The sequence below is a fragment of the Pseudonocardia autotrophica genome (assembly GCF_003945385.1).
In the GTDB taxonomy this organism is placed as follows: Bacteria; Actinomycetota; Actinomycetes; order Mycobacteriales; family Pseudonocardiaceae; genus Pseudonocardia; species Pseudonocardia autotrophica.
The window spans coordinates 3,245,668-3,474,694 of record NZ_AP018920.1 but is presented as its reverse complement, the minus strand read 5'-3'; the positions used below and the strand labels follow the sequence as shown (position 1 = coordinate 3,474,694).

Here is a 229,027-nt window from a genome sequence, read left to right as displayed (position 1 = left end):
CCGTGTGGAAGCGCTGCCACGCCGAGCGCAGCGTCGCGTCCCGCCACACCGCCGGGCTGCCCGCCTGGAAGACCAGCACCCCGCCCGCGGTGAGCCGGTCCGCGCAGGCCTGCACGAACGACTCCTCGTACAGCCGGTTGATCTGCGCCTCGGGCTCGTCGGGCCGCTCGTCGGGCAGGTCGACCAGGATCAGGTCCCACTGCTCGGTGGAGTCCAGCACGAACCGGCGGCCGTCGCCGTAGGTGAGATGCACCGGGCCGGCACCGCGCTCGGCGGCGGCCAGCGATTCCGGGGTGTAGCCGTAGGGCAGGTGCTCGGCGCAGATCCGGACGGCCTCGGTGTCGATGTCGACGTGATCGACCCGGGTCGCGCCGGCGGCGACCGCGAGCTCCGAGGCGACGCCCTCGGACGAGCCGACGATCAGCACCCGCTCCAGCTTCCGGGCGAGCAGCGCACCCGGCCAGAACAGCGCCTCGTGGTAGGTGAGCTGGGTGTGCTCGGTGGACTGCCGCTCGTCGTCGCAGAACAGGGTGACACCGTGCGCGGTGTCGGCGACGACCACCTTCTGGAACCCGGTGTGCGCGACGTGGTGCACCCGGCCGAGCTCCCAGCGCCGGGTGAGCCCTGCGGCGATCGGCTCGGTGATCGTGCGCGGCGCCCCGCCCCGGTCGACGACCTGCAGTGCCGTGTCCGTCGCACCGACCCGCTCGGCCAGCCGCCGCACGGCGGCCACCGGATCGGCGCTCTCCCCGCAGGTGAACACGTCGACGTGCATCCCGCCGTGCTCCGGCCAGGTGTGGATCGAGGCGTGCGACTCGGCCAGCACCGCGACCACGGTTGCGCCCTGTGGCTCGAACCGCTCGGTGACGATCTGGCGGACCTGCGCACCGGACTCGGTCAGCGCGGCCGCCAGGTCGCTGCGGAGCCGGTCGACGTCGTCCAGCACGGCCGGAGCGATCCCGCCCAGCTCGGCCAGCACGTGTCTGCCCACCGGGGACGACGTGCTCGGGAGCGCGGGATCGCCGGAGCCGTCGAGAACGGCGCTCGGATGGAGCTCCCCGGCCGCAGTGGACGGCACGGGCGGGGTCAGCGAGGTGGAGAGTGACACGTCCGGACACGCTAACCGGGATGTGGGATCGACGCCCCCTCCGCGCGCCGGGTGGTGGCGCGGCTCATGGCCGATCGGCGACGACCACCCGGAGCGGACCGAAGCCGTTGAACCCGACGGAGGCGTAGCTGGAGGTGTACGCCCCGGTGCCGAGCAGATCGAGCACGTCGCCTGCGGCCAGGTCCAGCGGCAGCGCGACCGGGGTCCGCCGGTAGATCACGTCGTCGCCGTCGCAGGTGGGTCCGGCCAGCACGGCGGGCCCCGGCGGGCCGGACCGGTCCGGCACCCGGATCGGGTATCCGACGGCCTCCCCCTCGGTCTCGGCGAGCCCCTGATAGCGCCCGACGTCGAGGTAGACCCACCGGCGGTGGTCCACCCCCGGCCGCCGGGACACCCGCAGCACCGTCGCCCGCAACACCCCGGCCGGCGCTGCGAGCGCACGCCCGGGCTCCAGGAACAGGGTGACGTCGTCGACCCGGCCCGCGGTGACCGCGGCATCCACCGCCTCGCGCACGGCGGCGGCGAACACCTCCGGCCCGGGCACCGCGGACCGGTAGGCGACCGGCCAGCCCCCGCCCAGGTCCAGCTCCGGCCGGCGCAGCCCGGCCCGCCCGGCGACCGCCAGCGCCGTCCCGACCGCGTCCGCGTAGGTCTGCGGCCGGACCTGCTGGGAGCCGGCGTGGAAGGTGACGCCCGCGGCGACCAGGCCCCGCTCCCGGATCCGGTGCAGCAGCCCGACGGCCTCGCCGGGCAGCGCACCGAACTTGCCGTGGAACGGGGTCGCCGAGCCGCTGTCGTCGACGATCAGCCGGACCTGCACGCGGGCACCGGGCACCTCGGCGGCGAGCGCATCGACGTCCTCGGCGCTGTCGGTGACGAACCGCCGGATCCCGTCCGCGGCGGCGCGGGCCGCCGCGCCGGGGCCGCGCACCGGGTTGCCGTGCTGCAGGGTGGCCGGATCGGCGCCGGCGGCCAGGCAGAGCGCGATCTCCTGCTGGGAGGCGACGTCGAAGCCCGCGCCATCGGCGACCAGCGCCCGCAGCACGGCGGGCTCCGGGCAGGCCTTCACCGCGTACAGGATCGTGGCCCCGCCGAAAGCCGTGCGCAGCAGGCGATGGCGTTCCCGCACGACATCGGGGTCCAGTGCGAGGTACGGCGTCGGGTGGCGCTGCGCGAGCACCTTCTGCAGTCCGGGTGAGAGCACGCGGAGATGGTCCCCCACCGTAGGTTGGGACCCGTGACCGCACCGAAGCAGCAACGCCGTGCCCGGAAGATCGCGATGACCCCGGAGGAGGTCACCACGTTCCTGGACGAGCAGCGGACCTGCCGGGTCGCGACGAACGGCACGGACGGGCCGCACGCGACCCCGCTCTGGTACCTCTGGGACGGTGAGGCGCTCTGGCTGACCTCGCTGTCCCGCTCCCAGCGCTGGACCGACCTGGCCGCCGATCCGCGGATCGCGGCCGTCGTCGACGCCGGGCACGACTACGGCGAGCTGCGCGGGGTCGAGCTGCGCGGAACGGTCGAGGTGGTCGGCGAGGTGCCGCGCACCGGCGAGCCGCATCCCGGGCTGGAGCGGGTGGAGCAGGCGTTCGCCGACCGCTACACCGGCGGCCACGTCGTGATCGACGGCCGGCACGCCTGGCTCCGGCTCCGCCCGGAGAAGATCACCAGCTGGGACTTCCGCAAGCTCGGCTCGGGCTGAACCCGCTCACGGCCGCCCGGTCACCAGTGGCCAGAGCCCGTCGGCGCCGGCCCGCAGGGCCAGCTCGCCGACCCGGTCGTTCCAGTACGCCTCGTTGCCGTCCTCGTCCCGCCAGGCCCACAGCCGGGTGCTGACCAGTCGCAGGTCGTGCTCACGGGTGAAGCCGATCGCGCCGTGCACCTGGTGCGCGATCCGCGCGACGGCGGTGGCTGCCTCCCCGCACCGGGACTTCGCGGCGGCGACCGCGAACACCGTCGCCGGATCGGCGAAGCCCGCGGTCCGCGCGGTACGGGCGGCCGCGGCGGACGACGCGGCGGCCGCGGCGACCTCCGAGCCGGCCTCGGCGAGCATCTGCTGGACGGCCTGGAAGCGCGCGATCGGACGGCCGAACTGCTGCCGCTCCCCCGCGTAGCCGATCGACCGGGCGAGTGCCCCGCGGGCGGCCCCGGCCAGCAGCAGCGACCGGGCGAGCGCGGCGCGCAGCGCCAGCTCCTCGGCGGCACCCGCCGGGGCGGCCCCGCTCGCGACCGGCGTGACGCCGGTGAAGGTCAGGGTGTCCCGGGGCTCCTCGGCGATGTTGGCGCCCTCGGTCACCGCGGCGTCCGCGGTGTCCAGCACCAGCACCCGGTCACCGTCGAGCAGCACGACGGCGACCAGTGCCCGGCCCCACGGCACCCGCGCCAGCTCCACCGACACGGTGTCGCCGGCACCCGCGGCGGCCGATCCGGTCACCGCGACCGACGGCCCGTCCGGCGCCGCCAGATCGGCCGCCCGGGCCAGCCAGCCGCCGAGCAGGTCGGTCTCGGCGAGCGGGACCCGGGCCGCCCAGGCGCCCGCCGCCTCCAGCAGCACGGCCGAGTCCTCCAGGGTGCCGCCCACCTCGGGATCGGTGAGCGTGGTCAGCCCGGACTCCGCGCAGGCCTTCCAGGCGGCGGTGTCGAGACCCGTCGCGCCCTTGTCGTAGGACGCCGCGAAGATCGACTCGGCGAGTTCTGCGAGCTCGGCGTTGCGGGCCATCAGCGCAGTCCCATCCCCCGCGCGACGATGCCGCGCAGGACCTCGTTGGTGCCGCCGCGCAGCGTGAAGCCGGGGGCGTGCAGCACGGCGTCGGCGAGCAGCCGGGCGAACCCGCTCTCCGCACCCGGATCCGGTGGGGTGTCCACCAGCAGCCGGGCCGCGTCGACGATCTCGTTCTCGTAGCGGGTGCCGAGGTCCTTGACCAGCGCGGCGGCCAGCTCCGGGGCCGCACCGGACTCCAGCGCCCCGGCGACCGCGAGCGACATGGCGCGCAGCGTCCACACCCGGGAGACCAGCGAGCCGATCCGGCGCCGGGTGCCCGGGTCCACCGCACCGGCCGCGGTCAGCTCCCCGACCAGCGCCGCGAGCAGCGGATAGGTGGACAGGAACCGCTCCGGGCCGGACCGCTCGAACGCGAGCTCGCCGGTCACCTGTGCCCAGCCGTTGCCCAGCTCACCGAAGACCCGAGAATCCGGGATGAAGACCTTGTCGAACACCACCTCGTTGAAGTGGTGCGCGCCGGTGAGCAGCGGGATCGGCCGGATCTCGACGCCGGGCCGGTCCAGCTCGACCAGGAACTGGGACAGCCCGGCGTGCCGGTGCGCGTCGTCGCGCGGTTCGGTCCGGACCAGCGCGAAGAAGGCGTGCGCATGGTGCGCGCCCGAGGTCCACACCTTCGTGCCGGACAGCTCCCAGCCGCCGTCGACCCGGGTCGCCCTGGTCCGGACCGACGCCAGGTCGGAACCGGAGTCCGGTTCCGACATCCCGATCCCGAAGTAGATCTCGCCGCGGGCGATCCCGGGCAGGAACGCCTGCCGCTGCTCCTCGGTGCCGTGCCGCAGCAGCGACGGGCCGATCTGCCGGTCGGCGATCCAGTGCGCGGCCACCGGCGCGCCGGCCGCCAGCAGCTCCTCGGTCACGACGTAGCGCTCCAGCGCGCCACGCCCGTGCCCGCCGTACTCCGGGGGGATGGTCATGCCCAGCCAGCCGCGCTCGCCCAGCCGCTTCGAGAAACCCTCGTCCCAGCCGGAGAGCCACACGTCGGCCCGGGGGGTCCACGCCCCGGCGGCCCGCTCGGCTGCCAGGAACGCCCGGACCTCCGCCCGGAGCCCGGCCAGGCTCTCCGGTAGATCGACCGGTTCGGGGACGAGTTCGGGCAACCGGGTCAGCGTCGTCGATGCTCCTGCCACGGGGGCCATGATGGCCTTCCGGTGATCCCCGCCGCGCCTGTCTATGGGACGACTCACCGGGGTACCTTGCGGCCATGACGACCACTGCGGACGAGCGCAAGGTTCTGGAGGCCGTCCCGACCGGACTGTTCATCGGCGGGACGTGGCGATCGGCGGAGAACGGAGCGACCGCCACCGTCGAGGATCCGTCCACCGGTGAGGTGCTGACCGAGGTCGCCGACGCCTCCCCGGCAGACGGGATGGACGCACTCGCGGCGGCGCACGCCGCCCAGCCCGGGATCGCTGCGCTCCCGCCCCGGCAGCGCAGCGAGATCCTCTACCGCGCCTACCAGCTGCTGCACGAGCGGGCCGACGACCTGGCCATGCTGATGACGCTGGAGATGGGCAAGCCGCTCGCCGAGGCGAAGGGCGAGGTCGTCTACGCCTCGGAGTTCCTGCGCTGGTTCGCCGAGGAGGCCGTCCGGATCGACGGCGGCTACCAGGTCGCGCCGAACGGCCTGACCCGCTTCCTGACGATCCGCCAGCCGGTCGGCGTGTGCGTGTTCGTGACGCCGTGGAACTTCCCGCTCGCGATGGGCACCCGCAAGATCGCGCCGGCGATCGCCGCCGGCTGCGCGTCGATCATCAAGCCCGCGCCGCAGACACCGCTGACCATGCTGGCGTTCGCCCAGGTGCTCGCCGACGCCGGGCTGCCCGACGGGGCGCTGAACGTCATCAACGCGACCGACGCGGGTGCGGTGATGGAGCCGATCATCCGCGACGGGCGGGCCCGGAAGATCTCCTTCACCGGGTCGACGCCGGTCGGCAAGAAGCTCCTGGAGCAGGCCGCGGACAAGGTGCTGCGCAGCTCGCTGGAGCTCGGCGGCAACGCGTCGTTCATCGTGCTCGACGACGCCGACGTGGACGCCGCGATCGAGGGCGCGATGGTCGCGAAGATGCGGAACATGGGCGAGGCGTGCACCGCCGCGAACCGCTTCTACGTCCAGCGCGGCGTGGTCGAGGAGTTCACCGCGAAGCTCGCCGAGCGGATGGGTGCGCTGAAGGTCGGCCGGGGCACCGAGGAGGGCGTGAACGTCGGCCCGCTGATCGACGCGAAGGGCCGGGACAAGGTCACCGACCTGGTTGCCGATGCGGTCGCGAACGGCGCGAGTGTCGCCATCGGCGGCACCGCGCACGACGGCCCCGGCTACTTCTACCCGCCGACCGTGCTCACCGACGTCCCGGCGGACTCCCGGCTCAACCACGAGGAGATCTTCGGCCCGGTCGCGCCGATCACCGTGGTGGACAGCGAGTCCGAGGCGCTCGACGCGGCCAACGCGACCGAGTTCGGGCTGGTCAACTACGTGTACACCCGGGACCTGAACCGGGCGCTGCGGATCGCCGAGAACCTGGAGAGCGGCATGATCGGCCTGAACACCGGGCTGGTGTCGAACCCGGCGGCCCCGTTCGGTGGGGTGAAGGAGTCCGGTCTCGGCCGTGAGGGCGGCAACGTCGGGATCGACGAGTTCCTGGAGACCAAGTACGTCGCGATCGGCTTCAGCGGCTGAGGATCGCCGGCCACGAGCACGACAACGACGACGGGGCCCGGTGCCGATCGGCACCGGGCCCCGTCGTCGTCTCAGGTCCTCCGGCAGGTCAGGGCGCCGGTGGCGGATCGGCCGCCGGCGGTGCCGCGGGATCGGCCGCCGGCGGTGCCGCCGGATCGACCGGAGCCTCACCCGGGCCCGCTCCACCGGTCGCCGCGTCCGCCGGCGTCGTCAGCTCCGCCTCACCGTTTATCAGCAGATCGACCAGCGTCACGCCACCGTTGAAGGTCAGCATCACGACCAGCACGACCACCGATCCGGCCACCGCAGCGGTCAGACCGCGCTGGGCGGAGCCGGCCGTGGTCAGCCGCCCACGGTTGCTCTCGACCACCCAGGCGCGGGCCGCGAACAGCGCCAGCATCACGCCGAACACGATCCAGGTCAGGACGAATCCGTTCACGGTGCGGGCACCCCCTCCGCGCCCGGCGCGGGCTCCGGCGCCGGAGCGCCGGGGACCGGGGCCGGCGCGTTGCGGACCAGGATCGCGTTGAAGCCGTTCTCGTAGGTCGCGCGGTACTGGCCGGACGCGATCAACTGCTCGCGGATCGCGAGCGTCCAGCCCTCCGGCTGGTCGTTCAGCACGGTGCCCTGCTTCTCGATCGACTGGTAGAAGAGCAGCGTGTCCGGCTGGACCAGGTCGATGCACCGGAACGGGTCGGCCGCCAGGATCGCGCAACCGTCACCGCCGGAGGCCATGTTGTTGTGCTCCCCGACGCCTTCGACGGCGTACGGGCCGACCGTCGCGAGCGGTTGCACCGTGGAGCCCGGTGGCGCCTCGGCGTAGGCCTGGCGGGTCATCTCGACGTCCTGCGTGGTGACGTCGAGATAGGCGTCGTTGCCGCCGCGGATCAGGATCAGCAGCGGGAACAGCAGCAGCATCGCGCCCGCGAACAGGTACTCCCGCTTGCGGTTCACCCGGGCGAACGCGCGCAGCGCGTCCACCGACAGGATCGTCAGGATCGGCAGCCCGTAGAGGATGACGCGGAACAGCAGCTCGCCGCCGTAGCTCTGCACGACGGCCATCGCCATCGGGATGCCGGCCAGCGCGATCGGCACCAGGTCGCGGCGCCGCTTCCAGTACACCCAGGCACCGGCGATCGCGAGCAGCCAGGTCAGGCCCGGCATGATCGCGCGCAGCAGCTTGACCGCCAGCTGCCCCTGGTCACCCTGCAGCCGCTCGAAGAAGCCCGCCTCGATCGCGCCGGCGTCGCCGGACGCCCCGGTGATCATGGTGATCTGGGTGAGCCAGAAGTCCCGGGCCGAGATGAGCACGAACACGATGACCGCGAACGTCGCGACGGTCACCAGGCCACGGCCGCGGAACCGGCCGACGATCGCGAGCACCACCAGCTGGCCGATGATCGCGAACGGGGTGAGCTGGTGCGTCGGGGCCAGCGCGATGAGGCACAGCGACGCGCAGAAGTAGATCAGCAGCAGCTGCCTCGCCGGCAGCGTCGGCGCGTTCGGCGGAGTCATCGCGCTGACCAGCCAGCGTCGCCACCGGGGCAGCGGAGGTGCCCCCCGATGTGGCCGTGGCCAGACCGAGCCTCCCGCGTTGTCGACCCGGCGGGTCGCCAGCGGACCGAGCGCGAAGGTCAGCACGGTCAGCATCAGCACGATCGCGGTGGCCTGCGGGGAGAAGTAGTCCTGCTCGATCCAGTTCAGGCCGACGAACAGCCAGGCCGCCACCCACGGTGCGCGGGTGCCGCCCAGCATCGAGCGGGCGAGCGCATAGACGCCGATCGCCCACACCGCGACGACCGCGGGCGGGTACCAGCGCAGGATCACGTCGAGCTGGTCGGCGCCGGCGGCGTCCCGGAACCAGGCCCACTGGGCGAAGAACGCCGGCCAGTAGAACCGGGCGTCCACGCCGGTCGGCGGCACGCCGTTGCCCGCGACCGCATCGACGAAGCCGGAGATCAGCCAGGCGGTGGTGAACCGGGCCTGCGGCTGGACGACCGAGGGCATACCGGTCGAGCACAGGATCAGGACACCGGTCGCCGCGCCGAGCATCGGGATCCGCGGGCGGGGCGACCAGAGCTCGACCACGCAGCAGGCCACCGCGAGGGCGACCGCCAGCCAGCCGAACGGGCTGAGCACCGCGGCCAGGCCCCAGCCGTCCATGTCGGAGAGGTCGGTGGTGGCTGCGGCCAGCGGAAGCAGCAGCACCGCGAGGATCGCGAGCACGGGAGCGCCCCAGACCCACAGCGGGGACAGCGGTTCCGTGGGTCCCGGCGCCGGGGGCGGCGGGGGCGGGGGGCCGTCACCGGCGGGGCGTGGCACCGGGCCGCGGACCGCCGTCGTCGGCGAGTCGGGTCCGGGTGCGCGCAGGTGCTGGGTCCGCTCGCTCGGGCTCGCCTCGGCGGGCCGGGCCGACGCGGCCACGGCCGCGTCGGCTCCCGTGTCCCGGGACCGGGCGGACGGGTCGGGTTCGCCCGTCCGGCGGGTCTCCGACGTCACGACTTCACCTCCGAGGTGCTCCGGCGGTTCCACGCCGGTACGAATCTGAGCGCGAGGGCGCACAGTAGCTGCGCACCGACGTATCCCAGGACCACCGGCAGCATCATCATGCTGACGGACGTGGTCGCCGGGTCGGGCAGCGGGACCAGTCCGGCGAACACGACGACCATGCCGGTGTTCAACAGCTGGATCTTCGCGTAGCCCATGCCGTCGCCGTCGGCCTGCCTGCGGGCCAGCTCGAACACGACGATCAGCCGGAAGAGCAGGCCGACCATCAGCACGGCCAGCGCCGGGGCTCCCTCGGCGTAGCCCTGGCCGAGCAGCGAGAGCACCGGGTAGCCGAGCGCGGCACCCAGTGCGAGGACCGGGACGAACAGGATGATCATCCGGCGGCGGGCGAGCCGGGCGAATTCCTCGGCCCGGTGCGGCTCGCGGGCGGTCTGCACGGCCAGCGAGTTCGTGAAGAACGTCGCGGCCAGGTCGATCACGGTGACGGCCTGCCAGCAGATGAAGAAGACCGCGCCGACCTCGTTGCCCATCCGGATGTTCGCGAACAGCGGCACCTGGTTGTAGAGCAGCGCGTTGCCGCACTGGGCCAGGGCGGTCGGCGCGAGGAACGCGATCGCCTCGGCCCGGCTCGGGACGATCCCCGGGCCGCCGGACGCGGCGAAGCGCCGGGTCATGTACCAGAGCATCGCGGTGCCCGCGGCCACCCACAGCACCACCGGGATCGCCCAGGACAGCACCATCGCCTGCGAGTGCAGGGAGGCGCCGAACGCGAGCAGCAGCACGATCCGGATGACCGCGAACGTGCCGTTGCGCCAGACCGCGACCCACGGTTTCCCGATTGCGACCATCACGAAGTCGTGTACGACGAACACGCCCCATCCGGCACAGGTGAGCACCAGCACCAGCAGGCCGAGCCCGATGCTCCCGCCGCCCGCGGTCTCCGCGATCCGCGGCACGATGACGCCGTAGACCAGGCCGATCAGCCCGGACAGCGGCATGATGAGCAGCAGCGCCCCGAAGGTCAGCCGGACCGACTTGCGCCCGGCGCCGGGCAGCCAGCGCATCAGGCCCAGGCCGAGGTTGAGCTGCGCCATCCCGCCGATCAGCTGGAACGCGGAGACGAACTCCGATGCCCGGCCGACCTCGGCCTGCGGCATGATCCGCGCGGCGATCAGTACGCCGAGCAGACCGGCGACCGAGCCGAACGCCGAGCACAGGGTCAGCGCGATCCCGTCGCCGATCCCGCCGTTGCGGGAGTGCCTGCTGCCCCCACCGTCGTCGTCGTCGCCACCGCCGGGACCGTCGCCGGGGCCGTCGGAGGGCGGCGGGGGCGGGTTCTCCCCCGGGCCGCGCAGGCCGACGATCGGCAGGTACTCGGTGCGCTGCTCGGCCAGGTGGCGCGAGCGCGCGCGGGCGTGTGCGATCTCCAGCCGCTGGGTGGGCGCATCCGGGCCGGTACCCGGTTCCAGCGGTGCGCCGGGCCCCGGATCGCGGCCGGTGAGCGGAGCGGTGGGAGCCGAGGAGGGCAGCGCGGCCGTCTCCGGATCGGCGTAGGGGTCGCGGGTGTCGACGCCGGACCGGGTGCGGCGGGCGGGCAGCGCCCGGGTCCCGTCGCCGTCCGGCGCCTGCGGGCCGGGGGGCTGGCCGGGACCGGGGGCGCCCGCATCACGGCGGGTGCGCGCCGGCCCGACCGGCTTCACTGTGCGACCACCGCGTGCCGGAGCAGGAACGGGACGCTGATCAGGGTGACGAGGAACAGGGCCACACTCGGGTACCAGAGCCCGAGGCTCACCATGAGCTGGCCACCGATCAGGGTGACCGCGGTGCCGACGCCGAGGGTCAGCAGCCACACGTGTGCCGCGGGTGCCCGGCGCAGGAAGCCTGCCGCGGCCCAGCCCGGGCCGAGCAGCAGGAAGCCCATCGTGATGAGCAGCCGGAACTCGCCGAGCGCGCCGCCGCTGACGTCCAGCAGGTTCAGCACGCAGGCGATGACGCCGGCGAGCACCAACAGGATCGCCACGTAACGACGCGCGGTCCTCGCCCGGGTCAGCTCTGCTGCGGACGGCACGCTCACCGCGGTACTCCCCTTCTTCCGATCACCGGCGCCCGTCCGATCGGACGGGCGCCGGTGGCTGTCTCGGCGACCCCGAGGGTCGCGGTAGGTCCGTCAGGACGCCTCTTCACCCCATGCGTACCGCACGCCGACCTGCTCGGGACGGCCGGTCCCGTCCTGCGCGGAGGCGGTGGCGGCGCGCGCGGACCCGGCGCCGGCGGCGGCGCCACCGACCTCCTGACCACGGCGGTCGCGACCGGCCGGCTGCGGGGCCTGCTGCGGCCGGTACGGCGGAACGGCCGGCGCCTCGCCGGCCGGACGGCGCGGAGCCGGGCGCGAACGCTCCACCGGAGCGGTGGACGGGCTGCTCCCGGAGACGGACGGTGCCGGGTTGATCCCGCCCGTCCGGTTCACCGGGTGCCCGGCGGGGGCGACGACGGCGGCCGGGGCCGGGGTGCTCGCCTGGTCCTCGCGGGAGGCCCTGCGGCGCTCGGCCGCGAGGGTGCGCAGCACCCGGGTGCCGTCGGCGAAGGTGCGCAGGTTCGTCTCGCCGAACATCCGCTCCCGCTCCACCGACGGCACCTCGGAGATGCCGAACCCGGCAGCGGCGACCCGGCAGTTCAGGAGAGTCTCGATCTCGAACCCGTCGCCCCAGTACATCCCGCCGTCGGGATGCGGCGGCATGTCCACCGCGGGCAGGTCCAGCACCGGCAGGATGTCGGCCCAGAACGCGTTGTAGCCGTAGCAGAGGTCGGTGTACCGGGTGCCGAACAGCGTGTTGGCGACCAGGTTCAGCCCGGCGTTGCCGCTCTTGCGCAGCAGCGTGATGTCGTCGCTGCCGCCCCCCTTGGTGAAACGGCTGCCCTTGGCGAAGTCGGCCCCCTCGACCAGCGCCTGGACGAACCGCGGGATCTCCTGTGGGTCGGCCGAGCCGTCGGCGTCGAACATGACCAGCACGTCCCCCGTCGCGGCGGCGAAACCACAGGCCATCGCGTTGCCCTTGCCCTTGCGGGTCTGGCGCACGATCCGCACGCCGGGCAGCACGCGCTGCGCAGTCTCGATGGTGCCGTCCTTCGAGTTGCCGTCGACGACGATCACCTCGTGCACGGCCGGGCGCACCGCGGCGACTGCCGGCAGCACGACTTCCAGGTTCCGTGCCTCGTTTCGTGTCGGTACGATCACCGACACTCTGGGTTCGCTCGGACGACGTGGTCCGTGGTCAGGGCGCTGGTTCACCGGTCTCTCCCCCGAATTGATCGGTACTGGGCGCACGCGGATGGCGAGCTCGCTCTCTGTGCCCGGCGGCGACGACGGCGCCGGATCTTGTCGCCCCCACAACGGGGGGCATACGGCTTATCTCCGGCGCCGACGCTCGCGTTACGTGACCTCGGCCGCATCGGGTATCACCCGACCGGAGCAACCCCTTGCTGGTATAGCCGGTTTCGCAGCTGCCCAGCCACGCGAGCACTGCCCGAATACTACGGACGGTGCACCGTCCGGTGGGCCGCGGGACCGCCCGAACAGGCCCGGACCCGACGGCGCGCACCGAATTTCCGACGAGCGGCGAGTCGATCACGACGAACGGAGGAATCCGCGATCGACCTTCGTCGATCGATCCCGCCCCTCAGGGGGTGTCGGGCCGCCGCCGAGGGGCACCGGTGGCCGGAGGGGTAGCGTTACGTGCCGCCCGCACGACACTTCCGACCCCACGAGGTACCCGATGAGGCCCGGCGGCTTCCTGCCCAGCGTGTCCGTCTGCATCCCGGTCTACAACGGCGAAGCCTTCCTGGCCGAGACGATCCGCAGCATCCTGGAGCAGACTCTGGGGGACTTCGAGCTCGTCGTCCTGGACAACAACAGCTCCGACGCGACGTGGCAGATCGCCACCTCGTTCCGCGACCGGCGGATCCGGGTCGAGCACAACCGGGAGACGCTCCCGCAGGGCGACAACTGGAACCGTGCGGTGCACCTGTGCCGGGCGCCCCTGGTGAAGCTGGTGTGCGCCGACGACCTGCTGCACCCGCGCTGCCTGGAGCTGCAGGTGCCACCGATGCGCGACGACCCGTCGCTGGCCGTCGTCGCCGCACGCCGGCACATGATCGACGAGCAGAGCCGGGTGCTGGTGCCCCGGCGCGGCCTCGGCGGCGGCCTGGTCGGCCTGCACTCGGGCAGCGAGGTCGCCCGCCGGGTGATCCGGAACGGGGCGAACCCGATCGGCGAGCCGGGCAACGTGCTGTTCCGCAGGGAGCAGTTCGTGACCGCGGGCGGCTGGCGCGGCGACCGCCGGTTCATCATGGATCTCGACCTCTGGATGCGCCTGCTGCAGTACGGCGACTTCCTCGGTCTCCCGGAGACCCTCGCCGCGTTCCGCATCTCCCGCGGCTCGGTCTCCGCCGAGTTCGAGCAGCAGATCTCGGACGAGCAGCAGCTGCTGCTCGACGAGCTGGGCGGCTCCGGCGCGTTCGACGTGCGGCCGCTGGACGTGCGGATCGGCCGGTTGGCGCTGCCGTTCGGCCGGGCCCGCCGCAAGGCGCTGTTCAAGGTCTCCCGGATCGCCGCCCGCAAGGACGACCGGGTGCTGGCCGAGCAGCAGGAGGCGGCAGCGGGCGACGGCCGCTGACCCAGCAACGACCGAGGGGCCGTGGTCCGGTGCGTGCACCGGGCCACGGCCCCTCGTGTTCGGAACGAACGGTCAGCCGTGCTGCTCCTGCGAGCCGTTCGGCAGCGCGCCGGTGTCCAGTCCGGGCACCTCACGCGAGCCCTCCAGCTGCGCGGGAACCGCGCCGCCTCCGTTGCCACCGGCCGAGGAGCGATCCCCCACCGGCGGAACCTCCTTCTGCGCGGCTGCGGTGGCCTCTGCGACCTGGCGGGCGATCTCCGGGTCGGTGGAGGTGTCGAACCAGTCCTTCAGCGCCTCGTCGTCGTCGGCCGGCCGGGAGACCGTGCCGTCGTCGGGGCTCGGGGTGAACCGGTAGACGCCGTCCTCGCCGGGTGCGCCGAGCATCCGGGTGAAGCCCTCCAGGGCCTTCCCGAAGTCCGACGGCACGACCCAGAGCTTGCTGGCGTCTCCCTTGGCCATCTCGGGCAGCGTCTGCAGGTACTCGTAGGCGAGCAGCTCGGGCGTCGGGCGCCCGGCCTTGATCGCGGCGAACTTCTTCTCGATCGCCTTCGACTCACCCTGCGCCTCGAGGTACAGCGCCGCCCGGCGACCCTGCGCCCGCAGGATCTCGGACTGCCGCTCGGCCTCTGCGGAGAGGATGGCCGCCTGCTTGGCGCCCTCCGCGGTGAGGATCTGCGACTGCTTGTTGCCCTCCGCGCTGCGGATCGCCGACTCCCGCTGGCCCTCGGCGGTGAGGATCATGGCCCGCTTCTCGCGGTCCGCCTTCATCTGCTGTTCCATCGAGTTCTGGATCGACGGCGGCGGGTCGATCGCCTTGATCTCGACCCGGGCGACCCGGATGCCCCAGCGCTCGGTGGCCTCGTCCAGCTCGCCGCGCAGCGCGGTGTTGATCCGGTCCCGCGAGGTCAGCGTCTGCTCCAGGGTCATGCCGCCGACCACGTTGCGCAGTGTGGTGGTGGTGATCTGCTCGACGCCGGCGATGTAGTTGGCGATCTCGTAGACCGCCGCCTTGGCGTCGTTGACCTTGAAGTAGACGACCGTGTCGATGTTGACCGTCAGGTTGTCCTGCGTGATGACCGGCTGCGGCGGGAAGGAGACGACCTGCTCGCGCAGGTCGACCCGCTCCCGGGTCCGGTCGACGAACGGCACCAGAATCGCCGGACCACCCTCACGGGTGCTGTGGTAACGCCCGAGTCGCTCGATGATGTAGGCCCACTCCTGCGGGACGATGACGATCGACTTCACGACGACGGTCACGACCAGCACCAGCAGAATTGCTGCGATGATCAAACCGGCATCCATCCGGTCTCCCCTCGATGCGCGCCGGAGGACCGGCGCTCATGTCCACCCCGGAGTACCCGGGGCTGATCGCCGGTGCCCTTCCGCCGAGGGCGGTTCAGGACTCCGGCAGTTGCTCCCGGCCGGTGACGAGCACGGCCGCGCCGGTGACCTGCAGGATGGTGACGCTGGCACCCTCTTCGAGGACCTCCTGGCCGTCGAAGGAGCGGGCCGACCAGAGTTCCTTGCCGATCCGCACCTGACCGCGCTGACCGTCCACCCGTTCGACGACCTCGGCCGCCGATCCGATGAACCGGTCCTGGTGGCTCTCCAGGGTGCCCATCCGTTCCTGCAGTTTCCGCTTCGCGACCGGCCGCACGGCCAGCAGCAACAACACGGACACGATCGCGAACACGCCTGCGCTCCCGACCGCGCCCAATCCGAGCGCAGCACCTCCGGCCGCGGCGAGTGCGCCTCCACCGAGCATCACCAGGAAAAGCTCGCCGGACACGAACTCGGCCCCGACCAGTACCGCCCCGATGAGCAGCCAGATCAGTGCCGTCATGCCCCCAGGGTGCCAGAACCGGACATTCCGCGACGCCGAATCCACGCCGAACACCCCGGGCGGTGGCCTGATCGTTATTGCATGGCGGAGTTTGCGCCCCCTGCGTCCGGTTCTCCGGAGGTGGCCGCGGTCACGAAATCGATGAGCCGCTCCACGGCACCGATCATCGGCGCCTCGAGATCGCGATAGCTGCGGACGGCACCGAGCACCCGGCGCGCTCCGTCGGCGGGTTCGCCCCAGCCGAGGCGCGCGCAGATCCCGGTCTTCCAGTCGGTGCCGCGGGGGATCGTCGGCCACTCCCGGATGCCGACCACCGACGGCTTCACGGCCTGCCACACGTCGACGTACGGATGGCCGGTGACCAGCACGTTGTGCTGCGCCTGCGGGGTGGCCCGGTAGGCGTCACGGGCCTGCCGGGTCTCCTTGGACCCGTCGACGAGGTGGTCGACCAGGATGCCGAGGCGCCGGTGCGGCGCCGGATCGAACTCCCGGACGGCCGCGGCGAGATCGTCGACCCCGTGCAGCGGCTCGACGACGACGCCCTCCACCCGCAGGTCGTGCCCCCACACCCGCTCCAGGAGCTCGGCGTCGTGCAGTCCCTCGACCCAGATCCGGGCGGCCCGGGCGGTGCGCGCCTTCAGGTTCGCCACGTGCACCGAGCCCGACGCCGACAGCGTGCGACCGGCCTGCCGGGGAGCCGGCCGGACCAGGGTCGCCGGTGCGCCCTCGTGCAGGAACGCCGCCGGGCGCAGCGGGAACACCCGCCGGCCGCCGAACCTGTCCTCCAGCGTCACCTCGGAGCCGGTGATCGAGACCACCGCGCCGCAGAACCCGGTGGCCGGATCCTCCACGACGAGTCCCGGCTCGGCGGGCACCTCGGGCACCTGCTTGCGTCGGACGGTCCGGGTGCCTGCGGCGTCGAACATCCCGCGGTAGTCGTGGGTCCGGCTCATCGTCCGAGTATCGGACGGCCGCCCGCGGTGACCGGGGCACGACACGCCCAGCCGTTCGTGGTGACACCCCGCAGGCGGCATGCCACACAGCGTCACCCACGTGCCGGGGTGTGCGGACCGTGATCGACGGTTAGCCTGACCGCCGTGTCCTGTGCCTCCGCGACCCTGGCCGTGTGGGCCTCGGCCTGGCTGGCCGGAGCCGCGGCCCCCGACGACGTCCTCGACGCGCTCGCCCCGTGGTCCGAGGCGCACGACGTGCTGGCCGCCGACGACGACACGGCCCTGCTCACCGACCTCCCCGGTCCGGGTGGGCGCCCCACGTCGCTCGCGTTGCTGCTGGCCGCCGTGCGCCGCGCGGCGCCGCGCGGTCAGGCCCGGCTGGTGCTCGCCGCCCCCGGCGACGTCCGCGGGCTGCCGGGGCCGGGGCGGTTCTCCCGCGAGGCGACGACGACCGGTGAGGGCGTGCTGTTCCCCGGGGCCGGCTTCGGGGTGGTCCCGTCCCCGATCGCCGACGGTGTCGTCCGCTGGACGGTCTACGCCGTCCCCGACAGCGGTCCGGCCCCCGAGTACGTTCCGCTGAACGAGGCGGAGCGGGAGCTGCGCGGGCAGGTCCGCAACGCGGCCGCGGTGATCGCCGATCTCGGGGTGGCGCGGCACCGGCCGGGGGTGCGCGAGGAGATCGCGGCGTCGCTGCGCAGGCGCCCGCGGGCGCTCTGGCCCGGCGGCATGCCGCCGCAGGCGCTGCGGGTACTGCAGCAGGCCGACGAGGTCGACGCGATCCTGGTCGCGGCCGCCGGCGACGAGCCGGGTGGCGCGCTGTCGGCGTCCGCCGCGGTGGCCCGCTCGGACGCACTGCGGCCGATCGCCACCGCGGTGCGGGTGGCCCGGCGAGCCGCGGTCGGCGAGGCCGTCCGGGTGCTGGTGTCGGTCCCGAGGACCTGAACGGCCGACTCGCTCACCCGGCGTCCGGGGTTCCCGGCGGACAGCCGCCACGGCGCCGGACGGGTGCCGGCACTCACCCGGTATCCAGGCTCTCCAGCAGGGCACGGGCCGCGGGGCCGGCCGGTCCCCCGGCGCGCCAGGCCAGGTGGAGCCGCGTACGCACCTCGGGTTCCAGCGGCACCGCCACCGGCGGGCGGTCCAGCGCGAGCACCGCGGGTGCGCGCAGCGCCGGTTCGGGGACGATCGCGACCCCCGCACCCGCCCCCGCCAACCGCAGCAGCAGGTTCATCGACCCGGCCTCGAACGCCACCCGGGTGGCGGTCCCGTGTGCGGCCAGCGCCGTGTCCAGTGCCGCCCGCAGACCGTGTCCCGGTGGCAGGCAGATCAGCCGGCGCCCGGCCAGCCCGGCGAGCGGGAACACATCGAGTCCGGCCGCGGTGTCGTCCGCGGCGACCGCCGCGACCAGCCGCTCCTCCGTCAACACCCGGCTCTCGATCCCGGGCGGCGGAGCACCCGGGAGCCCCAGCACGGCGACGTCGAGGCGGCCGGAGCGCAGCGCGCCCAGCAGGTCGTCGGCGGTTCCCTCGCGCAACGTCACGTCGACCCCGGGGTGCGCGGTCGCGAAGGCGCCGACCGGATCGGCGAGCACGGTCTCCGGCAGCGACGACGCCATCCCGACCGCCACCCGGCCGCGCACCAGCCCGCGCAGCGCCGCTATCGCGTCCCGGGCGCCGTCGGCGGCGGCCAGCGCGGCCCGGGCGTGCGGGAGCACCGCGAGCCCGGCCTCGGTCGGCACCACCGCGCGCGGGCCGCGTTCGAGCAGCGTCTCCCCCAGCTCGCGTTCCAGCTGCCGCAGCTGCGCGCTGATCCCGGGCTGGGCGACGTGCAGCACCTCGGCCGCCGCCGTGACGGTCCCCTCGTCGACGACCGTGACGAGGTACCGGAGATGGCGCAGTTCCATAACCAGCAATGCTAGCGAGTAGCTGATCCAGCTCTTGGACTTATACTTTCGGCTGCTCGACGGTGGTCACATGAGAACGACACAGACCCTCGTCGACGAGTTCGCCGCGGCGATCGCCGGGCCGGTCCGGCCTGCCGGCGATCCGATCGCCTCGTTCCAGACCGGCCTCGTCCACCGGCCCGCCGTCGTGGTCGAGCCGCTCGGCAGCAGCGACGTCGCGGCCGTGCTCGCCGTCGCGCACCGCCGGAGCCTCCCGCTGACCGTGCACGCCACCGGCCACGGCCTGCGCGCGCCCGCCGACGGCGGGGTGCTGGTCGCGACCTCGCGGATGGCGGCGGTACGGATCGACCCCGTGCAGCGGCTGGCCCGGATCGGCGCCGGGGCCCGCTGGCCGAGGTCCTCGCTGCGGCGGCCCCGCACGGCCTGCGACCGGCCGCCGGCAGCGCCCCGTCGGTGGGCGTCGCCGGGTACCTGTTCGGCGGGGGCCTCGGGCTGACCGCGCGCACCGACGGCTGGACCGCCGATCATGTCCGTTCGATCGAGCTGGTCGACGCCGCCGGTGCGGTGCGCACCGTCGACGCCACCGATCCGGAGCGGTTCGCCCGGCTGCGGGGCGCCGGCCCGGCCGACGGCGAGATCGTCACCGAGGTGACGATCGGACTGCTCCCGGCCGGTCCGCTGACCGGGGGCGGACTGGTGCGGGTGCTGGGCCCGGCCGACGAGCCGGCCTCCGACCCGGGGGCGCTGCACGCCTGGCTGGACTGGACGCGCGACCTGCCTGCCGACGTCACCTCCGGATTGGCCGTCGTCCCGTACCCGGACCTGCCGTTCCTGCCGGCGGATCTGCGCGGGCGGCGGGTGCTGCGCATCGCCGTCGTCGTGTGCGGGGACGGCGCCCGGGCCGATGCGCTGCTCGCCCCGCTGCGGGCCGCCGTCGCCGCCGACGAGGACACGATCGGCCCGCTGCAGCCGTCCGAGTTGGGCCGGGTCCATGCCGAGCCGGAGGTCCCGCACGCCTACCTGGGCGACAACCTGCTGCTCTCCGACGTCGAGGGCGCCGGGCTCGACGCGGTGGCCGCCCGGACCGGCCCGATGGTGGTCACCGGCATCCGGCATCTCGGCGGGGCCGCCGGCCGGGCGGCCGTGGTGCCCGATTCGGTGCCGGGCCGGGACGCGTCGTACCTGGTGGGTGCGCTCGCGCCGTTCGAGTCCGGCAGCGGGCCGGAGGTGGTCGGTGCCGAGCTCGCCCGGAGTGAGGTGGACGGGGTACTGGCGGGGTTCGCCCGGCACACGGTGGGCAGGCACCCGTCGTTCCGGTTCGGGCCGACGGCTTCCGGGGCCGATGGTAGCGTTTCTGGATAGTCTCACTATCCATCGGAGGATTCATGTCCGTCGCAGCTCCCGGCCGGATCGCGCTCGCGATCGTCTGGTTCGTGCTGTCCGCGGCCGGCCTCGTCGGCACCTGGGCGTTCAACATCGCGTTCTTCGCCGATCCGGGCGGCCTCAGCTATCTCGGCGGCTGGTTCGCGAACCCGGCGAGCTCGTCGGCGGCGGTGGACGTGATCGTCGTCGCGCTCGCGGCCTGTGTGTTCATGGTGGCCGAGGGCGCCCGGCTCGGCTGGATCCGCTGGGTCTGGGTGCTGGTGCCGCTCAGCTTCGCGATCGCGATCGCCTTCACGTTTCCGCTGTTCCTCGGCCTGCGGGAGCTCGCGCTGCGCCGCCGGGCCGAGGCATTGCCGGGATCATCCGCCGCGTAGCGCGGTGACCAGCGCGGCCAGGTCGTCGGCGTGCAGCCGGCGCTCCGCCGCGCCGGACTCCAGTTCACGGATCCGCTCCCGCGCCACCTGCTCGGCTGTCGCGAGCGCGTCGCGCTCCCGGTTCGCCGCGTCGGCTGCGGCGGCGAACCGGTCCCGCTCCGCCGCCGCAGCGGCATACCGGTCCCGCTCGGCTACCGCCGCCTCGGCCGCGGTGGCGTGCCGGTCCCGTTCCGCGGTGACCGCCGCCGCGGCGTCCGCGTACCGGTCCCGCTCGGCCGCCGACCGCTCCCCCGCAGCCCGTAGCCGGTCGGCCTCCGCGCGCAGCTCGTCGCGTTCGGCGCCGGCCGCGGCCACGGCGTCGCGCAGGGTCTCGCGGTCCTCGCGCAGGGCCCCGGCCTCCGCCCGGGCCGCGGCGAGCGCGTCGCGGAGCCCGGCCGCATCGGTTCGCGCCTCGTCCCGCTCCCGCTCCCGCCCGGCGGCCAGGTCGGCGGCAGCGTCCCGCTCCTGCACGGCCCGGGCCGCGGCCAGGACGGCCTGCTCCCGGTCCTGCCGTGCGGCACCGGCCTCCCTCCGGGCCTCGGCGGCGTCGGCGACTGCGCGGTCCCGCGCGGCGACGGCGCCGGCCGCCTCCTGACGGGCCGCCCCCAGCGCCTCGGTCGCCTCCAGGGCGGTGACGGCGGCCTCCTCGGAGCGGGTCACCGCCTCGGCGCGCTCGCGGCGGGCGGTGGCGGTGACCTTCTCCGCCTCCCGTGCCCGGCCCAGCGCCGTGTCCCGCGCGGCCTCCGCCTCCTGCCGGGCGCGATCGGCCTCGGCCGCCCTGCTGCGGGCCTGTTCGGTCGCGGCGAGCGCGTCGCGCTGCACCTCGTCGAGGCGTTCCTGCACGGCGGTCAGCGCCGCGGCCAGCTCGGCGACCGGGCCGGCGACCGCGGTGACGTGCTCGCGGAGCCGGTCGGCGTCCAGCGCGAACGCCCCGGCCCCGGTGTCGAGGCCGAGTGCGCCCAGCGCCTCCCGCTCGGCCCGGGCCATCTGGGCGCAGGTGCGCCCGCCCTCCCAGCGGGTGTCGCGGCAGAACGACCGGGGGCGGCCTCCCTGGGGGCCGGGAGGCGGCAGCTCGGCGCGGCAACGGCTGTATTCGCAGCGTACGGCGGTGTCGACCACGCCGAACACGGTACCAGTTCGTATGTTTATAACTGTGTAACTGGTATCTAGTTCGAAAAACTGAACTACGAACCAACAGAACCATCGTTTCGTTGGTGGTTCGGGCAGGGAGTGCCGCCACCCCCTGCCGGCGACGTACCCCCTCCCGGCCTCGTGACGGCACAGACCTCGCTCGGTGCCGACGACGTGCGCTCGATGACCAGGGGTGCGCTCGGTCACGCAGGAGGACGGTCGTGTCGTGGCCGTCACGACGCGCCCCGAAGACGTGCTGCGCACCTGGCTCGGGCGCGATCCGGAACTGCGGGACCTGCGGGTCGAGGGCGCCGGGCTCGAACGCGCCCTGCTCACACTCACCGAGGTCGACGAGGGGCCGACCCCCTCGGCCGATCGACTCGGCGGCGTCGCGATGAGCGCACCGGTTCGGCGTGCGCACGGTGCCCGATACGCCGCCGGCGTCCCGCGGGTCGAGATCGCCGAGGGCCTCCGGGGTGTTCTGCGCGCAGCTGGCCGGCACCGGGGCGGGCGACCACATCGCCGTACTGCTGGCGACGACCGTCGCGGCCGCCCTGCCGGCGTCCTGGACCTATCGCAACGCACGCCTCTGAGGGCGCGCCGGACACGCTCGGTGCGACACGCCGGTGCGGCCCCCCTCCGGCAGGACACCGGGAAACACCGTCCGGCCGACGACCGGCGGAGAGCACGCTCCGGTTCAGGCCGGCCGCTGCTCCAGCTCCGCGAGGAGGGTGCTCCGGGCGAGCTCGGCACGGATCCGCCCGCCGAACCACCGTGCGGCGGCGGTGTAGTACGGCGTGTGCAGCACACGGTTCGCCGCGGCGGCGATCCGGTCGGCGGTGGCGCTGCGCCGGAGCATCTCCCCCGCACCCCGGAAGGTCACCCGGGCCGCATTGTCCCGCTGGTCCCGGCCGTGCGGGAGCACGAGCATCGGGCGGCCCGCGACGAGCGACTTCAGCACGGTGCCGTGACCGCCGTGGGTGATGACCAGCTCGACGTGGTCGAGCACCTCGGCGTGCGGTGCGGACCGCACGACGACGATCCCGTCACCGCCGCGCACCAGCCCGGGATCGAGCGCGGGACCCACGGTCACCAGACCGCGAGCTCCCGACCTGGTCAGGGCGTCCACGACGTTCCGCACGGTCGCGTACTGGGCCTGATAGGTCGACGACATCGCGACGAGTACGAGTGGTCCGTCGCCGGCCGGCGGTTCCCAGCGCTCGCCGTGTGCCCAGGACGGATCGTCGAGCACCGGTCCCACGTATCGGACGGACGGGGCGAGCCGGGCCGGGAAGTCGAAGGTGCGGGCGGTCAGCACGAGCTGGCGCCGGGCTCGGTGGACCTGGTCCCAGACCCCGGGCACCGGTGCGAGCCCGAGATCGGGTGCCCCGGTTCGCACCACCTCGAGCAGCCGGTGGGTGTGACCGGCTGCGGGCCCGGCGATCATGTGCTCGGCCATCCCGCCGGCGAGCGCCCAGGGGCTGCGCAGCTCCCAGTCACGGTAGGCGCTCGCCGGTGCGGGATCGTCGCGTCCGGGCGCCCAGGGCAGGAACTCGGCGTCGATCGCCGCGACGTCGGCGGCCATCGACGCGTCCGCGAGGACCCGTACCCGATGGCCCCGGGTGACCAGCCGGTGTGCCACCCCGAGCTCGGGTGGCACGGTGCCGCCGCCGTCGGTGAGCGCGAACAGGTAGTCGGTCATGCCGCCGGGCCTCCGCCGTCCATCGCGGCGAACACCCGGCCCCGCGCCCGCCACCTCCGCCCGGTGAGTGCGGACAGGCAACCGCTCACGGCCGTCACGCTCATCACCGGGCGTCCCCGCCGTGCCCGGGGCCGACGTGCCGGATCTTGTCCGGGTTCAGGTTCGCGTAGAGCGCGACCACCCGTCCGGCCGGGTCGCACTCGATCGCGACCACGGCGCGCGCCGTGTCGCCTTCGACGAGCGCCGCCGTCGGGACCCCACCCTGCGTCGTCCAGATCGCGGTCAGGCCCTCGTACCCGGACCAGACGTGCGTGATCAGCCGCGCGATCTTGTCCGCGCCGCGGATCGGGTGCAGCGCCGCCGGGACCCGGCCGCCACCGTCGGTGTGCAGCACCACGTCCGGTGCCATCACCTGCAGCAGCGCGGTCACGTCACCATCTGCCGCGGCGCTGAGGAACTGCCGGGCCGCCGCGTCGGCGGTGGCGTCCTCCACCGGGAACCGGGGGCGCCGGGCCTGCACGTGACCCCGTGCCCGGTGCACGGTCTGGCGCACCGCGGCGGTGGAACGTTGTAGCGTCTCCGCGATCTCGGCGTGCGAGAAGCCGAAGACGTCGTGCAGGACGAACGCTGTGCGTTCCAGGGGTGAGAGGGTCTCGAGTACGACGAGCATCCCCACCGCGATCCCGTCGCGTTCCAGAACCGTCTCCGACGGATCGGGGCCGGGCCAGAGCGGCTCCGGCAGCCAGGAGCCGACGTAGTCCTCGCGGGCACGGCGAACGGAGCGCAACCGTTCCAGCGCGCGCCGGGAGGCGATCCGGGCCAGGTACGCCCGCGGGTTCTCGATGGTCGCGTGGTCGACCTTCACCCACTTCAGCCAGGTGTCCTGCACCACGTCCTCGGCGTCGCCGACATCTCCGAGCAGCTCGTAGGCCACGGTGAACAGCAGCGACCGATGCTCGGCGAACTCCTCGGTCGCACGGTTCTCGGTCGCACGGTTCTCGCTCCCGGCTGCACCGTTCATACCCACACGATCCCCTCCTGTGCCCTCGTGCGTCCTCCGGATTCCGGCCATGAGACGCCGGCCGGCGGCCCGTTGTGACATCGCACCCGGCGGGAGATCGTGCCGGGATGTCACGTTCGCGGCGCCGGGGACGTCCCATGGTCGTGACCGGAACCGGGCGCGGCGCCGCCGCGACCCGATCCCGTCACCCGGCAGATACCGACACCGAGGAGGGCCCGATGAGGGTGCACAACGTCCACACCCGCGAGCTGGCGGCGCCGATCGAGGACTGCGCGGCCCTGATCGACGACCTGGCCAGCGCCCGGAACCGGCTGTGGCCGGATCGGAGCTGGCCGGCCATGCGGTTCCACCCGGGCCTGGTCGCCGGCGCCCACGGTGGGCACGGTCCGCTCCGCTACGTCGTGCAGGAACTCGATCCGGGCCGCCGGGTACGTTTCCGCTTCACCCGGCCACGGGGATTCCACGACGCCGTCCACGAGTTCCTGCTCGAGCCGGTCACGCCCGAGCGGACCCGGCTCGTGCACACGCTGTCGCTGACCCCGCGGGGGACCGCCCGGATCACCTGGCCGCTCCTCTTCCGTCCACTCCACGACGCGCTGCTCGAGGACGCGCTCGACAACGCCGAGAACGCGCTGTGTGCGACCCGACGGCCGCCGCGGAGTCGGTCGCTCCGGGTACGGATCCTGCGGGCCGTCGCCGCTCGGTCGGGTGGCGTGACGACAGGACCGCAGCACGAGCCGGTCACCGGCGGCGTCATCGCACCGGCGGCCATGCACCGGCCGGTGTCGTTCACCCCCAGCTACGTCGATCGCTTCGTGCTCTGCACCGACACCGACACCGACGCCGGCCCGCGGCAATGGGCCACGGCCGCGTTCGAGGAGGGCATCAGCAGGTTCGATCGCGATCTCGTCTTCACCACCCTGCTCGGGCTGCGACCGGCCGCCGACGGTATCCCGGGGAGCATCGCAGGTTGGGCGATCACCTCGGAGGACGATCACCACGTCCGCATCGAGACGAGCAGCAGCGGTGCCGTCGGAGCGCTCCTGATCGAACGCCGCGGGAACACCGTCAGCCTCACCACCGCGCTGGCCTTCAGCTCCACCGTCCGCGCCGCGATCTGGCGGGTCCTGTCGCACGTCCACCGGAGCCAGGCCGCACCCACCCTGCGCAACGGCAGCGAGATCCTCCGCCGACGGGCAGGAACGCCCGGCTGACATCCGCTCACCCGGCAGGCCACCGGGTGGGAGCTTGACTGTGCCGTAGCGGCCGGGTGTCGGATGGGATCGACGAACAACCGGCGACCGAGCGGAGCGACCGCATGACCGACACCCGGAGCCACCCGGCTCCCCTGATCGACCTCGAGGACTTCTTCGCCGATCCGGAGTTCGCCGTCCCGACGATCTCTCCGGACGGCACCCGGATCGCCTACCTGGCCCCTGCGTACGGGCGGCGCAACGTCTGGGTGCGCGGAATCGACGAGACCCACGACGACGCCGTCTGCGTCACGAATGACGCCCGGCGCGGGATCACGACCTACCACTGGACCGACGACCCGCGGTGGCTGCTGTACCTGCAGGACACCGACGGCAACGAGGACTGGCACCTGCACCGGGTCGATCTCGACGCACCCGACGAGCCCGCCGTCGACCTCACCCCGCTGGCCCCGGGCTCACGGGTGGCCGGCGTGGATCCGCTGCCGTCGGTGCCGGGCAGCGTGCTGGTCACGATGAACGAGCGGCCGCTGAACTTCGACACGTTCCGGATCGACGTCGCGACCGGCACCACGACCCTGCTGCACGAGCAGGACGACCCGACGGCGACCCTGCTCCTCGACAACGAGGGCGAGCCCGTCTTCCACACCGCGCTCGCCGCCGACGGCACGCTCGAGGTGTCCGCATGGGACGCCGGTACCGGCCGGAAGCGGCTGCTGCACCGGATGGGCGGCGCGGAGCACCCGATGAGCATCCAGCCCCAGCTGGTCACCGCGGACGGGAAGGGCCTGCTCGTCGGCTCCTATCAGGACTCCGACGACCTGCGCCTGGTCCGGATCGACCGGGAGACCGGCGCGGAGAGCGTCGTCGCGGCCGTGCCGGGGCAGAGCCTGGACTTCACCGGCATGATGCTGCCCGGCGTGCTGCCGCCGCCGGTGTACACGAGCCGGCGCACCGGCGAGGTCCTCGCGGCCCGGTTCGTCGGCGACCGGCCCCACATCGAGATCGTCGACCCGCGGTTCGCCGAGGTGTACGCGGCGCTGGAGAAACTGTCCGACGGCGTGCTCGGCACCCTGTCGTCCGACGAGTCGGGGCAGCGCTGGGTCGCGACCTTCGGTCACGACCGCGAACCGGGCGTGACCTGGTTCTACGATCACGCCACCGGCGAGAGCCGGGAGCTGTTCCGGCCGCACTCGCACCTGCCGCCGGCCGCGCTCGCCCCGATGACGCCCGTCTCCTTCCCGGCCCGTGACGGCCTGCCGTTGCACGCCTTCCTCACCCTGCCGGTCGGGATCGAGCCGCGGGGGCTGCCGCTGGTGCTGCACGTGCACGGCGGCCCGTGGGCGCACGACAGCTGGGGCTTCGACTCGACCGCGCAGTTCCTCGCCAACCGGGGTCACGCCGTGCTGCAGGTCAACTTCCGCGGCTCCAGCGGCTACGGACGCCGGCACATCACCGCCGCGATCGGCGAGTTCGCCGGCGCCATGCACGACGACCTGATCGACGCCGTCGACTGGGCCGTCGGGCAGGGCTACGCCGATCCGGACCGGATCGGCATCTACGGCGGCTCCTACGGCGGTTATGCCGCGCTGGTCGCCACCACCGTCACACCCGACCGCTTCGCCGCCGCCGTGGACTACGTCGGGATCTCCGACCTGGCGAACTTCATGCGCACGCTGCCGCCGTTCACCCGCGCGTTCACCGTCAACAACTGGCTGCGCTACGTCGGCGACCCGGACGACCCGGACGCCGAGGCCGACATGCTGGCCCGCTCCCCCATCACGATGGTCGACCGGATCCGCACCCCGCTGCTGGTCGCGCAGGGCGCCAACGACGCCCGCGTCGTGCAGGCGGAGTCGGACAACATCGTCGCGTCGCTGCGGGAGCGCGGCGTACCCGTCGAGTACCTCCTCGCTGAGGACGAGGGCCACGGCTTCGAGAACCCGGAGAACCGGCTGCGGCTCTACCGGGCGATCGAACGGCACTTCGCCGAACACCTCGGGGGTCGCAGCGCCGACCGGACCGCCTGACCGGCCGGGACCGAACGCGCGGACCGAGCCCGCAGTGCCCACCGACCGGACCGGCCGGTCAGGACCGGTGGCCTGCGGTCCCGGACGCCCCGTCGATCACACCGTCCAGCACGTCGCGGGAGACCTGCAGGTCCCGGATCGACCGGTCGATCCGGTCGCGCTCGGCGTGGAGTGTCTCGGTCAGCCGGGCGGTCGCGACGGCACTCGGCCCGCCGTCGTCGTCACGCATGCAGGGCAGCAGCCCGGCGATCCGCCTGCTGCCCAGCCCGGCCGCGTACAGCTCCTGGATCCGGATCACCCGGTCGACCGCGGCGTCGGGATAGTCGCGGTGCCCGCCCGGGGTCCGGGCCGGGACGAGCAGCCCCTGCTCCTCGTAGTAGCGCAGCGACCGTTCACTGACGCCCGTCCGCCGGGCCAGCTCACCGATCCGCATCGCATCCCCTCCGGGCTTGAACCTCACACCGGTGTCAGGCCGCACCATCCCGCCATGACCGACACCACCGTCCCCTTCCGCTATTCCCCGATCGTCGACCGGCCGCCGCTGAGCTGGCCCGGCGGTGCCCGGGTCGCCGTACACATCGGGCTCAACATCGAGCACTTCGTACCCGGGCTGCCCTCCACCAGCATCTGGCCGGGCACCGCCGATCTGGTGCCGGACGCGCTCAACCACGGCTGGCGCGACTACGGCGCGCGGGTCGGGATCTGGCGCACGATCGACGTGCTGGACCGGCACGGCGTCCGGCCGAGCGCGCTGCTGAACTCGCTGGTCGTCGAGCGGACGGTGCTCCGCGAGATCGTCGAGACGATCGAGGCCGGCACCGGGACCCGGCCGCGCGGCTGGATGGGGCCGGGCCTGACCGAGACCGCCCGCACCCCCGAGCTGCTCGCCGAGCTCGGATTCGATCACGTGCTGGACTGGACCAACGACGACCAGCCCTATCCGCTGACCGTCCCCGGGATGCTCAGCGTGCCCTACACCCTGGAACTCAACGACCTGCTGCTGTTCGCCCGCGGCGTGACCGGACCGGAGTTCGTGCGGATGGTGTGCGACCAGTACGAGCAGCTGCGGGCCGACGCGGCGGGCGGATCCGGCCGGGTGCTCGCACTGGCGCTGCACCCGTTCGTCATCGGGCAGGCGTTCCGGACCCGCTACCTCGACGAGGTGCTCGGCTGGCTCACCGCGCAGCCCGACGCGTGGATCACCACCACCGACGACATCGCCGACCACTACCGGGCGGTGACCGAACCCGGCCGCGTCGCCGGACCCGGCGAGCGATGATCGGATCCGGCTGAGCGGCGGGAGCGCGCGGTAGGACGACTGCGCGACAGGACGACAGAGCGGTAGGACGGCAGAGCAGTAGGACGACAGAGCGGTAGGACGGCAGGGATGCAGGACGGCGCGGAGGTGGCACGGAGGGAAGGCGGCACGGCGGTGGCCCGCTCGGCACTGGTGATCGGCCACGACCACGTCGCCGGGCTCGGGCTGCTCGGCCCGGCACTCGCCGCGCACGGGTACCGGCCGGAGTGGGTGACGGTCGTCCCGGCCGAGCGCTACACCACGCCGGACGTCGACGTCGTGTTCCCCGATCCGCGGTCCCGGGACCTGGTGGTGACCCTCGGCGCGCCGTGGCCGCGGGAGCTGATCCGCGGCTGGGCGGCGGCCGAGGCCCGCTTCCTGCGGCGTGCCCACGACGCCGGGGTGCCGGTGCTGGCGATCTGCTTCGGCGCCCAGCTGCTCGCCGAGACGCTCGGCGGTACGACCCGTCCGCTGGGCCGGGCCCGGATCGGCTGGCACCGCGTCCGGCCGCTCGCCGTGGGGCTCCCACCCGGACCGTGGTTCAGCTGGAACGCCGAACAGCTCGTGCCACCGCCCGGCGCGACGATCCTGGCCGACGGGGCTGTCGGCTGCGAGGGCTTCCGGATCGGCCGCAGCGTCGGCCTGCAGTTCCATCCGGAGATGGATCCCGGGCTGCTCGACCGGTGGCTCACCCTCGGCGTCCCGGACGGGCTCGACGCCGACCGGCTGCGGAGCGACACCGCGCACCGGCACGCGCGGGCCGCGGCACAGGTGGGTCAGCTGATCACCGCCACCGGCCTGCTGCCGCCCGGGCCCCGCCGATCCTGCTGATCCGCGCGGCCCGCCGGCTCTCAGGACCCGCTGACGTCGACCGCCACCGCCCCGGCCGGCCGCGGCTCCTCCCCGCGCCGCAGCGCCTCCGCGACCTCGTCGCGCACCCGGCCGCTCTCCTTCCAGCCGGTGACCTCCCAGGCCTGGATCAGCGGCGCGGCCCGGTTCTCCCGGGCCTCCACCACCCACGGCCGTCCGGTCATCGCCCGCCAGCCGATCAGCAGCCCGATGAGCAGGAACTGCAGGCCGAGCAGGATCCCGGGGATCACGACGAAGACCGCCAGGAACACCGCGGCCCCGATCGCCGCCACGATCAGTACCCACCACAGGACCTTGATCAGCATCGCGCCGGCGCCACCGGCCCCGGCCAGCACCGCCCCCGCACCGCCGGCTCCCCCGCCGCCACCACCGCCACGGTTGCCACCGCCGCTGCCGCCCCGGTTCCCGCCGCCGATCCCGCCGCGGTTGCCGCCCCCGGAGGAGCCGCGGCTCCCGCCACCGGACGATCCACCACCGCTCCAGCCGCCGCCGCTGCGGCCGGTCGGCAGGATGATCGGCACCGAACGACCGCGCGGCCGGTGCCAGTGGCTGTCGACGTCGCGGTACCGGACCGGAGGCTCACGGTCGACCGTGTGGTCCGGCGCCGGCCGGTCACGCACCACTCGCGGACGCTCCGATCGAGCCTCCTGGGCATCGGCCCCCTCGGCGGTGCTCCGGGTGGGCGGCTCGAAGTACCGGTCGCCGCCGCCCATCCCGAACCGGAACCCGCGATAGCGCGGGGGGCCGAGCAGGAACTTGCGCCCGACCACCCACTTCATGCCGTCAGGCGCCCTGACGTACCGTTCCCGCACCCGCTCCCCCTCCGCTCACGAACCCGTCATGAGGACCACATGATGCCTGGTCGGACACCGTTGCACGGCGTGCTGTACCTCCAGCCGCAGAACACCGACGCGATCCTCGATGATCTCGCCGACAACGGGGTGGCCGCCCCGGGCGACCAGAGCGAGCTCGCCGCTGTCGTCGAGTCGGCCGCCGCGGAACACGATCTCGCGCTGTCGGTGGTGGTCGTCCCGCAGGCCGACGGCCAGGCCGAGCTGATCGAGCTGGCGAACGCCGTCCGGTCCGAGCGCGGCGGCACCGTGCTGGTGCTCAGCCCGGAGTACACCGCGGCGGCCAGCGACACCTACGGCAACGTCGACCAGTTCGTCGACGGGCTCCCCGGCAGCGACGTGCAGGCCACCGAGCAGTTCGTCGGCGAGCTCACCGATCCCGGCCCGCCGTGGCTGGGCATCGGCATCGTCGCGGTGCTGCTGGTCGCACTCGTCGCGGGCGGCGGGCGATGGTGGGAGCTGCGGCGCAGGCGCCGCCGGGACGCCGCGGCGCTCGCCGCGGAGGGTGAGCGGCTGCGCGCCGAGGTCGCCGAGATGGCCGACGAGGTGTTGTCCATCGAGTCGCGGACCGCGCTGCTCGAGGACGCCGGGCTGGGCACCGAGTACAGCACGGTCGCCGTCGAGTACCGGGACGTGGTGCACGAGGTCGAGCAGGACCCGCGCGACCGCCGCGCGGCGAACACGCTCGCCACCAGGGTCCGCGCGCTGCACGACCGGGTCCAGGCGCTGGATCTCGCGACCCGCCCCTGAGTCCGGGCCGGGACCGATGAGTCCACCCCCACCGCACCGGTCTCCCCTCCCGACGGACACGACCGGAGGAGACACGTCATGGACGAGCTGTGGGCGCTGGTGCACGCCGAGCGGGCGGCCCTCGTCGCGGACCTCACCGGTCTCGACGAGGACCGCTGGGAGCTGCCGTCGTCGTGTCCGGGCTGGACGGTGCACGACGTCGTCGCGCACCTGGTCGACAGCGCCTGCACGACGCGTGCCGGCTTCGTCGCGGACCTGGTCCGCGCCCGCTTCGACTTCGACCGGCTCAACGCCCGTGGCGTCGCCCGGCAGCGGCGGGCCACCGGTGCCGCGACGCTGGCACGGCTCGCGCAGGTGGCGACCCGCACCAGCGGCCCGCCGGTGGACCGGGCCACCCGGCTGGTCGAGGAGATCGTGCACGGCGAGGACGTCCGGCGGCCGCTCGGCGTCCGGCGGAACCACCCGCTCGACGCGGTCGTCCCGGCGCTGGAGTACCAGGCCAGGACACCGGCATCGTTCGGCGGCGGCCGGGAGCTGACCGCCGTGGCCCGGTTCACCGCGACCGACACGGAGCTGTCGATCGGCTCCGGCGCCGAGGTCACCGGGACCGCGCTCGCGCTGCTTCTCACCCTGTCCGGGCGGGCGACGGCCCGGGACGAGCTCGCCGGCCCCGGGTTGGAGTTCCTGATCTCCGCGCCGCCGCGATAGCACAGCCGCCACTTCTGCGGGATCGACGAAAATCACGGCACGCCGCCGCCGCGTCCAAGGACCCCTTACACCCGTCCGGTGTACGTTCCCTCGGCAGTCGTCGCTCGCCGTTGGGCAGCCTCGACGGGTGCGGACACACCCGTCGAGGTTCCTGCGACTGCCGACCTCAGGAGTCGACATGCACCAGGGTACTGCTGTGCTGCCCGGACGCTCACGCGTCCGGTACGGAACGGACCCGATCGGGCCACCGGGTCGACGCCGGACGGTCACGACGCCATGGGCGGCGTCGTGACCTGGCGTCGTGCGCTGGCCGGGGGTGCCGCGGTCGTCATGATCGGTGTCGGCACGGTCGGGCTCGGTAGCTCGGAGGCCTCGGCGCAGGAGGATCTGCCGCCGATCACCACCCAGCAGCAGGCGATCGCCGCCGTCACCGCGGGGCAGAAGCAGGTCGCCGCCGGCCAGGCCGAGATCACCGCCGGCCGGGATCAGGTCGCCGCCGGCCAGGCACAGGTCGCCGCCGGGCAGGACAAGGTCACCGCGGGCCGGGCGCAGGTCAGCGCGGGCCAGGCGGAGATCACCGCCGGGCAGGCCCGGATCAACGCGGGGCTCGACTGGCTGGCCGCCAATCCGCCCACCACCGGTGGCCCGCCCACACCCGAGCCGGAACCGGAACCGCCGGTCGGCGAGGACGGAACCACCGCGGCCGTCCGGCACGGTTGGGGTACGCCGATCCCGCTGGGCAGCGACGAGTTCGACTACACCGGTCCGCCGTCCCCCGAGAAGTGGGTGACCGCGGCGGAGTGCTGGCCCGGCCACGACGGCAACGGCCGCCGCTGCGCGAGCCGCTCCACCGTCCGGGACGGGAAGCTGATCCAGACCGGCCTCGCCAACGGCGACACCGGATGGCTCGGATCCCGCCTCGACCAGCGCTACGGCCGCTGGGAGATGCGGGTGCGGTCGACCGACACCGGCACCGCGGCGCACCGCTACCACCCGGTGTTCATCGTCTGGCCGAGTTCGAACCGCTGGCCCCAGGACGGCGAGTACGACTTCCTGGAGAACAGCATCCCCGGTGCGCCCTGCGCCGAGGCCTTCATCCACTACCCGCACGCACCGGGCCAGGTGCAGCAGGAGTTCGCCCGCGAGAAGAACTGTGGTGCGCCGCTGTCGGAGTGGCACAACATCGCCTTCGAGTGGACACCGCAGCACGTCAAGGGCTTCATCGACGGCAAGGAATGGTTCCGCTTCTCCGGCGGGGCCCGGCCGGGCCGGCAGAACATCCAGGACATGCCGTCCGGGGCGCTGAAGATCCAGCTCGACGGGTTCCACGGCACCGGCCCGTACCGGCCGGCGCAGATCGAGGTCGACTGGGTCCGTAGTTACTCCCTGAACAGCTGATCCGGTGCCCGTCCGGGCGGCGGCCGGGGCCGGGGAGAGCCGTGTCGGTCCCGGCCCCGGTGCGGTTCTCCGGCACGATCAGCGGCGATGAGCGATCCCGCCGCACTCGTGCTCGCCGCGCTCGGCCGGCGTACCGGGCCACCGACACCCGAGCCGGCGATGCCGCAGCCGTCGATGCCGGAGTCGACGGTGCCGGAGTCGACGGTGCCGGAGCCGTCGAGGCCCGGGCCACCGGTGCCGGGTCCGCACGCCGAACCCGACACCGACTGGCCGGGGGTCGACGATCCCGGCGCGCTGCGCGCGCTCGTCGCCCGCTGGCTGGCCGGGTACGGCACCGCACAGACCCGGCGGACCTACGCCTACGCGCTCGGCCTGCCGCCCGGGTGGGCCGACGCCGTCACCGGTGCCGAGCCGCGGACCCCGGCCCGTCCGGGCACCGGCACTCCCCCGCCGGCCCGCCGCGGACGGCTGCACCACCTGGCGTTCTTCCGCTGGTGCGCGGGCCACACACTGGACCCGCGCACCGTGACGGCCGCGCACGTGACCACCTGGCTGCACGCCCTCGACGCCGCCGGTGCCGGGAAACGTACCCGGGCCAGGATGCTGTCGACGGTGTCGGCGTTCTACGCGTTCCTGGCCGAGCACGGCATCGTCGACGGCAACCCGGCAGCGTTGCACCGCGGGCGGCTCGGGTTGACCGGGACCTCCCGCGACCCGTCCCCGACGATCCGGCTCACCGCCGCCCAGGTCCGGGCACTGTGGACGTCCGCGGCGGCACTGCCCAACCGGACCCGGCACCGCGAGCTCTACGCCCGGCGGGCCGTCGCGTTCGTCGCGCTGCTGTGCCTGGGCCTGCGGATCTCCGAGGTGACCGGGATGGACCGGGACGACCTGGTCGTCACCGGCGGGGAGCGGGTGCTGCGGGTCCGCGGGAAGGGCGGCACCGTCCGCGAGGTGTTCCCCGGCGACGCCTGCGTGGACGCCCTCACCGGGTACCTGTTGCTGCGCGACCGCGAGTACGGCGATCTGCTGCCCGCCCGCGGCACCGGGGCCGGCCGCTCGCCGATGCTCGCGACCCGCGACGGCGGCCGCTGCTCCCGGCACGATCTCTACCTGTTGCTGCGCCGGATCGCCCGCAACGGCGGTCCGGAGCTCGCCGACGTCGAGGACCGGGTGCACCCGCACGCCCTGCGGCACGCGTACGTGACCCTCGCGCTGGAGGCCGGCGCGCCGATCCAGCACGTGCAGGCCGACGTCGGGCACGCCAGCATCGCCACCACCCGGCACTACGACCGGTCGCTGCGCTCCCGCTCGGGGAGCGCAGCCGACCTGGTCACCGGGCTGGTCACCGACCCGGGTCAGGATCGCTGACGAGCCCGGTGACCGGAGCACTCGGTCCCGCTCAGTCCCGTTCGGACGGCTCCAGCTCACGCACCTCGCCGCTGCGCAGCTTCGCCCGGAACGCCCGCACCTCGCGCTTGACCACCGGGGCCAGCAGGTACAGCCCGGCGATGTTGAACAGGGCGAGCAGGAACAGCACCGCGTCGACGAAGTCGACGACCGCCCCGAGTGTCAGCACCGAGCCGACGACCGCGAACGTGCAGTAGATCGTGAAGTAGATCCGCTCGCTCAGCAGGCTGCGGCCGAACAGGTGCGTCCACGCCTTCTGCCCGTAGTAGCCCCAGGTGATCATCGTGGAGACGGCGAACAGCACCACGGCCAGCGCCAGCACCCACGGGAACCAGGGCAGCACCGAGGCGAACGCGTCCGACGTCACGGTGACCCCGTCGGCCACCTCCGATCCGCCGGAGAGGAACGCCTCCTCCCGTGCGGTCGCGTAGAACTGGGTGCCCGCCACCGTGATCGCCAGCGCCGTCATGGTGCAGATGATCACGGTGTCGATGAACGGCTCGAGCAGCGCGACGTAGCCCTCGGTGACCGGGTCCTTCGTCTTCACCGCGGAGTGCGCGATCGGCGCCGACCCCAGTCCCGCCTCGTTCGAGAACGCCGCACGCTGGAAGCCGACGATCAGCGCGCCCAGCGCGCCGCCGGCGACGCCCTCCGGGGTGAAGGCACCGGAGACGATCAGGCCGACCGCGTTCGGGACCTCCGCGATGTTCACGGCGATCACGACCAGGCAGGCCAGGCAGTACATGAGCGCCATCGCGGGGACCAGCCGGGAGGTGACCCGGCCGATCGACTTGATCCCGCCGATCACGACCGCGCCGACCACCGCGGCGAGGACCAGACCGAAGATCAGGGCGGCACCGGCGCTGCCGAGCATGCCGTCGTCGCCGCCGGTCACGTCCCTGAGGTGGGCGTAGGTCTGGTTGGCCTGGAACATGTTCCCGCCGGCGACGCCGAAGAACAGGATCGTCACGGCGGCGCCGCCGGCCAGCACCGAGCCCACGACCTTCCCGAACCGGTTCGGGAAGCGCTCGGCGATCCCGCGCCGCAGGTAGTGCATCGGTCCGCCGGACACCGTCCCGTCGGCGTGCGTCTCCCGGTACTTGACGCCGAGGGTGCACTCGACGAACTTCGTGACCATCCCGAGCAGCCCGGCGATGATCATCCAGAACGTCGCGCCGGGCCCGCCGAGGGTCACGGCCAGCCCGACCCCCGCGATGTTGCCCAGCCCCACCGTGCCGGACATCGCCGAGGTCAGCGCTTGGAAGTGGCTGACCTCGCCGGGCTCGTCCTTACGCGTGTACTTCCCGAGCACGATCTTGATCGCCAGCGACCAGGACCGGAACTGGATGAAGCCGAAGTAGAGGGTGAAGATGATCCCGGCCAGCACCAGCCAGCCGACGATCCAGGGGAAGTCGGTCCCGAAGATCGAGACCTCGTAGAAGACGATGCTCGACAGGGTCGAGGCGACCGGATCGAACACGGAGTTGATGGCGTCCTCGACCGCCCCGAGCATCCCGGGTTGCGGGGGCGCGGCGAGGACATCGGCTGGCGGCGGGCTCGTGGCCCCGCCGTGGGGAGACGACATGGTCGCACAGCCCACCGAACATCCGGACAAATCTCAACTTCGGGGCGAAACGGGTAATCGGAGTCACACCTTGACCTCGACCCGGATTCAGGTACGAGCCTGGCTCCTGGAAGGGAGCACATCATGGACGTCACACCATCGGTCACCGTGTTCGACCAGGCCTACCGGGACGGCGACCCGCCCTGGGTGATCGGCGAGCCACAGCCGGCCGTCGTCGCGCTCGCCGACGCCGGGATGATCACCGGCCGCACGCTCGACCTGGGTTGCGGGGCGGGCGAGCACACGATCCTGCTCGCCCGGCGCGGACTCGACGTACTCGGCGCGGACGCGTCCGCGAGCGCCGTCGAGCGCGCCGGGGCACGGGCCGCCGCAGCCGGGGTGGACGCCCGGTTCACCGTCGCCGACGCGCTCGACCCGGCCGGGCTGGGCACCTTCGACACGGTCCTCGACAGCGCCCTGTTCCACGTGTTCGACGCCGGCGACCAGCGGCGCTACGCCCGCGGCCTGGCCCGGGTGGTCCGCTCCGGCGGCGTCGTGCACCTGCTCGCGCTGGCCCGGACCGGGGACGGCCCCGAGTTCGGCCCGGTGATCGACGAGTCGGAGATCCGGACCGCGTTCGATGCCCCGGACTGGACGGTCGAGGCCGTCGACCGGACGACCTACCGGGGCGTCGTCACCGCCGCCGTCTCGGCGTCCTACGGCCGGCCGGCCGGCTCCCGGGTGGACGAGCCGGCGCACCTGGCCCGCATCCGCCGCACCTGAGGGCCGGGCGGGTCCGAGACCGACGGGGCTCAGGCCGGGCGGGCCGGGCGGCGCTGGGGCAGGCAGCAGTCGACCGCACACGGCACGCCGTTGCTCGTGCATCCCGCGGCCGGAACGCTGCCCAGCCGGCGCGGTGCGGCCGCGTGCGCATGCTCGGCGACCAGCTCGATCACCATGTCGGCGAACCGCGGATCCGGCCCGGCGGTCGCCGCCCGGGCGAACCCCATGCCGTGCTCGGCGGCCCGCTCCGCGGCCTCGTTGTCGAGGTCCCAGATCACCTCGACGTGATCCGACACGAAACCCACCGGGGCGACGACGACCGCCGGGACGCCCTTGGCGTGCAGGTCGTCGATGTGGTCGACCACGTCCGGCTCCAGCCACGGCACCTGCGGCGGCCCGGAGCGCGACTGCCAGACGACGTCGAAGTCCTCGATCCCCAGCTCCGCGGCGACCAGCGCGGACGCCTCGGCGACCTGCCGGGAGTACCGGTGCCCGCCGTCGGCCGGGGTCCCGGCGGCGGCGTCGGCGGAGTTCGGGATCGAGTGCGCGGTGAACACCAGCCGGGCACCGGACCGCTGCTCGGCGGGGAGCCGCTCCAGCGCGCCCCGGACGGCGTCGGCGTTGGCGCGCACGAACTCGGGATGGTCGTGGAAGTGCCGCAGCTTCACCAGCTCCGGCGCCGAGGGGCCCACCGCGTCCTGGGCCCTGGCGATGTCCTCGTGGTACTGCCGGCAGGCCGAGTAGCCGCCGTAGGCGCTGGTGGCGAACACCAGCGCCCGCCGGACGCCGTCACGGGCCATGTCGCGCACCACGTCCTCGGCGAACGGGTGCCAGTTGCGGTTGCCGAAGTAGACCGGCAGCGCGGTCCGGGCGGCGATCGCCGCGACCAGCTCCCGGTTCCGGGCGTTGATCGGCGAGACGCCGCCGAAGTGCTGGTAGTGCTCCTCCACCGCGTCCAGCCGTTCCGGTGGCACACCGCGGCCCCGGGTCACGTTCTCCAGGAAGGGCCGGACCTCGTCGGGGGCCTCCGGGCCGCCGAAGGAGAGCACCAGGACGGCGTCGGGATCGGTGCAACCCTGTTCGTGGCGGGGCTGTTCGTGGCGGGGCTGTTCGGGCACCCCCCGATTAGACACCCACGGCGTGCACGCCGCCGTCCGCCATGACCATCGAGCCGGTGGTGGTGGGCAGCCAGTCGGACAGCACCGCGCAGACGGTCTTCGCGACCGGTACCGGGTCGTTCATGTCCCAGCCGAGCGGGGCGCGCTTGTCCCAGACGTCCTCGAACGCGCCGAAGCCCGGGATCGACTTGGCGGCCATCGTCTTCACCGGGCCGGCCGCGACCAGGTTCACCCGGATGCCGTCCGGCCCGAGGTCACGGGCCAGGTACCGGGTGACCGACTCGAGCGCCGACTTCGCGACGCCCATCCAGTCGTAGGCGGGCCAGGCCTGCCGGTTGTCGAAGTCCATCCCGACGATCGAGCTGCCCGGTCCGAGCAGCGGCTTGCACGCCACCGCCAGGGACTTCAGCGAGTACGCGCTCACCTGGATGGTGGTGGCGACGTCCTCCCACTCCGCCTTCAGGAAGGCGCCCTCGCCGAGCGCACCGGGCGGGGCGAAGCCGATCGAGTGCAGCACGCCGTCCAGGCGCGGCTCGTCGCCCAGGTGCGGCGTGATCCGCTCGACCAGGGTGGCCAGCTGATCGGCGTCCGACACGTCCAGCTCGACGACCGGGGCGGGCTTGGGCAGCCGCTGCGCGATCCGCTCGACCAGCCGCATCCGGCCGTACCCGGTGAGCACCACCTCGGCGCCCTGCTCCTGAGCGATCTTGGCGGCGTGGAAGGCCAGCGAGGCATCGGTGATCACACCGGTGATCAGCAGCCGCTTGCCGTCGAGCAGTCCCATGACGTCCTTTCGGGAGTGTGGAGCAGGTGGTGGTGACCCACGTGCTAGTGCCCCATGCCGAGGCCGCCGTCGACCGGGACCACGGCCCCGGTGACGTACCCGGCGCCGGGCGAGGCGAGGAAGGTGACCACGGACGCGACCTCGTCCGGGTCGGCGTAGCGGGCGAGCGGGATGGTCCCGAGGATCTCGGCACGGCGCTTCTCGCCGAGTGCGCGGGTCATGTCGGTGTCGACGAACCCGGGGGCCACGACGTTCGCGGTGATGCCGCGGCTGCCGAGCTCGCGGGCGACCGAGCGGGCCAGGCCGACCAGCCCGGACTTCGAGGCCGCGTAGTTGACCTGCCCGGCGGAGCCGGACAGCCCGACCACCGACGACACGAAGATCATCCGGCCCTTCTTCGCCTTGAGCATCCCGCGCGAGGCCCGCTTCGCGACCCGGTAGGCGGCGGTCAGGTTGGCGTCGACGACCTTGGTGAAGGAGTCCTCCGCCATCCGCATGAGCAGGCCGTCGTCGGTGATCCCGGCGTTCGACACCAGCACCTCTACCGGGCCGTGCGCGGCCTCGACCTCGGTGAAGGCGGCGTCCACCGAGTCGGCGTCGGTGACATCGCAGTGCACCGGCAGCAGATCGTCGGGCAGGCCGTCCTTCCCGGAGCGATAGGTCACCGCCACCTGGTCCCCCTGGGCCGCGAACGCCGTCGCGATCGCCAGGCCGATGCCGCGGTTTCCTCCGGTCACGAGCACACTGCGTCCCACGGGACGTGAACCTAACGCACTACCGACCGGTACCGCCGCGCGCGCACGGCGACGCTGCTCACGGCAACCGCCTGCCGAGCAGGATCCCGGCCGCGAGCCCGCCGATCAGCAGCGCGAACCCGCCGATCAGCCACGGCCGGCTGGCGTCGACCTCGCGCTCCTCGTAACCGAGCTCCTCGGACAGGTCGGAGTACACCGCGCGCAGCTCGGACTCGGTCGCCGCGGTGAAGAACCGGCCACCGGAGAGCTGCGCGATGCGTTCCATCGAGGCGTCGTCGACGGCCACCGGGGTGCGGCCGCCGTCCAGTTCGATCGTGCCGTAGCTGGTGCCGAACGAGATCGTCGAGACCGGGATGCCGCGCTCGGCGGCCTCCGCGGCTGCGGTGAAGGAGCCGCGCGGCTCGTTCTCCCCGTCCGGCCCGGGAACGGTCTGGGTCCCGTCCGAGAGCAGCACGATCCGGGCCGGCGGTGGGACGCCCTCGGCGTCCGGGCCGCCCTCCAGCGACCGGGAGAACGTGTCGATCGCCTGCATCGCGGTGAAGATCGCCTCCCCGGTGGCCGTCGACTCGGCGAGCTGCAGGTTGTCGACGCCGTTCTTCACGGCCGGCCGCTCGGTGGTCGGCGAGACCAGCACCGCGGCCGTCCCGGCGAACGAGATCAGCCCCAGGTTGACGCCGGGGGTGAGCTGGTCGGCGAACTGCTTGGCCGCCGACTGTGCGGCGGCCAGCCGGGTCGGGGCCACGTCGGTCGCCTTCATCGACAGCGACACGTCGATCACCAGCATCACCGTCGCCCGGTTGCGCGGGACCTTCGCCATCGCCTGTGGCCCGGCCAGCGCCACCGTCAGCACGGCCAGGGCGGTGATCATCGCGATCGCGGGGAGATGCCGCCAGCGGCCGGGCCGGCGCGGGGCGACCGTCTCCAGCAGCTCCAGGTTGGTGAACCGGACGACATCGCTGCGGCGCCGGCGCAGCAACCACACGTACCCGGCCACCAGCGCGGCGACGACCAGCAGCCCGAGCAGCCACCAGGGGGTCGCGAACCTCATGCCGACGACCTCCCGGCACCTGCCCAGGCGTGCCTGCGGGCGACCGCGAAGCGGACGATGTCGGCGACCCAGTCGCGGTCGGTGCGCAGCGTCAGGTGCGCGGCGCCGCAGCGGCGCAGTACGTCGGCGACCCGGTCCCGGTGCGCCGACGCGGCGGCGGCGAACTCCCGGCGCAGCAGCGGCGTCGTCGCGACCTCGCGCTGCCGGCCGGTCTCCGGATCGGCCAGCACCACGGTGCCGACGTCGGGCAGCTCCAGCTCGCGCGGATCGACCACCTCGATCGCGAGCAGATCGTGCCGGCCGGACAGTGCGCGCAGCGACCGCTCCCACACCGGCTCACCGAGGAAGTCCGACAGCACCGCGACCAGGCCGCGGCGGCGCGGCGGGCGGCGCAGCTGATCCAGCACGGCACCGAGATCGCCGCGCACGCCCTCCGGCGCGGTGGGGGTCGTCGCGACCCGCCGGACCAGGCCGCGGGCGTGCACCAGACCGCCGCGGGCGGGCAGCCGCACCACGTCGGATCCGTTGCTGACGACGGCCCCGAGCCGGTTCCCGCCGCCCGCGGTCAGCTGCGCGACCGCGGTCAGCGCGGCCAGCACCAGGTAGCGCTTGTCGGTGTCCGCGGTGCCGAAGTCCAGGCTGCGGGACAGATCGACGGCCGCCCAGGTCTCCAGCTCGCGATCGGCGACGGTGTCCCGCACGTGCGGTGCGGTGGTGCGGGCGGTGACCGACCAGTCCATCCGCCGGACGTCGTCACCCGGCTGATAGGGGCGCGCGTCTCCCGGCTCACCGCCGGGGCCCGGCAGCAGCCCGGAGTGGTTGCCCTGCAACAGCCCGTCCAGCCGGCGGCGGACGGTCAGCTCCAGCGTGCGCAGCGACGCCTCCAGCCGGGCCTGCCCACCGTCGGGGCCTGCCGTCACGCCGGCCCCTGGCCCGCCGCGCTGGGCCGGGCGCTGACCTGCGGCAACGGCACGGTCTGCAGGACCCGGGAGACGATGTGATCCACCGGCACCTGATCGGCGACGGCGTCGTAGGACAGCACCAGCCGGTGCCGCAGCACGTCCGGGGCGACCTCCAGCACGTCCTGCGGGAGCACGTAGTCACGGCCGCGGACCAGTGCCAGCGCACGGGCGCCGGAGACGATCCCCAGCGAGGCGCGGGGCGAGGCGCCGTAGGCGATCCAGGACGCGACGTCGGACAGGCCGTGCTCGTCCGGGAGCCGGGTCGCGACGACCAGCCGCACCACGTAGTCGACCAGCGCGTGGTGCACGAAGACGCCGGCGGCGGTGCGCTGCAGGCGGACCAGCTCGGCCGGGGTGAGCACCTGGGTGGCGGTGGGCGGCTCGGAGCCCATCCGGTAGATGATCTCGCGCTCCTCCTCGACGCCCGGGTACTCGATGAGGAGCTTGAACAGGAAGCGGTCGCGCTGCGCCTCGGGGAGCGGGTAGACGCCCTCGTTCTCGATCGGGTTCTGGGTGGCGAGCACCAGGAACGGATCGGGCATCGGGTGGTCCCGGCCGGCCAGCGAGAGCTTCCGCTCGGCCATCACCTCGAGCATCGCGGACTGCACCTTGGCGGGCGCCCGGTTGATCTCGTCGGCGAGCACGAAGTTGGCCACGATCGGGCCGAGCTCGACGTCGAACTCCTCCCGGCCCTGCCGGTAGATCCGGGTGCCGAGGATGTCGGCGGGGACCAGGTCGGGGGTGAACTGCAGGCGGGCGAAGCTGCCGCCGACGACCCGCGCGAACGTCTCCACGGCGAGCGTCTTCGCGACGCCGGGGACGCCCTCGAGCAGCAGATGCCCCTTGGCGAGCAGGCCCACGAGCATCCGCTCGACCAGCCGGTCCTGTCCGACGATCACCCGCTTGACCTCGAGTACCGCGCGCTCGAGCCGCTCGGCGTCATGTGCGGGTGTGCTCGGGGAGCCGGACGCGGGGGTGTCGTTCGACGGACTCGTGCTCACCGTGGCATTCGATCGCGGTGCCCGTGTGACGCCGGTGAAGGAGCACCCCGCCCGGGCTTCCCACATCCTATAGGATTCCCGGCGGCCACTGGACCCGATCCGCTCGACGATGGGACCGCGATGACGCGCCTGTTCAACGACCCCGACGACTTCGGCGCCGAGATGACGGCCGGCTTCGCCGCCGCGTCCGCCCGCTGGGTGCGCGCCCATCCCGGCGGGGTGGTCCGCAGCACCGCCGACGCCGAGCCGACCGTGTCGCTGGTGGTCGGCGGCGGATCCGGGCACTACCCGGCGTTCGCCGGGCTGGTCGGGCCGGGGCTGGCGCACGGCGCCGCGATGGGCAACATCTTCGCCTCGCCGTCCACCCAGCAGGTGCACTCGGTCGCCGCGGAGGCCGATCAGGGTCGCGGCGTGCTGCTGTCCTACGGCAACTACGCGGGTGACGTGCTCAACTTCGACGCCGCCCAGGAGCGGTTGCGCGCCGACGGCGTGGACTGCCGGACCGTCGTCGTCACCGACGACGTGTCGAGCGCGACCGCCGACCGGCGCGCCGACCGCCGTGGGATCGCCGGTGACCTCACCGTGTTCAAGGTCGCCGGTGCGGCCTGCGCGGCCGGCTACGACCTCGACGGTGTCGAGCGGGTCGCCCGGCTGACCAACGACCGGACCCGGTCGCTCGGCGTCGCGTTCGACGGGTGCACGCTGCCCGGCGCCGACGAGCCGCTGTTCCGGGTCCCGGAGAACCGGATGGCGGTCGGCCTCGGCATCCACGGCGAGCCCGGGATCGACGAGACCGACGTCCCGACCGCCGCCGCGCTCGCCGAGCTGCTGGTCTCCACGCTGCTCGCGGAGATCCCGGACGGCGCCGGGACCCGGGTGGTGCCGATCCTCAACGGGCTCGGCTCGGTGAAGTACGAGGAGCTGTTCGTCGTCTACGGCACGGTGCACCGGCTGCTCGCCGAGACCGGCCTGGAGATCGTCGATCCGGAGGTCGGCGAGTTCTGCACCAGCTTCGACATGGCCGGCGCCTCGCTCACCCTGCTGTGGCCGGACGACGAGCTGGAACGGCTCTGGACCGCACCCTGCGACACCCCGGCGTTCCGCCGCGGCAGGGTCGACGGGCAGCGCACCCGATCCGCCGCGACCGGCACGGCACCCGCGACGGCCGCCGCCGTGATCGGCGACGCCACCCCGCGGTCGCGGGCCTGCGGTGCGCGGATCGCCGCCGCACTCGCCGACGTCGCCGGCGAGCTCGACGCGCACGCCGAGGAGTTCGGCAGGCTGGACCGGGTCGCCGGGGACGGCGACCACGGCATCGGCATGCAGCGCGGCGGACGGGCCGCCCGGGACGCCGCCGCCGACGCGGCCGGCCGCGGTGCCGGCGCCGGGACCGTGCTGCGCCGGGCCGCCGACGCCTGGGGCGACCGGGCCGGCGGCACCTCCGGCGCGATCTGGGCGGCCGCACTCGACGCGCTCGGCGGCGCGCTGGGCGACGACACCGCACCGGACACCCGCGCCGTCGCCGACGCGGTGCGGGCGGCCGAGCAGGCGGTGACGAAGGCCGGTGGAGCCACCGTCGGGGACAAGACGATGGTCGACGCGATCGTGCCGTTCGTCCGCACCCTCGACGAGCGGACCGTCGCCGGGGACACCCTGGCCGACGCCTGGGACACCGCCGCCCGGGCCGCGACCGACGCCGCGGAGGGGACCCGCGAGCTGCGCGCCGGACTGGGCCGGGCACGATCGCACGGGGACCGCAGCATCGGCACCCCGGATCCCGGGGCGGTCTCGTTCGCGCTGGTCGTGCGGACCGTCGGGCAACGGTTGCGGGAGGAGCCCACGTGCTGATCGGCATCAGCTTCAAGACCTGGTTCTCGCACGCGCGCACCGTGGAGTGGCTGCGCGCCGCGGCGGCGACCGCCCGCGGACACGACGCCGTCGCCTCCGGCGCCGTCCGGCTGTTCGCGATGCCGCAGTTCCCGACGATCCCGGCCGCCGTCGGGATCGCCGGCCCGGCCGGGATCGCGATCGGCGCGCAGGACATCGCCGAGCACGACGACGGCCCGTGGACCGGCGAGGTCACCGGCCCGGTGCTCGCCGAGGTCGGCGCGACGATGGTCGAGGTCGGGCACGCCGAGCGGCGGGCGCACTTCGGCGAGAACGATGACGTCGTCGCCGCGAAGACGCTCGCCGCGCTGCGCACCGGGCTCACCCCGGTGTTGTGCGTCGGGGAGACCGAGCGGGACACCCCGCAGCGCGCCGCGGACGCGGTGCGGGCCCAGATCGACAGCGCGCTCGCGCCGGCCGGGGCCGCCGGGATCGGCGGCCGGCTGGTGGTGGCCTACGAGCCGGTGTGGGCGATCGGCGCCCCGCAACCGGCACCGCCGGAGCACGTACGGGAGATCGGATCCGCGCTGCGCGCGCACCTCGCCGCCGGGCCCGGCGGCGAGGTGATCTACGGCGGCAGCGCGGGCCCCGGGCTGCTGCCGCGGATCGCCGACGGCGTCGACGGGATGTTCCTCGGCCGGTTCGCGCACGATCCGGCCGCGCTCGGGGTCATCCTCGACGAGGTGCTCGCGCTGGGCGCCACCCCGGCGGACGCCCGATGAGCGCCACCCCGGGGCTGCGCGGCGGGATCGAGCGCCGCGGCCTGCGCGACCACGTCTACGAGCGGATCCTGGAGCTGCTGCTCAGCGGCGGCCTGGAACCGGGCACCCGGCTCGGGATCGACACCATCGCCCGCGACCTGGCCGTCTCCCCCACCCCGGTGCGGGAGGCGATGGTCCAGCTCGAACGCACCGGCCTGGTCACCCGGGAGGCGCTGAAGGGCTACCGGGTCGCGCCGCCGCTGGGTGCCCCGCAGCTGGCCGAGCTCTTCGACGCCCGGCTGATGCTGGAGGCCACCGCGACCCGGATGGCAGCCCCGGCCGGCCCGGAGCTGCTCGACGAGCTGCGGCGCGCACAGCGCGAGCACGCCCGGGTCGGTGAGCGGGTGGCCGAGGCGCTCGACGCGGGGCGGGTCGATCTCCCGCTGACCGCCGAGTACTTCGCCGCCGACACCGGCTTCCACGCCGTCGTGCTGCACCACTGCGGCAACCGCTACCTGCTCGACATGTCCGAGACGCTCGGGGCCCAGGTGCACCGGATGCGGCAGACCGCGCTGCGCGGCGTGCCGGACGTCGAGGAGGCGGTCGCCGAGCACGCCGCGGTGGTCGAGGCGTTCGCCTCCGGCGAGATCGACGCGCCGGTCGAGGCCATGACCCGGCACCTGCAGAACGTCCGGGAGCGCTCGCTGCGTCTCGAACGCGGGGACTGACCCGGCTCCTATCCGGACCATCAACCCGATTGACGTCGCCGGACAATCCTATAGGATCTCTGAAAGATTCTCGCACCGCTGCGAACGAGGAGCTGCTGTGACCGCTCGCCCCGATCTCACCGCCGACACCTGGCCGATCGCCGTGTGCATGCACGGTTTCGCCCCGATCGGCCGGGACGGGATCGCCCTGCACGACGCCCCCGCCGAGCGCTGGGACGCGCTGTTCGCCGAGGTCGCCTCGCTCGGGTTCACCGAGCTGGAGCTGGCCGACTCGCACATCCGCCCGGCCGATCTGGAACCGAGCCGCCGCGCCGAGCTGCTCTCGATCGCCGGGGGGCACGGCGTGTCGATCATCTCGGTGCACGTGCAGCGGCAGAGCGTGCTGCAGCCCGGCCGGGAGGACCGCAACCTCGACTACGCGCACCGCACCGTCGACGCCGCCGCCGAGATGGGCATGAGCGTGTTCTCCACCGGCCTGCACCACCCGTTCTCCGAGGCCCAGAAGCGGGCGCTCTGGTTCTGGACCGCGCCCGGCTGGAAGGACCCGGACGACGCCGACACCAGGGCGTTCGCCGTCGACCGGCTGCGCGAGCTCGGCAAGCACGCCCAGGACGCCGGGCTGCCGATGGCGCTGGAGATGTACGAGGACACCTACCTCGGCACCGCCGACTCCGCCGTGCAGCTGATCCAGGAGATCGGGCTCGACAACGTGGGCCTCAATCCCGACATCGGCAACCTCGTCCGGCTGCACCGGCCGATCGAGGACTGGCGGGAGATGCACGCCAAGACGCTGCCCTACGCCAACTACTGGCACGTCAAGAACTACGCCCGCGACGAAGCCGGTGACGGCTCCTGGTTCAGCTCCACGCCGACGTCGATGGAGCTCGGTCTCATCAACTACCGCCAGGTCGTGCGGGACGCCGTGGAGCTGGGATTCCGCGGCCCGTTCCTGATGGAGCAGTACGGCGGCGACTCGCTCGGCGTCTGCGCCACCAACCGCGACTACCTGCGCACCCTGCTCCCGCGCTCCTGAGGAGACCCGCATGACATCCCGACCGACTCTCACCGGTACCTACGCGGTGATCGGCAGCGGCTACATGGGCGGCGGGATCGCCCAGGTACTGGCCCTGGCCGGCGCGCACGTCCGGATCGCCGACGTCGACGCGGCGACCAGCACCGCCAACCGGGAACGACTGATCGGCGAGGCGAAGCAGTTCGCCACCGACCAGCTCTTCCCCCCGCACGCACCCGACACGATCGCCGAGCGGGTCACCGTCGCCGGGTCCTTCGAGGAGGCCGTCGAGGGTGCCTCCTTCGTCGAGGAGGCGGTGCCCGAGAAGATCGAGATCAAGCACGACGTGCTGCGCCGGGTCTCCGCGGCCGCCGCACCGGAGACCGTGATCGGCTCCAACACCTCGACCATCCTGATCGGCCGGATCGCCGAGGCCGTGACGCACCCGGAGCGCTTCCTCGGCGTGCACTTCTCCAATCCGGCGCCGTTCATCCCGGGCGTCGAGGTGATCGCTCACGCCGGGACCGACGAGTCGATCATCCCCGGCGTCGAGGAGATCGTCCGGGCGACCGGCAAGCATCCCGCCCGGATCTCCGACGCCGACGGCTTCGTCCTCAACCGGCTGCAGTACGCGCTGTTCGAGGAGGCCTCCAAGCTGGTCGACGAAGGCGTCGCGAACGCGGCCGACGTCGACACCATCGTCCGCACCACGTTCGGTTTCCGGCTGCCGTTCTTCGGCCCGTTCGCGATCGCCGACATGGCGGGCCTGGACGTCTACAAGTTCTGCTTCGAGTCGTTGCAGGGCCGCTGGCCGGAGCGCTTCGCCACCCCGCCCGCGCTGGCCGAGCACGTCGGGAACGGCCGGCTGGGCACCAAGTCCGGCGGCGGGTTCCTCGACGTCCCGGCCGAGCGGGTGCCCGAGCTGGTGGCCTACCGCAACCGCGCCTACGTGCGGATGCAGCAGCTGCTCGACGAGCTCGGCCCGGCCCCGGTCCAGGAGACCGGCCGATGAGCGCCCCGTTCCCGGCCGAGCGCACCGTCATCCTGACCGGCGCCGGATCGCCGCGCGGGATCGGCCGCGCCACCGCCTTCCATCTCGCCGAGGCCGGCTGGAACGTCGGGCTGATCGACGTCGACGCTGCCGCGGCCGAGGCGACCGCCGCCGAGGTGGCCGCGGCGCACGGCGTGCGTGCGGTGGGGATCGGCGCGGACGTGGCCGACCGGACCGCCGCGGTGGCCGCCGTCGACACCCTGGAGGCCGAGCTGCCCCGGCTGGTCGCGCTGGTCGCGTTCGCCGGGGTCTCCTCCCCCGTGCCCTATCTCGACGTCGACGCCGACGAATGGCGCCGGGTCGTCTCGATCAACCTGGAGGGCACCCACTGGGTCACCCAGCGGGTGGCCCGCTCGCTGGTCGGGCACGGAGTCGGCCGGATCGTCGGTGTGTCGTCGGTGTCGGCGCAGCGCGGTGGCGGTACCTACTCGAAGACGCCCTACTCCGCCGCCAAGGCCGGGATCGTCGGGCTGATCCGGTCGGTCGCCCGCGAGCTGGGCCCGCACGGGGTGACCGCGAACGTGATCTCCCCCGGCCCGATCGACACCGACATCATGGGCGGCACGCTGAGCGAGGAGCGCAAGGCCGCGATGGCGGCCGACGGTGTGCTCACCCGGATCGGCACGCCGCGCGACGTCGCGGCCGCCGCCGCCTACCTGATCAGCGCCGACGCCGGCTTCGTGACCGGCCAGACGCTCAACGTCGACGGCGGCCTGTACATGCACTGAGTCGCCGTGCGCGACCGCGCCGCCGACCGCACCCGTCCCACCGTGGAGGCACCGTGCCCGAGCAGTCCCCCCGTCCCGGCCCCTTCCCCGGCTGGAGCTGGTCGCGGGTCGCGTTCCTGACCGTCGGCGTCGTGCTGTCGGGGATCGGGCTCGTCCTGATCCTCGGCTGACCCCGCCGCACCTGCCGCACCTGTCACACCCGCCGCACCGTCCTCGAGCTCGAAGGAGAGATCGTGGCCACCTCGTCATCCGGGCCGTCCGGCTCGTCCGCTGACGCGCCGCGGGAGCTGCTGAACAGCCCGCACCTGGAATCCGGGATCCGCAAGTCGGTCCGCCGGCTGATGCCGATGCTGGTGATCCTGTACTTCGTCGCCTTCCTGGACCGCACCAACATCGCGTTCGCCGAGGAGGGCCTGCAGGTCGACCGGGGTGTCAGCGCGGGGGCGTTCGCGCTCGGCGCCGGCATCTTCTTCATCGGCTACGCGCTGTTCGAGATCCCCAGCAACCTGCTGCTGAAGAAGTACGGGGCCCGGTTCTGGCTGGCCCGGATCGCGATCACCTGGGGCCTGGTCGGCGCCGCGTTCGCCTTCACCACCAACGACACGATGTTCATCGTGCTGCGGTTCCTGCTCGGCGTGGCGGAGGCCGGGCTGTTCCCCGGCGTCATCATGTTCCTCGCCGAGTGGTTCCCGAACCGCAAACGCGTGCAGATGTTCGCGATCTTTTACCTCGCACAGCCGTTCAGCCAGATGGTCGGCGGCCCGTTGTCCGGGGTGATGATCAGCTTCGGTAACCGGTTCACGCCGTTCCTCGGCTGGCAGGTGATGTTCTTCATGCAGGGCATGATGGCCGTCGTCGCCGGCATCGTCGCGCTGTTCGTGCTCATCGACTCCCCCTCGAAGGCCCCGTTCCTCAGTACCGAGGAGAAGACGGCGATGCGCGAGGTGATGGAGCACGAGAACGCCGTCAAGGACTCCGACGGGCCCCGCGGCATCGTCCCGGCGATGCTCAGCGCGAAGGTCTGGTACTTCACGGTCATCTACTTCTGCCTGCAGATCGCCGTCTACGGCACCACCTTCTACCTGCCGCAACAGGTGTCGTCGCTGATCGGGCGGGACGTCGGCTGGGAGGTCGGGCTGGTCACCGCCATCCCGTGGGCGGTCGGCCTGTTCGCCTGCTACTACATCGGACGGCACGCGGACACGCTGCGGCGCAGGCGCAACTGGGGAACGATCGCGTTCGCCGTGACCGGCACCGCGATCCTGGTGTCGGGCTGGGCCGGTGCGAACGGCCAGGCGCTGCTCGGCATCGCCGCGATCACGGTGGCGGTCTCGGCGTTCCTCTGCGCCGGTCCGATCAGCTGGTCGTTCCCGACCGCTTTCCTCGCCGGGGCGGCAGCGGCGACCGGGATCGGGCTGATCAACTCGATCGGCAACCTCGGTGGTTTCGTCGCGCCGATCATGCGGACCGCGATCAACGACCTGGTTCCGACCGACACCGGCATGTGGGGCGTGCTCTCGCTGGGGGTGCTGGCCTTCCTCGCCGCCGCGATGACCTGGGGCACCCGGTTCTTCACCGCCCGCGCCGACGACCTGCTCGGTGACGCACCGGGCGCGGCCCGCCGGGAGACCGGGCGGTGATCCGAGACGACGCCGCCCCGCGCACCGCGCCAGGCGTGCCCCGCCGTCACGTTGGATCGGATACCGCCGCCGGGCCGGTCCCCGAGCAGCCCGTCCAGCCAGGACAGTCCCTTCCCCAGGGACAGCCGGTCGTCACGCGGGGTCTCGATCTCGACACAGCCGCGCAGGCCCTCGATCGTCGACGGCACCGCGGCCTCGGCCGCTCCGGTCAAGCTCATCGCTGTCCCCTGCCGTTCGCTGCGCACACCGTAGGCCCGGCGCACGGCATGGATGACCCGTGTTCCGGGGTCTGCCAGGATCGGGCGATGGCAACAGGATCGAAGGTGCGCTGGAACCAGCTGGGGACGACCGGCCGGGTCGCGGTGGTGCTCGCGGGGGTGCTCCAGTTCGGACTGCTCGGTGCGGCATGGGCGGACCTGGCCCGGCGCGCCCCGTCCGAGGTGAACGGTCCGCGGTGGGTGTGGGCGCTGGCCGCACTGGTGAACTTCGCCGGCCCGATCACCTACTTCGCGCGCGGCCGCAAGCGCTGACCGTCGGCTCTCACCGGGTGGGCGGCTCCTGCTCGACGAAGCGGAGCGTCATCGCCAGGTAGTCGCGCAGTGACACGGTTCCCGGCGCCTGCCGGAGCCGGCCCCAGATCGCGTTGGCTGCGCCCGGGCTCAGCGCGCGGGAGTGCGCGACGGTCGCGCGGGCCTCCGCGTCGGCGATCTCCCGGCCGGCCAGCGCCGCGAACGCGGCGACCAGCGCGACCGCCCGGTCCTCGTCCATGGGTGCAGCAGAGCACGGACCCCCGACAGCGATCGCGGGACGCTGCAGCGGCACCCGTGCGCCGGCGCGGGAGACCACCCGTCTGGTGGCGAGCCACGGGCGATGACCGGAGTCTCGTCCCGCTAACCTTGCGCGTCGCACGGCGCCCCCTCGATCGATCGGACGTGGCCGGCGGACATCCCGGTCTCCCGGTCGCGGGGCGCCGCGGGCATCGGAGCGGCACTGCCGCCGATGAGAAGGAGATCGACCGTGGTGACGACCTCGACACCCGACGGCGCGGGTACGCCGCAGGGCGCGGAGCCTCCGGCGGAGGTACCCGCACCGGGGCCGCGGCTGCGGGTGTGGCACTTCCTGGTCCTGGTCCTCGGATACCTGGCGCTGGTGCAGGGCGCAGCGATCTGGCTGGCCGCGGATCAGGGCGCCGGCGAGAGCGGTCTGACCTCCACCGACGCGATCCTCCGCCAGATCCTGATCCCGGTCGGCATCGGCTGCATCGTCGCCCTCGCGGCCGTGACGTACCTGCGCTCCTGGCAGACGATCTTCGTCGAGCCCCGCACGATGCGCCCCTGGCTCATCGCGATTCCGGTCGTCCTGCTGCTGACCGGCGTGGTCGTCACCGACTACGGCGGCCTCGCCGGCAAGGGCGTCGCCTTCGTCGGAGCCCTGCTGGTCGCCACCATGATGGTCGGGTTCGCCGAGGAGCTGCTGTTCCGCGGTGTCGGCGTGCAGGTCTTCCGCCGGGCCGGCTTCACCGAGTTCCGGGTCGGGCTCTGGACCAGCATCGTGTTCGGTGTCGCGCACGGTTCCAACGGGCTCGTCACCGGCGAGTTCGGCAACGCACTCCTGCAGGTCGTGCTGACCACCGGCACCGGATTCGTGTTCTATCTCGTGTTCCGCAGCACCGGCGCCCTGACGATGGCGATGCTGGCGCACGGTTGGTGGGACTTCAGCGTGCTGAGCACCCAGGTCGATCCCGCGAACCCCACCTCCATGGAGTACGTCGCCTTCGGCGCGTTGGCCGCGATCCTGCTGGCCGTGCTCGTGCTGCGCCGCAGGATGAGCTGACGCTCCGGGTTCGTCCCCGCGGCGCTGGTACTAGTCCAGCAGCAGGAACGCGATCGCCGCGATCCCGACCACGACGATCACCGCGCGCAGCACCGTGGGAGGCAGCCGCCTGCCCACCTTCGCCCCCAGCAGGCCGCCGAAGATCGAGCTCACCGCGATGATCCCGACCACCGTCCAGTCGACCGGCGCCACCACCGCGTAGATCACGCCGGCGACCAGGTTCACCACCGCGGCGAGGGTGTTCTTGAACGCGTTCAGCCGCTGCAGCGGATCGGCAACGAGCAGCCCCAGCAACCCGACCAGCATGATCCCCTGCGCGGCGGTGAAGTAGCCGCCGTAGATCCCGACCGCGAAGACGGCCAGGTACACCAGCGGCCCGGACGCCTGGGCCGGCTTTGCCCGCTCCTTGAGCCGCCGGGCGAGCAGCGGCTGCACCGCCACCAGCAGCACCGAGAGCCCCACCAGCACCGGCACGATGGTCTCGAACGCGTCCGGCGGCAGCGAGAGCAGCAACGCGGCGCCGCCGATCGCCCCCAGGAACGACGCCACCGCGTAGCCGGCGAGCCTGCGGCCGTGCCCGGTCAGCTCCTTGCGGTACCCGACGGCCCCGGTGATCGTGCCGGAGATCAGGCCGATCGCGTTCGACGTCGTCGCCGTCACCGGTGGGTATCCGAGGGCGACCAGCACCGGGAAGGTCACCAGCGTCCCCGAGCCGACGACGGTGTTGATCAGCCCCGCCCACAGCCCGGCCAGCGCGATGACCGCGACCTCCCACCCTTGCACGCCGAGCACTCTAGGCGCCGGTCCTCGGCGACCCGGCCGGCCCACGACGCGTATGCCTTACGCCACGTGCGTAGGCCACCACACGCAACGCGTGTAATGATCAACACGTGCCCCTGACGACCTCCGAGGATCCCCGCTGGGCCGCTCCGCCCCGGCCGGCCGGCCGCACCCTCGACCGGGCGGGGATCGTCGCGACCGCGTTGGAGGTCGCCGACGCCGAGGGACTCGAGGCCGTCTCCATGCCCCGGCTGGCCCGCGAGCTCGGGTCCGCCCCGATGTCGCTGTACCGGCACGTGCCCGGCAAGGACGCGCTGGTCGATCTGGTCCTGGAGTCCGCGCTCGGTGAGCCACCGGACCTGACCGGCTGCCCGGTGCGGCTGGGGCTGGAGATCTGGGCGACCGCGTTGCGCGACGTACTCGACGAGCACCCCTGGGTGGTCGCGCTGATGGCCGGGCCGCGGCAGGCCGGGCCGGCGGAGTGCGGCTGGGCGGAGGCGTTGCTCGCGCACGTCGTCGGCGCCGGGCACCCACTGGGCACCGCGGTGGAGGTGCTGCACCTGGTGCACGGTTACGTGCGCGGTGCGGCCGCGCTGGCCGGTGACCGGCTGCCGACGGTGGCGGATCTCGAACGGTCCGGCCGGGCGGACCGGCTGCCGGTGCTGACCCGGTTGCTGGGTGGCGCGGTGGCCCGCGGGGCCGGTGGCGGGGAGCCGCTGTTCGAGAGCGGCCTGCGCCGGGTGCTCGACGCCGCCCTGTGATCTCACGCAGCCCGCTGACTCCCGCCGAGCCCGTCAGCGCCCGCGGCGCTCTCTGCCCCGCCCTCGTCCTGCCCAGCCCGCCGCTACCGGCCGGGGCCGCTACCCCCTGCTGAGCCCGTCGATGCACGGGCCGCCTCCCGGCGCCCGGCGAGGAAGCGCCGCTCCACCGGGTTCGCGGTGAGCTCCAGCGCCGCGTCGTAGGCCACCGCCGCCTCCCCGGTACGGCCGAGACGGCTCAGTACGTCGGCCCGGGCCGCGGGCAGGTACGGGTAGCGGGCGAGCGCCGGATCGTCCGCGAGCGCCTCCAGGTCGGTGAGCACCGCTGCCAGATCGGCCCCCGGAACCCTGCTGCGGGCGGCCGCCCGGTTGAGCGCGACCACCGGTGACGGCGCCACCCGCATCAGCGCGTCGTAGATCGTGACGATCAGCGCCCGGTCGGTCCGCTCCGGCGACGGGGCGACGGCGTGCAGCCCGGCGACGGCAGCCTGCAGGGCGAACCGCCCGTGCCCGGCATCCGGTCCGGGGCGCAGTGCCGCCGTCGCCAGGGTGAGACCCTCGGCGATCATCCGGCGGTCCCAGCCGGAGCGGTCCTGGTCGTCGAGCAGCACCAGCTCGCCCCCGCCGTCGGTGCGCGCCCCGGCGCGCGCCTCGGTCAGCAGGAGCAGCCCGAGCAGCGCCCGCGGCTCCGGCTCGTCGGGCAGCAGCCGGACCAGCATCCGGGCCAGCCCGAACGCCCGTCCGGTCAGGTCGGTGCTGGTCAGGGCCGGGCCGGAGCCGACGTGTCCGGCCGTGTAGAGCAGGTGCACGACGGTCAGGACGGCGTCGAGCCGGGCCGGCAGCTCGTCGTCGTCCGGGATCCGGAACGGGATGCGGGCCGACGCGATCTTGCGCTTGGCCCGGGTGATCCGCGCCGCGACACCGGCCTCCCCGGCGAGCAGCACCGCGGCGATCGCGGTGGTGTCGACGCCGCACAGCAGGCGCAGGGTCAGCGCCACCTGCGACTCGCGGGCCAGCGCCGGATGGCAGCAGGCGAACACCAGCCGCAGCGGATCAGCGGGCTCCGGTTCGTCCTCCGCCCCGCCGCCGGGTTCGACCAGCAGCGGGAGCCTGCGGCGCAGTGCCGTCTCCCGCCGCAGCCGGTCGAGCGCGATCCGCCGGGCCGTGACGGTCAGCCAGCCGGTGGGGTTGCCGGGGACGCCGTCCGCCCAGGCACCCAGTGCGCGGACGAACGCGTCCTGGGTGCAGTCCTCGGCGAGATCCAGATCGCGGGTCACCCGGGCGGTCGCGGCCACCACCACGGGCCACGCCTCGCGATATGCCCGCCGCAGCGCCGCCTCCGGCTCGTCCCCGGCCGCCCCGGGCCCAGCCCCGGTAGGCCCGTCCTCGACCGACCCGGCCGCAGCCCTGACCGGCCCGCGCCGGCTCGCCCCGGGCCGATTCCCGGCCGCCCCGGCACCGGTCCCGCTCAGGGGGTCGCCGGGTCGTCGTCGCCGGTGTCGAGCACCGGCCGCACCTCGACGGTCCCGGCCGGGCAGAGCGCAGCGAGCCGCAGCGCGACGTCGAGATCGACGGCCTCGATCACGTAGAAACCACCGAGGGCCTCCTTGGTGTCGGCGAACGGGCCGTCGGTGACCATCGGGGTCGCACCGTCCCCGCGCCGCACCGTGGTCGCCGACGTCGACCGCTCCAGTGCCTCACCGCCGACCACGCTCGCCCCGGCCGCGCGGACCGCCGCCATGAACTCCTCGTGCAGCCGCATCTCTTCGGCGATCCCCTGCTCGTCGACGTCGTCGTACCAGTCCTCGGAGTCGAACATCAGGAACACGTACCGGGCCATCGTGGCTCCCCTCGGATGGGCGGATCGACCGGCCGGTCCGGCGCCGCCACCCTCCTGACGAACGGCCCAGCCCGGAATCGACACCACCTTCTCATCCGGTGTGTGATCCGGCTCTCAGTCGCCGCAGCATCCGGGCGTCGCCGAACCCGACGTCCCTGGCGGCCGCCTCGGCCGTCCAGCCCTGCCCGATCAGCGCTTCGGCCCGTTCGATCCGCAGCGCCTGCTGGTACTGCAGGGGTGTGCGGCCGGTGGCCGCCCGGAACCGGCGGGTCAGGGTGCGCTCGCTGACCCGGGCCGACCGGGCCAGCACAGCGAGCGGGACGGTCTCGGTGAAGCGCGCGTCGAGTACGTCCTGGGCCCGGTGCACGGCGTCGACGAGATGGTCTCGGTGCCGCAGCATCGTGCTCGCCTGCGGATCGGATCCGTTGCGCCGGGCCGGGACGACCATCGAGCGGGCGATCCGCGCCGCCGGTGCCGGTCCGTGCTCGACCGCCACCAGGTGCAGGGCCAGGTCGATCCCGCTGGCGATGCCGGCGGACGTCACGATCCGGTCGTCGGCGACGTAGAGCACGTCCGGCACCACCCGCACCGCCGGGAACCGGCGGGCGAGCGCATTTTGGATGTCGTGGTGGGTGGTCGCCCGGCGGCCGTCCAGGAGCCCGGCCTCGGCGAGCGAGAAGGCGCCGGCGCACACGCTCATCACCCGCCCGCCCGCGTCGTGATGTGCCCGGACCCACTCGAGCAGGTCCGCGGAGAGCCCGCCGCGGGGCTCCCGGTCCCCGATCCGGTGCCCCGGCACGACGACGACGTCGGACCGGTCCGGCAGCGGTGCCCCGGTCCGCACGGTCAGCGGGACACCCTGGTGGCTGGTGATCGTCTCCCGGTCGCCGACGTAGGACAGCGGGTAGCCCAGTCCCAGGTCGGCCGCCGTGGAGAACACCTGGGCGGGCCCGGCGAGATCGAGCAGGTGCACCCGCGGCGGGACGACGAACACGACGCCGGTCACGACGCCAGGTGACCGGCCAGCGTGGTCACCGTCGCGAACCGGTGCTGCAGCGCGCTCGCGGTGCGCTGCAGCACCTGTGCGGGGTCGAGCACGCCGTCGCCGTCCCAGCTCGGCAGCGGCATCGTCGCCGTCGCGTCCAGCACGAACTCGACGCCGTATCCGAGATCGGAGGCCAGCCGGGCGGTGGTCTCGCAGCACTGCTCGGTGCGGATCCCGCACACCACGACGTCGGTCACCCCGGCCGCGCGCAGCCGTTCGTCCAGATCGGTGGAGCTGAACGCGTTGTGCGTCGTCTTGTGCAGCACCGGCTCCGCGGCCGACGGTTCGAGCCCGGGGAGCAGCCGGACGTGCTCGCCGGCCGGGTCGAACACCGTCCCGGTGCCGGGCTCGGTGTGCAGGATCCAGAACACCTGACGGCCCCGGGCGCGGGTGTGCCGCACGAGCTCCCGCACCCGGTCCGCGATGTCCGGGGTGGACACGCCCGCCCAGTCGCCGGGCCGGGCCCGGAACGACTCCTGCACATCGATCACCAGCAGCGCTGTCGTCACACGCTCAGCCTGCCCGCGCCGCGGACCCGCCGACAGGGTCCGGCCGGTCCGGAACCGGAACGATCCGGTCAGCCGGTGCGCCGAGCTCCAGCCGCGGCCAGCCGGCCAGGTCGCGCAGCAGCTGCCGGTCGTGGGTCGCCACCACGACCGCAGCATCCGTGTCCCGCAGCGCCCCGGTCAGCTCGTCGACCAGCGTCGCCGACAGGTGGTTGGTCGGCTCGTCGAGCAGGATCAGCCCGGGCCGCCCGGCGAGGGCCAGCGCCAGGTCGAGGCGACGGCGCTGCCCCTGCGACATCCGGCCGACCGGGACCGTCATCGCGTCCCGGTCCAGTAGCCCGAGCGCGCCGAGCGGCACCGCCGCGGCGTCGGTGAGCACGCCGCGCGCGACCAGCCGCCCCACGTACCGGGCATGCACCTCCCGGGCGGTGAGCTGGGGGTCGGACGCCGCGGTCTCCTGGGTGACCCGGGCGATCCGGGCCCCGGCGGCGATCCGCAGGTACCCACGGTCCGGAGCGAGATCACCGGCCAGGACGGCGAGCAGGGTCGATTTCCCGGCACCGTTCGGCCCGGTCACGAGCAGCCGGTCACCCCCGTCGAGGGTGAGATGGACCGGGCCGGTGAGCCGCCCGTGCACGGCCACCCCGTGCGCCCGCAGCTGCGGCGCCCCACGACGGACGCCGAGATCCGGCCACCGCAGCGACGGCGGCGGGGTCGGCACGTCGAGGCGGTGCGCGTCCAGCGCGTCCTGCTGCCGGTTCAGTGCCTGCACGACGCCCGGTGCCCTGGACTGCCGCTGGTGCTTGCCGGTCCCCTTGTCCGGGCGCCAGCCGGTGCTGAGCCGGTCCCGTGCCCGGGTGACGGCGTCGGCCAGCCTGCGGTGTTCGGCCTGCTGCTCCTCGTGGTCCCGGATCCAGCGTTCCCGTTCCCGTCGCCGGCCGTCCTGCCAGGCGTCGTAGCCGCCGGCGTAGAGCCGGGGCAGCCCGTCGCGGGTCGGGTCGAGATCGAGGAACCGGTCGGTGACGGCACGCAGCAGGGCCCGGTCGTGGCTGACGACGGCGAGCCCGCCCGGGTGCTCGCGCAGTGTCGCGGTCAGGAAGTCGAGCCCGGCGGCGTCGAGGTGGTTGGTCGGTTCGTCGAGCAGCAGCACGTCGTGCCGGGCGCCGAGCAGGCACGCCAGCCGGACCCGGTAGCGCTGTCCCACCGAGAGCGTCGCCAGCTCGCGGTCGCGGTCGGTGCAGGCGCCGAGTGCCGCCAACGCGACATCGACGCGGCGTTCGGCGTCCCAGGCGTCGAGCCGGGTGGCCGCGTCGAGCGCGGCGGCGAACCGGTCGTCGGCGCCTGCGACTCCGTCGGTCAGGTCCAGTGTCGCGGCGTCCAGTGCACGCAGTGCCTGTTGCGGTGCCCGCAGCGCCTCGGAGGTCAGCGTGCCCACGGTGTCGCCGGGGTGGGCGGACAGTTCCTGGCGGGCGAGTCCGAGCGTGCCGGCGCGCTGCACGCGCCCCCCGTCGGGGACGACGATGCCGGCCAGGACGTGCAGCAGCGTCGTCTTGCCGCGCCCGTTCTCGCCGACCACGGCGATCCGGGACCGCGCGGACACGGTGACCGTGACGCCGTGCAGGACACGGCGTGCCCCGCGGGTCACGGAGACGCCGTCGGCGCGGACGTGGGCGTCGAACGGGGATTGTTCAGGGTGGTGGTTCACGATGTGCTCCGCAGCTCGCAGTCGAGCCGGGCAGCAGAAGACGGCCGCCCGGCGGGAAACCGGGACGGCGGACGCGATCAGAGTGGAAGGAGAGGCGCCGCCGTCAGCGGGCGCTGCGAACCTTCTGCGACCAGATACCTCGTGCCATGGGATCGACGCTAGCAGCGCCCGGCGCGACCGGCGAGCGGATATCCGCCGGGACGCGGTGCAGGTGGGAGGCGGGTCGTAGCGCTCACCGACCGGTAGAACCCGGACCAGCGGCCGCCGCGGCTCGGTCCGTCCATGCCCCCGGCGGGCTCCCGGTTCAGAACGGCGGCACGTCATCGTCGAGTCCATCGCCGTCGCCATCGCCGTCAACATCGCCGTCGCCGTCAACATCGCCGCTGTCGGCTCGGCCGACGTAAGGGTCCGTTGCCGGACGCATCGCGTCCGCCGCTCCCCCGTTGCTCCCGCTGGTCCCGTTCCTCTCGCTGATCCCGCCGGTCCCGTTGCTCGCGCTGATCCCGCCGGTCCGGCTGCTCCCGCTGCGCGGGCCGGCGTCGGGCGCTGTCGCGTCCCCGGTCCCGAGGTGCGGCCGGTAGTCGTGCGGCCGGGTCGTCTCCCGGCGCCCGCACGGGCTGATCCAGGTGAGCGACCCGTCCTCTCCGGCGACGACCTGCCAGCCGGGTGCGTCTTTGAGTTTGTGGTGGTGCAGGCACAGACCGTGCAGGTTCGCCGCGTCGGTCATACCACCGTCGGCCCAGGGGACGAGGTGGTCGAGATCGCGGATCGGTCTGCTGCACAACGGTCCGCGGCAGATGCCGTCGCGGGCTCGCACCAGATCGGCCAGGTCATCGGGTGGGGCGTAGGTGCTGCGTCCGCGGTCGCGGACCTCTCCCGAGAGCGGGTCCACGACCAGTCGGGCCCATACGCCGCCGGCGGCCAGTGCCCGGGCTGTGGTTGCCGGGATCGGTCCGTGTCCGACCAGTTCGGCCGGGCGGTCGTCGCCGAGCAGTGTGTCGAGCGAGACGACGACCTGGATCAGCGGCTTGCGCCCGATTGCCGCCACCGGATCCGCCCTGGCCGCCAACACCTGAGCGACCACCTCGGCCAGCGCCTCGGGCGACAGACCCGCCGACGCGGCAGTATCGGCGACGCCGGCTTCCCGGGTTCCCCCGGTGGCCCCACAGGATCCGTTAACCCCACGGGATCCGATGGCCCCGCGAGCCCAGCTGGTTGTGGCACCGTCAACCGGTCCGGCACCGGCCGGCCGGGCTGCGCCACCTCCAGCACCTGCACCGCCTCCAGCACCTACACCGGCTGCACCGTCTCCGCCGGCTGCACCGGCTGTCGTGCCCGCACCGACTGTGGCGTTTGCTCCGGCGGCGAGGACCTGGCAGACGGCCTCTCGGACCGCGGCCAGGTCGGTGATCGACACCGTGCCCTGCAAGAGTTGGTGGGCCAGGTCGACCCGCCGCTGCTCCAGCGTGCGCGGGTCGTCGGCGCCCAGGGATCTGGCCAGCCGGTCCACCGACCGCCACGACGCCTCGGTCTGCTCGGCGGCGGCGGAGAGCCACAACGAGGCCATCCCGTCATCGGACCGGCTGATCGACATCCGCCGATCAGCCTTGGCCCGCTCGTGCCGCCGCGCCGCACCCTGCGGGTCCACCCGCGCCACGGTGCGACGCAACCGATCCTGCAACAACCGGCGGGGCGCGGCAGCCGCGCCGGGCAACACTCGTGCCTCGACCTCCCGCGCCACCTCATCGGTCAGGACGCTCGTGGCGTGTGCGATCGCGTCGGCCTTGCGCTCGTCGATCCGGCCCGCCTCCCACTCCGCCAGGGTCGCCGGAAGCACATGCGCGAACCTGACCGCGCCCGCGAGCATGCAGCGGGCCTCCTCCAACGACACCCGCAACGTGAGTGCGACCTGGTCGGGTAACCACCGCCCCACCGGCGCCGCCGCACCCGAATCCGCGCCCGGTGGCGGCGCGCTGCTGCCCGGTGGGTGCCGGTCGGCGAACACGGCCAGCATCCGGGTACGCAGCGCCGAGGCCCAGCGTTCCATCCGCTCGGCACCCTCGACCACATCGAGCAGCTGGGCATCGTCGAGCAGTTCGGGGCTGTCCCCGGCGAGCTGACAGTCCAACGCCAACGCGAAACCCACCGGCCGATCCGGATCCACCGTGACGGCCGGATCGTCATCCCCGCACAGCAGCCCGCACAGCTCGCGGGTCATGCCGTGCGGGCACGGATCGGCCGCGACCGCCTCCGGGCTGAGCAACCCACCATCGATGTCGAACATGTGTTCGAGTCTACCGGGGATTGTGTGCCGCTCTCTAGAACGAATTCCAGGCAATTCCACACAGGACCGAGATCGGGTACGTCCGCGACCGACGGAGGTCGATGATGCGTCGGGCCGGTCGGTGGTCATCCGGCGGAGCTCCCCCACGGCTCCTCTCCTCCTTAGGCCTCATGCGGTGGTGGTCCCACCCACTCGCGCAGTGGGCCATCGGCAGCCCCGCTGTCGTCCATGCCGAGCAGGTCGAGCAGGTCGAGCAGGTCGAGCAGGTCGAGCAGGTCGAGCAGGTCGAGGAGATAGTGGACCTCCTCGGCGTCGATGCGGTGGGAACGCTCCGCCTTGCCGTTCAGCCGCACCGCCGAGCCGTGATGCAGGTGTGCGCGGCGCCCGTGCCGATGGCGCGCCGCCGGGAACCGGACCGGGACTCGGCGCCGTCGGCGGTGAGACCCACGGCGTTCGAGGACGTGATCGAGAGACGCGGCGGCGGTCGCCCAGTCAGCACTCGGCTGGATCGTGAGAGCCCACCGGGTTCAGCCGTTGATCGCGGTGAGCTGGAGCGAGCGGCGCCCGGCCGGTTCCATCGGACTTCCTTGCCTCGACCGCGGCGCCGCGCAGTGATGGGGCGGCATCGTTGCCGGCAGCGACGTACGCCCAGCGCAACCGGAGCCGGTTCTCCGCGGCCTGGGAAGCGACGGCCAGGCAAGCCGCGGCCAGGCACACGGCGACCCCGGGTGCAGTGACCCGGGAAGCGGCGGCCCCGGATGCGGTGGCCTGCGATGCGGCGACCCGGTATGCGGGGGCCTGGGAAGCGGCGGCCCGGCATGCGGTGGCCTGGGATGCGGTGGCGCCGGAAGCGGTGCCCCTCCTCCCCGGCGGGCAGGTACTCCCCCGGCAACCCCGTGCCCGAGCACCCGACAGGCGAGTCGCCCGGAAGAACATGCGGTCCTCAGGTGGGTCCCGGTCCACAGCGAGCCCCGGAGTCGGCAGAACACCGTGCCGTCAGACCGGCTCACACCCGGCTCACCTGCGGATCGGCCCGAGCACGGCGCCCGGGCGCCGACGCAGCCAGCACACCACCCACGACCACCAGCCCCGCGACCAGCTCCGGCACCGACGGCCGCTCCCCGAGCAGCACGATCGCCAGCCCCATCCCCACCACCGGCACCAGCAGCGAGTGCGGCGCCACCACCCCGGCCGGGTAGCGGCGCATCAGCGCCGTCCAGATCCCGGCCCCGAGGACCGTCGCGACCACCGAGAGGTACAGCAGCGCGGCGAGACCGGGCAGACCGTCCCAGGAGAACGCGGCGGCCGTCGCCACCCAGCCGGTCGTCGGCCCCTCGACGACCGCCGACACGGCGAGCAGCGGGACCGGCGGGATCACGCTCATCCACAGTGTCAGGTGCAGCGGATCGACGGCCTCGCCGTCGCGCTGGGCCAGCCGGTTGCACAGGTTCCCGGCGGCCCAGCCGAGCGCACCGAGCAGCGTGAGCGCCACCGGGAGCAGCGCGGCCGTCTGCGCCCGCAGCAGCGCGATCGTCGCCAGCCCGGCGACCGCGACGCCGATCCCGATCCACTGCCGCAGCCGAACCTGCTCACGCAGCAGCAACGCACCCAGCACCAGGGTGAACGGCCCGGACGCCTGCAGCACCAGCGACGCCAGCCCGGCCGGCATCCCGGCGTACATCCCGAGGAACAGGAACAGGAACTGTAGGGCCCCGAAGCCGAGCCCGTACCCGATCAGCCAGCGCAGCGGGACCTTCGGCCGAGGGATCAGCAGCACCGTCGGAACGGCGAGCACGAGCATCCGCAGGGCCGCGAGGAAGATCGGCGGGAAGTGTTCGAGGCCGACGTGGATGGCGATGAAGTTCGCCCCCCACAGCACGGCGACGACGACGGCGAGGCCCCGGTCGCGGACGGTCATGGGATCGACCCTCCGTCATCGACGATCGTGCAGTCCAACGCGTAAATCTGAAACGACCTTGTAGCGTTGCTTCATGGACGTCCGGCGCCTGCGAATCCTGCGCGAACTCGCCGACCGGGGCTCGGTCACCGCGGTCGCCGCCGCCCTGAACTACACCCCGTCCGCGGTGTCCCAGCAGCTCAAGGTGCTGTCCCGGGAGGCCGGTATCGCCCTGACCGTCCCGGACGGACGCGGGCTGCGGCTGACCGAGGCCGGCGCCGCCGTCGTGGCGGGTTCCGAGGACGTCCTCACCGCACTCGGCCGACTCGACGAGACCCTGGCCGGGCTCCGCGAACGCCCGCTCGGCACGGTCCGGGTCGCGCTGTTCCCGTCCGCCGCCCGGCTGCTGCTGCCCGGCCTGCTCCGCCGCGCGGCCGTGCACGACGGCCTGACGCTGTCCTGCCGCGACCGGGACCTGCGCCCGGAGGAGGTTCCGGCGTCCGCGGCCGAGGTCGACGTCGTCGTGACCCACCACGACGAACGCCTCGATCCCTTCACCGGCGGACGGCTGCGGGTCCGGCCGCTGCTGCGCGAGCCGCTGGACGTCGCACTGCCGATCCGTCATCCGCTGGCCGCCCGAGCCGAGGTCGGCCTGGACGACCTGGTCGACGAGGGCTGGATCGGGGTCGGCGTCGGCTGGCCGGTCGACGACGTGCTCCGCTCGCTCGCGCTGGTCACCGGCACCGCACCGCGGGTGGTGCAGCGGATCAACGACTTCTCCGTCACCGAGGAGCTGGTCGCCGACGGGCACGGGGTGGCACTGCTCCCCCGCTACTCCACCGACCACCGGGACGGCTCGCGACTCGCGCTGCGCCCGCTGGCCGGTGTGCGGGCGGCTCGGCTGGTGCACGCGGTCTCCCGTGCCGAGGCCGTCGAACGCCCGGCCGTCCGGCTGGTACTCGACGAGCTGGCCGCGGAGGCCGACGCGGTGCGCGCGAGGGCCGGCTGAGCGCGGAAAGAACGCCGAGCGCGGAAATGGCGCGGCGCTCAGAGCAGCCGGGTGACCTTGTTCAGCCCGTTGTAGCGAACCGGCGAGATCCGCACCGAGGCACCCGAGTAGGGAGCCTCGACCATCTTGCCGTCGCCCAGGTAGATCGCGATGTGGTGGGTCCGGCCGTTGCGTGCCCAGGAGAGCATGTCCCCGCGCCGCATCTCCGAGATCGGGACGAGCCGACCGGCGTTGGCCTGGTTCCCGCTGTAGCGCGGCAGGTTGATCCCGACCCCGGCGAACGCGTAGAGCATCAGCCCGGAACAGTCGAAGCCGACCTTGCGGAAGTCACCGTGCGAGTCGGCGACGCCGCCGTCGCGGATGCCCCGGGTCGGGCCACGTGAGTTGCCGCCACCCCAGGCGTAGATGGTGCCGATCCGGGAGGTCGCCCGGTCGATCACGGTCTCGATCGCCGCCGAGCCGGTTCGCGGCCCCGGCGCCGGGCCGGCGGACGGAGCCGGGCCGGGCGCCGCCCGGGAGCGGGACTCCTGCTGCGCGAGGCGCGCGCTGGCCTCCTCGCGGGCCCGCCGGTCGGCCTCGGCGCGCAGCCGCTCCTGCTCGGCCTGCCAGTCCAGGTAGCGCTGACGCTGGGCGCGCAGACCGGCGTCGGAGTTGGCCGCGTCGTCGAGCCTGGCCTGCACCTCGGCCCGCTCGGACCGAACCGCGTCGAGCCTGCCCTGCTGCTCGTCCGCGGCGGCCGCGGCCGAGCTCAGCGCCTGGTCGGCTGCGGTGGACGCCTCCTCGGCGACGACGCGGCGCCGGTCGGCCTCCTCCTGGGCTGCGCGGGCCAGCGAGTCGGCGTTGGCCTGCGCGATCCGGGCCTGCTGCAGCTGCTCCAGCACCGACGCCTGGTCCTCGCTCAACGAATCGGTGAGCCGCGCCCGGTCCATCAGGTCCTGCGGGTCGGTCGCCCGGGACAGCAGGCCGAGCGGGCCGAGATCGAGGCCGTGGGTGTAGACGTCGCCGACGAACTCGTCGAGCCGGGTACGCGCGTGGTCCACGGCGCGGCCGGCTTCCTCGGTCGCCGCCCTGGCCTCCAGTGCACGCGCGGCGGCCGCGTCGGCCTCCCGGCCGGCGGCGTCGGCGGTGTCGCGCGCCTCCAGTGCCTCCTGCCCGCGCGCGGCGACCTCGATCTGCAGCTCGTCGAGCTGCGCGTCGAGCTCGGCCAGCCGCGCGGTCAGCCGTCCGACCTCGGCGGACCGGTCCTGCACGCTCTGCCGGCTGCGCTCGAGCTCGTCGTCGTCCGGGTTCGGCGGCGGCGGGGGCGGCTGCGCCGGCGACAGACCGGCGGCGGGGAGCACGCCGGGCGCGGGCGCCACCGCCGCGGCACCCACGGCCGGGGTGGCCACGAGCAGTGCGGTCAGCAGCCCCAGCACACCGGCTGCGAGCGGCATCCGGCGACGGTGCCCGCGGGCGGGCCGGAGCACCGACGGCTCGCGCGTCACGGATCGTCCTCCCGGGGAGCGGGTGCCGCACCCGGCGGGGAGCGGCGGCGGTCGCCGGAAGCCTGCCACTCCTGTCACGTGAACACCGTGCGACACACCGGTACCCCACCATCCGGTGCACGGCCGGGCGATCCGGACGGGCCGGAGGGACGACCGCCACACCCGCCTCGCGCTCTTTATAGGACACGCGTACTATTTGGGACAGCAGGGTCCACGCTGCCGCGGACGAGGCGGTGCGCGAGACTCGGACACACGCCGGTGAGCCCCCCGACCTGCGAGCGGGCCGACGCTCACCGCACCGGACGCAGAACGCCCACCACCACGGGAGGACCATCAAGTGGCCAGCACCGACAGCTTCGGCGCCAGAGGACAGCTCGACGTCGGGGGCACCGGTTACGAGATCTTCCGGCTCTCCGCGGTGGAGGGCTCGAAGCGCCTGCCGTTCAGCCTCAAGGTCCTGCTCGAGAACCTGCTCCGCACCGAGGACGGTGCGAACGTCACGGCGGACCACATCAACGCCCTGGCGAACTGGGACCCGCAGGCCGAGCCGGACACCGAGATCCAGTTCACCCCGGCCCGGGTGATCATGCAGGACTTCACCGGCGTCCCCTGTGTCGTCGACCTGGCGACCATGCGCGAGGCCGTGACCGAGATGGGCGGCGACCCGGCCAAGGTCAACCCGCTCGCCCCCGCCGAGCTGGTCATCGACCACTCGGTGATGATCGACTTCTTCGGCACCCCGGACGCGTTCGAGAAGAACATCGAGTTCGAGTACGGCCGCAACAAGGAGCGCTACCAGTTCCTGCGCTGGGGCCAGGGCGCCTTCGACGAGTTCAAGGTCGTCCCGCCCGGCACCGGCATCGTGCACCAGGTCAACATCGAGAACCTGGCGCGGGTGGTCATGCCGCGCAACGGTCAGGCCTACCCGGACACCCTGGTCGGCACCGACTCGCACACCACGATGGTCAACGGCCTCGGCGTGCTGGGCTGGGGCGTCGGCGGCATCGAGGCCGAGGCCGCGATGCTCGGCCAGCCGGTCTCGATGCTGATCCCGAAGGTGCTGGGCTTCAAGCTCACCGGCGAGATCCCGACCGGCGTGACCGCCACCGACGTGGTGCTGACGATCACCGAGATGCTGCGGCGCAAGGGCGTCGTCGGCAAGTTCGTCGAGTTCTACGGCGCCGGCGTCGGCGCGGTGCCGCTGGCCAACCGCGCCACCATCGGCAACATGAGCCCGGAGTTCGGCTCCACCGCGGCGATCTTCCCGATCGACGACGAGACCGTGCGCTACCTCAAGCTGACCGGCCGCTCCGCGGAGCAGATCGCGCTGGTCGAGGGCTACGCCAAGGAGCAGGGTCTCTGGCACGACCCGGACCACGAGCCGGTCTTCTCCGAGACGATGGAGCTGGACCTGTCGACGGTGGTCCCGTCGATCGCCGGCCCGAAGCGCCCGCAGGACCGGATCGCGCTGACCGAGGCCAAGGAGGCGTTCCGCTCCTCGCTGGGCGACTACGCCCAGGGCACCGAGTCCGCGGTGGACGAGGCCGGTAAGGAGAGCTTCCCGGCCAGCGACCCGGCCGCCCCCGCCCACGACGGCAACGGTGGCGGAGCGCCGCGCTCGCCGATCTCGGCCGCGGCCGGCGCCGGCGGGCGGACGAGCAAGCCGACGAAGGTGACCTTGAACGGCGCCGAGTTCGAGATCGACCACGGCGCCGTCGTGATCGCCTCGATCACCTCGTGCACCAACACGTCGAACCCGTCGGTGATGCTCGGCGCCGCACTGCTCGCCAAGAACGCGGTCGACAAGGGCCTGGCCGTCAAGCCGTGGGTGAAGACCTCCATGGCGCCCGGCTCGCAGGTCGTCACCGACTACTACGAGAAGGCCGGTCTCTGGCCCTACCTCGACAAGCTCGGCTACAACCTGGTCGGCTACGGCTGCACCACCTGCATCGGCAACTCCGGCCCGCTGCCGGAGGAGATCTCGCAGGCGGTCAACGAGGCCGACCTCGCGGTGGCGTCGGTGCTGTCGGGCAATCGGAACTTCGAGGGCCGGATCAACCCGGATGTCAAGATGAACTACCTGGCGTCCCCGCCGCTGGTCATCGCCTACGCGCTGGCCGGGACGATGGACTTCGACTTCGAGAACCAGCCGCTGGGCCAGGACTCGGACGGCGCCGACGTCTTCCTGCGCGACATCTGGCCCTCGACCGACGACATCAACTCGGTCGTCGACTCGTCGATCACCTCGGAGATGTTCACCAAGAGCTACTCCGACGTGTTCCGCGGCGACGACCGCTGGCGGGCGCTGCCCACCCCGGAGGGCCGGACCTTCGAGTGGGACCAGAAGTCCACCTACGTCCGCAAGCCCCCGTACTTCGAGGGCATGTCGAGAGACCCGGAGCCGGTCACCGACATCTCCGGTGCCCGTGTGCTGGCGCTGCTCGGCGACTCGGTCACCACCGACCACATCTCGCCGGCCGGCGCGATCAAGCCGGGCACCCCGGCCGCGGTCTACCTGGACGAGAACGGCGTGGAGAAGAAGGACTACAACTCCTTCGGTTCCCGGCGCGGCAACCACGAGGTGATGATCCGCGGCACGTTCGCCAACATCCGGCTGCGCAACCAGCTCCTGGACGCGATCGTCGACGGCGGGGTCTCCGGCGGCTACACCCGCGACTTCACCGCCGAGGGCGGCCCGCAGGCGTTCATCTACGACGCCGCGCAGAGCTACGCCGCGCAGGGCACCCCGCTGGTCGTGCTGGGCGGCAAGGAGTACGGCTCCGGATCGTCGCGGGACTGGGCGGCCAAGGGCACCGCGCTGCTGGGCGTCAAGGCGGTCATCGTCGAGTCGTTCGAGCGGATCCACCGGTCGAACCTGATCGGCATGGGCGTCGTCCCGCTGCAGTTCCCCGACGGCGAGTCGGCGTCGAGCCTCGGTCTGGACGGCACCGAGACCTTCGACATCGCCGGCATCACCGCGCTGAACGACGGGAAGACCCCGAAGTCGGTGACGGTGACCGCGACCAAGGAGTCCGGCGAGACCGTGGAGTTCGACGCCAACGTGCGCATCGACACCCCCGGTGAGGCGGATTACTACCGCAACGGCGGAATCCTGCAGTACGTCCTTCGGGGCATGCTGAAGAGCTGACGCGCTCAACCACCACCGCGGAGCCCGTCGTCCCCTCGTGGGGCGGCGGGCTCCGTGCATCCGGTAGCGCTACGGATTCCGACGATCCGGAACCGTCCTACCTTTTCGGTCATGCCCACCCCACCCCCGGGTCCGTGGCCGTACCTCCTCGACGAGGCCCGCGCGTACCCGTCACCGCACAACTCGCAGCCGATCGTCGTCCGGGTGCTCGACGCGGGCCGCGCCGAGCTCCTCTACGACCTCGAGCGCGGACTGCCCGCGGAGAACTTCGGGATCCCGTTCGGGCAGGTCTGCGCGGGCGTCTACGTCGAGTCGCTGGCGACGGTCGCCGCCCCGCACGGCTGGTCGGTGACCGCCGAGCTGCGCGACGAGGGCCTCGACTTCGACGCGGACGCCCACCACCAGCCGCTCGGCACCGTCGAGCTCACCCGCACCGCGATCACCCCGCAGGCGCAGGCCGATCTCGCCGCCTTCCGCCGCCGGCGCACCTCGCGACGGCCGTACCGGAGCCTGCCGGTCGATCCGGCGGTGCTCGCCGAGGCCGGCGCGATCGCCGCGGCCGCCGGCCACGACTTCGGGCACACCGACCGGCGGGAGCTGGTCGACCGGATCGTCCGGATCAACCAGGAGACCCTGTTCGACGACCTGCGCAACGACGCCGTGCACGCCGAGATCCTGGCCTGGCTCCGTACCTCCGACCGGGCCGCCGAGGCGACCCGCGACGGGCTGTCCGCGCGCACCCTGCTGCTGCCCGGCCCGCTGCTCGGCTTCGCGATGCGGCACCGCGGCATGTGGGACCTGCCGCTGGCCGGCCCGCTGCTGCGCAGGATCTACCTGAACACCATGCGCGGGGTACGCGAGCTCGGCTGGCTCACCGGGCCGTTCGCCTCCCCTCTCGACCACGTCGAGGCAGGACGGGTGTTCCTGCGGATCTGGCTGGCGTTCACCAGGGCCGGGGTGTACCTGCACCCGTTCGGCACGGTGATCACCAACCCCCGTTCGCACGCCGCCTTCACCGACGCCGCCGGGATCGACGCCCAGGGGGCGGATACCGAGGCGGACGGGGAGGCGGACGGCGAGCGCATGGCCTGGATGCTCTTCCGCTACGGGCACAGCGCGGAACCACCCCGCGCGCTGCGCCGCGAACTGTCCGAGATGCTCCTCGACCGGGACGGAGTCACGCCATGGGACCGCTGACCTGGCTGCAGGAGACCGTCGTCGATCTGCTGGCCCGCCGGCCGGGCACGCACCGGCTGCTGCTCGCGCCGGGGTTCGAGCCGCTGCGCAGGCGACTGGGTGAGCGCCGGGCGTACCGCACCTTCGAGCGCAGCGCCCGGCTCGTCCCGGCCTACCGGAGCTTCCTCGCCGAGCACGGCGCACCGCGCCGATTGCCGCGCGACCCGCGGCGGGCGGTCGAGGCGTTCGCGGCGCTGCCGGTGATGGACAAGGACTCCTACATCCGGCCCTACTCCATCGCCGATCGCTGTGTGCGCGGCCGGATCCCGCGCCGCGGTGTGGTCGTCGACGAGTCGTCGGGATCGTCCGGGGTGCCGACGAGCTGGGTGCGCGGGCCGGTGGAGCGGCGCGCCTCCCGGGAGCTGCTGCGGGTCGGGTTCCTGCGCACCGCGGCCGGGCTGCGCAAGCAGCCGTTCGTGATCAACGCGTTCTCCCTCGGCGCCTGGGCGACCGGCATGAACGTCTCCGCAGCGCTGACCGGCGTCGCCGTCGTCAAGTCGGTCGGGCCGGACCCCGACAAGATCATCAACACCATGCGCGAGTTCGGGCCGGACTTCACCTACGTGATCACCGGCTACCCGCCGTTCCTCAAGGGGCTGTTCGACGACGACCGGCTCGACTGGTCCGCCTACGACATCGTCTGCGCGTTCGGCGGGGAGGGCATCAGCGAGGGCATGCGGGACCGGATCCTGCGTACCGCGCACTCGGTGATCGGCGCCTACGGGGCCAGCGACCTGGAGATCTCGATCGCCACCGAGACCGAGTTCACGATCGCGCTGCGCCGGGCGATCGCCGCCGATCCGGCGCTGTCGGCGGAGCTGACCCGCCAGGACGACTACGGCGTGCTCCCGAACATCTTCCAGTTCAACCCCTACGCCTACCTGATCGAGACCAGCGACGACGGCGAGCTGCTGATCACCCTCACCCGGCCGCAGAACCTCAGCCCGCGGATCCGCTACAACATCCACGACCGCGGGCACGTGCTGGCGATCCGGGACGTGCTGCCGGTACTGCGCCGTCACGGCCTGACCGACGTGCTCGACGCCCGGCTGCTCGATCTGCCGCTGCTGTTCCAGTACGGCCGCTCCGACTCCTCGGTGGACTTCAACGGCGCGGTGGTGCCGCCGGACGGCCTGCGCGACGCCGTCAGCGCCGATCCGGAACTGCTCGACGCGGTCGAGAACCACCGGCTGGTGTCCTACGAGGACGACGCGGGCGACCGCAGGCTGCACCTGGCCCTGCAGCTCGCGCCGGACCGCGACATCGCCGACCGGACCGACGCCGCGCGCCGGCTCCTGCGGGCGCTGCGCCGGTCCAACGCCGACCTGCACAACGCGATCCGCACCTGCGCCGCCGGGACCGAACCGACGGTCGGGTTCTACCCGCACCGGAGCGGCGTGTTCGCCGACGACGGCGCGACGCTCAAGAACAGCTACGTCCGGTTCCTCGACGCCGACGGGGCCCGCACCGCAGGCATCGACATCCAGTTCACCGCCGAGCGAGCCGGCTGAGCCTCACAGCCGGGAGCCCAGCTCGCGGGAGATCCGGCGTGCGGCGTCGGCCGCGGCCCGGCCGTGCCGGTCGAACACCTCCTCGGTCATCCGGACGGTCGGCCCGGACACCGACAGGGCGCCGGCCGGGCGGCCGTCCGGCCCGAGGATCGCGGCACCGACCGCCGCGATCCCCTCGCTGAGGCCCTCCGGATTGACCGACCAGCCCCGGGCCCGGACCTCGGCGAGCCGGGCCCGCAGGGTGTCGGCGTCGGTGACCGTCCACGGCGTGCTCGGCGCCAGGTCGCTGCCCGTGAGATAGGCCTCGACGACGGCGTCGGTGCAGGCCGCGAGATAAGCCTGGCCGGTGGCCGAGGCGTTCAACGGGAGCCGGTGCCCGAGCGCCAGGAACGCGCGCAACCGGTGCGCGGTGTCGAGACGCTCGACCAGGACCAGCTCGCGGCCGTCCGGAGCGGCCAGGTGCACCGTCTCGCCCGAGGTCAGCTGCAGCTCGTGCAGCACCGGCAGCGCGCGTTCGCGCAGCTCACCGGCATCGCGGGCCTGGTTCCCGACGGCGAACGCGCGGTAGGTCAGCGACCAGCGCGAGGCCTCGTCGGCCCGGCACCAGCCCACCTCGGCCAGCGTCAGCAGGGTGCGCTGCACGGTGCTCTTCGGCAGCCCCACTCCCCTGGCCAGCTCGGAGAGTCCGACCGGCTGCTGCTCCCCCACGGCCTCCAGCACCCGGATCGCCGAGACCACGCTGTTCGTCGTCATCCCTTGACCCCTCCGAAGGAGCGACATAACGTCCGATTGAACGGTCCACTGTACAGACCAATGTGCCACCTGATGGACCGACCGACAAGGCCGGAGAGATCGTTGCTGCTCACCTCACTCACCGACAGCCAGGACCTCGAGCGCGCCGTCACCGTCGGCGAGGAGACACTGTCCCGGTCCGAGCTGGTGGACCGGGCGGGCCGGTTCGCCGCCGGGATCCCGGACGACGGGCCGGTCGCGGTGCACGCGACGGCCTCCATGGACACCGTCGTCGCGATCACCGGCTGCCTGCTCGCCGGGGTGCCGGTGGTGCCGGTGCCGCCGGACTCCGGCCCCGCCGAGCTCGGGCACCTGCTGCGCGACTCGGGCGCGACGTCCTGGTCGGGCGAGCGGCCCGACGGGATCGATCTCCCGGCCGTCGTGCCGGGCACCGCCGCGGTGTCGCCGCGCGAGACCGATCCCGAGGCGACCGCGATGCTGCTCTACACCTCCGGCACGACAGGGGCGCCGAAGGGCGCGCAGCTCTCCGGCCGGGCGATCGCGGCCGGGCTGGACGGCCTGATCGAGGTCTGGGACTGGACCCCGGACGACACCGTCGCGCACGGGCTGCCGCTGTTCCACGTGCACGGCCTGATCCTCGGTGTGCTCGGCTCGCTGCGGCTGGGCTCGCGGGTGGTGCACACGGTGAAGCCGCAGCCCGCCCGGTACGCCGCCGCGGGCGCGTCGATGTACTTCGGCGTACCGACCGTGTGGAACCGGATCGTCGATGACCCGGCCTCGGCGAAGGCACTCGGCGGGGCCCGGCTGCTGGTGTCGGGCAGCGCACCGCTGCCGGCCTCGCTGTTCGAGCGGATCGCCGGTCTGACCGGGCAGGCACCGGTGGAGCGCTACGGCATGACCGAGACCATGATCACGCTCAGCGCGCACGCCGCCGGCGAGCGCCGGGCCGGCTGGGTGGGGCTGCCCGTCCCCGGTGCGCAGACCCGGCTGCGGCCCGCCGACGACGGAGCGGGCGAGACCGTCCCGGACGACGGCGAGACCGTCGGCCGGCTGGAGGTCCGCGGGCCGATGCTGTTCTCCGGCTACCTCAACCGCCCGGACGCGAACGCCGAGACCAGCACCGGCGACGGCTGGTTCCGCACCGGCGATCTCGCCGTCCGCGACCCGGGCGGGTTCCACCGGATCGTCGGCCGGGAGTCCACCGACCTGATCAAGTCCGGCGGGTACCGGATCGGCTCCGGCGAGATCGAGGCGGTGCTGATGGATCATCCGGCCGTCGCCGAGTGCGCCGTCGTCGGGGCGGCCGATCCCGATCTCGGGCAGAAGATCGTCGCCTACGTCGTCGGCGAGGGCACCGGCCAGGCGCTGATCGACCACGTGGCCTCGCAGCTGTCCTGGCACAAGCGCCCGCGCGAGGTGGTGTTCGTCGAGGCGCTGCCGCGCAACCCGATGGGCAAGGTGCAGAAGAAGCTGCTGGGCAGCTGACCGCCCGGCGCCCAGCAGCTCGGTGGCTCAGTAGCTGCGTGGGAGGCCGAGGACCTGGGTGCCGATGTGGGCGAGCACCAGCTCCTCGGCCACCGGGATGTTGCGGGCGATCCGGGCGTCGCGGAACAGCCGCTCCACCGGGTACTCCTTCGAGTAGGCCATCCCGCCGAAGGTCTGGAACGCCCGCTCGGCCGCTTCCCAGCCGACCTGCGCGCCGGTGAGCTTGGCGATGTTGGTCTCGGCGTGGCACGGCAGGTCGTTGTCGAACAGCCAGGCCGCCTTGTAGGTCATCAGCCTGCCCAGCTCGGCCTTCGCCTTGATCTGCGCCAGCGGGAACTGGATGGCCTGGTTGGCGCCGATCGGGCGGCCGAACACGACCCGCTCGTTCGCGTACCGGACCGCGACGTCGAGCGCGGCGTCGGCGGTGCCCACCCCGCCCGCGGCGGCCAGGATCCGCTCCGGGTTGAGCACGTCCCACAGCACGGCGAAGCCGTGGTCGACCTCGCCGATCACGTTCGCGGCGGGCACCCGGACCCCGTCGAGGAAGACCTGGCTGGAGGTCACGACGTTCGAACCCATCTTCGGGATCGGCGTCCAGCGCAGCGTGCCGGCCTCGGCTGCCTGCTTCACGTCGATGAGGAACAGCGTGAAACCCGACGTGCGGGGCTTGGCGTCCCCGGCGGGCACGGTCCGGGTCACCGCGATCATCCAGTCCGCGTTCTCCAGCCCGGAGATCCAGATCTTCTGCCCGTCGAGCACGAAGTCGTCGCCGTCCCGCACGGCCCGGGTCCGGATCGACAGCGCGTCGCTGCCTGCGTCGGGCTCGGTGAGGCCGAGGCAGAACTGCACGTCGCCCGCGGCCAGCCCGGGCAGCAGCGCCCGCTTCTGCTCCTCGGTGCCGTGCCGGGTCAGCGTGGTCGCACCGAAGCCGGGGGTCAGGATGTAGAGGAAGATCCCGCCGGTGCCGCCCGACGCGGCCAGCGTCTCGCAGGCGACGGCCAGCTCCAGCATCCCCTGCCCACCGCCGCCGTACTCCTCGGGGACGGTCAGGCCCAGCCAGCCGCCGTCGGCGAGATCGCGCCACGCCTCCCACGGGAACCGGTGCTCCTCCTCCAGCCGGGACCAGTAGGCGTGGTCGTAGCGCGCGCCGATGGCGCGGACCCCCTCCTGCACGGCCTGCGCGGTGTCGGGGAGCGTGAAGTCCATCGTGGCGGTTCCTCTCAGACCAGCGGGCGGCCGATCCGGCGACGCAGCCGGAGATCGGCCAGGAAGGCGTTGTAGGGCAACCGGCGCAGCGTCGGCGGGAGCCGGAACAACCGGTCGCCGGTGCGGCGCAGGCGACTCTCGAACTCGCGCCGGTCGGCGTCGGACCACGGCAGGTCCAGCATGCTCCGGAACGGCTCGTGCAGGAACCCGGTGGTGAGCCGGCGGCTGCGTTCGCGGCCGATCCGGCCGGCCCGGCCCAGGTACTCGCGGTCCAGCAGCCGCTCGAAGTAGCGGCGCATCTCGTCGTCGATCGACACCTGCGCCAGCCCGGCGGTCCAGTACTCCTCGAACGCCGCGCGATCGGCCGGCCACTGCTCGGGGCGCACCTGCAGCGTGCTGCCGAGCACCACGCACTCGCGGTAGACGTGATCGGGCAGCCAGGTTCCCGGCCGGCCGGTGAGCAGCCCCCAGGTGTCCTCGAACGCCCGGTAGAGGCAGGCGGCCACCCAGAGCTGCAGGTTGCGGTCCATCGCGTGGTACTCGACGGGGCTGTCCGGGGTGGAGCGCACCTGCGCGTGCGAGCGGTTGACGGCGTGCCGGTAGGCCCGCCGCTCGTCGTCGGTGCCGAGCAGGGCGACACCGAGGTAGGTGTTCGTGGTGCGGAACCGGTGCAGCGGATGCTCGAACAGGTTGCCGCTGTGCACCCGGCTCTCCCGGACCCCGTGCCCGACCGGCGGGAGCGACAGCTCCATGATCACGTTCGCCGTCGCGGACAGCAGGACGGGCGCGAGCACGAGCTCGCGGGCCGTGTCCGGGCGGCGGGCGGTGGTCACCGTCATCGAACCCCTTCGATCAATCTGAGAACAACCGTACTCAGGAGTACCCGCGCCACGGCCGGGTGCTGTTCGGACCGGATCTCGCGGCCCGGCACGAGGAGTGGGCGCGCCTGTTCGTGACGCTGTTCGCCCGTCGTCAGCAGGAGCCGGACGATCTGGTCGCCTCGTTCGCCGTCGGTGGTCTCGCCCGGGTGCTCGGCAACTGGCTCTCGGGCGATCTGGCGCTCCCGCGCGACGAGCTGGTCGACCGGTGCACCGGTCTGCTGCTCGCCGTGCAGCGTTCCAGGGTCTAGCTTCGCGCCATGCCCGGTGCACACTCGCCCTCGGAGGATCACGGCCACGAACGCGGTGTTCCGGTGAATCCGGTCTTCGCCGCCGAGCCGGTCGACATCCCGCGGTTCACGATCCCCGACGGGGGCCTCGATCCCGAGGTGGCCTACCAGGTCGTGCACGACGAGCTGATGCTCGACGGGAACGCGCGGCTCAACCTCGCCACCTTCGTCACCACCTGGGCGGAGCCGCAGGCCGAACGGCTGATGGCCGAGTCGCTCGACAAGAACATGATCGACAAGGACGAGTACCCGCGCACCGCCGACCTGGAGCAGCGGTGCGTGCGGATGCTCGCCGATCTCTGGAACGCCCCCGATCCCGGCCGCGCGATCGGCTGCTCGACCACCGGGTCGTCGGAGGCCTGCATGCTCGGCGGGCTCGCGCTCAAGCGGCGCTGGCAGCACCGCCGCCGGGCGGCCGGGCAGCCGGTGCAGCGGCCGAACATCGTGATGGGGATCAACGTCCAGATCTGCTGGGACAAGTTCGCCGACTACTTCGAGGTGGAGCCGCGACTGGTGCCGATGTCCGGCGACCGGTTGCACCTGGGCGTCGACGAGGCACTGGCGCTGTGCGACGAGAACACGATCGGTGTGGTCGCCGTCCTCGGCTCCACCTTCGACGGCAGCTACGAGCCGGTCGAGGCGCTCTGCGCGGCGCTCGACGACCTGCAGGAGCGGACCGGGCTCGATGTCCCGGTGCACGTCGACGGCGCGTCCGGCGCGATGGTCGCCCCGTTCTGCGATCCGGACCTGGTGTGGGACTTCCGGCTGGCGCGGGTTGCCTCGATCAACACCTCCGGGCACAAGTACGGGCTGGTGCACCCCGGCGTCGGCTGGGCGGTGTGGCGCGACACCGCGGCGCTGCCGGAGGACCTGGTGTTCCGGGTGAACTACCTGGGCGGGGACATGCCGACGTTCGCGCTGAACTTCTCCCGCCCCGGCGGCCAGGTGATCGCGCAGTACTACCAGTTCCTGCGACTCGGCCGGGACGGCTACACCCGGGTGCAGAGCACCTGCCGGGCGATCGCGACCGGGCTGGCACACCGGATCGAGGCGACCGGCGCGTTCCGGCTGCTCACCGACGGATCGCAGCTCCCGGTGTTCGCCTTCACCGTCGCCGAGGGCGAGCCGTTCTCGGTGTTCGACGTCTCGGCGGCGCTGCGGGAGAGCGGCTGGCTGGTACCGGCCTACACCTTCCCGGCCGACCGGCAGGATCTCGCGGCGCTGCGGATCGTGGTGCGCAACGGGTTCAGCCACGATCTGGCCGGGCTGCTGCTCGACGATCTCCGGCGGGTGCTGGAGCGGCTGCGCCGCCAGGCCGCCCCGGTGCGCGGGGCGGAGAGCGCCGGGTTCGCGCACGGAACGCGGTCGGCACCGGCGGCGGAGCGCTGCCGTTCTCAGCCTTGAACGTGTTGCGACGGGGCACTAACCTCCCCGGTGCGCCCCCGATGGGCCCAGCCGGAAGGAGCACGAACCCGCCGACGCCACGCGTCGGCCACCCGCACGGGCCCGCGGGCGCAGCGCTCCTTCACGTCTCCCCGTGGTGCCCGCACCCCACCTCGTGAGGAGATCCATGCCCGCCACCTTCAACCACACCATCGTCGCCGCCCGGGACCGCTCGGAGTCGGCTGCCTTCCTGCGCCGGGTCCTCGAGGCGTCGGACGCCCCGTCCTGGGGGCCGTTCACCAACCTCTCGCTGGACGGCGGCGTGCTGATCCAGTTCGCCGATCTGCCGGCCGACAGGTTTCCCGAGATCGCGCCCCAGCACTACGCCTTCCTGGTCGACGACGCGCTGTTCGACCGGGCGTACGCCCGGCTGGTCGACGACGGCGTCGAGCACTGGGCGGATCCGCAGATGCAGCAGCCCGGCGAGATCAACCACGGGCACGGCGGCCGCGGGGTCTACTTCCGCGACCCGGCCGGGCACTTCCTGGAGCTGATCACCAGACCGTACGTCTGAGTCCCGGCCATGATCCGCGTCCTGGGAGTCCTGCGTGCTCGCACGAGCCCCGGCACTCCCAGGACACGGATCATGGACAGGGCATGCTGTCGTCATGGCTGTTCCCGTGCTCGCCGGCGCCCTGGACCGCGGCACCCGACTGTTCTGGCGTGCGACCGGGCACCGGGTCGACCTGACCGGTGAGCACCGCTGGCTGGCCGCGCCGATGCACGCCGGGCCGACGGTCGGCGACGGCTGGCTCGCCGCCGCGGCCGCCGAGGCGGGCGGGGAGGTCCGCGCCGATGTCCCCGGCGCCGGGCTGCTCGCCGATCTCGGCGCGCTCGACGGGCCGGGCTTCTCGGCGGCCACGGTGCATCCCGAGGTGCGCGGGTTCTACGAGCACACCGCGGACTGGCGGATGGAGGTATGGGCCCAGTGGAGTCCGCTCGCGCAGCCGGCCGGGGACCTGCTCGCCCGCCTCTTCGGACGCCGGGTGCAGCAGCTCGCGCTGCCCGTGCGCCCGCTCGACGTCGCGCACGGCATGGACAGCCGGGTCGTGCTGATCACCGGGCAGGACGGGCGCCAGGTGTCGGCGGGCTGGCTGCGGACGCTGCGCCCGGACGGCGGTTACGTCTACAGCGGCTGCTACTCGACCCGGCTGCTCCCCGGCGCCACCCGGCCGAGCGTGCACGTCGCGTTCCCGCTCGACCAGGGCAACGTCCAGGTCTTCCTGGAGCCCCGCACCGGCCCGGACCGCACCCTGGAGCTGGTCTCGCCGCCCGGCCGGTTCGGGACCGACGGCGCGTACGTCGTGGTCCGCGACGGCGGCGCCACCTACGCCGCACGGGTCCCGATCCACGAGCACTTCCGGCTGTACGTCGACGGCGAGGGGGTGCTGCGTACCGACCACCGCCTCGACCTGTGGTCGATGACCGCGCTGCGGCTGCACTACAAGCTCACCCGCGGCGACTCCGGTACAGGGCGGCCGGGTGGAGGACACTGATCGGGTGAGCTCCTCCTGCGCGGCCGATCCCGCGATCGCACGAGCCCGCCACTGGCTGGACGCGACCCGCGTCCACCCGGACCGGGCCCCCGGCTGGATGCACCCGTTGCTGCGCGGTCTGGACACGGCCGGGCCCGCCGACATCAGCGCCAACGATCTGGCACCCGACGGGATCGCGGCCCGCCAGTCCGCGGTGCTGGTCCTGCTGTCCGGCGGACCGGACGGCCCCGAGGTCGTCCTGCAACGACGGGCCCGCCGGCTGCGCCACCACTCCGGCGAGATCAGCTTCCCGGGCGGGCGCCGCGACGAGGGCGATCACGACCCGGTCGCGACCGCACTGCGGGAGGCCCAGGAGGAGACCGGCCTCGATCCGTCCACCGTGGACGTCGTCGCGACGTTCCCGCGGCTGGTGCTGCTCACCGGGTTCCACGTCACGGCCGTGCTCGGGCACTGGACCGCCCGCAGCACGCTGAGCGCCGCCGATCCGGCGGAGACCGAGGCGGTGCTGCAGGTCCCGCTGGCCACCCTGGCCGAGCCCGCCCACCGGTTCCGGATGCGGGCCGGTGGCGGGGCATGGCGCGGGCCCGCGTTCCGGATCGGCGACGACGTGGTGTGGGGCTACACCGGCGAGGTGCTCGACACGGTGCTGCGGATGGGCGGCTGGCACCGGGACTGGCCCCCCGGCCCCGAGCAGGACTGGGAGGACCTGTAGCCCGATCGGCCCTGGCTCAGCGCCGGCCCTGCTTCGCCTGCTGCACCAGCTCGTACACCCGGCCGCGCAGCTCCGCGAACCGGGACGTCCCGCGGGTGCCGAGCTGATCGCGTTCGGCGGGCAGGTCGATCGGCACGTCGGCCAGCACCACGGTCGGCGCGTGCGAGAGCACCAGCACCCGCTGGCCGAGGTAGACCGCCTCCTCGATGTCGTGGGTCACGAACAGCACGGTGACGCCGAGCCGCTTCCAGAGATCGCGGACCAGGTCCTCCAGCTCGGCCCGGGTCTGCGCGTCGACCGCGGCGAACGGCTCGTCCATGATCAGCAGCCGCGGCTCGTAGGCGATCGCCCTGGCGATCGCGACCCGCTGCTGCATGCCCCCGGACAGCTCGTAGGGGTGCTTCTCCCCCGCCTCGCCCAGGCCGACGGCGTCGAGCGAGGTCTCGACGAGCCGGATCCGCTCGGCCTTGGGCAGCCCCTTCTCGCGGAGCGGGAGATCCACGTTCTGCCGGACGGTCAGCCAGGGGAACAGGCTGCGCCCGTACTCCTGGAACACCACGGCCATCCCGGGCGGCGGCTCGGTGACCGGGGTCCCCTCCAGCGCGACGTCGCCGGAGGTGGCACCGAGCAGCCCGGCGATGCACTTGAGCAGCGTCGTCTTGCCCGCACCCGAGGGGCCGACGATGCAGAGCAGCTCCCCCGGCGCGATGTCGAAGGTCAGGTCCCGGATCGCCTCGGTCTCCCGGCCGGCCCCGTAGTAGATCTTGCGCAGCCCGTTCACGGCCAGGATCGGCTCGGTCGGTGGCGCTGCGGAGGTCGTGGAGGTCATGCTCAGCCCTTCTCCCGGTCGGCCCGGCGCGCCCCGTCGTACCACGCGAGCGCACGGGACTCGACGAGACGGAAGATCATCGACAGCAGCACCCCGATCAGGCCGAGCAGGATGATCCCGCTCCACATCTCGGGGATCGCGAACTGCCGCTGGAACTGCACGATGGTGAAGCCGAGGCCGTTGCTCGCCGCGAACATCTCGGAGATGACCATCAGGATGATCGCGATGGACAGCGACTGCCGGGCGCCGGCCGCGATCTGCGGGCTCGCCGCGGGCAGGATCAGCCTGCGCAGCCGGGTGAGCGGGCGCAGCCGGTAGACCCGGGCCGTGTCGCGCTGCACCTCGTCCACCCCGCGTACGCCCTCGACGGTGTTGAGCAGCACCGGCCACAGTGCACCGGAGACGATGACGACGACCTTCATCCCGTCGCCGATGCCGGCGAACAGGATGATGATCGGCACCAGGATCGGCGGCGGCAGGGCGCGGAAGAACTCCAGCGCCGGTTCGAGCAGCAGCCGCAGCCGCCGGAACGAACCGATCGCGATCCCGGCCCCGATCCCGATCACCAGCGCGAGGGTGTAGCCCACCAGGAGCCTGCCCATGCTGGGCAGCACGTCCTGGCCGAACCGGCCCTCGAACCAGGTGCCGGGGAACGCGGTGAGGATCGACTGCAGCGAGGGCCAGTAGAAGTTGCTGCTGCCCGCGGTCGCGATCCACCAGATCGCGACCAGCACCAGCGGGAGCCCCAGCACCCGCAGGGTGGAGCGCAGTGCGCCGGTCATGCCGCCACCTCCCGCCGGACGGACGGGTGCCACCGCAGCGCGCGCCGCTCGACGAGTCGCGCGCCGAGATTGACCAGCACCCCGATCGCGCCGGTGACCAGCACCAGCGCGTACATGACCTCGACCGCGCCGGAGCTCTGGGCCACCGCGATCTCGCGGCCGAGGCCGGGCGAGCCGATGATCAGCTCACCGGTCACCTCCAGGATCAGCGCCACCGCGGCCGCCAGCCGGAAGCCGGTCATGACGTAGGGCAGGGCCGTCGGCCAGACGACCGTGCGGACCCGGGTCCACGGCCGGAACCGGTAGGAGCGCGCCGTCTCGCGCGCCACCGGGTCGACGTCGGCGACCCCGTACAGCACCTGGACCAGTACCTGCCAGAACGCGGCGTAGACGACGAGCAGCAGGGTGGATCGCATGTCGGTGCCGAACATCAGCACTGCCAGCGGGATCAGCGCGACCGACGGGATCGGGCGCAGGAACTCGATGGTCGAGCTCGTCACCGCGCGCAGCATCGCGGTCGTCCCGATGACGATGCCGACCGCGGTCCCGGCGACCAGTGCGATGGCCAGGCCGGTCCCCCAGCCGAGCAGCGTCGATCCCAGCGCCGACCAGAACGCGGGCTCGGCCGCCTGCCTGCCGAGCTCGGCCAGCATCGCGCTGATCGGCGGCAGGTAGCGGGAGTCGACCAGCCCGGTCCGCGGGAACAGCTCGGCGACCACGACGAGACCGGCGATGCCGATGACACCGAGCAGCGGGTCGATCCGGGAGCCCCGGCGCGGCGGGGGCACCGGTGCGGCCGTTCCGGTGCCGGGCGGCGACAGGCCGGTGACCGAGCTGGTCACGACTGCGGCAGGACCATCGAGGCGGCGTCGAACGGCGCGTCGATGATCTCGAAGCGGTGCATCAGATCCGCGATCCGCTGCACCTGGGCGGTCTCGAGCTCGATCTCGAAGCGGGGCATCTCGATCTGTTCGACGACCTCGGCGGGCACCTGGGTGTAGCTCGGCACCAGCTCGACCAGCCGCTCCCGGTCGTCCTGCAGCTCGCCGGCCGACGCGGTCAGCGCCCGGCTGAAGCTCGCGATCGCCTCCGGGTTCTCCTGGGCGTACTGCTCGGTGGTCAGCCAGCCGGCCACCGGCATGTCCGCGGAGGCACCGGAGAACAGCGGGAACAGCTCGCGGGCACCACCGGCCAGCGCGCTGGCCCGGAACGGCTCGACCTGCCAGATCGCGTCGACGTCACCACGGTCCAGGGCGGCCTGCATCTCCGGCAGCGGCAGCTCGACGAACCGGATGCTCGCCGGATCGACGCCGACACCTTCGAGGTGGGTCTGCACACCGACGGTGCCGATGTTCTCCAGGTTGTTCACCGCGACCGAGCCACCCGCCAGGTCGGTGGGCTCCCGCATCGGCGAGTCCTGGGCGACCATGATGCCGTGGTCGGTGTTCCCGATGTCGTTGCCCGCCACGAACCGCACCGGGAGTCCCTGCTGCGCCGCCAGGATCGCCGAGGTGTAGTTGCCGTAGGTGATGTCGTACTCACCCGCCATCAGCGACGGGATCGCCTGCGCGCCACCGGCGGTCTGCATCAACTCGACCTGCATGCCCTCGGCCTCGAACGCCCCGCCCTGATCGGCGTGCACCACCGAGGCGGTGTGTACGAGCGGGAAGTAGCCGATCCGGACCGGGTCGTCGGCACCGCCGGTCCCGGCACCTCCGCCGGACCCGCATGCGGAGACCGCGAGCGCGGTGGCCGCGGTGAGCGCGAGGGCGCCCAGCCCGCGGCGTGAGAGACGGTGAAACAAGATCGTGTCCCCTTTTCGACGTCGTCGTCGGGACGGCGCCGGCGATGCCGCCCGGCCGTCCGTGGTGGTGCCGGGGAGCATGGTCGACTCCCCTCCGGGGTCGACACAGAACTTTCAATCAATGAGATTGATACTGAAGACTCTCATCGAGTGGGTTCGGCGTGCGCTCGTCGCAGCACGAGTCCGATCTCCATCGCGGCAGCGCGCAGGGCGGGCAGGAAGCCGAAGACCCGGTCGTCGTTGGGCACGATCACCGAGAGCGCGGCGACCGGTGCTCCGTCGACGTCACGCACCGGGACGGCGAGGCCGCAGGCCGGGTTCTCCACCCAGCCCGGCGAGGTCACGAAGCCGTTGCGCCGTGCCTCGGCCAGCGCGGACCGCAGCCGGTCCGGATCGCCGATCGTCCGGCGGGTGTAGGTCGGCAACGGCCTGCCCAGCGCCTCCTCCTGACGCTCCGGATCGGCGTGTGCGAGCAGCAGCACCCCGGGGGCGGTCGCGGTCGCGGGCATCCGGCCGGCGACCCGGGACAGGTTCACCACCGCGTCCGGAGCCGACAGCCGCTCCAGGAACAGGATGTCCATCCCCTCCAGGACGCTGAGCTGCGCGTGATGCCCGACCAGGTTGGTCAGGTCCTTCAGGAACGGCAGCGCCACCTGGCGCAGGGAGAGCGTCGGCGACGCCCGCAGGCCCAGCTCCCACAGCCGCAGGCCGATCTGCACCGTCCGGCCCGGGCCGCGGGAGAGCAGGCCGTGCCCGGTCAGCTCGGCCACCAGCCGCGACGTCGTCGAGATGTGCAGCTCGGCCCGCCGGGCGATCTCCGAGACGCTCAGCGTGGTCTCACCGGGTGAGAAGGCCTCGAAGATCCGGACGGCACGGGCGAGCACCGACTCCCCCGTCGGAGTGCGTGACACGTCGGCGATTCTGGCACGCGCATTCCCGTCGAATGAAACTCCGCTGTTCCGCCGGGCCGGGCGCCGCGCACCATCGACCGGACGTACAACGGTCGACGAGGCGGGGAGTGACCAGGTGGGATCGGACGAGCAGGTGGCCGCGGCGATCGGCCGCAGGCTGGCGGAACTCGGCGTGGCGGACGTGTTCGGCGTGGTCGGGAGCGGCAACTTCCACGTGACGAACGCACTGATCGCGGGCGGAGCGCGGTTCGTGGCCGCGCGGCACGAGGCCGGCGCGACGGTGATGGCCGACGCGCACTCGCGGGTCACCGGCAGGCCGGCCGTGGTCTCGGTACATCAGGGGCCCGGCCTGACGAATGCGGTGACCGGGATCGTCGAGGCGGCGAAGAGCCGGACCCCGCTGCTGGTGCTCACCGGCGCGACCGCGCTGCCCGACGTGACCAGCAACTTCGTGCTGGACCAGACCGCGCTGATGCGCGCGGCGGGTGCGATCGTGGAGACGATCACGACACCGGCCACCGCGGTGGGCGAGGCGGTCCGCGCCTACCGGCGGGCCCGGGAGGGCCACACGGTGGTCCTGCAGCTCCCGCTGGACGTGCAGGACGCGCCGTGCCCACCGGACGGCGACGTCCCCGGGCCGCCCGAGGTGCTGATCGAGGCGGAACCGGCGGCGGACGCGGTCACCCGGCTCGCGGACCTGCTCGCCGGCGCCCGGCGGCCGGTGCTGCTGGGCGGGCGCGGCGCACGGTACGCGCGCGGCCCGATCGAGGAGCTCGCCGATGCCACCGGTGCGCTGCTCGCCACCTCGGCGGTGGCCCGCGGGCTGTTCGCGGGCAACCCGTGGAGCATGGACGTCTCCGGTGGCTTCGCCACGCCGACCGCGGCGGAGTTGCTGGGTGATGCCGATCTGCTGGTGTCCTTCGGCGCCTCGCTGAACCAGTGGACGACCCGGGGCGGCTCGCTCCCGGGCCCGGACACGACCGTCGTCCAGGTCGACCGGGATCCGGAGGCGGTCGGGGTGCACCGCCGGGTCGATCTCGGGGTGGTCGGCGACACCGGTCGCACGGCCCGCGCGCTGGTGGCCGAGCTGGCGCGGCGCGGCGGCGCACCGTCCGCGCAGCGCACCCCCGAGCTGAAGGCCCGGATCGCGGGCAGCCGCTGGCGCGACGTGCCCTACACCGACACCGGCACGGCCGCCGGCAACGGCAACGGGGCCCTCGTCGATCCGCGGACCGTGACGATCGCGGTGGACGATCTGCTGCCCGCCGACCGGACCCTCGCGGTGGACGGCGGCAACTTCGTCGGCTACCCGAGCATGTTCGTCGACGTCGTGCAGGACGGCTTCGTCATGCCGCTGGCCTTCCAGTCGATCGGCCTCGGGCTGGCCGCCGGGATCGGCGCCGCGATCGCCCGGCCGGACCGGGTGACCCTCGCCGCGGTCGGCGACGGCGGCTTCATGATGAGCCTGGTCGAGCTCGACACCGCCGTCCGCGCCCGGCTGCCGCTGGTGGTCCTGATCTACGACGACGCCGCCTACGGTGCGGAGGTCCAGCACTTCGGCCCGTCCGGGTATCCGACCGGACTGGTCGAGTTCCCGGACACCGATCTCGCGGCGATCGCCCGCGGCTTCGGTTGCGACGCCGCCGTGGTGCGCACGGTGCCGGACGTGACCGAGGCCGTCACCGGCTGGCTGGCCGGTCCGCGGGACCGGCCGCTGGTGCTCGACGCGAAGATCACCGCGTTCCCCAGCTGGGTGCTCGCGCACTCGTTCGAGGATCACTGACCGGACGGCGCACGCCCGGCAGCGAGCGTGCGCCCGATCCCCCGGGCGGCGGCCAGCAGAACCGGCACATGGGTCTGTGCGCGGCCGTCGTTCGGGACGATCACCGACAGCGCGGCGACCACCTCGCTCAGCGCGCCGCGGACCGGGACCGCGACCCCGGCCGCGTCCGGGTGCAGGTGACCGGGCAGCACCGCGTAACCGGTCCGCCGCACGGCGGCCAGCGCCGCGCGCAGCGCCTCCGGCGTGGCGGCGCTCTGCGGTGTGTAGCGCTCCAGCGGTCCGGCGAGCACCCGCTCCTGCAGCTCACGCGGCGCGTGTGCGAGCAGCACCTGCCCGGACGAGGAGAGGTGCAGCGGGATCCGGCCGGCGATCCGGCTGTAGTTGATGATCGAGTCGCGGGCGGAGAGGCGTTCGACGAACAGCACGTCGGTGCCGTCCAGCACGCCCAGCTGGGTGTGCTGGCCGACGACGGCGTGCACGTCCTCCAGGTAGGGCTGGGCCGCGTCGCGCAGCGACATGGTCGGCGAGGCGCGTGCCGCCAGCTCCCACAGCCGGACGCCGACCCGCACCTCACGCTGCGGGCCGCGCTCCAGCAGGCCGTGTGTGACGAGCTCGGCCACCAGCCGGGACGCCGTCGCCACGTGCAGTCCGCTGCGGCGGGCGATCTCGGAGACCCGCAGCTCCGGCTCGTCGGGGGTGAAGGCGGCGATCACCCGCACCGCGCGGGCCAGCGACGACTCGCCGGTGGCGGCTCGGGACACGGCACGATCCTGGCAGGTTTCTCGTCCATTGAGAAGGTGCTACGCCGGTGGCCGGTCGGCGGCGGAACCTGATGCCGACGACGAGGAGGTCGGGTGAGCGAGACCCAGCTGAGCGGGACCGAGAAGACTGCGACGAGCGGGGTGGCCGGAGCGGTCACCACGGCCGGGGTGGGCACGGGGACGGCCGCGGAGGCCAGCATGCTGCGGGTCGCGGCGAAGCGGGCGCGGGCCGATGGCGTGGTGGAGCTGGAGCTGGTCGGGCCCCCCGGGCGGCGGCTGCGGGACTGGGCGCCCGGAGCGCACATCGACCTGCAGCTCCCGAACGGCGCGACCCGCCAGTACTCGCTGTGCGGGGACCGCTGGGACCCGCTCCGCTACCGGGTGGCGGTGCTGCGCGAGCCGGACGGCCGCGGCGGCTCGGCCGCCGTGCACGACCAGCTCGCGGTGGGCGACGAGATCGGCGTCGGCGGGCCCCGCAACAACTTCCCACTGGTGCCCTCCGAGCAGTACCTGTTCGTCGCCGGCGGGATCGGGATCACCCCGCTGCTGCCGATGGTCGTGCAGGCCGACCTGCTCGGCGCCGACTGGCGGCTGCTCTACGGCGGCCGGAGCCGCACCTCGATGGCGTACCTGGACGAGCTGGCCGGTTACGGCGACCGGGTCGTCGTCGCCCCGCAGGACGAGTCCGGGCTGCTCGACCTGCCCGGGTTCCTCGGGACACCGCGGTCCGGCGTCCGGGTGTACGCGTGCGGACCGGCCCCGCTGCTCGACGCGATGGAGACGGCCTGTGCGGACTGGCCGGAGCACACCCTGCGCACCGAGCGGTTCGTCAGCGCGGAGCCGGCCGGCCCGGCGCGGCGCACCCCGTTCGACGTCGAACTGGCCCGCACCGGGGTGACGGTGCGGGTCGGTCCGGAGCGGACCGTGCTCGACGCCGTCGCCGAGGCCGGGGTGGACGTGCTGTCGTCGTGCCGCAGCGGGGTCTGCGGCACCTGCGAGACCGAGGTCCTGTCCGGAGATCCGGACCACCGCGACGCCCTGCTCACCGACCACGAGCGGGCGGCGGGCGACTGCATGTTCATCTGCGTGTCGCGCTCCCGCGGCGACCGGCTCGTGCTCGATCTCTGATCTCCCGACCAGCGGAGGAACCACCGTGACCAGTACATCCACCAGCACAGCCGGCAGCGCACCGAGCGGCACACCGGCCGGCCCCCCGGGAGCCGGCCTGCCGACCGACGACACCGACCCGTTCTCGCACGAGGTGCTGGAGAACCCGATCCCGTTCCACACCGCGCTGCGCGATGCCGGGCCGGTGGTGCACCTGACCCGGCACGACGTGTACGCGTTCGCCCGCTACGAGCAGGTGCACGCCGCACTGGTGGACTGGCAGGGCTTCCAGTCCGCGGCCGGGGTCGGCCTGTCCAACTTCCGCTACGAGAAGCCGTGGCGCCCGCCGAGCCTGCTGCTGGAGGCGGACCCGCCGCGGCACGACGCACCCCGCCGAGTGCTGAGCGCGGTGCTCGGCCCGCGCGCACTGCGCCGGCTGCGCGCGGGCTGGCTCGCCGACGCCGAGGCGCTCCTGGACGAGGTCCTGGCCGGTGGCGACGAGTTCGACGCGGTCCCCTCGCTCGCCGAGGCGTTCCCGCTGCGGGTGTTCCCGGACGCCGTCGGGATCGGGAAGCACGGCCGGGAGAACCTGCTGCCCTACGGCGATTTCCTGTTCAACGCGTTCGGCCCGCACAACGACCTGGTCGCCGCGGCGGCGCCGCGGGCCGGTGAGCTGGCGAGCTGGGTGAACGACCGGTGCGGCCGGGACGCGCTGAGCGACGACGGGTTCGGCGCCCGGATCTGGGCCGCCGCCGATCGCGGCGAGATCACCCACGAGCAGGCCCCGCTGGTCGTCCGCTCGCTGCTCTCGGCGGGCGTCGACACCACGGTGCACGCGCTGTCCGCGGTGCTCTACGCCATCGCCACCGCGCCGCAGGAGTGGGAGCGGCTACGCGCGCAGCCCTCGCTGGCCCGGGTCGCCTTCGACGAGGCGGTCCGCTGGGAGTCACCGGTGCAGACGTTCTTCCGGACCGCGACCACCGACGTCCGGGTGGCCGGCCACGTGATCCCGGAGGGAACGAAGATCCTGATGTTCCTCGGGTCCGCCAACCGGGACCCGCGCCGCTGGACCGACCCGGACGTCTTCGACCTGTCCCGCGATCCGTCCGGTCACGTCGGGTTCGGTATGGGCCTGCACCAGTGCGTCGGGCAGCACGTCGCCCGGCTGGAAGCGGAGGCGCTGCTCACCGCGCTCGCGTCGCGGGTGCGCACGATCGAGCTCGCCGGTCCGACCGTGCGTCACCACAACAACACTCTGCGAGCCTGGGAGTCGATGCCGCTGCGCGTCCGGCGGTGACCGGCGGGGCTCGCCGGACGGCCCGGTGCACCGCGTTCATCGGCATGGCCCGACGTTAGGCGCCCGCCCCGACGACCACCAGCGCACCTGCCATGCCGATGCCCAGCGCCAGCCCGAACGCGGTGTTCGCCCAGCGGACGGCGCCGCGGGTGCCGTCCCAGTCACGCCAGTGCGCCACCGCGACCCCGAGCCCCGCGCCGTAGGCCAGGCAGCCGAGCATCCAGCACAGCGCCAGCCACCAGGACACCCCGCCGCTCGCGTAGCCGATGGCGATGAAGAACAGCCCGCTGCCCGCGGTGCCGGCGAACTCGAGCCGGTTCACCCGGCTGCGGCCGGCCCAGCCACCGAGCGCCCCGGACAGCGTGGACAGGCCGCCGAGCAGCGGGAACAGCGTGCCGACCAGCACCGGGAGCCAGGTCCGGACGAGCTCGGCGCTGCCACCGCCGCCCGATCCGGTGAACGGCGACGGCACGTCCAGCAGCCGCACCGCGAGCGCGTCGACCGGACGCTCGGAGTTGCCGAACACGATCACCGCGTCGCCGGTCGCGGGTTCGGCCAACACCGTCGTCCAGGTCCCGGAGACCCCGCCGTTCTTCCACAGCAGGGTGCGTCCGCCGGCGTCGAGGACCTCCCAGCCGTAGCCGATCCGGCCGAGGTCGGAGTCGGCGCGGGGCTGCGCGGCGATCGCCACCGGCGAGGACGGGTCGGCCGTCGCCCCTGCGTAGCGGACCAGATCGTCGACGGTGGACCACACCCCGATGCCGGCGGGCGCGTCACCGTCGCCGAGCCAGACCGGCTGCGGCCGGCCGGCGAGATCGTGCGAGCGGGCCGCGCCGGGTGGTGGTGCGTCGAGCACCGCGGTCCCGGTCATCCCGAGCGGGCCGGCGACGATCTCGTCGACCAGTTGCGGGTACGGCGTCCCGGCCCGTTCGGCCAGCGCGTGCCCGAGCAACGCGCTGCCGAGGTTGGAGTAGTGGTGCTCGCCGCGCCCGGAGAGCTCGGCGCCCTCGGCCGCGGCGATGATGCCGGCGACGTCGTTGCCGTAGGGAGACGCGCCGACCGCACCACGGGCGAACTCGGAGATCCCGCCCGGCGTCCGGGGCAGCCCGGCGTGATGGGTCGCGAGCTCGGCGAGCGTGACGTCACCGGCGCCGCCGGCCCGCCACGGGTGGCCGGGCAGCAGATCGCGGACCCGCTCGTCGGCCCGAACGTCGCCGCGCCGCTCCAGCTCGGCGAGCACCGCACCGGTGAAGGTCTTGGTCACCGAGCCGATCTCGAACGGGGTGCCGGCACCGACCGGCGCGCCGTGTCCGTCGTCGCCGATCCCGGCCACCGTGACCCGCCCGTCCCGCACGACGGCGGCGACCAGCCCGTGCCGGCCCTCCCCCGCCTCGGCCCGCAGCTGCTCGGCCAGTGCCGGGTCGCCGGTGAACTGCGGTCCGGGCGTCGAGGGCACCGGGGCGAGCAGCCAGCCGAGCAGCCCGGCGACCAGCGCACCGGCCAGTGCGGCGGCGAGTGTCCGCCGGGTGCGGGCGGCGGGCGGGGACGAGGGACCGTCGACGACCATGCCCCTACGTTATTCCGGAATTACGGTCTCCGCTACTTCAGGCGGCGGTGAGCAGGCTCAGTGCGAACCTCTCGTCCGGGTCAATCCAGCGCCGGGTCGGCTCGAAACCGGCCGCCGTGACGAACTCGTCGACGACCTCGGTGCGGAACTTCGCGGAGATCTCGGTGGACATCTCCTCCCCCGCCAGGAAGGACACGTCCAGGTCCAGGTCCCGCACCCGGACCTGCATGTCCCGGGAGGCACGCAGCCGCATCTCGATCCACTCGTTCTCCGCGTCCCACAGCGCGACGTGTGAGAAGGCGTCCACCTCGAAGTTCGCGCCCAGCTCCCGGTTCAGCACGTAGAGCACGTTGCGGTTGAACTCCGCGGTGACGCCGGCCGCGTCGTCGTAGGCCGGCACCATCACCGCCGGATCGGTCGCCAGGCCGGTACCGAGCAGCAGCTGCTCGCCGGGCTCCAGCACCCCGCGCACGTGCGTCAGGAACTCGTGCCGCGGCCCGGGCAGCAGGTTCCCGATGGTCCCGCCCAGGAACGCGATCATGCGCTTGCCACCGGGGTCGGCGCCGGGCAGCCGGTCCAGATCCCGGGTGAAGTCGCCGACCACGCCGTGCAGCGCCAGCGCCGGGTACTCGCGGTGCAGCTCGTCGACGGCGCCGCGCAGCGCCGACTCGCTGACGTCCTGCGGTACGTACCGGCGCAGGGTCCCGGCCTCGGCGAACGCGTCGAGCAGCAGCCGGGTCTTCGTCGAGGATCCCGATCCGAGCTCGACGACGGTGTCCGCCCCGACGACCGCGCGATGTCGGCGACCGAGTCGATCAGCAGGGCCCGCTCGGTGCGGAACGGGTAGTACTCCGGCAGTTCGGTGATCTTCTCGAACAGCTCCGAGCCGCGGGTGTCGTAGAACCACTTCGGTGGCAGTTCCTTGGGCCGGGCCGTCAGGCCGCGGGCGACGTCGGAGCGCAGCGCGGCATCGGCGTCGGCATCGGTCAGGTGCACGTCGAGCTGGATCAGGCCGGGAGTGGACACACTGCTCCTCTTGTCGGTCACCCGCGGGCTCATGGCCCGGTCAGCGGGTACAGGTCGTGGTGCCCCGGTCGGGCCACCACCAGGTACCGGTCGGGCACCTGCGTCCAGTCGGGGAACTCGTGGGTCGGCTCGGACGCCACCGTGGCCTCGCCGCCGTCCCGGTCGTGCGTACGGACCGCGAGCGCGTGCCGCCAGGCGGTCGCCCAGATCGTGGCCCCGTCGGTGAGCAGCAGGTTGAGCCGTGAGTCCGGGGCGTCCCGCTCGACGGACGCGCAGGTGTCGGCGAGCACGTCGGCCGGATCCTCCCCGGTCCGCAGCCGGGCCCGCACCAGCGCCCACAGGATCGCCGAGTCGGTCGGCGCGTCCAGGGTCAGCAGGTCGGTCACCGGCAGCCGGGCCGCGGCGCCGGCCAGCGACCCCGGCCAGCCCCGGACGACGCCGTTGTGGCTGAACAGCCAGCGCCCGTCGGTGAAGGGCGCGGCCGCCGTCTCCACCACCGGCATGCCGACGGTGGCCGAGCGGACCGCCCCCAGCACGGCACCGGAGCGGGTCGCCGCGGCCAGCGCCGCGAACGAGGTGTCCGCCCACAGCGGCCGGGCCGAGCGGATCCGCGCCGGCTCGGCCGAGTCCGCCGGGTACCAGCCCGCGCCGAAACCGTCGGCGTTGATGGTGCCGCCGCCGCGCATGTCGGCCGGCGCGTAGGACTGCCGGAGCAGACCGTGCGGAGGTTCGAGCAGCACCTCCGCCAGCGTCCGCGGCGGCCCCAGGTGTGCCAGGTGCCGGCACATCGTCAGATGTCGGGGCCGGCGTCGCGGGCGAGCCGGAACCCGGAGAAGATCTGCCTGCGGATCGGATGGTCCCAGTTGCGGAACGTCGCCCGGACCGCCGACGGATCGGTGCCGAACGAGCCGCCGCGGAGCACCGCGTAGTCACCGCCGAAGAAGACCTCGGAGTACTCCGGGTACGGGAACATCCGGAACCCGGGATACGGGTGCCAGCCCGAGTCGCACCACTCCCAGACGTCGCCGAGCATCTGGTGCACGCCCAGCGCCGAGGCACCGCCCGGGTACGCCCCGACCGGCGCGGGCTGCAGGTGCCGCTGTCCCAGGTTCGCGTGTGCGGCGGTCGGCTCGTCGTCGCCCCACGGGAAACGCCGCGAGCGCCCGGTCACCGGATCGAACCGGGCGGCCTTCTCCCACTCCGCCTCGGTCGGCAACCGCTTCCCGGCCCAGCGGGCGAACGCCTGCGCCTCGTGGAACGTCACGTGCACGACCGGCTCGTCGGCCGGGACCGGCTCGACGGCACCGAACCGGCGCCGCCACCACGTCCCGTCGGTGTCGCGGGACCAGAACCGCGGCGCGCTCAGGTCCTCGGCGATCCGGTGCGCCCAGCCGGTGTCGGTCCACCAGCGGCGGTCGTCGTAGCCGCCGTCGTCGACGAACGCGGTGTACCGGCCGTTCGTGACCGGATAGGCGTCGATCACGAAGGCGGCCAGGTCGACGGTGTGCGCGGGCCGCTCGTTGTCCAGCGCCCACGGCTCGGCCGAGGTGCCCATCTCGAACGGGCCCGCCGGCACCGGCACCTCGGCCGCGGCGTCGACCGGCGCGGCCGGGCGCGGCGGCGCGGGGGCGTCGAGCACCCGGGCCCCGGAGCGGAGCTGGTGGGTGGCCAGCATGGTCTCGTCGTGCTGCTGCTCGTGCGCGACGATCATCCCGAAGGCGAAGCCGTCGCGCTCCAGCGGGCGCCCGCGCATCGGGCTGCGGTGCAGCACGTCGAGTGCCTTGTCCCGGACCTCGCCGACGTAGCGGCGCGCCTCCGCCGGGGTCAGCAGCGGCAGCTCCACCCGGGACGAGCGGGAGTGCTGGAACGCGTCGTAGAGGCCGTCGATCTCGGGCCGCAGTGGCTCCCGGCCGCCGACGTCGCGCACCAGCCACAGCTCCTCCTGGGAGCCGATGTGCGCGAGGTCCCAGACCAGCGGCGACATCAGCGGGGAGTGCTGTGCCTGCAGCTCGCCGTCGTCGAGATCGGTGAGCCGGGTGCTGCGCTCCCGGGAACGACCGAGCAGCGCGGCGACCCGCTCGCGCAGCTGCTCGGGGCTCTCCCCCGGCTCGGCGGGGCCGGTCCCGGGCCGGGACCGGGTCACGTCGGGCCGGGTCACGTCGGACTGGGTCAGGTCGGACTGGGTCATCTCACACCCTCCTCGATGCGTGAGCGGTTCCGGGCGGGATCCCCGGACGCGTCGGGTGCGACGTCGCCGAGGTACAGGCCCGGGGGGAACGGCACGGCCGTGGTCGCCGCCCCGTCGATCGTCCGGTCCTCCAGCGGGAACGTGTCGTCCGCCGGGCAGCGACCGCGCAGCACCCGGTGCTCGGTCACCTCGCGCAGCCGGGACAGCAGCGGCCCCGGCGCGTCGATCAGCGGGTGCCCGCCGTCGGACAGCACCGCGTGGGCGAGCGGGAACAGTTCCGCGGCGGCAGCGGCCAGTCCCGGATCCGCCAGTGCGTCGCGGGCCGCGGCCACCCAGTCGTCGCGGACCGGCTCGCAGATCTCGCGCACCCGGTCGACGACCGCGTCCGACGAGGTCAGCGCCAGCAGCACGGCCGTCGGCAGCGCCCAGTCGTCGCCGGGCTGGCCGTCGACGTAGCGCACCTCGAGGTGGCCGTGCGGCCGGACCGGCGGGAACAGCGTGGAGATGTGGTAGTCGAGATCCGCCTCCGTCGGCGGGCGCTCCAGGATGCCGTCGGGCACCCGCCCGGCGGCCCAGTCGGCGAATGTCACCCCGGGCGGGACCGACCAGGTCCCGGTGCCGCGCACGCACAGCAGCGGGGTGTCGACGACCCTGCGGGCCCAGGTCGCGGCCGGATCGGGGTCGGTCACCGGCGGTGGCGCGGTGCGGCCCGGGTCGAGGCTGAGCCAGCACGCCTGGCGCGACGACTTCCAGCCGGTGCGCCTGCCGTGCTGGACCGGGGAGTTCGCGAAGGCCGCGACCAGCACCGGGCCGAGCTCGTGCAGCACCGCCCAGCGCGCGGCGATCCGGTCGGCGGGCCCCGCGTCCAGGCACACCTGGACCGCGGCGGTCGAGCACATGCCGCTGCGCCCGTGCGGACCGACCCGGTCGAACACGGACTCCATCGCGGCGTACCGCGGGAGATCGAGCAGGCGCTGCGCCGGGCGGATCGGATCGGCGGCGCGGTCGTGCGGTGCCAGCCCGTACCGAGCGAGGAGGTGATGGAGATGGGCTGCGTCCGCGGTCACATCACCGACCAGCGGGAAGAGCCCGTCCGACGGCGGGCTGGAGATCTCGATCTGGCCACCGGGCTCGACGGTGACGATGCCCCCGGCCGGCAGCGGCCTGCCGTGCGAGGACGGGTTCAGGGCGGGTGGGGTGTGCGCGCCGAGCGCCGCGCGCAACAGGTCCAGGTCGACCGGCTCACCGGGCCGGTCCGGGTGGTGGAGCATCCACTCGATCTCGACGCCGACCAGGGCAGGAGGGCCGTGTTTGAAGCACACCGACGCGACGTAGGCCTCGGCCGCGGCTCTGCTCCGGAGCCGACCGTCCCCACGTGCGACGCTCTCGTCGTCCGCTGTCACCACGACGACGCTACCCCCGACGTGTGACGGTTGCAGGTCGTCACAGGGGTAAGCGACGCCACCTCACGTCACCCCCCGGCAAGCCGGACAAGCGTACGGAATACTGGAGTCATGCCCCGCGTCAGCACGGACCAGCTCGCCGCCCGGCGCAGGCAGATCCTGGACGGTGCCCGGACCTGCTTCGCCGATCACGGCTACGAGGGCGCCACCGTCCGCCGCCTGGAGCAGTACACCCGGCTGTCCAGGGGAGCGATCTTCCACTACTTCCGGGACAAGGAGGCGCTGTTCCTGGCGCTGGCCGAGCAGGACGCCACCCGGATGGCCGACGTCGTCGCCGAGCAGGGCCTGGTTCAGGTCATGCGCGACCTGCTCGACACCGACTCCGACCGCAGCTGGCTGGGCACCCGGCTCGAGGTCTCCCGGCGGCTGCGCACCGAACCGGAGTTCCGGGCCCGCTGGCAGGAGCACTCGGTGGCGCTCACCGCGGCGACCCGGGCCCGCCTCGAACGCCAGGCCGGCGCCGGTGCGCTGCGCGACGACGTGCCGGTCCCGGTGCTCGCGCAGTACCTCGAGCTGGTCCTGGAGGGGCTGGTGTCGCACCTGGCGATGGGCCTGCCCACCGACGATCTCGACGCCGTCCTGGACGTCGTGGAGAACGGGGTGCGCGCGGTCACCCGCGCTCCCTGACCCCCTCCGGCAGCCCGGCTCACCGGACCGTCGGTGCGGTCTCCGGGGCGAACTGGGTCCGGTGCAGGGTCGCGTACCGCCCGCCCGCGGCCAGCAGCTCGACGTGGGTTCCGGTCTCGACGACCCGGCCGGCCTCCAGGACGGCGATCCGGTCGGCGGCCCGGACGGTGGACAGCCGGTGCGCGATCACGATCGCGGTCCGTCCGACGAGCGCCTCCGCGAGCGCCTCCTGGACGGCGACCTCGGACTCCGAGTCCAGGTGCGCGGTGGCCTCGTCGAGGATCACCACCCGCGGCCGGGCCAGCAGCAGCCGGGCGATCGTCAGCCGCTGACGTTCGCCGCCGGAGAGCCGGTAGCCGCGCTCGCCGACGACGGTGTCCAGCCCGTCCGGCAGCGCGGCCATGAGGTCGCCGAGCCGGGCCCGGTGCAGCGCATCGGTCATCTCGGCCTCGGACGCGTCCGGGGCGGCGTAGCGCAGGTTCCCGCCGATCGTGTCGTGGAACAGGTGCCCGTCCTGGGTGACCATGCCGACGGTGCGGCGCAGCGTCGCGAAGTCCAGGTCCCGCACGTCGACGCCGGACAGCTCGACCGCACCGGAGCCGACGTCGTGGAGTCGCGGGACCAGGCTCGCCAGCGTCGACTTGCCCGCGCCGGAGGTGCCGACCAGCGCGAGCAGCCCGCCGCCGTGCACGTGCAGGTCGATGCCGTGCAGCACCTCTGCGTTGACCCGCTGGTCGAGCACCGCGACCTCCTCCAGCGAGGCCAGGGAGACGTCGGCGGCGTTCGGGTAGGTGAACCGGACGTTCCGCAGTGTGACGTCCACCGGACCGTCGGGCACCGCCCGCGGGCGCTGCGGCTCGGTGATCGACGGGACCAGGTCGAGCACCTCGAAGACCCGCTCGAACGCGACGAGCGCGGTCATGACGTCCACCCTGGCGTTGGCCAGCGCCGTCATCGGCGTGTAGAGCCGGGTGAGCAGCAGCCCGAGCGCGACGATGGTGCCGGCCGGGATCTGCCCGGTCACCGCGAGGTAGCCGCCGAGACCGTAGATCAGCGCCTGGGCGAGTGCGGACACCAGCTGCAACGCGGTCACGAACAGCCGGGACACCATCGCCGAGCGGACGCCGATCTCGCGGACCCGCGCGACCTGGCCCCGGAACACCCCGGCCTCCTGCGCCGGGTCGCCGAACAGCTTCACCAGCGTGGCGCCGGGCGCGGAGAACCGCTCGGTCATCTGGTTGCCCATGGTGGCGTTGAGCTCGGCCGCCTCCCGGCGCAGCTCGGCCAGCCAGACACCCATCCGGCGCGCGGGGAGCACGAACACCGGCAGCAGCAGCATCGCGAGCAGGGTGACCTGCCAGGCCAGGCCGAGCATGACGGCGATCGCCAGCACCAGCTGGATGGTGTTCGCCAGGACCGTGGACAGCGTGCTGGTGATCGCCGTCTGCGCACCGATCACGTCGTTGTTGAGCCTGCTGACCAGCGCCCCGGTGCGGGTCCGCGCGAAGAAGGCCAGCGGCATCGCCTGCACGTGCCGGAACACCGCGACCCGCAGGTCGGCGATCAGGCTCTCGCCGAGCCGGGAGGAGAACCAGCGCCCGGCGAGCCCGACCACCGCTTCCAGCACGGCCATCCCGGCGATCGCGCCGGCGATCACGATGATCACCCGGGCCGCGTCCGGCAGCTCGTTCGCGGCGACGATGGTGTTGACCACCCGGCCGGCCAGCAGCGGGGTGAGGACGCCGATCACGGCGGTGACCGTGGTCAGCGCCAGGTAGCCGATCAGCCAGCGGCGGTACGGCCGGACGAAACCCCAGATCCGGGGCCAGGTGCCCTTCGCGATGGAGCCGCGGCGGATGGACTGTGAGTCCGCTCCCCGGATGACCCCGCGCATCAGGGTGAGCGGGCGATCCAACGATGTTCCCCTTCGCCGGTGGTGGACGGCGAGGGTTCACGTTACGACGGCGACGATCAGGGGGCGCGGCGGCAGGCGAGTGGCAGGGCGGCGGGTGGCACGGCGGCCGGTGGCACGGCGGCGGCTGGCACGGTGGCGGCCGGCCACATTCTCGGGTCGCGACATGCGACGACGCCGTACCGGGCCGGTGACGGGCACGGTCGGCGTCGTCGGTGGTCTCTGCGGTACCGCTTGCGCCGGCTGCTCGACGGGACGGTCGGTTACTTCTTCTTGGTGCGGGTCGCCCCGCCGCGACCGCGCAGGGTCACTCCCGTCTCGGAGAGGACGCGGTGCACGAATCCGTACGACCGGCCGGTCTGCTCGGCGAGCGAGCGGATACTGGCACCCTTCTCATACTTCTTCTTCAGGTCGGCTGCGAGTTTCCCCCGCTGCGTCCCGGTGATCCGGGCGCCCTTCTTCAGCTCGGCCATGGGCCCTCCTCATCCCCACCGCGGATGCCCCCGCGGACCGCCGCATCCGGCGCGACGGTCAGGCCATGATGATCCAGATGAGGATTTCTGGCCAGAACGCGGAAAACGCGATCGGTGAGCGGTTACCCCGAATGGCGCACACGGTTCAGTGAGCAGTCGAGCGATCGTCCATCGATCAGCAGAATGGCGTCACCCGTTGGAATCGATCCCGCACCATTCCGGCCGTCGCCGATCACAGCGGCTCATCAAGATCGACGATCTTGGTGCTCCGGACGGGTGATCACACTCCCGTGCGACGACCGGTCGGTGGACGCGCCGGTCAGCGGCCGGTGGGTGGCCCGGATCAGGCCAGCTGGACGAGCTCGAGGTAGTCGGCCGACCAGTGGTCCTCGGTGCCGTCCGGCAGCACGATCACCCGGTCCGGCTCGAGCGCCTCCACCGCACCCGGGTCGTGCGTCACCAGCACCACGGCGCCCTCGAACCGGCGCAGCGCGTCGAGCACCTGCTCGCGGCTCGCCGGGTCCAGGTTGTTCGTGGGCTCGTCGAGCAGCAGCACGTTCGCCGCGGACGACACCAGCCCGGCCAGCGCGAGCCGCGTCCGCTCACCGCCGGACAGCGTGCCGGCCGGCTGGTCGAGCTGCTCACCGGTGAACATGAACGACCCCAGCAGGGTGCGGAGCTGCTGTTCCGGGGCGTCCGGCGAGGCGTGCCGGATGTTGTCCCAGACCGACGCGTCCATGTCGAGGGTGTCGTGCTCCTGGGCGAAGTAGCCGGTCCGCAGGCCGTGCCCGGGGATCACCTCGCCGGCGTCCGGGTCCTCGGCCCCGGCGAGCACCCGCAGCAGGGTGGTCTTGCCGGCCCCGTTGAAGCCCAGAACCACGACCTTCGCCCCACGGTCGACCGCCAGGTCGACGCCGGTGAACACCTCCAGCGACCCGTAGGCCTTGGACAGGCCCTCCGCGGTCATCGGGGTCCGCCCGCACGAGGCCGGAGTCGGGAACCGGATCTTGGCGACCCGGTCGGCCTGGCGCTCGTCGTCGAGACCGGCCAGGAGCTGGTCGGCACGCCGGGCCATGTTCTTCGCCGCGACGGCCTTGGTCGCCTTGGCGCCCATCTTCGCCGCCTGGGTGTGCAGCGCGGAGGCCTTCTTCTCGGCGTTGGCGCGCTCGCGGCGACGGCGCTTCTCGTCGGTCGCGCGGGCCTCCTGGTACCGCTTCCAGTCCATGTTGTACTGGTCGGCCTCACCGCGGGTGGCGTCGAGGAACCACACCTTGTTGACGACCGCGGCCAGCAGATCGGTGTCGTGGCTGATCACCACGAGGCCGCCCTCGTGGCTCTGCAGGAACGAGCGCAGCCAGGTGATCGAGTCGGCGTCGAGGTGGTTCGTCGGCTCGTCGAGCAGCAGCGTGGTCGCCGACTGCGAGCCGCCGTCGGAGGCCGCGAACAGGATGCGGGACAGCTCCACCCGGCGCCGCTGACCGCCGGACAGCGTCCGCATCGGCTGGGCCAGCACCCGGTCCGGCAGACCGAGATGGGTGCAGATCCGGGCGGCCTCCGATTCGGCGGCGTACCCGCCGAGCGCCGAGAACCGCTCCTCCAGCCGGCCGTACTCACGGACCGTCTTCTCGTTCTCCGGGCCGTCGACCAGCTCGGCCATCGCCGTCTGGGCCTTCTCCATCTTCGCCAGCAGCGTGTCGAGGCCGCGGGCGGAGAGCACCCGGTCCTTCGCCGTGACCGACAGGTCGCCCTCCCGCGGGTCCTGCGGCAGGTAGCCGACCGGCGAGTTGGAGCGGACGTCGCCGGAGTAGGGCTCGCCCTCCCCCGCCAGCACCCGCATCGAGGTCGTCTTCCCGGCACCGTTGCGGCCGACCAGGCCGATCCGGTCGCCGGGCTGGACCCGCAGATCCGCCCCGGAGAGCAGGATCCGCGATCCGGCGCGGAGTTCGAGGGCGGTCGCGGTGATCACGTGACAGGGCTCCAGACGGAGTCGACGGGGTGGGCGCTGAGAGTTCAAGAGCAACGGCGCGGGCACACGGGTGCCCGGCGACACCGGCTACTCGATCAGGACCACCACGCCAGGTTACCGGCCGGGGCGACCCGTTTCCCCACGTAGGGTCGGCTCCCATGACCGATCTCACCTTGTCCGGGCGGGCGGCGCTGGTCACCGGCGGCTCCCGCGGCATCGGGTACGGCATCGCGGCGGGGCTGCTCGCCCGCGGCGCGTCGGTGACGATCACCGGGCGGCGCGCGCCGGAGCTGGCCGAGGCCGCCGCCGCGCTCGCCGACGAGACCGGCACCGACCCGGCGCGGGTGCTCGCCGTGCCGGGCAACGCCGGCGACGCGGCGCACCGTGCCGAGGTCGCCGACCGGACCGTCGAGACCTTCGGTTCGCTCGACGTGCTGATCAACAACGCCGGCGTCAACCCGCAGTACGGCCCGCTGGTCGACGCCGACCTGGCAGCGGTCCGGAAGATCTTCGAGGTCAACGTGGTCGCCGCGCTGGGGTTCGTGCAGCAGGCGCACCGGGCCTGGATGGGTGAGCACGGCGGATCGGTGGTGAACGTGGCCTCGGTCGGCGGACTGCGGCCGACCGGGGTGATCGGCGCCTACGGCGCCTCGAAGGCCGCCCTGATCAAGCTGACCGAGGAGCTGGCCGGGCAGCTCGGGCCGGGGATCCGGGTGAACGCGGTCGCCCCCGCGGTGGTGAAGACCCGGTTCGCCGAGGCGCTGTACGCGCACGACGAGGCGGGGGTCGCCGCCGGCTACCCGATGAAGCGGCTCGGTGTGCCGTCAGACGTCGCCGACGCCGTCGCCTTCCTGGTCTCCGACGCCGCGTCCTGGATCACCGGCGAGACACTGCGGATCGACGGTGGCAGCCTGGCCACCGGCCGGAACGTCTGACGGGGAGGACCGGGGTGCGACGCACGGAAGCGGCGGTGGACGTGCTCGTGCTCGGCGGCGGCCCGGCCGGCCGGGCGCTCGCCGGAGCGTGTGCGGCGCACGGCCTGCGGACCGCGCTCGCCGATCCCGCCCCGGACCTGCCGTGGAGTGCCACCTACTGCGCCTGGCCGGAGGAGCTGCCCGCCGACCTGCCCCGCTCGGTGCTGGCCGCCCGGCCGCGGGCACGGGCGGTGCTGCCCGGTGGCGGCGGCGACCGGGACCTGGGTCCGTACGCGGTGCTGGACACCGCGGGCCTGCGCGCCCATCTGGACTCCCGGCTCGGCGGGGTGACCGTCCTCGCCGGGCGGGCGGACGCCGGGGACCTGTGCCCCGGCGGCGGCCGGTACCGGGTCTCCTTGCGGGCGCCGGGAGCCGGATCGGGCGCGCCGGGTGACCGGGACCGCGCGGGCGGCGTGGGGACCCAGGGTGCGCCGGCCGCAGCGGGCTCGTCGCCGGTACCGGCCGCAGCCGACGCCCTGGTCGTCGACACCGCGCTCGTCGTCGATGCCACCGGGGCCCCGTCGCGGCTGCGGCCGGTCGCCGGGCCGGCGGCCGAGCAGACCGCGTACGGCGTCGTCGTCCCGGCGGACGTGGCTCGTCCGGTCCTCGCGCCCGGCGAGGCGGTGTTCATGGACTGGCGCCCTCCCGGCCCCGGGAGCGCACCCGGCTGGACCGACTGGCCGACGTTCCTCTACGCCGTCCCCTACGGCGACGGGACGGTCCTGCTGGAGGAGACGTCGCTGGCGCGGCGGCCCGGACTCCCGCTCCCCGAGCTGCGGGAGCGCCTGACGGCGCGGCTGGCCGGGCTCGGTATCGCGGTGCCCGGCGACGCCCCGGTGGAGCGGGTCCGGTTCCCGGTCGACTCGCCTCGCGCGGCGGCGCATCCGGTGCCGTTCGGTGCGGCGACGCCGCTCGTGCACCCGGCGACCGGGTTCAGCGTCGCCCCCGCGTTGCGGCTCGCCCCGGAGGTGGCGGCCGTACTGGGCCGGCACCTTCCGGCCGACCCGGCCGCAGCGGTGTCGGCGGCGACCGGGCTGCTGTGGTCGCCGTCGGCGCGGATGGTGCACCAGCTGCGCCGGCACGGATTGCAGACCGTGCTCGACCTGCCGGCCCGGCTGGTGCCGGGCTTCTTCGACGCCTTCTTCGCGGGCCGCAGCGGACGGGCGTTCCTCACCGGCCGCGAGGACCTGCCCGGGACACTCGCCGGGATGGCGGGCGTGTTCCGGGCAGCGCCCGCACCGGTCAAGGGACACATGCTTCGTTCGGCCGTACGATTTCGCCCGGTCGGGTGATGACGGGCCGCCACACCGGTCGGTCGACAGGGGTACCGGTAGTAACATCGGGGTACTCAGCGTCGAGGGGCCGCCCGCACCGAGCGGCTGCGGTCCCGCTCCCCATCGGAGGCTGCCCATGCCCGCTTACCAGACCATCGTCGTCGGGACGGACGGCTCGTCGACCTCGTTCGCGGCCGTCGAGCGCGCGGCGGGTGTGGCCGCCGACAGCGGCGCCACCCTCGTCATCGTGTCCGCGTACACCCCGGCCAGCCGCGAGGACACCGCCGCCGCCGAGGACGCGCTCAAGGACGAGGCCTACCTGGTCACCGGCTGGACGCCCGCCGAGGAGGCGCTGCGCGAGGCAGCCGACCGGGCGGCCGCAGCCGGCGCCCGGAAGGTGACCACGCACGCCGAGGACGGCGCGCCGGTCGACGTGCTCCGCAAGGCGGTCAAGGACAACAAGGCGGATCTGCTGGTCATCGGCAACCGTGGCCTCAACACGTTCTCCGGGCGGCTGCTCGGCTCGGTCCCCGCGGACGCCACCCGCCGCGCCGGGGTGGACGTGCTCGTCGTGCACACCACCTGAGCCGTGTCCGACGAGCCCGCCCCCGGCCCCCGGCCGCTCCCCGATCCCGCGCAGATCGACTGGAGCGAGATCGAGGGCCCCGTCCTCGACGAGTTCATCCTCGGTGCTCCCCGCGAGTTCACCCGGGACGAGCTCGTCGAGGCCACCGGGCTCGACCCGGAGGAGTCCGGCCGGTTGTGGCGGGCACTCGGATTCCCCGATCCCGCCCCGGACGAGCGGGTCTTCACCCGGGTCGATCTCGAGGCCGCGCGCAAGGTCGTCGACCTCACCCGCGAGTGGCTGCCCGAGCACGGGCCCCGGGAGGCCGTCGCCCGGGCGATCGCGCAGTCGCTGTCCCGGCTCGCGGAGTGGCAGGTCGGGATGCTCGCGCAGGTCGCGGCGGCGCACGTCGGCGAGCTGACCCCGCTGGCCGCCGCCCGGCTCGCCGCCGAGGTCCTCCCCGAGCTGGAGAGTCTGCAGTCCTACGTGTGGCGGCGGCATCTCGCGGCGACCGCGGTCCGGTGGACGGCGGGCGCCCAGCGCTCCGACGGTGAGCTGATCTCCGCCGACACCTGGCCGCTGTCGGTCGGCTTCGCGGACATGGTCGGGTTCACCCGTACCACCCGCCGCCGCTCGATGGCCGAGCTCGGCGAGATGATCGAGCGGTTCAGCGACGTCACCAACGAGGTCATCGCGAACGGCCGCGGCCGGATCATCAAGACCGTCGGCGACGAGGTCCTGTTCGCGACCGAACATCCCGCCGATGCCGCGGCGATCGCGCTCGGGCTGCGGGACCGGGTGCGCATCGAGCCGTCCCTGCCGCCGCTGCGGATCGGGATCGCGCACGGGATGGTGCTGGCCCGCTACGGCGACGTCTACGGCGAGGTCGTCAACGTCGCCTCCCGGCTCACCTCGGAGGCCCGGCCGGACACCGTGCTCGTGGACCGGGAGATGCACGAGTCGTTACGCGACGACCCCCGCTTCGACCTGCGGCGGATCGCCACCCTGCACACCCGCGGCTACACCCACCTGCGCGCCTGGGCGCTGCGCGGCGCACGGGAGCGCTGATTCGAGTTGACCTCGACCCGGGTTCACCGTGCAGGGTCGTGGGCATGACGAGCAACCCGGCGGTGACGCCCATCGCGGCGGCCGTGCCGCCGACCCGATCCGAGACCGCACCGGCCGCCGGAGGCGGCGAATCGGACCCGGCCGCCGGAGATGGCGGGTCGCGTCCGGACGTGGCGGCCTACCTCGACCGGATCGGCGTCGCCCCCGGCCCGCCGGACACGGCGCTGCTGCGCCGGATCGTCCGCGCGCACGTCGCGACGATCCCGTTCGAGAACCTGGATCCGTTCACCGGCACCGAGCCGCCCGTCGACCGGGCAGACATCGTCGGCAAGCTGGTGCACGGGCGCCGCGGCGGCTGGTGCTTCGAGAACAACCGGCTGCTGCACGACATGCTCGGCGACCTCGGTTACCGGGTCACCCCGCTGGTCGGACGGGTCCGGCTCGGCGTGGCCGACGGTGATCCACCGACGATGCGCACGCACCGGCTCACCCTGGTCGAGGCCGGAGATCCCGCCGAGGGCACAGCGACCACAGCACCCACTGCGGGCTTCTTCGTCGTCGACGTCGGCTTCGGCGGCACGGTGCCCTCCGAGCCGCTGCGGCTGGTCAGCGGCACCGTCCAGCCGACGGCGCACGCCGAACATCGCTACCGGAGCGACGGCGCGGGCGGCTGGGCCCAGCAGCGGCGCGGCGGCGGGGATTGGCTGACCCAGTACACCTTCGACCTGACGCCGGTGCCCGACATCGACTACGCGATGGGCTCCTGGTACCTCACGCACCATCCGGCGTCGCACTTCCGGAACGGGCTGATCGCCGCGTACTCCGGCCCGGACCGGCGGGCCACCCTGGCCGGGAACCGCTACACCCTGCGCCACACCGACGGCCGCACCGAGGAACGGGAACTCAGTACGCCGGCCCGGGTGATCCGGGCGCTGGAGGACGAGTTCGGCATCGACACCTCGGGCGTCAGCGGCCTGGAGCAGCGCATCCGCACCGTCCACTTCGGCTGAGCCACCCCACACATGCCACGAGCGGGCCCCCGGTGGCGACGACCGCCACCCGAGGCCCGCTCGTGAACGGGTTCAGACCCGGAAGCCGAGGGCGCGCAGCTGCTCGCGGCCGTCCTCGGTGATCTTCTCCGGCCCCCACGGCGGCATCCAGACCCAGTTGATCCGGATGTCGGAGACCAGCCCACCGTCCGGACCGGAGGTGAGCGCGGAGCGGGTCTGCTCCTCGATCACGTCGGTCAGCGGGCAGGCCGCCGAGGTGAGGGTCATGTCGATGACGGCCGTGTCGCCGTCCCGGTCGATGCCGTAGACGAGGCCGAGATCGACGACGTTGATCCCCAGCTCGGGATCGACGACGTCCTTCATCGCCTCTTCGAGCTGGTCCTGCGAGGCACCCTCGGTCGGGGCCGCCGGCGGCTCGGGCATCCCGGCCGCGCCGCGGACGACGTCGGTGTCCTGCTCGGTGGCCTGCTGCTCGGTCGTGTCGCTCATGCCGGAGATCCCTCCGTCGTTGATGCCGCGTCGGTGGTGTCGATCGTCGCGTCGGTGCGGGAGACCGCATCCTTGAACGCCATCCAACCCAGGAGAGCACATTTCACCCGGGCCGGGTAGCGGGCGACACCGGCGAACGCGACGCCGTCACCGATGACGTCCTCGTCCGGCTCCACCTTGCCACGGCCCTGTGCCATCTCCTGGAACGAGGTCATGATCTTCCATGCCTCGCCGACCGGCCTGCCGACGACGAGATCGTGCAACACCGACACCGACGCCTGGCTGATCGAGCAGCCGAGCGTCTCGTAGGACACGTCCTGAACGGTGTCGCCATCGATCTTGACCCGCAGCGTGACCTCGTCCCCGCAGGTCGGGTTCACGTGGTGGGTCTCGGCGTCGTACGGGTCGCGCAGGCCGGACCCGTGCGGATCGCGGTAGTGGTCCAGGATGATCTCCTGGTACATCTGCTGCAGCTGCACGGCCGTCACACCGTCCCGAAGAACTTCTGGGCGGCCCGGACGCCGTCGGCCAGCGCCTCGACCTCGTCGAGCGTGTTGTACACCGCGAACGACATCCGGGCGCTGGCGACGATCCCGAAGCGCCGGTGCAGCGGCCACGCGCAGTGGTGCCCCACCCGGATCGCGACGCCGGTGTCGTCGAGCACCTGCGACAGGTCGTGGGCATGGATGCCGTCCACGACGAACGACACCGCTCCCCCGCGGCCCTCGGTCGAGGCCGGACCGATGATCCGGACCCCGTCGATCGCCGACAGCTGCTCCAGCGCCGCAGCGGTCAGCTCCGCCTCGTGCGCGGCAACCGCGTCCATCCCGATGGCCTCGAGATAGTCGACGGCGGCACCGAGCCCGACCGCCTGCGAGGTCATCGGCACGCCGGCCTCGAACTTCTGCGGCGGAGCCGCATAGGTCGAGCCCTCCATCCGCACCATCTCGATCATCGACCCACCGGTCAGGAACGGCGGCAGCGCCTCCAGCAGCTCGCGGCGGCCGTAGAGCACACCGACGCCGGACGGGCCGAGCATCTTGTGCCCCGAGAACACCGCGAAGTCGACGCCGAGCGAGTGCAGGTCGACCGGCATGTGCGGCACCGACTGGCAGGCGTCGAGCACCGTCAGCGCGCCGACCGCACCGGCCCGCGCCACCAGCTCCGACACCGGCGCGACGGCGCCGGTCACGTTGGACTGGTGGGTGAAGGCGACGACCTTGGTCCGGTCGGACAGCTCGAGCGAGTCGAGATCGATCCGGCCGTCGTCGGTCACCGGGTACCAGCGCAGGGTCGCCCCGGTCCGCCGGCACAGCTCCTGCCAGGGCACCAGGTTCGCGTGGTGCTCCAGCTCGGTGACGACGACCTCGTCGCCGGGGCCGAGCGCGAACCGCTCGGACGCGGCGTCGAGCCCGGTCCGGATCGAGGCGTTGCCCATGCCGTAGGCGACCAGGTTGATGCCCTCGGTCGCGTTCTTCACGAACACGACCTCGTCATCGCTCGCACCGACGAACGCCGCGATGCGTGCCCGGGCGGACTCGTAGGCGTCGGTGGCCTCCTCGGCGAGCTGGTGCGCACCCCGGTGCACGGCAGCGTTGTGCCGCTCCAGGAACGTGCGCTCGGCGTCGAGCACCTGGCGCGGCCGCTGCGAGGTCGCGCCGGAGTCGAGGTAGACCAGCGGCTTCTCCTCGCGCACGGTGCGCGCGAGGATCGGAAAGTCCGCCCGGATCCGGGCCACGGCGTCGGCACCGAGAGCAGCGCCGGCGGAACGGGAGTCGGCGCTGTGGCCGCCCGCGGTCCCGGTTCCGTGGATGAGGGGCATGATCAGACCGCCGCGGCCTTCGTGAACCGCTCGTAGCCGTTCTTCTCGAGCTCGTCGGCCAGCTCCGGGCCGCCGGACTCGACGACGCGGCCGCCGGAGAACACGTGCACCCGGTCCGGGGTGATGTGGTTCAGGATCCGGGTGTAGTGCGTGATCAGCAGGACCCCGGTCTCGCCGCCGGAGCGGTACCGGTTCACGCCCTCGGAGACGACGCGCAGGGCGTCGACGTCGAGACCGGAGTCGGTCTCGTCGAGGATCGCGAACTTCGGGCTCAGCAGCTCCAGCTGCAGCACCTCGTGCCGCTTCTTCTCACCGCCGGAGAAGCCCTCGTTGACCGAGCGGTCGGCGAACTCGGCGGAGATGTCGAGGCCGGCCATGGCCTCCTTGACCTCCTTGACCCAGGTGCGCAGCTTCGGCGCCTCGCCGCGGGTGGCGGTGGCCGCCGAGCGCAGGAAGTTCGCCATCGACACGCCCGGGACCTCGACCGGGTACTGCATGGCCAGGAACAGCCCGGCCCGCGCCCGCTCGTCGACGGCCATCTCCAGGACGTTCTCGCCGTCCAGGAGCACCTCGCCGCCGGTCACCGTGTACTTCGGGTGCCCGGCGATCGCGTAGGCCAGCGTCGACTTGCCGGAGCCGTTCGGCCCCATGATCGCGTGCGTCTCGCCCGCGCTGACGGTGAGATTCACGCCGCGCAGGATCTCCTTGGGACCGTCCTCGGTCTCGACCGAGGCGTGCAGGTCCTTGATCTCCAGGGTGGACATCTGTGGTGGTCGCTCCGTATCCGGGAAGAGAGTGTGGGGTGATCGGCGCCGAGCTTCGCTCCGCAAGCTCCGCTCAGGCACCGGTGAGCGCGAGCTCGGCCTCGACGGCCGCCTCGAGGCGCTCCTTGAGCTCCGGCAGCGTGATCTTGTTGAGGACCTCGCCGAAGAACCCGCGGACGACCAGGCGGCGGGCCTGGTCCTCAGGGATGCCGCGGCTGCGCAGATAGAACAGCTGCTCGTCGTCGAACCGGCCGGTGGCGCTGGCGTGGCCGGCGCTCACGATCTCGCCGGTCTCGATCTCCAGGTTCGGCACCGAGTCGGCCCGGGCGTGCTCGGTGAGCACCAGGTTCCGGTTGAACTCGAACGTCTCGGTGTTCTCCGCGGCCGCCCGGATCAGCACGTCGCCGATCCACACCACGTGCGCGGAGTCGCGCGAGTCGCTCTGCAGCGCGTTCTTGTAGAGCACGTTGGACTTGCAGTTCGGCACCGAGTGGTCGACCAGCAGCCGCTGCTCCAGGTGCTGACCGGCGTCGGCGAAACCGAGGCCGAGCAGCTCCGCGTCGCCGCCGGGGCCCGCGTAGCCGATCGTCGAGGACACCCGGACCAGGTCGCCGCCCAGCTGCACCGTGATCGCGCGCAGCGTGGCGTCGCGCCCGATGCTGTGGTGCTCGGAGCCGACGTGCACGGCGTCGTCGTTCCACTCCTCGGTCACCACGAGATCGAGCCGGGAGCCGTCCGCGACGACGACCTCGGTGTTGTCGGCCAGCACACCCGAACCCCGGTGCACGACGACGACCGTCGCCTGCGTGTGCGGGGTGGTGCGGATGTGCAGGTGACCGGCCGCCGTGACGCCCTCGCCCGGGCCCTCGACGGTGATCGTCACCGGGTCGAGCTTCTCCCCGTCCAGGGTGACCAGGGTGGCCTCGCCGAAGCCGGACCAGGCTGCGGCGGCGACCCGGTCGAACGGGACACCGCCCTCGCCGATCCGGGCGTCGTCGCGGCCGACCTTCTCGACCGTCACCCCGGCGGCCTCGGTGACCGAGACCGCGGCGGTGCCCTCGAACGCGGCAGTGCCGTCGTGCAGGCCCTTGAGCCTGCGCATCGGGGTGAACCGCCAGTTCTCCTCGCGGCCACCCGGAACCTCGAACGCGTCCACGTCGAAGGACTGGAAGCGCTCGCCGGCGGAGGCGATCGGGACCTCGCCCTGACCCTCCTTGGCGCCCTTCAGCTCGGGCGCGAGGCCGGCAACGTCACTCGTCGTCATCCGACGGAACCCTCCATCTGCAGTTCGATCAGCCGGTTCAGTTCCAGCGCGTACTCCATCGGCAGCTCGCGCGCGATGGGCTCGACGAACCCGCGCACGACCATCGCCATGGCCTCGTCCTCGGTCAGACCGCGGCTCATCAGGTAGAAGAGCTGGTCGTCCGAGACCTTCGAGACCGTGGCCTCGTGACCCATCGACACGTCGTCGTTGCGGATGTCGACGTAGGGGTAGGTGTCCGACCGCGAGATCGTGTCCACCAGCAGGGCGTCGCACTTCACCGTCGAACGGGAGTTCTTCGCACGCGGGTTGACCTGGACCAGGCCACGGTAGGACGTCCGGCCGCCGCCACGGGCCACCGACTTCGACACGATCGTGGACGACGTGTTCGGCGCCATGTGCACCATCTTGGCGCCGGCGTCCTGGTGCTGGCCCTCGCCCGCGAACGCGATCGAGAGGACCTCGCCCTTGGCGTGCTCGCCCATCAGCCACACGGCCGGGTACTTCATGGTCACCTTGGAGCCGAGGTTGCCGTCGACCCACTCCATGGTCGCGCCCTCCTCGGCCTTGGCGCGCTTGGTGACCAGGTTGTAGACGTTGTTCGACCAGTTCTGGATCGTGGTGTAGCGGCAGCGGCCGCCCTTCTTGACCACGATCTCGACGACGGCCGAGTGCAGCGAGTCGGTCTTGTAGATCGGCGCGGTGCAGCCTTCGACGTAGTGCACGTAGGCACCCTCGTCGACGATGATCAGCGTCCGCTCGAACTGGCCCATGTTCTCGGTGTTGATCCGGAAGTAGGCCTGCAGCGGGATGTCGACGTGCACGCCCGGCGGGACGTAGATGAACGAGCCACCCGACCAGACAGCGGAGTTCAGCGCGGAGAACTTGTTGTCCCCGGACGGGATGACCGAGCCGAAGTACTCCCGGAACAGCTCAGGGTGCTCCTTCAGCGCGGTGTCGGTGTCCAGGAAGATGACGCCCTGCTCCTCGAGGTCCTCACGGATCGAGTGGTAGACGACCTCGGACTCGTACTGCGCGGCGACACCGGAGACCAGGCGGGCCTTCTCGGCCTCGGGGATGCCCAGCTTGTCGTAGGTGTTCTTGATGTCCTCGGGCAGGTCCTCCCAGGTGGCGGCCTGCTTCTCCGAGGAGCGCACGAAGTACTTGATGTTGTCGAAGTCGATCCCGGACAGGTCGGAGCCCCAGCGCGGCATCGGCTTCTTGCCGAAGATGTCGAGCGCCTTCTGCCGGAACTCCAGCATCCACTCGGGCTCGCTCTTCAGGCGGGAGATGTCGGCGACGACCTCGGAGGAGAGTCCACGCTTCGCGATGGAGCCCGCCTCGTCGGAGTCGGCCCAGCCGAAGTCGTACCGGCCGAGTGCCGCGATCGTCTCCTCCTGCGTGAGCTCGGTGCGCACATCAGGAGTGGTCGTCATAAGGACTGCCTCCCTTTCGGGGACCGTGGTGGGAGATGGACTCGCCTCCGGCGAGACCGTCTTCTTCTTGCACCTGCCGCACCTGCGAGGTGGGTCGCCGACTCACGGTGCCGGAGCGGTGGTCTTCTTCTTGCACCTGCCGCACCTGCGAGGTGGGTCGCCGACTCACGGTGCCGGAGCGGTGGTCTTCTTCTTGCACCTGCCGCACCCGCGACGCGGGTTGCTCACCCACGGAGCCGGGGCGGTGGTCATCTTCTTGCACCTGCCGCACCCGCGACGCGGGTTGCTCACCCACGGTGCCGGAGCGGTGGTCTTCCTCGTGCACCTGCCGGGTTCGCTGGGGCGGGGGTTGTGGGCCCCCTGCCCCTGGCCGGCGTTTCTCGTGGTGCTTCGTCCGCACGAGAAGTTCGGGATCCTCGAGCGGGACGTGTGTGGTGCACGCGGCATCGCCCCGTGCGATCGTCGCCAGCCGCTGCACGTGGGTACCCAGGATATCGGCGAAGGCACGCGTCTCGGCCTCGCAGAGTTCCGGGAACTCGGTGGCGACGTGCGCCACCGGGCAGTGGTGCTGGCACAGCTGCACCCCGAGCCCGCCGCGGCGGGTCTGCGCAGCGTAGCCACGGGCGCTGAGCACCCGGGCGAGCGCCTCGGCGCGATCCTGCGGTGCGGCGAACGCGGTGACCGACTCCATGTCGGCCCCGAGCAGGTCCCGAACACGGCGGCGCGCGAACGCGTCCACCGCCTGCTCGCCGGCGGTCTCCGCGAGGAAACGCAGTGCCGATGTGGCCAGATCGTCGTAACCGTGCCCGAACCTGACCCGGCCGGTGTCGGTGAGCAGGTACTCCCGGGCCGGACGGCCGCGCCCACGTGGGCGGGCCGACCGCACCGGCGCCCGGACCTCGGCCTCGCCGTCGGCGATCAGCGCATCCAGGTGCCGCCGCACGGCGGCCTCGGTGAGACCCAGCTCGCCCGCCACGATGGCGGCCGTCACCGGACCCTGCTCCATGAGCACCCGTGCCACAGCGGCCCGGGTGCTGGTCCCGGACGCGGGCAGCACCGCGTCGGACCCGTGCCCGCAGGCGGGGTCCTGGCGCATCTGCGCGGTCCGGTTCGTTTTCACAACACCAGTGTTGCGGATATACCCGCCGTCGGCAAAACCACCCCCGCTGCGGGTGACCGGGCTCACCCCACCTTCCGGTCGCGGCCGGTGAGGACCGGTACCCGGTGCCCGCAGGTGCGCCCTCTAACCTTCGTGGTCATGGTGACGCCCGAGGTCGCCCCACCCGGGCGCGACGACTCCCCCAGGCGAGCGGAGCCGTCGGCAGATCCGGACGGCCCCCGCTCCGGTAAGCGGCCGACGATCCGGCGCGGTCTGCGGGACCAGGCCCGGATCGCCCGGCGGCTCGGGCTGACCGGCGCGATCCTGATGGGCATCAGCGCGCTGGGCTCCGGCGCGTTCCCGGTGCCGAACCCGCTGAACGGCCTCCGGGTGATCGGGCTGCCCGCCCGCAACGTCACCCTCGCGATCGCCGTCACCTACGCCGGACTGCTGATGGTGGTCACGGCGTGGCTCTGGATCGCCCGGATGCTCACCGCCCGCGGGGCGAAGCACCCGGCGCCGGAACGCCGCGAGCTGGGCCGCACGGCGTTGCTGTGGGGTCTGCCGCTGGCGCTCGCACCGCCGATGTTCTCCAAGGACATCTACAGCTACCTGGCACAGAGCGCGACCCTCGCCCGCGGGATCGATCCGTACTCGATCGGCCCGGCGCAGGCGCTGGGCATCGACGATCCGCTGACCCGCGGGATCCCGACGATCTGGCGGGACACCCCGGCGCCCTACGGACCGCTGTTCCTGGGGCTCGGTCGGGTCATCACCGCGTTGTCCGGGGAGAACGTGGTGCTCGGCATCATGGAGCACCGGATCCTCGCCCTGCTCGGGGTCGGCCTGCTGATCTGGGTACTCCCCCGGCTGGCCGCCCGGTTCGATCTCGACGCGGGCCTGGTGCTGTGGCTCGGCGCCGCGAACCCGCTGGTGCTGTTCCACCTGGTCAGCGGGATCCACAACGAGTCGATCATGATTCCGCTGATGCTGCTCGGGCTCTACGTGATGCTCGGCCCCGACGACACGATCCAACCCTGGTGGAAGATCACGCTCGGCGCCGCGTTGCTGGTCGCGGCGGCGTCGGTCAAGCTCCCCGCGCTGGTCGCGCTCGGCTTCGTCGGCGTCTACCTGATCCGGCGGCGCGGCGGCAAGCTCGTCGACTGGGTGGTGATGACCAGCTGGCTCACCGCGGTCGCCGCGGTGGTCTTCTCGTTCTTCAGCTTCGCGACCGGCCTGGGATTCAACTGGCTGCGCGGCCTGTCGGCGCCGAGCGAGATCCTCAGTCCGATGTCGGTCAGCACCGACATCGGACTGATCGCCGGCCAGGTCGGCCGGCTGGCCGGGCTGGGTGACCACACCGACGCCACGCTCACCCTGGCCCGCGGCCTGTTCGCGATCCCGATCGTGGTGATCGTCATCGTGCTGCTGCTGGCCTGCCTGCGCGGGAAGGTCGAGCCGATCACCGCCACCGGGGCGGCGCTCGGCGCCGTGGTGCTCCTCGGGCCGGTCGTGCACCCCTGGTACCTGTTCTGGGCGCTGCTCCCGCTGGTCGCCACCCGCGCGATGCCGCACTACCGGCGCGCGATGCTGCTGCTCTCGGCGTTCCTCGCACTGGTGGTGCCACCGACCGGCGCCGACTTCATCTTCCGCGGCTTCCAGCTGCCGCTCGCGCTCATCGCGGCGATCGTGATGTTCGCGCTGTCCCTGCTGGTGGTGCAGCGGCTGCTGCGGGCCCCGTCCGCGATGGAGCCCGCACCGGAATCGGAACCGGCCCGGTGAGCGCCGCGCTGGAGGTACGCGACCTGGTCGTCCGCTACGGCCCGGTCACCGCGGTCGACGGTGTCGATCTCGATCTCGCCCGCGGCGAGATCCTCGCGCTGCTCGGCCCGAACGGGGCCGGGAAGTCCAGCACCGTCGAGGTCTGTACCGGCTTCCGCCGGGCCGACGCCGGTGCCGTCACAGTGCTCGGCCGGAACGCCGGCGACGAGGCCGTCCGCCCCCGGGTCGGCGTCATGCCGCAGGGTGGGGGCGCCTACCCGGCCGTCCGGACCGGCGAGATGCTGCACCTGGTCGCGTCCTGCGCGGCGAACCCGATCGACCCGAACCACCTGATCGACGTGCTCGGTCTGCGGCCCCGGGCCGGCACCCCGTTCAAGCGGCTCTCCGGTGGTGAGCAGCAGCGGCTCGCGCTCGCCTGCGCCGTCGTCGGGCGCCCGGAGCTGATCTTCCTCGACGAGCCGACCGCCGGGCTGGATCCGCAGGCCCGGCACCTGGTCTGGGACCTGGTCAGGGCGCTGCGCCGGGACGGCGTGGGGGTCCTGCTGACCACCCACCTGATGGACGAGGCCGAGCAGCTCGCCGACGACGTCGTCATCCTGGACCGCGGCCGGATCGTCGCGCACGGCTCACCCGCCCAGCTCACCGCGGGCGACCAGACCGAGCTGCGGTTCCGGGCCCGTCCCGGGATGGACACAGCCGGGCTGGACTGCCGGCTCCCGCCGGGGTACGCGGCGAGCGAGACCGCCCCCGGCCGGTACCGGGTGCAGGGCCGGATCGATCCCGCCGCTCTGGCCGCCATCACCACATGGTGCGCCGACCAGGGAGTGATGGCCGACGACGTCCAGGTCGTACGCCGCAGCCTGGAGGACGTCTTCCTCGATCTGACCGGACGGGAGCTGCGCTCGTGACCGAACGATTCCCGGCCGGGACGTTCACCCCCGATCCCGGCCGCGGCGACGCACTGACGATGCTGCGTGCGCAGGGCGGCCTGGAGACCAGGCTGGCACTGCGCAACGCCGAGCAGGTGCTGCTCACGCTGCTGATCCCGGCGGCACTGCTGATCGGGCTCACCCTGATCCCCGCACTGCCGTCGCCCGAGCCGAGGGTGAGCTGGTTCCTGGCGTCGATGCTGGCACTCGCCGTGATGAGCTCGGCGTTCACCAGTCAGGCGATCGCGCTCGGCTTCGACCGCCGCTACGGCGCGCTCCGCAGGCTCGCCGCGACCGCGCTGCCGCGCTGGCTGCTGGTCTGCGGCCGTCTGCTCGCGGTCGGCGTCGTCGTGATCCTGCAGATGCTGATCCTGACGGTGCTGGCCGCCTTCCTCGGGTGGACGCCCGCCGGTGCCCGGATCGACGGGGTGCTGATCGCGGTGCTGCTGGGCGCCGCCGCGTTCGGTGCGCTGGGCATCCTGCTCGGCGGGACGCTGCGCGCGGACATCGTGCTCGCGGTGGCCAACGTCGTGTGGTTCGTGCTGCTGCTGGCCGGCGGGATCCTCGTCCCGGTGGCGGACCTGCCCGGTCCGCTCGCCGCGGTGGCCCCGTGGCTGCCGTCGGGTGCACTGGCCGACGCGCTGCGGGTCGCGCTCGGTGAGGGCCGGTTCCCGGCGATCGGCTCGCTGCTGGTGCTCGCCGGATGGGCGGTGGCAGCCGGCCTGGCCGCGGCCAGGCTGGTCCGCTGGCACTGACCCCCCGCCGCGACGGAAGTGGGGTCCCCGATCGACCTCGGTCGGCGAAGATCATCACTTCCGGGGGATCCGGTTGGTCCGGTTTGCCGTCATGATCGGATCCGACCGGATCGCTCAGCGTCCGGCGGCACGCCGACGAGGAGGCATCCGGCCATGACCTACGAGACCGAGCGGGCACCCCGGCCGGGTACCGGCCGCATGCTCGCGCCGGACCTGGCCCGGGGCGCGATGCTGCTGCTCATCGCGATGGCCTACGCCGGGGTCTACGCCGGGGTGCCGTTCGGCACGCCGACGGTGGACGCGGCGGCCCTCGACCGGGTCGCGGCCGTGGCGACCACGCTGCTGCTGGACAACCGGGCGTTCCCGATGTTCGCGATCCTGTTCGGCTACGGCCTCGCCTGGTCGGTGGTCCGGCAGCGCCGGCGCGGGGTCCCCGAGGCCGACAGCAGGCGGCTGGTCCGCCGGCGCGGCCTGTTCCTGGTGCTGTTCGGGCTGGTGCACGCGATCCTGGTGTTCCCGGGCGAGATCCTCGCCTCCTACGGTCTCGCGGCGCTGCTCACCGGGTGGCTGCTGTTCCGGCCGGACCGGACCGTGCGCCGGGCCGCCGTCTGGATCGCTGCCGGCTACGCGCTCACCGTGCCGCTCGGCATGATCGGCCTGTGGTCGATGACGGTCTCCGGCTCCGCCGCGGAGGTGATCCCCGGCTACACCACGGCCGCCGACTGGATCACCCGGATCGTCGGCGCTCCCATCACCCCGCTCTACATCGGGTTCGCCTACCCGCTGCTGCTGCTCGTCGTGCTCGGCTACCTGGCCGCCAGGGCCGGCCTGCTCGAGGACCCGGCGGCGCACCGCCGCACGCTGGCCCGGATCGCCGTCGCCGGCATCAGCGTGTCCGTGCTCGGCGCGCTGCCGGTCGCCCTGATCATCACCGGGGTGCTCGCCCCGGGAGCGCTCACCGGTGGACTGCTGTTCGCGCTGCAGGTGCTGACCGGGGTCGCCGGTGGTGCCGGGTACGCCGCGGCGTTCGCCCTGCTGGGCCTGCGCCTGCAGGACCGGGCGGGCCCGGTGACCGGGGCGGTCGCCGCGATGGGACGACGCTCGCTGAGCTTCTACCTGCTCAACTCGGTGCTGGTGGCGGCCGTGCTGCATCCCGATCTCGGCGGGCTCGGCCGGTCCGTCGGCAACGCCGGTGCACTGGCGGCCGCGGTCGCGGTCTGGCTGGTGTCGCTGCTGATCGCGGCGCGGTTGGAGGCGGCCGGACGCCCGGGCCCCGCCGACGCACTGATGCGTCGTCTGGTGTCCCGGTAACCAGGCGCCGGACACGTCCTTCTACCATTCGTAGTGTGTCCAGCGTGACCGGTCTTCTCCGCCGAGTGCCCTCCACCCCGCCGGTGCTGATGCGCCGGCTGGCGATCGCGAACCTGGTCGCGCAGATCGGGATCGGCGTGACCGGCTCGGTCGTGCGGGTCACCGGTTCCGGGCTCGGCTGCTCGACCTGGCCGCAGTGCGAGCCGGGCAGCATGGTGCCGGTCTCGCACGCCGAGATCGCCCCGCTGCACATGTGGATCGAGTTCGGCAACCGGCTGCTCGGCGTCCTCGTGGTGCTGACCGCCGGGGCCACGCTGCTCGCGGCGCTCGCCACCCGGCCGCGCCGGCGTCGGCTGACCGCGCTCGCGCTGGCGATGCCACTCGGTGTCGTCGCGCAAGCGGTGATCGGCGGGATCACCGTGCTCGCCGGGCTGGCCTGGTGGACGGTGATGCTGCACTTCCTGGCCTCCATGGTGCTGGTGTGGTTCGCGGTACTGCTGGTCACCGCCACCACCGAGGACGAAGGCCCGGTCACCCCGACCGTCCCCGCCGCCGGTCGCGGCCTGGTGCTGTTCTCGACCGCCGTCCTCGCGGTACTGCTGGTCGCCGGGACCCTGGTCACGGCCGCCGGTCCGCACGGCGGCGACCCGGAAACCCCGCGGCTGGCCGTCGACATCCCACTGCTCACCCAGATCCACGTCGACGCGCTGTTCCTCTACCTCGGAGCGCTGGTCGGCATCGGTTTCCTGTTCCGCGCCGTCGGGGCGCCGGCCTCGCTGCACCGCCGCTACGCGACGCTGATCGCCGTCGTCCTGGCCCAGGGGGTACTCGGGAGCGTGCAGTACGCGCTCGGGGTGCCGGAGCTGCTCGTCTCCCTGCACGTGCTCGGGGCGGGTCTGGTGACCGCGGCGGCCGCCTGGATGTGGGCGGGCACCGCGACCCGGCCGGCGCCGTCCGCCGCCGCTCCGCACGCCGTGGATCCCGCACCCGGCAGCCGTCCGCTCGCCGGAGCCACGGCCGACCGCCCCTGACCGCACACCTCGCAGTGCCCACGCTGCGCCCGCCGCACAGGATGTGCCCACACCGTGCCCACAGAGTGTCCACGCGGTGCGAGCTGTGCACGATCGTGCGGTCGTGCGGCACTCTGGTGACATGAGCTCCGATCCCCCGCCCCGCCGGTTGCGTCGCGGTGGGATCGCCGCGGCGCTCGCCGCAGCAGTGGCCGTCGCACTCACCGCCGGTCTGGTCACCTCCCGTGCCTCGGCCGCCCCGGAGCTGCCCCCGGTCACGGCCGAGGAACTGGTCGCCTCGGTGATCGAGGCGGAACCGGTCGCCGGCGCCGCGACCGTCTCGGTCGACAACGGGCTCGGGCTGCCCGGCGCCGGATCCGAGTTCCTCACCGACGGCAGCTCCACCGCCCGGGTCTGGTCCGACGGCGAAGGCCGCGGCCGGCTGGCCCTGCCCCGCCCGGACGGCGAACGCACCTACGTCCGGGACGGCGCCACGACCTGGGTCTACGACTCCGCCGACCGGAGCGCCGTCCGGCTCCCGGAGCGCCCCGCCCGCACCGAGCGCCCCGGGGCCGCCGGAACCGACCCGCAGGCCGCTGCCCGGGAGATCGTGACCGCGCTGGGCGAGCGCAGCACCGTCGCCGTCGACGGCACGACCGAGGTGGCCGGGCGGCCGGCATACACCCTCGTCCTCACCCCGCTCCCGGACGAGCGCACGGTGCTGCGCGAGGTGCGCGCCGCCGTCGACGCGCACACCCGCACCCCGTTGGAGCTCACCGTGCTGGGCATCGGCACCGATCCGGTCCTGCGGATCGGGGTGGACGAGGTCGAGTTCGGCCCGCAGGATCCGGCGCTGTTCAGCTTCACCCCGCCGCCCGGCGCGGCCGTGCAGGACGCGCCCGGCCACACTCCGGCACCGAAGCCACGGGACGGCGCGGCACCGACGGTCGTCGGCGACGGCTGGGACGCCGTCGTCGTGCAGGACGCCGCAGGCACCCTGCCCGACGACGTGCGCGCACAGCTCGACGGCATCGGCGCGCCGGTGTCGGGGCCATGGGGCACCGGCCGCGAGATCGCCACGAACGCGGGCTCCGCGATCGTCACCGACGACGGCCGGTTCGCCGCCGGTGCGGTCGGCGCCGACGTACTCGGCGCCGCACTGGCCCGGTGAGCGGCGGGCGATGAACGAGGCACCCGCGTCCACCACCGCGGTCCGTCCACCGCCCGGCCCGGAGGAGCCGGCCGCCCGCGTCCGGGACCTGCGCAAGGTGTTCGGGCGGCTCACCGCGGTCGACGGGATCGATCTCGATGTCCCCGCGGGCTCGGTGTTCGGCATGCTCGGCCCGAACGGCTCGGGCAAGACCACTCTCATCCGGATGCTGCTCGGCCTCACCCGGCCCACCTCGGGCACCGTGGAGCTGCTCGGCCGCCGGGTGCCGGACGGGCTGCCCGCGGCCCTGCCGGACGTCGGCGCGCTGGTCGAGGGCCCCGGGTTCCATCCGTTCCTGTCCGGCCGGGAGAACCTGCGCCGGGTCGCGACCCTCGAACCGCGGCTGAGCGCGCGCGAGATCCGGCCCGCCGTCGACGCGGCGCTGGACCGGGTCGGTCTCGCCGGAGCGGCCGGGCGCCGCTACCGCGGCTACTCGCTGGGCATGAAGCAGCGGCTCGGTCTCGCCGCCGCGCTCGTGGTGCCGCGCCGGCTGGTCGTCCTCGACGAGCCGACCAACGGGCTCGACCCGGCCGGTACCCGGGAGATCCGCGCGGTCGTCGCGGACCTGCGCCGGTCCGGCGTCACCGTGCTGCTGTCGTCGCACCTGCTCTCCGAGGTGGAGTCGGTGTGCACCCACGTCGCCGTGCTGAAGCGGGGCACGCTGGTGGCCTCCGGTGAGCTGCAACGGCTGCTCGACGCGGTCGCCGGTGGCTGGGAGATCGGCACCACCGACGTCGACGGGGCGCTGCGGGTGCTGCACGGGACCGGGGCGCGGGCACGGGCCGACGACGACGGTGTGGTCGTCGGCGGTGTGGTCGTCGAGGACGGGCCGCCGGCACCCGAGCTGTTCGCGGCGCTGGTGCGGGCCGGCATCCCGGTGCACGGGCTGCGCAGGCAACGCCCCGACCTGGAGACGCTGTTCACCCGGATCACCGAGGGCGACTCGTGAGCGCCACGGCACCGGCCCGGCCGGTTCCCTGGTCCCGGCTGCTCGGCGCGGAGCTGCGCTGGGTGTTGCGCCGGCCGCGGACGCTGGTCGGGCTGGGCCTGTTCGCCCTGGTCCCGGTGCTGATGGCGGTCGGGATCGCACTGTCCGACGGCCCGTCGCGCAGCCTGCTGTCGCAGGTCGCAGGCAACGGCCTCACCCTGCCGGTGGCCGCGCTGTCGGCGCTGCTGATGCTGCTGCTCCCGCTCGCCGTCGCGGTGGCGGCCGCCGACGCCATCGCGGGCGAGTCGCAGCACGGCACCCTGCGCGGGGTGCTGCTGGCCCCGGTCGGACGCCTGCGGCTGGTGGTGATGAAGGCCTTCGGGGTGCTGGTGGTGGCGGGCCTGGCGGTCGCCGTCGTCGTGGTGTCGGGGACGGTCGCCGGATGGGCGCTGATCGGCCCGCCGGTGGTCCCGTTCGGCGCGGGGGGCGACGGCGCGCTGCTCAGCCTGTCCGGGTCGGTGCTGCCCGTCTCCGACGCGGCGTACCGGATCGGGCTCGCCGCACTGTGGACACTCGGGCAGCTGACCGCGATCGGCGCCGTCGCGCTCGCGGTGTCGGCGTGCACCGAACATCCGCTGGTCGTGGTCTCGTCGGTGCTCGGCGGGCTGATCCTGCTCGGGGTGCTCGCGGCGATCCCGGCGCTGGAGCCGCTGCGGCCCTATCTGATCACCACCGGATGGGGCGCCGCGGCCGACGTGCTGCGCGATCCGATCCCCTACCGCGGGCTGGCCCACGGCACGCTGGTCGCGCTCGGGTACCTCGCCGTCGGGGCGGTCGTCCTGACGGTCCGGATGCGTCGGCGCGACGCCTGAGGGCATGATCGTCGGCATCCACGGATCACGACGAGGAGGAGCCCGCATGCGAGCGGTACGGGTGACGAAGGCCGGCGGACCGGACGTGCTGGAGGTCGCCGACGTCGAACCCCCGGCCCCCGGACCGGGTGAGGTGCTGGTCGAGGTCGGGGCGGCCGGCGTCAACTACATCGACACCTACCAGCGCGAGGGCATCTACCCGATGGACACCCCGTACGTGCCCGGTCTGGAGGGCAGCGGCCGGGTCACCGCGCTCGGCGAGGGTGTCGACGGCGTCGCGGTGGGCGACCGCATCGCGTGGGCCGAGACGCTCGGCAGCTACGCCGAGCAGGTCGTCGTGCCGTGGGCGAAGGCCGTCCCGGTGCCGGACCCGATCGCCGACGACGTCGCCGTCGGTGCACTGCTGCAGGGCATGACCGCGCACTTCCTGGTCACCGACTGCCGCCCGCTGAACAGCGGCGAGATCGTGCTGGTGCACGCCGCCGCCGGCGGGGTCGGGCTGCTGCTCACCCAGCTGGCGACCGCGGGCGGTGCCCGGGTGATCGCCACGACGTCGACCGCGGAGAAGGCCGAGCTGGCCCGCGGCGCCGGCGCCGCCGAGGTGATCGACTACACCCAGGTGGACGATCTCGCCGCCGAGGTCCGCGAGCTGACCGGCGGAACCGGCGTCGACGCCGTCTTCGACGCGGTCGGCCGGACCACCTTCGACGCGAGCCTGGCCGCGCTGCGCAAGCGCGGGACGCTGGTGCTCTACGGGGCGGCGTCCGGTCCGGTCCCGCCGCTGGATCCGCAGCGGCTCAACGCCGGCGGCTCGCTGTACCTGACCCGGCCGAAGCTGTTCGACTACATCGACGGCACCGAGGCCCTGCGGGCCCGCGCGGACGCCGTCTACACCGAGGTCGCGGCGGGGCGGCTGGACGTCCGGATCGGGCACCGCTACCCGCTCGAGCAGGCCCGGACCGCGCACGAGGACCTGCAGGGCCGCCGCACCACCGGGAAGCTCGTGCTGCTGCCGTCCTGATCCGCGGGCCCGCCCCGGCACGCCCGGACCGTTCACGGCGGAATCGCCGGGGTGCCGGGGCCCGCGGGATGCTATGAACCGGGGGTGCCGACGGACGACGCCCCGAAGACCCCGTTCCACGACCTCGACGCCTACGCCGCGCTGCCCCGCCTCGGCGGGCTGGCGCTGTCCCCCGACGGCACCCGGCTGGTCACCGGACTCGCCGAGCTGGAGACCGACGCGACCCGCTACCGGACGGCGCTGTGGGAGATCGACCCGGCCGGGGAGCACCCCGCCCGGCGGCTGACCCGCGGCGCCGCCGGCGAGTCCGGGCCGGTGTTCACCCCGGACGGCGACCTGCTGTTCCGGTCGTCACGCCCGGACCTCGACAGCAGCTCGGACACCGACTCGACCGCCGCGCTGTGGCTGCTGCCCGCGGGCGGCGGGGAGGCCCGCCAGATCGGCAGCCGTCCGGGCGGGATCACCGACGTCGCGGTCGCCACCGGCTCGGGAACGCTGGTCGCGGCGTCGCCGACGCTGCCCGGCGCGGTGAGCGCCGCCGACGACGAGCAGCGGCGGAGCGCCCGCACCGATGCCAAGGTCACCGCGATCCTGCACACCGGCTACCCGGTGCGGCACTGGGACCACGACCTCGGCCCGGCCGAGAACCGGCTGCTGGTGGCCTCGCCGGACGCCGGCGGGCCCGGCGAGTCGGGCTGGACCGATCTCACCCCGGCACCGGGCCGGGCGCTCGACGAGACCGCGTTCGACGTATCACCGGACGGCTCGACCGTGGTGACCGGCTGGCACCGGGCGCACGGGCACGGCAGCTGGCGGCCCGGGATCGTCGCGATCGACACGGTCACCGGTGCGCACCGTGACCTGCTGACCGGCCACGGCCACGAGTTCGGTGACCCGCGGATCAGCCCGGACGGCCGGACCGTCGTCGTACGCCGGGAGCGGATCTCCACTCCGCAGGTCGCGCCGCTGATCGACCTGGTGCTCGTGCCACTGGCGGGCGGCGAGCCGCGCCGGGTCGCCGAGGGCTGGGACCGCTGGCCGTCGTCGGTGCGGTGGACCGCGGACTCGTCCGCGCTGATCGTCACCGCCGACGAGGACGGGCGCGGCCCGCTGTTCCGGATCGATCTCGGATCCGGCACCGACACGGTGACCCAACTGACCGGTGACCACGGCTGCTACAGCGACGTCTGCCCGTCACCGGACGGCCGCTGGGTGTACGCGCTGCGCAACGCGGTCGACGCCGCCCCCGCGCCGGTCCGGATCGACGCGACCGGCCGTGACGGCGCTCCGGTGCACCTGCGCGGGCCGGTCCCGACGGTGCAGCTTCCGGGCACGCTCGGAGAGGTCGAGACGGCCGCACCGGACGGCACCCGGCTGCGCGGCTGGCTGGTGCTGCCCGACGGCGCCGGACCGGATCGGCCGGCGCCACTGCTGCTGTGGATCCACGGCGGTCCGCTCGCGAGCTGGAACGCCTGGTCGTGGCGGTGGAACCCGTGGCTGCTCGCCGCCCGCGGGTACGCGGTGCTGCTGCCCGATCCCGCACTGTCCACCGGCTACGGGCAGGACTTCGTGCAGCGCGGCTGGGGCCGGTGGGGCGGCCCGCCCTACGAGGACCTGATGACCGTCACCGACGCCGCGCTGGCCCGCCCGGAGGTCGACGACACCCGGGTCGCCGCGATGGGCGGCTCGTTCGGCGGGTACATGGCGAACTGGATCGCCGGGCACACCGACCGGTTCGACGCGATCGTCACGCACGCCAGCCTGTGGGCGCTCGACCAGTTCGGCCCGACGACCGACCACGCCGAGTACTGGCTGACCGAGATGACACCGGAGATGGCGCGGGACAACAGCCCGCACCGGCACGCCGACGCGATCGTCACCCCGATGCTGGTGATCCACGGCGACAAGGACTACCGGGTGCCCATCGGGGAGGGCCTGCGGCTGTGGTGGGACCTGGTCTCCCGGCAGCCCGAGCCGGAGTCGAACCCGCACCGGTTCCTGTACTTCCCCGACGAGAACCACTGGGTGCTCTCCCCCAACCACTCCATCCTCTGGTACCGGACCGTGTACGCGTTCCTCGGCGAGCACGTGCTCGGTGAGCCGTGGGAGACGCCCGAGCTGCTGCGGTAGCGGCTCGTCCCGGGCGGTCGTCGTCAGTCCTGGGCGAGGCGGCTCGCCTCGTCCAGGACGTGCGCGGCGGAGAAGTACCCGCGGTGCACCCACGTCCCGCGGTCGACGACGTGCGCCCGGCCCTGCGCGACGGCGTCCAGCCTGTTCCAGAGCGGGTCCCGCCGGGCCTCGGAGTCGTCCTCACCCTCCGCGACCCGCACCATCAGGAACACGGTGTCCCCGGCGACGGCGGCGAGCTGCTCCCGGCTGACGTCGAGATAGCCGTCGGAGTTCCAGTCCGCTCCGTCGGGCGCAGCCGTCATGGTCGCCCCCGCCTCGCGCAGCAGCGACCCGGCGAACGAGTCCGGGCCGTAGGAGCGCACCCCGTCGGCGCTGACCTGCAGCACCGAGCAGGTGCCCCGCAGTGCGGCGAGCGCCGGCCGGGCGGCCTCGACCCGGCGGGCGTGCTCCGCCTGCGCCGCGGCGAGCCCCTCGGCGCCGTCCAGCGCCTCGGCGACCGACCCGACGTAGTCCTTCCAGCGCCCGGCGGGCTCCGGGACGACGATCTCGACGGTGCGGGCCACCCGGCCCAGGCGCTCCGCCTCGTTCTCCTCCCCGGCCTGGGTGAGGATCAGGTCCGGCCGGGCCCCCACCACCCGCTCGACGTCGACACCGAGCATCCCGTTCATCAGCTCGACCTGGTCGGCGCGACCGTCCAGGTGCGCCGGCGCGGTGCTCCCGACGACCGCCGCGAGTACCGGCACCGTGCCGACCGCGAGCGCCGCGTCCAGCAGGGCGGGAACCATCGTCACCACCCGCGGGGTGTCGCCGTCCGCCGACGCCGGCAACGACTCCCGGGTGCCGCAGGCACCGAGCAGGACGGACGCGCCGAGCGCCCCCAGCATCGTCCGCCGGGAGAGCACGACACCCCGGCTCCCCGGCGCGCTCACCGGGCCGCCCCGGTGACCGCGACGGCGCGCGGATCGGGTCTGCCCCACTCCCCCGCCGTGCACGACATCAGCCGTTCCTCCGACGGCGCCGGCCGGACCAGCACCGTGTCCGTGCCGCCCGGATGCCGGACGGGGACGAGCACGCCGTCACCCGAAGCCGGCTGCACCGCGAGCGGGGTGACGTCGTCGACACCGGTCAGTTCCCGCTCGCTGCGGACCGCGTGCTCGGCGACCTGCTGCTCGGGGAGGTCGGACGAGCGGCCACGCAGGTGCCGCAGCGAGATCCGGCCGTCGTCGAAGGACCGGGCGAGCCCGGCGGCGTCCGCCGGATCGACGTGGCCGTAGTAGACGCCGTGCGGCAGGCAGACCATCGCCGGGGCGAACCGGTCACCGCCGAGATGGGTCGACTCCCACACCCGTCCGCCCGCGGCCAGTGCGCGGGCCACCGGCCTGCCGAACACGGCGCAGCAGGCGTCCTTGCGGCCGTGCGTACAGACCAGGAACCGGGGCCGGTCCACCCGGCGCCCGAGACCGGGCGGCTCAGGGGACAGCGTCACCGCGGGATCGAGATCGACGAGCTCGTCGAGGCCCGACACCCGCAGCTCCTCCAGCCACGGGCCGCCGCGCCCGGAGTGCGCGAGCTGCACCCGGAACGGGCCGCCCGCCCGGGACCGGCCGGGCTCACGGACCAGCACGACCCGGACACCGGCCGCCGCGCAGCGGGCCTCGATCCGCGCCCCCGGTCCGGCGGCGACCCGGTCGAGGGCGCCGTCCCCCCAGGCACCGCGGTGCTCCACCAGCAACCAGCCCCGGGTGACGGCGGCGGTGCCGCGCAACGGCTCGCGGAGCCGGCGCGAGATGGCCGCGCAGGCCGGTGGGGCGGTCGGGAGGTCCGTGATCATCACGATCGCCACCGTAGGAGTGTGGACAGGCTTGCCTGTGTTCATAATCGGACACATGATGTCCCGTTCCCGATACCGGTGCCTGACCATCGGCGTGCACGTCAAGGCCGAGCGGCCGGACCGATCCGGTCACCGGGTGTGGACGCGGCGAGTCGCCCCGCTGCCCGGCCCGGTCCGGGTGCGCGAGCACCAGCATCCGTGCCACGAGCTGATCTGGGACACGACCGGCCCGCGCACCGTGGAGATCGACCGTGAGATGTGGGTCGTCCCGGTCGGGGCGGGCATCTGGATCCCGGCGGGCACACCGCACCGCGGGGTGATCTCCGGGAGCACCGGCTACCGCTGCACCTTCGTCGAGCCGGGGCCGTCGGTGCCGCTGCAGGAGCACGCACTGGTCCGGCTCGGCCCGGCGTGGACCGGCCTGACCGAGCACCTCGCCCGCACCGACCTGACACCGCAGGCACGCCGGCGGGCCGAGGAGGTCGCGCTGGACTCGGTCGAACCGGCCCCCGGCGGGCCACCGGACCTGCCGATGCCGGCGGACCCGCGGCTCTGCGAGGTCGCCAGGGGGATCGTCGAGACCCCGGGCGATGCCCACGGGGCCGAGCAGTGGAGCAGGCGGATCGGCTGGAGCAGCCGCACCCTGCTGCGCCGGTTCCGGGCCGAGACCGGCCTGACCTTCGTGCAGTGGCGGACGCACGCGCGGGTGCGGGCCGGCGTCCGGATACTGGCGGGTGGTGCGAACGTCACCGAGACCGCGCACGCGGTCGGCTACCGCACGACGAGCGCGTTCGTCCGCGCGTTCCGCGAGACCACCGGCCGGACCCCGGGGCGGTTCACCGCCGCCGGGAGGCCCTAGAACAGGACCGGCAGGCCCAGCGCCGCGTCCACCGCGATCGCCGCGAACAGCACGCACAGGTAGATGTTCGACAGGTGGAACAGCGGCATCGGGGAGACCTCGCCACCGGCCCGGACGTCGGCGTGCAGCCGGTGCGCCCGGTACACGAAGTACGCCCCGCCGAGCAGTGCGGTGCCGAGGTAGACCCAGGAGGTCACCGGCAGCAGCAGCAGGCTCCAGGCCACCATCACCCAGCTGTAGACGACGATCCGCACCGAGACCGCGGGCGCCGGCGCGACCACCGGCAGCATCGGCACCCCGGCCGCCGCGTAGTCCTCGCGGTAGCGCATCGCCAGCGCCCAGAAGTGCGGCGGCGTCCAGAAGAAGATCACGCCGAACATCACCAGGGCCGGCCACTCGACGGTGCCGGTCACCGCAGCCCAGCCGATCACCACCGGCATGCAGCCGGCGGCCCCGCCCCAGACGATGTTCTGCGCGGTCCGGCGCTTCAGGACCAGCGTGTACACCAGCACGTAGAACGCGATGGCGGCGAGCGACAGCGCGGCGGCGAGCCAGTTGGTGGTGAACCCGAGCCAGACCGAGCTGGCAGCGGCGAGCACCAGGCCGAAGATCAGCGCGTTGCGGGTGGGCACCTGCCCGGCGGCCAGCGGCCGGCGCGCGGTGCGCTTCATCTTCTTGTCGATGTCGGCGTCGACCACGCAGTTCAGCGCGTGCGCCGCCGCGGCGGCCATCGCCCCACCGACCAGGGTGGCGGCGATCAGCCAGAGCGAGGGGATCCCGCGCTGGGCGAGGAACATCGCGGGCACCGTGACCACGAGCAGCTGCTCGATGATCCGCGTCTTGGTCAGACCGAGGTAGGCCAGCAGGGTCGCCCGGACCCGGGCCATCCGTCCGGCCGGAGCCGGGGCCGGGGACTCCGGTGCCGGACCGTCCGCCGCGGACGCGACCGGCCGGCCCTGCGGGACGGGCTCGGCGGTCCGGCTAGGCCGCGACGCGGGTGCGCTCACCTGTTCGTACCTCGCTCGGCTCGGTGTTCGGGCTGGGCTCCAGAAGCGGGCCCGCGCGGTAGCAGGGCGCCACGTTCTACAGCGCGTCGATGTTAACCGGTGGCATGCGGTGCGGGCCGCCGGGGTACTCCCGGGTCGGACGACCGGGCCCGCTGCCGCGACGGTCGGCAAACCCGCAGGCCCGGCGTCCGCAGTAGGGTGTGCGACGCCGGGGGTGGCGACGATGCCACCAGGCGGTCCGGGTCGCAGTGCGCCGGACCCGTACGGGGCCGGTACGCGGCGGTGTCCTCGACGCCGGAAAGTGCTCTCCGCCGACCATCGCCCCGCCGCCCACGGCAGCATCCTCAGACGCCGACGCGAGTACAGGAGCCACCGCCTTGTCCGAGACCGCCACGTCCCCCCACGACGGGGACAGCGCCGTCGCCGCACTCACGCGCGCGCACGTGCCCGACGACTGGACCGAGCTGGACCGCAAGGCCGTTGACACCATCCGGGTGCTGGCCGCGGACGCGGTCCAGAAGTGCGGCAGTGGTCACCCCGGCACCGCGATGAGCCTCGCCCCGGTGGCGTACGCGCTGTTCCAGCGGGTCATGCGGCACGACCCGGCCGATCCCGAGTGGCTCGGCCGCGACCGGTTCGTGCTCTCCGCCGGGCACTCCAGCCTCACCCTCTACATCCAGCTCTACCTGGCCGGATACGGCCTGGAGCGGGAAGACCTCGAGCAGCTCCGGCAGTGGGGCTCGCTCACCCCGGGGCACCCGGAGTACGGGCACACCCGCGGGGTCGAGATGACCACCGGCCCGCTGGGCCAGGGTCTGTCGTCCGCGGTCGGGATGGCGATCGCCGCCCGCCGCGAGCGCGGCCTGTTCGATCCGGACGCCCCCGAGGGCGCCAGCCCGTTCGACCACCAGATCTACGTGATCGCCTCGGACGGTGACATCGAGGAGGGCGTCACCTCCGAGGCCTCGTCGCTGGCCGGCCGCCAGGAGCTCGGCAACCTCACGGTGATCTACGACGCCAACGAGATCTCCATCGAGGACGACACCAACATCGCCCTCAACGAGGACACGGCGAAGCGCTACGAGTCCTACGGCTGGCACGTCCAGGTCGTCGAGGGCGGGGAGAACGTCACCGGCATCCTGGCTGCGCTGGAGGCCGCGAAGGCGGAGACCTCGCGGCCGTCGATCATCGTGCTGCGCACGGTGATCGGCTACCCGTCGCCGAACAAGATGAACACCGGTGCCGCGCACGGCTCGGCGCTCGGCGACGACGAGGTCCGCGCCGTCAAGGAGGTGCTCGGGTTCGACCCCGACCAGACCTTCGAGGTCGACGACGCGGTGCTGAAGCACACCCGCTCGGTGGGCGAGCGCTCGCGCGCCGAGCACGACACCTGGCAGGGCACCTTCGACGAGTGGGCGCAGCGGGAGCCGCAGCGCAAGCAGCTGCTCGACCGGCTGCTCGCCAAGCGGCTTCCGGAGGGCTGGGCCGACGTCCTGCCGCACTGGGACGCCGACGAGAAGGGCCTCGCGACCCGCAAGGCCTCCGGCGCCGTGCTCGCGGCGGTCGCCGATGTGCTGCCGGAGCTGTGGGGTGGCTCGGCCGACCTGGCCGAGTCCAACAACACCTCGATGAAGGGCGCCGATTCGTTCGGCCCGAAGTCGGCCACCACCGGTACCTGGAACGCTCAGCCCTACGGCCGCACGCTGCACTTCGGTGTCCGCGAGCACGCCATGGGTGCCGTGCTGAACGGCATCGCGCTGCACGGCCCGACCCGCGCCTACGGCGGCACGTTCCTGGTCTTCTCCGACTACATGCGACCCGCCGTGCGGCTGGCCGCGCTGATGAAGACCAACCCGCTCTACGTGTGGACGCACGACTCGATCGGCCTCGGCGAGGACGGCCCGACCCACCAGCCGATCGAGCACCTGGCAGCGCTGCGGGCGATCCCGGGCCTGTCCGTGGTGCGGCCCGGCGACGCGAACGAGACCGTCTACGCCTGGAAGGCCGCCCTGGAGCGGCCGTCCGACGGCCCGATCGGTTTCGCGCTGACCCGGCAGAACGTGCCGACGCTGAGCGGCACCTCCGCCGAGGGCGTCGCCCGCGGCGGCTACGTGCTGGAGGAGGCGTCGTCCGGGGTCCCGCAGGTCGTGATCATCGCCACCGGTTCGGAGCTGCACCTCGCGGTGGCCGCGCGGAAGAACCTGGAGGCCGACGGTGTCGGTACCCGGGTGGTCTCCATGCCGTGTGTCGAGTGGTTCGCCGCGCAGGACGCCGCGTACCGCGAGTCCGTGCTGCCCGCGGCGGTGAAGGCGCGCGTCTCGGTCGAGGCGGGCATCGCGTCGCCGTGGCGCGGCTACGTCGGCGACGCCGGCCGCTCGGTCTCGATCGAGCACTTCGGCGCCAGCGCCGACCAGGCGACCCTGTTCGAGAAGTTCGGCTTCACCGGTGACACCGTCGCCGCCGCCGCGCGGGAGTCACTCGCCGCGTCGGAGAAGTCCTCCTGAATCACTCCTGAGCCACAAGGAGACAACCATGAGCAACGATCGTCTCGCCGCGCTCTCCGCGGCGGGTGTGTCCATCTGGCTCGACGACCTGTCCCGCGAGCGGCTGACCAGCGGCAACCTGGTCGAGCTGATCGACGAGAAGCACGTCGTGGGAGTCACCACCAACCCGACGATCTTCGCGGGTGCGCTGTCCGACGGCGCCGCCTACGACGAACAGGTCCGCGAGCTGGCGGCCCGCGACGCGGACGTCGACTCGGCGATCCGCGAGATCACCGTCGCCGACGTGCAGCAGGCCTGCGACGTCTTCGCCGGGGTCTGGGAGCGCACGAACGGCGTCGACGGGCGGGTCTCGCTCGAGGTCGACCCGCGCCTGGCGCACGACACCGAGAAGACCGTCGCCCAGGCGCTGGACCTGTGGAAGGCGGTGGACCGGCCGAACCTGCTGGTCAAGATCCCGGCGACGGAGGCGGGCCTGCCCGCGATCACCCGGGTCACCGCGGAGGGGATCAGCGTCAACGTCACGCTGATCTTCTCGGTGGAGCGCTACAAGGCCGTCATGGACGCCTACCTGACCGGCCTGGAGCAGGCCGTGGAGAACGGCCAGGACCTCGCCGCGATCCACTCGGTTGGCTCCTTCTTCGTGTCCCGGGTGGATTCGGAGATCGACTCCCGGCTGGCGGCCACCGGCGGCGACGAGGCCCTCGCCCTGCGCGGGAAGGCGGCGGTCGCGAACTCCCGGCTGGCCTACGCCGCCTACCGGGACGCGTTCTCCGGTGCCCGGTGGGACGCGCTGAAGTCGAAGGGCGCGCACGCGCAGCGACCGCTCTGGGCGTCCACCGGGGTCAAGAACCCGGACTACCCGGACACCCTCTACGTCTCCGAGCTGGTGGTGGACAACACCGTCAACACCATGCCGGAGAAGACGCTGGAGGCGTTCGCCGACCACGGTGAGGTGACCGGTGACCAGGTGACCGACACCGCGGGTGCCGCCCAGCAGGTCTTCACCGACCTGGAGGGCGTCGGCATCGACCTCGACGACGTCTACCTCGCCCTGGAGAACGAGGGTGTGCAGAAGTTCGAGAAGTCGTGGACCGAACTGCAGGAGACGGTCCGCTCGCAGCTCGACGCCGCCAAGTAGCCGGTGGCCGACACTCCCGGCGGCGACGGGGCCGATCTCGGCTCCGCCGCCGCCGGTGGCTCCGCCCCGGGGTCCACCGCGCCGGTACGGGTGGTGCTGGCCGGGGAACCGTTCGCGGCCGCCGCCCGCCGGATTGCCGGTGAGCTGGCGGACGAGACCGTCGCGTCCCGGGTCGCCGACGGCGACCCGAGCGTCTGGCCTGCCACCCCCGGTTCCGGCACCGGCTGGACCGGGCTGGCCAGGGCGTCCCGGCCGCTGACCGGTCAGATCGCGGCGCTGCGCGAGCGGTTCGCGGTCGGCGGCGCACATCGGGTGCTGCTCGTCGGGACCCCGGACGCCGTCGCGGTGGCCCGGCTGGTCGCCGCCGGTTCGCCGGACACCACCCGGTTGACCGCGCTCGACTCCGCCGATCCGGTGCAGGTCGCCGAGGCGCTCTCCGGGGAGCCGGACGAGACCGTGCTGGTGGTCGCCGACCCGGCCGGGGACGATCCGGTGGTCGGCGCCGTCCGGCACGCGGTGACCTCGGCGCTGGCCGACGAGATCGGCGCCGAGACCCTCACCGGGCGCACCGTGCACCTCACCGAGCCCGGTTCGCCGCTGGACACCCCCGGCAGCGGGGTCACCGTGGTGACCCTGGACGCCGACGTACCCGCCCGGTTCGGCGCGCTCGGACCGCTCGGGCTGGTCCCGGCCGGGCTGGCCGGGGCCGACGTCGTGGGATTGCTGGCGGCCGCCGTCCCGGCCGCCGCGGCGCTCGCCGAGGACGACCCGGACAATCCGGCGCTGCTGCTCGCCGGCGCGCTGGTCGCGGCCGGCCGGTCGGTGCTGGCGCTGCGCGACGACGACCGCTCCCCCGCGCTGACCGCGTGGCTCGCGCCGCTGCTCACCGCCGCCGGATTGACCGCGGTCCCGATCGGGCCGGACGAGGCGGTACCCGGGCCGCCCGCGGCGGACCCGGCCGCACCACCGCCGGTGGTCGACGTGCACGCCGACGGGACCGGGCCGGCACCCGCCCCGGGGCTCGGGGCGGTCCGCACCGACGCCGCACCCGGTGCCACGATCGTGCTCTGGCAGGTCGCCGCGGCGCTGGCCGCCCGGACACTGCGGACCGACCCGTTCGCGGCTGCGCTGCCGGCACCCGTTCCCGGTGAGCCGGAGGACCAGCCGGTGTTCTTCGACGGCGGAGTCGCGGTGCACGCCGGCGACTGGCTGCCGTCCGGTGTGGACACGATCACCGGGGCGCTGGATGCGCTCGCCGCCGTCGCCGAGCGCGACGGCCACCTGGCGGTGTCGGCATGGCTGGACCCGGAGTCCGACGCCTCGGTCGCGGTGCTGCGCGGGCCGCTGGCCGGGCGGACCGGGCTGCCCGTCGCCTTCGGCTGGGCCCCCGGCTGCCGCAGCGGCGACACCGGCGGGCCGGACCGGGCTGTGCACTGCCATCTCACCGGCGGCGGGCTCGATCCGGACGGCTCGGACGGTCTCGGTGATCCGTTCGGCGCTGAAACCGCCCCGGAACCGTCCGGAATGGATAGCCTGCACGCGGCACAGGCCCGAGCGGTCGTCCGCGAGCAGCGCAGCCGCGGACGCCCGGTGCTGCGGTTGCACCTGACAGACCGGTTGACCGGTCTCGTCACGCTCGCCAGGGCTCTGGAGACCCGGCCGGAGGGCCGGCCGGGCGGCTGACGCTACGACGCGCCGGACGACCAGCCGTCGAGAACCGACATCAGGAGGGGCGATGCCCACCGCGAACGGCGGCCGTACCAACCCGCTGCGGGATCCCCGTGACAAGCGCCTTCCCCGGATCGCCGGCCCGTGCGGGCTGGTGATCTTCGGGGTGACCGGGGACCTGTCGCGCAAGAAGCTGATGCCCGCGATCTACGACCTGGCCAACCGTGGCCTGCTCCCGCCGGGCTTCGCGCTCACCGGGTTCGCCCGGCGGGACTGGAACGCGGAGGACTTCGGGCAGGTCGTCTACGAGGCGGTCCGCAAGCACGCCCGTACCCCGTTCCGACAGGAGGTCTGGGACCGGCTCGCCGAGGGGCTGCGGTTCGTGCAGGGCTCCTTCGACGACGACGCCTCGTTCGACGAGCTGGAGCGCACGGTCCGCGAGCTCGACGAGAAGCGCGGTACCGGCGGCAACCACGCGTTCTACCTGTCGATCCCGCCGAGCGCGTTCCCGGTGGTCTGCAAGCAGCTCGCCCGCTCCGGACTGTCCGCGCAGGAGGACCCGGACGTCTGGCGCCGGGTGGTGATCGAGAAGCCGTTCGGGCACGACCTGGCGTCGGCCAAGGAGCTGAACGCGATCGTCAACGAGGTCTTCCCCGAGGACTCGGTCTTCCGGATCGACCACTACCTCGGCAAGGAGACCGTCCAGAACGTCCTCGCGCTGCGCTTCGCCAACCAGCTGTTCGAGCCGATCTGGAACGCCAACTACGTCGACCACGTGCAGATCACGATGGCCGAGGACATCGGCCTGGGTGGCCGTGCCGGTTACTACGACGGCATCGGCGCCGCCCGCGACGTGATCCAGAACCACCTCCTGCAGCTGCTCGCCTTCACCGCGATGGAGGAGCCGACGTCGTTCTCCTCGGACGAGCTGCGAGCCGAGAAGATCAAGGTGCTGAAGGCGGTCAAGCTGGCGCTGCCGCTGGAGGAGACCAGCGCCCGCGGCCAGTACGAGGGCGGCTGGCAGGGCGGCGAACAGGTGCCGGGGCTCAAGGAGGAGGAGGGCTTCAATCCCGAGTCCACCACCGAGACGTTCGCCGCGATCACCTACGAGGTGGAGAACCGGCGCTGGGCGGGCGTGCCGTTCTACCTGCGCACCGGTAAGCGGCTCGGCCGCCGGGTCACCGAGATCGCGGTCGTGTTCAAGCGCGCGCCGCACCTGCCGTTCGACGCCACGATGACCGAGGAGCTCGGGCAGAACGCCCTGGTGATCCGGGTGCAGCCGGACGAGGGCGTGACGATGCGGTTCGGCTCCAAGGTGCCCGGGAACCAGATGGAGGTCCGCGACGTCACGATGGACTTCGGCTACGGCAACGCCTTCACCGAGTCGTCGCCGGAGGCCTACGAGCGGCTGATCCTGGACGTGCTGCTCGGCGAGCCGTCGCTGTTCCCGGTGAACGAGGAGGTCGAGCGGTCCTGGGAGATCCTCGATCCGGTGATCGAGTTCTGGGCGGACTCCGCGGAGGGGCCCGACGGTTACCCGGCCGGTTCCTGGGGACCCGACTCGTCGGCGGAGATGCTGGCCCGCACCGGACGACACTGGCGCCGGCCGTGAGTTCTCGAACGGCCGCGGCTGCACCGCCTGTGATCTGCCACCCCATCACCTCCCACCCACGAGGGGGCTCGTCATGATCATCGATCTGCCGTCAAGCAACACCGCGGTGGTCAATCGCAAGCTCGTCGAGCTGCGGGAGTCCGGCGGGGTGTTCGCACTCGGTCGGGTGCTGACGCTGGTCGTCGTGACCGACGACGGCCCCGGGCTGGAACGGGCCATCGACGCGGCGAACTCGGCCAGCCGGGAGCACCCGTGCCGGGTGCTCGTGCTGGCCCGTGGCCAGCGCCGGGCCGCGGCCCGGCTGGACGCACAGATCCGGGTCGGCGGTGATGCCGGTGCCAGCGAGGTGATCGTGCTCCGCGGATACGGTGCGCTCACCGACGACGACGCCGGCGCCGGCATGGTGATGCCGCTGCTGCTGCCCGACGCACCGGTCGTCGCGTGGTGGCCGGGTGAGGCGCCGGCCAGCCCGTCCGAGGACGCGGTCGGCAGGCTGGCCCAGCGCCGGATCACCGATGCGCTCTCCTCGAAGAACCCGACGAAGGCGTTCGAGCAGCGGCGCAAGGATTACGCGCCCGGCGACACCGACCTCACCTGGACCCGGCTCACGCACTGGCGGGCGCAGCTCGCGGCGGCGCTGGACGTGCCGCCGCACGACGAGGTCACCGGCGCCGTCGTCGCCGGGGAGGCGGTCTCGCCGTCGACCGAGCTGATGGCGGGCTGGCTGGCCGCCGCGCTCGGGGTCAAGGTGAAGCGTTCCCCATCGGCGCAGGAGAACGGGCTGACGCTGATCCGGCTGACCCGGTCGACCGGTGACATCGAGCTGGCCCGGCCGGACGGCCGTACCGCCCGGCTGACCCAGCCCGGCCAGCCGGAGCGGCTGATCGCGCTGGCCCGCCGGGAGGTCTCCGACTGCCTGGCGGAGGAGCTGCGCCGGCTCGATCCGGACGAGGTCTACCAGGAAGCCCTGGCCGGAGTGTCCCAGGTGACCCGCGGCCGAACCCCGATGAAGGTCTGAGATGTCGGCAGGTGTGAACGTGTCCCCCGGCGAGAAGATCCAGGTCGCCGTCCACCCCGATGCCGGCGTGCTGGCCGCGGCGACCGCGGCCCGGCTGCTGACCGCACTGGTGGACGTCCAGGCTCGCGGCAACGTCCCCCGGGTGGTGCTGACCGGGGGTGGGGTCGGTATCCAGCTGTTGCGTGACGTCGCCGCGTCCCCGGTGCGGGACGCCGTCGACTGGTCGGCGGTCGATCTGTTCTGGGGTGACGAGCGGTTCGTGCCCGCCGACGACGGCGAGCGCAACGAGCTCCAGGCCCGGGAGGCGCTGCTCGACCGGCTGCCGCTGGACCCGGCCCGGGTGCATCCGATGCCGGCCGCCCCGGCCGGTGGCGGCTCGGCCGACGATGCCGCGCAGGCCGCCCGCGACTACACGCAGCTGCTCGCGGACCTGGCCCGTCCGGAGGAGGACGGCATCCCCGCCTTCGACGTGACGCTGGTCGGTATGGGCGAGGAGGGGCACACGCTGTCGGTGTTCCCGGACTCCCCCGCCGTGCACGAGCAGGCCGCCACCGTGGTTCCGGTGTTCGACTGCCCGAAGCCGCCACCGACCCGGATCTCGCTGACCCTGGCCGCGGCCCGGCGCTCCCGCGAGGTGTGGGTGGTCGCCGCGGGCGCCGGGAAGGCGCCCGCGATCGCGGGCGCGCTGACCGGGACCCCGGAGACCGAGCTGCCGGTGGGCGGTGCCCGCGGGACGGAGCGGACCCGCTGGCTGCTCGACACCGCGGCGGCCGGGAAGCTGCCGGACGGGTTCCTGCCGCGGATCTCCTGACCTGCGCGCGGCTCGCGGCTCGACCCGGGTCCGCTCGGCTCTCGTTCCGGCTCGGCTCGCGGGTCGGGTCGGCCCGCGGTCGGCTCGGCTCGCGGGTCCGGTCGACTCACCGGGTCGGGTCGGTCGGCTCACCGGGTCGGGTCGTCCCGCGAGCCGGCTCAGCCCGCGTACAGCTCGTGCCACTCCCGGCGGGCCAACGAGTTCAGCGCGCGCCCGGGTGGGGTGCCGTCGGCGGTCTCGATCCGGACCAGGCCGTCGGCGGTCACGGTGACCTCCGCCGTGCCGGCCTCGGCGATCTGCTCCCCGTAGGTCTCCGCGAGCCCGTCGCGGCCGAGCGCCTCGCTCAGCCGCGCCGCGGTGGCCTCGGGATCGGGCCCGCCGGGGCCGCAGACGATCTCCCGCCCGGTCCCGGAGAACACGCCCGCCGCGATGTCCGCCGGGTCGGCCCCGGCGGCGCCCTCGGCCCCGGCGATCTGGGCCACCACCGGATCGCCGAGGCAGTCGACGAGCGAGGCGTAGCGGTCGGCGAGGGTGCGGCCGGTCTGCTCCGGCTCCGGCGGCGCCGGGAGCTGCGGGCCGAAGGTGATCGGGCCGTCGTCGGCGGCCGGGGTCCGGAACCACGGCAGCAGCCGGCTGCCGAGGTCGGTCTGCGGCATCGCCCAGGTGCGCCCGTCGCCGGCCGGCTCGTACCCGTCGGCCCGCAGCTCCGCCTCGGCCGGGACCGCGGGTCCGACACCCCAGACGAGGCCCGTCCCGGGGCCGTCGGTGTGGACGGTCATCGCCATCTCGGCCCCGTCGGTGGGGAACGGCGCGCTGGTCCGGCCGGTGCCGAGCCCCCCGATGCCGAAACCCTCCAGCGGGCTCAGCGACGGGTCCATCCGCGCGGTCTCCTCCCAGGCGACGCCGGTGACGGCGGCATCGTCCGGGACCGCGGCGAGCGCGCGTCCGAACGCGGTGCCCGACGTCTGCGCCCCGCCGCCGCCGTCGCCGTCGCCGCCACCGGCCGGTACTGCGCTGCCGCAGGCGGCGAGCAGTGTCGCGGTGACCGCCACCGTGGCGGCCACCATCGCCGATCGTGCCGCTGTCCTGCGCGTCATCCCGTCCTCCTCCAGCCTGGCGTGCCCGACGATCATCCGGCCCGATACCGGGCCGTACCGTGCACATACGACGTTCCGGACGATTCTCCGTCGCCCCGGGATCAGCCCCGGAAGAGGGCACCGATCTCCCGGGTGACGAGACCGTTCATCGCCGCACCCGCCGACCGGTCACCGGGCGGCGGCAGCTCGATCCGCACCAGGCCGTCGTCGGTCGGGGCCGCGGACGCTCCGGACAGCGCCCCGGCGCCCGGGCCGTTCCGCGCCAGGTCCGCCTCGATCCGCTCGGCGAGCGCAGCGGGATCCGCACCGCCGGGACCGCACACCACCTCACGCACCGGATCGGCCAGCACTCCGGCGGCGAGATGCATACCCTCGTCGTCGACGAGCGTGGCGGCGATCGGGTCGCCCAGGCAGCGGGCGAGCGCGCCGTAGGCGTCGGCGACGATGCTCAGCCCCGGATCGCGATCGACCACCGGCGCGGGCAGCGTGAGCCCGAAGGCGGTCGGGCCGCCCGGCGCGTCCGGCGGCCGGAACCACGGCAGCCGCGGGTCGCGCAGATCCAGCCGGGACTGCGCCCAGGTCGTGTCGTGCTGCTCGTAGCCCAGCGCGCGCAGCTCGTCGTCCGAGGGGAGCCCGTTCTCCACGCCCCAGACCAGGACCTCGCGGGGCCCGCGCGGATGGACTTCCAGGGCCATCTCGACCTCGTCGACCTCGAACGGCAGCGGGAACGGCTGTGACAGCCCGTTCACCCCGATCCCCCGAACCCCGGCCAGCGTGACCGGCTCCTGCTGCGCGAACTCCCGTACGGCGCGGCTGTCCTCCCAGACCAGCATCTGGATCCCCGGCTCGTTCGGCGCCGCCGACAGCGCCTCCAGCAGGCCGGCGGACGGCGCTGTTCCACCCTGTGCCGATCCACCCTGTGCCGATCCACCCTGTGCCGGTGCCGCACCGCAGCCCGCCAGCACCAGCACCGCGGCACCCGCCAGCACGGCCCGGCCCGCACCGTTCCACCCGTTCATCGTCGACCTCCCGGATCCGATCGCCCGATCCTCGACCGGCGAACGACGCACCGACACCCGTAGCCTTACGGGGTATACCGGATGAAACCGACATGTGACCTCGCGCCCGTTCCCTGGCCGCGGGCCGCATGCCCCCGGTTAGGGTCCGGGGCCATGCGCATCGGCACCCCACTCGGCCCGGCACCCACCCGCGTACTCCTGCTCGGCTCGGGTGAGCTCGGCAAGGAGGTCGCGATCGCCTTCCAGCGGCTCGGCGTCGAGGTCGTCGCCGTCGACCGCTACCCGCACGCGCCCGCGCACCAGGTCGCGCACCGCTGGCACGCGATCGACATGACCGACCCGGTGACGCTGGCGACGCTGATCGAGCAGGAGTCACCGGACCTGATCATCCCGGAGATCGAGGCGATCGCGACGAACGCGCTGGTCGAGATCGAGGCCGCCGGGACCACCGTGGTGCCGACCGCGCGGGCCGCGAAGCTGACCATGGACCGGGAGGGGATCCGGCGGCTCGCCGCCGAGGAGCTGGCGCTGCCGACCTCGCCGTACGCCTTCGCCGACACCCTCGACGAGGTCCGGGCCGCGATCGACCGGGTCGGGCTACCGTGCGTGCTCAAGCCGGTGATGTCGTCGTCGGGCAAGGGCCAGTCGGTGCTCAAGGAGGCCGGGGACGCCGAGGCCGCCTGGGAACACGCGCGCACCGCCGGCCGGGTGTCGAACCCGCGGGTGATCGTCGAGGGCTTCGTCGAGTTCGACTACGAGATCACCCTGCTCACCGTGCGGCACGCCGGCGGCACCGCGTTCTGCGAACCGATCGGGCACCGCCAGGAGAACGGCGACTACGTCGAGTCCTGGCAGCCGCAGCCCATGTCACCGGCCGCGCTGGCGGCCGCACAGGACGTCGCGGGGCGGGTCACCGAGGCCCTCGGCGGCCGCGGGATATTCGGGGTGGAGCTCTTCGTGCGTGGCGACGAGGTGCTGTTCTCCGAGGTCAGCCCCCGACCGCACGACACCGGCCTGGTCACCCTGGCCACCCAGCGGCTCAGCGAGTTCGAGCTGCACGCGCGCGCCGTGCTCGGACTGCCGGTGGACACCACGCTGCGCTCCCCCGGCGCGTCCGCGGTGGTCTACGGCGGGCAGGAGATGACCGCCCCCGACTACGAGGGGATCGACGAGGCACTCGCCGTGCCGGGCGCGGACCTGCGGCTGTTCGGCAAGCCGAGCGCGACCGAGCGGCGCCGGATGGGCGTCGCGGTCGCGTTCGCCGACGACGTCGACACCGCCCGCGACCGGGCCACCGCGGCGGCCGCGAAGGTGCGTCCCGTCCCGCGGTAGCCCGCTGCCGGTCGGCCCGCCGCCCGCGCCAGGGGGGTCAGCCGGCGTCGAACGCTCGGCGGGCCCGTTCGATGTCCGGTAGACGGGCCCGGGCCCAGTCCAGCAGCACCTCGACCGGCGCACGCAGTGTCTTGCCCAGCGGGGTGATCCGGTACTCGACCGCGACCGGTCTCGACCCGAGCAGCTGGCGCTCGATGATGCCGTTGCGCTCCAGGCGGCGCAGCGTCGCGGTGAGGGACTTCGGGGTCACCGCCGGGATCGCGCGGCGCAGGTCGTTGAACCGGCAGGGGCGCTCGCAGAGCTCGTTCAGGATACTCAGTGACCACTTGTCCAGCACCTGGTCGAGCAGCTCCCGGTGCGGCGTGGCGATCCGGAACTCATCGGTGGAGGTATCCATCGCGAAACCTGGTCTCGTTGAAGTGTCCTCGGAGTATCAGGTAGCAAAGGTATACCTACCAACGACGAGGAGCACCCGATGCCCGTCCAGCACTTCACCCCCGCCGGCATGATGCAGCCCACGCCCTACCACCACGTCGCGGTCGGGACCGGATCCCGGCACGTGCACGTGGCCGGACAGATCGCCCGGACCGCCGACGGCACCCCGGTCGCGGAGGGCGACCTGGCCGGTCAGGTCGCCCAGGCGCTGCGCAACACCGCCACCGGTCTCGCCGCGGCCGGGGCCGGATTCGGCGACGTGCTGCGGCTGACGTTCTACGTCACCCGGTGGGAGTCGTCGCAGATCACCGAGCTGATGGCCGGTGTCGAACGGGTCGCCGACGAGATCGGCCTCCCGGTCCCGATGCCGCCGGCGTCGCTCATCGGCGTCGAGATTCTCTTCGAGCCGGACGTGCTCGTGGAGATCGAGGCGACCGCGCTGGTCGACTGAGTCCGGCAGGGCCGGCGGGATCGGGCGGTCCGGCGGCGCGGTCCGCGCACCGATGAGCACCGCAGCCGTGCGGCTGGTGGAACGACCGCTTCGGATTCTCCTGGCAGATCGTCCCGCCGGAGCCGCCGGGTCGGCTCAACGGCCCGGACCGCGACCCCGCGGCACGCGTCGCGAAGGTCTTCCACGCCACCCACGGCAAGCCGGACACGGCCGCGCTGCGGGCCGCCTACGAGGGGTGACCCGCGGGTAACCTGGCTTGTGCGGAACGAGCCGAGGGGGCGGGTGATGGCGGGACGAACCGGGCTGGTCGTCGCCGGTGCCGGAGCGCGCGGCGCCTACGAGGCCGGAGCCCTCACCGAGCTGCTGCCCCGGCTGACCCGGACCTGGTCGGCACCGTCGGTGCTGGTCGGGACGAGTGCGGGCGCGCTCAACGTCGCGGCGCTCGCCGGGCTGGCCGGGACCCCTCCGGACGACGCGGCGACGGAGCTCGTCGCCCGCTGGGAGTCGGTGCGGACCGGTGAGGTGGTCGCGCTGCCGTCGTCGGCGCTGGAGGCGACCGCCGCCTACGCCGGTGACCTGCTGGGGGTCCCGTCGGCGCTGCGTCGCGCGCTCGGGCTGCCCGACCGGGTGACCCGGCTGCTCGACGCCGATCGGCTGCTCCCGGTCGTCGAGCGGGTCGTCGACTGGGACCGGCTGCACCACGCGATCGGCCGCGGGCTCGTCGACGCGGTCGGGGTGGCCTGCACCGACGCCGGGACCGGCGGGACGGTGGTGTTCGTCGAGCACGGCGCGGATGTCGCGCTTCCACCGTACGACCCGGGCCGCGACATCCGCTACGTCGGCACCCGGCTCGGCCCGGAGTACCTGCTCGCCTCGGCCGCGGTGCCGGTGCTGTTCGCGCCGCGCCGGATCGACGGCCCCGGCGCGGGCTGGTACGTCGACGGCGGCGTCCGGCTCAACACGCCGCTGAAGCCCGCGCTGCGGCTCGGCGCCGACCGGATCGGTGTCGTCGCGACGACACCCGCGACACCGAGCCCGGGCAACGAGCCGCCGCCGGACCGGGTGCCCGACGTGTACGCGGTCGCGGCACTGGCGCTGCGCATCGTGCTCGGCGCCGGTGTCACCGAGGACCTGCGCACGCTGCGCGCGGTGAACACCGGGATCGACCGTGGCGCGGACACCCGGCACTCCCGGATCGGCACCTGGTTCGCGGGCCCGCCGCCGGAGCGCGCCACCGAGCTCGCCGAGCTGGCCGCCGAGATCCGCCGCCGCGAGTACGGCGGGCTGCGAGCGCTGCGCAACCCGTCGCTGCTGGTGCTGGAGCGGCTGGTCGGCGGCGCCGTCCCGGACACCGACCTGACACACGGCGCCGAGCTGCTCAGCTTCCTGTTCTTCGATCCCGCCTTCGCCACGGCCGCCGCCGATCTCGGGGCGGCGCACGCCGCACTCTCGACGGCCCCCGACAGCGCACATCCGGACAGCGAGCACCCGGGTACCGGGCGGCGGCGGGCCCGGGCGGCCCGCCGCTGACCGGCAATCCCGCCGGGTGGCCCGTCCCGGCGAGGATCAGCCCATCTCGTCGTCGAGCCGGCCGTTGTTGTAGTCGTCGTAGGCGGCCAGGTCGAGGAAGCCGTGCCCGGAGTAGTTGAACAGGATCACCCGCTCCTCACCGGTCTCCTTCGCGGCGAGCGCCTCGTCGATCGCGGCGGCGATCGCGTGCCCGGTCTCCGGGGCCGGGATCTTCCCCTCGCTGCGGGCGAACTGGACGGCCGCCTCGAACACCTTGCCCTGCGGGTACGCCGCCGCCTCCATCCGGCCGTCCTTCACCAGCGACGACACCAGCGGCGAGTCACCGTGGTAGCGCAGGCCACCGGCGTGGATCGACGGCGGCACGAAGTCGTGGCCGAGGGTGTACATCGGCATCAGCGGGGTCAGGCCGGCGGTGTCACCGAAGTCGTAGTCGTAGCGGCCCTGGGTGAGCGTCGGGCAGGACAGCGGCTCGACGGCGAGCAGCCGCACGCTCTCGTCCGGCACGAACGGGAAGGTGATGCCGCCCAGGTTGGAGCCGCCGCCGCAGGACCCGATGACGACGTCGGGCAGCGTCTCCCCGGCAAGCTCCAGCTGCTCGCGTGCCTCCAGCCCGACCACGGTCTGGTGCAGCAGCACGTGATTGAGCACCGAGCCGAGTGCGTAGTGGGTGTCGTCGCGGGCGACGCAGTCGCGCACCGCGTCCGAGATCGCCGCGCCCAGCGAGCCCGGGTGGTCCGGCTCGTCGACCGGGCTCGGCACGACCTCGCCGCCCCAGGTCTCGATCGCGATCCGCCGGTAGGGCTTCTGCCCGAACGACGCCCGGACCATGTAGACCTTCAGCTCCAGGTCGAACTGGGCGGCGGCGAACGCGATCGAGGTCCCCCACTGCCCGGCGCCGGTCTCGGTGGTCAGCCGCCGGATGCCCTCGCGAGCGTTGTAGAACGCCTGCGGCACCGCGGTGTTCGGCTTGTGGCTCCCGGCCGGGGAGACCGACTCGTCCTTGAAGTAGATCCGCGCCGGGGTGCCCAGCGCCTGCTCCAGCCGGACCGCTCGCTGCAGCGGCGTCGGCCGCCAGAGCCGCAGGATGTCGAGCACCTCGCCCGGCACGTCGATCCACGGCTCGGCGCTGACCTCCTGCTCGATCAACGCCGACGGGAACAGCGGTGCGAGGTCGGCCGGGCCGACAGGCTCCCGGGTGCCCGGGTGCAGCGGCGGCTGCAACGGGCTCGGCAGGTGCGGAACGACGTTGAACCAGGCCGAGGGGATCTGTTCCGGGGGCAGCGTCCAGCGGGTCATGACCTCGGAACCTATCCCGAACGTGCCCGGGATCACGAGGGGGGCGGGGTGCCCGGTTCGTCGATCCGGACGGCGACCTGTTCGTTGTCGTAGGTGTAGCAGAGGTAGCTGTAGCGGACGCCGTGTGCTGCGACGTACTCCCACCATGCGCGGGCCTCGTCGCGCTGCCACTCGGGGAAGTTGAAGAACTCGTCGAACAGCACCACGCTTCCGCGGCGCAATCGCGGGCCGACACCGGCCAGTACGGTGACAGCGGACGAGTACAGGTCCGAGTCGACGTGCAGGAAGTCGACCGGGCCGGGATGGGCCGCCAGGAACTCGCCGAGCGTGTCGTCGAACAGGCCGGGGACCAGCTCAGCGCCGGGGATCTGCGGGAGCTCGCCGACATCGCCGAACGCCCCTGCCGGAAACCCCTGCCGCCACGTCTGCGGCAGGCCGGTGAAGGTGTCGAAGCCGTACACCCGGCCGTCCCCGCGGTGCTCGGCGATGGTGCGCAGCGTGCCACCGCGGTAGACGCCGAACTCCAGCGCCATCCCGCCGGTCGGTGCCGGGCCGAGCGCGTGCTCCAGGGTGGCCTGCGGGTTGGGCAGCGGCACCGCGTCGGCGAGGTGCTCCCGGGCGAACCGGGCGCTGCTCGCGACGGCCTCCCGCTCCCCCGCGGCGATCGTGTCCCGGCGGTCCCGGATCTCGATCGCCCGCAGCTCCGCGACGACCCGGTCGGCCTCAGCGCGGACCCGGCCGTCGAGCTCCTCGCGCAGCAGCGCGAGCTCGCAGCGCAGGGTCGCCGTCTGGGCCGCGGCGTGCCGGGCCAGTGCGTCGTCGAGCAGCTTGCCCGCGCGCCGCCGGACGCGCCGTGCGAACGCGCGCGGGCCGGGGAGCTCGATCAGAGCTCCCGGGCCGCCCGCAGCCGGCCGAGGGCCTCCTCGAGGATGGCCTCGCCGTCGGCGTCGCTGCGCCGTTCCTTCACGTAGGCCAGGTGTGTCTTGTACGGCTCGGTGCGCGGGGCGGCCGGCGGGTTCGCCGAGTCGCGCCCACCGGGCAGTCCGCAGCGCGGGCAGTCCCAGGTCTCGGGGACCTCGGCCTCCGCGGCGAACCAGGTGTTGTTGACGTGCCCGTTCGCGCAGTAGAAGGGGATCCGTTCGCGGGCGGCGCTCTCGCCACGCTCGGACTCGCCCGTCGGACCGGCTCCCACACGGGTGCCGCGGATCGCGTTGCCGCCAGCCATCTCCCTCGTCCCCTCTACTCGCCCGCGGCGATCAGACGTTCGCCAGCATCAAACCGTTGCCGACGACCGCGATCGCCCAGATCATGCCTACGAAGATCGTGTAGCGAGCCATGTTGCGGTCGGCCGCTGCCGAGCCCGAGAGGCTCGACTGGACGCCACCGCCGAAGAGGCTGGTCAGACCCCCACCCTTGCTGCGCTGCAGCAGGATCAGCGCGATCAGCATAAGGCTGGTCACGATGAGGATGATCTGCAGTGTCAGGATCACGCGCTTCCCAATCCTGGTCGCTCGCCGGAAGAGCCGAGAATACTCCGCGCGCTCCGGAGCAGCTGCGCCCGGGGTGCCGGTGAACGCGTGGAGCCGTGGCCCCGCACTCGGCGGCCACGGCTCCACGGGTCACGAGCGGGTGCACCTAGGGCAGCGGGCCGCCCGCGGCGATCGCGGAGAGCTTCGCGAACTCCTCGGCGTCGAGGCTGGCACCACCGACGAGCGCACCGTCCACATCGGTCTGACCGACGATCTCGCCCACGTTCGACGACTTCACCGAACCCCCGTAGAGGATGCGGACCCCGCGCGAGACCTCGGAGCCGTACAGCTCCTCCAGCGTCGCCCGCAGGGCGGCGCAGACCTCCTGCGCGTCCGACGCGCCGGCCACCCGGCCGGTGCCGATCGCCCAGACCGGCTCGTAGGCCAGCACGATCGTCGCCGCCTGCTCGGCGGTGACCTTCTTCAGCGCCCCGCGCAGCTGGTCGGTGCAGTGCTGCACGTGGTTGGCGGCCTCGCGGACGTCCAGGCCCTCGCCGACACAGAGGATCGGGGCGATCCCGTGCTTGAGCGCGGCGTGCACCTTCGCGTTTACGACGGCGTCGTCCTCGCCGTGGATCTCCCGGCGTTCCGAGTGACCCACCACCACGTAGCGGCAGCCCAGCTTCGCGAGCATCACCCCCGACACGTCACCGGTGTAGGCGCCCGAGTCGTGCGGGGACAGGTCCTGCGCCCCGTGCACGACGCTCAGCTTGTCGCCGTCGATCAGCGTCTGGACGCTGCGGATGTCGGTGAACGGCGGCAGCACCGCCACCTCGACTCGTTCGAAGTACTTCTCGGGCAGCGCGAAAGCGAACTTCTGCACCACCGCGATCGCCTCGAGATGGTTGAGGTTCATCTTCCAGTTGCCGGCGATGAGCGGGCGCCGTGCAGCGCCAGCGGAACGGCCACCGATACTGCGACTCATGCGTCCCCCTCCAGTACCGCGACGCCGGGGAGGGTGGCGCCCTCGAGGAACTCGAGCGACGCTCCACCACCGGTGGAGATGTGCGAGAAGCCGTCCTCGGCGATGCCGAGTGCGCGCACCGCGGCCGCGGAGTCACCGCCACCGACGACGCTGAAGGCGCCACCGGCCGTGACGTCGGCGATCGCCTGTGCGACACCGCGGGTGCCCTCGGCGAACGGCGCGAGCTCGAAGACGCCCATCGGACCGTTCCAGAAGACCGTCTTCGCCTCGCCGATCCGCGCGGCGAACGCGGCGACCGAGTCCGGGCCGATGTCGAGGCCCAGCCAGCCGTCGGAGATGCCGGTGACCGGGACCGTCCTGGTGTTCGCGTCGGCCGCGAACGCGTCGGCGACCACCACGTCGGTCGGCAGGACGATCTTGCCGGACTCCAGCAGGGTCCGGCAGGTCTCGACCTGGTCGGCCTCCAGCAGCGAGGAGCCGACGCCGTGGCCCTGGGCGGCGAGGAAGGTGAAGCACATGCCGCCGCCGACCAGCAGGGTGTCCACCGTCGGCAGCAGCGCCTCGATGACGGCCAGCTTGTCGGAGACCTTCGAGCCGCCGAGGACGACCGCGTACGGCCGCTGCGGTTCCCCGACGAGGGTGCGCAGGACCTCGACCTCGGACAGCACGAGGCCGCCCGCGTAGGGATCGAGCCGCTGCGCGACGTCGTACACCGAGGCCTGCTTGCGGTGCACCACACCGAATCCGTCGGAGACGAACGCGGCGTCGTCGCCCACCAGCGAGACCAGCTCGTCGGCGAACGCGGCGCGCTCGGCGTCGTCCTTGGCGGTCTCGCGGGCGTCGAACCGGATGTTCTCCAACATCACGACGTCGCCGGCGGCCATCGACGGCAGCGGCTTGCCGAGCTCGACCAGCCGGACCGGCGCGCCGAGCAGCTCACCGAGCCGCTGGGCCGCGGGGGCCAGCGAGAACCTGTCCTCCGGGCCGTTCTTCGGACGACCGAGGTGCGCGGTGACGACGACCTGCGCGCCGGCACCGGACAGCGCCTGGATGGTCGGTACGGAGGCCCGGATGCGGCCGTCGTCGGTGATGTTCCGGTCGTCGTCGAGGGGAACGTTGAGATCGGACCGGACCAGCACGGTCCGGCCCTGCACGCCCTCCCCCTCGTTCAGGAGGTCGTCGAGGGTCTTCACAGCTTCGACGCCACCAGCCCGGAGATGTCGACGAGGCGGTTCGAGTAGCCCCACTCGTTGTCGTACCAGCCGACGATCTTGACCTGGTTGCCGATGACCTTGGTCAGGCCCGAGTCGTAGATGCAGGAGTGCGGGTCGGTCACGATGTCCGACGACACGATCGGGTCCTCGGTGTACTTCAGGACCCCCTTGAGCGGGCCCTCGGCGGCGGCCTTCATCGCAGCGTCGATCTGCTCCTTGGTGACCTGCTCGCGGACCTCGACCGTCAGGTCGGTGGCCGAGCCGGTGGGGATCGGCACCCGCAGCGCGTAGCCGTCGAGCTTGCCCTTGAGGTGCGGCATGACCAGCGAGATCGCCTTGGCGGCACCGGTCGAGGTGGGAACGATGTTCAGCGCGGCGGCGCGCGCCCGGCGCAGGTCCTTGTGCGGGCCGTCCTGCAGGTTCTGGTCCGCGGTGTAGGCGTGGATCGTGGTCATCAGACCCTTCTCGATCCCGGCCAGGTCGTCGAGCACCTTCGCCATCGGCGCCAGGCAGTTCGTGGTGCAGGAGGCGTTCGAGACGATGTTCTGCGAGCCGTCGTAGTCGCCGTCGTTGACGCCCTTGACGATGGTGATGTCCTCGTCGCTGGCCGGGGCGGAGATGACGACCTTCTTGGCGCCGGCGTCGAGGTGCTTGGCCGCGGCGTCGCGCTTGGTGAACAGACCGGTCGACTCGACGACGACGTCGACGCCCAGGTCCTTCCAGGGGAGCTCGGCGGGGTCGCGCACGGCAAGGCCCTTGAAGCCCTTCCCGTCGACGACGATCTCGTCGCCCGAGGTGCTGACCTCGTAGGGCAGCCGGCCGAGGATCGAGTCGTACTTCAGCAGGTGCGCGAGCGTCGCGTTGTCGGTGATGTCGTTCACCGCGACGATCTCGATGTCCGTGGTGCCGGCGGCACGCTGGGCGTCCACCGCCCGCCAGAAGTTCCGGCCGATGCGGCCGAAGCCGTTGACTCCTACGCGGACCGTCACAGTGCCTCCATGGGCTCGTCGTGCGCTGTCGTCTGGGTGTCCCAGTCCCCGGCGCGCCGGGTCCCGGCGGCGGGGCGGCAGGTCGGTCACGGCGCGCTCCCCCCGTCGGGGGACGCCGCCTCCCGTGCTCGGCGACCACCCTATCGGCGGATCGCCCGCCCCGGATCCCATATACCCGGTGACCTGCGCCGCGATCCGTACCCGGACCCGATCGGGTACGGATCGCGTGCGGCATCAGGCGATGCGCAGGAGCTTCTTCCAGGTGGGACGGCCGTCGGGGACGTCAGCGGCCGCGCGCTCGTCGTCGGAGAAGCCCTCGACCGGCTCGTGCGGGGCGGCGGCCCTGGCCCGGGCCACGAACGACGTCGCCGCCGCGAACGCGGCGCTCACGCCGTCGCGCCCCGGACCGGCGGTGATCGTCGCCGTCGCGGGGATCCCGAACCGGGCAGCCGCGGCGGGCTCGCCGGAGCGCTGCTTGACGGCGACGGCGGAGGTCTGCCCCGCGGCGTCCTCGGCGCTCGCGGCGCCGGCGTCGGACTCCTCGGGCTCCTGCGCCTTCCCCGCCGCGACGACGCCGCCCGCGATGTCGACCAGCACGAACTCCCAGGCGTAGGCGGCCTGCTGGTGGGCGATCCGCTCGCGCACCGCGGCGGTGTCGCCGACCGCGCCCTCCCCGACGAGCAGCACGACGACCCGCCCGGGCCGCTCCGCCTCGGGGCGCGCGGCGAGCTGGTCGCCGACGGCGTCGAGCAGCCGATGGGCGCCGGTTCGCAGATCGGGGCCGTCGAGCGGGCGCAGCTTCGCCGGGAGCGCGGCGAGCGCCTCACGGGCGGGAACCGGGACGGCCGGCGGGTGCGTGCCGTCGGCGAGGGAACGGGTCAGGTCGTTCCCGGTCGACAGCACGACCTCCGGCTCGTCCGGCCCGGTCTGGGCCTCGAGCAGGTCGGCGAGTCCGGCGCGCAGTGCGGGGAGCAGCGGCCGCAGCAGGCTGGATCGATCGAGATGAACGGCGAGGAGAGTGGAACCCGGGTTCGTCACGGCGGCATCATGCCGGACCCCCCGCAGCCCTCCGGTAACGGGGTGTGATCACCGGTGCGGTGCGCAGGACCGCGAGCGGCTCGGCCTGCGCACCACGTCGGTGATCAGCCGTTCTCCTCCTCGAGCATCTCGGCCGTGACCGCCGACTCGGTGTCCGGGATGCCCAGCTCGGCCGCCTTCTTGTCGGCGGTCTGCAGCAGCCGCCGGATCCGGCCGGCGACCGCGTCCTTGGTCATCGGCGGGTCCGCGAGCTGGCCCAGTTCCTCCAGCGACGCCTGGGTGTGCTCGGCCCGCAGCCGCCCGGCCGCCCGCAGGTGATCGGGCACCTCGTCGCCGAGGATCTCCAGCGCGCGCGAGACGCGGGCCGCGGCGGCGACCGCCGCGCGCGCCGACCGGCGCAGGTTGGCGTCGTCGAAGTTCGCGAGCCGGTTGGCGGTCGCCCGGACCTCACGGCGCATCCGCCGCTCCTCCCAGGACAGCACGCTCTGGTGCGCGCCCATCCTGGTCAGCAGCGCACCGATAGCGTCCCCGTCGCGGACCACCACCCGATCCGCACCGCGGACCTCGCGGGCCTTCGCGGCCACTCCCAGCCGGCGCGCCGCACCGACCAGCGCCAGCGCCGCCTCCGGGCCAGGGCAGGTCACCTCCAGCGCGGAGCTGCGACCCGGCTCGGTCAGCGAGCCGTGTGCCAGGAAGGCGCCTCGCCAGGCTGCCTCGGCATCCGACAGGTCCCCGGAGACGACGGGCGGCGGGAGCCCCCGCACCGGGCGCCCGCGGTTGTCCAGCAGACCGGTCTGCCGGGCCAGTCCCTCGCCGTCGCGGATCACCCGGATCACGTAGCGCGCGCCGCGGCGCAGACCGCCCGCGGTGATCACGTGCGCGTCAGCGGTGTGCCCGTAGAGCTCGTGGATCTCCCGGCGGAGCCGCCGGGCGACCGAGCCGGTGTCGACCTCGGCCTCGATCACCACACGTCCACCGACGATGTGCAGCCCCCCGGCGAACCGCAGCAGCGAGGCCACCTCGGCGCGCCGCGACGACTGCTTGGTGACGGTGAGCCGGCTCAGCTCGTCCTTCACCGTGGCGGTCATGGCCATTGCGGGCTCCTTCCGCGCTGCGGGCTGTGCTGTTGTGACCCGTCCCGGCTGTGTTGTCGTGTCTCGTCCCGGAGGTCGTGTCCTGTTCCGTCCCGGCGGTCCGGCTCCGGCGCTGCCGGGACGGCGGCGCGGAACACGTCGAGCAGGGCGCCCGAGAGGGCATCCGGATCATGTCGCGGGCTGGCCGCGCGGGCATCGGCGACGTCCGCGAGCCATACCCGCCCGCCCGGGACCAGCAGGTCGGAGGCGGCCGCGTGCAACCGCTCCGGAAGGCTCACCGACCCGATGTCCGCCAGGACGGCATGCGCCCGCAGGTCGGGCGCGTGACCGGACAGTACTTCAAGGTGCTGCTCGGGCGAGAAACCGGCGGTCTCCCCCGGCTCGGGGCTCAGGTTGAGCAGCACGATCCGAGCGGCGGTGGTCTGCAGCAGGGCGTCGCGCAGGCCGGGGACCAGCAGGTGCGGCAGCACGCTGGTGAACCACGACCCGGGCCCGAGCAGCACGACGTCGGCGGCCAGCACCGCGCGGACGGCCTCGTCGCAGGCCGGCGGCTCCTCCGGAAGCAGCCAGACCCGGCGCACCCGGCCCGGGGTGGACGCGACCGCGACCTGGCCGCGGATCAGGTGCGGGCCGTCGACGCCGTCGAGCTCGACCTGGGCCTCGATGTCCAGCGGGACCCGGGCCATCGGCAGCACCCGCCCGGCGCAGCCGAGCAGCCCACCGAGCGTGTCGAGGGCACGCACCGGATCACCGTCGCGTTCCAGCAGCGCCGCCAGCAGCAGGTTCCCGACGGCGTGCCCGGCCAGCGCGCCGGTCCCGCCGAAACGGTGCTGGACCAGACCCGACCAGAACCGGCCGCCCTCGTCGTCGGCGGCCAGCGCGGCGAGCGCCATCCGCAGGTCACCCGGCGGCAGCAGGCCGAGCTCACGGCGCAGCCGGCCCGACGACCCGCCGTCGTCGGCGACCGTCACGACCGCGGTGATGTCGGTGACGGCCGGGCACCGGCGCAGAGCGCTCAGCGTGGCGTGCAGGCCGTGCCCGCCGCCGAGCGCCACCACCCGCAGGCCCTGCGGTCCACTCACTCGCGCCCCATGTCGCGGTGCTCGACGTTGACCTGGACACCGTCCCGGCCGGCCAGCCGGCGGCCGATCTCCTCGGAGATCGCCACCGAGCGGTGCTTGCCGCCGGTGCAGCCGACCGCGACCGTCAGGTAGCGCTTGCCCTCCCGGCGGTATCCGGCACCGACCAGGTCGAGCAGCTCGAGGTAGCGCTCGACGAACTCCTCGGCGCCCTCCTGGGACAACACGTAGTCGCTGACCTCGCGGTCCCGGCCGGTGTGCACGCGCAGCTCGGGGATCCAGTGCGGGTTGGGCAGGAACCGCACGTCGACGACGAGATCGGAGTCCAGCGGGAGGCCGTACTTGTAGCCGAACGACAGCACCGTGATCCGGGTCGCGGCGTGCGTGCCCTCGGCGGCGAACGAGCCCTCGATACGGGCCCGCAGGTCGTGCACCGACAGCGTCGAGGTGTCGACGACGAGATCGGCGTCCTCGCGCAGCGGGCGCAGCACCTCGCGCTCGGCGTTCAGCCCGTCGGTGATCCGGCCGGAGCCCTGCAACGGGTGCGAGCGGCGATTCTGCTCGAACCGGCGGACCAGCACCGCGTCGGACGCCTCCAGGAACAGCAGCTTCGGCCGATAGCCCCGGCTGTCCAGGTCCTTGATCACGGCGCCGAGGTCGTCGGTGAAGGCGCGCGAGCGCACGTCCATCACGACCGCGATCCGGGTCACGTCACCCCGGGCCCGCGAGCCCAGATCGACCATCGTCGCGATGAGCTCCGGCGGCAGGTTGTCCACGACGAACCAGCCCAGGTCCTCCAGCACCTTCGCCGCGGTGCTGCGGCCGGCCCCGGACAGGCCGCTGACCACCGCCACCTCGATGCCCGGACCAGCGTCCGGTACCTGGTCACCCACGTCGGACCCCGTCATCGGTGTTCCTCCCCTTCGCTCGCCGGGCCGGGCCCGCCACCGCCGTGCAGCGCGGACACCACCGTCTCCGCGGTCCGCCGGCCGAAACCGGGCACCCCGGCGATCTCCTCGACGCCTGCGGCGCGCAGCTTGCGCACCGACCCGAAGTGCTTGAGCAGCGCCTGCTTGCGCGCCGGCCCGAGACCGGGCACCCCGTCCAGCTCGGACGCGGTCATGCCCTGCGAACGACGCTGCCGGTGATAGGTGATGGCAAACCGATGTGCCTCGTCACGGACCCGCTGGAGGAGGTACAGACCTTCACTCGTCCGGGACAGGATGACCGGATCGTCGTCGTCGGGGAGCCACACCTCCTCGAGCCGCTTGGCGAGCCCGCAGACGGCGACGTCGGTGATCCCCAGCGCGGTCAGCTCGGCGGCGGCCGCGTCGACCTGTGGCTTCCCACCGTCGACGACGAGCAGGTTCGGCGGGTAGGCGAACTTCCGCGGCCGGCCGGTCTCCGGGTCGATCCCGGTGCGCACGGAATCCCCCGCGGCCACCTCACCGGACTCGGCAGGGGCGGCGTCGTCCGCGGTCTCGGCCAGGTAGCGGCGGAACCGGCGACGTACGACCTCGGCGATCGCCGCGACGTCGCTGTGTTCAGCAGCCCCGTCGGCGCCGCCGCCTGCCACCCCCCGGCCCTGCGCGCCGTCCCGGATCTCGAAGCGCCGGTACTCGGACTTGCGGGCCAGCCCGTCCTCGAAGACGACCAGCGACGCGACGACGTTGGTGCCCTGCACGTGGCTGACGTCGACGCACTCGATCCGCAGTGGCGCCTGGTCGAGCTCCAGGTTCTCCTGCAGCTCCTGCAGGGCCGCCGAGCGCGCGGTCAGATCCCCGGCACGGCGCAGCCGGTGCTGGGTGAACGCCTCCTTGGCGTTGCGGGCGACGGTCTCGGCGAGCGCCTTCTTGTCGCCGCGCTGCGGCACCCGCAGCTGCACCCGGGAGCCGCGCAGCCCGGTCAGCCAGCGCTCCACCGCGCCGGACTCGGCGGGCAGCACCGGCACCAGGATCTCCCGGGGAACCGGCTGGGTGGCGTCGTCGGCGGAACCGGCGAGTGCGTGCTGCTCGCCGTAGAACTGGGAGAGGAACCGCTCGACGAGCTGCTCGGTGTCGGTCGGCTCCACCTTGTCGATCACCCAGCCGCGCTGGCCGCGGACCCGGCCGCCGCGCACGTGGAACACCTGGACGGCGGCCTCCAGCTCGTCCTCGGCGAAGGCGACGACGTCGGCGTCGGTCCCGTCGCCGAGCACCACCGCCTGCTTCTCCAGCGCACGGCGCAGGGCGCCGAGATCGTCGCGCATCCGGGCGGCCCGCTCGAACTCCAGGTTCTCCGAGGCCTCGGCCATGTCGCGTTCGAGCCGGCGCACCATCCGGTCGGTGCGGCCGGAGAGGAAGTCGGAGAAGCCGTCGACGATGTCGCGGTGCTCGTCGGCGGTGACCTTCCCGACGCACGGGGCGGAACACTTGTCGATGTAGCCGAGCAGGCAGGGCCTGCCGATCTGGCCGTGCCGCTTGAACACCCCGGACGAGCAGGTCCTGGCCGGGAAGACCCGCAGCAGCAGGTCCAGGGTCTCCCGGATCGCCCAGGCGTGCGCGTACGGGCCGAAGTAGCGCACGCCCCGGCGCCGCGGGCCGCGATAGACGTGCAGCCGCGGGTACTCCTCGTGCATCGTCACGGCGAGCACCGGGTAGGTCTTGTCGTCGCGGTAGCGGACGTTGAACCGCGGGTCGTACTCCTTGATCCAGTTGTACTCGAGCTGGAGTGCCTCGACCTCGGTCCCGACGACCGTCCACTCCACCTTCGACGCGGTCGTGACCATCTGCCGGGTACGCGGGTGCAGGCCGGCCAGATCGGCGAAGTAGGAGTTGAGCCGCTGCCGCAGGCTCTTGGCCTTGCCGACGTAGACCACCCGGCCGCGCGGGTCGGAGAACCGGTAGACACCCGGCGACTCCGGGATGGTCCCGGTCGCCGGACGGTAGGTACTCGGGTCGGCCATGGTGCCGTCCAGGATAGTTGCGCCCCCCGACGGTTCGGGCCGCACCCGGCCCCTCCCGACCCCCCGGACGGGGTGTAGTGACGTGTCGGTGACCGGAAACCGTCGGTCCCGTGCGGTACACCTCGTGTCGAACACGAGTTCGACGCCCCGGCCCCGAGGAGGAGCACCGTGAGCACCCTGCACGACACCGCCGCCGCACCCGGTCCCGAGCAGCAGGAGGCCCGGCTGGACCGGATCCGCAAGCTGCTGGCCAAGGCGGAGCGGGCCGGTACGGCGGCCGAGGCGCAGATCTACACCGACAAGGCCGTCGAGCTGATGGCGCGGCACGGTGTCGACGAGGCGGTACTGGCCGCCACCGGGCCACCGGGCCACGATCCGATCGGCGGCGTCCGGATCGCGGTGCACGATCCGTACAGCGCACCGAAGGCCCGGCTGCTGGGCTGGACCGCAGCGGCGCTGCGCTGCCGCTGGGTGATGCACGACTCCCGCAGCGGAAAGGTCGCGGCGGTCACCGTGTTCGGCTTCGCGTCCGACCGGGAGCGGGTGGAGCTGCTCTACACCTCGCTGCTGCTGCAGGCGTCCACGCACGTGGCTCGGCTCCGGCCGCCCGATCCGCGCGAGTCGGTCGCCGCCTACCGGCGCTCCTGGCTGTACGGCTTCGCCGCCCGCGTGCACGAGCGGCTGTGCGACGCCGAGCGGGATGCGGTGGGCGAGAGCGACGCCGCCGCCCGCGGCGCGACGTCGGCCGAGCTGGTGCTGGCCGACCGCGGGGACCGGGTGGCGCAGGCCTACTCCGAACAGTTCTCCGGCCTGCGCCGCGCCCGCGCCCCGCAGGTCTCCGGATCGGGCTACCGGAGCGGGGCCGAGGCCGCCGACCGGGCCGATCTCGGCGGCACCCGGCTCGGCGAGCGGGCCCATCGCCGGGCGCTCCGCGGCTGAGCCGTGGCCGGGCCCGGCTCAGTCCTGGCGGACGGCGTCGCGGTGCAGGTCGCGCAGGGTGCGGACACCGCGCACCGCGAGCCCGCGGTCGACGGCCTGGATGGCGAGGATCGCGTGATACTCGTCGTCGGGCAGTTCCAGCCGCGCCGAGGCGGCGCCGTCGGGGAACGAGATCCCGTACACCTCGGTCCACGGGAACCAGCGGGTCAGCATCACGTTGCGGATCTCGATGCCGTGCGAGTCGGCCCGGACCCGTGGCCGTGCCATCAGCAGCAGCCCGCCCGCCACGAAGGCCCCGATCACCATCATCGAGGCCTGGTCGACCGGCCGGAAGATCACGCCGGTGTCCTCGGAGGGCATCAGGTAGGCGACGATCGCGAAGAAGACCATCACACCGACCGCGCAGACCCACGCGGTGATCAGGAGGGCCCGCGGGCGGAGGGTGACGGCGTCGGGGCCCGGGCCGGTCGGCACCGGGGCCGCGGACCGCTCCGGGGCTTTCGGGGTCCCGCTGTCCGGGGCAGGCTGCTCGGTCACGGACGATCCTTCCCGTCCGGCCCGCTCGGAGCCGGCGCTCATGCCTGTGTCCCGGCCGACGGTGTTCCGACTGACGGTGTCCCGGCTGACTGTGTCCCGGCTGACTGTGTCCCGGCTGACGGTGTCCCGGCGGTCTCGGCCCCGGCGGCGGCCCGCAGGTCGCGCAGCACCAGCGCCGATTCCAGGGCGGCCGTGCAGGCCTCGGTCCCCTTGTCCTCCGGCGCACCGGGGGCTCCCGACCGGTCGACCGCCTGGGCGAGGGTCTCGGTGGTGAGTACACCGTTGCCCACCGGGGTGGACTCGTCGAGCGCGACCCGGGTGAGCCCGGCCGTGACCGCGTCGCAGACGTACTCGAAGTGCGGGGTGCCGCCACGGACGACCACGCCCAGCGCCACCACCACGTCGTGCGTGCGGGCCAGCTGCTGGGCGACCACCGGCAGCTCGACGGTGCCGGGCACCCGGACGACGGTCGGCTCGGCGCCGGCCTCCCGGGCGGTGGCGACCGCCCGCTCCAGCAGGTTCTCGACGATCTCGGCGTGCCACCTCGCGGCGACCACACCCACCCGTAGCCCGGTCGCGTCCAGCTGTGCGGCCCCGGCGGGCCTGCCCTCACCGCTCATGGGTCGATTCTCGCCTCCCGGGCCGGACCAGGGGGCACGGGGGTGCCACCGGGCCCGGCCGGGCGTGCTGTTCAGCGGCCGGGATCGGCCAGTCCACCGAGATCGGGCAGGTCGTGCCCCATCCGGTCGCGCTTGGTCCGCAGGTAGCGCAGGTTCTGCGGGGTCGGGCGGACCGGCATCGCCTCGCGGCCGACGACACGCAGGCCGTAGCCCTCCAGGCCGGCACGCTTGTCCGGGTTGTTGGTCAGCAGGCGCATCGACACCACGCCCAGGTCGGCCAGGATCTGGGCGCCGATGCCGTAGTCGCGGGCGTCGGCGGGCAGCCCCATCGCGAGGTTGGCGTCGACGGTGTCGGCGCCGGCCTCCTGCAGCTGGTAGGCCTGCAGCTTGTGCAGCAGGCCGATCCCCCGGCCCTCGTGCCCGCGCATGTAGAGCACGACACCGCGGCCCTCGCGGGCCACCGCTTCCAGCGCGGCGTCGAGCTGCGGGCCGCAGTCACAGCGCAGCGAGCCGAGCACGTCACCGGTCAGGCACTCGGAGTGCACCCGCACGAGCACGTTCTCACCGTCGTCGGCGGGGGTTCCGACGTCGCCCATCACCATCGCGATGTGCTCGACGCCGTCGAGCAGCGAGTCGTACCCGTAGGCCAGGAAGTCGCCGTGCCCGGTCGGGATCCGGGCGGTCGCGATCCGCTCGATGTGCTTCTCGAACCGGCGACGGTAGGCGATCAGGTCGGCGATCGTGATCAGGGTGAGGTCGTGGTCGGCGGCGAAGACCCCGAGCTCCTCGCCGCGGGCCATCTCGCCCTCGTTCTTCTCCGAGACGATCTCGCAGAGCGCACCGGCCGGCGGCAGCCCGGCCATCCGGGCCAGGTCCACGGCGGCCTCGGTGTGCCCCGGCCTGCGCAGCACGCCGCCCTCACGGGCCTGCAGCGGGAGCACGTGGCCGGGCCGGACGAGCTCGGCGGCCTCGGTCGCCGGGTCGGCCAGCAGCCGGATGGTGTGCGCCCGGTCCTGGGCCGAGATACCGGTCGTCACGCCCTCCTTCGCGTCCACGGTGACCGTGTACGCGGTGCGGAAGGAGTCCCGGTTGGTGTGGTGCATCGGCGGCAGGTCGAGCCGCTCGCAGGTCTCCTCGGTGATCGCCACGCAGACGTAGCCCGAGGTGTAGCGGACCGTGAAGGCCAGCAGCTCGGGGGTGGCCCGGGCCGCGGCGAAGATCAGGTCACCCTCGTTCTCCCGGTCCTCGTCATCCATCACGACGACGGCCTTGCCCTCGGCGATGTCCGCGATCGCCTTCTCGATCAGGGCGAACCTCTCGGCCCGCTCCGACGGCGACATCGCGGTGTGCGGGTTCTCCGGCAGCTTGCCGGAGGTGTCCCCGCCCGGGGTGTTCGACGGCTCGCTCACCGGGCGGCCCCTTCCGTTCCGGACCCGGGGCCCTGCAGGTACCCCGCGGTCATCCGTTCCACGTACTTCGCGATCACGTCGACCTCCAGGTTGACCGGGTCACCCGGAGTGCGTGTACCGAGGGTGGTGTCGGCCAGCGTCGTCGGGATCAGCGCCACGCCGAACCCGTCCGGGTACACCGCCGCGACGGTCAGGGAGACGCCGTCCACCGCGATCGAACCCTTCTCCACCACGTACCGGGACAGCTCCGCGGGCAGTGAGAAACGCAGCGCGTCGCTCCGCTCCCCCGGGTCCCGCGACACCAGTGTCCCGATCCCGTCGACGTGCCCCTGCACGATGTGCCCGTCCAACCGGCCGCCGGCCGGGACGGCCCGCTCCAGGTTGACCCCGGAGCCGGCCGCGATCGCACCGAGCGACGTGCGTTTGAGCGTCTCGGGAACCAGTTCCAGGGTGAGCGCCGGTCCCGGCTCGGTCCCCTCCGGGACGACGGCCGTGAGGCAGCAGCCGTTCACCGCGACCGACTCGCCGTGGCCGACCTCGGCGGCCAGTGCCGCGCGCACGGTCAGCACGACGACGTCGTCGTCGGTCCGGACGTCGACGACCTCGCCGACCTCCTCCACGATGCCGGTGAACATCCTCGTTGCCTCCTGCTACCAGACCTGCCCGGAGGCCGGTCGTGCGTCGATGACCACGTCGTCGCCGACGCGGCGGACCTCGTCCACCTGCAACCGCACGATGTCCGCGATCGTTCCCACACCCGCGGCGCCGAGCGCCTGGGGGCCCTCGCCGAGCAGTGCCGGGGCCAGATGCACCAGCACCCGGTCCACGACGCCCGCGGCGACGAAGGCTCCCGCCAGTATCGGCCCACCCTCCAGCAGGACGTCGACGACGTCCCGCATCGCGGGATCCTTCAGCACCTCGGCCGGATCACGGGTCCGCAGGTGCAGCGTCGGGGCCGCGCCGTCGGTGTGCAGCCGGGCCCCTGGCGGTACGTCCCGGAGCCCGACGACCACCCGCAGCGGCTGGTCGGCGAACAGGGTGCCGTCCGGGTGGCGGGCGGTCAGTGCCGGGTCGTCGGCGAGGACGGTACCTGTACCAGCGACGATCGCATCCATCCTGCGGCGCAGGTCGTGCACCTCGCCGCGGGCCTGCGGGCCGGTGATCCAGCGGCTGGTCCCGTCCGCCGCCGCGACCCGGCCGTCGAGGGTGCTGGCGACCTTCCAGGTCACGTGCGGTCGTCCGGTCCGCTGCCGGTGCAACCAGCCGCGCAGCGGACCGCGGGCGACCTCGTCGGCCAGTGTGCCGAGTGTCACGTCCACCCCGGCGGCGCGGAGCCGCTCCAGGCCACCGGCGGCGATCGGGTTCGGGTCGGTGACCGCGGCGTGCACCCGGACGATCCCGGCGTCGAGCAGTGCGTCGACACACGGCGGGGTGCGCCCGTGGTGGTTGCACGGTTCGAGGGTGACGACCGCGGTGCCGCCGACGGCCCGCTCCCCCGCCGCGGCCAGCGCCGTCCGCTCGGCGTGCGGTCCGCCGGGCGGTGCGGTGGCGCCGGTGCCGACCACGGTCCCGGCGCGGTCCAGCACGACGCAGCCGACCGCCGGGTTCGGGCTGGTGCTGCCGTGCACCCGGTCGGACGCGGCCAGCGCGCGGCGCATGGCGTCCGTGACGCCGACCGACGTCTCGTACGGTGCGGGGCTCGCGGTGCTCACCCGGCCGGTCCGCCTCAGCCGGCCCAGCGGTGCGGGTTCGTGCGGCGCACGCTGTCGCGCAGAGCCGCGACCGCACGCCCCGGGTCGTCGGCGCCGTAGACCGCCGAGCCCGCGACGAAGCAGTCGACACCGGCCTCGGCGGCCTGCTCGATCGTGTCGGCGTTGATCCCGCCGTCGATCTCGACGAGCAGCCGCAGGTGCCCGGTGTCGACGAGCCGGCGGGCGGCGCGGACCTTCTCCAGCACCTCGGGGATGAAGCTCTGCCCGCCGAATCCGGGCTCGACGCTCATCACCAGCAGGGTGTCGTAGTGCCGCAGCACCTCGACGTAGGGCTCCAGCGGGGTACCCGGCTTGATCGACAGCCCGGCGAGCGATCCCGCGGCACGCAGGTTCTTCGCGAGCATCACCGGGTCGCGGGCGGCCTCGACGTGCACCGTCACGTTCCGCGCGCCCGCCTCGGCGTAGCCCGGGGCCCAGCGGTCCGGGTCCTCGATCATGAGGTGGCAGTCCAGCGGGATGCCGGTGGCCGCACCGAGGCTCTGCACGACCGGCAGGCCGAGCGTCAGGTTCGGCACGAAGTGCGCGTCCATCACGTCGACGTGCAGCCAGTCGGCGCCCGGTTCGTCGCCACGGGGCCCGACGGCGGCGGCCTCGTCGGCGAGCCGCGCGAAGTCCGCCGACAGGATGCTGGGCGCGATCATCGGGTGCACGCCCGCAGGCTATCCCTGCCCGCCACGGCGTCCGGCACCCCCGTGCGAGGGAGGGATCACATCCCGCACGGGGGAGGCCGGATCAGCCGGCCGGGCGGCGCAGCAGTGCCAGGAACATCGCGTCGGTCCCGTGCCGGTGCGGCCACAGCTGCACCGTGGGCCCGTCGCCCAGCTCCGGCATGCCGTCGGGCAGGGCGGCCCGGGCGTCCAGCTGTTCGACCGGGCCGGCCGGGCCGGGGCGGTCCGCCCGCCCGACGATCCGCCCGACCACGCCCGCGGTCTCCGACACGTGCGGGGAGCAGGTCACGTAGCCGACGACGCCGCCGGGGCGGACCAGCCGCAGCGCCGCGACGAGCAGCTCGCGCTGCAGCCGGGTGAGCGCGGCGGTGTCCTCGGGGCGGCGGCGCCAGCGTGCCTCGGGGCGGCGGCGCAGGGCACCGAGGCCGGTGCACGGGGCGTCGACCAGGACCCGGTCGAACGCGCCCTCGGGCAGCCCGGACTCCCGGCCGTCGGCGACGTGCACCGTCACCGGCAGGTCCGAGGTCAGCTTCCGGACGAGATCGGCCCGGCGTTCGGCGGACTCGACCGCGTCGAGGGTTCCGCCGAGCGCGCTGACCAGGCCACCGAGCAGGGCGGCCTTTCCGCCGGGGCCGGCGCACAGGTCCAGCCAGCGGCCGGTGTCCTCGCCGACCAGCTCGGCCCGCGCGAGCGCCGCCGCGACGAGCTGGCTGCCCTCGTCCTGCACGACGGCCAGCCCCTCGGCGACGGCGTCGAGCTCACCGATCTCGCCGCTGCCGGGCTCCAGGTGCACCCCGTACGGCGACCACGGGGCCTCGTCACCGCCGGTCGCGAGCGCCAGCTCCTCCGCGGAGATCTCACCCGGCCGGGCCAGCAGGTGCACCCGTGGCCGGGTGTCGTCGGCGGCCAGCGCCGCGGTCAGTCCCTCGCCGGTGTCACCGAGCGCGTCGGCGAAGGCCTGGGCGATCCAGCGCGGGTGCGCGTGCCGCAGCGCGGCCGAACCGACCGGGTCCTCGGCCGCGTCCGGGGCGAGCCGGTCCAGCCAGGTCTGCTCGTCGTGCTCACCGATCCGGCGCAGCACCGCGTTGACGAACCCGGCGGACTGCGCGCCGTGCTCGCCACGCACCAGGTCGACGCAGGTGGAGACGGCCGCGTGGGACGGGACCCGGGTGCGCAGCAGCTGGTAGGCGCCCAGCCGCAGCGCATCGAGCAGCGCGTGCTCGATCTTGGCGAGCGGCCGGTCGGTGCACTCGTCGATGATCGCGTCGAGCAGCCCCTGGGCACGCAGGGTGCCGTAGCCCAGCTCGGTGGCGAGTGCGGCATCGCGGTCGCGCAGGCCGTGCCGGCGCAGGATGCCGGGCAGCGCCAGGTTGGCGTAGGCGTCGCGCTCGCGCACCGCGGTCAGCAGGTCGTAGGCCGCCTGGCGGGCCGGATCGCCCGCCGGGGGGCGACCGGAGCCGCTGCGGCCGCGCGGCGGGCCGGCGTTGCGGGGGCCCGCGGAGGGCTCACGACGGCCACCAGGGGCACGGTCGCGGCGCGGGTCACGGCCGGTGTCACGGTCGCGGCGCGGGGCGGAGCCGGAGTCCCGGCGCGGGCCTCCACCCGGCGCACCATCACGCCGCGGTCCGCCACCCGACGGACCTTCGCGGCGCGGGCCTCCACCCGAGGCACCGTCACGCCGCGGGGCACCACCCGACGCACCATCACGGCGCGGGGCACCACCATCACGGCGCGGGCCTCCACCCGAGGCTCCGTCGCGGCGCGGGCCGCCGCTGCCCCGGTCCTGGCGGGCGCCGTCGCGGGGGGCGCGGCCGGAACCCGGTCCGCCACCGGACCGGTCGCCGGTCTCCCGCCGCCCGCGGTCACCGGACCAGCCGGAGCCCGCGCGGTCGTCCCGCCGGGGCCGGTCCCCGCGGTCGCGCCGGTCGTCACGGCCGGGTCGGTCGTCGCCCGCTCGGGTTCCGGGGTCCTGCTCGCTCACGTCGTCTCCTCGGCGGTCGTCCCGCCTCGGCCGGAGGGTTCCGGCCGTCCTCGCTCGTCATCGGTGCCCGCCACCGGATTGCCCGGTGTCCGGCGGGTCAGCTCAGGTGTTCGCCCGGCTCGATCCGGGCGCCCCGGGCCCAGTCCGGCGCCGCCATCAGGCGTTTGCCCTTCGGCTTCACCTCGCCCAGCTCGACCGGGACGGTGGCGGTGCCGGCCAGCACCCGCCGGCGCTCCACGAGCAGCTCGCCCGGGGCGAGCTCCACCTCACCGGTGCGCAGCGGGGTCACCGGGCCGACACCGAGCCGCTCGCCACGGAACTCGTACCACGCACCCGGCTCCGGGGTGACCGACCGGATCAGCCGGTCGATCGCCGTGGCGGGTACCGCCACCGGCACCCGGGCGTCGGCGGTGGTGACCTTCGGGGCGAACGTGACGCCGTCCGGCGGCTGCGGCACGGCCACCACGGTGCCGTCCTCGATGCCGTCGAGGGTGGCCGCGAGCAGCTTCGCGCCGGACTCGGCGAGCCTGCCCAGCAGCGTCCCCGCCGTGTCGGTGGGGCCTACGGTCTCGGTGACGACACCGAAGGTCGGGCCGGTGTCCATGCCCTCCTCCAGCCGGAAGGTCGTCGCACCGGTCACGTCGTCGCCGTGCCGGATCGCCGACTGCACCGGCGCCGCCCCGCGCCAGGCCGGCAGCAACGAGAAGTGCAGGTTCACCCAGCCGTTGGCGGGAACGTCGAGCACCGGGCGCGGCAGCAGCGCCCCGTAGGCGACGACCGGTGCGCAGTCCGGGGCCAGCTCGCGCAGCGCCTCGAGGAAGTCCGGCTCGGACGGGCGGGCCGGGGTGAGCACCGGGATGCCCGCGGAATCGGCGAGCTCCCCCACCGGTGACCGGGTGAGCCTGCGGCCACGGCCGGACGGCGCGTCCGGACGGGTCAGCACGGCGACCACCTCGTGCCGCGGCGAGTCGAGCAGCGCCCGCAGCGCCGGGACGGCCGGGGCCGGCGTACCGGCGAAGAGCAGCCTCATCGGGCCTTGCCGAACAGTGGATGCGGGCTGACCTGCACCGTCGGTGCCGGCTCGCCGAACCATTCGGCCTCGCGGATCTCCCGCATGGCCTGCTTGCGGGTCTCGGCGTCGAGCCGGTCGACGAACAGCACCCCGTCGAGGTGATCGGTCTCGTGCTGGATGCACCGCGCCAGCATCTCGGATCCCTCGATGACCAGCGGCTCGCCGTGCATGTCCCAGCCACGGGCGACGACGGTCAGCTTGCGCCGGCAGTCCCAGCCGAAGCCCGGGATCGACAGGCAACCCTCCATGCCGATCTGGTCCTCGTCACCGACCGCCTCCCAGGTGGGGTTGATCAGGTGCCCGGTGAAGCCGTCGCAGTCGTAGACGAACACCCGCTTGCCGACGCCGATCTGCGGCGCGGCCAGGCCGGCGCCGCCCTCGTCGTGCATCGTGTCGGCGAGATCGGTGACCAGTTTGCGCAGCTCCGCGTCGAAGTCCGTCACCTCGGTGGCGCGGGTGCGGAGCACGGGGTCTCCGAACAGCCGGACGGGCTGGATGGGCACGGTTCTCCTCGCGGACGTTCGGTGGCGGGGGTGAGTGGCCGATTGTGCCATTCGGCCCGGGCGGGGTTACTCGATCTCCCCCGGATCCATCCGCACCCGCACGGCGTCGGCCGCCTTGCGTGCGGTGCGCAGCGCCTGCGCGTCGTGCAGCGCGGCCGCGAGCCGGCGCCCGGCACCGCGGGGTACCCGCAGCAGTGCGCGCTCCCGGATCTCGTCCCGGTCCACACCCCGCCCCGGACGCTCCGGCGGATCGATCTCCACCGGCCCGAGCAGCTCGACGCCCTCGGGCGGGTCCCGGTCGGCGTCGAGCACCGCATCACAGATCTCGGCGACGGCGGCGGGCGAACCCTCGACGGCGGCCATCCGGACCGCGGGCGGAAAGCCCACATCGGTGCGTTCGGCCAGCTCGACCTCGGCGTGCCCGGCCGGGTCCCAGCGGACCAGTGCCTGCACGGTCGGGATGCCGGAATCGGCGACGACCACCACCCGTCCGCCGTCGGTGTGCGGGACGACCCCCGCCGCGGCGGCGAACCAGCGCCGCAGCGTCTCCTCGGCGACCCGCAGGTCCGGCCGGGCCAGCATCGCCTCGCCGTCCAGCAGCAGCGCGGCGCCGTAGCCGCCCTCGGCGACCGGCTCGGCGCCCGGCGTGGCGACGACCAGTGACGGCCCGCCCGGGACGTCGTCGAGGATCGCCGATCCCCCGCCGGAGGTCCGCACCGTGATCCCGGCGAACGCCCGGCCCAGCTCCTCCGCCGTCCGGCCGGCACCGACCACCCCGGCGCGCAGCCTGCGGGACGCGCAGTTGCCGCACCGGTAGCCGGGCTCGACCCGCCCGCACCAGCGGCACGCGGGCAGTCCGGCGGCGGCGTCCGGGCCACCGGCGCCGGGGCGGGGCAGCCCGAGTGGCCCCGCGCAGTGCCGGCAGCGGGCAGCCTCCCGGCAGGACGCGCACGCCAGGAACGGCAGGTATCCCGACCGCGGCACCTGGACCAGCACCGGACGCCCGGCCTTCAGCGCCGCGCGGGCCGCCTCGAACGCCACTCCCGGGACCCGGGCGGCGCGGGCCGCCGGGTCGCGCACCAACTGGGTGTCGCTCTCCCCGATCGCCGTGACCCGCGGTGCGCGGGCCCGCACGGTCGCCCGGTCGCCGAGCACCGCCAGCGCCCAGCCGGACGCCACCAGCAGCTGGGCCTCCGCGGTGCGGGTGAACCCGGCGACCAGCACGGCGGCGCCCTCCCGGTGCGCGCGCAGCACCAGCACGTCGCGGACCTGCGGGTACGGGGCGCGCGGCTCGGAGTGCGAGTCGTCGCCGTCGTCCCAGACGGCGAGCAGCCCGAGCTCGCCGAGCGGGGCGAACGCGGCCGACCTGGTCCCGACGACCACCCGGACGTCGCCCCGCCGCACCGCCAGCCACCTGCGGTAGCGCTCGGCCGGGCCCAGGTCCGCGGTGAGCGCGACGACCGCATCGGCACCGACCAGCGCGGCGCAGGCCGTGTGCAGCCGGTCGACGTCGCGCTGATCGGGGACGACGAGCAGCGCGGAACGGCCGGCCGCCCGGGTCGCGGCGGCGGCCTCGGCGAGGCGCACCGCCCACTGCTCGCCGGGAAGCGGCTGCCAGACCGCGTGCGCCGCGCGGCCTCCGGCGAGCGCATCGAGCAGCGCCCCGCCGCGCGGGTACGCCGCCCATCCGGCGCGGTCGGGCTCCGCCGGCTCGGCGACGGTGCGGGCCCGCGGGGTCTCCGACTCGACCCGGGCGTGCCGGGCGGGCACGGCGAGCCGCAGCACGTCGGCCAGCACCCCGGCGTAGCGGTCGGCCACGGCGCGGGCGAGCCCGGCGACCTCCGGGGACAGCACCGGCTCGGCGGAGACCACCTTGTCCACCCAGGCGAGTTTCCCGCCGTGCCCGGACGAGTCGGCGCGTTCGAGCAGGTAGCCGTCGACCATCCGGCCGGCGAACCGGACCCGCACCCGGACGCCGGGCACGGCGACGTTGTCCAGGTGGGTCGGCACCCGGTAGTCGAAGGGCCGGTCCAGGTGCGGCAGCGGGACGTCGACGACGATCCGGGCCACCGGCAGCGTCCCGGCCTGCTGCCACTCGCCACGGTTGCGCGCGGGGCGCCGGGCGCGCGCCGGCCCGGCGGTTCGTGCGGTCGCGGGAGAGCTCACGGCCAGGGGTCTACCAGACGGGCCCGACGCCTTCACCGGCTGGACACCGGGACGCTCCCGAGGACACCTGCGCGCGGCGCGGACGGACACCGACACGCCCGTGGCCGGGCCCGCGCGATGCGGGCCCGGCCACGGGAGAGTGCGGTGCGGTCAGGCTCCGACGGCCGACTTCAGCGCGTCGGCGCGGGAGGTGTCCTCCCACGGGAGCTCGACGTCGGTACGGCCGAAGTGGCCGTACGCGGCGGTCGGGGTGTAGATCGGGCGGAGCAGCTTCAGGTCCCGGATGATCGCGGCCGGGCGCAGGTCGAAGACCTCCTCGATGGCTGCCTGGATCTTCGCCGGGTCGACGTTCTCGGTGCCGAACGTCTCGACGAACAGGCCGACCGGGGCCGCCTTGCCGATCGCGTAAGCGACCTGGACCTCGATCCGGCCGGCGAGCCCGGCGGCGACGGCGTTCTTGGCGACCCAGCGCATCGCGTACGCGGCGGAGCGGTCGACCTTCGACGGGTCCTTGCCGGAGAAGGCGCCGCCGCCGTGACGGGCCATGCCGCCGTAGGTGTCGACGATGATCTTCCGGCCGGTCAGGCCCGCGTCACCCATCGGTCCGCCCAGCACGAAACGGCCGGTCGGGTTGACCAGCAGCCGCGGCTCGGACGGGTCCCAGCCGAGCGCCTCGACCTCGGGGGTCACGACGTGCTTGAGGATGTCCGGGGCGAGCATGCCGTCGAGGTCGACGTCCGCGGCGTGCTGTGAGGACAGCACGACGGTGTCGAGCCGGGCCGGCTTGTCACCCTCGTAGTCGATGGTGACCTGGGTCTTTCCGTCGGCGCGCAGGTAGGGCAGCGTGCCGTTCTTCCGGACCTCGGTCAGCCGGCGGGCGAGCCGGTGCGCCAGCGCGATCGGGAGCGGCATGAGCTCCGGGGTGTCCTCGCAGGCGTAGCCGAACATCAGGCCCTGGTCGCCTGCGCCCTGCTTGGCGATCTCGTCCTCGGCGGACTCGACGCGCTTCTCGTAGGCGGTGTCGACACCCTGCGCGATGTCCGGGGACTGCGCGCCGATCGCGATGTTCACACCGCAGGAGGTCCCGTCGAAGCCCTTGGCGGACGAGTCGTACCCGATCTCCAGGATGCGGTCCCGCACGAGCTGCGGGATCTCGACGTAGGCATTGGTCGTGACCTCACCGGCGACGTGCACCTGGCCGGTGGTCACCATGGTCTCGACGGCCACCCGGCTGCTCGGGTCTTGCGCGAGCATCGCGTCGAGGATCGTGTCGCTGATCGCGTCACAGATCTTGTCGGGGTGGCCCTCGGTGACCGACTCGCTCGTGAACAGACGACGGCTCGTGTTCGACACGCGCAGATTCTCCATCCCGTTGTGGTGCTGTGGTGATGCTGCCTTCACTCCGGCGCAGCCGGCCTTGCGCGGCCGCGCTCGTCCGGACGCTTCTGAGCTCGGAGCGTCCGCCGGAGACCGACCCTAGTCCAGATCGGGCGACCGTACGGAGATCACAGGACGCAACTGTGTACCCAGAGTGATGTGCGGCAGTTTGTCAGCTACACAGGGTCGCCGGATGGGGTGATTGACGCTCCGTCCGCGAATCGCGCGCGCCCTCACTCGTTGGTCGGAACAGAACCGCCGCACACCATGCGGACGGGCCCACCGATCAGACGAAACGCGACTCCACGACGGTGCTCCACCGTCGTCGGCACGGAGGATGTCCCACGATGAAGCCGAACTCCCGACGGTTCGCCGCCGTCGCCGCTGCACTGGCAGTGGCGGGCGTCACCGCGACCGGTGTGATCGCAGGCACTGCGGCCGCCGCCGGCACCGGAACCTGTACCTCGAGCGTGAACGTGCGCTCGGAGCCCGCCACCGACGCGCCGATCGTGGGTGTGTGTGAGCGCGGCGACACCACGTCGGTCGGCGACGCCCGCAACGGCTTCGTCGAGCTGCCGGAGTACGGCGGCTGGGCGATCGCCGAGTACGTCTCGACGGCGAGCAACTCCTCGCCGCGGACCGGGACGACGACGTCCCCGGCGGACTCCGAGGAGTCCACCCCGCGGTCCTCCGAGCGCTCCACCGCCCCGCGGTCCTCCGAGGACCGCTCGCCGTCGGCGAGCACTCCCTCCGCGAGCAGCCCGGCCACGAGCAGCCCGGCCGCGAGCAGCCCGTCGTCGAGCACCCCGTCGTCGAGCACTCCCCGGTCGGCGTCCGGCAGCCCGGAGGGCAGCACCGAGCCGTCGACCAGCGGCAGCGCGACCCCCTCGGCCACCGACCGCACCGGCGCCACCGATCGGACCGGCAGCGACGACCAGGGCACCGGGGGCACCGACCGGACCTCGACCGCCGACCCGTTCTTCGCCGACGACTGACAGCGCGGTCCCCGACGGGGCCCGCATCCCACCCGGGGTGCGGGCCCCGTCGTCGTTACCCCGGCCGCACAGCCACGCCGGCCGCACGCTTCCCCAGCCGCACAGCTCCGCCGGCCACACACCCGATGACCGCGCCGCACACCCGTTGCAACAGGTGTGTGGCGTAGCCAGGGGGTGTGCGGCATGGCCAGGGGGTGTGCGGCGTAGCCGACAGGCGGGGCGTGGCCGGCGGGCGCGGCGCCGCAGGCGGGCGCGGCGCGGCCGGGGGGGCGGGGCGTGGCCGGCGGGATGTGCGGTCAGGGCAGGCGCGGGGTGACGGCGTCCCAGATCCGGGAGGCCAGCAGTGCCTTGGAGCCCATCGGCAGCTCCTCCTCGCCGCCGTCGCGGGCGAGCAGCCAGCCGGCGTTGTCGAGGGTCTCGAACGCCTTGCCGTCCCCGACGGCGTTCACGACGAGCAGGTCGCAGCCCTTGCGGGCGAGCTTGGCCCGGCCGTGGTGCAGGACATCGCCGTCGGCGTCCCCGGTCTCCGCGGCGAACCCGACGACGACCTGGCCCGGGCGTGGGCTGTCGTGCACCAGCCCGGCGAGGATGTCCGGGTTCTGCGCCAGCCGCAGCGGGGCCGGCTCATCGCCGCCCCGCTTGATCTTGTCGGCGGCGGTGGCGATCGGCCGGAAGTCGGCGACCGCCGCGGCCATCACGACCACGTCGGCGTCCGCGGCGGCGGCCCGGACGGCGGCCTCCATCGCGGCGGCCGTGCCGGCCGGGACGACGTCGACCGCGGCCGGGGCCGCGAGATCGGCGGTGTGCCCGGCGACCAGGGTGACCCGCGCACCACGCTGGGCGGCGACCCGGGCGAGCGCCCAGCCCTGCCTGCCGGACGAGCGGTTACCCAGGAAGCGGACCGGATCGAGGGCCTCGCGGGTGCCGCCGGCGCTCACCACGACGTGCCGGCCCTCCAGATCGCGGGGCAACGCGTCCGGGCGCTCCAGCAGCAGCGTCGCCAGGTCGGCGATCTCGGCGGGATCGGGCAGCCGGCCCTTGCCGGTGTCCTTACCGGTGAGCCGGCCCGCAGCGGGCTCCAGCACGACGGTGCCGCGCGCACGCAGCAGCGCGACGTTGTCCCGGGTGGCCGGGTGCTCCCACATCTCGGTGTGCATCGCGGGGGCGAGCACCACCGGACATCGGGCGGTCAGCAGCGCCGCGGTCAGCAGGTCGTCCGAGCGGCCGTGCGCGATCCGGGCCATCAGGTCGGCGGTGGCCGGGGCCACCACGACCAGGTCGGCCCGCTGCCCGAGCGCCACGTGCGGGACCTCGTGGACGTCACTGAACACGCCGGTGGCCACCGGGCGCCCGGAGAGTGCCTCGAAGGTGGCGGCGCCGACGAACTGCAGGGCGGACTCGGTGGGGATCACCCGCACCGCGTGACCGGACTCGGTCAGCCTGCGCAGCAGCTCGGCGCTCTTGTAGGCGGCGATCCCGCCCGAGACGCCGAGCAGGACCTCAGGTGCCGTCTCGGGCATCGGTGCGAGCTACTCGCCCTCGGTGTGCTCGAGCATGCCGGACTGGATCTCGCGCATCGCGATCGACAGCGGCTTCTCGCGCGGGCCCGGCTCGACGAGCGGGCCGACGTACTCCAGCAGGCCCTCGCCGAGCTGGGAGTAGTAGTCGTTGATCTGCCGGGCGCGCTTGGCCGCGTAGATGACCAGCGCGTACTTCGAGCTGACCTGGCTGAGCAGGTCGTCGATCGGCGGATAGGTGATGCCCTCGGGGGCGGTGGTGCCGGTAGGCGTGCTCACGTACTCACTCCTGAAGCGAAAGGGAGACCTGGGGGCTCAGACGGCGTCCCGGTCGACCGCCAATGCTACCAACCGGCCGATCACGGCCTGCAGGTCGTCGTTGACGATCACCACGTCGAACTCGTCGCGGGCGCTCATCTCCTCGATGGCGGTGCGCAGCCGGCGCTGTCGCTGCTCGGGCGTGTCGGTGCCGCGGTCGGTCAGCCGGCGGGCCAGCTCCTCCATCGACGGCGGGGCGACGAACACGGTGACGGCCTCGGAAAGCATCTGCTTCACCGAGCGCGCACCCTGCAGATCGACCTCGACGAGCACCGGGCGGCCGGCGTCGAGCGCCTGCTCGACGGGCTCCCGCGGCGTGCCGGAGCGCTGCAGCCCACCGTGCACCTCGGCCCACTCGAGCAGTTCGCCGCGCTCGATCAGCGCGTCGAATCCGGCTCGGTCGACGAAGTGGTAGTCACGGCCGTCCACCTCCTCCGGCCGGGCGGGCCGGGTGGTGGCGGACACACTGAACAGCAGCTCCGGCAGCGCCTCGCGCAGTCCCGCGACCACGCTGCTCTTCCCCACGCCGGACGGGCCGGCCAGGACGAGCAGCCGCCCGCGCAGCGGCCGGTCGGCCGGCTCGGGGACCGCCGACGGCGTACCGGTGGCGGGGGTGGGAGTTCCGGTCACGGGATGCGCCGATCAGCTCGGGTAGCGGTCGAGCAGGGCCTTGCGCTGGCGGTCGCCGAGGCCGCGCAGCCGGCGGCTGGTCGCGATCTCCAGCTCCTCCATGATCTGCTGCGCACGGACCTTGCCGACGTTCGGCAGCGCCTCGAGCAGCGCCGAGACCTTCATCTTGCCGAGCACCTCATCGGTCTCGGCCTGCTTCAGCACCTCCTCGAGGGTGGTGCCGCCGCGCTTGAGACGGTCCTTCAGCTCCGCTCGGGCCCGGCGCGCGGCCGCAGCCTTCTCCAGCGCGGCGGCGCGCTGTTCCTCGGTCAGCTGGGGAAGGGCCACGGTGTTGCCTCCGTACTCTCCGTGTCGAACACGTCGTTCTCGTCGCCGCCGGAGCGGCAGCCGGGCCGTGGTTCACACCGACCCGTCCGGGGGACGTCCCCCGGAGCCGCGATCGAACGTACCCACGACCTCCGGTGGGGCGTCAATGGGGGTCCCACCACCGGTTTCGCCGTCCTCATGGTGATCAACGGCACGCCGGCGGGCGGCGCGCCGAGCGCCGCCGGGCTCGCCCGGTCGGCGGGTCGTCGCACCGGAGGTCCCCGGCGTGGCGTCGCCGGCGCACGCGGGCGCGCCCAGTCGCCGTCCGGCTGCGCCGACGGTCACCGGGCGTGTCGGATCGGCCGGTCGGCGTACACCGACCGGCCGTACACCGACCGGGCCGGTTCGCCCGGTCCGCGCACGTCGTGCTCGGGTCCGGATGTCGCGCAGCAGGTCCGGCGCCGTCGTGCGGCGCTCGGCCGGCCCGTCGGTGAGCTACCGGACGATCAGTGCGATCCGGAAGGTCAGTGCGATCCGGAGAGTCAGTGCGATCCGGCGCGCGCCGAGGTGAGCTCCTCCCCCAGTGCCAGTGCGGCGCCGCGCAGCGCCGCCGGATCGGGGCCCGCGGCCAGCACCGAGCGGGCCGCGGCGGGCAGCACCGGGCCGGACGTCCCGGCGAACCGGGAGACGACGTCGGCGGGGCCCGCTCCCTGCGCCCCGAGCCCCGGCACGAGTACCGGACCGTTCAGCGCAGCCAGGTCGAGTCCGTGCTCACGCGTCCCTCCGACGACGACGCCGACGTCACCGGCGCCCGGCGGGGAGCCGGCGTTGCGGGCGGCTGCGGCGTCGACCACCGACTGCGCGACGCTGCGCCCGTCCAGCGTGGCGAGCTGCACCGACGCCCCCTCCGGGTTGGACGTCCTGGCCAGCACGAACAATCCGCGCCCGGCCTCGGCGGCCGCCACCAGAGCCGGCTCCAGCGAGCCGAAGCCCAGGTAGGGCGACACGGTCAGGGCGTCGGCGCCGAGCAGGGCCCCGATCCGCAGGTAGGCATCGGCGTAGCCGTCCATCGTGGACCCGATGTCGCCCCGCTTCGCGTCCAGCAGGGTGAGCGTGGCGGTCTCCGCGAATCCGGCCAGCAGCCGTTCCAGGACGCCCACCCCCGCCGCGCCGTGGCGCTCGAAGAACGCCGACTGCGGCTTCACGATCGCGACCGCACCGCCGAAGCCCGCCAGGCAGGCGTCGGCGAACCGGGCCAGTCCGTCGGCGTCGTCGGTCAGGCCCCACTGCGCCAGCAGCGCCGGATGCGGGTCGATCCCGGCGCACAGCGGGCCGTGCGCGGACACCGCGCCGGCCAGCCGTGCGCCGAACCCGGTCACGAGCCCGACCGCAGCGCGGCGTGCGCCTGCTGCAGCGAGCGGACGCCCAGCCCGCCGGAGGCGAGCGCCTCGATCCCCTGCACCGCGGCCGCGGCCCCCTGCACGGTGGTGATGCACGGGACACCGCGGGACACCGCGGCGGCCCGGATCTCGTAGCCGTCCACCCGCGGGCCGGGGTTCCCGACCGGGGTGTTCACGATCAGGTCGACCTCGCCGGCCAGGATCGTGTCCACGATGGTCGGCGTGTCCGGCGTCGACCCGGACGAGTGCTTGCGCACCACCGTGACGGTGATCCCGTTGCGGCGCAGCACCTCCGCGGTGCCATCGGTGGCGAGGACCTCGAAGCCCATGTCGGCCAGGCGGCGGATCGGGAACACCATCGCCCGCTTGTCGCGGTCGGCGATGGAGACGAACACCGTGCCCGAGACGGGCAGCGAGCCGTACGCCGCGGCCTGCGACTTCGCAAACGCCGGACCGAACGCCGAGTCGAAGCCCATGACCTCACCGGTGGACTTCATCTCCGGGCCGAGCAGCGGATCGACGCCCTGCCCCGCGGTGTTGCGGAAGCGGTTGAACGGCAGCACCGCCTCCTTCACCGCCACCGGCGAGTCGGCGGGCAGCGCGCCACCGTCGCCGTCGGCCGGCAGCAGCCCCTCGGTGCGCAGCTCGGCGATGGTGGCGCCGAGCATGATCCGGGCGGCCGCCTTGGCCAGCGGGACCGAGGTGGCCTTGGACACGAACGGCACCGTCCGGGACGCCCGCGGGTTGGCCTCCAGCACGTAGAGCACGTCGCCGTGCAGCGCGTACTGCACGTTGAGCAGGCCGCGGACCCCGACGCCGTGCGCGATCCCGGCGGTCGCCTCGCGCACCTTGGCCAGCACCGAGCTGCCCAGGGTGATCGGCGGAAGCGTGCACGAGGAGTCCCCGGAGTGCACCCCGGCCTCCTCGATGTGCTCCATCACGCCGCCGAGGTAGACCTCCTCGCCGTCGCAGAGCGCGTCGACGTCGATCTCGATGGCGTCGTCGAGGAACCGGTCGACGAGCACCGGCCGGTCCGGCGAGATCGTGGTGGCGCGGGCGATGTAGCCGGCCAGCGTCGCCTCGTCGTAGACGATCTCCATCCCGCGCCCGCCGAGCACGTACGACGGCCGTACCAGCACCGGGTAGCCGATCCGCGACGCGATCTCCCGGGCCCCCTCGAAGCTGGTGGCCATGCCGAACTCCGGCGCCGGCAGGCCTGCCTTGCGCAGCACCTCGCCAAACGCGCCGCGGTCCTCGGCGAGGTCGATCGCCGCCGCGGAGGTCCCGACGACCGGCACCCCGGCCTCGGTGAGCCGCTGGGCAAGACCCAGCGGGGTCTGCCCGCCGAGCTGCACGATCACGCCGGCGACCGTGCCGGACTCCTGCTCGGCGTGCACGACCTCCAGCACGTCCTCGAAGGTCAGCGGCTCGAAGTACAGGCGGTCGGCGGTGTCGTAGTCGGTGGACACCGTCTCCGGGTTGCAGTTGACCATGACGGTCTCGAACCCGGCCGCGCGCAGCGCCATCACGGCGTGCACGCAGGAGTAGTCGAACTCGATGCCCTGCCCGATCCGGTTCGGCCCGGAGCCGAGGATCAGCACCTTCGGCTTCTCGGTCTGCGCGGCGATCTCCGACTCCGCGGACGGGTCGGTCTCGTAGGCCGAGTAGTGGTACGGGGTCTTCGCCGCGAACTCGGCCGCGCAGGTGTCGACGGTCTTGTAGACCGGCCGGATCCCGAGCCGGTGCCGCAGCGAGCGGACGCCGTCCTCGCCGGCGAACTCCGGCCGCACGGCGGCGAGCTGACGGTCGGACAGGCCGTGCCGCTTGGCCCGGCGCAGCAGCGTGCCGTCGAGAACCGGGGCGGCCTCGATCTCGGCACGCAGCTCGCCCAGCATCGCGATCTGGTCGACGAACCAGGGATCGATCCCGGAGTTCTTCGCCACGTCGGTCACGCTCTGCCCGGACCGCAGCGCCCGCTCCAGCTCGTATATCCGGCCGTCCACCGGGACGGTGTACTCCGGCTCGCCGTCCGGGTCGGGTGCGGTCCAGAAGCCTGCCCTGGCGCGCTCCATCGAGCGCATCGCCTTGCCCAGCGCCTCCGGGAACGACCGGCCCAGCGCCATCGCCTCGCCGACCGACTTCATCGTCGTGGTCAGCTCCGGGTCGGCGCCCGGGAACTTCTCGAACGCGAACCGCGGGATCTTCACCGCCACGTAGTCCAGCGTCGGCTCGAACGCGGCGATGGTCTCGCCGGTGATGTCGTTGCGGATCTCGTCGAGCGTGTAGCCGACCGCGAGCCGGGCGGCGATCTTCGCGATCGGGAAGCCGGTGGCCTTCGAGGCGAGCGCGCTCGACCGGGAGACCCGCGGGTTCATCTCGATCACCACGAGCCGGCCGGTCTCGGGGTGCACCGCGAACTGGATGTTGCAGCCGCCGGTGTCGACGCCGACCGCACGCAGCACCGCGATCCCGACGTCGCGCATGTGCTGGTACTCGCGGTCGGTCAGGGTCATCGCCGGCGCGACGGTGATCGAGTCGCCGGTGTGCACGCCCATCGGGTCGAGGTTCTCGATCGAGCAGACGACGACCACGTTGTCGCGGTGGTCGCGCATCAGCTCGAGCTCGTACTCCTTCCAGCCGAGCACGGACTCCTCGATCAGCACCTCGGTGACCGGGGACGCCGCCAGCCCGGCCCCGGCCAGCCGCTCCAGCTCGTCGGCGGAGTGCGCCAGGCCCGAACCGAGCCCGCCCATCGTGAACGACGGCCGGATGACCACCGGCAGGCCGAGCTCGGCGGCGGCCTCGCGGACCTCCTCCATCGAGTGGCAGACCTTCGAGCGCGGCACGTCGCCACCGATCGCGGTGACGATGTCCTTGAACTTCAGCCGGTCCTCGCCGCGCTGGATCGCCTCGACGTCGGCGCCGATCAGCTCGACGCCGTAGCGCTCCAGCACCCCGTTCTCGTGCAGTGCGATCGCGGTGTTCAGCGCGGTCTGCCCGCCGAGCGTGGCCAGGATCGCGTCCGGCCGCTCCGCGGCGATGACCTTCTCGACGAACTCCGGGGTGATCGGCTCGACGTAGGTGGCGTCGGCGAACTCCGGGTCGGTCATGATCGTCGCCGGGTTCGAGTTGACCAGCGAGACGCGGATCCCCTCGGCCTGCAGCACGCGGCACGCCTGGGTGCCCGAGTAGTCGAACTCGCAGGCCTGGCCGATCACGATCGGCCCGGAGCCGATCACCATCACGTGGTTGATGTCGTCGCGGCGGGGCATCAGTTCTCCTCCTGCCGGGCCTGCTCGGCGTCGGCGCTTCCGGCCGGGGGTGGTGGCCAGGGGCGGTCGTCGACCGGGCCGGCTCGGCCGGTCACCGGGTCGGCACGGCGCTCGGCGGCTCCGGGCGCCCCGCCCTCACGGCGCAGCGCGTTCTCGATGTCGGAGAACGGCGCGGTCAGCGGGTCCGGGGTACCGGGACCCGGGACGGTGGGCAGCCTGCTGGTCGGCGGCTCGGCGGCCGAACCGGACGCCGGGGCGCCGCCGGGCGGGGTGACCGGCAGCCGGGTGGTCGGTGCGGGATCGTCGGCCGGAGCCTGGGCCCGGTCGGCGCCGGGGTGCTGCCCGGCCGCAGGGGCGGGGCCGGGGCCTGCCGAGCGGTCCGGGTTGAGGTCGACCGAGGGGCCCGCCGTCGCCGACGGCGGTGCCGCGGGGGACGGCTGGGCGGCCGGTGCCGGTGCCTGCGGAACGGCGGGCGGTGCCCCGCCGTCGCTCCCACCACGCCGGTCGCCGCCGGCCGGGTCGCCGCCGTCGGCCGGGCCGTGGCCGGTCGCCGCGTCAGTGCCGCTGCCGTCGGTCGCGGTGTCCTCACCCGTCTCCGGGAACTCCTCGGGCTCCGGGTACGGCACCGGCTCGGCGCCGTCCGGGCGGCGCGCGGCCACACCGGCGTAGCCGACCGGGTTGTCCGTCATCAGCTGGGCGAACCGGTCGAACAGGTCGGCGGCGTCGTGCGGGCCTGCCGCGGCCTCCGGGTGGTACTGCACCGAGAACGCCGGGAAGTCGATCCCGGCCATGCCCTCCACGCAGCCGTCGTTCGGGCAGGTGTGGGTGATCACGGCGCGGCCGTAGGGGGTGTCGAACTCCTCGCCCGCCTCCCCCGCGACGGCGAACCCGTGGTTCTGCGAGGTGATCGCGACCCGGCCGGTGGCGTGCTCGATCACCGGGATGTTGATGCCGCGGTGGCCGTAGCGCAGCTTGTAGGTGTCCCGGCCGAGCGCGCGGCCGAGGATCTGGTTGCCGAAGCAGATCCCGAACAGCGGGATGCGGCGCTCCAGCACCTGCCGGGTGAGCGCGACCGGGCCGTCGGCGGTTGCCGGGTCGCCGGGGCCGTTGGCCACGAAGAACCCGTCCGGGCGCAGCGACTCGATCTCCTCGACCGTGCTGGACGCGGGCAGCACGTGCACCTCGATACCGCGGGCCGCCATCATCCGCGGGGTGTTGTACTTGATCCCGACGTCCAGCGCCGCGACGACGAACCGGCGCTCCCCCACCGCGGGCACCACGTAGGTCTCGGCGGTGGTGACGGCACCGTAGAGGTCGGCGCCCTCCATCTGCGGGCTCTGCCGGACCCGCTCGACGAGCTCGGGATCCTCGGCCAGCGCAGCACCGGAGAAGACCCCGGCGCGCATCGCGCCCCGCTCACGCAGGTGCCGCACGGCGGCCCGGGTGTCGATGCCGGCGATCCCGACGACGCCCTGCGCCCGCAGTGCGTCCTCCAGCGACCCGGTGGCCCGCCAGTTCGACGGCCGCCGGGACGGGTCGCGGACCACGTAGCCCGCGACCTGGATCCGGGCCGACTCGTCGTCCTCGTCGTTCCAGCCGGTGTTGCCGATCTGCGGCGCCGTCTGCAGCACGATCTGACGGTGGTACGACGGGTCCGTCAGGGTCTCCTGGTAGCCGGTCATCCCGGTGGTGAACACGGCCTCGCCGAGGCTCTGGCCGGTCGCACCGTAGGACTCGCCGCGGAAGATCCGCCCGTCCTCGAGGACCAGCAGTGCCGTGCCGTCCCCGTCCCGTGTGCTCCGTGCGCTGCCCGTGCTCGTCATGCCTGAACCTTCCCGTCCCGCGCGGTGATCCGGCCACGCAGAACCGTCGCGACCACCGCACCGGGCAGTCGCATTCCCTCGTACGGCGTGTTCGCCGCCTTGCTCGCCAGGTTCGCGCCGCGCACCGTCCAGACCGCGTCCGGGTCGACGAGCGCGAACGTCGCCGGCTCGCCCTCGGCGATCGGCCTGCCCTGGTCGGCGAGCCTGCCGATCTCGGCCGGACGCTCGGAGAGCACCCGCGCGACGCCGTACCAGTCCAGCAGACCCGGCTCGACCATCGTCTCGATCAGCACCGACAGCGCCGTCTGCAGGCCCAGCATTCCCGGCTTGGCGGCCTGCCACTCGGTGTCCTTGTACTGCGCGGCGTGCGGCGCGTGGTCGGTGGCGACGACGTCGATCACGCCCTCGGCCAGTGCCTCGCGCATCGCGCGGGTGTCGTCGGCGGTGCGCAGCGGCGGATTCACCTTGTTCACCGGGTCGTAGCCGGTCAACCGGCCGTCGGTGAGCAGCAGGTGGTGCGGCGTCACCTCGGCCGACACCTGCACACCCTGGGCCTTCGCGGCGCGCAGCACCTCGATGGTGCGGGCGGTCGAGATGTGGCACACGTGCAGCCGGGCGCGGGCCTCCCTGGCCAGCGCGCAGTCCCGGGCGACGATCGTCTCCTCGGCCGTCGCGGGCCAGCCGGTCAGGCCCAGCCGGGCCGCGACCGCACCCTCGTGCGCCTGCGCTCCCGCGGTGAGCCGGTGGTCCTCGGCGTGCTGGGCGACGACCGCGTCGAGTGCCGAGGCGTACTCCAGCGCGCGGCGCATGATCAGCGGGTCGTTCACGCAGCGGCCGTCGTCGGAGAACATCCGGACCGCGGCCCGGGAGTTCGCCATCGTGCCCAGCTCGGCGAGCCGCTCACCGCCGAGCCCGACGGTGACCGCACCGACCGGGTGCACGTCGACCAGGCCGATCTCGGCGCCGCGCCGCCACACGTGCTCGACGACGACGTCGGAGTCGGCGACCGGGTCGGTGTTCGGCATCGCGAACACCGCGGTGAACCCGCCCAGTGCCGCCGCGTGGCTGCCCGTCTCGATCGTCTCGGACTCCTCGCCGCCTGGCTCGCGCAGGTGCACGTGCAGGTCGACGAAGCCGGGCAGCAGTACGGCGCCGCCGGCGTCGAGCACCTCGACGCCATCGGGTGCGCTCCGGCCGGTCCCGATCGTCGTGACGACGCCGTCGGTGATCAGCAGATCGGTCGGGTCGCCGCCGTAGGGCCGGGCGTTGGTGATCAGGAGGTCGGTCATGCTGTTCACTCCGGTGCTCCGGCGAGAAGGTGGTAGAGGACGGCCATCCGGACGTGCACGCCGTTGCGCACCTGGGCCAGGACGGCGGAGTTCGGCGCGTCGGCGACCGCGGGGGCGATCTCCATGCCGCGCACCATCGGGCCGGGGTGCAGCACCACGGCGTGGTCGGGGAGCAGTGCGGCGCGGTCGGCAGAGAGCCCGTAGCCGACCGCGTACTCACGGGCGGACGGGAAGAACCCGCCGTGCATCCGCTCGGCCTGCACCCGCAGCATCATCACCGCGTCGGCCGCGGGCAGCTCGGCGTCGAGGCTGTGCGAGACCCGGCACGGCCACTGCTCGACACCGGCGGGCAGCAGCGTCGGCGGCGCCACCAGCACCACCTCGGCGCCCAGCGTCGCCAGCAGCAGCACGTTGGAGCGGGCCACCCGGGAGTGCAGGACGTCGCCGACGATCGCGATCCGCCGCCCGGCGATCCCGCCGAGCCGGTCCCGCAGGGTCGCCGCGTCGAGCAGCGCCTGGGTGGGGTGCTCGTGCGTGCCGTCACCGGCGTTCACGATCGCGGTCGGGGTGCCGGTCGCCTCCCGCGCCGCGTCCACCCAGTGCGCCAGCCGATGCGCCGCACCGGATGCCGGGTGCCGGACGATCACGCAGTCGGCGCCCATCGAGGACAGCGTCAGCGCGGTGTCGCGCAACGACTCCCCCTTCGACACCGACGACCCGGAGGCGGAGACGTTCACCGTGTCCGCGCTCATCCACTTGCCGGCGATCTCGAACGACACCCGGGTGCGGGTGGAGTTCTCGTAGAACATCGTGATCACCGTGCGGCCGCGCAGCGTCGGCAGCTTGCGGACCTCGCGCCCGAGCAGCGCCTGGCGCAGCCGGTCGGCGGTGTCGAGCAGTGCCGTCGCCTCGCTGGCGTCGAGATCGGCGACCGAGAGCAGGTGCCTCACGCGGTCTCCTCCTGGGTGATCCAGACTCCGTCGTGGGCGTCGATCTCGGTGAGCGAGAGCAGGATCTGCTCGGACCGCGACGTCGGGACGTTCTTCCCGACGTAGTCGGCGCGGATCGGCAGCTCCCGGTGCCCGCGGTCGACCAGGACGGCGAGCTGGACGATCCGCGGCCTGCCCTCGTCGCGCAGCGCGTCCAACGCGGCCCGGGTGGTCCGGCCCGACATCAGCACGTCGTCGACGAGCACGACCAGCTTGTCGTCCACCCCGCCCTCGGGGACGGCGGTGGACTCCAGCGCGCGGGCCGGGCCACGGCGCAGGTCGTCGCGGTAGAGGGTGGCGTCCACCGACCCGACCGCCGGTGCGACGCCGGCGAACTCGGTGATCGCCTGGGCCAGCCGATGTGCCAGATGGACGCCGCGGGTCGGGACGCCCAGCAGGACGAGATCGTCCGGGCGATCGGGACCGAAGGCGGTCTTCTCGATGATCTGGTGCGCGATGCGCGCGATGGTGCGGGTGACGTCGGCGGCGCTGAGCAGTTCCCGGCCGGGATCCTGCGCACCGACGTCCCCGCGGCGGTTCTGCGCCACGAGGAGTGCTCCTTCCCCGCCTCACCGGACGGGTCTTAAAGGACGGTCTTGCCGCAGACAACCTAGCAACCGGCCCGGCCGGTCCGCGGCCCGGCCGCAGCGGGTCACAAGGCGACCCCGGCCACACCACGACACCCGATCGAGGTCACGGTCCGGTGACGATGCGCAGTGACGGTCGCGATCCGCAACGGTCGTCCAGGCGTACCCGATTCCGCCCATGCGGACTCCCGAGTGGTGTGGTCCACCCATGCCCCCGGCACCCACCGCTACCGCTGACGAGGGACACGGACTGCCCCGTTCGTGTGGGAAACCGCTCGTCAACCCCCCGAGCAGGGGGTCGAACTTGACCGCGCCGGACCGGACCCGGAAGATTACTCTCCGTATCAAACAGTGAACGTGCAGCAGTGTTGCGGGGCGCGTGACGGACGCGGATCCGGACTTGCCGGCGCGGCACCGTACTCACCGCCCCGGCCGGGCACCACCCACAGAGGCGACGGCGGGGAGGGTTCGGTGCACCGCCGGTGACCGGCCCGTCCGCCGCCAGCACGCCACCGTCAGGAACGAGGGGATCGATGGGCGACTACGCCAAGGCGCTCGGGGGGAAGCTCCGGGCGATCAGGCAGCAGCAGGGGTTGTCGCTGCACGGCGTCGAGCAGAAGTCGGGCGGCCGCTGGAAGGCGGTCGTCGTGGGCTCCTACGAGCGCGGCGACCGTGCGGTCACCGTGCAGAAGCTGGCCGAGCTGGCCGACTTCTACGGGGTGCCGGTGGCCGAGCTCCTCCCCGAGGGGCGCATCCCGTCCGGCAGCGAACCCGCCACCAAGATCGTGATCAACCTGGAGCGGCTGCAACAACTGCCCGCGGACAAGGTGGGCCCGCTGGCCCGCTACGCGGCGGCCATCCAGAGCCAGCGCGGCGACTACAACGGCAAGGTTCTCTCGATCCGCGCCGAGGACCTGCGCTCGCTGGCGATCATCTATGACATGTCCCCCGGTGAGCTGACCGACCAGCTCATCGAGTGGGGTGTGCTACCTCCCGAAGCCCGCCCGGGTACCCAGGTGGGATGATCGGGTCCGCACCGGACGCGCCCCAGGGGAAGGGTGGCGCGCCCGGTGTACGGCCCGGCGGTGGCGGCCGGGGGTCTCAGCACAGTCCCCCCGGCCGTCACCGCCCGGTTCACGCCCGGTCGAGCGCCAGCACGTCGATCTCGACGAGGATGTCCATCAGCTCGAAGCCGACAGCAGACCCACAGCGGCCTGCCGGGGGCCGGTGAGCTGCACGCGCACCCGGTTCCACAATGTCGCGGCAGGCCTGGGCTGAGGCCGGCCGCGGTCTACAGCGTGGCGCGCAGGTGCTCGGCGATGTCCGAGATCTGGCCGAGCACACCGTTGACGTAGCGCGGCGAGTCGTCGGTGGACAGCGTCCTGGCCAGCTCCACCGCCTCGGTGATCGCCACCGGGTCGTCGACGTCGTCCACCCACAGCAGCTCGTACACGCCGATCCGCAGCAGCCCGCGGTCGACGGCGGGCATCCGGTCGACGCTCCAGCCCTCGGCGTGCTCGGCGATCAGCTGGTCGATCCGCTCCAGGTGGGTGGCGACGCCCTCCACCAGCTTCCCGGCGTACTCCTGCACCGGCGGGGCGTCGTCGGTCTGCCGACGCGCGGCGAGCACCGTCAGCGGTGCCTCCTCGCGCGCCTCGGACTCGAACAGGATGTCCAGGGCCCGTTTGCGGGCCTTGGTCCGTGCGCGCACCTCAGCTCACGCGGCCGAGGTAACGGCCGTCCCGCGTGTCGACCTTGACCCGGGTGCCGCTCTCCAGGAACAGCGGCACCTGGATCTCGGCACCGGTCTCCAGGGTGGCCGGCTTGGTACCGCCGGTCGAGCGGTCGCCCTGCAGACCCGGGTCGGTGTGCGAGATGATCAGCTCCACCGAGGTGGGCAGCTCGATGAACAGCGGCTCCCCCTCGTGCAGCGACACCTGGGCGTTGGCGTTCTCCAGCAGGTACCGGGCGGCGTCGCCGACGGCCTTCTCCGGGATCGGGATCTGGTCGTAGGTGTCGCCGTCCATGAACACGAAGTCCGTGCCGTCGCGGTAGAGGTAGGTCATGTCGCGGCGGTCGACCGTCGCGGTGTCGACCTTCGTGCCCGCGTTGAACGTCTTGTCGACGACCTTGCCGGACATCACGTTCTTCAGGGTGGTACGAACGAACGCACCGCCCTTACCGGGCTTGACGTGCTGGAACGCCGTCACGGTCCACAGCTGGCCCTCGAGGTTCAGCACCAGGCCGTTCTTCAGGTCGTTCGTCGTCGCCACGTGCGCGCTCTCCTGATCGGGTGTCGGGGTCTGGCTGTCGGGCACCGGGCGGCGCGGCACGCCGGTCGAGCGGTGCATCGGGCGCACCGTCCCAGCTGGGCGGTGCGCACCTGACGGAGAACGATACCGGCCGGAGCCACCTGCGAGGATGCCGGGTGGAGCTCGCGGGTGCGCGGGCGGACACGAGGGACGGGGTGCGGAATGACGGTCCGGGTGGTGGTGGCCGACGACCAGGCGGTGGTCCGGGCCGGCCTGCGGACGGTGCTGGCCGCCGCTCCGGACATCGACGTCGTCGGCGAAGCGACCGACGGCGCCGCCGCGGCCGAGCTGGCCGAGTCGCTGCGCCCGGACGTCGTGCTGATGGACGTGCGGATGCCCGGGACCGACGGGATCGAGGGCACCCGGCGGATCCGCGCACTGCGCGACCCGGCCATCCGGGTGCTGGTGGTCACCACTTTCGACCTGGACCGGCACGTCTACGACGCGCTGCGGGCCGGTGCGTCGGGCTTCGTGTTGAAGGACGTCGAGCCGGAGGATCTGCAGGTCGCGGTGCGCACCGTGCACGCGGGGCACGAGCTGTTCGCGCCGTCGGTGACCCGCCGGCTGGTCGGCTCGTTCGTGCCGGCCCCCACGGAGCCGGACGCCGGGCCCGCCGGGGGGCTCACCGAGCGGGAACGCGAGGTGCTCGCCCTGGTCGCGGCAGGACTGTCCAACGCCGAGATCGCCGACCGGCTGGTGCTCGGTGGGACGACGGTGAAGACGCACGTGTCGAACCTGCTCGCCAAGCTGGGCCTGCGGGACCGGGTGCAGCTGGTGGTGTTCGCCTACGAGCACGGCCTGATCGGGAACAACCCGGCCGGGACGGGTGACGCGGGACGTACGGGTGACCCGGGCCGCGGCTGATCCGGCGCCGCTGCCCGGCTCCCGGGCCGGCGACGTGGCGCTGGCGTCGCTGGTGCTGCTGCTCGGCGCCCAGGAGCTCGTCTCGCTGGTCTCCGCGACCGATTCGCTCGTCCGCGGGGTGCTGCCCGGCCCGGCGGCCGTGGTCGTCGTCGTGGGATCGGTGCTCGTCGTGGCACAGGCCGCGACGGTGCTCCTGCGCCGGCAGCGGCCGCAGCAGGCCTACCTGCTGATGGCCGCCCTGATGACCGCGCAGCTCACCCTGGTCGGCGCGATCGGCGTGTTCGGGTGGGGGGTTCTCGCGTTCGCCGTCGCTCGGTCACCCGGCCGGGCCGCCGGCGTGCTGGGCCTCCCGCTGCTGGGTGCGCTGGCGCTTCCGGCACTCGCCCGCGGCTGGGGGCAGCCGACCTCCCAGGAGGTCGGCGAGCAGGTCGGGGCGGTCGTCGGGATGGGGTTCAACGCGGTGCTGCTCGTGCTGATCGGCACGCTCGCCGGACGGTGGACGCGGACCGCGGCCCGGCGGGCCGACGAGCAACTCCGTGCGGCCGGGCGGATCCGGCGGGCGGCGGCGCTGGAGATCGAACGGGCCCGGATCGCCGAGGAGATCGGCAGCGGGGTGCTCGCCGGCCTGCACCGGCTCGTCGACCGGGCGGCCCGGATCGGCGTAACCGGATCCGGGCCCGCGGCCGGCGGCGAGATCGCCGATGCCACCCTGCGGGCGCTGCACGGGCAGGCCAGGGAGGTGCTCGCCGCGATGCGCCGGGTGCTGGGCGTGCTGCGGGCACCCGATGGCCCCGACGCCCCGGCTCCCGTCGAGGACGTGCCGCTCGCTCGCCGGGTGCCGCCGCTGCCGGACCGGGCCGGGCTGGTCACCCTCGGCGCGTTCGTCGCCGTCGCGGCCGCGTTCGCGGCGCTGCCCACCGTGGACGTCGGCGATGACGGTGTCGACCTGATCCTGGGGTTGCTGCGGCTGCCGGTCGCCGATCCACTCGCGGCACTCGTGGTCGGAGCCCAGTTCGCCGCGATCGCCTGGTGGCGGACCGCCCCGGTGCCCGCCCTGCTGGTGTCGGGAGCCGGATCGCTGCTGGCCGGCGGACTCGGCGGGGCCAACCTGTTCGCCGAGATGGGCTGGAGCCTGCTCGTCTGGGGCGCCGCGACCCGCGCGCCGGTGCTCCGCTCGGGGATCGCCACCGTGGTGTCGACCGCGCTGGTGGCGGCCGGGGGGATCCTGTTCGGCACCTGGGAGCGGCTGGGTCCGGCCGGGACGACGACACTGTCGTTCCTCGCCGTCGTGCCGTTGTGGGTCGCCGGGGTGATGGTCGGCAGGCACCGGCGGGCGACCGAGCAGCTGCGCCGGGAGCGGGCCGACGCCGAGGAGCGCGACGCACTCGGCCGGGAACGGCTGCGGGTGGCCCGGGAGCTGCACGACGTGGTCGCGCACCACGTGTCCGCGATCGCGGTGCAGGCGGGCGCGGCCCGGATGGCGGCCGATCCGGCCGTGCGGGCCGGGGCGTTCGAACACATCGCCGAGTCCGGCAGGCGGATCGCCGACGTGCTGCCCGACCTGGCCGGATCCACCCCCGACCCGCACGGGCTGGTGCTCGACCCGCGCGGCGTCGACCGGCTGCTGGCACCGTCCCGGGAGGCCGGGCTGCCGGTGCGCGCCGAGATCGACGGGACACCGGCGGACCCACCGGGCGAGGCCGAGCTGTTCGCCCAGCGGATCGTCACCGAGGCCCTCACCAACGTGCTCCGGCACGCGGGCCGCGCGGCCACCGTGGTGCGGATCGGGCACCGCACCTCGGAGGTGATCGTCGAGGTCACCGACGGTGGGCCGGTCCCGGGGCACCGCACCGAGGACGCCGGGTCCGGGCTGGGGCTGGTCGGCATGCGCGAGCGGGTGGAGCTGCTGGGCGGCGAGCTGTCGGCCGGCTCCGACGGCCCCGGCTGGACGGTGCGTGCCACGCTCCCCCGCGAACCGCTCGTCCTCGCGGACGAGACCGGCGGGACCGCGATCTCGTCCGCGGCGCCGACGCGGGACGACACCCCCGGCCCCTAGCGTCGGAGGCCACCGACACCGGTGGCGGCGAGGGGGACGACGATGACCGACGATACGACTGCACCGGCGAGCACGGCCGCCGGGGCGCAGCCCGGTACCGCCGAGCCGCGGGTCGGTGCCGGCCCGCCCGACCGGCCGTCGCTGGGCTGGACCGAGCTGCTCGTCGGCGCCGTGCTGTACCTGGTGCTGAGCATCGCCGGCGGCGCGCTCCTGTTCGTGGCGGGCGGCGGCATGCCCGCGGCGGTGCCGCTGCTGGCGGTCACCGGTGTCGCCACTTTGGTGGCCGCACTCGCCGTGCTCGCGCTGCGGGTCCGGTGGCTGCCCGCGATCGGGTTGCGCCGCACCACGCTCGGCTGGCTGTTGGTGGCCGTCGCGGCCGGGCTGGTCGCGCGCGTGCTGGCCGCCGCGCTCGGCTACGGCTATCAGCAGGTCACCGGTGACATGTCGAACCCGCAGGCGTTCCTGGGCGACGCGCTGGGCGGCGGCGGCGTGCTGGTCTTCGCCGGGATCCTACTGACCGGGGCGCTGCTCGTCCCGTTCGCCGAGGAGCTGCTGTTCCGCGGGATCGGCTACGGCGCGCTGCGCCGCTACGGGGTGTGGGTCGCGGTGCCGGCCAGCTCGGCGGTGTTCGCACTCGCACACGGGGTGAACGTGGTGATGGTGATCGCGCTGCTGCTCGGTGTGGTCTGCGCACTGCTCTACGAGCGGTCGCGCTCGGTGTGGCCGGCGGTCGTCGCACACTCCGTGTTCAACGCGTCCGGGTTCGTCGTCGCCGGACTGTTCCTGGGCGGAGCCGGATCGTGACCCTCGAGATCGACGCGCTGCACAAGCGCTACGGCCGGACCGTCGCGCTGGACGGGGTGAGCTTCGACGTCCGCCCCGGCGAGATCTTCGGCTTCGTCGGCTCCAACGGCGCCGGCAAGACGACGACCATGCGGATCGCGCTCGGTGTGCTCGCCGCCGACGCCGGTGAGGTCCGGCTCGCCGGCCGGCCGGTCGACCTGCAGGTGCGCCGCACGATCGGCTACATGCCCGAGGAGCGTGGCCTGTACCCGAAGATGAAGGTCGGTGAGCAGCTCGCCTACCTCGCCGAGCTGCACGGCCTCGACCGGACCACCGCGCAGGACGCGGCGGCGCACTGGGCCACCCGCCTGGGCATCGCCGAGCGGCTGGGCAGCACGGTGGACGCGCTCAGCCTCGGCAACCAGCAGCGCGTCCAGCTGGCGGCCGCGCTGGTCCACGATCCGGCCGTGCTGGTGCTCGACGAACCGTTCTCCGGGCTCGATCCGGTCGCGGTGGACGTGATGAGCGAGGTGTTGCGGGAGAAGGCGCGCACCGGTGTCCCGGTGCTGTTCTCCAGCCACCAGCTCGATCTGGTGCAGCGGCTCTGCGACCGGGTCGGGATCATCGCGGCCGGCCGGATGCGGACCGTCGGGACGGTCGGCGAGGTCCGGCGCAGCGGCGGGATCCGGCTCGAGGTGCACGCGCCTGCCGCGCCGCCCGGCTGGGCCGACGGGGTGGCCGGGGTGCGGGTCGAGCACGCGACCGGCGGGCGCACGACCCTGGTGCTCGACGAGCACGCCGACGACCAGGCGGTGCTCGCCGCGGCGCTGGCCACCGGACCCGTGCACGGATTCACCGTGCACACCCCGTCGCTGAGCGACCTGTACCGAGAGGTGGTGTCCTGATGGGTACGCCGGTCCTGCCCGCCGGACGGGCCGCGTCACAGCTGCCGGCCCGCCGGGCGGTGCTGCTGGTCGCCCGGCGCGAGTTCCGCGCCCAGGTGGTCAAGCGCAGCTTCGTGGTCAGCAACCTGATCGTGCTGCTGGTGATCGCCGGCGGGATCATCGGATTCTCCATCTTCTCCGGTTCCGGCGAGCCGGACCGCTCCACGGTCGGTGTCGTCGGAGCGGCGCCGCTGGGCGCCTCGGTCGCGGATGCCGCCGAGCGGGCGGGCATGCCGGTCGAGATCCGCCCGCTCGCCTCGGCCGAGCAGGGCCGGGCCGCGGTCGAGGCCGGTGATCTCGACGTCGCGCTGGTCCCCGGCGACGGCGGCGCCGTCGCGGTCGTCGACTCCGAGCTCCCGTCCGGGCTCGGCGGCGTGCTGGACGCGGTGCTCGCCGGGCAGGCCCGCGACGCCGCGCTGAGCGGGCTGGGGGTCACCCCGGAGACGCTCGCGCAGCGGACCGCCCCGGCGGTGCTCACCGTCGACGCGCTGGACCCACCCGATCCGGAGGCCGGCCAGCGAACCGCGCTGAGCGTGGCCGCGTTGTTCCTGCTGTTCGGGCAGATCCTCGGGTTCGGCACCTACGTGGCGATGGGCGTGGTCGAGGAGAAGTCCAGCCGGGTCGTGGAGCTGCTGCTCTCGACGATCCGGCCGCTGCACCTGCTCTGGGGGAAGATCGTCGGGATCGGCACGGTGGGATTGCTGCAGCTGGCGGCGTACGGCGTCGTCGGGCTGGCGGCGGGGCTCGGGACCGGGATGCTGACGCTGACCGGGACCGCGGTCGGGGTGTTCGCGAGCGTGCTGGGCTGGTTCGTGCTCGGGTTCGCCTTCTACGCGGTGCTCTACGCCGCGGCCGGCTCGATGGTCTCCCGCCAGGAGGACGTCAACTCCACGACCACCCCGCTGATGCTGAGCCTGTTCCTGATGTACGGCGCCGCGTTCTACTACCTGGGCTCACCGGACTCACCGCTGATGACGGTGCTGCCGTGGCTCCCGCCGTTCTCGGCGATCCTGATGCCGCTGCGGATCGCGGACGGCTCGGCGAGCACCGTCCAGATCGTGGTGACGGTGCTGCTCATGCTGGCCTCGACCGCGGTGCTCGCCTGGATCGCGGCGCGGGTGTTCCACCGCTCGGTGCTGCGGACCGGTTCGAGGGTGCCGTGGCGGGAAGCGCTCGGGCGGGCCGGATCATGACCCGCCCGAGCGCCCCGGCTCACCCGCAGATCAGCTCGTCGGCGGTGGGTGCCTCCTCGACCACCCCGTACTGCTGCATGAAGGTCATCTGCTCGTCGATCGCCGCGCGGTCCAGCTCGGAGGTGAACACCGGCAGCCGCATCCGCTCGGCGAGCTCCGGCGGGATCTGGGTGAAGGTCGGGATGGCCGCCCGCACCGCGTCCGGGTTCTCCCGGGCGTGGTCGAGGGAGCGCTCCATCGCCCGGGTGAACCGCTCGACGGTCTCCGGCTCGCCCTGCACGAACTGCCTGCTCGCCGCGTAGGCGCCGTTCGGGTACTCCGGTGCGAGCGCCGACTGCGGGGCGAAGACGACCTCGCCGCCCTGGTCGAGCACGGTCGTCACGAACGGCTCTGCGGTGTACCCGGCGGCGATCCGGCCGCCCGCGATCGCCGCGGGAACCTCAGGGAACGGCACCTCGATGAACTCCACCGATGCCGGGTCGACGCCCTCCCGGTCGAGCGCGGCGCGGATCAGCACCTCGGCGACGCCACCGAGCGCGTTGATCCCGATCGGGCTCCCGACCAGGTCCTGCGGCGAGGAGATGGTGTTGTCCGGGCCGGCGACCATCACCTGCCAGTCGTCCTCGGCGCTGGTGCCGGTCGCGTCGCTGGCGGTCAGCACGCACACCGGGACGTTGCGGCCGGCCGCGACACCGGCCGAGATGTACCCGACGAACCCGACGTCGTAGTCACCGGACACCAGCCCGGTGACGATCTCGTTGCCGCCCTGCAGCACGGTCGGCTCGATCTCCAGGCCCTCCTCGGCGAAGAAGCCCTGCTCCATACCGAGGTACATCCCGGCGGCGTTGGCGATGGGCAGGGTGCCGATCCGGACGGTCGTCGGGCCGTCCCCTGCGCTGCCACCGTCACCGCCACCGCAGCCGGCCGCGACCAGCGCGACCACGGCGGCGAGTGCGGCGACCGCACGGACGCGGGCACCTCTCCGGTGTGGCTCTCCCATGATCACTCTCTTCCGGTCAGGCGGACGTCGGTTCGGGGGTGGTGGGGCGTTTGATCGATCGCCAGACGTGGCCGCGCAGCCGGGTGAACTCACCGAGCTCCTTGGTCGCGACCTGATCCCGCGGGCGGGGCAGGCCGACGTCGACGATCTCCGCGACCGCGGTCGGCGACGGGGTGAGCACGACGACCCGGTCGCTCAGGTAGACCGCCTCGTCGATGTCGTGGGTCACCAGCAGCACGGTGATGCCGTAGCGGGCCCGCAGATCGAGTACGAGATCCTCCAGGTCGGCCCGGGTCTGCGCGTCCACCGAGGCGAACGGCTCGTCCATCAGCAGGATCTCCGGCTGGTAGGCGAGTGCTCTGGCGATCGCCACCCGCTGCTGCATCCCGCCGGAGAGCTGCCACGGGTACTTCGCGCCGGCGTCGGCCAGCCCGACCGAGCCGAGGGTCTCGCCGACCAGCGTGGTGAGCGCGTCGGCGGCGAGCTTGCGGCGCTTCAGCGGGAACGCGACGTTCTGCTCGACCGTCATCCACGGGTAGAGCGAGCGGGAGTAGTCCTGGAAGACCAGCGCCATCTTCTCCGGCGGGCCGTCGACCGGCTCCCCGTCCAGGGTGATCGTGCCCGCGGTCTGCGGCAGCAGCCCGGCGACGCACTTGAGCAGGGTGGTCTTTCCGGCGCCGGACGGCCCGACGATCGTCACGAGCTCCTGCTCGGTCACCGAGAAGGAGACGTCCCGGACCGCCTCGAACGCCGATCGGGTGCCCTCGCCGTAGACCATCCGCAGGTGTTCGACGTGCAGCATGGAGATGCCTCCCGGGAGGTCAGGCCGAGCCGGCGCGGGCGCCGCGGTGCCACCGCAGCGCGCGCCGCTCGACGAGCAGGAACAGGCCGTTGAGGGCGTAGCCGAGCAGGGCGAGCAGGAATATCCCGGACCACATCTCGGTGATGGCGTAGGTGCGCTGGGACTGCAGGACGAAGTAACCGATGCCCTCGGTGCTGGCGACCATCTCCGACACCACCATCATGATCACCGCGATCGACAGGCTCACCCGTGCGCCGGCGAAGATCTGCGGTGACGCCGATGGCAGCACGACCCGGCGCAGGTACTCGCCGCGCGGGATCCGGTAGCTGCGCGCCGTCTCCCGCAGTGTCGGGTCGACACCGGCGACGCCGTCGACGGTGTTCAGCAGGATCGGCCAGAAGCAGACGAACGCGATCAGCGCGACCTTCATCGTCGAGCCGACGCCGAGCACCAGGATCCCGGCCGGGATCAGCACCGGTGGCGGGATCGCCCGCAGGAACTGCACGACCGGATCGCACATCCGGCGGGCGGTGTCGGACAGGCCCAGTGCCAATCCGATCCCGACGGCTGCGACGACCGCGATCAGATAGCCCGCGAACAGCCGGGAGAGGCTGGGAACGACGTCGCTGCCGACCCGCTCGAACAGCCAGGTGTCCGCGAACGCCCGGAAGATGTCGGTCAGCGGCGGGAAGTAGAACGACTCGCTGCCCTGCGACAGCACCGCCCATGCCACGAGCACCAGCACCGGCACGGCCACCTCGAGCCCCAGGCCGGTCCTGCGCTGCTGCCGGGTCGGCGCGCTCATCGGCCCTGCTCCCGGTGCGACGGGTGCCAGGCGAGCAGCCGGGCCTCGATCCGGGCCAGCAGTGCGTTGAGGCCCCAGCCGATCAGCCCGGTCACGATGATCAGGGCGTACATGGTGTCGACGGCGGCGCTCTGCCGGGCGATGTTGATCTCTTGGCCGAGCCCCGGTGCGCCCAGCACCAGCTCCGCGGTGACCACCAGGATCAGCGCCACCGCCGAGGAGATCCGCACCCCGGTGACGACGTAGGGCAGCGCACTGGGCAGGGTCACCCGCAGCAGCCGGTCCCGGCGGGACACCCCGAACGAGCGCGCGGTCTCGGTGGCGACCGGATCGACGTCGCGCACCCCGTAGAGGGTCTGCAGCAGGATCGGCCAGGTCGCCGCCCATGCCGCCAGGAAGACCTTGCTCTCCAGCCCGGCTCCGAACACCAGCACCGCGAGCGGGATCAGCGCCACCGACGGGATCGGCCGGAGGAACTCCACGATCGACCGGCTGGCCATGAACAGCAGGAACACCGAGCCGATCAGGATGCCCAGCGGGAGTGCGAGCAGCACCGCCAGCCCGAGGCCCAGCGCCCAGCCCTGCAGCGTCTGACCGACCGGGATCCACAGTCCGGCGCCGTCGACGACCAGCCGGCCCAGTGCGGCGAACATCGCCGACGCCGGTGGCAGGAACCGCTCGTCGACCAGGCCGATCCGCGGGGCGAGTTCGAAGACGCCGATCGCGGCGGCCACCCCGGCGAGCGGGAGCAGGCGGCGGCCGGGAGCGACCGGGGAACGGGCCGGTCGGGCGGGGGGCGGGTCGTTGTCGCTGCTCTCCGGCGCTGCGGTGGGCCGGGCCGCGGCTCGTGCCACGCTGCTCCTTCTCCGTGTCGCGGCCACCGTCGGTGGCCTGCTCCGGTGGCGGCGTCGTCCGGGCTCCCCCGTGCCGTCCACTCGGGATCCGCCGGGCCCTGCCACGACGGCCGGCGTGCTCGGACCCTACGAGCGGCGCGCGCGGACCCGCGCCGGACGGTTGACGGCACAGCGGCGGCGGCCCGTCACGTTCCGGCTACGACGGATGACGTAGGCCGGTGCCCCCGGGCCGGTGCAGCTCAGACCTCGACGAGCTCGCGCGGCAGCGTGGTGAGCGGCACCGGCGGGCCGCCGGCGACGACGTGCAGCAGGTCCTCGATCCGGACACCGCCGCGACCCTCCAGGTAGACCCCCGGCTCGACCGTGACCAGCTGTCCGGCGGCGACGGTCCCGAGCCCGGTCCGGGTCAGCCACGGTGCCTCGTGCACGGCGAGGCCGACGCCGTGCCCGAGGCCGTGCGGGAACTCGTCGGCGTGCCCGGCGTCGGCGACCACGTCGCGGGCGGCGGCGTCGACGTCGGTGACGACGGCACCGTCGAGCAGCGCGGCCCGCCCGGCGGACGCGGCGGCGTCGACCAGCGCGTGCAGCTCGCGCTGCCAGCCGGCGGCCGGCCCGAGGCAGAAGGTGCGGGTGGTGTCGGAGTGGTAGCCGTCCAGCGTGGCCCCGAAGTCGATCTTCACGAGGTCACCGCGGCGCAGCTCGGCACCGGTCGGGCGGTGGTGCGGTACGGCCGAGTTCGGTCCGGCCGCGAGGATCGTCTCGAACGACGGCCCGGCGGCTCCGAGCCGGCGCATCCGGTCCTCCAGGTCCAGTGCCACCTCCCGCTCGGTCCGGCCCGGGATCAGGCCGCCGGCGTCGAGCAGCCCGCGCAGCGCGGTGTCGGCCAGCTCGCAGGCCCGGCGGACGGCGTCGACCTCGGCGGCGTCCTTCACCGCGCGCAGCCCGCCGACCAGGCCCGGCGCCCGGAGCAGCCGGCGGCCCGGCGTCGCATCCCGGACGGCCGCGAGACCGTCGACGGTCAGTCCGGCCGAGTCGTAGCCCAGCGTCGAGCCGGCCGGCACCCGGGCGGCCGCGGCCGGCCCGCTCGGCCGATCGATCACGACGTCGAGATCCGGGCTCTGCCCGGCGGCCTGGAGCCGGTAGCGGCCGTCGGTGCACAGCAGGTCACCCGCCGGATCCGCGCCGATCACGGCGGCGGCGTTCGAGCCGGTGAACCCGGTCAGGTACCGCACGTCGAGCAGGTCGGTGACCAGCAGCGCGTCCAGCCCGGCGGCACGCAGGACGGTGCGGAGGCGGTCGCGCCGGTCGGGGTGGCTCATGCGCCCGACCCTATGTCCTAGGGTCACGCGCATGGGCCTGTACTTCCGCCAGCTGCTCTCCGGCCAGGACTACGCCGTCGGCGACCCGGTGGCCACCCAGATGGTCAACTTCTCCTACCTGATCGGGGACCGGGAGTCCGGGGAGGCCGTCGTCGTCGATCCCGCGTACTCCCCCGACGAGCTGCTCTCGACGCTCGACGCCGACGGCATGCGGCTCACCGGCGTGCTGGCCACCCACCACCACCCCGACCACGTCGGCGGCTCGATGATGGGCTTCGATCTCGTCGGTCTGGCCGAGCTGCTCGGCAAGCATCCGGTCCCGGTGCACGTGCAGCGGGCCGAGGCCGACTACGTGACCCGGGTGACCGGACTGTCCGCGACCGACCTGACCCCGCACGACCACGACGACGTGCTGGAGATCGGCGCACTGCGGATCCGGCTGCTGCACACCCCCGGGCACACCCCGGGCAGCCAGTGCTTCCTGGTCCAGGACCCGGACGGCGACAAGCTCGTCGCCGGGGACACGCTGTTCCTGCAGGGCTGCGGGCGCACCGACTTCCCCGGCGGTGACGCCGCGCAGATGTACCACTCGCTGCAGCAGCTGGCGTCGCTGAAGGGCAACCCGACCGTCTACCCCGGTCACCGCTACACCGACGCACCCAGTGCCGCGCTGGAGGACGTGCAGCGCACCAACATGGTCTACCGGGCGACGTCGGCGGAGCAGTTCGTGTCGGCCTTCGGCGGCTGACCCGCGGCTGTGTCGGCCGGGTGGGTCCCGTCGGCAGTGTCGGTTCCAACGGCAGTGTCGGTTCCAACGGCAGTGTCGGTTCCAACGGCAGTGTCGGTTCCAACGGCAGTGTCGGTTCCAACGGCAGTGTCGGTTCCAACGGCAGTGTCGGTTCCAACGGCAGTGTCGGTTCCAACGGCAGTGTCGGTTCCAACGGCAGTGTCGGTTCCAACGGCAGTGTCGGTTCCAACGGCAGTGTCGGTTCCAACGGCAGTGTCGGTTCCAACGGCAGTGTCGGTTCCAACGGCAGTGTCGGTTCCAACGGCAGTGTCGGTTCCAACGGCAGTGTCGGTTCCAACGGCAGTGTCGGTTCCAACGGCAGTGTCGGTTCCAACGGCAGTGTCGGTTCCAACGGCAGTGTCGGTTCCAACGGCAGTGTCGGTTCCAACGGCAGTGTCGGTTCCAACGGCAGTGTCGGTTCCAACGGCAGTGTCGGTTCCAACGGCAGTGTCGGTCCCGACGGCAGTGTCGGTTCCATCGGCAGTGTCGCTTCCGTCGGTCGCCACCCAGGCGGCCAGCATCACCAGCAGCCGGGACATCGCGAACAGGAAGAACAGCGTCGCGAGCACAGTGCCGAACACGGCGACGCCCGCGGTCTCCGAGACCGCACCGACCGCCAGTGCCGTGCCCAGCTTCAACAACTCCAGCGCGACCGCCCCGGCCGCAGCGGGCCGCAGCACCCGGCGCAGCGGCACCGGGCGGCGCGGCAGCCGGGCCAGCACGAAGCACAGCACCGCCGTGTCGACCACCAGCACCAGCACCGCCCCGACCACCCGCAGCACGATCCGGCCGCCGATCGCGTCGCGCAGCCCGAACAGCTCCAGGGTGAGCCCGGCGAGCCCGGTGACGGCCAGCGTGACCCCGATCGACCCGAGCACCGCCGCCCCCAGCACCAGCAGCGCCCACAGGTCCCAGAACACCCGGCGCGGCGAGACCATCCGCACCGCGGGCAGCCGGAACTGCGCGGACAGCGCCTCCCGCAGGTACGACGTCCAGGTCGTGCCCGCCCACAGCGCGCCGAGCGCGCCGATCCCGACCAGCGAGCCGCGCTGCTCCACCGCGGTCGCCAGCACCGGTTCCACGGCCGACATCAGCCCGGGCGGGAACGTCGTCTGGACGGCGGCCACCAGATCGTCCTGCGAGGTCGTCCGCCAGAACACCAGGAACCCGACCGCGACGAACAGCACCATCGCCAGCGGGACGGCCGCGATCACGGTGTAGAAGGCGACCGCTGCGGACAGGTGGTTGCCCCGCTGGCGCCGGTAGCGGTCGACCGCGCGCTGCGCGTGCCCGATCAACGGCGACCGCTCGGGGATGCGGCGCAGCCGCGTCACCCCGTGCCGGATCTGCGCGCGCATCGGTCCATCCTCCACGACGAGCCGCCCGCATCCCGCGATCAGGGCCCTAAGTCCGTTACCGGCGGCCCCGCGGGGCGCTAGAAGATCAGCATGCCGGAGAACGCCTCGCTCCCCCGTGCCGCGACCGTCCTGCTCGGAGCGGCGGGAGCCGTCGTCGCGGCCGCCGGGCTGTACGCCGCCGCCTGGCTCGTCGGACCGGTGTTCCTGGCACTGGTGGTGGTGATCGTGGTGCATCCGCTGCACGGCAGGCTGCGCCGGGCCGGGGTGCCGGGCTGGCTCGCCACGACGGTGCTGCTGCTCGCGATCTACGGACTGCTGCTGGCGCAGTCCGCGGTGGTCGTCGTCTCGATCGCCCGGCTGGTCACGGTGCTGCCCGGCTACGCGGCCGAGGCGAACCAGCTCGTCTCCGGATTCACCGCGCAGGCCGCGGCGTTCGGCGTCGGCGCCGAGCAGCTGCAGGCGCTGGCGTCGTCGCTGGACGCCCGGCGGGTCACCACCCTCGCCGCCGGGATGCTGCTGCAGGTCGCCGGGCTGGCCGGGAACCTGATCTTCCTGTTCTCGCTGCTGCTGTTCCTCGGGATCGAGTCCACCGCCGCCTCGGCGCGACTCGACGCCGTCGCCGCCGTCCGCCCGGCGATCGCCGACGCGCTGCGCCGGTTCGCCTACGGGACCCGCCGGTTCCTGGTCGTCACGACGGTGGTCGGCCTGGTCACCGGCCTTCTCGACGCCGTGCTGCTGGCCGCGCTCGGAGTACCGCTGGCGGTGCTGTGGGGGCTGCTGGTGTTCATCACCAACTACATCCCCTACATCGGGTTCTGGATCGGGTTCTTCCCGCCGGTGCTGCTGGCGCTGCTGGCCGGCGGCCCCGGGATGGCGCTGGCCGTGTCGGTGGTGTTCATCGTGCTCAACTTCGTGCTGACCTCGCTGGTGCAGCCCCGGTTCGTCGGCAACGCGGTCGGGCTCTCGGTGTCGGTGACCCTGGTCGCGCTGGTGTTCTGGGCCTGGCTGCTCGGTCCGCTCGGCGCGGTGCTGGCGGTGCCGCTGACCCTGTTGGTGAAGCTGCTGCTGGTGGACGCCGACCCGCGCGCGCAGTGGATGGACGCGCTGCTCGGCAGCACTCCGGTCGCGGCCCCGGCGGGCGGGCCGGCGGCACCGGATCCGGCCGCCGACGACACCGGGACGAGCGGGACCTTCGACCCGACCGACCCCGCTCCCGGAGCGGGACCATTCCCCGAGCCGACGTCCGATCCGGCGCCAGCGGGCCGGCCTCTCGACGCCGGCCCGCAGGCGGCCCCGGACGCACGACAACCCTGATGTGCTGATCGGACGGAGAGCGAGAAATGGCAGACACGACCAACATCGACGACGGGACCGGCGCCTCGGCGCCGGTGGGCCCGGCCGGGAACGGTGCGGTCTCCACGCAGGTACGCGCGCTCGTCGTGCTGCGTGGTGTCCTGGTTCTGGCGTTCGGGCTCGCGGTGCTGTTGACACCCGGGCTCGCGCTGCTGGCGCTGATCTTCGTGTTCGCGGCGTACGCGCTGGTCGACGGCGTCGCCGCGATCGTGCTCGGAATCCGGCACCGGGCCGAGCGCCCCGGCTGGGGCTGGACGGTCGCGCAGGGCGTGGTCTCGGTCATCGCCGGTGTCGTCGCGTTCACGCTGCCCGCGTCGGCGGCGATCGCGATCCTGTTCGTGATCGCGTTCTGGGCGATCATGGCGGGTGTCGTCACCGCGATCTCGGCGAACGAGGTCCGCAAGCACGGCGGGCCGTGGGGCTGGATCGCCGGCCGGGCGGCGCTCGACGTGCTGTTCGGTGTGCTGCTGCTGGTCTGGCCCGCCTCGGGGATCCTCGCGCTGCTCTGGCTGATCGGCGCGTTCGCCGTGGCGTCCGGGATCGTGCTGATCGCCCAGGCGTTCCGGTCGCAGACGCACCCGGCCATCGGCTGACCCGCCGCGAGACCGGTGGCCGGGTCCGCGCGGACCCGGCCACCGGTGTGCCGGTGAGCAGGTCGCCGCTCTGCCGGCCACCGGTCAGCCGGTCTGTCGTTCTGCCGCTACTGCCGGACGGCCGCTACAGCCGCCTCAGCCGCCTCAGCCGCCTCAGCCGCTGATCGCGGCGTACGCCGTCTCCAGCAGTGCCGGATCGGGCCCCTCCAGCCGGGCCGGCTTCGCCAGCCCGTCGAGGACGACGAACCGCAGTGTCCCGGCCCGCGACTTCTTGTCCCCGCGCATGCTCTGCACCAGCTCGGGGAGCACCCCCGGCAGGTACGACGTCGGCAGCCCCACCAGCTCCAGCACCTCGCGGTGCAGGTCGGCGGTGGCGTCGTCGAGCCGGCCGGCGGCGCGGGCGAGCTCCGCGGCGAACACCAGCCCGACCGCGACCGCGTTGCCGTGTCGCCAGCGGTAGCCCTCCCGCCGCTCGACGGCGTGCCCGAGGGTGTGGCCGTAGTTCAGGATCTCCCGCAGGTGCGACTCCCGCAGATCGGCCCCGACGACGTCGGCCTTCACCCGGATCGAACGCCGCACCAGCTCGGCGAGCACCGGGCCGGCCGGGTCGAGCGCGGCGGCCGGATCGGCGCGCACCCGGTCGAGGATCACCGGATCGGCGATGAACCCCGCCTTCCAGACCTCGGCGGAGCCCGCGACGAGCTCCTCGCGGGGCAGTGTCCGCAGCGTGTCCAGGTCGACGAGCACCGCGGTCGGCTCGTGGAAGGCGCCGACCAGGTTCTTCCCGGCCTCGGTGTTGATCCCGGTCTTGCCGCCGACCGCGGCGTCGACCATCGCCAGCAGCGTGGTCGGCACCTGCACGACCCGCACGCCCCGCATCCAGGTCGCGGCGACGAACCCGGCGAGATCGGTGACCGCTCCCCCGCCGAGGCCGACGACGACGTCCGCCCGGCTCAGTGCGGCGTCCGCGCAGGCCTGCCAGCAGGCGGCGAGCGAATCGAGGGTCTTGCCCGCCTCGGCGTCGGCGACCTCGATCCGGAACGCGGCGAGCCCGGCGGCGGCCAGCTCGGCGCGCGCACCCTCCGCACGATCGGCCAGCGTCGGCGGGTGCACGACGAGCACCCGGCCCGCGCCGGTCCCGGCGACCACCTCGGCCAGCCGGTTCGCGACGCCCGCCCCGACCAGCACCGGGTACGGCCGCTCGGCGTTCACCTCGATCCGGACCGATCCGTCCGGCTCGCGGTCCCCGGAGGTGTCGGGCAGCTCCGGGCGGCGGGGATCGGTCATCGGTTCTCCAACGGGTGGTCCGGGCCGGGGGCGCCGAAGCCCGGCGCGGGCAGCGAGGAGTCGGCGCGCGGGGTGGGCCGGTCGTGCGGGTCCTCGGCGTCCGGCGTGGCGTCGGACGCCTCGCCGCCGGGAAGCCCGAGCGCGTCGAGCACGGCGGCGGCCACCTGGTTCGGGCTGCGGCGCGCGGTCGGCACCTGCACGGTGGCGACCTCGGCGTAGAGCGGGGCGCGCTCGGCGAGCAGCGCGCGGAACGTGGCACGCGGGTTGACCCCGGCCAGCAGCGGGCGGGCGGTCGACATGCCGGTGCGGCGCATCCCGTCGGCGAGATCGACGTCGAGTGCGACGACCCGGTGTTCGCGCAACAGCTCCCGGGTGGCCGCGGCGAGCACGGCGCCACCGCCGAGCGAGAGCACGCCGCGCCCGGCGCGCAGCTGCTCGGCGACGACCTCGTGCTCCAGCTTCCGGAACGCGGCCTCACCGTCCTGCACGAACATCTCGGCGATCGGCTTCCTGATCCGCTGCACGATCAGCGCGTCGGTGTCGTCGAAGGCGAGCCCGAGACGCTGCGCGAGCAGCGTGCCGATCGTCGACTTCCCGGAGCCGGGCGGCCCGACGATCACCAGGAACGGCCCGCCCTCCGGATCGGGCCCCGGCCCGGCCCCGGCGGCGGTGCTGCCCTCGGTGGCGGTCACCGGTCCTGCCCCGCCAGGTAGCCGGCGACGTTGCGCCGGGTCTCGGCCAGCGAGTCCCCACCGAACTTCTCCAGCGCGGCCTGGGCGAGCACCAGCGCCACCATCGTCTCGACGACGACGCCGGCCCGCGGTACGGCGCACGCGTCGGAGCGCTGGTGGATCGCGGTGGCCTCCTCGCCGGTGACGGTGTCGATCGTCCGGAGTGCGCGCGGCACGGTGGAGATCGGCTTCATCGCGACCCGGACCCGGACCGGCTCGCCGTTGGTCATCCCGCCCTCGATGCCACCGGCCCGGTTGGTCAGCCGGGTGACCGGCACGCTGCCCGCCGGGCCCTCCTGCGGCTTCCCGGCGGGGATCATCTCGTCGTGCGCGACGCTGCCGCGGCGGTGCGCGGTGCGGAAGCCGTCGCCGATCTCGACGCCCTTCATCGCCTGGATGCCCATCAGCGCGGATGCGAGCCGGGCGTCGAGCCTGCGGTCGGCCTGCACGTAGGTGCCCACGCCCACCGGCATCCCGTAGGCGATCACCTCGATCACCCCGCCGAGGGTGTCCCCGGCGTCGTGCGCGGCGTCGATCTCGGCGGCCATCGCGGCGCCGGAGGCCTCGGTGAAGGCGCGCACCGGGTTCGCGTCGATCCGCTCCAGGTCGTCCGGGCCGGGCAGCGGCTCGTCGTCGGGGGTGTCGACGGCGCCGATCGCGACGACGTGCGACACGATCCGCACCCCGAACGCCTGCTCCAGGAACGCCTTGGCCACCGTGCCGAGCACCACCCGGGCCGCGGTCTCCCGGGCACTGGCGCGCTCCAGCACCGGGCGGGCCTCGTCGAACCCGTACTTGGTCATGCCCGCGAGATCGGCGTGCCCGGGCCGCGGCCGGGTCAGCGGCGCGTTGCGGGCCCGGTTCGCGATCAGCTCCGGATCCACCGGGTCGGCCGCCATCACGGTCTCCCACTTGGGCCACTCGGTGTTCGCGATCCGCACGGCGACCGGGCCGCCCTGGGTGATCCCGTGCCGGAGACCGCCGATCACCTCGAGCTCATCGGCCTCGAACGCCATCCGCGGGCTGCGGCCGTAGCCGAGCTTGCGGCGGGCCAGTTCGGCCTGCAGTTCCTTCGTGGTGATCCCGACTCCGGCGACCATGCCTTCCAGCACACCCACCAGGGCCGGGCCGTGGGACTCCCCGGCGGTGATCCATCGCAGCACGGCATCCATCCTCTCACCCGCAGATCACGGCCCCGGAGCAGGTCACGGTCCCCGTCACGGCGAGGAGCACCGCGCTCAGCGCCGCGCCGAGCAGCACCGGTCCGTGCGGCAGACCGCTGCCCCGGTGCGCCCGCCCCGACAGCAGGGCGAGCACCGCGACCACCCCGGACACCAGCACCGCCAGTCCCGCCGCGACCGGCAGCCCCGCCCAGCCCGGCGCGGCCACCGCCGCCCCGACCGGCCCGGCGAGCTTCACGTCGCCGGCGCCCATCGCCACCGGGGAGACCAGGTGCACCGCGGCGTAGGCGCCGCCGAGCAGCAGCGCCCCGGCCGCCCCGCGCAGCACCGCGGGGCCACCGGCCGGGACGGCGGCCAGCAGCACCAGCGGCAACGCCGGCAGGGTCAGCGCGTTCGGCAGCCGGCGGTGCGCGAGATCGGTGATCGTGCCAGCGACGGCGAGCCAGCCCAGCACCGCGAGCAGCGGCAGCCACCGGACGCCGAGCAGCCCGCCCGCGACGAGCAGCCCGAGCCCGGCGCCGCCCACCGCCAGTGCCGCCGGGCAGCCCGGCGCGCTGAGCCGGGCGCACCGGCCCAGCCCGTACCGGGTCGACATCCCGGCGGCCACCCCGGCGGCGCCACCGGTGAGCAGGCCGAGCAGGTGGGTCTCCATGCCTCGAACCTGCCGCACCGACGGCCGGTACGACCCCACCGATTCCGCATCTGTGGATCGATATCGCGGTTGGGGACAACTGCGGCCCCGGCGGCACCCCGGCACCGGTGCGGGTCTCCCCCGCGCGGCAGGATGGAGCGATGGGCACCGGGACCGAGGTCGAGCACGGGATCGCCGAGCTGGTGCAGGACCCGGATCGTCCGCAGTCGTGGACCCTGCTGCTCGACGGCACCGCCCAGTCGCACGTGGACCTCGACGATCCCGAGCACCTGGAGTTCGAGTATGTCCGGCGGATCGCGCACGTCACCGACCTGGCCGCGGCGCCCGCGGTGCCGCTGCGGGTACTGCACCTCGGCGGCGGCGCATGGACGCTCGCCCGCTATCTGGCGGCCACCCGTCCCGGCTCGGCGCAGACCGTCGTCGAGCTGGACGCGGCGCTGGCCGAGCTGGTCGCGCACCGGCTCCCCGGCCCGGACGAGAGCGACGGGCTGCGGATCGTCACCGCGGAGGCCCGCGCGAGCCTCGCGAGGTTCGGGGCCGGCGCGTTCGATCTCGTCGTGCTCGACGTCTTCGCCGGTGCCCGCACCCCGGCCCAGGTGACGACGGCGCAGTTCCTGCAGGCCGTCCGGCGGGTGCTCACGCCCACCGGGATCCACATCGCGAACCTCGGCGACGGCGCGCCGTGGCCGTTCCTGCCCGGCCAGATCGCCACCGCCGGTGCCGCGTTCGGCGAGCTGGCCCTGATCGCGGCGCCGGACGTGCTGCACGGCCGCCGGTTCGGCAACCTCGTGCTGGTCGGCTCCGACCGCGGGCTCCCGGTGCCGGGGCTGACCCGCCGGGCCGCGGCCGATCCGTTCCCGGCCCGGGTGCTCGACGACGACGAGACCCGGGCGCTGGCCCGTGGCGCCGCCGTCGTCACCGACGCGACGGCCGTGCCGTCACCGAAGCCACCGGCCGGGTTCTGGGGGCAGTGACCGGGTCCCGCTCACCCCTCGGGTCACTCGGGAGCACCCGGGTTCCGGTCCGGGGGCTGTTGCCACGGCGGGGCCGGTGGCTGCGGCGGCCACGGTGCTCCCGGCGGGTGCACCGGAGGATGCCCGTACTGCTGCCAGTTCGGCGGCGGTGGCGGATACGGACCGCCCGGCGGGTAGCCGTAGACGTAGCCCGGTGGCCGGGCCGTCACACCGACCGGGATCAGGATCGCGAGCAGCGACATCGGGACCATCAGCCAGCCGAGGAACAGGGTCATGAACCCGACCACGAACCAGCCGAACGCCCACATCGAGCACCAGATGATCCAGAAGACCCGGAGATCGGACACCGGCCTGTTCCCTCCATTCGGCGAGGGCAGCGCGACCACCCGCGATCATCTCGGCCCTGCGCGCCGTGACGTTACTCCGGGCGGAGCACGAGCGGCGCCGTTCCGGACCGATCAGAACGCGCCGGCCTCGCGGGCCCTGGCCACGTTGGCGAGGTGCTCGTCGTAGTTCGCGGCGAAGCACGACTCGCCCTCGGTGGTGCAGCGCACGAAGAACAGCCACGGGCCGTCCGGCGGGTTCTCGGCGGCCTGCAGCGCGGTGACCGACACCGAGGCCACCGGGGTCGGCGGCAGTCCGGTGGTCATGTAGGTGTTGTACGGGCCCGGGGTGCCTCTGGCCTCGGCGGTGGTGCGCAGCGCCTGCACGTCGAGCGGGTAGTTGACCGTCGAGTCCATCTCCAGGCGCTGGTTCACGGCCAGCCGGTTCTCGATCACCCGGGCCACCCTCGGCATGTCCGGGTCGAGGGCCTCCTTCTCGATGATCGAGGCCACGACCAGGGTCCGGTAGGCGCCCTCGCCGCTCAGCCCGGCCGCCTCCAGCCGCTCGGCCGATGCGGTGAGGACCTCGCGCAGCACGTCCGCCGGGGCGCCCTGCGGATCGATGTCGTAGGGCCCGGGGGCGACGAGCCCCTCCATCCGGCGCTCGGGCGCGGCGTTGCGGTAACCCGCGTGCGCCCACTCGGGCACGCCCAGGTCCGCCGGGTCGGCGGCGGCCATCGCGGCCCGCAGCTCGTCGACGCCGGTGCAGGCCGGATCGCCGTCGGCACCCCCGAGGCAGGTCGCCTGGGAGATCTGGGAGAGCACGCCGGAGCTGACGGCGCCGTTGGGGGCGCTGGTGTCGTCGATCTGCACCCCGCCCTTGACGTCCATGAATCCGACCCGGCGTTCCGGGTCGAGCATGCCGTCGACCGCGGAGCCGCCGGACATCTGCGAGCGGAGCTCGTAGAAGCCGGGCTGGACCCGCTGGATGTCGGGCTCCCGGGCGGCGGCCTCCAGGAACCCGGCCCGGGACTTCACGACGTCCTGGGTGACCAGCCGGTCGCCGATGGCGCTGGTGGAGTCGCCCGGCTGCACCCGGACGACGACCGAGCCGCTGCCGGATCCGACGTAGTCGTCCGGGCCGCTCAGGAACAGCGCCACGGCCACCAGGACCGCGCCCGCGAGCAGCGCGGAGGCCAGCAGGGCCAGCCGCCGCCTGCGGTAGTGCACGGGCGTCGGGCGGTGGCGGACGGGCGGCGCGGTCACCGGGGCGCTCACGCCCGGTCCCGTGTCCGGGACCGTCGGTTCACGTCGTTCTCGCCGGCGCCGGTCACGGCATGGAGGGTAACGGGCCGGTGGCCCGGACGAGCAGCCGGCCACAGATGTCGATCATGTCCACCCGCAAGGGTCTCAGCGCCCCGCGTCCAGCCAGCCCTGCAGGATCTGCACCGCCGCGGCCTGGTCCACCACGGCCCGCTGCCGGCGCCCCTTGACCCCACGACCGGACAGCTGCCGGGCCGCGACGACGGTCGTCATCCGCTCGTCGGTGAGCTCGACCGGGACCTCCAGCCCGGCCTCCAGCGCGGCCGCGAACTCGAGGGCGGCCTGCGCCGCCGGACCGTCCTCGCCGCGCAGGTTGCGCGGCAGGCCGAGCACGACGCCGACGACGTCGTGCTCGGCCACCAGCTCCGCGATCCGGCGCACGGCGGGCTCGTCGGTACCGTCCCGCTCACCGCGCGCGACGGTCTCCACCGGGGTGGCGAGGATCCCGTCGGGATCGCACATCGCGACCCCGACCCGCACGGCGCCCACGTCGATGCCCAGGCGCCGGCCGCGCTCCCGGGTCATCCGCGGATCGCGGTGCGCAGCTTCTGGATCGCCGCGTCGACCCCGGACGGGTCGGTGCCGCCGCCCTGCGCCAGGTCGGGCTTGCCGCCGCCGCGACCGCCGACGGCGGGCGCGAACTCGCCGATCAGCTTCCCGGCGGCGATCCCGTTGTCCCGGGCCGCCTTCGTGGTGGCGACGACGAACGACACCTTCTCCCCGTCGACGCCGAACAGCGCGACCACACCGGGCCGCTCGCCCAGCTTGCCGCGGACGTCGGCGGCCAGGGTCCGCAGGTCGTTGCCGCCGACCCCGTCCGGGGCGGTGACGGCGACCAGGGCGGTCCCGTCGAGGTCCTCGGCCTGCTGGGCCAGCGCCCCGGCCGAGGCCAGGACGGCGTCGGCGCGGTGCTTCTCCAGGTCGCGCTCGGCGGTCCGCAGCCGCTCGACGATCCCGTTGATCCGCTCCGGCAGCTCCTCCGGGCGGGCCTTGAGCTGCTCGGCGAGCTGGTTGACCAGCAGGTGCTCGGTGGTGGCGTGCTTGAAGGCGTCCAGCCCGACGAGCGCCTCGACCCGGCGCACACCGGAGCCGATGGAGGCCTCGGACAGCACCCGGACCAGGCCAAGCTCGCCGGTGCGGCGCACGTGCGTGCCACCGCACAGCTCGCGCGAGTAGTCGCCCATGTCGACGACGCGCACGCGGTCGCCGTACTTCTCGCCGAACAGCATCATGGCGCCGAGCGTGCGGGCCTCGTCGATCGAGGTCTCGTAGGTCTGGATCTCCCGGTCCTCCTGGAGCACCGAGTTGACCTCCTCCTCGATCTCGACCAGCGCCGCGGGCGGCACGGCGCCGGTCGGCGAGGTGAAGTCGAACCGCAACCGGCCCGGGGCGTTCAGCGAACCGGCCTGGGCGGCGGTGCTGCCCAGCGCGCCGCGGACTCCGGCGTGCACCAGGTGGGTGGCGGTGTGCGCGCGCGAGATCGCGGACCGGCGGGTGCGGTCGACCTCGGCGACGACCTCGGCGTCGAGGGTCACGGTGCCGGCGGTGACGACGCCGCGATGCACCCGCAGCCCGGCCACCGGGGACTGGACGTCGTCCACCCGGACCTCGAAGGACGCGCCGCGCAGCAGGCCGCTGTCGGCCTGCTGGCCGCCGGCCTCGGCGTAGAACGGGGTGCGGTCGAGCAGCACCTCGACCTGCTCGCCCTCGTGCGCGGCGGGCACGGTGGCGCCGTCGCGCAGCAGCCCGACCACGCGGGACTCGGACTCACACGTCTGGTAGCCGAGGAAGTCGGTGGCGCCGTGCGTGTCGAGCACCGCTCGGTAGACCGAGGCGTCGACGAAGCCGACCTTGCGCCCGGCGGCGTCGGCCTTGGCCCGCGCGCGCTGGGAGTCCATCAGCGCGGTGAAGCGCTCCCGGTCGACGGTGAGCCCGGCCTCGGCGGCCATCTCCAGGGTCAGGTCGATCGGGAACCCGTAGGTGTCGTGCAGCTGGAACGCCTGGTCGCCGGGCAGCACGGTGCGCTGCGTGCGGCGGGCCTCCTCGACCGCACCCGAGAAGATCCGCTCACCGGCGGTGAGGGTGGCCCGGAAGGTGTCCTCCTCGGCCCGGATCACCGCGGAGATCCGCTCGAAGTCGGTGGCCAGCTCCGGGTAGGTGGGCGACATGGCGTCCCGCACGACGGCGGCGAACTCGGCCAGGCACGGCCCGGTGATGCCGAGCAGCCGGGCCGAGCGCACGACCCGGCGCAGCAACCGGCGCAGCACGTAGCCGCGGCCCTCGTTGCCGGGGGTCACGCCGTCGCCGATGATCATCAGCGACGAGCGGGCGTGGTCGGCGATGACGCGGAAGCGGACGTCGTCGATCTCGCCCTCCGGGCCACCCGCGCCGTAGCGCTTGCCGGACAGCTCCTCGGCCTTGGCAATCACCGGGCGGACCAGGTCGGTCTCGTAGACGTTGTTGACGCCCTGCAGCAGGAACGCGACCCGCTCGACACCCATCCCGGTGTCGATGTTCTTGTGCGGCAGGGTGCCGATCGGCGGGTGCCCCTTCTTCGGGGACAGCGGGCCGCGCTCGTCCTGCATGAAGACGAGGTTCCAGATCTCGAGGTAGCGGTCCTCGTCGGCCTCCGGGCCGCCCTCGGCGCCGAACTCCGGGCCGCGGTCGACGTAGATCTCCGAGCAGGGGCCACCGGGGCCGGGCACACCCATGTCCCAGTAGTTGTCGTCGCCGCCGCGGCGCTGGATGCGCTCCTCGGGCAGGCCGGCGATCTCCTTCCAGAGCGCGATGGCCTCGTCGTCGTCGTGGTAGACGGTGACCCAGATGATCTCCGGATCGAAGCCGTAGCCGCCGTCGTCCTGGCTGCGGGTGATCAGCGACCAGGCGAACTCGATGGCGCCGCGCTTGAAGTAGTCGCCGAAGGAGAAGTTCCCGGCCATCTGGAAGAACGTGGTGTGCCGGGTGGTCTTGCCGACCTCGTCGATGTCCGGGGTGCGGACGCACTTCTGGATCGAGGTGGCGCGCGGGTAGGGCGCGGGCACGTCACCCAGGAAGTACGGCTTGAACTGGACCATGCCCGCGTTCACGAACAGCAGCTGCGGATCCTCGAGGATCAGCGACGCGCTCGGCACGGGCGTGTGCCCGGCCTGCTCGAAGTGGGCGGTGAAGCGGCGGACGATCTCGTGGGTCTGCACCGGAAGGTCTCTCGTGACGGGTACGGCGACGGGCTGCGCCGGCGACCGGGGTCGCTGCGCGGGAACACCGTACGGCGGGACGACGCAGGCGCGCCGGGAGGCACATCGATCGGCGGGCTGTCTCAGGTGCCCGCCCCGGGCGCTCGGCCCGGGAACGGCTCGTCGGGCCCCGAGGAGAGCGGCACGGGAGACGCGAACGCTACGGCGCTGGTCACGCTGCCTCCTCCCCTCGATCGGCCCGACTGCGGAACCGCCGACCAGGCTACTCCCCGTGCCCGGGCCGGGGCCCGCCGGTCACCGCCGGTCGATCTCCTCGGCGAAGGTCCCGGTCGTGGTGCCCGGCTCCAGATCCGCCCGCAGCTCGCCGTACAGCACGACCAGCGCGGCGGTGGTGAAGACGATCAGCGGGATCGTCAGCAGGTTCGTCAGCAGTGCGACGACGGTCGAGAGCCCCTCACCGGAGCTGAAGAACAGCCCGGGCGACGCCGCGACGAGCATCGCCACCACGCTGTAGAGGAAGGACAGCACCGCGAGCAGCAGGAGCCTGCCGAGTGTCCCGAAGAACCGCGGGTTCACCAGCTGGAACGTCCGGCCGAGCCCGCCCCGTTCGATCGTCAGGACGCCGATCAGGGTCCCGCCGAAGACCACGGTCAGGTAGATGCCGGGCAGGATCAGCAGGACGTAGCCGATGGCGGTGAGCACGACGCTCAGCACGATCCAGCCGATCATCGGCAGGAACCGGCGACCGGCGAAGCCGAGCGCGTCCCCCGCCGTCCACGCCCGGCCGGCCGCGTCCCGGACGATCACGAACACCGATGCCGCGAGCCCCAGGGTGCCCAGCACCGCTGAGAGCAGCCGGACCGTCGCCGACTCGGTCGCCAGCACGTAGTCGAAGCCGAAGCTCGGAGCGAGCGGCTCGGCCTCGCCGAAGGCACCCAGCCCGCCGAGCAGGCCGACGATCACCGCGACCGGGACGAACACGACGAGCTGGATCACCACCAGCGGGACCAGGCTGCGTCGCACCGTGGCGAAGCTCGTGGCGAACCACTCCGACAGCGATCCCGAGATCAGTGGGTCTCCCAGCGGCTGCGACCGATCGTTCATGCCGCGCAACCTAATGCGACGGTGGCCCGATCTTCGCGACGAACACCACGGATACCCCCGAACGGGGACGGCCGGTGCCCGCGTGCGCCCGAGCACGCCGGCACCGGCCGTCTGCGGTCCGCGGCTGCGGGCACCGGTCCGGAGGGGCGACCGGTGGTCCGACGGGACCGCCGTACCGGTACCCGGTCAGACCGCGACCGGCAGACCGACGGAATCGCCCGACTGCTCCGTCTCCGGGCGCCGCGGCACCGGGATCACCGCCGGCACGGCCGCCGCGGGCCGGGCGGGCACAGGCACGACAGGCACGGGCGCTGCCGCCGCGGGGCGTGCCGGTCGCGGACGGGGCGCCGGCGGGCTCGCGACCGTCGGAGCCGACGCCGGCGCCGGAGCAGCGCCCCGCCGGGCCGCCCGATCCTCCAGCTCCCGGCGCAGCCGCTGCAGTGCCCGGTGCTGCGCGACCCGGACCGCGCCCGGGGTCGATCCCAATGCGTCCGCGGTCTCCTCCGCGGTCAGGCCGACGGCGATCCGCAGCGTGAGGATCTCGACCTGGCGCTTGCCGAGGATGCCCAGCAGGTCGGTGAGCCGATCGTTGCGCTCGGCGTCGAGCACCACCTGTTCCGGGTCCTCCTCGCGACCGATCCGCTCGGGCAGCTCCTCGACCGCGTCGCACCGGTTCCTGGCCATCGCCCGGAACGCGTCGGCGATCTTGTGCCGGGCGATCCCGAACACGAACGCGCGGAACGACATCCCGGAGAGGCGGTAGTCCGGCAGCACGGCGAGCACCGCCATGCAGACGTCCTGGGCCACGTCGTCGGCCGATCCGAGGGTGGTCTCCCGGCGCCCCAGCCGGGCCCGGCAGAACCGCTCGACCTGCGGCTGGATCCGGGACAGCAGCAGCGCGACCGCGGCCGGGTCGCCGGAGATCGCCGCCTGCAGCAGCTGCGGTGGGAGCAGGTCCGGGGCGGGCCCGGTGTCCGGCGTCCCCGCCGCTGTTCCACCACCGCCGTCCTCCGCAGGGCCGGTGGCAACGGCCGGTTCGATCACCGCGAGTCCGTCATGCATCGTGCCAGCGCTCCTCCGATGCGGCCCGCCGCATCCCGTCCCCGCGATGACGCCGGTCCTCCCCGTTCGGCGGGGCACGATCGGCGCGCTCGGTGTCCTCGTGCCGGGGTTCGGCGCCCCCTCAGGTCCGCTCGGCCGCACCCCGGCCTGCGGTCAACCATGACGACACACCCGATCGGGGTCAATCAACATGCTCAATTTGCGGTATGTGGCGACGCGCGGTAATGCCTTTCGGCCCTCCGAGGCAACCTCTGCGCCGATCAGGCGTCCACGCTCTGTCACTCCTTCCGGTGCCGGTGCCGTGCGTGACCCGGACGGCCGCGGTGTCGTTGAGCCGGGTGCCGCCCACCCCGCTCCCCGAAGGACCGCCTCCGTGCCGCTGAGCCACCCGCACCGTCTGTCGCTCGCCGCCCTCGCCGGCGCCGCCGTGATCGCACTCGGCGTCGCCGTGCCCGCGGCGGCGGAGCCGGCCCTGCCGGTGGGCCTCCCCGAGCTGACCGAGGCAGCCGCCGCAGATCTGGTTCCCGCGGTGGCCGGGGCGGCCGGCGAGTCTCTCGCCGGAACCTGGTTCGAGGACGGCCGGCTGATGGCCGGGACCTGGGACCCGGCCGTCGCACCGGTACTGACCGCGCTGGGTGCGACGCCGGTCGTCCGGGACGGGCCCCGCCGCGATCCGCTGGCGGCGCTCCGGGAGCTCGACGCCCGGACCGCGACCACCCCGCCGGACGGGCTCGCCTCCTACGGGATCGACCCGCGGACCGAGCAGCTGGTGCTCGACGTCGTCGAGGGGCCGGACGCGGGCCGTGTCGCCGGTGAGCTGACGGCCGGTATGGACCCGGCGGCGGTCCGGGTCGAGCGGGTTCCCGCGGCGCCGCGCCGGCAGGCCGCGGTGTCCGGTGGCGACACCATCAGCGACGGGAGCAGGCGCTGCACGGCCGGATTCGCCGCCTCCGACTCCGCGGGTGACTGGGTGATCACCGCCGGGCACTGCCTGCGCGGGTCCTCCACCTGGTACGCCGCCGACCAGAGCACGATCGGTTCGGGTGGGCGTACCGCGGGCAACGGCGTCGACGTCGGCGCGATCCCGGTCGAGCGGGGCAGCGCCGCACCGACCGTCGCCGGGACCCGGGTGCGGGGTACCTCGGTCGCTCCGGTGGGGTCGTCGGTCTGCCTGTACGGCTCCACCAGTGGCCGGTCCTGCGGGACCGTCGAGCGCACCGACGTGACGGTGAACTTCGAGGGCGAGCAGCAGTCCGGCCTGACCGCCGTCGGGACGTGCGCGCAGGAGGGTGACTCCGGCGCGCCCTACATCACCTCGAACGGCCAGGCCCAGGGCGTGCACACCGGAGCAGGCGGCTCGGGCAACTGCACCAGCTACTTCACCCCGATCCGGACCGCGACCGGCGCGCTGGGCCTGACGCTGACCACCGGCTGAGTTCAGTCCCCGCCGCGGACGACCCGGCGGAGCTTCGGGACGCGCTCGGCGAGCGTCCGCTCGAACCCGCGGCCGGACGGTGTGTAGTAGTCGGTCCCGACCACGTCGTCCGGCGGGTACTGCTGACGCAGGACGCCGTCCGGGTCGCTGTGCGGGTAGCGGTAGCCGACCGCGTTCCCCAGCTTCTGCGCCCCCGCGTAGTGCCCGTCCCGCAGGTGCGCCGGCACCCCGCCGACCTTGCCCGACCGGACGTCGGCCATCGCCGCGTCGATCGCCGCGATGACGGCGTTGGACTTCGGCGCGGTCGCCAGGTGCACGGTGACCTGGGCCAGCGCGAGCCGGGCCTCCGGCATCCCGACGAGCTGCACGACCTGTGCGGCGGCGGTCGCGGCGGGCAGCGCGGTCGGGTCGGCGAGGCCGATGTCCTCGGAGGCGTGCACCATCAGCCGGCGCGCGATGAACCGGGCGTCCTCCCCCGCGACGATCATGCGGGCGAGGTAGTGCAGGGCCGCGTCCGGATCGGAGCCGCGGATGGACTTGATGAACGCGCTGATGACGTCGTAGTGCTGGTCACCGGCCCGGTCGTAGCGGACGGCGACCTCGGTGACCGCCCGCTCGACGGCATCGAGATCGACCACCGACCCGCCGGCCCCGAGCACCCCGTCGGCGGCGGCCTCGAGCGCGGTCAGTGCCCGGCGGCCGTCGCCGGCGGAGAGCCGGACCAGCGCGTCCTCGCCCTCCGGGGCCAGCTCCACCGAACCGTGCAGTCCGCGCTCGGAGGCCACCGCGCGCCGCAGCAGCTGCCGGACGTCGTCCTCGTCGAGGGACTGCAGCTGGAGCACCAGCGACCGGGACAGCAGCGGCGACACCACCGAGAACGACGGGTTCTCCGTGGTCGCGGCCACCAGCAGCACCAGCCGGTCCTCCACGGCGCCGAGCAGCGCGTCCTGCTGGGTGCGGGAGAAGCGATGCACCTCGTCGATGAACAGCACGGTCGCGGTGCCGCTGCGGTCACGCCTGCGCCTGGCCTCTTCGATGACCGCCCGCAACTCCTTCACCCCTGCCGAGAGCGCGGAGAGCGCGACGAAGTGCCGGGCGTTCGCGGCGCCGGGTCCGGCGGTACCCGCGCCGGCCATCAGCCGGGCGAGGGTGGTCTTGCCGGTGCCGGGCGGGCCGTAGAGCAGCACGGACGCCGCCGCGCCGCCGTCGAGCAGGCGGCGCAGCGGCGCACCGGGCTTCAGCAGGTCGGCCTGGCCCACGACCTCGTCCAGGCTCCGCGGGCGCATCCGGGCCGCCAGTGGGGCGTCCGGACGCGGGCCGTCGTCCGGCCCGTCGCCGGAGCCGTCCGCCCCTGGACCGGGATCGATGTCGAACAGGCCGTCGGTACTCATCGCCGACCAGCCTGCCAGGGACGGGCCCGTGGGCTTCTAGGCACGCTCCATCTCGTCCGCGAGGACGGGGGTGTGCACCGGGTTGTGCTCGTGGAACCGGTTCTCCGCGTAGGTGACGACCGCGACCGCGGCGGACACCGCCCCGATCGGGATGAGCAGCAGGTAGTAGACGACCTGAGCCAGCACGGTGCTCGCGAACGCGAACGGCATGGCGATCAGGCCGACCAGCACCCCGGCGACGATCGCGGCCAGCACCGTCAGCGCCCCCCGGCCGAGCACCGCGAAGAACCGCTGGTTGACCAGCGTGAACATCCGGCTCATGCCGCCCCGCTCCACGGCCACCACTCCGGCGAGCGAGCCGAAGAACACGGTGGCCAGGTAGATCCCGGGGATCAGCAGCAGGAACATGCCGATCAGGACGAGCACGCCCGCGAGGAAGTACCAGCCGACCGCGGCGAGCCCGCGATCCTTCACGAACGCCCAGACCTGCTGTGGTTCGTAGGGACGCCCGGCGGCGTCCCGCACGATGACGAAGACCGTCGCCAGCATCCCGAAGGTGCCCAGCACGACCGTCAGCACCGAGGTGACCAGGTTCGCCGCCCCCAGGGAGACGACGCTCCCGAAGGCCGGCAGCGCGCCCGATTCCGGCTCGACCCCCAGGCCGAAGAGCAACAGCGCGGCCTCCAGCAACCCGATCGGCACCCAGACCGCGGCCTGGATGACGAACAGTGGCTTCCAGCTGCGCTGCACCACACCGACGATCTTGGAGAACCAGTCGCTCAGGGAGAACGGGACCAGCGGGTCCGGTGAGGTCCCCGTGGTCGCCGCCGGGTAGCCGGCCGGCTGCTGACCAGGGTACCCGCCGTACTGCTGGCCGGACGGGTACGGCTGCTGGCCGTAGCCGCCCTGCGCCTGCCCGCCGTACTGGTCCTGGGCCCCGTACTGCTGACCGCCGTAGGGCTGCTGCCCGTACGGCTGCTGACCGTAGGGCTGCTGACCGGCGTAAGGCTGCTGGCCACCGTAGGGCTGCTCGCCGCCGCCGTAGGGCTGCTGGCCGCCGTACTGCTGCTGGCTGTAGGACTGTTGACCGTAGGGCTGTTGGCCGCCGTAGGGCTGCTGACCGTACTGGTCCTGCGGCCCGGGCTGCTGCGCTCCGTAGGGCTGCTGCCCGTGCGGCGCCTGATCGCCGGACGCCGAGGCGCCTGAATCGTCCGACGGCCCCCCGGCCCCCTGCTGCGGGTCCCCGCCCTGTGACGGCTCATTGCTCATGCGCGCGGACACTAGACGTGCGACCAGTGGTCACACAGCGAGTTCACCGGGTCGCACCCGATTCGTGACCTGGGCCGGGTGCCGCTCCAGGTGATCGTCACGGACCCCGGATCGTCGCCGGAACGCAACTCCGGTGACCCGCACGGTCACCCTCCGGCAACACGGCCGGGGCACCCTCATGGGGCATGGACACGATCCTCGGATGCCCGCTCTGCACCCGGCCGCGAACCGCCGCCGACATCCACGGCCTCGCCTGGAGCAGCCACCACGGCCCCGGCGGGGTCGTCTTCGTCTGCGGCCCCTGCACCCGGGCCCACCTCGTCGACCTCGAGTGCGGCCTGATCGACCCGGCCGACGCGAGGACACCGGCACCCGGCCGGGTGGCCAGGGCGGCCTGAGCCGCCCCGGCGGAGTCGGGTCCGTCACCGACGGCGTGGTGCCGGGCTCGGAACACCGGGGGCCGACGTAGGGTCGGACGCGTGCGCGAGATCCTCGAGTTGCTCGAACGGGACGCCTCCCTGAGCCACGACACCGTCGCGACCATGCTCGGACTTCCGGTCGAGGAGGTCGACGCGCGGATCGCGGGCTGGGAGCGGACGGGCGTGATCCGCCGGCATCGGGCCGTCGTGGACTGGGCCCGCTACGAGGACGGCACCACCGACGGCACGCTGGCCGGTGCCGGGCGGGCCGGTGCCCGGGTGACCGCCTTCATCGACGTCTCGGTGGAGCCCGCCCGCGGGGTCGGTTTCGACGACGTGGCGGCCCGCATCTCCCGGTTCGAGGAGGTCCGCGACTGCTATCTGGTCTCCGGCGGGCACGATCTGCGCTGCACGGTCGTCGGGCCGGACATCCGGGCGGTCAGCGACTTCGTGTCGCAGAAGCTCTCCACGATCGACCGGGTGCGCTCGACCGCCACCCACTTCGTGCTGGCGACCCACAAGCGCGACGGCGACTCGTTCGCCGAACCGGAGGCCGACCACCGGCTGCCGGTGACGCCGTGAAGCCGCTCAACAGCACGATCACCGCCATCCCGCCGTCCGGGATCCGACGGTTCTTCGACATCGCCGCGGAGATGGACGACGTCATCTCGCTCGGCGTCGGGGAGCCCGACTTCGTCACGCCGTGGCGGATCCGCGAGGCCGGGATCTACGCGCTGGAGCGCGGCTACACCACCTACACCGGCAACGCGGGCCTCCCCCGGCTGCGCGAGCTGATCTGCGCCGACCTTGCGTCGCGGTACGACGCGCGCTACGATCCGGCCACCGAATGCCTGGTCACCACCGGCGTCTCCGAGGGTCTGGACCTGGCGCTGCGGGTGCTGCTCGACCCGGGCGAGGAAGTGATCGTCCCCGAGCCCTGCTACGTCGCCTACCAGCCGTGCGTGTCGTTCGCCGGCGGGACGCCGGTGGGCGTCCCGACCCGGGCCGAGGACGGGTTCGCGATCGACGTCGCCGCGGTCGAGGCCGCCGTCACCCCGCGGACGAAGGCGATCCTGATCGGCTCGCCGGCCAACCCGACCGGTGCCGTGCAGCCGCCCGAGGTGCTGCGCGCACTCGTCGCGCTCGCCGAGCGGCACGATCTCTACCTGCTGTCGGACGAGATCTACGACCGGCTCACCTACGACGGCACGCACACCTGCCTGGGTGCGGTGCCCGGCGCGCGGGAGCGGACGGTGGTGTTGGGCGGCTTCTCCAAGGCCCAGGCCATGACCGGCTGGCGGGTCGGCTGGCTCGCCGCCCCGGCGCCGATCGCCGAGCTGTGCCTGCGGGTGCACCAGTACACGATGCTCTGCGCGCCGCACGTGTCCCAGATGGCCGCGGTCGAGGCGCTCAGCAACGCCGAGCCGGACGTCGCGGAGATGGTCGCCGACTACGACCGCCGGCGGCGGGTGTTCGTGAAGGGTCTGCGCGAGGCCGGATTGGAGTGCCCGGAGCCGGCCGGCGCGTTCTACGCGTTCCCGAGCATCCGGTCCTCCGGGCTCGACGCGGAGACGTTCGCGGAGCGGCTGCTGCGCGAGGAATCGGTCGCGGTGGTGCCGGGGACGGTGTTCGGCCCCTCGGGTGCCGGTCACATCCGGTGCTCCTACGCGACGGCACTGCCGCAACTGGAACAGGCCGTGGAGCGGATCGGGAACTTCCTGCGGCGCTTGTGAACGACCGCGGGTGCCGGTCGTCGACCGGCACCCGCGGACTCGTCTCGCCCCGGGCTCGGGGCGCCGGATTCAGGGCGCGATCAGGTCGTCGAACTCCCCGTCGTGCACGCCCTGCAGGAACGCCGTGATCTCGGCCCGGGTGTAGGTCACGTACGCACCGCCCGGCCGGGTCGAGTTGCGCACCGCGGCGCCGCCGTCCGGCAGCGGTGCGACCTCCACGCAAGCCCCGTTCGGGTTGCTGCGCAAGCTCTTCCGCCACTGAAGGCCGTCCGGCAGATCGATCTCGTTCATCGGTATCCCTCCCGACGTTCTGGACTGATGCAATTGCAACCGTAGCAGTCATTCGCTCCGCCGTTCGCCGATTGCGACACCTCCGGGCGGCGGCCCGGATGCGCGCTGCAACCGCTACCATCGGCACGACCGGGCACCGTCGTGCACGATCGGGGCCTGGCCCGTCGGAACGGTCGAGCAAGGGAGCGTCGCAGGATATGGATCGAGCGCGATCGGTCACTCCGTCCGAGGTCGACGTCAGTACTCCGAGCGTGGCTCGGATGTACGACTTCTACCTGGGGGGCAAGGACAACTACGAGGTCGACCGGCAGGCCTGTGCCGCGCTCTCCGAGGCCGCCCCGGGCACCGCGGCGCTCGCGATCAACAACCGCCGTTTCCTCATCCGGGCCGTCCGGTACCTCGCCCAGGAGCACGGGATCCGGCAGTTCCTCGACCACGGATCGGGCCTGCCCACCCAGGACAACGTGCACCAGGTCGCGCAGGCGGTCGACCCGGCCGCGCGCACGGTCTACATCGACAACGACCCGATCGTGCTCGCCCACGGCCGCGCCCTGCTCGAGCAGGACGACGCGTCGACGGTCGTGCAGGCCGACGTCCGCGACTTCGCCTCGATCTACAGCGATCCCGAGGTCACCCGGCTGCTCGACTTCAGCAAGCCGACCGCGGCGCTGTTCCTGTCGTTCCTGCACTGCATCCCGGACTCCGACGATCCGGCCGGCCTGGTCTCCGACGTACTGGACCGGCTGCCGAAGGGCAGCGTCGTCGTGATCTCGCACCTGGCGAGCAACGACCCGGAGGTGCGCCGCAGCCTCACCGACATGATGCTGGCCAACACCGGGGGCAACTGGGGCCGGGTACGCACCCCGGACGAGGTCGAGGCGATGTTCGGCGGGCTGTCGGTCGTGGAGCCCGGCATCGTCGAGGTGTCGACCTGGCACCCGGACGACGTCGCACCGGAGGTCCAGGCCACCAAGGAGTGGATCGAGTACGGCGGGGTCGCGTTCAAGAACTGAGCGCGCGCTGCGGTCCGGCCACCCGGGAGACCGGGTGGCCGGTCACCACATACCGCGCAGCGACGAGATCATCGCCTGTGAGCGGCGCGGGGTGAGCGCTGCCGCGGCGAGCCGGTCGATCAGCACCAGGTAGGTCTCGACGTCGGAGCGCTTGTCCAGGTACAGCGCGCTGGTCAGCTGCTCCAGGTACACGATGTCCGGCAGGTCGGCGTCGGCGAACCGCAGCAGGATGAACGGCCCGCCGGTCGCGGCGGCACCGCTCTGGTTGAACGGCAGCACCTGCAGCGTCACGTTCGGCAGCTCGGAGACCTTCAGCAGGTGCTCCAGCTGGTCACGCATGGCCTGGTTGTCACCCATCGGCCTGCGCAGCGCCGCCTCGTCGATGACCCCCCAGTACTCGGGCGCCGACGATCCCTCCAGGATCTGCTGGCGCTCCATCCGCAGCGTCACCCGCCGGTCGACCTCGTCCGGCGGGGCCGGGCGCCCCAGCTCGATCACCGCCCGCGCGTAACCCTCGGTCTGCAACAGGCCCGGGACGAATTGCGGCTCATAGGTCCGCATCGTGACCGCCGCCTGCTCGAGGCCCACATAGGTGGTGAACCAGTCCGGCATCGTGTCGCTGAACGGCTGCCACCAGCCCGGCTGGCTGGCCCGCTGCGCGAGGATCAGCAGCTCCGCACGCTCGGTCTCGCCGATGTTGCCGTACAGGGTCAGCAGGTCGGCGACGTCGCGCTGCTTGAAACCGACCCGGCCGGACTCCATCCGGCTGATCTTCGCCTCGGAGCCGCGGATCAGATCGGCCGCGACCGCCCGGGTGACGCCGGCGGCCTCGCGGAAGCGTTTCAGATGCGTCCCGACCAGGATGCGCAATGCCACCGGACCGGTGGCGGACTCGGCAGCTGCCGAACCGCTCGGACGAGACTCGCCGGAACCCATCAACCACCCCGGAACGTGGACGGACGTGTACGGAGAGTGTGTCATGCCGCGCGGGTAGCGCGGCCCAGGCTCCCCCGGGTGACGATCATCTCACGATCGGACACGCCGACACGCCACCCCGGTCCCCCGCGCGTCGGGGAAGCGGACCGGCGGTAGGCCCGGGACCCGCTCAGCGGCGTCCGGGCGCGGGCGCTACCGCTCGGCGCTACGGAACGCCGGGAAGACGGGCAGCTCGGACGGCGCGTCCGGGAACCGGTCGTCGAGCGCGGCCACGACGGCGGCGGCCAGCTCCACGGACGCCGGCCGGTCGGTGGCCGCGGCAGCGAAGCCCTGCCAGTAGTGCCGCAGCGCGGTGCTGATCCGCGGGGACCGTCCGGCGTCGCGCCCGATCGGCCGGTCGCGGTGCAGCACCAGGGGCAGCAGCAGCCACGTCGACCACCACACCCAGAGCAGGTGTGCGTCGGTCAGCCGGGATTCCAGGAGCTCGGTGTCGTCGAGCTCCGGCCAGACCGGGGCGACCTCGGCACGCCAGGCGTCGAGCATCTGCTCGCGCACCACGGACGGCAACGCGAAACTGGCTGCGCACCCCGGGAACGGGACCCGGACGTAGGCGGCGTCCAGCACGACGTCCCGGAAGCAACCCCACTCGAAGTCGACGAACCGCACGCCGCGGCTGGTGACGAGGTTGTTGTCCGGGCAGGTGTCGGACGGGCTGAACGCCCTGAACCCGGTCCCCCCGAGCAGCCGGATACCGCCCCTGGCCTCCAGCACCGCCATCTCCGGCACCTCGACACCGACCGCGTCGGCGAGGAGCTCGGGCAGTCCGCCGAGCGCTGCCCGGGCCTGGTCGGCGATCGGGTCCCGCCGGACCTTCTCCCCCAGCCGTCGCAGCAACGCCCCGAAGTCACCCTCCCGGCCTGCGGTGGCCGCCTGCATCCGGCCGAGCCCCCTGGCCCAGCCGAGCAGGCAGATCCGGGCCGCCTCGCGATCCGGGCCGAACAGCTTGTCGGCGAGCGTCATGCTGCGGCCGAGGTCCTCGAGCACCAGCAGCCGCTGCTCCGGATCGTGGGCGATGATGACCGGGCTGGGCCGGACGTCGCTCGGCAACGCGGTGAACAGCTGGCAGGACGCGACCTCGTAGCGGTACGGATCGGACGCGATCGGCTCGTCGTCCGGGCTGGGCGGCGCGTACTGCTTGATCACGACGCTGCGCCGGTCCGAGAACGGGTTCTGTGCCATCCTCGCCCTGGCCACGACCGAGCGGCCGCTGCCGCCGAGGTCCTCCGGCTCGGAGAGCTCGACGTCCGAGCCCGCGCGCCGGGACAGCAGCCGCGCGGCACCCGCCATCGCCGCGACCGCGCCGGGAGTCGCCTGCGGATCGGTCATCGCCAGCGAGCCTACCCCTCGTGACGGACGTGTTCCTCGTTACGGACGTGCTCGGAGCCCGGTCCCGGAGCCGACCGGGGCCGTGCGGAGCCACGCCGGGTCGGGCCGAGGTTGCGCCAGGTCCGTGCGGAGCCGCGCCGGGTCCGGCCGGTGGCCCGCCACGTGCGGCGGGCCACCGGCGGTCACCGAATTGCTCAGGCGGCAGGGCCGGGCTTCTCCGGGGCGCCGCCACCGGTCTCCCCCGGCTTGCCGGGGGCCGAGCCACCGGGCGCCGGCCCCGCCGGACGCGCGTCCACGCCGGCCTCCTTGCGCTGGCCCGCGGTGATCGGGGCCGGCGCCTGGGTCAGCGGGTCGAAACCGCCGCCGGTCTTCGGGAAGGCGATGACCTCGCGGATCGAGTCGCTGCCGGCGAGCAGCGCGGTGATCCGGTCCCAGCCGAACGCGATGCCGCCGTGCGGCGGGGGGCCGTAGGAGAACGCGTCGAGCAGGAAGCCGAACTTCTCCTTCGACTCGGCCTCGGACAGCCCCATGATCTCGAAGACCCGCTTCTGGACATCGGCATCGTGGATACGGATCGATCCACCGCCGATCTCGTTGCCGTTGCAGACGATGTCGTAGGCGTAGGCCAGTGCGCTGCCCGGGTCCTGCTCGAAGGTGTCGATCCAGTCCGGGGTGGGCGAGGTGAACGCGTGGTGCAACGCGGTCCAGGCGCCCGCGCCGACGGCGACGTCGTCGCTGTCGGCGGTCGACTCGAACAGCGGGGCGTCGACGATCCAGACGAACGACCAGGCCGAGGTGTCGATCGCGCCGATCCGTCGCGCGATCTCGCCGCGGGCGGCACCGAGCAGCGCACGGGCCTCCGACGGGGTGCCCGCCGCGAAGAAGATGCAGTCGCCGGGGTTCGCGCCGGTGGCCTCGGCCAACCCGGCCCGCTCGGTCTCGGACAGGTTCTTCACGACCGGGCCGCGCTCGTCGACGGAGCCGTCCTCGCCGATCAGCACGTACGCCAGCCCGCGGGCACCGCGCTGCTTGGCCCACTCCTGCCAGCCGTCGAGCACCTTGCGCGGCTGCGACGCCCCACCCGGCATGACGACGGCGCCGACGTAGGGGTTCTGGAAGACCCGGAATCCGGTGCCGGCGAAGTAGCCGGTCAGCTCGGTGAGCTCGATGCCGAAACGCAGGTCCGGCTTGTCGGAGCCGTAGCGGGCCATCGCCTCGGCGTAGCTCATCCGCGGGATCGGGGTCGTGATCTCGTGCCCGACCAGCTTCCAGAGCGCGACCAGCACCCGCTCGGCGAGCGCGATGACGTCGTCCTGCTCGACGAAGCTCATCTCGATGTCGAGCTGGGTGAACTCGGGCTGCCGGTCGGCGCGGAAGTCCTCGTCCCGGTAGCAGCGCGCGATCTGGTAGTAGCGCTCCAGGCCGCCGACCATCAGCAGCTGCTTGAACAGCTGCGGGCTCTGCGGCAGCGCGTACCAGGATCCGGGGCGCAGCCGGGCGGGCACCAGGAAGTCGCGGGCGCCCTCCGGGGTGGACCGGGTGAGGGTCGGCGTCTCGACCTCGATGAAGTCCTCGGCGGCCAGCACGTCGCGGGCCGCCTTGTTGACGTCGCTGCGCAGCTTCATCGCCGCGGCCGGGCCGGGCCGGCGCAGGTCGAGGTAGCGGTGCGTCAGCCGGATCTCCTCGCCGACTCCGCTGTGCTCGTCGATCGGGAACGGCAACGGCGCCGACTCCGACAGCACGGTCAGCTCGGTGACGGTGACCTCGATGTCGCCGGTCGGCAGTTCCGCGTTCTCGTTGCCGGCCGGGCGCGCGACGACGGTGCCGACGACCTGGACGCAGAACTCGGAGCGCAGCCGGTGCGCGCGCTCGGCCATCTCGCCCTCGCGGAACACCACCTGGGCGGATCCGGACCGGTCGCGCAGGTCGATGAAGATCACGCCGCCGTGATCGCGGCGGCGGGCCACCCATCCGGCGAGGGTCACGGTCTGGCCGGCGTTCTCGGCACGCAACGTGCCGACGGGGTGGGTTCGCATCACGGCGGTCAAGGCTATCCGCACACCCGCGCGGGTCTGCGACCAGGCTGACGGTCCGGCCGGTCCGGCCTCAGATCAGACTCAGCTGGCCCTCCCGCGGATCGGGCGGCGCCGCCGGCGCGGGCTCGTGGCGCGTCCATCCCGGGTCCCGCGGGTTGGGCTCCGGCCGGTCCAGACCGTGCCGCGCCAGCAGTGGCGCCACCCGCCGGGCCAGCGCCTCCCGGTAGTCGCGGCCCGCGTACGCACCGCGCCGGTAGAGCCGCTCGTAGCGCGGCAGCAGCGCCGGGTACTCCCGGCCCAGCCGGGCGAGGAACCACTCACGGGCGCCCGGCCGCAGGTGCAGCGCCAGCACCGTCGCGCCGCTCGCCCCGGCCGCGGCGATCTCGCCGAGCAGCGCATCGAGTGCCTCCTCCGAGTCGGTCAGCCACGGCAGCACCGGCGCGACCATCACGCCGCAGGGCAGGCCTGCGTCGGTGATCCGGCGGACCAGGTCGAGCCGCGCCCGCGGGCTCGGCGTGCCGGGTTCGAGCCGGGACTGCAGCTCGCGATCCAGCAGCGCGACCGACACCCCCACGCCGACCCGGACATCGGTGTTCGCCGCGGCCAACTCCGGCAGATCGCGAGCCAGCACGGTGCCCTTGGTCAGGACGGAGAACGGTGTTCCGGACCGGGCGAGCGCGGAGATCACCCCGGGCATCAGCCGGTACCGGCCCTCGGCCCGCTGGTACGGGTCGGTGTTGGTGCCCATCGCGACGTGCTCGCGCCGCCACCCCGGCCGCGCGAGCTCCCGCTCCAGCACCCGCGCGACGTTGACCTTGACCACGATCTGCGAGTCGAAGTCCGCGCCCGCATCCATGTCCAGGTAGGTGTGGGTGTTCCGGGCGAAGCAGTTGTGGCTGACCACGCCCGCGGCGACGAAGTCTCCGGTGCCGGTCGTGATGTCGAACATCGGCACGATCTCGCCGGTGTCGTGCACGTCGAGCACCCGGGGCGCACCGTCCGGCGGCTCCTCGACCAGCGCCCCGGCCACATCCCGGACCCGGGCCACCGCCGGATCCGCGATCGCGACCAGGCGCAGCTGTTCCGCGGCCCCGCCGAGCACCCGCAGCGCCCGGCCACCCGGCCGGCCGGTCGATTCGGAGGCGACCCGGAACCCGAGCCGGCGCAGCGCGTCGACCGTCGCCCGGGTCAGCCGCTCGTCGCCGGGCGTGATCCGCAGGACCCCCGCGGAGACCTCGCCGCTCGCATCGAGCACTCCCCCGAGGAACCCGGCGGACCAGCCCGGCCCCGGATGATCCGGCCACGCCGTCGGCGAGGGGGCCGGGCGGTGCAGCACCCGGGCATCGGAGACCTGCGCGACAGGTGCCGCGTGCCGGGCACCCTCCGGCCAGGCGCCCACCGGTGCGGCGCCCACCGGTGCGGCGCCGGTGCCGGACGCGCCCCCGAGATCCGCGCCGGTCGCACCCGTAACGCCCGCGCCGGTGCCACTCACGACACCCGCGCCGGTGCCACTGACGACGCCCGCGCCGGTGGGGCCACCCTCGCTGCCCGACGTGAGCAGGTGGTGCGCCCGGGCCAGCGCCTCCAGCTCCACCCATGCCGACGGGAACGGTTCCACGGACTGCCTGCTGCGGACCGCATCCGCCCGGACCAGCCCGCACAGGTACCCCTCGGCCCAGCCCGCCGGGTGACGCTCCGCGGGCATCGCCGCCGACCCCGGCCCGACCAGCGCCGATCCGACGGTCAGATGTGGCCGGTCCGCCGAGGAGCGGCACCGCCCGGGACGCACGTGCGCCCAGCCGCCTCGGGTGAGGAACCGGTGATCGGCCGAGGTGACCAGGACGGTGCCGTCGTCGAGCGTCACCCGCTGCGCGCGGCGCCGGGTCGACCAGTGGGCGAGCACCGGGGTGCGCACGAACCGGCGCCGGCCGCGCCCGTCGGTGACCGTGCCGATCACCTCGTCGCCGGGGCGGAGCTCGGCGATCGGCCGGGACCCGCCACCCGCCGTGAGCACCGGGGTGTCTCCACGTAAGCAGTAGGTACAGGCGTGCGCACACCCGCGGTACGGGTTCACCGTCCACCCGAACGGCACCGGCGACGACGACGGCACCCGGTTCAGCACCGAGCGCGCCTCCACCTCGTGGAAGACCACCCCCGCGAACTCCGGGGTCCGCACCGAGCGCAGCAACCCGCGCATCCCCGGCAGCGCCGCATCCGCCCCGACACCGTCGATTCCCACCTGCTGTCCGCTCCACCGCACGCCGATTATTCGAACACAAGTTCGAACCCGCGGCAACCGGTCGTCGCCCGGCGGTGCCCTCCGGGCGAGCACCGGCCCGGCGCCGGGTGATCACTTGCGAGGATGCCGGGGTGCAGCCCGACGATCCCGAGTGGTCTCCCGGTGACGCACGTCCGGACCGGGAGCCCGGCGGGCGGCGGCGGGCGGACGGGATCGGCAGGCACCAGCGGCCGGATTCACCGCACCGGCCCGGCGGGGCACCGGACGATCCGGCGCAGGCCGCCGGCCACCCGGCCGGGCGCGCCCGGTCCGCGGGCCCCGGCGCGGGTCTCGGGCCCGGGGGCAGGCCACCGCACGCCGGACGGTCCGGTCCGGACCCTCGCGGCGGCCCCGGTGAGCCGGTGGGCGGCACCGGAGACCCCCCGCGTCGAGCCGCACCGGAGCCGACCGGCGGCCACCGGCGGGGCCCCGTGCCCGGGACCGGATCCGGGCCGGAGGACGGTGGAGACCCTCGGCGTGGCGCCGGGCCCCCTGGGGCGGGCGTCCGCCTGCCCGGCACGGGACCGGGTAGCTCCGCGGCGCACGCGCACGATCCCCGATCCAGTGCCACCGGGGCCGCCCCGGGGCGCGGCAGCGGCGACGACCACGGGCCCCACACATTCGGCACCCGCACCGGCCGGCCCGGGGTGCCCGCCCACGGCGCGGACTCCGGCGGCAGCGGCGACAGCGACGGTCTGCCGGACCGGCCCGGGCTGCGGGGCGGTCACCGCACACACGGCCCCCGGCAGGCCGATACCGGCGGCCGCGCCCGCCCCACCGGTCCCGCATCCGGCGGGGCGCGGTCCGGCCGGACGGCGCGCGGCAGCTCGCGGGACCGGACCCAGGACCCCGGGGCGCCCGACGCCCGGGGGTCGGGCACCGGCGCCGACCCGGCCCGGCAGCCCGCTCCCGGGCCGGACGCCACGGGTGACAGCGCTCCCGGCGACGGCACGGAGATCGACGCGACCGGCCCGTTCACCGCCGGATCGGCCGAATCGAGCAGGTCGAGCGGGTCAGCCGGGCCGGCCGGGCGCCGAGCTGCCCGACAGCGCGTCGCTGCGAGCGGCCACGGCCACGGCCACGGGCACGGGCACGGCAGCCCCAGCCCGGCCGGGCGGCGGGTGCGGAACCTGCTGGTCGCGCTGCTGATCCCGTGCGCACTCGCGACGCTGGCCGGTGTCGCGCTGCTCTGGCCCGGGGACGTCCCGACCCCGGACCTCCCGCCGACCCAGCAGGTGCGCGGGGACATCACCGCCGTCGCGGTCGCCGACTGCTCCCCCGGCTCCGGGGACGGCGCCTGCACCGGTGTCACGATCGCGATGACCGACGGACCCCGGGCCGGCCGGGACCTGGTGCAGCTGGTGCCGAACGAGCCGTCCAGCCCGCGGTTCGCGGTCGGCGACCCGGTGACGCTGGCCTGGTCCGGCGGCGACCCCGACTCCGCCGGGTCGTACCAGCTCAACGACTTCCAGCGGGCACCCGCGCTGATCTGGCTGGCGGCCGCGTTCGCACTGGCCGTCGTGCTGCTCGGGCGGCTGCGCGGGTTCGCCGCCCTGGTCAGCCTGCTCCTGACGTTCGCGATCCTGCTGTGGTTCGTGCTGCCCGCGATCCTGTCCGGCGGATCACCGCTCGCGGTGGCGGTGACCGGAGCCTGTCTGATCATGTTCGTGGTGCTGTACCTGACACACGGATTCAGCGCCCGGACGTCCTGCGCGGTACTGGGCACGCTCGTGTCGCTCGCGCTGATCGGGGTGATCGGCTACGGCTTCACCGCGGCCGCGCGGCTGACCGGGCTGGACGACACCACCGCCAACCTGATCGGGACCCTCGGCGGGGTCCCGATCGACCCGCGCGGCCTGGTGCTGGCCGGGCTGGTGATCGGCGCGCTCGGTGCGCTCGACGACGTGACGGTCACCCAGGCGTCCGCCGTCTGGGAGCTCGGCGCCGCGAACCCGGACCTGGGCGCCCGGGAGCTGTTCTCGGCCGGAATGCGGATCGGGCGGGACCACGTGGCGTCCGCGGTGAACACACTGGTGCTCGCCTACGCCGGTGCTGCGCTGCCGTTGATGCTGCTGTTCTCGGTCGCCGCCGGCGGCGTGTCCGACGTTCTGACCAGCCAGGACGTCGCCACCGAGATCGTCAGGACGCTGGCCGGGAGCATCGGCCTGGTCGCCGCCGTGCCGGTCACCACCGGCCTGGCGGCGCTCGTCGCGGCCCGCCGCTGACCGTCCATCCCGCTCGGAGCACCGGAGGCGGTGCGCCGGGACAGCCGTGTCACGGACGGCGGGCCAGCAGGTGCGCCTCCCCGTCGGCCTCGTGGTGGGCGAGCACCTCGAACCCGGCGAACGCGGCGACCAGCTCGCCGGGGGCTGCGCGGAAACGACCGCCGGCGTCGCCGACCTCGGACAGCACGGTGACCACCAGCAGCCCGCCGGGGGCCACCGCGGCGGCCAGCGCCGGATACAGGGCGGGTGCCCGGAACCGCTGGCAGACGACGACGTCGTAGGAGCCGTCGTCGGTGGGGAACCCGTCGTCGAGATCGGCCTCGACCCAGCGGATCCGGCCGGGCGGGGCGAGGTCGGTGGCCAGCTCGGCCCCCGCGGCGAGCCCGGCCGGTGACACGTCGACCGCGACCACGTCGAGTCCGCGCCCGGCCAGCCACACCGCGACCGCACCGCGCCCGCAGGCGACATCGAGTGCCCGGCCGGTGCCCGGGACGAGATCGAGCCGGCCGCGCAGCGCGTCCGGCGGCTGCGCGGAACCGATACCGACGGCGCGGTGCCTGCGGTCCCAGTCCTCCCGGTCCGACGTGACCATCGAGCGGCTCAGCCGACCTCGGCGGCGACCGCGGTCACCACGGCGTCGATCACGCCGTCCAGCGGGACGTCCTGCTGGTCGCCGGAGACCAGGTCCTTCAGCCCGATCGTGCCGCTCTCCAGGTCGCGGGCGCCGAGCACGAGCGCGAACCGGGCCCCGGAGCGGTCGGCGGACTTCATCGCGCCCTTCAGGCCGCGGTTGCCGTATGACAGATCGACCCGCACGCCCTGGGCGCGCAGCCGGGCCGCGATCACGACCAGCCTGCGGCGGGCGTCCTCGCCCAGCGGCACGCCGAACACCTCGGCCCGGGCCACCGACCACGGCTGCACACCCTCGACGCCACAGGCCAGCAGCGTGCGGTCGACGCCGATGCCGAATCCGACACCGGACAGGTCCGGCCCGCCGAGGGTGCCCATCAGGCCGTCGTAGCGGCCGCCGCCACCGATCCCGGACTGGGCGCCGAGTCCGTCGTGCACGAACTCGAAGGTCGTCTTGGTGTAGTAGTCCAGCCCGCGCACCATCCGCGGGTTCGGGGTGTAGGCGACGCCGAGGTCGTCGAGGTGCGTCAGCACGGCGGCGTGGTGCTCGGCCGCCTCCGCGGACAGGTGGTCCATCAGCAGCGGCGCGTCCGCCATCGCGGCCCGCACCTCGGGACGCTTGTCGTCGAGCACCCGCAGCGGGTTGATCGCGGCCCGCTCGCGGGTCGGCTCGTCGAGGTCCAGCCCGGCGAGGTACTCCTGCAGCAGCTCGCGGTACCGCGGCCGGCAGGCGGCGTCGCCGAGCGAGGTGAGCTCCAGCCGGTAGCCGGTGAGGCCGAGCGCCCGGAAGCCCTCGTCGGCGATCGCGATGACCTCGGCGTCGAGCGCGGGATCGTCGATCCCGATCGCCTCGACACCGACCTGCTGCAGCTGCCGGTAGCGGCCGGCCTGCGGGCGCTCGTACCGGAAGAACGGCCCCGCGTAGCGCAGCTTGACCGGCAGTCCTTGCTTGTCGAGGTTGTGTTCGATCACCGACCGGACGACGCCGGCGGTGCCCTCCGGCCGCAGCGTCACCGAGCGTCCGCCGCGGTCGGCGAAGGTGTACATCTCCTTGGAGACGACGTCGGTGGACTCCCCCACCCCGCGCGCGAACAGTCCGGTGTCCTCGAAGACCGGCAGCTCGATGTGGCCGTACCCGGCGCGCGCGGCAGCCCCGGCCAGGGTGTCCCGGACGTGTGAGAACCCGGCCGACTCCGGCGGGAGGTACTCCGGGATGCCCTTCGGCGCGGCGAACGGTTCGGGCTTGCGGGCCCGGCCCTCCGCCTGCTGCTCGGTGGCGGTCACTGCAGGTCCACGTCCTCTCGTGCCGGTGCGCAAAGGCTCCCCCAGCCTAGAACCGGTGTCTCCCGGATTCGCTCCCAGGTGTCCCCGATACCCTCCGGTGACGGGTGATCGACTAGGGAGCAGTAGAGCGTGGCGACGAACGAGCAGCGCCGGGAGGCGGCCAAGCGGAAGCTGGCGGCCCAGCAGGCGAACCGGGTGGAGCGGGCCCAGAAGCAGAAGCGCAACACGACGATCGCCGTCGTGGCGACGGTGCTGGTGGTCGCGGTCGCCGCCGGCGGCGTCTACGCACTGACCTCGGCGTGGGGCGGCGGCGATTCCGAGTCCGCCGACCCGGCCGCGCAGGCCCAGCAGGACGCCGGCACGGACACCTCAGGGCTCCCGGTCGTCCCGCTGCCGACCCGGCCGACCGCGCTGCCCGCCTCGGTGAACTGCGCCTACCCGGCCGAGCAGCCCGCGTCGAAGCCGGTGGATCCGCCCGCCGACGGCGAGGTCTCGGCGGAGGGCACCGTCGCGGCGTCGTTCTCCACCAGCGCGGGCACGATCGACCTCACGCTGGACCGCGCGCTGGCCCCGTGCACGGTGAACAGCTTCGAGAGCCTGATCCAGCAGGGCTACTACAACGAGACGTCCTGTCACCGGCTGACCACCAGCCCCGGCCTGCAGGTGCTGCAGTGCGGCGACCCGACCGGGCAGGGCTCCGGCGGGCCCGGCTACACCATTCCGGACGAGGTGTTCGACGGCCTGTCCTACGGCCGCGGGATGCTGGCGATGGCGAAGACGGCGGCCCCCGACTCGGGCGGCAGCCAGTTCTTCATGATCTACGGCGACGCGCAGCTCCCGCCGGAGTACACGGTGTTCGGCTCGATCGGCGAGGAGGGCCTGCGGACCCTGGACGCGGTCGCCCAGGCCGGCGAGTCGACCGGCGCCGGTGACGGCAACCCGAACACCCCGGTGGACATCGAGAACGCGACCGTCGGCTGACCGGGCCCCGGGGGCGGCAACCAGCCGCCCCCGGGCCGATCAGGCCGCCGAGGTGACCCGGTAGACGTCGTAGACGCCCTCGATGTTGCGGACCGCCTGCAGCAGGTGGCCGAGGTGCTTGGGGTCGCCCATCTCGAACGAGAACCGGGACACCGCGACCCGGTCCCGGGAGGTCGTCGTCGACGCGGACAGGATGTTGACCTTCTCGTCGGCCAGCACCTTCGTCACGTCGGACAGCAGCCGGTGCCGGTCGAGCGCCTCGACCTGGATCGCGACCAGGAACACCGACTCCGGCGACACCGACCAGGCCACCTCGACCAGCCGCTCCTCGCGGGCGGTGAGATCACCGGCGTTGGTGCAGTCGGTGCGGTGCACGCTGATCCCGCC

At 73.6% G+C, this 229,027-nt stretch carries 206 protein-coding genes and 5 pseudogenes (2 of these 211 running past the window's edge); 83 read left to right on the top strand and 128 right to left on the bottom strand.

The window, feature by feature from the left end; translation table 11 throughout:
• Positions 1-1,108, bottom strand: the 5' portion of a protein-coding gene (gene speD, locus Pdca_RS16380; RefSeq protein ID WP_232021600.1) for an adenosylmethionine decarboxylase. Its footprint begins 212 nt before the window's first position; 1,108 of the gene's 1,320 nt are visible here — the first part of the coding sequence; it begins with the start codon at positions 1,106-1,108; its stop codon lies off the left edge, out of view.
• 64 nt (positions 1,109-1,172) lie between these two features.
• A complete protein-coding gene (locus tag Pdca_RS16375) occupies positions 1,173-2,312 on the bottom strand; it encodes a type III PLP-dependent enzyme (protein ID WP_085912242.1) in 1,140 nt (379 codons plus the stop codon).
• A 33-nt stretch (positions 2,313-2,345) separates the two neighbouring features.
• Here Pdca_RS16375 and Pdca_RS16370 point away from each other — a divergent pair, with 33 nt between their 5' ends.
• Positions 2,346-2,813, top strand: coding sequence for a pyridoxamine 5'-phosphate oxidase family protein (locus Pdca_RS16370; RefSeq protein ID WP_232021599.1), 468 nt, complete (start codon positions 2,346-2,348; stop codon positions 2,811-2,813).
• Positions 2,814-2,819: 6 nt separating this feature from the next.
• Here the strand turns inward: Pdca_RS16370 and Pdca_RS16365 are convergent, their stop codons facing one another.
• Both Pdca_RS16365 and Pdca_RS16360 read right to left on the bottom strand, forming a co-directional pair.
• Positions 2,820-3,830 carry an acyl-CoA dehydrogenase family protein gene (locus Pdca_RS16365; protein WP_085912240.1) on the bottom strand — a complete coding sequence of 337 codons (1,011 nt, stop codon included), beginning with the start codon at positions 3,828-3,830 and terminating at the stop codon, positions 2,820-2,822.
• Positions 3,830-5,029 carry an acyl-CoA dehydrogenase family protein gene (locus Pdca_RS16360; protein ID WP_197719998.1) on the bottom strand — a complete coding sequence of 400 codons (1,200 nt, stop codon included), beginning with the start codon at positions 5,027-5,029 and terminating at the stop codon, positions 3,830-3,832. The genes Pdca_RS16365 and Pdca_RS16360 overlap by 1 nt, the downstream gene beginning before the upstream one ends.
• Before the next feature lie 65 nt (positions 5,030-5,094).
• On the opposite strand from Pdca_RS16360, the gene Pdca_RS16355 reads away from it, so the two are divergent.
• Positions 5,095-6,567 carry an NAD-dependent succinate-semialdehyde dehydrogenase gene (locus Pdca_RS16355; RefSeq protein ID WP_085912238.1) on the top strand — a complete coding sequence of 491 codons (1,473 nt, stop codon included), beginning with the start codon at positions 5,095-5,097 and terminating at the stop codon, positions 6,565-6,567.
• 88 nt (positions 6,568-6,655) lie between these two features.
• Here Pdca_RS16355 and Pdca_RS16350 read toward each other — a convergent pair whose 3' ends face one another.
• From Pdca_RS16350 to Pdca_RS36935, 5 genes are all read right to left on the bottom strand, one after another.
• Positions 6,656-7,006, bottom strand: a complete 351-nt coding sequence (locus Pdca_RS16350) for a hypothetical protein (protein WP_085912237.1) — start codon at positions 7,004-7,006, stop codon at positions 6,656-6,658.
• Positions 7,003-9,066, bottom strand: a complete 2,064-nt coding sequence (locus Pdca_RS16345) for a hypothetical protein (RefSeq protein ID WP_085912236.1) — start codon at positions 9,064-9,066, stop codon at positions 7,003-7,005. Before Pdca_RS16345 ends, Pdca_RS16350 begins: the two co-directional genes overlap by 4 nt.
• Positions 9,063-10,775, bottom strand: coding sequence for a lipopolysaccharide biosynthesis protein (locus tag Pdca_RS16340; RefSeq protein ID WP_085912235.1), 1,713 nt, complete (start codon positions 10,773-10,775; stop codon positions 9,063-9,065). The genes Pdca_RS16345 and Pdca_RS16340 overlap by 4 nt, the downstream gene beginning before the upstream one ends.
• A complete protein-coding gene (locus Pdca_RS16335) occupies positions 10,772-11,149 on the bottom strand; it encodes a hypothetical protein (RefSeq protein ID WP_125911436.1) in 378 nt (125 codons plus the stop codon). Before Pdca_RS16335 ends, Pdca_RS16340 begins: the two co-directional genes overlap by 4 nt.
• A gap of 93 nt (positions 11,150-11,242) precedes the next feature.
• Positions 11,243-12,310, bottom strand: coding sequence for a glycosyltransferase family 2 protein (locus Pdca_RS36935; RefSeq protein ID WP_373865476.1), 1,068 nt, complete (start codon positions 12,308-12,310; stop codon positions 11,243-11,245).
• 538 nt (positions 12,311-12,848) lie between these two features.
• Between Pdca_RS36935 and Pdca_RS16325 the strand changes: the two genes are divergently transcribed.
• Positions 12,849-13,748: a glycosyltransferase family 2 protein gene (locus Pdca_RS16325; RefSeq protein ID WP_158092117.1), complete on the top strand. Its 900-nt coding sequence runs from the start codon at positions 12,849-12,851 to the stop codon at positions 13,746-13,748.
• A 72-nt stretch (positions 13,749-13,820) separates the two neighbouring features.
• Here the strand turns inward: Pdca_RS16325 and Pdca_RS16320 are convergent, their stop codons facing one another.
• The 3 genes from Pdca_RS16320 to Pdca_RS16310 form a co-directional block, all read right to left on the bottom strand.
• On the bottom strand, positions 13,821-15,050 hold the full coding sequence (locus Pdca_RS16320; protein WP_085912233.1) for an SPFH domain-containing protein: 1,230 nt from the start codon (positions 15,048-15,050) through the stop codon (positions 13,821-13,823).
• 94 nt (positions 15,051-15,144) lie between these two features.
• Complete coding sequence (locus Pdca_RS16315) at positions 15,145-15,591, bottom strand: NfeD family protein (protein WP_085912232.1); 447 nt, start codon at positions 15,589-15,591, stop codon at positions 15,145-15,147.
• A gap of 74 nt (positions 15,592-15,665) precedes the next feature.
• On the bottom strand, positions 15,666-16,544 hold the full coding sequence (locus Pdca_RS16310) for a DUF3097 domain-containing protein (protein ID WP_232021597.1): 879 nt from the start codon (positions 16,542-16,544) through the stop codon (positions 15,666-15,668).
• A gap of 144 nt (positions 16,545-16,688) precedes the next feature.
• Here Pdca_RS16310 and Pdca_RS16305 point away from each other — a divergent pair, with 144 nt between their 5' ends.
• Positions 16,689-17,486, top strand: coding sequence for a hypothetical protein (locus tag Pdca_RS16305; RefSeq protein ID WP_085912231.1), 798 nt, complete (start codon positions 16,689-16,691; stop codon positions 17,484-17,486).
• A 73-nt stretch (positions 17,487-17,559) separates the two neighbouring features.
• Here the strand turns inward: Pdca_RS16305 and Pdca_RS16300 are convergent, their stop codons facing one another.
• Positions 17,560-18,447, bottom strand: a complete 888-nt coding sequence (locus Pdca_RS16300) for a LysR family transcriptional regulator (protein WP_085912230.1) — start codon at positions 18,445-18,447, stop codon at positions 17,560-17,562.
• 70 nt (positions 18,448-18,517) lie between these two features.
• On the opposite strand from Pdca_RS16300, the pseudogene Pdca_RS36095 reads away from it, so the two are divergent.
• A pseudogene (locus tag Pdca_RS36095) lies at positions 18,518-19,809 on the top strand (FAD-binding oxidoreductase).
• 23 nt (positions 19,810-19,832) lie between these two features.
• A complete protein-coding gene (locus Pdca_RS16285) occupies positions 19,833-20,204 on the top strand; it encodes a DUF2834 domain-containing protein (RefSeq protein WP_085912227.1) in 372 nt (123 codons plus the stop codon).
• On the opposite strand, the gene Pdca_RS16280 is transcribed toward Pdca_RS16285, so the two are convergent.
• Positions 20,190-21,362 (bottom strand): coiled-coil domain-containing protein, encoded by a 1,173-nt coding sequence (locus tag Pdca_RS16280; protein WP_232021596.1) that lies wholly within the window; start codon positions 21,360-21,362, stop codon positions 20,190-20,192. The two genes, Pdca_RS16285 and Pdca_RS16280, sit on opposite strands and share 15 nt — an antisense overlap.
• Before the next feature lie 434 nt (positions 21,363-21,796).
• On the opposite strand from Pdca_RS16280, the gene Pdca_RS35610 reads away from it, so the two are divergent.
• Complete coding sequence (locus tag Pdca_RS35610) at positions 21,797-21,967, top strand: hypothetical protein (protein WP_158092116.1); 171 nt, start codon at positions 21,797-21,799, stop codon at positions 21,965-21,967.
• Positions 21,968-22,071: 104 nt separating this feature from the next.
• On the opposite strand, the gene Pdca_RS16275 is transcribed toward Pdca_RS35610, so the two are convergent.
• Both Pdca_RS16275 and sigJ read right to left on the bottom strand, forming a co-directional pair.
• Positions 22,072-23,076, bottom strand: a complete 1,005-nt coding sequence (locus Pdca_RS16275; RefSeq protein WP_085912226.1) for a glycosyltransferase — start codon at positions 23,074-23,076, stop codon at positions 22,072-22,074.
• Between the two features lie 103 nt (positions 23,077-23,179).
• The gene (gene sigJ / locus Pdca_RS16270) at positions 23,180-24,097 is read right to left on the bottom strand and encodes an RNA polymerase sigma factor SigJ (RefSeq protein WP_085912225.1); all 918 of its coding nucleotides are present in this window, start codon (positions 24,095-24,097) and stop codon (positions 23,180-23,182) included.
• A 218-nt stretch (positions 24,098-24,315) separates the two neighbouring features.
• Between sigJ and Pdca_RS36090 the strand changes: the two genes are divergently transcribed.
• Complete coding sequence (locus Pdca_RS36090) at positions 24,316-25,311, top strand: SRPBCC family protein (RefSeq protein WP_174824281.1); 996 nt, start codon at positions 24,316-24,318, stop codon at positions 25,309-25,311.
• A gap of 104 nt (positions 25,312-25,415) precedes the next feature.
• Positions 25,416-27,338, top strand: a complete 1,923-nt coding sequence (locus tag Pdca_RS16260; protein WP_085912342.1) for a S9 family peptidase — start codon at positions 25,416-25,418, stop codon at positions 27,336-27,338.
• A 58-nt stretch (positions 27,339-27,396) separates the two neighbouring features.
• Here Pdca_RS16260 and Pdca_RS16255 read toward each other — a convergent pair whose 3' ends face one another.
• Positions 27,397-27,771, bottom strand: coding sequence for a MerR family transcriptional regulator (locus Pdca_RS16255; RefSeq protein ID WP_085912224.1), 375 nt, complete (start codon positions 27,769-27,771; stop codon positions 27,397-27,399).
• 54 nt (positions 27,772-27,825) lie between these two features.
• Between Pdca_RS16255 and Pdca_RS16250 the strand changes: the two genes are divergently transcribed.
• A complete protein-coding gene (locus Pdca_RS16250) occupies positions 27,826-28,617 on the top strand; it encodes a polysaccharide deacetylase family protein (protein WP_085912223.1) in 792 nt (263 codons plus the stop codon).
• 126 nt (positions 28,618-28,743) lie between these two features.
• On the top strand, positions 28,744-29,466 hold the full coding sequence (locus Pdca_RS16245) for a type 1 glutamine amidotransferase (RefSeq protein WP_158092115.1): 723 nt from the start codon (positions 28,744-28,746) through the stop codon (positions 29,464-29,466).
• Positions 29,467-29,486: 20 nt separating this feature from the next.
• Here Pdca_RS16245 and Pdca_RS16240 read toward each other — a convergent pair whose 3' ends face one another.
• Entirely contained in the window at positions 29,487-30,284 is a 798-nt protein-coding gene (locus Pdca_RS16240; protein WP_125911435.1) for a hypothetical protein, read from the bottom strand.
• A gap of 102 nt (positions 30,285-30,386) precedes the next feature.
• On the opposite strand from Pdca_RS16240, the gene Pdca_RS16235 reads away from it, so the two are divergent.
• The 4 genes from Pdca_RS16235 to Pdca_RS16220 all read left to right on the top strand — a co-directional run bounded on the left by Pdca_RS16235 (position 30,387) and on the right by Pdca_RS16220 (position 34,583).
• Positions 30,387-31,106, top strand: coding sequence for an Rv1476 family membrane protein (locus tag Pdca_RS16235; RefSeq protein ID WP_085912221.1), 720 nt, complete (start codon positions 30,387-30,389; stop codon positions 31,104-31,106).
• Between the two features lie 78 nt (positions 31,107-31,184).
• Entirely contained in the window at positions 31,185-31,814 is a 630-nt protein-coding gene (locus Pdca_RS16230) for a maleylpyruvate isomerase family mycothiol-dependent enzyme (protein WP_085912220.1), read from the top strand.
• A 276-nt stretch (positions 31,815-32,090) separates the two neighbouring features.
• A complete protein-coding gene (locus Pdca_RS16225) occupies positions 32,091-33,212 on the top strand; it encodes a glycoside hydrolase family 16 protein (RefSeq protein WP_085912219.1) in 1,122 nt (373 codons plus the stop codon).
• A gap of 87 nt (positions 33,213-33,299) precedes the next feature.
• Complete coding sequence (locus tag Pdca_RS16220) at positions 33,300-34,583, top strand: tyrosine-type recombinase/integrase (RefSeq protein WP_232021595.1); 1,284 nt, start codon at positions 33,300-33,302, stop codon at positions 34,581-34,583.
• A 31-nt stretch (positions 34,584-34,614) separates the two neighbouring features.
• Here Pdca_RS16220 and Pdca_RS16215 read toward each other — a convergent pair whose 3' ends face one another.
• Positions 34,615-36,207 carry an alanine/glycine:cation symporter family protein gene (locus Pdca_RS16215; protein ID WP_085912218.1) on the bottom strand — a complete coding sequence of 531 codons (1,593 nt, stop codon included), beginning with the start codon at positions 36,205-36,207 and terminating at the stop codon, positions 34,615-34,617.
• A 123-nt stretch (positions 36,208-36,330) separates the two neighbouring features.
• Between Pdca_RS16215 and Pdca_RS16210 the strand changes: the two genes are divergently transcribed.
• Positions 36,331-36,969, top strand: coding sequence for a class I SAM-dependent methyltransferase (locus Pdca_RS16210; RefSeq protein ID WP_085912217.1), 639 nt, complete (start codon positions 36,331-36,333; stop codon positions 36,967-36,969).
• A 29-nt stretch (positions 36,970-36,998) separates the two neighbouring features.
• Here Pdca_RS16210 and Pdca_RS16205 read toward each other — a convergent pair whose 3' ends face one another.
• The 6 genes from Pdca_RS16205 to Pdca_RS16180 are packed head-to-tail and all read right to left on the bottom strand — an operon-like array spanning position 36,999 to position 42,637.
• On the bottom strand, positions 36,999-38,087 hold the full coding sequence (locus Pdca_RS16205; RefSeq protein ID WP_085912216.1) for a ferrochelatase: 1,089 nt from the start codon (positions 38,085-38,087) through the stop codon (positions 36,999-37,001).
• Between the two features lie 7 nt (positions 38,088-38,094).
• Positions 38,095-38,871: an enoyl-ACP reductase FabI gene (fabI, locus tag Pdca_RS16200; protein WP_085912215.1), complete on the bottom strand. Its 777-nt coding sequence runs from the start codon at positions 38,869-38,871 to the stop codon at positions 38,095-38,097.
• A gap of 44 nt (positions 38,872-38,915) precedes the next feature.
• Positions 38,916-39,626 (bottom strand): 3-oxoacyl-ACP reductase FabG, encoded by a 711-nt coding sequence (gene fabG, locus Pdca_RS16195; RefSeq protein WP_085912214.1) that lies wholly within the window; start codon positions 39,624-39,626, stop codon positions 38,916-38,918.
• A gap of 58 nt (positions 39,627-39,684) precedes the next feature.
• Positions 39,685-40,674 (bottom strand): VWA domain-containing protein, encoded by a 990-nt coding sequence (locus Pdca_RS16190; RefSeq protein WP_085912213.1) that lies wholly within the window; start codon positions 40,672-40,674, stop codon positions 39,685-39,687.
• On the bottom strand, positions 40,671-41,594 hold the full coding sequence (locus tag Pdca_RS16185) for a DUF58 domain-containing protein (RefSeq protein WP_085912212.1): 924 nt from the start codon (positions 41,592-41,594) through the stop codon (positions 40,671-40,673). The genes Pdca_RS16190 and Pdca_RS16185 overlap by 4 nt, the downstream gene beginning before the upstream one ends.
• Entirely contained in the window at positions 41,591-42,637 is a 1,047-nt protein-coding gene (locus Pdca_RS16180) for an AAA family ATPase (RefSeq protein ID WP_232021594.1), read from the bottom strand. The genes Pdca_RS16185 and Pdca_RS16180 overlap by 4 nt, the downstream gene beginning before the upstream one ends.
• 120 nt (positions 42,638-42,757) lie before the next feature.
• Between Pdca_RS16180 and Pdca_RS16175 the strand changes: the two genes are divergently transcribed.
• The 8 genes from Pdca_RS16175 to Pdca_RS16140 all read left to right on the top strand — a co-directional run bounded on the left by Pdca_RS16175 (position 42,758) and on the right by Pdca_RS16140 (position 50,914).
• On the top strand, positions 42,758-44,485 hold the full coding sequence (locus tag Pdca_RS16175; RefSeq protein ID WP_085912210.1) for a dihydroxyacetone kinase family protein: 1,728 nt from the start codon (positions 42,758-42,760) through the stop codon (positions 44,483-44,485).
• The gene (locus tag Pdca_RS16170) at positions 44,479-45,246 is read left to right on the top strand and encodes a triose-phosphate isomerase family protein (protein WP_174824280.1); all 768 of its coding nucleotides are present in this window, start codon (positions 44,479-44,481) and stop codon (positions 45,244-45,246) included. Before Pdca_RS16175 ends, Pdca_RS16170 begins: the two co-directional genes overlap by 7 nt.
• Positions 45,243-45,953 (top strand): GntR family transcriptional regulator, encoded by a 711-nt coding sequence (locus tag Pdca_RS16165; RefSeq protein ID WP_085912209.1) that lies wholly within the window; start codon positions 45,243-45,245, stop codon positions 45,951-45,953. Before Pdca_RS16170 ends, Pdca_RS16165 begins: the two co-directional genes overlap by 4 nt.
• A gap of 97 nt (positions 45,954-46,050) precedes the next feature.
• Positions 46,051-46,986: a sugar phosphate isomerase/epimerase family protein gene (locus Pdca_RS16160; RefSeq protein ID WP_197719997.1), complete on the top strand. Its 936-nt coding sequence runs from the start codon at positions 46,051-46,053 to the stop codon at positions 46,984-46,986.
• A gap of 10 nt (positions 46,987-46,996) precedes the next feature.
• On the top strand, positions 46,997-47,977 hold the full coding sequence (locus tag Pdca_RS16155; RefSeq protein ID WP_085912208.1) for a 3-hydroxyacyl-CoA dehydrogenase family protein: 981 nt from the start codon (positions 46,997-46,999) through the stop codon (positions 47,975-47,977).
• On the top strand, positions 47,974-48,744 hold the full coding sequence (locus Pdca_RS16150) for an SDR family NAD(P)-dependent oxidoreductase (RefSeq protein ID WP_085912207.1): 771 nt from the start codon (positions 47,974-47,976) through the stop codon (positions 48,742-48,744). The genes Pdca_RS16155 and Pdca_RS16150 overlap by 4 nt, the downstream gene beginning before the upstream one ends.
• Before the next feature lie 233 nt (positions 48,745-48,977).
• Positions 48,978-50,384 carry an MFS transporter gene (locus Pdca_RS16145; RefSeq protein ID WP_197719996.1) on the top strand — a complete coding sequence of 469 codons (1,407 nt, stop codon included), beginning with the start codon at positions 48,978-48,980 and terminating at the stop codon, positions 50,382-50,384.
• A 305-nt stretch (positions 50,385-50,689) separates the two neighbouring features.
• On the top strand, positions 50,690-50,914 hold the full coding sequence (locus Pdca_RS16140) for a PLDc N-terminal domain-containing protein (protein WP_085912206.1): 225 nt from the start codon (positions 50,690-50,692) through the stop codon (positions 50,912-50,914).
• A 10-nt stretch (positions 50,915-50,924) separates the two neighbouring features.
• On the opposite strand, the gene Pdca_RS16135 is transcribed toward Pdca_RS16140, so the two are convergent.
• Positions 50,925-51,152 (bottom strand): hypothetical protein, encoded by a 228-nt coding sequence (locus tag Pdca_RS16135; protein WP_085912205.1) that lies wholly within the window; start codon positions 51,150-51,152, stop codon positions 50,925-50,927.
• Positions 51,153-51,404: 252 nt separating this feature from the next.
• Between Pdca_RS16135 and Pdca_RS16130 the strand changes: the two genes are divergently transcribed.
• A complete protein-coding gene (locus tag Pdca_RS16130) occupies positions 51,405-52,217 on the top strand; it encodes a CPBP family intramembrane glutamic endopeptidase (RefSeq protein ID WP_158092114.1) in 813 nt (270 codons plus the stop codon).
• A 30-nt stretch (positions 52,218-52,247) separates the two neighbouring features.
• Here the strand turns inward: Pdca_RS16130 and Pdca_RS16125 are convergent, their stop codons facing one another.
• Positions 52,248-53,000: a sulfite exporter TauE/SafE family protein gene (locus Pdca_RS16125; protein WP_085912337.1), complete on the bottom strand. Its 753-nt coding sequence runs from the start codon at positions 52,998-53,000 to the stop codon at positions 52,248-52,250.
• Positions 53,001-53,107: 107 nt separating this feature from the next.
• On the opposite strand from Pdca_RS16125, the gene Pdca_RS16120 reads away from it, so the two are divergent.
• Positions 53,108-53,758 carry a TetR/AcrR family transcriptional regulator gene (locus Pdca_RS16120; protein WP_085912203.1) on the top strand — a complete coding sequence of 217 codons (651 nt, stop codon included), beginning with the start codon at positions 53,108-53,110 and terminating at the stop codon, positions 53,756-53,758.
• Positions 53,759-53,841: 83 nt separating this feature from the next.
• Here Pdca_RS16120 and Pdca_RS16115 read toward each other — a convergent pair whose 3' ends face one another.
• The 8 genes from Pdca_RS16115 to Pdca_RS16080 all read right to left on the bottom strand — a co-directional run bounded on the left by Pdca_RS16115 (position 53,842) and on the right by Pdca_RS16080 (position 63,053).
• Positions 53,842-55,056: an RNA polymerase sigma factor gene (locus tag Pdca_RS16115; protein WP_232021593.1), complete on the bottom strand. Its 1,215-nt coding sequence runs from the start codon at positions 55,054-55,056 to the stop codon at positions 53,842-53,844.
• 167 nt (positions 55,057-55,223) lie between these two features.
• Positions 55,224-55,595: a YciI family protein gene (locus tag Pdca_RS16110; protein WP_085912202.1), complete on the bottom strand. Its 372-nt coding sequence runs from the start codon at positions 55,593-55,595 to the stop codon at positions 55,224-55,226.
• 91 nt (positions 55,596-55,686) lie between these two features.
• On the bottom strand, positions 55,687-56,601 hold the full coding sequence (locus tag Pdca_RS16105) for a GlxA family transcriptional regulator (RefSeq protein WP_085912201.1): 915 nt from the start codon (positions 56,599-56,601) through the stop codon (positions 55,687-55,689).
• Positions 56,598-57,149, bottom strand: coding sequence for an isochorismatase family protein (locus Pdca_RS16100; RefSeq protein ID WP_174824279.1), 552 nt, complete (start codon positions 57,147-57,149; stop codon positions 56,598-56,600). Before Pdca_RS16100 ends, Pdca_RS16105 begins: the two co-directional genes overlap by 4 nt.
• 4 nt (positions 57,150-57,153) lie before the next feature.
• Positions 57,154-58,851 carry an ABC-F family ATP-binding cassette domain-containing protein gene (locus Pdca_RS16095; RefSeq protein WP_085912200.1) on the bottom strand — a complete coding sequence of 566 codons (1,698 nt, stop codon included), beginning with the start codon at positions 58,849-58,851 and terminating at the stop codon, positions 57,154-57,156.
• A 304-nt stretch (positions 58,852-59,155) separates the two neighbouring features.
• Positions 59,156-61,264 (bottom strand): HNH endonuclease signature motif containing protein, encoded by a 2,109-nt coding sequence (locus tag Pdca_RS16090; protein WP_125911433.1) that lies wholly within the window; start codon positions 61,262-61,264, stop codon positions 59,156-59,158.
• A gap of 32 nt (positions 61,265-61,296) precedes the next feature.
• A complete protein-coding gene (locus tag Pdca_RS35605) occupies positions 61,297-61,488 on the bottom strand; it encodes a hypothetical protein (protein ID WP_085913821.1) in 192 nt (63 codons plus the stop codon).
• 653 nt (positions 61,489-62,141) lie between these two features.
• The gene (locus Pdca_RS16080) at positions 62,142-63,053 is read right to left on the bottom strand and encodes an EamA family transporter (protein ID WP_085913822.1); all 912 of its coding nucleotides are present in this window, start codon (positions 63,051-63,053) and stop codon (positions 62,142-62,144) included.
• A gap of 73 nt (positions 63,054-63,126) precedes the next feature.
• Between Pdca_RS16080 and Pdca_RS16075 the strand changes: the two genes are divergently transcribed.
• Positions 63,127-64,041, top strand: coding sequence for a LysR family transcriptional regulator (locus tag Pdca_RS16075; RefSeq protein ID WP_085913823.1), 915 nt, complete (start codon positions 63,127-63,129; stop codon positions 64,039-64,041).
• 38 nt (positions 64,042-64,079) lie between these two features.
• On the opposite strand, the gene Pdca_RS16070 is transcribed toward Pdca_RS16075, so the two are convergent.
• A complete protein-coding gene (locus Pdca_RS16070) occupies positions 64,080-65,525 on the bottom strand; it encodes an NlpC/P60 family protein (RefSeq protein ID WP_085913824.1) in 1,446 nt (481 codons plus the stop codon).
• Between the two features lie 337 nt (positions 65,526-65,862).
• Between Pdca_RS16070 and Pdca_RS16065 the strand changes: the two genes are divergently transcribed.
• The 3 genes from Pdca_RS16065 (at position 65,863) to Pdca_RS16055 (ending at position 71,420) form a co-directional block, all read left to right on the top strand.
• A complete protein-coding gene (locus tag Pdca_RS16065) occupies positions 65,863-68,673 on the top strand; it encodes an aconitate hydratase (protein ID WP_085913825.1) in 2,811 nt (936 codons plus the stop codon).
• A 111-nt stretch (positions 68,674-68,784) separates the two neighbouring features.
• Complete coding sequence (locus tag Pdca_RS16060) at positions 68,785-69,870, top strand: nitroreductase family protein (protein ID WP_085913826.1); 1,086 nt, start codon at positions 68,785-68,787, stop codon at positions 69,868-69,870.
• The gene (locus Pdca_RS16055) at positions 69,858-71,420 is read left to right on the top strand and encodes a phenylacetate--CoA ligase family protein (protein WP_085913827.1); all 1,563 of its coding nucleotides are present in this window, start codon (positions 69,858-69,860) and stop codon (positions 71,418-71,420) included. The genes Pdca_RS16060 and Pdca_RS16055 overlap by 13 nt, the downstream gene beginning before the upstream one ends.
• Positions 71,421-71,423: 3 nt before the next feature.
• Here Pdca_RS16055 and Pdca_RS16050 read toward each other — a convergent pair whose 3' ends face one another.
• A complete protein-coding gene (locus Pdca_RS16050) occupies positions 71,424-72,173 on the bottom strand; it encodes an IclR family transcriptional regulator (protein WP_085913828.1) in 750 nt (249 codons plus the stop codon).
• Between the two features lie 72 nt (positions 72,174-72,245).
• Between Pdca_RS16050 and Pdca_RS16045 the strand changes: the two genes are divergently transcribed.
• The gene (locus Pdca_RS16045; RefSeq protein WP_085913918.1) at positions 72,246-73,658 is read left to right on the top strand and encodes an acyl-CoA synthetase; all 1,413 of its coding nucleotides are present in this window, start codon (positions 72,246-72,248) and stop codon (positions 73,656-73,658) included.
• 27 nt (positions 73,659-73,685) lie between these two features.
• Here the strand turns inward: Pdca_RS16045 and Pdca_RS16040 are convergent, their stop codons facing one another.
• A complete protein-coding gene (locus tag Pdca_RS16040) occupies positions 73,686-74,864 on the bottom strand; it encodes an acyl-CoA dehydrogenase family protein (protein ID WP_085913829.1) in 1,179 nt (392 codons plus the stop codon).
• Positions 74,865-74,878: 14 nt separating this feature from the next.
• Entirely contained in the window at positions 74,879-75,703 is an 825-nt protein-coding gene (locus tag Pdca_RS16035; protein WP_085913830.1) for an oxygenase MpaB family protein, read from the bottom strand.
• Positions 75,704-75,762: 59 nt separating this feature from the next.
• On the opposite strand from Pdca_RS16035, the gene Pdca_RS16030 reads away from it, so the two are divergent.
• The 5 genes from Pdca_RS16030 to Pdca_RS16010 all read left to right on the top strand — a co-directional run bounded on the left by Pdca_RS16030 (position 75,763) and on the right by Pdca_RS16010 (position 79,683).
• Complete coding sequence (locus Pdca_RS16030) at positions 75,763-75,993, top strand: hypothetical protein (protein WP_085913831.1); 231 nt, start codon at positions 75,763-75,765, stop codon at positions 75,991-75,993.
• A gap of 9 nt (positions 75,994-76,002) precedes the next feature.
• Entirely contained in the window at positions 76,003-77,436 is a 1,434-nt protein-coding gene (locus Pdca_RS16025; protein WP_085913832.1) for a glutamate decarboxylase, read from the top strand.
• A 166-nt stretch (positions 77,437-77,602) separates the two neighbouring features.
• Positions 77,603-77,989 carry a VOC family protein gene (locus Pdca_RS16020; protein WP_085913833.1) on the top strand — a complete coding sequence of 129 codons (387 nt, stop codon included), beginning with the start codon at positions 77,603-77,605 and terminating at the stop codon, positions 77,987-77,989.
• Between the two features lie 94 nt (positions 77,990-78,083).
• Entirely contained in the window at positions 78,084-78,971 is an 888-nt protein-coding gene (locus Pdca_RS16015; protein ID WP_085913834.1) for a hypothetical protein, read from the top strand.
• A gap of 4 nt (positions 78,972-78,975) precedes the next feature.
• Positions 78,976-79,683 carry an NUDIX hydrolase gene (locus Pdca_RS16010; RefSeq protein ID WP_085913835.1) on the top strand — a complete coding sequence of 236 codons (708 nt, stop codon included), beginning with the start codon at positions 78,976-78,978 and terminating at the stop codon, positions 79,681-79,683.
• Between the two features lie 16 nt (positions 79,684-79,699).
• On the opposite strand, the gene Pdca_RS16005 is transcribed toward Pdca_RS16010, so the two are convergent.
• The 5 genes from Pdca_RS16005 to Pdca_RS15985 all read right to left on the bottom strand — a co-directional run bounded on the left by Pdca_RS16005 (position 79,700) and on the right by Pdca_RS15985 (position 84,009).
• Positions 79,700-80,512: an ABC transporter ATP-binding protein gene (locus Pdca_RS16005; protein ID WP_085913836.1), complete on the bottom strand. Its 813-nt coding sequence runs from the start codon at positions 80,510-80,512 to the stop codon at positions 79,700-79,702.
• A gap of 2 nt (positions 80,513-80,514) precedes the next feature.
• Entirely contained in the window at positions 80,515-81,294 is a 780-nt protein-coding gene (locus tag Pdca_RS16000; protein ID WP_085913837.1) for an ABC transporter permease, read from the bottom strand.
• Positions 81,291-82,136 carry an ABC transporter permease gene (locus Pdca_RS15995; protein ID WP_085913838.1) on the bottom strand — a complete coding sequence of 282 codons (846 nt, stop codon included), beginning with the start codon at positions 82,134-82,136 and terminating at the stop codon, positions 81,291-81,293. The genes Pdca_RS16000 and Pdca_RS15995 overlap by 4 nt, the downstream gene beginning before the upstream one ends.
• Positions 82,133-83,098, bottom strand: a complete 966-nt coding sequence (locus Pdca_RS15990) for an ABC transporter substrate-binding protein (protein ID WP_197719995.1) — start codon at positions 83,096-83,098, stop codon at positions 82,133-82,135. Before Pdca_RS15990 ends, Pdca_RS15995 begins: the two co-directional genes overlap by 4 nt.
• Positions 83,099-83,241: 143 nt before the next feature.
• Entirely contained in the window at positions 83,242-84,009 is a 768-nt protein-coding gene (locus Pdca_RS15985; protein ID WP_085913840.1) for an IclR family transcriptional regulator, read from the bottom strand.
• 115 nt (positions 84,010-84,124) lie between these two features.
• On the opposite strand from Pdca_RS15985, the gene Pdca_RS15980 reads away from it, so the two are divergent.
• Entirely contained in the window at positions 84,125-85,792 is a 1,668-nt protein-coding gene (locus Pdca_RS15980) for a thiamine pyrophosphate-binding protein (protein WP_232021592.1), read from the top strand.
• Here Pdca_RS15980 and Pdca_RS15975 read toward each other — a convergent pair.
• The gene (locus Pdca_RS15975) at positions 85,786-86,553 is read right to left on the bottom strand and encodes an IclR family transcriptional regulator (RefSeq protein WP_085913841.1); all 768 of its coding nucleotides are present in this window, start codon (positions 86,551-86,553) and stop codon (positions 85,786-85,788) included. The two genes, Pdca_RS15980 and Pdca_RS15975, sit on opposite strands and share 7 nt — an antisense overlap.
• 93 nt (positions 86,554-86,646) lie before the next feature.
• On the opposite strand from Pdca_RS15975, the gene Pdca_RS15970 reads away from it, so the two are divergent.
• Together Pdca_RS15970 and Pdca_RS15965 are read left to right on the top strand one after the other, a co-directional pair.
• A complete protein-coding gene (locus tag Pdca_RS15970; RefSeq protein WP_445009133.1) occupies positions 86,647-87,681 on the top strand; it encodes a PDR/VanB family oxidoreductase in 1,035 nt (344 codons plus the stop codon).
• A 25-nt stretch (positions 87,682-87,706) separates the two neighbouring features.
• On the top strand, positions 87,707-88,957 hold the full coding sequence (locus tag Pdca_RS15965; protein ID WP_428842061.1) for a cytochrome P450: 1,251 nt from the start codon (positions 87,707-87,709) through the stop codon (positions 88,955-88,957).
• 55 nt (positions 88,958-89,012) lie between these two features.
• Here the strand turns inward: Pdca_RS15965 and Pdca_RS15960 are convergent, their stop codons facing one another.
• The 5 genes and pseudogenes from Pdca_RS15960 to egtA all read right to left on the bottom strand — a co-directional run bounded on the left by Pdca_RS15960 (position 89,013) and on the right by egtA (position 95,141).
• Positions 89,013-90,524, bottom strand: coding sequence for a serine hydrolase domain-containing protein (locus Pdca_RS15960; protein ID WP_085913842.1), 1,512 nt, complete (start codon positions 90,522-90,524; stop codon positions 89,013-89,015).
• A gap of 37 nt (positions 90,525-90,561) precedes the next feature.
• Positions 90,562-91,583 (bottom strand): annotated as a pseudogene (egtD, locus tag Pdca_RS15955) (L-histidine N(alpha)-methyltransferase).
• Positions 91,580-92,338, bottom strand: a complete 759-nt coding sequence (gene egtC / locus Pdca_RS15950; protein ID WP_085913844.1) for an ergothioneine biosynthesis protein EgtC — start codon at positions 92,336-92,338, stop codon at positions 91,580-91,582. The pseudogene egtD and the gene egtC overlap by 4 nt, the downstream one beginning before the upstream one ends.
• Before the next feature lie 2 nt (positions 92,339-92,340).
• Complete coding sequence (gene egtB / locus Pdca_RS15945; RefSeq protein ID WP_085913845.1) at positions 92,341-93,738, bottom strand: ergothioneine biosynthesis protein EgtB; 1,398 nt, start codon at positions 93,736-93,738, stop codon at positions 92,341-92,343.
• Positions 93,735-95,141 carry an ergothioneine biosynthesis glutamate--cysteine ligase EgtA gene (gene egtA, locus Pdca_RS15940; RefSeq protein ID WP_232021591.1) on the bottom strand — a complete coding sequence of 469 codons (1,407 nt, stop codon included), beginning with the start codon at positions 95,139-95,141 and terminating at the stop codon, positions 93,735-93,737. The genes egtB and egtA overlap by 4 nt, the downstream gene beginning before the upstream one ends.
• Positions 95,142-95,252: 111 nt before the next feature.
• On the opposite strand from egtA, the gene Pdca_RS15935 reads away from it, so the two are divergent.
• A complete protein-coding gene (locus tag Pdca_RS15935; RefSeq protein WP_085913847.1) occupies positions 95,253-95,828 on the top strand; it encodes a TetR/AcrR family transcriptional regulator in 576 nt (191 codons plus the stop codon).
• 19 nt (positions 95,829-95,847) lie between these two features.
• On the opposite strand, the gene Pdca_RS15930 is transcribed toward Pdca_RS15935, so the two are convergent.
• The 3 genes from Pdca_RS15930 to Pdca_RS15915 form a co-directional block, all read right to left on the bottom strand.
• Positions 95,848-97,743, bottom strand: coding sequence for an ABC transporter ATP-binding protein (locus Pdca_RS15930; protein WP_085913848.1), 1,896 nt, complete (start codon positions 97,741-97,743; stop codon positions 95,848-95,850).
• A gap of 260 nt (positions 97,744-98,003) precedes the next feature.
• Positions 98,004-98,213 (bottom strand): helix-turn-helix domain-containing protein, encoded by a 210-nt coding sequence (locus Pdca_RS15920; RefSeq protein WP_010240451.1) that lies wholly within the window; start codon positions 98,211-98,213, stop codon positions 98,004-98,006.
• 343 nt (positions 98,214-98,556) lie between these two features.
• Complete coding sequence (locus tag Pdca_RS15915) at positions 98,557-100,179, bottom strand: ABC-F family ATP-binding cassette domain-containing protein (protein ID WP_085913850.1); 1,623 nt, start codon at positions 100,177-100,179, stop codon at positions 98,557-98,559.
• A 158-nt stretch (positions 100,180-100,337) separates the two neighbouring features.
• On the opposite strand from Pdca_RS15915, the gene Pdca_RS15910 reads away from it, so the two are divergent.
• The 5 genes from Pdca_RS15910 (at position 100,338) to Pdca_RS15890 (ending at position 105,070) form a co-directional block, all read left to right on the top strand.
• Entirely contained in the window at positions 100,338-101,114 is a 777-nt protein-coding gene (locus Pdca_RS15910; RefSeq protein WP_085913851.1) for an SDR family oxidoreductase, read from the top strand.
• 14 nt (positions 101,115-101,128) lie between these two features.
• Entirely contained in the window at positions 101,129-102,445 is a 1,317-nt protein-coding gene (locus Pdca_RS15905) for a lycopene cyclase family protein (protein WP_125911431.1), read from the top strand.
• Between the two features lie 118 nt (positions 102,446-102,563).
• Positions 102,564-103,013 (top strand): universal stress protein, encoded by a 450-nt coding sequence (locus tag Pdca_RS15900; RefSeq protein ID WP_085913853.1) that lies wholly within the window; start codon positions 102,564-102,566, stop codon positions 103,011-103,013.
• Positions 103,014-103,016: 3 nt separating this feature from the next.
• Positions 103,017-104,060: an adenylate/guanylate cyclase domain-containing protein gene (locus Pdca_RS15895; RefSeq protein ID WP_085913854.1), complete on the top strand. Its 1,044-nt coding sequence runs from the start codon at positions 103,017-103,019 to the stop codon at positions 104,058-104,060.
• 44 nt (positions 104,061-104,104) lie between these two features.
• Positions 104,105-105,070: an arylamine N-acetyltransferase family protein gene (locus Pdca_RS15890; RefSeq protein ID WP_085913855.1), complete on the top strand. Its 966-nt coding sequence runs from the start codon at positions 104,105-104,107 to the stop codon at positions 105,068-105,070.
• Between the two features lie 72 nt (positions 105,071-105,142).
• Here Pdca_RS15890 and Pdca_RS15885 read toward each other — a convergent pair whose 3' ends face one another.
• The 7 genes and pseudogenes from Pdca_RS15885 to Pdca_RS15855 form a co-directional block, all read right to left on the bottom strand.
• Positions 105,143-105,559 carry a metal-sulfur cluster assembly factor gene (locus Pdca_RS15885; protein WP_085913856.1) on the bottom strand — a complete coding sequence of 139 codons (417 nt, stop codon included), beginning with the start codon at positions 105,557-105,559 and terminating at the stop codon, positions 105,143-105,145.
• Positions 105,556-106,038: a Fe-S cluster assembly sulfur transfer protein SufU gene (gene sufU / locus Pdca_RS15880; RefSeq protein WP_085913922.1), complete on the bottom strand. Its 483-nt coding sequence runs from the start codon at positions 106,036-106,038 to the stop codon at positions 105,556-105,558. Before sufU ends, Pdca_RS15885 begins: the two co-directional genes overlap by 4 nt.
• A 5-nt stretch (positions 106,039-106,043) precedes the next feature.
• Positions 106,044-107,381 carry a cysteine desulfurase gene (locus Pdca_RS15875; RefSeq protein WP_232021590.1) on the bottom strand — a complete coding sequence of 446 codons (1,338 nt, stop codon included), beginning with the start codon at positions 107,379-107,381 and terminating at the stop codon, positions 106,044-106,046.
• Between the two features lie 2 nt (positions 107,382-107,383).
• On the bottom strand, positions 107,384-108,145 hold the full coding sequence (gene sufC / locus Pdca_RS15870; protein WP_085913857.1) for a Fe-S cluster assembly ATPase SufC: 762 nt from the start codon (positions 108,143-108,145) through the stop codon (positions 107,384-107,386).
• Between the two features lie 73 nt (positions 108,146-108,218).
• A complete protein-coding gene (sufD, locus tag Pdca_RS15865; RefSeq protein WP_232021589.1) occupies positions 108,219-109,409 on the bottom strand; it encodes a Fe-S cluster assembly protein SufD in 1,191 nt (396 codons plus the stop codon).
• Positions 109,406-110,842 (bottom strand): Fe-S cluster assembly protein SufB, encoded by a 1,437-nt coding sequence (gene sufB / locus Pdca_RS15860; RefSeq protein WP_085913858.1) that lies wholly within the window; start codon positions 110,840-110,842, stop codon positions 109,406-109,408. The genes sufD and sufB overlap by 4 nt, the downstream gene beginning before the upstream one ends.
• A 322-nt stretch (positions 110,843-111,164) precedes the next feature.
• Positions 111,165-111,938, bottom strand: a pseudogene (locus Pdca_RS15855) (helix-turn-helix transcriptional regulator); the annotation flags it as partial.
• A gap of 162 nt (positions 111,939-112,100) precedes the next feature.
• Between Pdca_RS15855 and mptB the strand changes: the two are divergent.
• From mptB to Pdca_RS15805, 10 genes are all read left to right on the top strand, one after another.
• Positions 112,101-113,723 (top strand): polyprenol phosphomannose-dependent alpha 1,6 mannosyltransferase MptB, encoded by a 1,623-nt coding sequence (gene mptB, locus Pdca_RS15850; RefSeq protein WP_085913859.1) that lies wholly within the window; start codon positions 112,101-112,103, stop codon positions 113,721-113,723.
• Positions 113,720-114,631, top strand: a complete 912-nt coding sequence (locus Pdca_RS15845) for an ABC transporter ATP-binding protein (protein ID WP_085913860.1) — start codon at positions 113,720-113,722, stop codon at positions 114,629-114,631. The genes mptB and Pdca_RS15845 overlap by 4 nt, the downstream gene beginning before the upstream one ends.
• Positions 114,628-115,407, top strand: coding sequence for an ABC transporter permease (locus tag Pdca_RS15840; protein WP_232021588.1), 780 nt, complete (start codon positions 114,628-114,630; stop codon positions 115,405-115,407). Before Pdca_RS15845 ends, Pdca_RS15840 begins: the two co-directional genes overlap by 4 nt.
• A 153-nt stretch (positions 115,408-115,560) precedes the next feature.
• Complete coding sequence (locus tag Pdca_RS15835) at positions 115,561-116,718, top strand: DUF418 domain-containing protein (RefSeq protein WP_197719994.1); 1,158 nt, start codon at positions 115,561-115,563, stop codon at positions 116,716-116,718.
• Positions 116,719-116,762: 44 nt separating this feature from the next.
• A complete protein-coding gene (locus Pdca_RS15830) occupies positions 116,763-117,749 on the top strand; it encodes a COX15/CtaA family protein (protein WP_232021587.1) in 987 nt (328 codons plus the stop codon).
• A gap of 121 nt (positions 117,750-117,870) precedes the next feature.
• On the top strand, positions 117,871-118,899 hold the full coding sequence (locus Pdca_RS15825; RefSeq protein ID WP_085913862.1) for a LolA family protein: 1,029 nt from the start codon (positions 117,871-117,873) through the stop codon (positions 118,897-118,899).
• Between the two features lie 10 nt (positions 118,900-118,909).
• The gene (locus Pdca_RS15820; RefSeq protein WP_085913927.1) at positions 118,910-119,887 is read left to right on the top strand and encodes an ABC transporter ATP-binding protein; all 978 of its coding nucleotides are present in this window, start codon (positions 118,910-118,912) and stop codon (positions 119,885-119,887) included.
• A complete protein-coding gene (locus tag Pdca_RS15815) occupies positions 119,884-120,738 on the top strand; it encodes an ABC transporter permease subunit (protein WP_085913863.1) in 855 nt (284 codons plus the stop codon). The genes Pdca_RS15820 and Pdca_RS15815 overlap by 4 nt, the downstream gene beginning before the upstream one ends.
• Before the next feature lie 46 nt (positions 120,739-120,784).
• Entirely contained in the window at positions 120,785-121,759 is a 975-nt protein-coding gene (locus Pdca_RS15810) for a quinone oxidoreductase family protein (RefSeq protein WP_085913864.1), read from the top strand.
• A gap of 84 nt (positions 121,760-121,843) precedes the next feature.
• A complete protein-coding gene (locus Pdca_RS15805; protein ID WP_085913865.1) occupies positions 121,844-123,889 on the top strand; it encodes a S9 family peptidase in 2,046 nt (681 codons plus the stop codon).
• 23 nt (positions 123,890-123,912) lie between these two features.
• Here the strand turns inward: Pdca_RS15805 and Pdca_RS15800 are convergent, their stop codons facing one another.
• Both Pdca_RS15800 and Pdca_RS37575 read right to left on the bottom strand, forming a co-directional pair.
• On the bottom strand, positions 123,913-124,818 hold the full coding sequence (locus Pdca_RS15800; protein WP_125911430.1) for an ABC transporter substrate-binding protein: 906 nt from the start codon (positions 124,816-124,818) through the stop codon (positions 123,913-123,915).
• The gene (locus Pdca_RS37575; protein ID WP_085913867.1) at positions 124,815-125,720 is read right to left on the bottom strand and encodes a ferredoxin family protein; all 906 of its coding nucleotides are present in this window, start codon (positions 125,718-125,720) and stop codon (positions 124,815-124,817) included. Before Pdca_RS37575 ends, Pdca_RS15800 begins: the two co-directional genes overlap by 4 nt.
• Positions 125,721-125,775: 55 nt before the next feature.
• Between Pdca_RS37575 and Pdca_RS15790 the strand changes: the two genes are divergently transcribed.
• Positions 125,776-126,579 (top strand): helix-turn-helix domain-containing protein, encoded by an 804-nt coding sequence (locus Pdca_RS15790; protein WP_158092207.1) that lies wholly within the window; start codon positions 125,776-125,778, stop codon positions 126,577-126,579.
• Here the strand turns inward: Pdca_RS15790 and Pdca_RS15785 are convergent.
• Positions 126,576-127,586, bottom strand: a complete 1,011-nt coding sequence (locus tag Pdca_RS15785; RefSeq protein ID WP_373865465.1) for a heme o synthase — start codon at positions 127,584-127,586, stop codon at positions 126,576-126,578. The two genes, Pdca_RS15790 and Pdca_RS15785, sit on opposite strands and share 4 nt — an antisense overlap.
• Positions 127,587-127,963: 377 nt before the next feature.
• Between Pdca_RS15785 and tkt the strand changes: the two genes are divergently transcribed.
• From tkt to pgl, 6 genes are all read left to right on the top strand, one after another.
• Positions 127,964-130,090 (top strand): transketolase, encoded by a 2,127-nt coding sequence (tkt, locus tag Pdca_RS15780; RefSeq protein ID WP_232021586.1) that lies wholly within the window; start codon positions 127,964-127,966, stop codon positions 130,088-130,090.
• A 28-nt stretch (positions 130,091-130,118) separates the two neighbouring features.
• Entirely contained in the window at positions 130,119-131,228 is a 1,110-nt protein-coding gene (tal, locus tag Pdca_RS15775) for a transaldolase (protein WP_085913869.1), read from the top strand.
• Between the two features lie 3 nt (positions 131,229-131,231).
• The gene (locus Pdca_RS15770) at positions 131,232-132,911 is read left to right on the top strand and encodes a hypothetical protein (protein ID WP_085913870.1); all 1,680 of its coding nucleotides are present in this window, start codon (positions 131,232-131,234) and stop codon (positions 132,909-132,911) included.
• A gap of 52 nt (positions 132,912-132,963) precedes the next feature.
• Positions 132,964-134,508 carry a glucose-6-phosphate dehydrogenase gene (gene zwf / locus Pdca_RS15765; RefSeq protein WP_085913871.1) on the top strand — a complete coding sequence of 515 codons (1,545 nt, stop codon included), beginning with the start codon at positions 132,964-132,966 and terminating at the stop codon, positions 134,506-134,508.
• A gap of 73 nt (positions 134,509-134,581) precedes the next feature.
• On the top strand, positions 134,582-135,526 hold the full coding sequence (gene opcA / locus Pdca_RS15760; RefSeq protein ID WP_085913872.1) for a glucose-6-phosphate dehydrogenase assembly protein OpcA: 945 nt from the start codon (positions 134,582-134,584) through the stop codon (positions 135,524-135,526).
• 1 nt (position 135,527) lies between these two features.
• Positions 135,528-136,337, top strand: coding sequence for a 6-phosphogluconolactonase (gene pgl / locus Pdca_RS15755; RefSeq protein ID WP_085913873.1), 810 nt, complete (start codon positions 135,528-135,530; stop codon positions 136,335-136,337).
• Between the two features lie 158 nt (positions 136,338-136,495).
• On the opposite strand, the gene Pdca_RS15750 is transcribed toward pgl, so the two are convergent.
• Together Pdca_RS15750 and Pdca_RS15745 are read right to left on the bottom strand one after the other, a co-directional pair.
• Entirely contained in the window at positions 136,496-137,434 is a 939-nt protein-coding gene (locus Pdca_RS15750) for a hypothetical protein (RefSeq protein WP_125911428.1), read from the bottom strand.
• Between the two features lie 101 nt (positions 137,435-137,535).
• A complete protein-coding gene (locus Pdca_RS15745) occupies positions 137,536-138,453 on the bottom strand; it encodes a hypothetical protein (RefSeq protein WP_085913875.1) in 918 nt (305 codons plus the stop codon).
• 153 nt (positions 138,454-138,606) lie between these two features.
• Here Pdca_RS15745 and purT point away from each other — a divergent pair, with 153 nt between their 5' ends.
• Positions 138,607-139,785, top strand: coding sequence for a formate-dependent phosphoribosylglycinamide formyltransferase (purT, locus tag Pdca_RS15740; RefSeq protein WP_085913876.1), 1,179 nt, complete (start codon positions 138,607-138,609; stop codon positions 139,783-139,785).
• Between the two features lie 37 nt (positions 139,786-139,822).
• On the opposite strand, the gene Pdca_RS15735 is transcribed toward purT, so the two are convergent.
• On the bottom strand, positions 139,823-140,182 hold the full coding sequence (locus Pdca_RS15735) for a winged helix-turn-helix transcriptional regulator (RefSeq protein ID WP_085913877.1): 360 nt from the start codon (positions 140,180-140,182) through the stop codon (positions 139,823-139,825).
• 78 nt (positions 140,183-140,260) lie between these two features.
• On the opposite strand from Pdca_RS15735, the gene Pdca_RS15730 reads away from it, so the two are divergent.
• Positions 140,261-140,671, top strand: a complete 411-nt coding sequence (locus Pdca_RS15730) for a Rid family hydrolase (protein WP_085913878.1) — start codon at positions 140,261-140,263, stop codon at positions 140,669-140,671.
• A gap of 285 nt (positions 140,672-140,956) precedes the next feature.
• Complete coding sequence (locus Pdca_RS15720) at positions 140,957-142,201, top strand: patatin-like phospholipase family protein (protein ID WP_085913879.1); 1,245 nt, start codon at positions 140,957-140,959, stop codon at positions 142,199-142,201.
• A 36-nt stretch (positions 142,202-142,237) separates the two neighbouring features.
• On the opposite strand, the gene Pdca_RS15715 is transcribed toward Pdca_RS15720, so the two are convergent.
• From Pdca_RS15715 to uvrC, 12 genes are all read right to left on the bottom strand, one after another.
• A complete protein-coding gene (locus tag Pdca_RS15715) occupies positions 142,238-143,497 on the bottom strand; it encodes a TrpB-like pyridoxal phosphate-dependent enzyme (RefSeq protein WP_085913930.1) in 1,260 nt (419 codons plus the stop codon).
• 32 nt (positions 143,498-143,529) lie between these two features.
• Complete coding sequence (locus Pdca_RS15710) at positions 143,530-144,093, bottom strand: class I SAM-dependent methyltransferase (RefSeq protein WP_307724018.1); 564 nt, start codon at positions 144,091-144,093, stop codon at positions 143,530-143,532.
• Between the two features lie 287 nt (positions 144,094-144,380).
• A complete protein-coding gene (locus Pdca_RS15705) occupies positions 144,381-144,722 on the bottom strand; it encodes an RNA polymerase-binding protein RbpA (RefSeq protein WP_085913881.1) in 342 nt (113 codons plus the stop codon).
• Positions 144,723-144,753: 31 nt separating this feature from the next.
• Positions 144,754-144,987: a preprotein translocase subunit SecG gene (secG, locus tag Pdca_RS15700; RefSeq protein ID WP_085913882.1), complete on the bottom strand. Its 234-nt coding sequence runs from the start codon at positions 144,985-144,987 to the stop codon at positions 144,754-144,756.
• Between the two features lie 145 nt (positions 144,988-145,132).
• The gene (gene tpiA, locus Pdca_RS15695) at positions 145,133-145,951 is read right to left on the bottom strand and encodes a triose-phosphate isomerase (RefSeq protein ID WP_085913883.1); all 819 of its coding nucleotides are present in this window, start codon (positions 145,949-145,951) and stop codon (positions 145,133-145,135) included.
• On the bottom strand, positions 145,948-147,144 hold the full coding sequence (locus Pdca_RS15690) for a phosphoglycerate kinase (protein ID WP_085913884.1): 1,197 nt from the start codon (positions 147,142-147,144) through the stop codon (positions 145,948-145,950). The genes tpiA and Pdca_RS15690 overlap by 4 nt, the downstream gene beginning before the upstream one ends.
• A complete protein-coding gene (gene gap / locus Pdca_RS15685; RefSeq protein WP_085913885.1) occupies positions 147,141-148,154 on the bottom strand; it encodes a type I glyceraldehyde-3-phosphate dehydrogenase in 1,014 nt (337 codons plus the stop codon). The genes Pdca_RS15690 and gap overlap by 4 nt, the downstream gene beginning before the upstream one ends.
• A 234-nt stretch (positions 148,155-148,388) precedes the next feature.
• Positions 148,389-149,192, bottom strand: coding sequence for a hypothetical protein (locus tag Pdca_RS15680; protein ID WP_085913886.1), 804 nt, complete (start codon positions 149,190-149,192; stop codon positions 148,389-148,391).
• A gap of 104 nt (positions 149,193-149,296) precedes the next feature.
• Positions 149,297-150,286, bottom strand: coding sequence for a DNA-binding protein WhiA (whiA, locus tag Pdca_RS15675; RefSeq protein ID WP_085913887.1), 990 nt, complete (start codon positions 150,284-150,286; stop codon positions 149,297-149,299).
• Complete coding sequence (locus Pdca_RS15670) at positions 150,277-151,350, bottom strand: gluconeogenesis factor YvcK family protein (RefSeq protein ID WP_085913931.1); 1,074 nt, start codon at positions 151,348-151,350, stop codon at positions 150,277-150,279. Before Pdca_RS15670 ends, whiA begins: the two co-directional genes overlap by 10 nt.
• 14 nt (positions 151,351-151,364) lie before the next feature.
• Positions 151,365-152,273, bottom strand: a complete 909-nt coding sequence (gene rapZ / locus Pdca_RS15665) for an RNase adapter RapZ (protein WP_085913888.1) — start codon at positions 152,271-152,273, stop codon at positions 151,365-151,367.
• Positions 152,270-154,309: an excinuclease ABC subunit UvrC gene (gene uvrC, locus Pdca_RS15660; RefSeq protein ID WP_085913889.1), complete on the bottom strand. Its 2,040-nt coding sequence runs from the start codon at positions 154,307-154,309 to the stop codon at positions 152,270-152,272. Before uvrC ends, rapZ begins: the two co-directional genes overlap by 4 nt.
• 168 nt (positions 154,310-154,477) lie before the next feature.
• Here uvrC and Pdca_RS15655 point away from each other — a divergent pair, with 168 nt between their 5' ends.
• A complete protein-coding gene (locus tag Pdca_RS15655; protein ID WP_232021585.1) occupies positions 154,478-155,248 on the top strand; it encodes a DUF2786 domain-containing protein in 771 nt (256 codons plus the stop codon).
• A gap of 18 nt (positions 155,249-155,266) precedes the next feature.
• Here the strand turns inward: Pdca_RS15655 and Pdca_RS15650 are convergent, their stop codons facing one another.
• The 22 genes and pseudogenes from Pdca_RS15650 to pyrR form a co-directional block, all read right to left on the bottom strand.
• Positions 155,267-155,722 carry a PH domain-containing protein gene (locus Pdca_RS15650; protein WP_232021688.1) on the bottom strand — a complete coding sequence of 152 codons (456 nt, stop codon included), beginning with the start codon at positions 155,720-155,722 and terminating at the stop codon, positions 155,267-155,269.
• A 215-nt stretch (positions 155,723-155,937) separates the two neighbouring features.
• Positions 155,938-156,405: pseudogene (ribH, locus tag Pdca_RS15645) on the bottom strand (6,7-dimethyl-8-ribityllumazine synthase); the annotation flags it as partial.
• A gap of 71 nt (positions 156,406-156,476) precedes the next feature.
• Positions 156,477-157,745 (bottom strand): bifunctional 3,4-dihydroxy-2-butanone-4-phosphate synthase/GTP cyclohydrolase II, encoded by a 1,269-nt coding sequence (locus Pdca_RS15640; protein WP_085913933.1) that lies wholly within the window; start codon positions 157,743-157,745, stop codon positions 156,477-156,479.
• 65 nt (positions 157,746-157,810) lie between these two features.
• A complete protein-coding gene (locus Pdca_RS15635) occupies positions 157,811-158,449 on the bottom strand; it encodes a riboflavin synthase (protein ID WP_085913891.1) in 639 nt (212 codons plus the stop codon).
• A gap of 15 nt (positions 158,450-158,464) precedes the next feature.
• Positions 158,465-159,472, bottom strand: coding sequence for a bifunctional diaminohydroxyphosphoribosylaminopyrimidine deaminase/5-amino-6-(5-phosphoribosylamino)uracil reductase RibD (gene ribD, locus Pdca_RS15630; protein ID WP_085913934.1), 1,008 nt, complete (start codon positions 159,470-159,472; stop codon positions 158,465-158,467).
• A gap of 68 nt (positions 159,473-159,540) precedes the next feature.
• A complete protein-coding gene (gene rpe, locus Pdca_RS15625) occupies positions 159,541-160,227 on the bottom strand; it encodes a ribulose-phosphate 3-epimerase (RefSeq protein ID WP_085913935.1) in 687 nt (228 codons plus the stop codon).
• Positions 160,228-160,318: 91 nt separating this feature from the next.
• Entirely contained in the window at positions 160,319-161,662 is a 1,344-nt protein-coding gene (locus Pdca_RS15620) for an RsmB/NOP family class I SAM-dependent RNA methyltransferase (RefSeq protein WP_197720069.1), read from the bottom strand.
• Between the two features lie 670 nt (positions 161,663-162,332).
• Positions 162,333-163,265: a methionyl-tRNA formyltransferase gene (gene fmt, locus Pdca_RS15615; RefSeq protein ID WP_085913893.1), complete on the bottom strand. Its 933-nt coding sequence runs from the start codon at positions 163,263-163,265 to the stop codon at positions 162,333-162,335.
• Positions 163,262-163,810 carry a peptide deformylase gene (gene def, locus Pdca_RS15610; RefSeq protein ID WP_085913894.1) on the bottom strand — a complete coding sequence of 183 codons (549 nt, stop codon included), beginning with the start codon at positions 163,808-163,810 and terminating at the stop codon, positions 163,262-163,264. The genes fmt and def overlap by 4 nt, the downstream gene beginning before the upstream one ends.
• 66 nt (positions 163,811-163,876) lie before the next feature.
• Positions 163,877-165,976 carry a primosomal protein N' gene (locus Pdca_RS15605; protein ID WP_085913895.1) on the bottom strand — a complete coding sequence of 700 codons (2,100 nt, stop codon included), beginning with the start codon at positions 165,974-165,976 and terminating at the stop codon, positions 163,877-163,879.
• Between the two features lie 150 nt (positions 165,977-166,126).
• The gene (gene metK, locus Pdca_RS15600; RefSeq protein ID WP_085913896.1) at positions 166,127-167,344 is read right to left on the bottom strand and encodes a methionine adenosyltransferase; all 1,218 of its coding nucleotides are present in this window, start codon (positions 167,342-167,344) and stop codon (positions 166,127-166,129) included.
• Between the two features lie 295 nt (positions 167,345-167,639).
• Positions 167,640-168,305, bottom strand: a complete 666-nt coding sequence (locus Pdca_RS15595) for a hypothetical protein (protein ID WP_085913897.1) — start codon at positions 168,303-168,305, stop codon at positions 167,640-167,642.
• A 339-nt stretch (positions 168,306-168,644) separates the two neighbouring features.
• Positions 168,645-169,868: a bifunctional phosphopantothenoylcysteine decarboxylase/phosphopantothenate--cysteine ligase CoaBC gene (coaBC, locus tag Pdca_RS15590; RefSeq protein ID WP_085913898.1), complete on the bottom strand. Its 1,224-nt coding sequence runs from the start codon at positions 169,866-169,868 to the stop codon at positions 168,645-168,647.
• Positions 169,869-169,877: 9 nt separating this feature from the next.
• Positions 169,878-170,144 (bottom strand): DNA-directed RNA polymerase subunit omega, encoded by a 267-nt coding sequence (gene rpoZ, locus Pdca_RS15585; RefSeq protein WP_085913899.1) that lies wholly within the window; start codon positions 170,142-170,144, stop codon positions 169,878-169,880.
• A 36-nt stretch (positions 170,145-170,180) separates the two neighbouring features.
• Complete coding sequence (gene gmk / locus Pdca_RS15580) at positions 170,181-170,813, bottom strand: guanylate kinase (RefSeq protein ID WP_373865463.1); 633 nt, start codon at positions 170,811-170,813, stop codon at positions 170,181-170,183.
• A 12-nt stretch (positions 170,814-170,825) separates the two neighbouring features.
• Entirely contained in the window at positions 170,826-171,140 is a 315-nt protein-coding gene (gene mihF / locus Pdca_RS15575) for an integration host factor, actinobacterial type (protein WP_158092208.1), read from the bottom strand.
• A gap of 521 nt (positions 171,141-171,661) precedes the next feature.
• The gene (pyrF, locus tag Pdca_RS15570) at positions 171,662-172,498 is read right to left on the bottom strand and encodes an orotidine-5'-phosphate decarboxylase (protein WP_085913901.1); all 837 of its coding nucleotides are present in this window, start codon (positions 172,496-172,498) and stop codon (positions 171,662-171,664) included.
• Positions 172,495-175,791, bottom strand: coding sequence for a carbamoyl-phosphate synthase large subunit (gene carB, locus Pdca_RS15565; RefSeq protein WP_085913902.1), 3,297 nt, complete (start codon positions 175,789-175,791; stop codon positions 172,495-172,497). The genes pyrF and carB overlap by 4 nt, the downstream gene beginning before the upstream one ends.
• A gap of 686 nt (positions 175,792-176,477) precedes the next feature.
• Positions 176,478-177,614: pseudogene (gene carA, locus Pdca_RS36920) on the bottom strand (glutamine-hydrolyzing carbamoyl-phosphate synthase small subunit); the annotation flags it as partial.
• Positions 177,611-178,903, bottom strand: a complete 1,293-nt coding sequence (locus tag Pdca_RS15555) for a dihydroorotase (RefSeq protein ID WP_085913937.1) — start codon at positions 178,901-178,903, stop codon at positions 177,611-177,613. The pseudogene carA and the gene Pdca_RS15555, both read right to left, overlap by 4 nt.
• 5 nt (positions 178,904-178,908) lie before the next feature.
• Positions 178,909-179,853: an aspartate carbamoyltransferase catalytic subunit gene (locus tag Pdca_RS15550; RefSeq protein WP_085913904.1), complete on the bottom strand. Its 945-nt coding sequence runs from the start codon at positions 179,851-179,853 to the stop codon at positions 178,909-178,911.
• Positions 179,850-180,440 carry a bifunctional pyr operon transcriptional regulator/uracil phosphoribosyltransferase PyrR gene (gene pyrR / locus Pdca_RS15545; RefSeq protein ID WP_085913905.1) on the bottom strand — a complete coding sequence of 197 codons (591 nt, stop codon included), beginning with the start codon at positions 180,438-180,440 and terminating at the stop codon, positions 179,850-179,852. Before pyrR ends, Pdca_RS15550 begins: the two co-directional genes overlap by 4 nt.
• A gap of 572 nt (positions 180,441-181,012) precedes the next feature.
• Here pyrR and bldD point away from each other — a divergent pair.
• Positions 181,013-181,504: a transcriptional regulator BldD gene (gene bldD, locus Pdca_RS15540; RefSeq protein ID WP_085913906.1), complete on the top strand. Its 492-nt coding sequence runs from the start codon at positions 181,013-181,015 to the stop codon at positions 181,502-181,504.
• A 266-nt stretch (positions 181,505-181,770) separates the two neighbouring features.
• On the opposite strand, the gene nusB is transcribed toward bldD, so the two are convergent.
• Positions 181,771-182,190: a transcription antitermination factor NusB gene (gene nusB, locus Pdca_RS15535; protein ID WP_085913907.1), complete on the bottom strand. Its 420-nt coding sequence runs from the start codon at positions 182,188-182,190 to the stop codon at positions 181,771-181,773.
• A gap of 1 nt (position 182,191) precedes the next feature.
• Complete coding sequence (efp, locus tag Pdca_RS15530) at positions 182,192-182,752, bottom strand: elongation factor P (protein WP_085913938.1); 561 nt, start codon at positions 182,750-182,752, stop codon at positions 182,192-182,194.
• A gap of 201 nt (positions 182,753-182,953) precedes the next feature.
• Between efp and Pdca_RS15525 the strand changes: the two genes are divergently transcribed.
• From Pdca_RS15525 to Pdca_RS15505, 5 genes are read left to right on the top strand one after another with little or no spacing between them, the layout of a single operon-like run.
• Positions 182,954-183,655, top strand: coding sequence for a response regulator (locus Pdca_RS15525; protein WP_085913908.1), 702 nt, complete (start codon positions 182,954-182,956; stop codon positions 183,653-183,655).
• Positions 183,636-185,711: a sensor histidine kinase gene (locus Pdca_RS15520; RefSeq protein ID WP_125911427.1), complete on the top strand. Its 2,076-nt coding sequence runs from the start codon at positions 183,636-183,638 to the stop codon at positions 185,709-185,711. Before Pdca_RS15525 ends, Pdca_RS15520 begins: the two co-directional genes overlap by 20 nt.
• A gap of 42 nt (positions 185,712-185,753) precedes the next feature.
• A complete protein-coding gene (locus tag Pdca_RS15515) occupies positions 185,754-186,515 on the top strand; it encodes a CPBP family intramembrane glutamic endopeptidase (protein ID WP_085913910.1) in 762 nt (253 codons plus the stop codon).
• Positions 186,509-187,399, top strand: coding sequence for an ABC transporter ATP-binding protein (locus tag Pdca_RS15510; protein ID WP_197720068.1), 891 nt, complete (start codon positions 186,509-186,511; stop codon positions 187,397-187,399). The genes Pdca_RS15515 and Pdca_RS15510 overlap by 7 nt, the downstream gene beginning before the upstream one ends.
• Positions 187,399-188,631 (top strand): ABC transporter permease, encoded by a 1,233-nt coding sequence (locus Pdca_RS15505; protein WP_085913912.1) that lies wholly within the window; start codon positions 187,399-187,401, stop codon positions 188,629-188,631. Before Pdca_RS15510 ends, Pdca_RS15505 begins: the two co-directional genes overlap by 1 nt.
• A gap of 19 nt (positions 188,632-188,650) precedes the next feature.
• On the opposite strand, the gene Pdca_RS15500 is transcribed toward Pdca_RS15505, so the two are convergent.
• The 5 genes from Pdca_RS15500 to Pdca_RS15480 all read right to left on the bottom strand — a co-directional run bounded on the left by Pdca_RS15500 (position 188,651) and on the right by Pdca_RS15480 (position 193,411).
• Complete coding sequence (locus Pdca_RS15500; protein WP_085913913.1) at positions 188,651-189,631, bottom strand: ABC transporter substrate-binding protein; 981 nt, start codon at positions 189,629-189,631, stop codon at positions 188,651-188,653.
• 16 nt (positions 189,632-189,647) lie between these two features.
• Positions 189,648-190,433, bottom strand: a complete 786-nt coding sequence (locus Pdca_RS15495; protein ID WP_085913914.1) for an ABC transporter ATP-binding protein — start codon at positions 190,431-190,433, stop codon at positions 189,648-189,650.
• A gap of 19 nt (positions 190,434-190,452) precedes the next feature.
• Positions 190,453-191,238, bottom strand: a complete 786-nt coding sequence (locus Pdca_RS15490) for an ABC transporter permease (protein WP_085913915.1) — start codon at positions 191,236-191,238, stop codon at positions 190,453-190,455.
• Positions 191,235-192,092, bottom strand: coding sequence for an ABC transporter permease (locus tag Pdca_RS15485; protein WP_232021584.1), 858 nt, complete (start codon positions 192,090-192,092; stop codon positions 191,235-191,237). Before Pdca_RS15485 ends, Pdca_RS15490 begins: the two co-directional genes overlap by 4 nt.
• Positions 192,093-192,331: 239 nt before the next feature.
• Positions 192,332-193,411 carry a M24 family metallopeptidase gene (locus Pdca_RS15480; protein ID WP_085913916.1) on the bottom strand — a complete coding sequence of 360 codons (1,080 nt, stop codon included), beginning with the start codon at positions 193,409-193,411 and terminating at the stop codon, positions 192,332-192,334.
• A gap of 31 nt (positions 193,412-193,442) precedes the next feature.
• Between Pdca_RS15480 and Pdca_RS15475 the strand changes: the two genes are divergently transcribed.
• Positions 193,443-194,159 carry an MBL fold metallo-hydrolase gene (locus Pdca_RS15475; protein ID WP_085913917.1) on the top strand — a complete coding sequence of 239 codons (717 nt, stop codon included), beginning with the start codon at positions 193,443-193,445 and terminating at the stop codon, positions 194,157-194,159.
• Here the strand turns inward: Pdca_RS15475 and Pdca_RS15470 are convergent.
• Positions 194,111-195,556: a YhjD/YihY/BrkB family envelope integrity protein gene (locus Pdca_RS15470; protein ID WP_125911426.1), complete on the bottom strand. Its 1,446-nt coding sequence runs from the start codon at positions 195,554-195,556 to the stop codon at positions 194,111-194,113. The two genes, Pdca_RS15475 and Pdca_RS15470, sit on opposite strands and share 49 nt — an antisense overlap.
• A 90-nt stretch (positions 195,557-195,646) precedes the next feature.
• Here Pdca_RS15470 and Pdca_RS15465 point away from each other — a divergent pair, with 90 nt between their 5' ends.
• Together Pdca_RS15465 and Pdca_RS15460 are read left to right on the top strand one after the other, a co-directional pair.
• Entirely contained in the window at positions 195,647-196,870 is a 1,224-nt protein-coding gene (locus tag Pdca_RS15465; RefSeq protein ID WP_085912029.1) for an AI-2E family transporter, read from the top strand.
• Between the two features lie 26 nt (positions 196,871-196,896).
• Positions 196,897-197,502: an HdeD family acid-resistance protein gene (locus Pdca_RS15460; RefSeq protein ID WP_085912030.1), complete on the top strand. Its 606-nt coding sequence runs from the start codon at positions 196,897-196,899 to the stop codon at positions 197,500-197,502.
• A 153-nt stretch (positions 197,503-197,655) separates the two neighbouring features.
• Here Pdca_RS15460 and aroB read toward each other — a convergent pair whose 3' ends face one another.
• The 4 genes from aroB to Pdca_RS15440 are packed head-to-tail and all read right to left on the bottom strand — an operon-like array spanning position 197,656 to position 201,353.
• Positions 197,656-198,789, bottom strand: coding sequence for a 3-dehydroquinate synthase (gene aroB / locus Pdca_RS15455; protein ID WP_085912031.1), 1,134 nt, complete (start codon positions 198,787-198,789; stop codon positions 197,656-197,658).
• A complete protein-coding gene (locus Pdca_RS15450) occupies positions 198,786-199,481 on the bottom strand; it encodes a shikimate kinase (protein ID WP_085912032.1) in 696 nt (231 codons plus the stop codon). The genes aroB and Pdca_RS15450 overlap by 4 nt, the downstream gene beginning before the upstream one ends.
• Entirely contained in the window at positions 199,478-200,683 is a 1,206-nt protein-coding gene (gene aroC, locus Pdca_RS15445; protein WP_085912033.1) for a chorismate synthase, read from the bottom strand. The genes Pdca_RS15450 and aroC overlap by 4 nt, the downstream gene beginning before the upstream one ends.
• Before the next feature lie 13 nt (positions 200,684-200,696).
• On the bottom strand, positions 200,697-201,353 hold the full coding sequence (locus Pdca_RS15440; RefSeq protein WP_085912034.1) for a prepilin peptidase: 657 nt from the start codon (positions 201,351-201,353) through the stop codon (positions 200,697-200,699).
• 140 nt (positions 201,354-201,493) lie between these two features.
• Here Pdca_RS15440 and Pdca_RS15435 point away from each other — a divergent pair, with 140 nt between their 5' ends.
• Positions 201,494-202,327, top strand: coding sequence for a spermidine synthase (locus tag Pdca_RS15435; RefSeq protein WP_085912035.1), 834 nt, complete (start codon positions 201,494-201,496; stop codon positions 202,325-202,327).
• A 23-nt stretch (positions 202,328-202,350) separates the two neighbouring features.
• Here Pdca_RS15435 and Pdca_RS15430 read toward each other — a convergent pair whose 3' ends face one another.
• From Pdca_RS15430 to shbA, 6 genes are all read right to left on the bottom strand, one after another.
• Entirely contained in the window at positions 202,351-202,674 is a 324-nt protein-coding gene (locus Pdca_RS15430) for a hypothetical protein (RefSeq protein ID WP_085912036.1), read from the bottom strand.
• 111 nt (positions 202,675-202,785) lie between these two features.
• A complete protein-coding gene (locus tag Pdca_RS15425; protein ID WP_158092106.1) occupies positions 202,786-203,928 on the bottom strand; it encodes an endolytic transglycosylase MltG in 1,143 nt (380 codons plus the stop codon).
• Positions 203,929-204,060: 132 nt separating this feature from the next.
• The gene (gene ruvX, locus Pdca_RS15420; protein WP_085912038.1) at positions 204,061-204,498 is read right to left on the bottom strand and encodes a Holliday junction resolvase RuvX; all 438 of its coding nucleotides are present in this window, start codon (positions 204,496-204,498) and stop codon (positions 204,061-204,063) included.
• Positions 204,495-207,167, bottom strand: coding sequence for an alanine--tRNA ligase (alaS, locus tag Pdca_RS15415; protein ID WP_085912039.1), 2,673 nt, complete (start codon positions 207,165-207,167; stop codon positions 204,495-204,497). Before alaS ends, ruvX begins: the two co-directional genes overlap by 4 nt.
• Positions 207,168-207,461: 294 nt before the next feature.
• On the bottom strand, positions 207,462-208,271 hold the full coding sequence (locus Pdca_RS15410; RefSeq protein WP_085912040.1) for a hypothetical protein: 810 nt from the start codon (positions 208,269-208,271) through the stop codon (positions 207,462-207,464).
• A gap of 186 nt (positions 208,272-208,457) precedes the next feature.
• Positions 208,458-209,333 carry an RNA polymerase sigma factor ShbA gene (gene shbA / locus Pdca_RS37785; RefSeq protein WP_085912041.1) on the bottom strand — a complete coding sequence of 292 codons (876 nt, stop codon included), beginning with the start codon at positions 209,331-209,333 and terminating at the stop codon, positions 208,458-208,460.
• A gap of 373 nt (positions 209,334-209,706) precedes the next feature.
• Between shbA and Pdca_RS15400 the strand changes: the two genes are divergently transcribed.
• Positions 209,707-210,768 (top strand): S1 family peptidase, encoded by a 1,062-nt coding sequence (locus Pdca_RS15400; RefSeq protein WP_085912042.1) that lies wholly within the window; start codon positions 209,707-209,709, stop codon positions 210,766-210,768.
• 2 nt (positions 210,769-210,770) lie between these two features.
• Here the strand turns inward: Pdca_RS15400 and Pdca_RS15395 are convergent, their stop codons facing one another.
• On the bottom strand, positions 210,771-212,159 hold the full coding sequence (locus Pdca_RS15395) for a replication-associated recombination protein A (RefSeq protein ID WP_085912043.1): 1,389 nt from the start codon (positions 212,157-212,159) through the stop codon (positions 210,771-210,773).
• 36 nt (positions 212,160-212,195) lie between these two features.
• Positions 212,196-213,428, bottom strand: coding sequence for a hypothetical protein (locus Pdca_RS35595; protein WP_158092107.1), 1,233 nt, complete (start codon positions 213,426-213,428; stop codon positions 212,196-212,198).
• Positions 213,429-213,613: 185 nt separating this feature from the next.
• Here Pdca_RS35595 and Pdca_RS15385 point away from each other — a divergent pair, with 185 nt between their 5' ends.
• The 3 genes from Pdca_RS15385 to Pdca_RS15375 all read left to right on the top strand — a co-directional run bounded on the left by Pdca_RS15385 (position 213,614) and on the right by Pdca_RS15375 (position 215,580).
• The gene (locus tag Pdca_RS15385) at positions 213,614-213,826 is read left to right on the top strand and encodes a hypothetical protein (protein WP_085912046.1); all 213 of its coding nucleotides are present in this window, start codon (positions 213,614-213,616) and stop codon (positions 213,824-213,826) included.
• Positions 213,827-213,907: 81 nt separating this feature from the next.
• Positions 213,908-214,429 carry an Lrp/AsnC family transcriptional regulator gene (locus Pdca_RS15380; protein WP_085912047.1) on the top strand — a complete coding sequence of 174 codons (522 nt, stop codon included), beginning with the start codon at positions 213,908-213,910 and terminating at the stop codon, positions 214,427-214,429.
• The gene (locus Pdca_RS15375; protein ID WP_085912048.1) at positions 214,426-215,580 is read left to right on the top strand and encodes an aminotransferase class I/II-fold pyridoxal phosphate-dependent enzyme; all 1,155 of its coding nucleotides are present in this window, start codon (positions 214,426-214,428) and stop codon (positions 215,578-215,580) included. The genes Pdca_RS15380 and Pdca_RS15375 overlap by 4 nt, the downstream gene beginning before the upstream one ends.
• Positions 215,581-215,649: 69 nt before the next feature.
• On the opposite strand, the gene Pdca_RS15370 is transcribed toward Pdca_RS15375, so the two are convergent.
• A complete protein-coding gene (locus Pdca_RS15370; protein ID WP_085912049.1) occupies positions 215,650-215,871 on the bottom strand; it encodes a DUF397 domain-containing protein in 222 nt (73 codons plus the stop codon).
• Positions 215,872-215,969: 98 nt separating this feature from the next.
• Between Pdca_RS15370 and Pdca_RS15365 the strand changes: the two genes are divergently transcribed.
• Positions 215,970-216,884 carry an SAM-dependent methyltransferase gene (locus tag Pdca_RS15365; protein WP_307724016.1) on the top strand — a complete coding sequence of 305 codons (915 nt, stop codon included), beginning with the start codon at positions 215,970-215,972 and terminating at the stop codon, positions 216,882-216,884.
• 42 nt (positions 216,885-216,926) lie between these two features.
• Here Pdca_RS15365 and Pdca_RS15360 read toward each other — a convergent pair whose 3' ends face one another.
• The 4 genes from Pdca_RS15360 to Pdca_RS15345 form a co-directional block, all read right to left on the bottom strand.
• Complete coding sequence (locus Pdca_RS15360) at positions 216,927-217,760, bottom strand: helix-turn-helix domain-containing protein (RefSeq protein WP_307724015.1); 834 nt, start codon at positions 217,758-217,760, stop codon at positions 216,927-216,929.
• Positions 217,761-218,012: 252 nt separating this feature from the next.
• Positions 218,013-219,206, bottom strand: coding sequence for a hypothetical protein (locus tag Pdca_RS15355; RefSeq protein WP_085912052.1), 1,194 nt, complete (start codon positions 219,204-219,206; stop codon positions 218,013-218,015).
• 194 nt (positions 219,207-219,400) lie between these two features.
• The gene (gene aspS / locus Pdca_RS15350) at positions 219,401-221,245 is read right to left on the bottom strand and encodes an aspartate--tRNA ligase (protein WP_085912178.1); all 1,845 of its coding nucleotides are present in this window, start codon (positions 221,243-221,245) and stop codon (positions 219,401-219,403) included.
• A gap of 67 nt (positions 221,246-221,312) precedes the next feature.
• Positions 221,313-223,481, bottom strand: a complete 2,169-nt coding sequence (locus Pdca_RS15345) for an intein-containing Rv2578c family radical SAM protein (protein ID WP_085912053.1) — start codon at positions 223,479-223,481, stop codon at positions 221,313-221,315.
• Positions 223,482-224,641: 1,160 nt separating this feature from the next.
• Here Pdca_RS15345 and Pdca_RS15340 point away from each other — a divergent pair.
• Positions 224,642-225,745 carry a YibE/F family protein gene (locus Pdca_RS15340; RefSeq protein ID WP_166665836.1) on the top strand — a complete coding sequence of 368 codons (1,104 nt, stop codon included), beginning with the start codon at positions 224,642-224,644 and terminating at the stop codon, positions 225,743-225,745.
• Between the two features lie 49 nt (positions 225,746-225,794).
• On the opposite strand, the gene Pdca_RS15335 is transcribed toward Pdca_RS15340, so the two are convergent.
• Complete coding sequence (locus Pdca_RS15335) at positions 225,795-226,337, bottom strand: class I SAM-dependent methyltransferase (protein ID WP_085912055.1); 543 nt, start codon at positions 226,335-226,337, stop codon at positions 225,795-225,797.
• Positions 226,338-226,345: 8 nt separating this feature from the next.
• Positions 226,346-227,659: a histidine--tRNA ligase gene (gene hisS / locus Pdca_RS15330; protein ID WP_085912056.1), complete on the bottom strand. Its 1,314-nt coding sequence runs from the start codon at positions 227,657-227,659 to the stop codon at positions 226,346-226,348.
• Positions 227,660-227,788: 129 nt separating this feature from the next.
• Here hisS and Pdca_RS15325 point away from each other — a divergent pair, with 129 nt between their 5' ends.
• Positions 227,789-228,640, top strand: coding sequence for a peptidylprolyl isomerase (locus Pdca_RS15325; protein WP_085912057.1), 852 nt, complete (start codon positions 227,789-227,791; stop codon positions 228,638-228,640).
• Between the two features lie 39 nt (positions 228,641-228,679).
• Here Pdca_RS15325 and Pdca_RS15320 read toward each other — a convergent pair whose 3' ends face one another.
• Positions 228,680-229,027: the 3' portion of a RelA/SpoT family protein gene (locus Pdca_RS15320; RefSeq protein ID WP_085912180.1), read on the bottom strand. Its footprint extends 1,938 nt past the window's final position; 348 of the gene's 2,286 nt are visible here — the last part of the coding sequence; its start codon lies off the right edge, out of view; its stop codon occupies positions 228,680-228,682.

What these genes read in the sequence shown, in the direction of transcription:
- Pdca_RS16365 (WP_085912240.1), bottom strand. Translation starts at nt 3,830, where the DNA reads ATGGCCCGCAACGCCGAGCTCGCAGAACTCGCCGAGTCGATCTTCGCG.
- Pdca_RS16360 (WP_197719998.1), bottom strand. Translation starts at nt 5,029, where the DNA reads ATGGCCCCCGTGGCAGGAGCATCGACGACGCTGACCCGGTTGCCCGAA.
- Pdca_RS16355 (WP_085912238.1), top strand. Translation starts at nt 5,095, where the DNA reads ATGACGACCACTGCGGACGAGCGCAAGGTTCTGGAGGCCGTCCCGACC.
- Pdca_RS16325 (WP_158092117.1), top strand. Translation starts at nt 12,849, where the DNA reads ATGAGGCCCGGCGGCTTCCTGCCCAGCGTGTCCGTCTGCATCCCGGTC.
- Pdca_RS16320 (WP_085912233.1), bottom strand. Translation starts at nt 15,050, where the DNA reads ATGGATGCCGGTTTGATCATCGCAGCAATTCTGCTGGTGCTGGTCGTG.
- Pdca_RS16315 (WP_085912232.1), bottom strand. Translation starts at nt 15,591, where the DNA reads ATGACGGCACTGATCTGGCTGCTCATCGGGGCGGTACTGGTCGGGGCC.
- Pdca_RS16310 (WP_232021597.1), bottom strand. Translation starts at nt 16,544, where the DNA reads ATGAGCCGGACCCACGACTACCGCGGGATGTTCGACGCCGCAGGCACC.
- Pdca_RS16300 (WP_085912230.1), bottom strand. Translation starts at nt 18,447, where the DNA reads ATGGAACTGCGCCATCTCCGGTACCTCGTCACGGTCGTCGACGAGGGG.
- Pdca_RS16285 (WP_085912227.1), top strand. Translation starts at nt 19,833, where the DNA reads ATGTCCGTCGCAGCTCCCGGCCGGATCGCGCTCGCGATCGTCTGGTTC.
- Pdca_RS16275 (WP_085912226.1), bottom strand. Translation starts at nt 23,076, where the DNA reads ATGACCGACTACCTGTTCGCGCTCACCGACGGCGGCGGCACCGTGCCA.
- sigJ (WP_085912225.1), bottom strand. Translation starts at nt 24,097, where the DNA reads ATGAACGGTGCAGCCGGGAGCGAGAACCGTGCGACCGAGAACCGTGCG.
- Pdca_RS36090 (WP_174824281.1), top strand. Translation starts at nt 24,316, where the DNA reads ATGAGGGTGCACAACGTCCACACCCGCGAGCTGGCGGCGCCGATCGAG.
- Pdca_RS16260 (WP_085912342.1), top strand. Translation starts at nt 25,416, where the DNA reads ATGACCGACACCCGGAGCCACCCGGCTCCCCTGATCGACCTCGAGGAC.
- Pdca_RS16255 (WP_085912224.1), bottom strand. Translation starts at nt 27,771, where the DNA reads ATGCGGATCGGTGAGCTGGCCCGGCGGACGGGCGTCAGTGAACGGTCG.
- Pdca_RS16250 (WP_085912223.1), top strand. Translation starts at nt 27,826, where the DNA reads ATGACCGACACCACCGTCCCCTTCCGCTATTCCCCGATCGTCGACCGG.
- Pdca_RS16240 (WP_125911435.1), bottom strand. Translation starts at nt 30,284, where the DNA reads ATGAAGTGGGTGGTCGGGCGCAAGTTCCTGCTCGGCCCCCCGCGCTAT.
- Pdca_RS16230 (WP_085912220.1), top strand. Translation starts at nt 31,185, where the DNA reads ATGGACGAGCTGTGGGCGCTGGTGCACGCCGAGCGGGCGGCCCTCGTC.
- Pdca_RS16225 (WP_085912219.1), top strand. Translation starts at nt 32,091, where the DNA reads ATGGGCGGCGTCGTGACCTGGCGTCGTGCGCTGGCCGGGGGTGCCGCG.
- Pdca_RS16220 (WP_232021595.1), top strand. Translation starts at nt 33,300, where the DNA reads ATGAGCGATCCCGCCGCACTCGTGCTCGCCGCGCTCGGCCGGCGTACC.
- Pdca_RS16215 (WP_085912218.1), bottom strand. Translation starts at nt 36,207, where the DNA reads ATGTCGTCTCCCCACGGCGGGGCCACGAGCCCGCCGCCAGCCGATGTC.
- Pdca_RS16210 (WP_085912217.1), top strand. Translation starts at nt 36,331, where the DNA reads ATGGACGTCACACCATCGGTCACCGTGTTCGACCAGGCCTACCGGGAC.
- fabI (WP_085912215.1), bottom strand. Translation starts at nt 38,871, where the DNA reads ATGGGACTGCTCGACGGCAAGCGGCTGCTGATCACCGGTGTGATCACC.
- Pdca_RS16190 (WP_085912213.1), bottom strand. Translation starts at nt 40,674, where the DNA reads ATGAGGTTCGCGACCCCCTGGTGGCTGCTCGGGCTGCTGGTCGTCGCC.
- Pdca_RS16175 (WP_085912210.1), top strand. Translation starts at nt 42,758, where the DNA reads ATGACGCGCCTGTTCAACGACCCCGACGACTTCGGCGCCGAGATGACG.
- Pdca_RS16165 (WP_085912209.1), top strand. Translation starts at nt 45,243, where the DNA reads ATGAGCGCCACCCCGGGGCTGCGCGGCGGGATCGAGCGCCGCGGCCTG.
- Pdca_RS16155 (WP_085912208.1), top strand. Translation starts at nt 46,997, where the DNA reads ATGACATCCCGACCGACTCTCACCGGTACCTACGCGGTGATCGGCAGC.
- Pdca_RS16150 (WP_085912207.1), top strand. Translation starts at nt 47,974, where the DNA reads ATGAGCGCCCCGTTCCCGGCCGAGCGCACCGTCATCCTGACCGGCGCC.
- Pdca_RS16140 (WP_085912206.1), top strand. Translation starts at nt 50,690, where the DNA reads ATGGCAACAGGATCGAAGGTGCGCTGGAACCAGCTGGGGACGACCGGC.
- Pdca_RS16135 (WP_085912205.1), bottom strand. Translation starts at nt 51,152, where the DNA reads ATGGACGAGGACCGGGCGGTCGCGCTGGTCGCCGCGTTCGCGGCGCTG.
- Pdca_RS16110 (WP_085912202.1), bottom strand. Translation starts at nt 55,595, where the DNA reads ATGGCCCGGTACGTGTTCCTGATGTTCGACTCCGAGGACTGGTACGAC.
- Pdca_RS16090 (WP_125911433.1), bottom strand. Translation starts at nt 61,264, where the DNA reads ATGACCACCGACCGGCCCGACGCATCATCGACCTCCGTCGGTCGCGGA.
- Pdca_RS16080 (WP_085913822.1), bottom strand. Translation starts at nt 63,053, where the DNA reads ATGACCGTCCGCGACCGGGGCCTCGCCGTCGTCGTCGCCGTGCTGTGG.
- Pdca_RS16075 (WP_085913823.1), top strand. Translation starts at nt 63,127, where the DNA reads ATGGACGTCCGGCGCCTGCGAATCCTGCGCGAACTCGCCGACCGGGGC.
- Pdca_RS16060 (WP_085913826.1), top strand. Translation starts at nt 68,785, where the DNA reads ATGCCCACCCCACCCCCGGGTCCGTGGCCGTACCTCCTCGACGAGGCC.
- Pdca_RS16055 (WP_085913827.1), top strand. Translation starts at nt 69,858, where the DNA reads ATGGGACCGCTGACCTGGCTGCAGGAGACCGTCGTCGATCTGCTGGCC.
- Pdca_RS16050 (WP_085913828.1), bottom strand. Translation starts at nt 72,173, where the DNA reads ATGACGACGAACAGCGTGGTCTCGGCGATCCGGGTGCTGGAGGCCGTG.
- Pdca_RS16045 (WP_085913918.1), top strand. Translation starts at nt 72,246, where the DNA reads ATGGACCGACCGACAAGGCCGGAGAGATCGTTGCTGCTCACCTCACTC.
- Pdca_RS16040 (WP_085913829.1), bottom strand. Translation starts at nt 74,864, where the DNA reads ATGGACTTCACGCTCCCCGACACCGCGCAGGCCGTGCAGGAGGGGGTC.
- Pdca_RS16035 (WP_085913830.1), bottom strand. Translation starts at nt 75,703, where the DNA reads ATGACGGTGACCACCGCCCGCCGCCCGGACACGGCCCGCGAGCTCGTG.
- Pdca_RS16025 (WP_085913832.1), top strand. Translation starts at nt 76,003, where the DNA reads ATGCCCGGTGCACACTCGCCCTCGGAGGATCACGGCCACGAACGCGGT.
- Pdca_RS16020 (WP_085913833.1), top strand. Translation starts at nt 77,603, where the DNA reads ATGCCCGCCACCTTCAACCACACCATCGTCGCCGCCCGGGACCGCTCG.
- Pdca_RS16015 (WP_085913834.1), top strand. Translation starts at nt 78,084, where the DNA reads ATGGCTGTTCCCGTGCTCGCCGGCGCCCTGGACCGCGGCACCCGACTG.
- Pdca_RS16005 (WP_085913836.1), bottom strand. Translation starts at nt 80,512, where the DNA reads ATGACCTCCACGACCTCCGCAGCGCCACCGACCGAGCCGATCCTGGCC.
- Pdca_RS16000 (WP_085913837.1), bottom strand. Translation starts at nt 81,294, where the DNA reads ATGACCGGCGCACTGCGCTCCACCCTGCGGGTGCTGGGGCTCCCGCTG.
- Pdca_RS15960 (WP_085913842.1), bottom strand. Translation starts at nt 90,524, where the DNA reads ATGGTCGTCGACGGTCCCTCGTCCCCGCCCGCCGCCCGCACCCGGCGG.
- egtC (WP_085913844.1), bottom strand. Translation starts at nt 92,338, where the DNA reads ATGTGCCGGCACCTGGCACACCTGGGGCCGCCGCGGACGCTGGCGGAG.
- egtB (WP_085913845.1), bottom strand. Translation starts at nt 93,738, where the DNA reads ATGACCCAGTCCGACCTGACCCAGTCCGACGTGACCCGGCCCGACGTG.
- Pdca_RS15935 (WP_085913847.1), top strand. Translation starts at nt 95,253, where the DNA reads ATGCCCCGCGTCAGCACGGACCAGCTCGCCGCCCGGCGCAGGCAGATC.
- Pdca_RS15920 (WP_010240451.1), bottom strand. Translation starts at nt 98,213, where the DNA reads ATGGCCGAGCTGAAGAAGGGCGCCCGGATCACCGGGACGCAGCGGGGG.
- Pdca_RS15910 (WP_085913851.1), top strand. Translation starts at nt 100,338, where the DNA reads ATGACCGATCTCACCTTGTCCGGGCGGGCGGCGCTGGTCACCGGCGGC.
- Pdca_RS15900 (WP_085913853.1), top strand. Translation starts at nt 102,564, where the DNA reads ATGCCCGCTTACCAGACCATCGTCGTCGGGACGGACGGCTCGTCGACC.
- Pdca_RS15890 (WP_085913855.1), top strand. Translation starts at nt 104,105, where the DNA reads ATGACGAGCAACCCGGCGGTGACGCCCATCGCGGCGGCCGTGCCGCCG.
- Pdca_RS15885 (WP_085913856.1), bottom strand. Translation starts at nt 105,559, where the DNA reads ATGAGCGACACGACCGAGCAGCAGGCCACCGAGCAGGACACCGACGTC.
- Pdca_RS15875 (WP_232021590.1), bottom strand. Translation starts at nt 107,381, where the DNA reads ATGCCCCTCATCCACGGAACCGGGACCGCGGGCGGCCACAGCGCCGAC.
- sufC (WP_085913857.1), bottom strand. Translation starts at nt 108,145, where the DNA reads ATGTCCACCCTGGAGATCAAGGACCTGCACGCCTCGGTCGAGACCGAG.
- sufD (WP_232021589.1), bottom strand. Translation starts at nt 109,409, where the DNA reads ATGACGACGAGTGACGTTGCCGGCCTCGCGCCCGAGCTGAAGGGCGCC.
- sufB (WP_085913858.1), bottom strand. Translation starts at nt 110,842, where the DNA reads ATGACGACCACTCCTGATGTGCGCACCGAGCTCACGCAGGAGGAGACG.
- mptB (WP_085913859.1), top strand. Translation starts at nt 112,101, where the DNA reads ATGGTGACGCCCGAGGTCGCCCCACCCGGGCGCGACGACTCCCCCAGG.
- Pdca_RS15835 (WP_197719994.1), top strand. Translation starts at nt 115,561, where the DNA reads ATGACCTACGAGACCGAGCGGGCACCCCGGCCGGGTACCGGCCGCATG.
- Pdca_RS15825 (WP_085913862.1), top strand. Translation starts at nt 117,871, where the DNA reads ATGAGCTCCGATCCCCCGCCCCGCCGGTTGCGTCGCGGTGGGATCGCC.
- Pdca_RS15820 (WP_085913927.1), top strand. Translation starts at nt 118,910, where the DNA reads ATGAACGAGGCACCCGCGTCCACCACCGCGGTCCGTCCACCGCCCGGC.
- Pdca_RS15810 (WP_085913864.1), top strand. Translation starts at nt 120,785, where the DNA reads ATGCGAGCGGTACGGGTGACGAAGGCCGGCGGACCGGACGTGCTGGAG.
- Pdca_RS37575 (WP_085913867.1), bottom strand. Translation starts at nt 125,720, where the DNA reads ATGATCACGGACCTCCCGACCGCCCCACCGGCCTGCGCGGCCATCTCG.
- Pdca_RS15790 (WP_158092207.1), top strand. Translation starts at nt 125,776, where the DNA reads ATGATGTCCCGTTCCCGATACCGGTGCCTGACCATCGGCGTGCACGTC.
- tal (WP_085913869.1), top strand. Translation starts at nt 130,119, where the DNA reads ATGAGCAACGATCGTCTCGCCGCGCTCTCCGCGGCGGGTGTGTCCATC.
- zwf (WP_085913871.1), top strand. Translation starts at nt 132,964, where the DNA reads ATGCCCACCGCGAACGGCGGCCGTACCAACCCGCTGCGGGATCCCCGT.
- opcA (WP_085913872.1), top strand. Translation starts at nt 134,582, where the DNA reads ATGATCATCGATCTGCCGTCAAGCAACACCGCGGTGGTCAATCGCAAG.
- pgl (WP_085913873.1), top strand. Translation starts at nt 135,528, where the DNA reads ATGTCGGCAGGTGTGAACGTGTCCCCCGGCGAGAAGATCCAGGTCGCC.
- Pdca_RS15750 (WP_125911428.1), bottom strand. Translation starts at nt 137,434, where the DNA reads ATGACGCGCAGGACAGCGGCACGATCGGCGATGGTGGCCGCCACGGTG.
- Pdca_RS15745 (WP_085913875.1), bottom strand. Translation starts at nt 138,453, where the DNA reads ATGAACGGGTGGAACGGTGCGGGCCGGGCCGTGCTGGCGGGTGCCGCG.
- purT (WP_085913876.1), top strand. Translation starts at nt 138,607, where the DNA reads ATGCGCATCGGCACCCCACTCGGCCCGGCACCCACCCGCGTACTCCTG.
- Pdca_RS15735 (WP_085913877.1), bottom strand. Translation starts at nt 140,182, where the DNA reads ATGGATACCTCCACCGATGAGTTCCGGATCGCCACGCCGCACCGGGAG.
- Pdca_RS15730 (WP_085913878.1), top strand. Translation starts at nt 140,261, where the DNA reads ATGCCCGTCCAGCACTTCACCCCCGCCGGCATGATGCAGCCCACGCCC.
- Pdca_RS15720 (WP_085913879.1), top strand. Translation starts at nt 140,957, where the DNA reads ATGGCGGGACGAACCGGGCTGGTCGTCGCCGGTGCCGGAGCGCGCGGC.
- Pdca_RS15715 (WP_085913930.1), bottom strand. Translation starts at nt 143,497, where the DNA reads ATGACCCGCTGGACGCTGCCCCCGGAACAGATCCCCTCGGCCTGGTTC.
- Pdca_RS15705 (WP_085913881.1), bottom strand. Translation starts at nt 144,722, where the DNA reads ATGGCTGGCGGCAACGCGATCCGCGGCACCCGTGTGGGAGCCGGTCCG.
- tpiA (WP_085913883.1), bottom strand. Translation starts at nt 145,951, where the DNA reads ATGAGTCGCAGTATCGGTGGCCGTTCCGCTGGCGCTGCACGGCGCCCG.
- whiA (WP_085913887.1), bottom strand. Translation starts at nt 150,286, where the DNA reads ATGGCCATGACCGCCACGGTGAAGGACGAGCTGAGCCGGCTCACCGTC.
- rapZ (WP_085913888.1), bottom strand. Translation starts at nt 152,273, where the DNA reads ATGACGGGGTCCGACGTGGGTGACCAGGTACCGGACGCTGGTCCGGGC.
- uvrC (WP_085913889.1), bottom strand. Translation starts at nt 154,309, where the DNA reads ATGGCCGACCCGAGTACCTACCGTCCGGCGACCGGGACCATCCCGGAG.
- Pdca_RS15640 (WP_085913933.1), bottom strand. Translation starts at nt 157,745, where the DNA reads ATGTCGCCGTCGGAGCGGGCCGAGAGGTTCGCCCTGATCGAGAAGGCG.
- Pdca_RS15635 (WP_085913891.1), bottom strand. Translation starts at nt 158,449, where the DNA reads ATGTTCACCGGCATCGTGGAGGAGGTCGGCGAGGTCGTCGACGTCCGG.
- ribD (WP_085913934.1), bottom strand. Translation starts at nt 159,472, where the DNA reads ATGCGCCGCGCGCTGGCCGCGTCCGACCGGGTGCACGGCAGCACCAGC.
- rpe (WP_085913935.1), bottom strand. Translation starts at nt 160,227, where the DNA reads ATGATCGCGCCCAGCATCCTGTCGGCGGACTTCGCGCGGCTCGCCGAC.
- fmt (WP_085913893.1), bottom strand. Translation starts at nt 163,265, where the DNA reads ATGAGGCTGCTCTTCGCCGGTACGCCGGCCCCGGCCGTCCCGGCGCTG.
- metK (WP_085913896.1), bottom strand. Translation starts at nt 167,344, where the DNA reads ATGGAGAATCTGCGCGTGTCGAACACGAGCCGTCGTCTGTTCACGAGC.
- coaBC (WP_085913898.1), bottom strand. Translation starts at nt 169,868, where the DNA reads ATGCCCGAGACGGCACCTGAGGTCCTGCTCGGCGTCTCGGGCGGGATC.
- carB (WP_085913902.1), bottom strand. Translation starts at nt 175,791, where the DNA reads ATGCCCCGCCGCGACGACATCAACCACGTGATGGTGATCGGCTCCGGG.
- Pdca_RS15555 (WP_085913937.1), bottom strand. Translation starts at nt 178,903, where the DNA reads ATGACCGACCTCCTGATCACCAACGCCCGGCCCTACGGCGGCGACCCG.
- bldD (WP_085913906.1), top strand. Translation starts at nt 181,013, where the DNA reads ATGGGCGACTACGCCAAGGCGCTCGGGGGGAAGCTCCGGGCGATCAGG.
- Pdca_RS15525 (WP_085913908.1), top strand. Translation starts at nt 182,954, where the DNA reads ATGACGGTCCGGGTGGTGGTGGCCGACGACCAGGCGGTGGTCCGGGCC.
- Pdca_RS15515 (WP_085913910.1), top strand. Translation starts at nt 185,754, where the DNA reads ATGACCGACGATACGACTGCACCGGCGAGCACGGCCGCCGGGGCGCAG.
- Pdca_RS15505 (WP_085913912.1), top strand. Translation starts at nt 187,399, where the DNA reads ATGGGTACGCCGGTCCTGCCCGCCGGACGGGCCGCGTCACAGCTGCCG.
- Pdca_RS15500 (WP_085913913.1), bottom strand. Translation starts at nt 189,631, where the DNA reads ATGGGAGAGCCACACCGGAGAGGTGCCCGCGTCCGTGCGGTCGCCGCA.
- Pdca_RS15495 (WP_085913914.1), bottom strand. Translation starts at nt 190,433, where the DNA reads ATGCTGCACGTCGAACACCTGCGGATGGTCTACGGCGAGGGCACCCGA.
- Pdca_RS15490 (WP_085913915.1), bottom strand. Translation starts at nt 191,238, where the DNA reads ATGAGCGCGCCGACCCGGCAGCAGCGCAGGACCGGCCTGGGGCTCGAG.
- Pdca_RS15480 (WP_085913916.1), bottom strand. Translation starts at nt 193,411, where the DNA reads ATGAGCCACCCCGACCGGCGCGACCGCCTCCGCACCGTCCTGCGTGCC.
- Pdca_RS15475 (WP_085913917.1), top strand. Translation starts at nt 193,443, where the DNA reads ATGGGCCTGTACTTCCGCCAGCTGCTCTCCGGCCAGGACTACGCCGTC.
- Pdca_RS15470 (WP_125911426.1), bottom strand. Translation starts at nt 195,556, where the DNA reads ATGCGCGCGCAGATCCGGCACGGGGTGACGCGGCTGCGCCGCATCCCC.
- Pdca_RS15465 (WP_085912029.1), top strand. Translation starts at nt 195,647, where the DNA reads ATGCCGGAGAACGCCTCGCTCCCCCGTGCCGCGACCGTCCTGCTCGGA.
- Pdca_RS15460 (WP_085912030.1), top strand. Translation starts at nt 196,897, where the DNA reads ATGGCAGACACGACCAACATCGACGACGGGACCGGCGCCTCGGCGCCG.
- aroB (WP_085912031.1), bottom strand. Translation starts at nt 198,789, where the DNA reads ATGACCGATCCCCGCCGCCCGGAGCTGCCCGACACCTCCGGGGACCGC.
- Pdca_RS15440 (WP_085912034.1), bottom strand. Translation starts at nt 201,353, where the DNA reads ATGGAGACCCACCTGCTCGGCCTGCTCACCGGTGGCGCCGCCGGGGTG.
- Pdca_RS15435 (WP_085912035.1), top strand. Translation starts at nt 201,494, where the DNA reads ATGGGCACCGGGACCGAGGTCGAGCACGGGATCGCCGAGCTGGTGCAG.
- ruvX (WP_085912038.1), bottom strand. Translation starts at nt 204,498, where the DNA reads ATGACCCGGGAGCGCGGCCGGCGCCTGGGCATCGACGTGGGCGCCGTG.
- Pdca_RS15410 (WP_085912040.1), bottom strand. Translation starts at nt 208,271, where the DNA reads ATGAACGATCGGTCGCAGCCGCTGGGAGACCCACTGATCTCGGGATCG.
- shbA (WP_085912041.1), bottom strand. Translation starts at nt 209,333, where the DNA reads ATGCATGACGGACTCGCGGTGATCGAACCGGCCGTTGCCACCGGCCCT.
- Pdca_RS15395 (WP_085912043.1), bottom strand. Translation starts at nt 212,159, where the DNA reads ATGAGTACCGACGGCCTGTTCGACATCGATCCCGGTCCAGGGGCGGAC.
- Pdca_RS35595 (WP_158092107.1), bottom strand. Translation starts at nt 213,428, where the DNA reads ATGAGCAATGAGCCGTCACAGGGCGGGGACCCGCAGCAGGGGGCCGGG.
- Pdca_RS15385 (WP_085912046.1), top strand. Translation starts at nt 213,614, where the DNA reads ATGGACACGATCCTCGGATGCCCGCTCTGCACCCGGCCGCGAACCGCC.
- Pdca_RS15370 (WP_085912049.1), bottom strand. Translation starts at nt 215,871, where the DNA reads ATGAACGAGATCGATCTGCCGGACGGCCTTCAGTGGCGGAAGAGCTTG.
- Pdca_RS15365 (WP_307724016.1), top strand. Translation starts at nt 215,970, where the DNA reads ATGCGCGCTGCAACCGCTACCATCGGCACGACCGGGCACCGTCGTGCA.
- Pdca_RS15355 (WP_085912052.1), bottom strand. Translation starts at nt 219,206, where the DNA reads ATGACCGATCCGCAGGCGACTCCCGGCGCGGTCGCGGCGATGGCGGGT.
- Pdca_RS15335 (WP_085912055.1), bottom strand. Translation starts at nt 226,337, where the DNA reads ATGGTCACGTCGGACCGGGAGGACTGGGACCGCAGGCACCGCGCCGTC.